The sequence below is a fragment of the Pseudoduganella aquatica genome (assembly GCF_009857595.1).
Lineage (GTDB): Bacteria > Pseudomonadota > Gammaproteobacteria > Burkholderiales > Burkholderiaceae_D > Rugamonas > Rugamonas aquatica_A.
Genome location: NZ_WWCU01000003.1, coordinates 112,601 through 336,603, shown reverse-complemented (window position 1 = coordinate 336,603; position 224,003 = coordinate 112,601). Strand labels below are relative to the sequence as shown.

General features: G+C 65.8%; 211 protein-coding genes and 1 tRNA gene (2 of these 212 running past the window's edge). 114 read left to right on the top strand and 98 right to left on the bottom strand.

The features are described from left to right. Positions 1-1,270, top strand: partial view of an ABCB family ABC transporter ATP-binding protein/permease gene (locus GTP77_RS05135; RefSeq protein WP_161071093.1) — the 3' portion only. Its footprint begins 554 nt before the window's first position; the window shows 1,270 of its 1,824 coding nt (coding positions 555-1,824); the start codon falls outside the window, past its left edge; it ends in the stop codon at positions 1,268-1,270. A gap of 3 nt (positions 1,271-1,273) precedes the next feature. On the opposite strand, the gene GTP77_RS05130 is transcribed toward GTP77_RS05135, so the two are convergent. Continuing rightward, on the bottom strand, positions 1,274-1,786 hold the full coding sequence (locus tag GTP77_RS05130; RefSeq protein ID WP_161071092.1) for a hypothetical protein: 513 nt from the start codon (positions 1,784-1,786) through the stop codon (positions 1,274-1,276). 126 nt (positions 1,787-1,912) lie between these two features. Continuing rightward, a complete protein-coding gene (locus GTP77_RS05125; protein ID WP_161071091.1) occupies positions 1,913-3,172 on the bottom strand; it encodes a dicarboxylate/amino acid:cation symporter in 1,260 nt (419 codons plus the stop codon). A 195-nt stretch (positions 3,173-3,367) separates the two neighbouring features. Here GTP77_RS05125 and GTP77_RS05120 point away from each other — a divergent pair, with 195 nt between their 5' ends. The 9 genes from GTP77_RS05120 to GTP77_RS05080 all read left to right on the top strand — a co-directional run bounded on the left by GTP77_RS05120 (position 3,368) and on the right by GTP77_RS05080 (position 12,417). Next, positions 3,368-4,093, top strand: a complete 726-nt coding sequence (locus tag GTP77_RS05120) for an amino acid ABC transporter ATP-binding protein (protein WP_161071090.1) — start codon at positions 3,368-3,370, stop codon at positions 4,091-4,093. 131 nt (positions 4,094-4,224) lie between these two features. Continuing rightward, complete coding sequence (locus GTP77_RS05115; protein WP_161071089.1) at positions 4,225-5,181, top strand: amino acid ABC transporter substrate-binding protein; 957 nt, start codon at positions 4,225-4,227, stop codon at positions 5,179-5,181. A 21-nt stretch (positions 5,182-5,202) separates the two neighbouring features. Then, on the top strand, positions 5,203-5,955 hold the full coding sequence (locus GTP77_RS05110; RefSeq protein ID WP_161071088.1) for an amino acid ABC transporter permease: 753 nt from the start codon (positions 5,203-5,205) through the stop codon (positions 5,953-5,955). Between the two features lies 1 nt (position 5,956). Beyond that, positions 5,957-6,649 carry an amino acid ABC transporter permease gene (locus GTP77_RS05105; RefSeq protein WP_161071087.1) on the top strand — a complete coding sequence of 231 codons (693 nt, stop codon included), beginning with the start codon at positions 5,957-5,959 and terminating at the stop codon, positions 6,647-6,649. Between the two features lie 32 nt (positions 6,650-6,681). Further along, complete coding sequence (locus tag GTP77_RS05100; RefSeq protein ID WP_187358607.1) at positions 6,682-8,121, top strand: amidohydrolase family protein; 1,440 nt, start codon at positions 6,682-6,684, stop codon at positions 8,119-8,121. 66 nt (positions 8,122-8,187) lie between these two features. Then, entirely contained in the window at positions 8,188-9,237 is a 1,050-nt protein-coding gene (gene pyrC, locus GTP77_RS05095) for a dihydroorotase (protein ID WP_161071086.1), read from the top strand. A 14-nt stretch (positions 9,238-9,251) separates the two neighbouring features. Next, positions 9,252-10,100: a DUF3025 domain-containing protein gene (locus GTP77_RS05090; protein ID WP_161071085.1), complete on the top strand. Its 849-nt coding sequence runs from the start codon at positions 9,252-9,254 to the stop codon at positions 10,098-10,100. A gap of 64 nt (positions 10,101-10,164) precedes the next feature. Further along, the gene (locus tag GTP77_RS05085) at positions 10,165-11,157 is read left to right on the top strand and encodes a Gfo/Idh/MocA family protein (protein WP_161071084.1); all 993 of its coding nucleotides are present in this window, start codon (positions 10,165-10,167) and stop codon (positions 11,155-11,157) included. A 42-nt stretch (positions 11,158-11,199) separates the two neighbouring features. Then, positions 11,200-12,417 carry an MFS transporter gene (locus tag GTP77_RS05080; RefSeq protein ID WP_161071083.1) on the top strand — a complete coding sequence of 406 codons (1,218 nt, stop codon included), beginning with the start codon at positions 11,200-11,202 and terminating at the stop codon, positions 12,415-12,417. Positions 12,418-12,480: 63 nt separating this feature from the next. Here the strand turns inward: GTP77_RS05080 and GTP77_RS05075 are convergent, their stop codons facing one another. Together GTP77_RS05075 and recG are read right to left on the bottom strand one after the other, a co-directional pair. Continuing rightward, a complete protein-coding gene (locus GTP77_RS05075) occupies positions 12,481-13,353 on the bottom strand; it encodes a M23 family metallopeptidase (RefSeq protein ID WP_161071082.1) in 873 nt (290 codons plus the stop codon). Positions 13,354-13,405: 52 nt separating this feature from the next. Continuing rightward, positions 13,406-15,505 (bottom strand): ATP-dependent DNA helicase RecG, encoded by a 2,100-nt coding sequence (recG, locus tag GTP77_RS05070; RefSeq protein WP_161071081.1) that lies wholly within the window; start codon positions 15,503-15,505, stop codon positions 13,406-13,408. A gap of 66 nt (positions 15,506-15,571) precedes the next feature. On the opposite strand from recG, the gene queA reads away from it, so the two are divergent. From queA to GTP77_RS05020, 10 genes are all read left to right on the top strand, one after another. Next, positions 15,572-16,612, top strand: coding sequence for a tRNA preQ1(34) S-adenosylmethionine ribosyltransferase-isomerase QueA (queA, locus tag GTP77_RS05065; protein ID WP_161071080.1), 1,041 nt, complete (start codon positions 15,572-15,574; stop codon positions 16,610-16,612). 8 nt (positions 16,613-16,620) lie between these two features. Continuing rightward, positions 16,621-17,760: a tRNA guanosine(34) transglycosylase Tgt gene (gene tgt / locus GTP77_RS05060; RefSeq protein ID WP_161071079.1), complete on the top strand. Its 1,140-nt coding sequence runs from the start codon at positions 16,621-16,623 to the stop codon at positions 17,758-17,760. A 127-nt stretch (positions 17,761-17,887) separates the two neighbouring features. After that, positions 17,888-18,217, top strand: coding sequence for a preprotein translocase subunit YajC (gene yajC, locus GTP77_RS05055; RefSeq protein ID WP_161071078.1), 330 nt, complete (start codon positions 17,888-17,890; stop codon positions 18,215-18,217). Positions 18,218-18,280: 63 nt separating this feature from the next. Beyond that, complete coding sequence (gene secD / locus GTP77_RS05050) at positions 18,281-20,149, top strand: protein translocase subunit SecD (RefSeq protein WP_161071077.1); 1,869 nt, start codon at positions 18,281-18,283, stop codon at positions 20,147-20,149. A gap of 21 nt (positions 20,150-20,170) precedes the next feature. Continuing rightward, a complete protein-coding gene (gene secF / locus GTP77_RS05045; RefSeq protein WP_161071076.1) occupies positions 20,171-21,202 on the top strand; it encodes a protein translocase subunit SecF in 1,032 nt (343 codons plus the stop codon). Positions 21,203-21,268: 66 nt separating this feature from the next. Continuing rightward, the gene (locus GTP77_RS05040; protein ID WP_187358605.1) at positions 21,269-21,958 is read left to right on the top strand and encodes a helix-turn-helix transcriptional regulator; all 690 of its coding nucleotides are present in this window, start codon (positions 21,269-21,271) and stop codon (positions 21,956-21,958) included. A 214-nt stretch (positions 21,959-22,172) separates the two neighbouring features. After that, complete coding sequence (locus tag GTP77_RS05035; RefSeq protein ID WP_161071075.1) at positions 22,173-22,787, top strand: glutathione S-transferase family protein; 615 nt, start codon at positions 22,173-22,175, stop codon at positions 22,785-22,787. A 202-nt stretch (positions 22,788-22,989) separates the two neighbouring features. Continuing rightward, positions 22,990-24,129 (top strand): merozoite surface protein 3b, encoded by a 1,140-nt coding sequence (locus GTP77_RS05030; RefSeq protein ID WP_161071074.1) that lies wholly within the window; start codon positions 22,990-22,992, stop codon positions 24,127-24,129. A gap of 23 nt (positions 24,130-24,152) precedes the next feature. Then, positions 24,153-24,476 carry a DUF6384 family protein gene (locus GTP77_RS05025; RefSeq protein WP_161071073.1) on the top strand — a complete coding sequence of 108 codons (324 nt, stop codon included), beginning with the start codon at positions 24,153-24,155 and terminating at the stop codon, positions 24,474-24,476. Position 24,477: 1 nt separating this feature from the next. Further along, positions 24,478-25,743, top strand: a complete 1,266-nt coding sequence (locus GTP77_RS05020) for a coiled-coil domain-containing protein (RefSeq protein WP_161071072.1) — start codon at positions 24,478-24,480, stop codon at positions 25,741-25,743. A gap of 7 nt (positions 25,744-25,750) precedes the next feature. Here the strand turns inward: GTP77_RS05020 and GTP77_RS05015 are convergent, their stop codons facing one another. From GTP77_RS05015 to GTP77_RS05000, 4 genes are all read right to left on the bottom strand, one after another. Beyond that, positions 25,751-26,941, bottom strand: coding sequence for a pyridoxal-phosphate-dependent aminotransferase family protein (locus GTP77_RS05015; protein WP_161071071.1), 1,191 nt, complete (start codon positions 26,939-26,941; stop codon positions 25,751-25,753). A 66-nt stretch (positions 26,942-27,007) separates the two neighbouring features. Continuing rightward, on the bottom strand, positions 27,008-27,844 hold the full coding sequence (locus tag GTP77_RS05010) for an HDOD domain-containing protein (RefSeq protein ID WP_161071070.1): 837 nt from the start codon (positions 27,842-27,844) through the stop codon (positions 27,008-27,010). 94 nt (positions 27,845-27,938) lie between these two features. After that, positions 27,939-28,223, bottom strand: coding sequence for a hypothetical protein (locus GTP77_RS05005; protein ID WP_161071069.1), 285 nt, complete (start codon positions 28,221-28,223; stop codon positions 27,939-27,941). Positions 28,224-28,275: 52 nt separating this feature from the next. Continuing rightward, the gene (locus tag GTP77_RS05000; RefSeq protein WP_161071068.1) at positions 28,276-28,710 is read right to left on the bottom strand and encodes a MarR family winged helix-turn-helix transcriptional regulator; all 435 of its coding nucleotides are present in this window, start codon (positions 28,708-28,710) and stop codon (positions 28,276-28,278) included. A 76-nt stretch (positions 28,711-28,786) separates the two neighbouring features. On the opposite strand from GTP77_RS05000, the gene GTP77_RS04995 reads away from it, so the two are divergent. Further along, positions 28,787-29,710, top strand: coding sequence for a DMT family transporter (locus GTP77_RS04995; protein WP_161071067.1), 924 nt, complete (start codon positions 28,787-28,789; stop codon positions 29,708-29,710). 25 nt (positions 29,711-29,735) lie between these two features. Then, positions 29,736-30,674, top strand: a complete 939-nt coding sequence (locus GTP77_RS04990) for a GlxA family transcriptional regulator (RefSeq protein ID WP_161071066.1) — start codon at positions 29,736-29,738, stop codon at positions 30,672-30,674. Between the two features lie 79 nt (positions 30,675-30,753). Here the strand turns inward: GTP77_RS04990 and GTP77_RS04985 are convergent, their stop codons facing one another. Further along, a complete protein-coding gene (locus GTP77_RS04985; protein ID WP_161071065.1) occupies positions 30,754-33,246 on the bottom strand; it encodes a transporter substrate-binding domain-containing protein in 2,493 nt (830 codons plus the stop codon). Positions 33,247-33,469: 223 nt separating this feature from the next. Here GTP77_RS04985 and GTP77_RS04980 point away from each other — a divergent pair, with 223 nt between their 5' ends. The 8 genes from GTP77_RS04980 (at position 33,470) to GTP77_RS04945 (ending at position 46,793) form a co-directional block, all read left to right on the top strand. Further along, positions 33,470-34,540 carry a porin gene (locus GTP77_RS04980; protein ID WP_161071064.1) on the top strand — a complete coding sequence of 357 codons (1,071 nt, stop codon included), beginning with the start codon at positions 33,470-33,472 and terminating at the stop codon, positions 34,538-34,540. A 117-nt stretch (positions 34,541-34,657) separates the two neighbouring features. After that, positions 34,658-35,896 (top strand): acetylornithine/succinyldiaminopimelate transaminase, encoded by a 1,239-nt coding sequence (locus tag GTP77_RS04975; protein WP_161071063.1) that lies wholly within the window; start codon positions 34,658-34,660, stop codon positions 35,894-35,896. Positions 35,897-36,021: 125 nt separating this feature from the next. After that, complete coding sequence (locus tag GTP77_RS04970) at positions 36,022-37,053, top strand: arginine N-succinyltransferase (protein WP_161071062.1); 1,032 nt, start codon at positions 36,022-36,024, stop codon at positions 37,051-37,053. Between the two features lie 13 nt (positions 37,054-37,066). Beyond that, positions 37,067-38,116, top strand: a complete 1,050-nt coding sequence (gene astA / locus GTP77_RS04965) for an arginine N-succinyltransferase (protein ID WP_161071061.1) — start codon at positions 37,067-37,069, stop codon at positions 38,114-38,116. Then, positions 38,109-39,593, top strand: coding sequence for a succinylglutamate-semialdehyde dehydrogenase (astD, locus tag GTP77_RS04960; protein ID WP_161071060.1), 1,485 nt, complete (start codon positions 38,109-38,111; stop codon positions 39,591-39,593). The genes astA and astD overlap by 8 nt, the downstream gene beginning before the upstream one ends. Positions 39,594-39,605: 12 nt before the next feature. Then, positions 39,606-40,946, top strand: a complete 1,341-nt coding sequence (astB, locus tag GTP77_RS04955; protein ID WP_161071059.1) for an N-succinylarginine dihydrolase — start codon at positions 39,606-39,608, stop codon at positions 40,944-40,946. A 131-nt stretch (positions 40,947-41,077) separates the two neighbouring features. Beyond that, positions 41,078-45,802, top strand: coding sequence for an NAD-glutamate dehydrogenase domain-containing protein (locus tag GTP77_RS04950; protein WP_161071058.1), 4,725 nt, complete (start codon positions 41,078-41,080; stop codon positions 45,800-45,802). Positions 45,803-45,806: 4 nt separating this feature from the next. Beyond that, positions 45,807-46,793: a succinylglutamate desuccinylase gene (locus tag GTP77_RS04945; RefSeq protein ID WP_161071057.1), complete on the top strand. Its 987-nt coding sequence runs from the start codon at positions 45,807-45,809 to the stop codon at positions 46,791-46,793. Positions 46,794-46,809: 16 nt separating this feature from the next. On the opposite strand, the gene GTP77_RS04940 is transcribed toward GTP77_RS04945, so the two are convergent. Beyond that, a complete protein-coding gene (locus GTP77_RS04940; protein WP_371869326.1) occupies positions 46,810-47,742 on the bottom strand; it encodes a DUF2145 domain-containing protein in 933 nt (310 codons plus the stop codon). Beyond that, positions 47,739-48,173: a hypothetical protein gene (locus GTP77_RS04935; protein ID WP_161071056.1), complete on the bottom strand. Its 435-nt coding sequence runs from the start codon at positions 48,171-48,173 to the stop codon at positions 47,739-47,741. The genes GTP77_RS04940 and GTP77_RS04935 overlap by 4 nt, the downstream gene beginning before the upstream one ends. Positions 48,174-48,291: 118 nt before the next feature. Here GTP77_RS04935 and GTP77_RS04930 point away from each other — a divergent pair, with 118 nt between their 5' ends. Beyond that, complete coding sequence (locus tag GTP77_RS04930; protein WP_161071055.1) at positions 48,292-48,798, top strand: DUF1993 domain-containing protein; 507 nt, start codon at positions 48,292-48,294, stop codon at positions 48,796-48,798. A 1-nt stretch (position 48,799) separates the two neighbouring features. Here GTP77_RS04930 and GTP77_RS04925 read toward each other — a convergent pair whose 3' ends face one another. The 19 genes from GTP77_RS04925 to GTP77_RS04835 all read right to left on the bottom strand — a co-directional run bounded on the left by GTP77_RS04925 (position 48,800) and on the right by GTP77_RS04835 (position 66,959). Then, positions 48,800-49,579, bottom strand: a complete 780-nt coding sequence (locus tag GTP77_RS04925) for an FRG domain-containing protein (protein ID WP_161071054.1) — start codon at positions 49,577-49,579, stop codon at positions 48,800-48,802. Between the two features lie 48 nt (positions 49,580-49,627). Beyond that, positions 49,628-51,253 (bottom strand): methyl-accepting chemotaxis protein, encoded by a 1,626-nt coding sequence (locus GTP77_RS31025; RefSeq protein WP_161071053.1) that lies wholly within the window; start codon positions 51,251-51,253, stop codon positions 49,628-49,630. A 73-nt stretch (positions 51,254-51,326) separates the two neighbouring features. After that, positions 51,327-52,400, bottom strand: a complete 1,074-nt coding sequence (locus GTP77_RS04915; protein WP_161071052.1) for a porin — start codon at positions 52,398-52,400, stop codon at positions 51,327-51,329. 205 nt (positions 52,401-52,605) lie between these two features. Next, positions 52,606-53,559: a PDR/VanB family oxidoreductase gene (locus tag GTP77_RS04910; protein WP_161071051.1), complete on the bottom strand. Its 954-nt coding sequence runs from the start codon at positions 53,557-53,559 to the stop codon at positions 52,606-52,608. A 29-nt stretch (positions 53,560-53,588) separates the two neighbouring features. Beyond that, entirely contained in the window at positions 53,589-54,614 is a 1,026-nt protein-coding gene (locus GTP77_RS04905) for a Rieske 2Fe-2S domain-containing protein (RefSeq protein WP_161071050.1), read from the bottom strand. Positions 54,615-54,630: 16 nt separating this feature from the next. Beyond that, the gene (locus GTP77_RS04900; RefSeq protein ID WP_161071049.1) at positions 54,631-54,855 is read right to left on the bottom strand and encodes a recombinase-like helix-turn-helix domain-containing protein; all 225 of its coding nucleotides are present in this window, start codon (positions 54,853-54,855) and stop codon (positions 54,631-54,633) included. A gap of 13 nt (positions 54,856-54,868) precedes the next feature. Further along, a complete protein-coding gene (locus GTP77_RS04895; protein ID WP_161071048.1) occupies positions 54,869-55,840 on the bottom strand; it encodes a VOC family protein in 972 nt (323 codons plus the stop codon). After that, the gene (locus tag GTP77_RS04890) at positions 55,840-57,324 is read right to left on the bottom strand and encodes an aldehyde dehydrogenase (protein WP_161071047.1); all 1,485 of its coding nucleotides are present in this window, start codon (positions 57,322-57,324) and stop codon (positions 55,840-55,842) included. Before GTP77_RS04890 ends, GTP77_RS04895 begins: the two co-directional genes overlap by 1 nt. 10 nt (positions 57,325-57,334) lie before the next feature. After that, on the bottom strand, positions 57,335-58,135 hold the full coding sequence (locus tag GTP77_RS04885; RefSeq protein ID WP_161071046.1) for an aspartate dehydrogenase: 801 nt from the start codon (positions 58,133-58,135) through the stop codon (positions 57,335-57,337). Positions 58,136-58,144: 9 nt separating this feature from the next. Continuing rightward, positions 58,145-59,827, bottom strand: coding sequence for a thiamine pyrophosphate-binding protein (locus GTP77_RS04880; protein ID WP_161071045.1), 1,683 nt, complete (start codon positions 59,825-59,827; stop codon positions 58,145-58,147). Beyond that, a complete protein-coding gene (locus tag GTP77_RS04875; RefSeq protein ID WP_161071044.1) occupies positions 59,820-60,623 on the bottom strand; it encodes an SDR family oxidoreductase in 804 nt (267 codons plus the stop codon). Before GTP77_RS04875 ends, GTP77_RS04880 begins: the two co-directional genes overlap by 8 nt. A gap of 36 nt (positions 60,624-60,659) precedes the next feature. Further along, positions 60,660-61,496 (bottom strand): IclR family transcriptional regulator, encoded by an 837-nt coding sequence (locus GTP77_RS04870; RefSeq protein ID WP_161071043.1) that lies wholly within the window; start codon positions 61,494-61,496, stop codon positions 60,660-60,662. A 25-nt stretch (positions 61,497-61,521) separates the two neighbouring features. Continuing rightward, entirely contained in the window at positions 61,522-62,445 is a 924-nt protein-coding gene (locus tag GTP77_RS04865; protein ID WP_161071042.1) for an alpha/beta fold hydrolase, read from the bottom strand. A 1-nt stretch (position 62,446) separates the two neighbouring features. Beyond that, positions 62,447-62,986 (bottom strand): cupin domain-containing protein, encoded by a 540-nt coding sequence (locus GTP77_RS04860; protein WP_161071041.1) that lies wholly within the window; start codon positions 62,984-62,986, stop codon positions 62,447-62,449. A gap of 15 nt (positions 62,987-63,001) precedes the next feature. Beyond that, on the bottom strand, positions 63,002-63,763 hold the full coding sequence (locus GTP77_RS04855; RefSeq protein ID WP_161071040.1) for an SDR family oxidoreductase: 762 nt from the start codon (positions 63,761-63,763) through the stop codon (positions 63,002-63,004). A gap of 11 nt (positions 63,764-63,774) precedes the next feature. Then, positions 63,775-64,611, bottom strand: a complete 837-nt coding sequence (locus GTP77_RS04850) for an ABC transporter permease (RefSeq protein WP_161071039.1) — start codon at positions 64,609-64,611, stop codon at positions 63,775-63,777. Next, positions 64,612-65,589: an ABC transporter substrate-binding protein gene (locus GTP77_RS04845; protein ID WP_161071120.1), complete on the bottom strand. Its 978-nt coding sequence runs from the start codon at positions 65,587-65,589 to the stop codon at positions 64,612-64,614. It abuts the gene before it with no gap. A gap of 30 nt (positions 65,590-65,619) precedes the next feature. Continuing rightward, positions 65,620-66,411: an ABC transporter ATP-binding protein gene (locus GTP77_RS04840; RefSeq protein ID WP_228894023.1), complete on the bottom strand. Its 792-nt coding sequence runs from the start codon at positions 66,409-66,411 to the stop codon at positions 65,620-65,622. A gap of 257 nt (positions 66,412-66,668) precedes the next feature. Next, positions 66,669-66,959, bottom strand: coding sequence for a hypothetical protein (locus GTP77_RS04835; RefSeq protein ID WP_161071038.1), 291 nt, complete (start codon positions 66,957-66,959; stop codon positions 66,669-66,671). Between the two features lie 150 nt (positions 66,960-67,109). Between GTP77_RS04835 and GTP77_RS04830 the strand changes: the two genes are divergently transcribed. From GTP77_RS04830 to GTP77_RS04820, 3 genes are all read left to right on the top strand, one after another. Further along, positions 67,110-68,222, top strand: a complete 1,113-nt coding sequence (locus GTP77_RS04830; protein WP_161071037.1) for an NADH:flavin oxidoreductase/NADH oxidase — start codon at positions 67,110-67,112, stop codon at positions 68,220-68,222. A gap of 132 nt (positions 68,223-68,354) precedes the next feature. Then, a complete protein-coding gene (locus GTP77_RS04825) occupies positions 68,355-69,827 on the top strand; it encodes an APC family permease (RefSeq protein ID WP_161071036.1) in 1,473 nt (490 codons plus the stop codon). A gap of 4 nt (positions 69,828-69,831) precedes the next feature. Beyond that, positions 69,832-71,787, top strand: coding sequence for a S9 family peptidase (locus GTP77_RS04820; protein WP_229202083.1), 1,956 nt, complete (start codon positions 69,832-69,834; stop codon positions 71,785-71,787). Positions 71,788-71,843: 56 nt separating this feature from the next. Here GTP77_RS04820 and GTP77_RS30870 read toward each other — a convergent pair whose 3' ends face one another. Then, positions 71,844-71,966 carry a hypothetical protein gene (locus tag GTP77_RS30870; protein ID WP_260048463.1) on the bottom strand — a complete coding sequence of 41 codons (123 nt, stop codon included), beginning with the start codon at positions 71,964-71,966 and terminating at the stop codon, positions 71,844-71,846. A gap of 2 nt (positions 71,967-71,968) precedes the next feature. After that, complete coding sequence (locus tag GTP77_RS04815; protein ID WP_161071035.1) at positions 71,969-72,199, bottom strand: hypothetical protein; 231 nt, start codon at positions 72,197-72,199, stop codon at positions 71,969-71,971. 182 nt (positions 72,200-72,381) lie between these two features. Here GTP77_RS04815 and GTP77_RS30530 point away from each other — a divergent pair, with 182 nt between their 5' ends. Beyond that, positions 72,382-74,235, top strand: coding sequence for a diguanylate cyclase (locus GTP77_RS30530; protein WP_229202082.1), 1,854 nt, complete (start codon positions 72,382-72,384; stop codon positions 74,233-74,235). Here the strand turns inward: GTP77_RS30530 and GTP77_RS04805 are convergent. Beyond that, positions 74,232-74,555, bottom strand: coding sequence for a YkgJ family cysteine cluster protein (locus GTP77_RS04805; RefSeq protein WP_161071034.1), 324 nt, complete (start codon positions 74,553-74,555; stop codon positions 74,232-74,234). The genes GTP77_RS30530 and GTP77_RS04805 overlap by 4 nt on opposite strands. Positions 74,556-74,639: 84 nt before the next feature. Between GTP77_RS04805 and lhpI the strand changes: the two genes are divergently transcribed. Beyond that, positions 74,640-75,575: a bifunctional Delta(1)-pyrroline-2-carboxylate/Delta(1)-piperideine-2-carboxylate reductase gene (gene lhpI / locus GTP77_RS04800; protein WP_161071033.1), complete on the top strand. Its 936-nt coding sequence runs from the start codon at positions 74,640-74,642 to the stop codon at positions 75,573-75,575. 6 nt (positions 75,576-75,581) lie between these two features. On the opposite strand, the gene GTP77_RS04795 is transcribed toward lhpI, so the two are convergent. From GTP77_RS04795 to GTP77_RS04780, 4 genes are all read right to left on the bottom strand, one after another. Continuing rightward, entirely contained in the window at positions 75,582-76,088 is a 507-nt protein-coding gene (locus GTP77_RS04795; RefSeq protein WP_161071032.1) for a hypothetical protein, read from the bottom strand. A 72-nt stretch (positions 76,089-76,160) separates the two neighbouring features. Next, positions 76,161-78,353, bottom strand: a complete 2,193-nt coding sequence (locus GTP77_RS04790; RefSeq protein WP_161071031.1) for an FUSC family protein — start codon at positions 78,351-78,353, stop codon at positions 76,161-76,163. Between the two features lie 7 nt (positions 78,354-78,360). After that, positions 78,361-80,049 (bottom strand): M14 family zinc carboxypeptidase, encoded by a 1,689-nt coding sequence (locus GTP77_RS04785; protein WP_161071030.1) that lies wholly within the window; start codon positions 80,047-80,049, stop codon positions 78,361-78,363. Positions 80,050-80,153: 104 nt separating this feature from the next. Continuing rightward, positions 80,154-80,717 (bottom strand): NADPH-dependent FMN reductase, encoded by a 564-nt coding sequence (locus GTP77_RS04780; RefSeq protein WP_161071029.1) that lies wholly within the window; start codon positions 80,715-80,717, stop codon positions 80,154-80,156. Positions 80,718-80,906: 189 nt separating this feature from the next. On the opposite strand from GTP77_RS04780, the gene GTP77_RS04775 reads away from it, so the two are divergent. After that, on the top strand, positions 80,907-81,914 hold the full coding sequence (locus GTP77_RS04775; RefSeq protein ID WP_161071028.1) for an alpha/beta hydrolase: 1,008 nt from the start codon (positions 80,907-80,909) through the stop codon (positions 81,912-81,914). A 6-nt stretch (positions 81,915-81,920) separates the two neighbouring features. On the opposite strand, the gene GTP77_RS04770 is transcribed toward GTP77_RS04775, so the two are convergent. Continuing rightward, positions 81,921-82,370, bottom strand: coding sequence for a LysR substrate-binding domain-containing protein (locus GTP77_RS04770; protein WP_161071027.1), 450 nt, complete (start codon positions 82,368-82,370; stop codon positions 81,921-81,923). On the opposite strand from GTP77_RS04770, the gene GTP77_RS04765 reads away from it, so the two are divergent. Then, positions 82,369-82,848, top strand: a complete 480-nt coding sequence (locus GTP77_RS04765; RefSeq protein ID WP_229202081.1) for a glutathione S-transferase family protein — start codon at positions 82,369-82,371, stop codon at positions 82,846-82,848. The two genes, GTP77_RS04770 and GTP77_RS04765, sit on opposite strands and share 2 nt — an antisense overlap. A gap of 1 nt (position 82,849) precedes the next feature. Beyond that, positions 82,850-83,167, top strand: coding sequence for a DMT family transporter (locus GTP77_RS04760; RefSeq protein ID WP_161071025.1), 318 nt, complete (start codon positions 82,850-82,852; stop codon positions 83,165-83,167). A 97-nt stretch (positions 83,168-83,264) separates the two neighbouring features. On the opposite strand, the gene GTP77_RS04755 is transcribed toward GTP77_RS04760, so the two are convergent. Further along, entirely contained in the window at positions 83,265-85,421 is a 2,157-nt protein-coding gene (locus GTP77_RS04755) for a S46 family peptidase (protein WP_161071024.1), read from the bottom strand. Positions 85,422-85,554: 133 nt separating this feature from the next. Next, positions 85,555-85,824 carry a GlsB/YeaQ/YmgE family stress response membrane protein gene (locus GTP77_RS04750; RefSeq protein WP_161071023.1) on the bottom strand — a complete coding sequence of 90 codons (270 nt, stop codon included), beginning with the start codon at positions 85,822-85,824 and terminating at the stop codon, positions 85,555-85,557. Positions 85,825-86,051: 227 nt separating this feature from the next. Here GTP77_RS04750 and GTP77_RS31020 point away from each other — a divergent pair, with 227 nt between their 5' ends. Further along, positions 86,052-86,609: a glycine zipper 2TM domain-containing protein gene (locus GTP77_RS31020; RefSeq protein WP_161071022.1), complete on the top strand. Its 558-nt coding sequence runs from the start codon at positions 86,052-86,054 to the stop codon at positions 86,607-86,609. Between the two features lie 39 nt (positions 86,610-86,648). Next, positions 86,649-87,767 (top strand): acyl-CoA dehydrogenase family protein, encoded by a 1,119-nt coding sequence (locus tag GTP77_RS04740; protein ID WP_161071021.1) that lies wholly within the window; start codon positions 86,649-86,651, stop codon positions 87,765-87,767. A 6-nt stretch (positions 87,768-87,773) separates the two neighbouring features. Here the strand turns inward: GTP77_RS04740 and GTP77_RS04735 are convergent, their stop codons facing one another. Continuing rightward, the gene (locus tag GTP77_RS04735) at positions 87,774-88,736 is read right to left on the bottom strand and encodes an HD-GYP domain-containing protein (protein ID WP_161071020.1); all 963 of its coding nucleotides are present in this window, start codon (positions 88,734-88,736) and stop codon (positions 87,774-87,776) included. A gap of 309 nt (positions 88,737-89,045) precedes the next feature. Between GTP77_RS04735 and GTP77_RS04730 the strand changes: the two genes are divergently transcribed. Continuing rightward, on the top strand, positions 89,046-90,113 hold the full coding sequence (locus GTP77_RS04730; RefSeq protein ID WP_161071019.1) for an AraC family transcriptional regulator: 1,068 nt from the start codon (positions 89,046-89,048) through the stop codon (positions 90,111-90,113). A gap of 50 nt (positions 90,114-90,163) precedes the next feature. On the opposite strand, the gene GTP77_RS04725 is transcribed toward GTP77_RS04730, so the two are convergent. The 4 genes from GTP77_RS04725 to purB all read right to left on the bottom strand — a co-directional run bounded on the left by GTP77_RS04725 (position 90,164) and on the right by purB (position 93,556). Then, positions 90,164-90,730 carry a YceI family protein gene (locus GTP77_RS04725; protein ID WP_161071018.1) on the bottom strand — a complete coding sequence of 189 codons (567 nt, stop codon included), beginning with the start codon at positions 90,728-90,730 and terminating at the stop codon, positions 90,164-90,166. A 41-nt stretch (positions 90,731-90,771) separates the two neighbouring features. Next, positions 90,772-91,326 carry a YceI family protein gene (locus GTP77_RS04720; protein WP_161071017.1) on the bottom strand — a complete coding sequence of 185 codons (555 nt, stop codon included), beginning with the start codon at positions 91,324-91,326 and terminating at the stop codon, positions 90,772-90,774. 33 nt (positions 91,327-91,359) lie between these two features. Continuing rightward, positions 91,360-91,896, bottom strand: a complete 537-nt coding sequence (locus GTP77_RS04715) for a cytochrome b (protein WP_161071016.1) — start codon at positions 91,894-91,896, stop codon at positions 91,360-91,362. Positions 91,897-92,179: 283 nt separating this feature from the next. Beyond that, positions 92,180-93,556, bottom strand: coding sequence for an adenylosuccinate lyase (purB, locus tag GTP77_RS04710; protein WP_161071015.1), 1,377 nt, complete (start codon positions 93,554-93,556; stop codon positions 92,180-92,182). A 132-nt stretch (positions 93,557-93,688) separates the two neighbouring features. Between purB and GTP77_RS04705 the strand changes: the two genes are divergently transcribed. Together GTP77_RS04705 and GTP77_RS04700 are read left to right on the top strand one after the other, a co-directional pair. Beyond that, positions 93,689-94,297 carry a glutathione S-transferase family protein gene (locus GTP77_RS04705; protein ID WP_161071014.1) on the top strand — a complete coding sequence of 203 codons (609 nt, stop codon included), beginning with the start codon at positions 93,689-93,691 and terminating at the stop codon, positions 94,295-94,297. Next, a complete protein-coding gene (locus GTP77_RS04700) occupies positions 94,297-94,689 on the top strand; it encodes a hypothetical protein (protein WP_161071013.1) in 393 nt (130 codons plus the stop codon). The genes GTP77_RS04705 and GTP77_RS04700 overlap by 1 nt, the downstream gene beginning before the upstream one ends. A 4-nt stretch (positions 94,690-94,693) precedes the next feature. Here the strand turns inward: GTP77_RS04700 and bfr are convergent, their stop codons facing one another. Beyond that, positions 94,694-95,164, bottom strand: a complete 471-nt coding sequence (gene bfr, locus GTP77_RS04695; protein WP_161071012.1) for a bacterioferritin — start codon at positions 95,162-95,164, stop codon at positions 94,694-94,696. 202 nt (positions 95,165-95,366) lie between these two features. On the opposite strand from bfr, the gene GTP77_RS04690 reads away from it, so the two are divergent. Beyond that, positions 95,367-96,047, top strand: coding sequence for a Fe2+-dependent dioxygenase (locus GTP77_RS04690; RefSeq protein ID WP_161071011.1), 681 nt, complete (start codon positions 95,367-95,369; stop codon positions 96,045-96,047). Between the two features lies 1 nt (position 96,048). On the opposite strand, the gene GTP77_RS04685 is transcribed toward GTP77_RS04690, so the two are convergent. Both GTP77_RS04685 and GTP77_RS04680 read right to left on the bottom strand, forming a co-directional pair. Continuing rightward, on the bottom strand, positions 96,049-96,699 hold the full coding sequence (locus GTP77_RS04685; RefSeq protein ID WP_228894011.1) for an energy transducer TonB: 651 nt from the start codon (positions 96,697-96,699) through the stop codon (positions 96,049-96,051). Between the two features lie 23 nt (positions 96,700-96,722). Next, positions 96,723-96,929: a (2Fe-2S)-binding protein gene (locus tag GTP77_RS04680; protein ID WP_161071009.1), complete on the bottom strand. Its 207-nt coding sequence runs from the start codon at positions 96,927-96,929 to the stop codon at positions 96,723-96,725. A 195-nt stretch (positions 96,930-97,124) separates the two neighbouring features. On the opposite strand from GTP77_RS04680, the gene GTP77_RS04675 reads away from it, so the two are divergent. From GTP77_RS04675 to GTP77_RS04665, 3 genes are read left to right on the top strand one after another with little or no spacing between them, the layout of a single operon-like run. Next, on the top strand, positions 97,125-97,397 hold the full coding sequence (locus GTP77_RS04675; RefSeq protein ID WP_161071008.1) for a FeoA family protein: 273 nt from the start codon (positions 97,125-97,127) through the stop codon (positions 97,395-97,397). Positions 97,398-97,400: 3 nt separating this feature from the next. Continuing rightward, the gene (gene feoB, locus GTP77_RS04670) at positions 97,401-99,296 is read left to right on the top strand and encodes a ferrous iron transporter B (protein WP_161071007.1); all 1,896 of its coding nucleotides are present in this window, start codon (positions 97,401-97,403) and stop codon (positions 99,294-99,296) included. A 1-nt stretch (position 99,297) separates the two neighbouring features. Further along, positions 99,298-99,570, top strand: a complete 273-nt coding sequence (locus GTP77_RS04665; RefSeq protein WP_161071006.1) for a DUF6587 family protein — start codon at positions 99,298-99,300, stop codon at positions 99,568-99,570. Between the two features lie 103 nt (positions 99,571-99,673). Here the strand turns inward: GTP77_RS04665 and GTP77_RS04660 are convergent, their stop codons facing one another. Beyond that, the gene (locus GTP77_RS04660; RefSeq protein WP_161071005.1) at positions 99,674-101,278 is read right to left on the bottom strand and encodes an FMN-binding glutamate synthase family protein; all 1,605 of its coding nucleotides are present in this window, start codon (positions 101,276-101,278) and stop codon (positions 99,674-99,676) included. Positions 101,279-101,427: 149 nt separating this feature from the next. Continuing rightward, positions 101,428-103,776: a catecholate siderophore receptor Fiu gene (locus tag GTP77_RS04655; protein ID WP_161071004.1), complete on the bottom strand. Its 2,349-nt coding sequence runs from the start codon at positions 103,774-103,776 to the stop codon at positions 101,428-101,430. Positions 103,777-103,970: 194 nt separating this feature from the next. On the opposite strand from GTP77_RS04655, the gene GTP77_RS04650 reads away from it, so the two are divergent. From GTP77_RS04650 to GTP77_RS04640, 3 genes are read left to right on the top strand one after another with little or no spacing between them, the layout of a single operon-like run. Then, positions 103,971-104,642 carry a glutathione S-transferase gene (locus GTP77_RS04650; protein ID WP_161071003.1) on the top strand — a complete coding sequence of 224 codons (672 nt, stop codon included), beginning with the start codon at positions 103,971-103,973 and terminating at the stop codon, positions 104,640-104,642. A 59-nt stretch (positions 104,643-104,701) separates the two neighbouring features. Next, positions 104,702-105,478 (top strand): 5'-3' exonuclease, encoded by a 777-nt coding sequence (locus GTP77_RS04645; RefSeq protein ID WP_161071002.1) that lies wholly within the window; start codon positions 104,702-104,704, stop codon positions 105,476-105,478. 22 nt (positions 105,479-105,500) lie between these two features. After that, a complete protein-coding gene (locus GTP77_RS04640) occupies positions 105,501-105,929 on the top strand; it encodes an ANTAR domain-containing response regulator (protein ID WP_161071001.1) in 429 nt (142 codons plus the stop codon). Here GTP77_RS04640 and mnmA read toward each other — a convergent pair whose 3' ends face one another. Together mnmA and GTP77_RS04630 are read right to left on the bottom strand one after the other, a co-directional pair. Continuing rightward, a complete protein-coding gene (mnmA, locus tag GTP77_RS04635) occupies positions 105,930-107,039 on the bottom strand; it encodes a tRNA 2-thiouridine(34) synthase MnmA (RefSeq protein WP_161071000.1) in 1,110 nt (369 codons plus the stop codon). 33 nt (positions 107,040-107,072) lie between these two features. Next, positions 107,073-107,555: an NUDIX hydrolase gene (locus tag GTP77_RS04630; RefSeq protein ID WP_161070999.1), complete on the bottom strand. Its 483-nt coding sequence runs from the start codon at positions 107,553-107,555 to the stop codon at positions 107,073-107,075. Between the two features lie 265 nt (positions 107,556-107,820). Between GTP77_RS04630 and GTP77_RS04625 the strand changes: the two genes are divergently transcribed. Genes GTP77_RS04625 through GTP77_RS04615 form a run of 3 tightly spaced genes read left to right on the top strand, consistent with a single transcriptional unit; the run spans position 107,821 to position 110,734 of the window. Continuing rightward, on the top strand, positions 107,821-108,933 hold the full coding sequence (locus tag GTP77_RS04625) for a Re/Si-specific NAD(P)(+) transhydrogenase subunit alpha (RefSeq protein ID WP_161070998.1): 1,113 nt from the start codon (positions 107,821-107,823) through the stop codon (positions 108,931-108,933). A gap of 11 nt (positions 108,934-108,944) precedes the next feature. Further along, positions 108,945-109,265, top strand: a complete 321-nt coding sequence (locus GTP77_RS04620) for an NAD(P) transhydrogenase subunit alpha part 2 (protein ID WP_161070997.1) — start codon at positions 108,945-108,947, stop codon at positions 109,263-109,265. Further along, complete coding sequence (locus GTP77_RS04615; protein WP_161070996.1) at positions 109,262-110,734, top strand: NAD(P)(+) transhydrogenase (Re/Si-specific) subunit beta; 1,473 nt, start codon at positions 109,262-109,264, stop codon at positions 110,732-110,734. The genes GTP77_RS04620 and GTP77_RS04615 overlap by 4 nt, the downstream gene beginning before the upstream one ends. 13 nt (positions 110,735-110,747) lie before the next feature. Here GTP77_RS04615 and GTP77_RS04610 read toward each other — a convergent pair whose 3' ends face one another. The 5 genes from GTP77_RS04610 to GTP77_RS04590 are packed head-to-tail and all read right to left on the bottom strand — an operon-like array spanning position 110,748 to position 115,990. Beyond that, positions 110,748-111,683 carry a TIGR02285 family protein gene (locus GTP77_RS04610; protein WP_161070995.1) on the bottom strand — a complete coding sequence of 312 codons (936 nt, stop codon included), beginning with the start codon at positions 111,681-111,683 and terminating at the stop codon, positions 110,748-110,750. Between the two features lie 18 nt (positions 111,684-111,701). Next, the gene (locus GTP77_RS04605; RefSeq protein WP_161070994.1) at positions 111,702-112,865 is read right to left on the bottom strand and encodes a UbiH/UbiF/VisC/COQ6 family ubiquinone biosynthesis hydroxylase; all 1,164 of its coding nucleotides are present in this window, start codon (positions 112,863-112,865) and stop codon (positions 111,702-111,704) included. Beyond that, positions 112,862-114,202 (bottom strand): Xaa-Pro aminopeptidase, encoded by a 1,341-nt coding sequence (pepP, locus tag GTP77_RS04600; protein ID WP_161070993.1) that lies wholly within the window; start codon positions 114,200-114,202, stop codon positions 112,862-112,864. Before pepP ends, GTP77_RS04605 begins: the two co-directional genes overlap by 4 nt. After that, the gene (murU, locus tag GTP77_RS04595; protein ID WP_161070992.1) at positions 114,199-114,915 is read right to left on the bottom strand and encodes an N-acetylmuramate alpha-1-phosphate uridylyltransferase MurU; all 717 of its coding nucleotides are present in this window, start codon (positions 114,913-114,915) and stop codon (positions 114,199-114,201) included. Before murU ends, pepP begins: the two co-directional genes overlap by 4 nt. Before the next feature lie 10 nt (positions 114,916-114,925). Then, positions 114,926-115,990, bottom strand: a complete 1,065-nt coding sequence (locus GTP77_RS04590) for an aminoglycoside phosphotransferase family protein (RefSeq protein ID WP_161070991.1) — start codon at positions 115,988-115,990, stop codon at positions 114,926-114,928. 99 nt (positions 115,991-116,089) lie between these two features. Between GTP77_RS04590 and GTP77_RS04585 the strand changes: the two genes are divergently transcribed. Genes GTP77_RS04585 through rsmA form a run of 4 tightly spaced genes read left to right on the top strand, consistent with a single transcriptional unit; the run spans position 116,090 to position 121,693 of the window. Then, positions 116,090-118,333 carry an LPS-assembly protein LptD gene (locus tag GTP77_RS04585; protein ID WP_161070990.1) on the top strand — a complete coding sequence of 748 codons (2,244 nt, stop codon included), beginning with the start codon at positions 116,090-116,092 and terminating at the stop codon, positions 118,331-118,333. Between the two features lie 42 nt (positions 118,334-118,375). Next, on the top strand, positions 118,376-119,749 hold the full coding sequence (locus GTP77_RS04580) for a peptidylprolyl isomerase (RefSeq protein WP_229202080.1): 1,374 nt from the start codon (positions 118,376-118,378) through the stop codon (positions 119,747-119,749). 16 nt (positions 119,750-119,765) lie between these two features. Beyond that, on the top strand, positions 119,766-120,899 hold the full coding sequence (gene pdxA / locus GTP77_RS04575; RefSeq protein ID WP_161070988.1) for a 4-hydroxythreonine-4-phosphate dehydrogenase PdxA: 1,134 nt from the start codon (positions 119,766-119,768) through the stop codon (positions 120,897-120,899). Positions 120,900-120,916: 17 nt separating this feature from the next. Beyond that, positions 120,917-121,693, top strand: a complete 777-nt coding sequence (gene rsmA / locus GTP77_RS04570) for a 16S rRNA (adenine(1518)-N(6)/adenine(1519)-N(6))-dimethyltransferase RsmA (RefSeq protein WP_161070987.1) — start codon at positions 120,917-120,919, stop codon at positions 121,691-121,693. Between the two features lie 189 nt (positions 121,694-121,882). Here rsmA and GTP77_RS04565 read toward each other — a convergent pair whose 3' ends face one another. The 3 genes from GTP77_RS04565 to GTP77_RS04555 form a co-directional block, all read right to left on the bottom strand. Then, positions 121,883-122,503 carry a hypothetical protein gene (locus GTP77_RS04565; RefSeq protein ID WP_161070986.1) on the bottom strand — a complete coding sequence of 207 codons (621 nt, stop codon included), beginning with the start codon at positions 122,501-122,503 and terminating at the stop codon, positions 121,883-121,885. Positions 122,504-122,517: 14 nt separating this feature from the next. Next, a complete protein-coding gene (locus GTP77_RS04560; RefSeq protein ID WP_161070985.1) occupies positions 122,518-123,093 on the bottom strand; it encodes a hypothetical protein in 576 nt (191 codons plus the stop codon). A 146-nt stretch (positions 123,094-123,239) separates the two neighbouring features. Beyond that, positions 123,240-124,697, bottom strand: a complete 1,458-nt coding sequence (locus GTP77_RS04555) for a metallophosphoesterase family protein (protein ID WP_229202079.1) — start codon at positions 124,695-124,697, stop codon at positions 123,240-123,242. Between the two features lie 73 nt (positions 124,698-124,770). On the opposite strand from GTP77_RS04555, the gene GTP77_RS04550 reads away from it, so the two are divergent. Then, complete coding sequence (locus tag GTP77_RS04550; RefSeq protein WP_161070984.1) at positions 124,771-125,481, top strand: HAD family hydrolase; 711 nt, start codon at positions 124,771-124,773, stop codon at positions 125,479-125,481. 37 nt (positions 125,482-125,518) lie between these two features. After that, a complete protein-coding gene (gene hrcA / locus GTP77_RS04545) occupies positions 125,519-126,535 on the top strand; it encodes a heat-inducible transcriptional repressor HrcA (protein ID WP_161070983.1) in 1,017 nt (338 codons plus the stop codon). Between the two features lie 92 nt (positions 126,536-126,627). Here hrcA and fur read toward each other — a convergent pair whose 3' ends face one another. Beyond that, on the bottom strand, positions 126,628-127,056 hold the full coding sequence (fur, locus tag GTP77_RS04540; RefSeq protein WP_161070982.1) for a ferric iron uptake transcriptional regulator: 429 nt from the start codon (positions 127,054-127,056) through the stop codon (positions 126,628-126,630). A gap of 121 nt (positions 127,057-127,177) precedes the next feature. On the opposite strand from fur, the gene GTP77_RS04535 reads away from it, so the two are divergent. Genes GTP77_RS04535 through GTP77_RS04515 form a run of 5 tightly spaced genes read left to right on the top strand, consistent with a single transcriptional unit; the run spans position 127,178 to position 130,064 of the window. Then, a complete protein-coding gene (locus GTP77_RS04535; protein ID WP_228896803.1) occupies positions 127,178-127,783 on the top strand; it encodes an outer membrane protein assembly factor BamE in 606 nt (201 codons plus the stop codon). 21 nt (positions 127,784-127,804) lie between these two features. Next, positions 127,805-128,611 (top strand): 4-hydroxy-tetrahydrodipicolinate reductase, encoded by an 807-nt coding sequence (gene dapB / locus GTP77_RS04530; protein WP_161070980.1) that lies wholly within the window; start codon positions 127,805-127,807, stop codon positions 128,609-128,611. Between the two features lie 2 nt (positions 128,612-128,613). Continuing rightward, positions 128,614-129,297: a MotA/TolQ/ExbB proton channel family protein gene (locus tag GTP77_RS04525; protein WP_161070979.1), complete on the top strand. Its 684-nt coding sequence runs from the start codon at positions 128,614-128,616 to the stop codon at positions 129,295-129,297. Between the two features lie 18 nt (positions 129,298-129,315). After that, positions 129,316-129,738: an ExbD/TolR family protein gene (locus GTP77_RS04520; protein WP_161070978.1), complete on the top strand. Its 423-nt coding sequence runs from the start codon at positions 129,316-129,318 to the stop codon at positions 129,736-129,738. Next, positions 129,738-130,064: a barstar family protein gene (locus GTP77_RS04515; RefSeq protein ID WP_161070977.1), complete on the top strand. Its 327-nt coding sequence runs from the start codon at positions 129,738-129,740 to the stop codon at positions 130,062-130,064. Before GTP77_RS04520 ends, GTP77_RS04515 begins: the two co-directional genes overlap by 1 nt. Before the next feature lie 182 nt (positions 130,065-130,246). Here the strand turns inward: GTP77_RS04515 and map are convergent, their stop codons facing one another. The 4 genes from map to GTP77_RS04495 all read right to left on the bottom strand — a co-directional run bounded on the left by map (position 130,247) and on the right by GTP77_RS04495 (position 132,541). Continuing rightward, complete coding sequence (map, locus tag GTP77_RS04510; protein WP_161070976.1) at positions 130,247-131,032, bottom strand: type I methionyl aminopeptidase; 786 nt, start codon at positions 131,030-131,032, stop codon at positions 130,247-130,249. Next, positions 131,025-131,267, bottom strand: a complete 243-nt coding sequence (locus tag GTP77_RS04505) for a ParD-like family protein (RefSeq protein WP_161070975.1) — start codon at positions 131,265-131,267, stop codon at positions 131,025-131,027. The genes map and GTP77_RS04505 overlap by 8 nt, the downstream gene beginning before the upstream one ends. Positions 131,268-131,331: 64 nt before the next feature. After that, the gene (locus GTP77_RS04500; RefSeq protein ID WP_161070974.1) at positions 131,332-131,697 is read right to left on the bottom strand and encodes a VOC family protein; all 366 of its coding nucleotides are present in this window, start codon (positions 131,695-131,697) and stop codon (positions 131,332-131,334) included. A gap of 73 nt (positions 131,698-131,770) precedes the next feature. Beyond that, positions 131,771-132,541 carry an AraC family transcriptional regulator gene (locus GTP77_RS04495; RefSeq protein WP_161070973.1) on the bottom strand — a complete coding sequence of 257 codons (771 nt, stop codon included), beginning with the start codon at positions 132,539-132,541 and terminating at the stop codon, positions 131,771-131,773. Between the two features lie 55 nt (positions 132,542-132,596). On the opposite strand from GTP77_RS04495, the gene leuS reads away from it, so the two are divergent. From leuS to GTP77_RS04435, 12 genes are all read left to right on the top strand, one after another. Next, on the top strand, positions 132,597-135,245 hold the full coding sequence (leuS, locus tag GTP77_RS04490; RefSeq protein ID WP_161070972.1) for a leucine--tRNA ligase: 2,649 nt from the start codon (positions 132,597-132,599) through the stop codon (positions 135,243-135,245). 2 nt (positions 135,246-135,247) lie between these two features. After that, positions 135,248-135,832 (top strand): LPS-assembly lipoprotein LptE, encoded by a 585-nt coding sequence (locus GTP77_RS04485; protein WP_161070971.1) that lies wholly within the window; start codon positions 135,248-135,250, stop codon positions 135,830-135,832. A gap of 18 nt (positions 135,833-135,850) precedes the next feature. Next, positions 135,851-136,867, top strand: a complete 1,017-nt coding sequence (gene holA / locus GTP77_RS04480; RefSeq protein WP_161070970.1) for a DNA polymerase III subunit delta — start codon at positions 135,851-135,853, stop codon at positions 136,865-136,867. A gap of 102 nt (positions 136,868-136,969) precedes the next feature. Continuing rightward, positions 136,970-138,235 (top strand): glutamate-5-semialdehyde dehydrogenase, encoded by a 1,266-nt coding sequence (locus tag GTP77_RS04475; protein WP_161071115.1) that lies wholly within the window; start codon positions 136,970-136,972, stop codon positions 138,233-138,235. Between the two features lie 22 nt (positions 138,236-138,257). Then, positions 138,258-138,686 (top strand): CopD family protein, encoded by a 429-nt coding sequence (locus GTP77_RS04470; RefSeq protein WP_161070969.1) that lies wholly within the window; start codon positions 138,258-138,260, stop codon positions 138,684-138,686. A gap of 15 nt (positions 138,687-138,701) precedes the next feature. Next, complete coding sequence (locus tag GTP77_RS04465) at positions 138,702-139,304, top strand: 2-hydroxychromene-2-carboxylate isomerase (RefSeq protein ID WP_161070968.1); 603 nt, start codon at positions 138,702-138,704, stop codon at positions 139,302-139,304. Positions 139,305-139,358: 54 nt separating this feature from the next. Further along, a complete protein-coding gene (locus tag GTP77_RS04460; protein ID WP_371869324.1) occupies positions 139,359-140,561 on the top strand; it encodes a THUMP domain-containing class I SAM-dependent RNA methyltransferase in 1,203 nt (400 codons plus the stop codon). A gap of 147 nt (positions 140,562-140,708) precedes the next feature. Next, a complete protein-coding gene (locus tag GTP77_RS04455) occupies positions 140,709-141,980 on the top strand; it encodes a multidrug effflux MFS transporter (protein ID WP_161070967.1) in 1,272 nt (423 codons plus the stop codon). A 262-nt stretch (positions 141,981-142,242) separates the two neighbouring features. Next, positions 142,243-144,345: an HDOD domain-containing protein gene (locus GTP77_RS04450; RefSeq protein WP_161071113.1), complete on the top strand. Its 2,103-nt coding sequence runs from the start codon at positions 142,243-142,245 to the stop codon at positions 144,343-144,345. Beyond that, positions 144,345-146,579, top strand: coding sequence for a putative bifunctional diguanylate cyclase/phosphodiesterase (locus GTP77_RS04445; RefSeq protein ID WP_161070966.1), 2,235 nt, complete (start codon positions 144,345-144,347; stop codon positions 146,577-146,579). Before GTP77_RS04450 ends, GTP77_RS04445 begins: the two co-directional genes overlap by 1 nt. 16 nt (positions 146,580-146,595) lie before the next feature. Continuing rightward, positions 146,596-148,236 (top strand): tetratricopeptide repeat protein, encoded by a 1,641-nt coding sequence (locus GTP77_RS04440; protein ID WP_161070965.1) that lies wholly within the window; start codon positions 146,596-146,598, stop codon positions 148,234-148,236. 59 nt (positions 148,237-148,295) lie between these two features. Next, positions 148,296-149,723 carry a flagellin N-terminal helical domain-containing protein gene (locus GTP77_RS04435; protein ID WP_161070964.1) on the top strand — a complete coding sequence of 476 codons (1,428 nt, stop codon included), beginning with the start codon at positions 148,296-148,298 and terminating at the stop codon, positions 149,721-149,723. 82 nt (positions 149,724-149,805) lie between these two features. Here GTP77_RS04435 and GTP77_RS04430 read toward each other — a convergent pair whose 3' ends face one another. After that, positions 149,806-150,996, bottom strand: coding sequence for a dienelactone hydrolase family protein (locus GTP77_RS04430; RefSeq protein ID WP_161070963.1), 1,191 nt, complete (start codon positions 150,994-150,996; stop codon positions 149,806-149,808). Between the two features lie 81 nt (positions 150,997-151,077). On the opposite strand from GTP77_RS04430, the gene GTP77_RS04425 reads away from it, so the two are divergent. The 3 genes from GTP77_RS04425 to GTP77_RS04415 all read left to right on the top strand — a co-directional run bounded on the left by GTP77_RS04425 (position 151,078) and on the right by GTP77_RS04415 (position 154,542). Beyond that, positions 151,078-152,088 carry a TraB/GumN family protein gene (locus GTP77_RS04425; protein ID WP_161070962.1) on the top strand — a complete coding sequence of 337 codons (1,011 nt, stop codon included), beginning with the start codon at positions 151,078-151,080 and terminating at the stop codon, positions 152,086-152,088. Between the two features lie 91 nt (positions 152,089-152,179). Further along, positions 152,180-153,634, top strand: coding sequence for a zinc-binding metallopeptidase family protein (locus GTP77_RS04420; protein WP_161070961.1), 1,455 nt, complete (start codon positions 152,180-152,182; stop codon positions 153,632-153,634). Between the two features lie 2 nt (positions 153,635-153,636). After that, positions 153,637-154,542 (top strand): LysR family transcriptional regulator, encoded by a 906-nt coding sequence (locus tag GTP77_RS04415; protein WP_161070960.1) that lies wholly within the window; start codon positions 153,637-153,639, stop codon positions 154,540-154,542. A gap of 35 nt (positions 154,543-154,577) precedes the next feature. On the opposite strand, the gene GTP77_RS04410 is transcribed toward GTP77_RS04415, so the two are convergent. Beyond that, entirely contained in the window at positions 154,578-156,242 is a 1,665-nt protein-coding gene (locus GTP77_RS04410) for a methyl-accepting chemotaxis protein (protein WP_161070959.1), read from the bottom strand. 139 nt (positions 156,243-156,381) lie between these two features. After that, complete coding sequence (locus tag GTP77_RS04405; protein WP_187358602.1) at positions 156,382-157,659, bottom strand: M28 family peptidase; 1,278 nt, start codon at positions 157,657-157,659, stop codon at positions 156,382-156,384. Between GTP77_RS04405 and GTP77_RS04400 the strand changes: the two genes are divergently transcribed. Further along, entirely contained in the window at positions 157,625-158,791 is a 1,167-nt protein-coding gene (locus tag GTP77_RS04400) for an alpha/beta fold hydrolase (protein ID WP_229202078.1), read from the top strand. The two genes, GTP77_RS04405 and GTP77_RS04400, sit on opposite strands and share 35 nt — an antisense overlap. A gap of 803 nt (positions 158,792-159,594) precedes the next feature. Here the strand turns inward: GTP77_RS04400 and GTP77_RS04395 are convergent. Both GTP77_RS04395 and GTP77_RS04390 read right to left on the bottom strand, forming a co-directional pair. After that, the gene (locus GTP77_RS04395; protein WP_161070958.1) at positions 159,595-161,160 is read right to left on the bottom strand and encodes a hypothetical protein; all 1,566 of its coding nucleotides are present in this window, start codon (positions 161,158-161,160) and stop codon (positions 159,595-159,597) included. Between the two features lie 567 nt (positions 161,161-161,727). Continuing rightward, entirely contained in the window at positions 161,728-162,495 is a 768-nt protein-coding gene (locus GTP77_RS04390; RefSeq protein WP_161070957.1) for a hypothetical protein, read from the bottom strand. Between the two features lie 173 nt (positions 162,496-162,668). Between GTP77_RS04390 and GTP77_RS04385 the strand changes: the two genes are divergently transcribed. After that, positions 162,669-162,742 (top strand) — tRNA-Gly (locus GTP77_RS04385). A 63-nt stretch (positions 162,743-162,805) separates the two neighbouring features. Here the strand turns inward: GTP77_RS04385 and GTP77_RS04380 are convergent. After that, a complete protein-coding gene (locus GTP77_RS04380) occupies positions 162,806-163,186 on the bottom strand; it encodes a hypothetical protein (protein ID WP_161070956.1) in 381 nt (126 codons plus the stop codon). A gap of 188 nt (positions 163,187-163,374) precedes the next feature. Continuing rightward, on the bottom strand, positions 163,375-163,917 hold the full coding sequence (locus GTP77_RS04375) for a hypothetical protein (protein ID WP_161070955.1): 543 nt from the start codon (positions 163,915-163,917) through the stop codon (positions 163,375-163,377). Between the two features lie 612 nt (positions 163,918-164,529). Here GTP77_RS04375 and GTP77_RS04370 point away from each other — a divergent pair. Together GTP77_RS04370 and GTP77_RS04365 are read left to right on the top strand one after the other, a co-directional pair. After that, positions 164,530-165,597, top strand: coding sequence for a helix-turn-helix domain-containing protein (locus tag GTP77_RS04370; RefSeq protein WP_161070954.1), 1,068 nt, complete (start codon positions 164,530-164,532; stop codon positions 165,595-165,597). Beyond that, positions 165,594-166,085, top strand: coding sequence for a PIN domain-containing protein (locus GTP77_RS04365; RefSeq protein ID WP_161070953.1), 492 nt, complete (start codon positions 165,594-165,596; stop codon positions 166,083-166,085). The genes GTP77_RS04370 and GTP77_RS04365 overlap by 4 nt, the downstream gene beginning before the upstream one ends. 26 nt (positions 166,086-166,111) lie before the next feature. Here the strand turns inward: GTP77_RS04365 and GTP77_RS04360 are convergent, their stop codons facing one another. Further along, a complete protein-coding gene (locus GTP77_RS04360; RefSeq protein ID WP_161070952.1) occupies positions 166,112-167,593 on the bottom strand; it encodes a DUF4214 domain-containing protein in 1,482 nt (493 codons plus the stop codon). A 26-nt stretch (positions 167,594-167,619) separates the two neighbouring features. Next, complete coding sequence (locus GTP77_RS04355; RefSeq protein WP_229202077.1) at positions 167,620-168,099, bottom strand: hypothetical protein; 480 nt, start codon at positions 168,097-168,099, stop codon at positions 167,620-167,622. 200 nt (positions 168,100-168,299) lie between these two features. Between GTP77_RS04355 and trmB the strand changes: the two genes are divergently transcribed. Further along, positions 168,300-168,980, top strand: a complete 681-nt coding sequence (gene trmB / locus GTP77_RS04350; RefSeq protein ID WP_161071110.1) for a tRNA (guanosine(46)-N7)-methyltransferase TrmB — start codon at positions 168,300-168,302, stop codon at positions 168,978-168,980. Here the strand turns inward: trmB and GTP77_RS04345 are convergent. Together GTP77_RS04345 and GTP77_RS04340 are read right to left on the bottom strand one after the other, a co-directional pair. Next, complete coding sequence (locus tag GTP77_RS04345) at positions 168,967-170,736, bottom strand: amidohydrolase (protein WP_161070950.1); 1,770 nt, start codon at positions 170,734-170,736, stop codon at positions 168,967-168,969. The genes trmB and GTP77_RS04345 overlap by 14 nt on opposite strands. Positions 170,737-170,753: 17 nt before the next feature. Then, positions 170,754-171,656: a DMT family transporter gene (locus GTP77_RS04340; protein WP_161070949.1), complete on the bottom strand. Its 903-nt coding sequence runs from the start codon at positions 171,654-171,656 to the stop codon at positions 170,754-170,756. Between the two features lie 225 nt (positions 171,657-171,881). On the opposite strand from GTP77_RS04340, the gene GTP77_RS04335 reads away from it, so the two are divergent. Then, positions 171,882-172,766: an AraC family transcriptional regulator gene (locus GTP77_RS04335; RefSeq protein WP_161070948.1), complete on the top strand. Its 885-nt coding sequence runs from the start codon at positions 171,882-171,884 to the stop codon at positions 172,764-172,766. 83 nt (positions 172,767-172,849) lie between these two features. Here the strand turns inward: GTP77_RS04335 and recQ are convergent, their stop codons facing one another. Together recQ and GTP77_RS04325 are read right to left on the bottom strand one after the other, a co-directional pair. Continuing rightward, positions 172,850-174,676, bottom strand: a complete 1,827-nt coding sequence (gene recQ / locus GTP77_RS04330; protein WP_161070947.1) for a DNA helicase RecQ — start codon at positions 174,674-174,676, stop codon at positions 172,850-172,852. An 8-nt stretch (positions 174,677-174,684) separates the two neighbouring features. Next, positions 174,685-175,518: an undecaprenyl-diphosphate phosphatase gene (locus GTP77_RS04325; protein WP_161070946.1), complete on the bottom strand. Its 834-nt coding sequence runs from the start codon at positions 175,516-175,518 to the stop codon at positions 174,685-174,687. A 201-nt stretch (positions 175,519-175,719) separates the two neighbouring features. On the opposite strand from GTP77_RS04325, the gene GTP77_RS04320 reads away from it, so the two are divergent. Next, on the top strand, positions 175,720-176,919 hold the full coding sequence (locus GTP77_RS04320; protein ID WP_161070945.1) for an MFS transporter: 1,200 nt from the start codon (positions 175,720-175,722) through the stop codon (positions 176,917-176,919). Here the strand turns inward: GTP77_RS04320 and GTP77_RS04315 are convergent. Next, on the bottom strand, positions 176,858-177,784 hold the full coding sequence (locus GTP77_RS04315) for a LysR family transcriptional regulator (protein WP_161070944.1): 927 nt from the start codon (positions 177,782-177,784) through the stop codon (positions 176,858-176,860). The two genes, GTP77_RS04320 and GTP77_RS04315, sit on opposite strands and share 62 nt — an antisense overlap. 117 nt (positions 177,785-177,901) lie before the next feature. Here GTP77_RS04315 and GTP77_RS04310 point away from each other — a divergent pair, with 117 nt between their 5' ends. Together GTP77_RS04310 and GTP77_RS04305 are read left to right on the top strand one after the other, a co-directional pair. Further along, positions 177,902-178,882, top strand: a complete 981-nt coding sequence (locus GTP77_RS04310) for an aldo/keto reductase (protein WP_161070943.1) — start codon at positions 177,902-177,904, stop codon at positions 178,880-178,882. A gap of 93 nt (positions 178,883-178,975) precedes the next feature. Then, a complete protein-coding gene (locus GTP77_RS04305) occupies positions 178,976-179,149 on the top strand; it encodes a hypothetical protein (RefSeq protein WP_161070942.1) in 174 nt (57 codons plus the stop codon). Between the two features lie 6 nt (positions 179,150-179,155). Here GTP77_RS04305 and GTP77_RS04300 read toward each other — a convergent pair whose 3' ends face one another. Continuing rightward, positions 179,156-179,431: a YkgJ family cysteine cluster protein gene (locus GTP77_RS04300; protein ID WP_161070941.1), complete on the bottom strand. Its 276-nt coding sequence runs from the start codon at positions 179,429-179,431 to the stop codon at positions 179,156-179,158. Positions 179,432-179,492: 61 nt separating this feature from the next. Then, a complete protein-coding gene (locus GTP77_RS04295; protein WP_161070940.1) occupies positions 179,493-180,344 on the bottom strand; it encodes an NmrA family NAD(P)-binding protein in 852 nt (283 codons plus the stop codon). 225 nt (positions 180,345-180,569) lie between these two features. Between GTP77_RS04295 and GTP77_RS04290 the strand changes: the two genes are divergently transcribed. From GTP77_RS04290 to GTP77_RS04260, 7 genes are all read left to right on the top strand, one after another. Continuing rightward, complete coding sequence (locus GTP77_RS04290; RefSeq protein ID WP_371869323.1) at positions 180,570-181,187, top strand: substrate binding domain-containing protein; 618 nt, start codon at positions 180,570-180,572, stop codon at positions 181,185-181,187. A gap of 167 nt (positions 181,188-181,354) precedes the next feature. After that, positions 181,355-182,593: a SpoIIE family protein phosphatase gene (locus GTP77_RS04285; RefSeq protein ID WP_161070939.1), complete on the top strand. Its 1,239-nt coding sequence runs from the start codon at positions 181,355-181,357 to the stop codon at positions 182,591-182,593. A gap of 13 nt (positions 182,594-182,606) precedes the next feature. Continuing rightward, positions 182,607-183,164, top strand: coding sequence for a SiaB family protein kinase (locus GTP77_RS04280; RefSeq protein WP_161070938.1), 558 nt, complete (start codon positions 182,607-182,609; stop codon positions 183,162-183,164). Between the two features lie 16 nt (positions 183,165-183,180). Continuing rightward, positions 183,181-183,570, top strand: coding sequence for a DUF1987 domain-containing protein (locus tag GTP77_RS04275; RefSeq protein WP_161070937.1), 390 nt, complete (start codon positions 183,181-183,183; stop codon positions 183,568-183,570). Positions 183,571-183,574: 4 nt separating this feature from the next. Next, positions 183,575-184,285, top strand: coding sequence for a GGDEF domain-containing protein (locus tag GTP77_RS04270; RefSeq protein ID WP_161070936.1), 711 nt, complete (start codon positions 183,575-183,577; stop codon positions 184,283-184,285). 74 nt (positions 184,286-184,359) lie between these two features. After that, on the top strand, positions 184,360-184,947 hold the full coding sequence (locus GTP77_RS04265) for a sigma-70 family RNA polymerase sigma factor (RefSeq protein ID WP_161070935.1): 588 nt from the start codon (positions 184,360-184,362) through the stop codon (positions 184,945-184,947). Next, positions 184,944-185,663, top strand: a complete 720-nt coding sequence (locus GTP77_RS04260) for an anti-sigma factor (protein WP_161070934.1) — start codon at positions 184,944-184,946, stop codon at positions 185,661-185,663. Before GTP77_RS04265 ends, GTP77_RS04260 begins: the two co-directional genes overlap by 4 nt. On the opposite strand, the gene GTP77_RS04255 is transcribed toward GTP77_RS04260, so the two are convergent. From GTP77_RS04255 to GTP77_RS04235, 5 genes are all read right to left on the bottom strand, one after another. Continuing rightward, complete coding sequence (locus tag GTP77_RS04255) at positions 185,660-187,762, bottom strand: TonB-dependent receptor (RefSeq protein ID WP_161070933.1); 2,103 nt, start codon at positions 187,760-187,762, stop codon at positions 185,660-185,662. The two genes, GTP77_RS04260 and GTP77_RS04255, sit on opposite strands and share 4 nt — an antisense overlap. A 29-nt stretch (positions 187,763-187,791) precedes the next feature. Then, positions 187,792-188,949, bottom strand: coding sequence for a HupE/UreJ family protein (locus tag GTP77_RS04250; protein WP_161070932.1), 1,158 nt, complete (start codon positions 188,947-188,949; stop codon positions 187,792-187,794). Continuing rightward, complete coding sequence (locus GTP77_RS04245; RefSeq protein ID WP_161070931.1) at positions 188,946-190,232, bottom strand: hypothetical protein; 1,287 nt, start codon at positions 190,230-190,232, stop codon at positions 188,946-188,948. The genes GTP77_RS04250 and GTP77_RS04245 overlap by 4 nt, the downstream gene beginning before the upstream one ends. A gap of 69 nt (positions 190,233-190,301) precedes the next feature. Further along, complete coding sequence (locus GTP77_RS04240; protein WP_161070930.1) at positions 190,302-190,559, bottom strand: hypothetical protein; 258 nt, start codon at positions 190,557-190,559, stop codon at positions 190,302-190,304. 7 nt (positions 190,560-190,566) lie between these two features. Continuing rightward, the gene (locus tag GTP77_RS04235) at positions 190,567-192,072 is read right to left on the bottom strand and encodes a DUF4331 domain-containing protein (RefSeq protein ID WP_161070929.1); all 1,506 of its coding nucleotides are present in this window, start codon (positions 192,070-192,072) and stop codon (positions 190,567-190,569) included. Positions 192,073-192,234: 162 nt separating this feature from the next. Here GTP77_RS04235 and GTP77_RS04230 point away from each other — a divergent pair, with 162 nt between their 5' ends. The 8 genes from GTP77_RS04230 (at position 192,235) to GTP77_RS31015 (ending at position 203,342) form a co-directional block, all read left to right on the top strand. Next, positions 192,235-193,161: a cytochrome-c peroxidase gene (locus GTP77_RS04230; protein ID WP_161070928.1), complete on the top strand. Its 927-nt coding sequence runs from the start codon at positions 192,235-192,237 to the stop codon at positions 193,159-193,161. After that, entirely contained in the window at positions 193,158-194,972 is a 1,815-nt protein-coding gene (locus GTP77_RS30860) for a DAHL domain-containing sensor histidine kinase (protein ID WP_161070927.1), read from the top strand. The genes GTP77_RS04230 and GTP77_RS30860 overlap by 4 nt, the downstream gene beginning before the upstream one ends. Positions 194,973-195,148: 176 nt before the next feature. Beyond that, positions 195,149-197,236, top strand: coding sequence for a sensor histidine kinase (locus GTP77_RS04220; protein ID WP_228893974.1), 2,088 nt, complete (start codon positions 195,149-195,151; stop codon positions 197,234-197,236). Further along, positions 197,233-197,853, top strand: coding sequence for a response regulator transcription factor (locus GTP77_RS04215; RefSeq protein WP_161070925.1), 621 nt, complete (start codon positions 197,233-197,235; stop codon positions 197,851-197,853). Before GTP77_RS04220 ends, GTP77_RS04215 begins: the two co-directional genes overlap by 4 nt. 70 nt (positions 197,854-197,923) lie before the next feature. Then, entirely contained in the window at positions 197,924-198,313 is a 390-nt protein-coding gene (locus tag GTP77_RS04210; RefSeq protein ID WP_161070924.1) for a response regulator, read from the top strand. A gap of 22 nt (positions 198,314-198,335) precedes the next feature. Then, positions 198,336-200,480 carry an EAL domain-containing protein gene (locus GTP77_RS04205; protein ID WP_161070923.1) on the top strand — a complete coding sequence of 715 codons (2,145 nt, stop codon included), beginning with the start codon at positions 198,336-198,338 and terminating at the stop codon, positions 200,478-200,480. A 22-nt stretch (positions 200,481-200,502) separates the two neighbouring features. Next, the gene (locus GTP77_RS04200) at positions 200,503-201,465 is read left to right on the top strand and encodes a cytochrome-c peroxidase (protein WP_161070922.1); all 963 of its coding nucleotides are present in this window, start codon (positions 200,503-200,505) and stop codon (positions 201,463-201,465) included. Continuing rightward, positions 201,462-203,342, top strand: coding sequence for a DAHL domain-containing sensor histidine kinase (locus GTP77_RS31015; RefSeq protein ID WP_161070921.1), 1,881 nt, complete (start codon positions 201,462-201,464; stop codon positions 203,340-203,342). Before GTP77_RS04200 ends, GTP77_RS31015 begins: the two co-directional genes overlap by 4 nt. Here GTP77_RS31015 and chrA read toward each other — a convergent pair. The 5 genes from chrA to GTP77_RS04170 all read right to left on the bottom strand — a co-directional run bounded on the left by chrA (position 203,264) and on the right by GTP77_RS04170 (position 208,413). After that, positions 203,264-204,604, bottom strand: a complete 1,341-nt coding sequence (gene chrA, locus GTP77_RS04190) for a chromate efflux transporter (RefSeq protein ID WP_161070920.1) — start codon at positions 204,602-204,604, stop codon at positions 203,264-203,266. The genes GTP77_RS31015 and chrA overlap by 79 nt on opposite strands. Continuing rightward, on the bottom strand, positions 204,601-206,106 hold the full coding sequence (locus GTP77_RS04185) for a serine hydrolase domain-containing protein (protein ID WP_161070919.1): 1,506 nt from the start codon (positions 206,104-206,106) through the stop codon (positions 204,601-204,603). Before GTP77_RS04185 ends, chrA begins: the two co-directional genes overlap by 4 nt. 73 nt (positions 206,107-206,179) lie before the next feature. After that, on the bottom strand, positions 206,180-206,578 hold the full coding sequence (locus GTP77_RS04180) for a VOC family protein (RefSeq protein ID WP_161070918.1): 399 nt from the start codon (positions 206,576-206,578) through the stop codon (positions 206,180-206,182). A gap of 7 nt (positions 206,579-206,585) precedes the next feature. Beyond that, complete coding sequence (locus GTP77_RS04175) at positions 206,586-207,281, bottom strand: SDR family oxidoreductase (protein WP_161070917.1); 696 nt, start codon at positions 207,279-207,281, stop codon at positions 206,586-206,588. Between the two features lie 16 nt (positions 207,282-207,297). Beyond that, entirely contained in the window at positions 207,298-208,413 is a 1,116-nt protein-coding gene (locus GTP77_RS04170; protein WP_161070916.1) for an alkene reductase, read from the bottom strand. A 103-nt stretch (positions 208,414-208,516) separates the two neighbouring features. Here GTP77_RS04170 and GTP77_RS04165 point away from each other — a divergent pair, with 103 nt between their 5' ends. Both GTP77_RS04165 and GTP77_RS04160 read left to right on the top strand, forming a co-directional pair. After that, a complete protein-coding gene (locus GTP77_RS04165) occupies positions 208,517-209,440 on the top strand; it encodes a LysR family transcriptional regulator (protein WP_161071109.1) in 924 nt (307 codons plus the stop codon). A 195-nt stretch (positions 209,441-209,635) separates the two neighbouring features. Continuing rightward, positions 209,636-210,796: a zinc-dependent alcohol dehydrogenase gene (locus GTP77_RS04160; protein ID WP_161070915.1), complete on the top strand. Its 1,161-nt coding sequence runs from the start codon at positions 209,636-209,638 to the stop codon at positions 210,794-210,796. Positions 210,797-210,882: 86 nt separating this feature from the next. Here the strand turns inward: GTP77_RS04160 and GTP77_RS04155 are convergent, their stop codons facing one another. Both GTP77_RS04155 and GTP77_RS04150 read right to left on the bottom strand, forming a co-directional pair. Then, entirely contained in the window at positions 210,883-211,398 is a 516-nt protein-coding gene (locus tag GTP77_RS04155) for a hemerythrin domain-containing protein (RefSeq protein WP_161070914.1), read from the bottom strand. Between the two features lie 54 nt (positions 211,399-211,452). Beyond that, positions 211,453-211,920, bottom strand: coding sequence for a KGG domain-containing protein (locus GTP77_RS04150; RefSeq protein WP_161070913.1), 468 nt, complete (start codon positions 211,918-211,920; stop codon positions 211,453-211,455). A gap of 237 nt (positions 211,921-212,157) precedes the next feature. Here GTP77_RS04150 and GTP77_RS04145 point away from each other — a divergent pair, with 237 nt between their 5' ends. The 4 genes from GTP77_RS04145 (at position 212,158) to GTP77_RS04130 (ending at position 215,310) form a co-directional block, all read left to right on the top strand. Continuing rightward, positions 212,158-212,814: a TetR/AcrR family transcriptional regulator gene (locus GTP77_RS04145; RefSeq protein WP_161070912.1), complete on the top strand. Its 657-nt coding sequence runs from the start codon at positions 212,158-212,160 to the stop codon at positions 212,812-212,814. Positions 212,815-212,969: 155 nt separating this feature from the next. After that, on the top strand, positions 212,970-213,620 hold the full coding sequence (locus GTP77_RS04140; protein ID WP_161070911.1) for a protein-L-isoaspartate O-methyltransferase family protein: 651 nt from the start codon (positions 212,970-212,972) through the stop codon (positions 213,618-213,620). Positions 213,621-213,638: 18 nt separating this feature from the next. Then, the gene (locus GTP77_RS04135; RefSeq protein ID WP_161070910.1) at positions 213,639-213,962 is read left to right on the top strand and encodes a rhodanese-like domain-containing protein; all 324 of its coding nucleotides are present in this window, start codon (positions 213,639-213,641) and stop codon (positions 213,960-213,962) included. Between the two features lie 25 nt (positions 213,963-213,987). Further along, on the top strand, positions 213,988-215,310 hold the full coding sequence (locus GTP77_RS04130; protein WP_161070909.1) for a TolC family outer membrane protein: 1,323 nt from the start codon (positions 213,988-213,990) through the stop codon (positions 215,308-215,310). 141 nt (positions 215,311-215,451) lie between these two features. Here the strand turns inward: GTP77_RS04130 and gloA are convergent, their stop codons facing one another. The 4 genes from gloA to GTP77_RS04110 all read right to left on the bottom strand — a co-directional run bounded on the left by gloA (position 215,452) and on the right by GTP77_RS04110 (position 218,207). Further along, on the bottom strand, positions 215,452-215,862 hold the full coding sequence (gene gloA, locus GTP77_RS04125) for a lactoylglutathione lyase (RefSeq protein ID WP_161070908.1): 411 nt from the start codon (positions 215,860-215,862) through the stop codon (positions 215,452-215,454). A gap of 67 nt (positions 215,863-215,929) precedes the next feature. Then, the gene (locus GTP77_RS04120; RefSeq protein ID WP_161070907.1) at positions 215,930-216,451 is read right to left on the bottom strand and encodes a PRC-barrel domain-containing protein; all 522 of its coding nucleotides are present in this window, start codon (positions 216,449-216,451) and stop codon (positions 215,930-215,932) included. A gap of 65 nt (positions 216,452-216,516) precedes the next feature. Then, positions 216,517-217,782 (bottom strand): PQQ-dependent sugar dehydrogenase, encoded by a 1,266-nt coding sequence (locus GTP77_RS04115; RefSeq protein ID WP_228896790.1) that lies wholly within the window; start codon positions 217,780-217,782, stop codon positions 216,517-216,519. Between the two features lie 167 nt (positions 217,783-217,949). Then, positions 217,950-218,207, bottom strand: a complete 258-nt coding sequence (locus tag GTP77_RS04110; RefSeq protein ID WP_161070905.1) for a hypothetical protein — start codon at positions 218,205-218,207, stop codon at positions 217,950-217,952. Positions 218,208-218,354: 147 nt separating this feature from the next. Between GTP77_RS04110 and GTP77_RS04105 the strand changes: the two genes are divergently transcribed. After that, the gene (locus GTP77_RS04105) at positions 218,355-219,272 is read left to right on the top strand and encodes a DUF3667 domain-containing protein (protein ID WP_228893929.1); all 918 of its coding nucleotides are present in this window, start codon (positions 218,355-218,357) and stop codon (positions 219,270-219,272) included. A 4-nt stretch (positions 219,273-219,276) separates the two neighbouring features. Here GTP77_RS04105 and GTP77_RS04100 read toward each other — a convergent pair whose 3' ends face one another. Then, positions 219,277-219,657 carry a VOC family protein gene (locus GTP77_RS04100; RefSeq protein ID WP_161070903.1) on the bottom strand — a complete coding sequence of 127 codons (381 nt, stop codon included), beginning with the start codon at positions 219,655-219,657 and terminating at the stop codon, positions 219,277-219,279. Between the two features lie 162 nt (positions 219,658-219,819). On the opposite strand from GTP77_RS04100, the gene GTP77_RS04095 reads away from it, so the two are divergent. From GTP77_RS04095 to GTP77_RS04085, 3 genes are all read left to right on the top strand, one after another. Then, positions 219,820-220,722, top strand: coding sequence for an NAD kinase (locus tag GTP77_RS04095; protein WP_161070902.1), 903 nt, complete (start codon positions 219,820-219,822; stop codon positions 220,720-220,722). Positions 220,723-220,752: 30 nt separating this feature from the next. Then, positions 220,753-222,420: a DNA repair protein RecN gene (gene recN, locus GTP77_RS04090; RefSeq protein WP_161070901.1), complete on the top strand. Its 1,668-nt coding sequence runs from the start codon at positions 220,753-220,755 to the stop codon at positions 222,418-222,420. A gap of 112 nt (positions 222,421-222,532) precedes the next feature. After that, positions 222,533-224,003: the 5' portion of a patatin-like phospholipase family protein gene (locus GTP77_RS04085; protein ID WP_161070900.1), read on the top strand. The gene runs 23 nt beyond the window's last position; the window shows 1,471 of its 1,494 coding nt (coding positions 1-1,471); the start codon lies at positions 222,533-222,535; its stop codon lies beyond the right edge, outside the window.

Here is a 224,003-nt window from a genome sequence, read left to right as displayed (position 1 = left end):
GTTCAGCGCCATCACCTTTGTGGCGCTGGTGTCCTACATCGTGTTCACCATCACCGTGACCGACTGGCGCACCCACTTCCGCCGCACCATGAACGACCTCGATTCCAAGGCCAACACCAAGGCCATCGACTCGCTCATCAACTATGAAACCGTGAAGTACTTCGGCAACGAGGACTACGAGGCCAAGCGCTACGACGAGGGCCTGCAGCGCTACGAGTCGGCGGCGGTGAAGTCGCAGACTTCGCTGTCCCTGCTGAACACGGGCCAGTCGCTGATTATCGCCACCGCCGTCACGCTGATACTGTGGCGCGCCACGCAGGGCGTTATCGACGGCAAGATGACCCTGGGCGACCTGGTGCTGGTGAACGCCTTCATGATCCAGCTCTACATTCCGCTCAACTTCCTGGGCGTGATCTACCGCGAGATCAAGCAAAGCCTGGCGGACATGGAGCGTTTGTTCTCGCTGCTGGACCAGAACCGCGAAGTGGCGGATGCGCCGGACGCGAAGGCGCTGCACACGCAGGGCGCGCAGGTGCGCTTCTCGCACGTGGACTTCAGCTACGAGTCCAAGCGCCAGATCCTGTTCGACGTGGACTTCACCATCGCGGCCGGCACCACCACGGCGGTGGTGGGACACAGCGGCTCCGGCAAGTCCACCCTGTCGCGCCTGCTGTACCGCTTCTATGAGGTGAACCAGGGCGCGATCACCATCGACGGCCAGGACCTGCGCGCGATCACGCAGGACTCGCTGCGCCACGCCATCGGCATCGTGCCGCAGGATACGGTGCTGTTCAACGACACCATCGAGTACAACATCGCCTACGGCAAGCCCGGTTCCAGCAAGGAGGACATCGTGGCGGCAGCCAAGGCGGCGTCCATCCACGACTTTATCGCCAGCCTGCCGGACGGCTACGCCACCATGGTGGGCGAGCGGGGGCTGAAGCTGTCCGGCGGCGAGAAGCAGCGCGTGGCGATTGCGCGCACGCTGCTCAAGAACCCCGCCATCCTGATCTTCGACGAAGCCACGTCGGCGCTGGACTCGAAGGCCGAGCAGGCCATCCAGGCGCAGCTCAAGGAGATCGCCAAGCACCGCACCACCATGGTGATTGCGCACCGACTTTCCACGGTGGTGGATGCGGAGCAGATCATCGTGCTCGACCACGGCCGCATCGTGGAGCGCGGCACGCACCAGTCGCTGCTGGCCGCCGATGGGCTGTACGCCCAGATGTGGCAGCGGCAGCAGGCCAAGGTGGAAGAGGAAGTGGAGTAAGGCTTACAGGCAGGTCTCCACGTAAGCCACCGCAGGCTGCATGCCGGCGCGGATCTTGGTGATGGCCTTGCCGTCTTCCTCCATGATGATGGCCGCCTTGCCGTCGCCACTGCTGGCGGTGAGATAGTGGCCTTCGGGCAGGTATTTGTGCGGTCCCACCGCCAGCGCGGGCGCCTTTTTCTTCGCCGCGTCCAGCGTGTCGCCGCTGGCGATACCCAGGCTGTTTGCGACGCCGGCGTCCGCGTCGGCGCGCGTGATCTTGCCCTGTTCAACCATGAAGCGCACGCCCTGGATGCCGGGGAAGCGCACCATGCTGCACGCCGGGTCGTTGGCCCCCAGCGCTACGCTCTTCGCGCCCAGCTTCTGTTCCACGTCCGGCAGCTGCGCGCCGAAATGCACCGGGCCGTAGCCCTCGAAAGACAGCACCGGCGCGGCGCCAGCGGATGGCGCGGCAGGCTGCGGCGCCTTCGAGCAGGCGGCGAGTATCAGTAGTGCTCCAAGTGGCAGGTATCGCATGGGGGGCTCCCGTTGTGCTGACGCCGCCATGCTAGCAGGGCGCAGCGAATCCGCGCGCCCCAATGAAAAACGGCCCGGACGCAATCGCGTCCGGGCCGTCATGGCCTGGGCGGAGCCGGCGCCGTGTTACGGCAGCGGCGAATCCGACAGATCCTTGTCCAGCGGGGCAACCAGCTCGCCCTCCCACTTGGCCACCACGGCGGCGGCTACGCCGTTGCCGATGACGTTGGTGGCGGAGCGCGCCATGTCCAGGAAGTGATCGATGCCGAGCAGCAGCAGCAGGCCCGCTTCCGGAATGTTGAACTGGCCCAGGGTGGCGGCAATCACCACCAGCGACGCGCGCGGCACGCCGGCGATGCCCTTGGAGGTCAGCATCAGCACGGCCATCATGGCCAGCTGGGTGCCGAGCGGCATTTCAATGCCGTAGGCCTGGGCGATGAACACGGTGGCGAAGGTGCAGTACATCATCGAGCCATCCAGGTTGAAGGAATAGCCGATCGGCAGCACGAAGGAGGCGATGCGGTTGCGCACGCCGAAACGCTCCAGGCCTTCCAGCGTTTTCGGATAGGCCGCTTCGCTCGACGCGGTGGAGAAGGCCAGCAGCGCCGGGCCTTTCAGTTCGCCCATCAGGGCAAAGATGCGGCGGCCCAGGAAGATGAAGCCGGCCAGGATCAGCAGGCCCCACAGCACGCCTATGCTCAGGTAGAACTCGGCCATGAACACGCCGTAGGTGCCCAGCACGCCGACACCGCTTTTGGCGATGGTGCCTGCCACGGCCGCGAACACGGCCACCGGCGCAAAGCTCATCACGTAGCCGGTGACTTTCAGCATGATGTGGGCGATGCCGTCCACCGCGTCGATCAGCGGTTCGGCCTTGACGCCCACCGCAGCGGCGGCGGTGCCGAAGAACAGCGAGAAGATCACGATCTGCAGGATTTCATTCTTGGCCATGCCGTCCACGATGGAGGCCGGCACCAGGTGGGTGATGAATTCCTTCAGCGACAGGCCGGAAGCGGCGATGCCGGAAGGTGTGGTCACCGCAGGCAGGTGGCCCACCAGCGCGTCGCCCGGACGGAACAGGTTGACCATGACGAGGCCCAGCAGCAGCGACATGACGGAGGCGATGAAGAACCAGCCCAGGGTTTTCAGGCCGATGCGGCCCACTTCCTTGGCGTCGCCCATGCGCGCAATGCCGACCACCAGCGTGGCAAATACCAGCGGAGCGATGATCATCTTGATCAAACGCAGGAAGATGGTGGTCAGATAGGACATATACTCGGCAAAGGCGCCGGGATTGGCCAGGCTGACATTGGCGAAATACCCCACGACGATGCCCAGCACCAGGCTTACCATGATGTAGGTTGTCAAATTATTGCGTGTTTTCATAGGCGGGGTTTCCTGTGGTAGTGTCTCTAAACTGCGCGCCATTGGGTAAATGGCCGGTAGAATGTTGTTGGTCTGATTAATAACTGTGCAAGTGTCGCAGTATCCTTGCGCGCCTGATGCGTGTCAAGGCAACTGTGTCGCGCGGAGTACATCGCGCGCAATACTGCCTGCGGGGGCGAATTTTAAACGCAAAAAATGATAGCCATAAAAAATCTCAACAAATGGTATGGCCAGTTCCAGGTGCTCACCGACTGCAGCACCGACGTGGCCAGGGGCGACGTCATGGTGATTTGCGGCCCGTCCGGCTCGGGAAAGTCCACTTTGATCAAGACCGTCAACGGCCTGGAACCGTTCCAGCAGGGCGAAATCATCGTCGACGGCACCTCGGTCGGCGCCAAGGGCACGGACCTGCCGGCGCTGCGCGCGCGCATCGGCATGGTGTTCCAGAATTTCGAGCTGTTCCCGCATCTGTCGGTGCGCGATAACCTCACGCTGGGCCAGATCAAGGTGCTGGGCCGCAGCAAGGACGAGGCCAATGAGCGCGGCCTGAAATACCTGGACCGCGTGGGCCTGCTGGCGCAGCAGGACAAATTCCCCAGCCAGCTGTCCGGTGGCCAGCAGCAGCGGGTGGCCATTGCGCGCGCGCTGTCCATGGACCCGATCGCCATGCTGTTTGACGAGCCGACGTCGGCGCTGGACCCGGAAATGATCAATGAAGTGCTGGATGTGATGGTGGGCCTGGCGCAGGAAGGCATGACCATGATGGTGGTTACCCACGAAATGGGCTTTGCGAAGAAGGTGGCCAACCGCGTGGTGTTCATGGACCAGGGGCGCATCCTGGAGGACTGTTCGAAAGACGACTTCTTCGGCGCGCCGCGTTCCGAGCGCGCCAGGGACTTTTTGGCGCGCATTATTCATTAGGCGGCGCTGGCGGGTTACGCGCTCTGCGCTAACCCGCCCTACGGGCCGACATCTTGTAGGGCGGGTTAGCGCGCAGCGCGTAACCCGCCATTGTGGCGCCTCACGTTGTTGAACTTCTTACCGGAGGAATCATGACGTTGAAAACACTGCTGGCTATCCTGACATGCGCGGCTTCCGTTTCGGCCGCAGCGCAAGAACTCACCGGCACCCTGGCCAAGATCAAGCGCACCGGCGCCATCACACTGGGCGTGCGCGACGCGTCGGTGCCGTTTTCCTACCTGGACGACAAGCAGCAATACCTGGGCTACTCGGTCGACCTGTGCATGAAAATCGTCACCGCCGCGCAGAAGCAGCTGGGCCTGACGTCGGTGAAGGTGACCATGAATCCGGTCACGCCCGCCAACCGCATTCCCCTCATGGCCAACGGCACCATCGACCTTGAATGCGGCTCCGCCACCAACAACGCCGAGCGCCAGAAGCAGGTGGCCTTCGCGCCCACCATGTTCGTGGTGGCCAACAAGCTGCTGGTCAAGAAGGGCTCCGGCATCCGCAGCCTGGCCGACATGAAGGGCAAGACCCTGGTGGCCACCGCCGGCACCACCACGCTCAAGCAGATGACCATCCTGAACAGCGAGATGAACCTGGGCATGACCATCATGATAGGCAAGGACCATCCCGAGTCCTTCCTGATGCTGGAAACCGGCCGCGCCGCCGCGCAGGCCAACGACGATATCCTGCTGGCCGCGCAGGTGGCCGCGTCCAAGAATCCCGGCGACTACGAGATCACCAAGGAGGCGCTGTCGGTCGAGCCCTACGGCATCATGCTGCGCCGCGACGACCCCGCCTTCAAGCAGCTGGTGGACGCCACGCTGACGCGCTTCTACCAGAGCGAGGACTTCAAGAAGCTGTACGACAAGTGGTTCATGTCGCCCATCCCGCCCAAGGGCATCAACCTGAATTTCCCCATGCCGCCGCAGTTGCAGGCCGTGCTGGCCAAGCCGACGGATTCGCCCGATCCGGCCGCCTATGTGGCCAGTGCGGCGGCGGTGCCGGCCGCGCAGCAAGCCGCCGCCAAGAAGAAGAAATAAGCCGGCGCGGGCGTCCACAGCATGAACTATCACTGGAACTGGCGCATCTTCTGGGAGGACTCGCCGGACGGCGTCCACACCTACTGGGAGACGCTGGTGGACGGCCTGCAATGGACGCTGGCCGCGTCGCTGTGCGGCTGGATCATGGCGCTGGCGCTGGGCGTATTGATCGGCACCGCGCGCACCTTGCCGCCCACGCGCAGCGGCGCGCTGCTGCGCCGCCTCGGCACCGCCTACATTGAACTGTTCCGCAACGTGCCGCTGCTGGTGCAGATGTTCCTGTGGTACTTCGTCATGCCCGAGCTGGTGCCGGCCGATACCGGCGCCTGGCTCAAGTCGCTGCCGAACGCGCCCTTCGTCACCGCCGTGATTTCGCTCGGCTTCTACACCTCGGCGCGGGTGGCGGTGCAGGTTACGGCCGGCATCGAGGCCTTGTCCGGCGGGCAGGGCACGGCGGCGCTGGCGCTGGGCCTGTCGCGCTGGCAGGCCTACCGCTACGTGCTGCTGCCGCTGGCTTTCCGCATCATCCTGCCGCCGCTCACCAGCGAATTCCTCAACATTATCAAGAACAGTTCCATCGCGCTCACCATCGGCCTGATCGAGCTTACCGCCAGCGCGCGCGCCATCCAGGAATTCTCCTTCCAGGTGTTCGAGGCGTTTTCCGCAGCCACGCTGATCTACGTCACCGTGAACATCATCGTGGTGGGGCTGATGCACCTGGTCGAACGCAAGCTGGCGCTGCCCGGCACCTTGCAGTCCGGCGGGGGACGTTGAGATGTTCGCCGGCTTTGACTTCGACGTCATCGGCCGCTCCTGGGCCTACCTGTTCCAGGTCGGCATGCTGTTCACGCTGGAGCTCACCGTATTCGCCATGCTGGGCGGCGTGGTGCTGGGCACCCTGCTGGCGTTGGGGCGCCTGTCGTCCATCCGCGCGTTGTCCCTGCTGGCCGCAGGCTATGTGAACCTGATGCGCGCGGTGCCGCTGGTGCTGGTGATCTTCTGGTTCTACTTCCTGGTGCCCTATATCGGCGCCTGGATTATCGGCTCGCCCGAGCCGGTGAAGGTGGGCGCGTTCTGGTCCGCGCTGATCACCTTCATCCTGTTCCAGGCCGCCTACTACTGCGAGATTATGCGCGGCGGCATACAGTCCGTGGCGCGCGGGCAGATGCTGGCGGCGCAGGCGCTGGGCATGGGCTACTGGCAGGTGATGGGCCACGTGATCCTGCCGCAGGCCTTCCGCAATATGCTGCCGGTGTTGCTCACTCAAACCATTGTGCTGTTCCAGGACGTGTCGCTGGTGTACGTGCTGTCGGTGGCGGACTTCGTCGGCGCCGCCAGCAAGGTGGCGCAGCGCGACGGGCGGCTGGTGGAAATGTATCTGTTCGTGGCGGTGGTGTATTTCGTGGCCTGCAGCGCCCTGTCCTGGCTGGTGCGCCGCCTGCAGCGCAAAGTGGCCATCATCCGGTAATATGCGCGCACTTGAATTTTTAGGGAGCCGCCATGCCATCGATGAAAACCCTCTCCGCCGCGCTGCTCGCGCTTGGCCTGCTCGCCAGCGCGCACGCCGCCGACAAGATCGCCGCCGACCTGGTGCTGACCCAGGCCACGCTGATCGACGTTGCCGCCGGCAAGGCCGTCAAGGGCAAGTCCGTGGTGCTCAAGGGCGACACCATCCTGGCCGTGGTGGACGACAAGGCGCTGAAAAACTACGCGCCGAAAAAGACCATACGCCTGCCCGGCAAATACCTGATGCCCGGCCTGTGGGACACGCATATGCACTTCGGCGGCGGCCCCGAGCTGATCGAAGAAAACAAACAGCTCATGCCGCTGTACCTGGCGCACGGCATCACGGCGGTGCGCGACTGCGCGGGCGACCTGGCGGACACGGTGCTGGACTGGCGCGCGCAGGTGGCGTCGGGCAAGATGAGCGGCCCCACCATCTTCACGTCCGGCCAGAAGCTGGAAGGCTACAAGCCGCTGTGGAAGGGCACCATCGAAGTCGGCACGCCGGCCGAAGTGAGCGCCGCGCTGGACAAGCTGCAGGGCCAGAAAGTGGACTTCGTGAAGATCACCGAAAACACCCTCGCGCCGGCCATGTACCTGGAAGCGCTGAAGCAGGCCAGGGACCGCGGCATGCGCACGTCCGGCCACATCCCCGTGCAGCTCACGCTGGGCACCATGTTCGACGCGGGCCTGGGCACGGTGGAGCACCAGTCCTACCTGCTGCGCGCCGCCACGCCGCGCGAAGCCGAGCTGACCGCGCAGGTGGCCGACGGCAAGCTGACCGGCCGCGAAGCCGTGAAACTGAGCCTGGAAAGCTACGACGAAGCTACCGCGCGCGCCGCCTTCAAGCGCATGGCCGCCGCAGGCACCGCCGTGGTGCCCACGCTCTACGGCTCCTACGTCACCGCCTACCTGGACAAGAACGACCATAGCAAGGACGCCTACCTGCAATACATCGGCAAAGGCCTGCGCGCCACCTACGACTGGCGCGTGCAGCGCGCCGCCAAGGACGGTCCGGAAGCCATCGCCCTGCGCCACGCCATCTTTGAAAAGTCCGCCTCGCTGCTGCCGATACTGGCGCAGGAGGGCGTCAGCATTGTCGCCGGCACGGACGCGGGCTTCCTGAACTCCTTCGACTACCCCGGCCAGGCGCTGCATGACGAAATCGGCCTGTACGTGAAATACGGCCTCACGCCGGCGCAAGCGCTGCAAAGCGCCGTCGTCGCCGGTCCGCGTTTCCTGGGCAAGCTGGACCGCTACGGCAGCGTGGCCGAAGGCAAAGCCGCCGACCTGCTGGTGCTGGACGCGGACCCGCTGCAAGACATCGCCGCCACCCGCCGGATCCGCATGGTGGTCAGCCGCGGCGCCCCCTACGACCGCGCCGCGCTCGACAAGATGCTGGCCGATGTGAAAGCCTGGGTGGCTGCGCAGCCATAAGCTGCGGCGGGTATTTCACGCCATGAACGGGTAAAATGGCGGCATTCCTCACTGAGAGCAGCCGCCATGTCCAACATTGCAACCCCAGACAGCATCACCATCATCCGCCCAGACGACTGGCATTTGCACCTGCGCGACGGCGCCACCATGGCCAGCGTGCTGCCGCACAGCGCGCGCCAGTTCGGCCGCGCCATCGTCATGCCCAACCTGAAGCCGCCGGTCACCACCGTGGCCGCCGCCGAAGCCTACCGCAGCCGCATCCTGGCCGCGCTGCCGGCTGGCGTGCAGTTCGAGCCGCTGATGACGCTGTACCTGACCAATAACACCGAGCCGGACGAAATCCGCCGCGCCGTCGACAGCGGCTTTGTGCACGCCGTGAAGCTGTACCCGGCAGGCGCCACCACCAACTCGGACGCCGGCGTGACCGACCTGAAAAACTGCTACAAGACGCTGGAAGTGATGCAGGAACTGGATCTGCCTTTCCTGGTGCACGGCGAAGTGACCGATCCGGACGTGGACGTGTTCGACCGCGAGGCCGTCTTCATCGAACGCGTCATGCGTCCGCTGCGCAAGGACTTCCCGGAACTGAAAGTGGTGTTCGAGCACATCACCACGCGCCAGGCCGCCGAGTACGTGGCCGAAGCGGAAGGCCCTATCGCCGCCACCATCACCGCGCACCATCTGCTGTACAACCGCAACGAGATCTTCAAGGGCGGCATCCGTCCGCACTACTACTGCCTGCCTATCCTGAAGCGCGAAGAGCACCGCCTGGCGCTGATGACGGCCGCCACCAGCGGCGACGAGCGCTTCTTCCTGGGCACCGACTCCGCGCCGCACCCGCAAGGCCTGAAAGAGCACGCCTGCGGCTGCGCCGGCTGCTACACCGCGCTGCACGCGATGGAGCTGTACGCCGAAGCCTTCGAGCGCGCCGGCGCGCTGGACAAGCTGGAAGCCTTCGCCAGCCTGAACGGCCCTGCCTTCTACAACCTGGAGCCGAACGCAGGCACCATCACCCTGCGCCGCGAACAATGGACGCTGCCTGCCACGCTGCCGCTGGGCGACCTGGAAGTGGTGCCGCTGAACGCGGGCGAAACCATCAACTGGAAGATGGCCTGAGGCCTGTAGCCAGCGTGTTTTCAGCAATCGACTGGGCGCGCCCCTGGCTGCATTCGGTGCGCGCCGCCGCTGCGGCGGCGGGCGTCGATACGGATTTTGAATCGGACTCCGGCGCGGCCAGCATCATCCCCTTCTTCAGCGCGCAAGCAAGCGCGCGAAAATTGTGCAATCATCAAGGGCTGCCGCTGGCCTTCGTGCCGCAGAGTGCGCTGCCGGAAGGCGTGGCCTACGAGGAGTTCATCGGCGCCACGGGCGGCGTACCCACGCGCGAAAACCTGCACGACTTCTTCAACGCGCTGGTGTGGCTCAGCTTCCCGCTCATCAAGCGCCAGCTGAACGCCCTGCAGGCCGCGCAGATCGCGCAGGACGGCGTCGGCAAATCGCGCGGCCCGGCCCGCGACGCCGCCACGCTGTTCGACGAGAACGCCGCGCTGCTGGTGGTGCGCGACTGCGAGCAGGGCAGGGCGCTGGTGCAGGCGCTGCGCGGCCACGAATGGCGCGCGGCCTTCGTCGAGCTGCGCGCGCTGTTCGGCACGGACGCGCAGGTCTGGCTGTTCGGCCATGCGCTGATGGAAAAGCTGGTGGCGCCGTACAAGGCCATCACCGCCCACACGCGCATCGTGATGGCGGACGACGGCTACTTCGCGCTGGACCGCGCCGGCCAGCAAGCCTGGCTGGACGCGCAAGTGGCGCAAGCGCTGGCGCAGGAAGGGCTGAGCAAAACGGGCTTCACGCCGCTGCCGGTGCTCGGCGTGCCCGGATGGTGGCCGCAGCAGGACGAAGAATTTTATAGCGACGCGGCGGTCTTCCGCCCGAAACGAAAACCGAACGAACACGGCGTCAAAACCGTACCAACACCGTAGGGCGGGTTAGCGCGCAGCGCGTAACCCGCCAAGCGCCGCCCGAGCGGCAGAAAGTGAAAAGACAATGGACAAGGTAATCCGCTGGGGCATTCTGGGCACGGGCAAAATCGCCAAGGCGATGGCTGAAGGCCTGCGCGACACCGATGGCGCCGAATTGGTAGCGGTAGCATCGCGCACCATGGAGGGCGCGCAGCAGTTCGGCGCCGCATACGGCGTGCCGCGCTGCCACGGCAGCTACCAGGCGCTGGCCGATGACCCGGACGTGGACGTCATCTACATCGCCACGCCGCACCCCATGCACTACGAGAACGCCATCATGTGCCTGAACGCGGGCAAGGCCCTGCTGGTGGAAAAATCGTTCACCATCACGCGCTGGCAGGCCGAGGAAATCGTCGCCCTGGCGCGCGCCAAAAAACTGTTCATGATGGAAGCGATGTGGAGCCGCTTCATGCCCGCCATCGTGGAAGCCAAGCGCATCGTCGACAGCGGCGAGATCGGCAAGCCCGCCGGCGTGACGGCGGACTTCGGCTTTGCCGCCAGCGCCGGTCCCGAGCACCGCCTGTTCAACCCCGAGCTGGGCGGCGGCTCGCTGCTCGACCTGGGCATCTACCCGCTGTCGCTGTCGGCCTTCTTCCTCGGCCCCGTGGCCTCGGTGCAGGCAGTGGGCGAACTGGGCGCCACCGGCGTGGACGTGCAGGCCTCGTTCACGCTGCAGCACGAAAGCGGCGCGGTTTCGTCCTGCCTCTCCAGCCTGCGCGCCGCCTCGCCGTGCGAACTGACCATCTCCGGCGACAAGGGCTATGTGCGCCTGAACTCCCGCTTCCACTACACCAACTCCATCACCGTGGGGCTGCTGGACGGCAGCAAGACCGAATTGCATATTCCGCGCAGCGGCAACGGCTACCCGCATGAAGCGGCCGAGGTGGTGCGCTGCCTGCGCGCAGGCCTGCTGGAAAGCCCGGTCATGCCGCTGGACGAAAGCGTAGCGCTGATGGGCATACTCGACACCATGCGTGCCCAGATCGGCGTGCGTTACAGCGCCGACTCGCAGCGCTAAGCACAACAGGTAGCACAACAAAAAACAACCAGGGGACCAGCCATGTTCACATCCGACCGCGCGCCGTCGCTCAAATCCGTGCTGCTTGCCAGCGGCGTCGTGCTGACGCTGGCCATGGGCGTGCGCCACGGCTTCGGCTTCTGGATGCAGCCCATCTCGGAAGCCAACGGCTGGACCCGCGAGACCTACTCGCTGGCGCTGGCCTTGCAGAACCTGATGTGGGGCGCCTTCGGTCCCTTTGCCGGCATGGCGGCGGACCGCTTCGGCACCATGCGCGTGGTGCTGGCCGGCGCGGTCAGCTATATGGCGGGCCTGGTGTGGATGGCGCTCGTTACGCAGCCCACGCTGTTCATCGTCGGCTCAGGCGTGTTCATCGGCCTGGGACTGGCCTGCACGGCGTTTGGCGCGGTCAGCGGCATCATCGGCCGCGTGGCGCCGGTGGAGCGGCGCTCATGGGCTTTCGGCGTATCCGGCGCTGCCAGCTCCTTCGGCCAGTTCCTCATGATGCCGCTGGAGCAGTACCTGATTTCCTCGGTGGGCTGGCAGAGCGCCTTCTACCTGCTGGCGGCGGCGGTGATTATCGCCATGGTGCCGATGGCTTTCTTCCTGCGCGAGCCGCCGGTGGTCCATGCGGGCAGCGCGCAGCAGAGCATAGGCGAGGCTTTCGGCGAGGCGCTGCGCAACCGCTCCTTCCTGTTCCTGGTGGCGGGCTATTTCGTGTGCGGCTTCCAGGTGGTGTTCATCGCGGTGCACCTGCCGGCCTACCTGAAGGACAAGGGCGTGACCGATCCCAGGATCGCCGTGATGGCGCTGGCGCTGATCGGCCTGTTCAATATTTTCGGCTCCTTCTACGCTGGCAAGTGGGGCGGCATGGTGCCCAAGCGCTACCTGCTGTCCGGGATCTACTTCATCCGTTCCATCGTGATCACGCTGTTCCTGCTGGCGCCCCTGTCGTCCATATCGGTGTACTTGTTCGCGGCTGCGATGGGCTTTATCTGGCTGTCCACGGTGCCGCTCACGAACGGCATCATCGCGGGCATTTTCGGCGTCAAGCATATGTCCATGCTGGCGGGCGTGGTGTTCTTCTCGCACCAGATAGGCAGCTTCCTCGGCGTGTGGCTGGGCGGCTATCTGTTTGCCTTGCAGGGCAATTACAACGTGGTGTGGGGGATTGCGATCGCGCTGGGCGTGATGGCGGGGCTGGCGAATCTGCCGGTGGACGAACGCGCTCTGGCGCGCGGTGCGCTCAAGCCCGCGTAGCCTGATGAAAACCTGGCTGATACGGGCGGCGGTGGCGGGCGCGCTTGCGCTTGTGTTCCTGGCTTATTTGCGGCCGGACTTCTTGCTGGACTTGGGCGCGCGGTTCGTGATGTGCTTCTGAGACGAGGCCTTGGAGGATTTGGCTTTGTCGGATTTGCCGGTCTTGCCGGTTTTTTCCGTTTTGGCGCCTTTGCCCGATTTACCTGCCTTGCCGGCTTTGGCCGGCGCCACGTAGGGCGCTTTGGTGACAAAGCTGCCGTCGGTGGAGGTGTACTGCTTTGCGCTCAGCGCGGAGGGCAGTGCGGTTTCTTCCAGGCCGGCCAGCAGGTTTTTCGGATCGGTGCGGGCGCCGTTGTAGAACGCTTCCAGGTGCAGGTGCGGGCCGGTTGAGTGCCCGGTCTTGCCGGACTGGCCGATGGATTGGCCTGCCACCACTTCGTCGCCCACTTTCACGTCGCGCGTGTTCAGGTGCGCGTACAGCGATTTGAAGCCGTTCAGGTGTTCAATCACCACCACTTCGCCGTATTTCTTGTCGCCTTCGTAGCGGTTGGTGGAGGCCACCACCACGCCGCTGTCGGTCGCCTTCACGGGCGTGCCGACCGGGGTGGAGATGTCCACGCCGCCATGGGCGCGGCGGCCGCGCAACGCGCCGAAGAAGCTGCTCACGCGCGCTTTCGCGCTTTCCAGGGGCCAGAGCCATTTCGACTTGGCCGACTTGTCCGCCGCTGCCGGCGCCGGAGTTGGCGCCGTCACGGGCACAGGCACGGCGGCAGGGGCCGCTGCGCCGGCGGGGGCTGCCGACGGCGTGGCCGCCGCCGTTGTCATGGCCGCCGTTGCCGCGCCTGCGGCCTGCTGCTCTGCGTGTGCGGACTGGGCCAGCTGCAGGCAGGCTGCGGCTACGGCCAGGGACAGGAGGGAAGTGGAAATTTTGCGCATAAGGTGGGCGAGTTTCGCACAGCCTGTTCCCGCTTGCAACTTTTTACAAGTTTTACACTTTCAGGAATTCTTCCCGTCCGCCCAGCCACCGTTCCAGGTGGGTTTCCACGATTTCCGCGCTGCCCGGGTCGTGCAGCAGGGCGTGGGCGGTGTCGCGCGCCTGGTCCACCAGCCAGCCGTCGGTTTCCAGGTCGGCGAAGCGCAGCATGGCCTGGCCGCTCTGGCGTGAGCCCAGGAATTCGCCCGGACCGCGTATCTCCAGGTCGCGCCGTGCGATCTCGAAGCCGTCCGTGGTTTCGCGCATGGTCATCAAGCGCTGCTTGGCGATCTGGCCCAGCGGGCTTTGATACAGCAGCAGGCACACGCTGGCCGCCGAGCCCCGGCCCACGCGCCCGCGCAGCTGGTGCAGCTGCGACAGGCCGAAGCGCTCGGCGTGCTCGATCACCATCAGCGAGGCGTTCGGCACGTCCACGCCCACCTCGATCACGGTGGTGGCCACCAGCACCTGCATCTCGTTGGCGCTGAAGGCGTCCATGATGGCCTGCTTCTCGGCGGGCTTGAGGCGGCCGTGCACCAGGCCCACGTTCAGGTCCGGCAGCGCTTCGGCCAGCAGCTGGTGGGTCTCGGTGGCGGTCTGCAATTGCAGCGCTTCGGATTCCTCGATCAGCGGGCAGACCCAGTACACTTGCCGCCCCTCCTGCGCCGCCGCGTGCACGCGGGCCACCACCTCGTCGCGCCGGTTCTGGTCGATGGCGCGCGTGACGATGGGCGTGCGGCCCGGCGGCAGCTCGTCGATCACGGACACTTCCAGGTCGGCGTAATAAGTCATCGCCAGCGTGCGCGGGATGGGTGTGGCGGACATCATCAGCTGGTGCGGAATGGCGCCCTCGTTGCCCTTGTTGCGCAGCGTGAGGCGCTGGCCCACGCCGAAGCGGTGCTGCTCGTCCACGATCACCAGGCCCAGGTTCTCGAACCGCACCGTGTCCTGTATCAGCGCGTGGGTGCCGATTACCAGCCGCGCCTCGCCGGATTCCACCAGTTCGGTGGCCAGCGTCTTTTCCTTTTTCTTCAGGCTGCCCGTCAGCCACACCACCTTCACGCCCAGCGGTTCCATCCACGCGGCGATCTTGCGGAAGTGCTGGTCGGCCAGGATCTCGGTGGGCGCCATCAGCGCGGCCTGGTAGCCGCTGTCGATGGCTTGCGCTGCCGCCAGCGCGGCCACCACGGTCTTGCCCGCGCCCACGTCGCCCTGCAGCAGGCGCTGCATCGGGTACTGCTGGCGCAGGTCGGCGCGTATCTCGTCCAGCACACGCTGCTGCGCATTGGTCAGCTTGAAGGGCAGCGCGGCCTGGAAGGCTTTCGACAGCTGGCCCACTTTCTTTAGCGCGGCCGCGCCCTTGGAGCGGCGCGCCTGCTGCGCGCGCTTCAAGGACAGCTGCTGCGCCAGCAGTTCGTCGAACTTCACCCGCGTCCAGGCAGGATGCGAGCGGTCCATCAGCGCGTGCTCGTCCACTTCCGGCGTGGGGTAGTGCAGCAGGCGCACGGCGGGTTCAAAGTCGCTCAGGTGCATGCGCCGCACCAGCTCCGCAGGCAGGGTGTCGGTCCAGTCCACGCGCTTCATGGCGTCGGTGATGGCGCGCCGCAGGATGTACTGCGGCAGGCCTTCGCCGGACGGGTAGACCGGCGTGAGGGAGGCGGGTAGCGGCGCGCCTTCGTTGATGACTTTATAAACCGGGTGCACCATCTCGGCGCCGAAGAAGCCATGCTTCACTTCGCCGCGCGCCCGTATCCGCGTGCCCTCGGCCAGCTGCTTGACCTGGCTGCCGTAGAAATTCATGAAGCGCAGCTGGATGTCGCCCGTTTCGTCTGCGATGTGCACCAGCAGCTGGCGGCGCGGCTTGAAGCCGATTTCGTTCTTCGTGACCACGCCTTCCACCTGCCAGGTCTGCCCGCCGCGCAGGCAGGCGTCGGCGATGGTGAAGACCTGCGTTTCGTCCTCGTAGCGCATGGGCAGGTGCAGCACCAGGTCCATATCGGTGCGCAGGCCCAGTTTGGCGAGCTTGGCTTCGGCGTTGGCGGCGGTGAGCTTGCCGCCGCTTTTGCGTACGTTAGCTGGTGGTTTTTTGACAGGTTTTTGCGTCGGTACGGGCATATTTCAGATGCTTTGCGGGCTACTAGCGTAAAATAGAGGGTTGCCCAACAGTTTCAGAAGTGCGTCATGTATTCTCTATCAGATTTCGATTTTAACTTGCCACAGGAGCGCATAGCGCAATTTCCGCTGCCGGACCGCAGCGCATCGCGCCTGCTGCACGTGGACGGACAAGGCGCAGCCTTCGCGCTGCACGACCGCCAGTTCACCGATATCCTGGACCAGCTCCAGGCCGGCGACCTGCTGGTGATGAACGACACCCGCGTGCTGAAAGCCCGTTTCTTCGGCGTCAAGGACAGCGGCGGCAAGGTCGAGGCCCTGGTTGAGCGCGTGCTGGACACCCGCACCGTGCTGGCCCAGGTGCGCGCCTCCAAGTCGCCCGGCCCCGGCGTGAAGATACGCCTGGCGGACGCTTTCGACGTCACCGTCGGCGAGCGCGCCGGCGAGTTCTACACCCTGCACTTTGAAGACGACGTGTTCGAGCTGATCGAAGCGCACGGCCGCCTGCCGCTGCCGCCCTACATCGAGCACGCCGCCGACGAATTCGACGAAACCCGCTACCAGACCGTGTTCAACAAGGTGCCGGGCGCCGTCGCCGCGCCCACGGCCGGCCTGCACTTCGACGAAGCGCTGCTGCAAAAGCTCAGGGACAAGGGCGTGAACTTCGCCTACGTCACCCTGCACGTGGGCGCCGGCACCTTCCAGCCGGTGCGCACCGAGAACCTGGCCGAGCACAAGATGCACACGGAGTGGTACACCATGCCGCAAGCCACGGTGGACGCGGCCCGCGCCGCCCGCGCCGCCGGCCGGGACGTGGTTGCCGTGGGCACCACCAGCCTGCGCGCACTGGAATCGGCCTCGCAGGGCGGCGCGCTGGAAGCGGGCAGCGGCGACACCAACCTGTTCATCACGCCCGGCTACCAGTTCAAGACGGTGACCCGGCTGATTACCAATTTCCACCTGCCGAAATCGACCCTGCTGATGCTGGTGTCGGCTTTCGCCGGTTTTGACGAGATCCGCCTGGCCTACGCCCACGCGATCGCCAACGAATACCGCTTCTTCAGCTACGGCGATGCGATGCTGCTGACCACGCAAGCCCGAGCACACTAAGGATTACTATGCTGGAATTTAAACTCATCAAGACCGACACCACCGGCTTGACCAAGGCCCGCCGCGGCACCGTGAAACTGAACCACGGCGAGGTGCAGACCCCGATTTTCATGCCGGTCGGCACCTACGGCTCGGTGAAAGCCATGTCGCCGCTGGAGCTGAAGGAAATCGGCGCCCAGATCATCCTGGGCAATACCTTCCACCTGTGGCTGCGCCCCGGCAACGACGTGATGTCCAAGTTCGGCGGCCTGCACGGCTTCATGGGCTGGGACAAGCCCATCCTGACCGACTCGGGCGGCTTCCAGGTGTTCTCGCTGGGCGATATGCGCAAGATCACGGAAGAGGGCGTGCACTTCAATTCGCCCATCAACGGCGACAAGCTGTTCCTGTCGCCGGAAATCTCGATGCAGATCCAGCGCGTGCTGAACTCGGACATCGTGATGCAGTTCGACGAATGCACGCCGTATGAAATCGACGGCCGTCCGGCCACGGTGGACGAGGCGGCCAAGTCCATGCGCATGTCGCTGCGCTGGGCGCAGCGCTCCATGGACGAGTTCAAGCGCGGCGAAAACCCGAACGCGCTGTTCGGCATCGTCCAGGGCGGCATGTTCGAGAACCTGCGCGACGAGTCGCTGGCCAAGCTGGAAGAGATCGACTTCCCCGGCCTGGCCATCGGCGGCCTGTCGGTGGGCGAGCCCAAGGAAGACATGATGCGCGTGCTGGCCCACGTCGGCCCGCGCCTGCCGGCCAACAAGCCGCACTACCTGATGGGCGTGGGCACGCCGGAAGACCTGGTGGCCGGCGTCTCGAACGGCATCGACATGTTCGACTGCGTGATGCCGACCCGGAATGCGCGCAACGGCTGGATCTTCACCCGCTTCGGCGACATCAAGATCAAGAACGCGCGTTATAAAGAAGACACGCAGCCGCTGGACGAAACCTGCTCCTGCTACGCCTGCCGCAACTTCTCGCGCGCCTATCTGCACCATCTGCACCGCTCGCAGGAGATCCTGGGCGCGCGCCTGAACACCATCCACAACCTGCATTACTACCTCGACATCATGCGCCAGATGCGCGAGGCGCTGGACGAGGACCGCTTCCCGGCGTGGGTGGCGCAATTCCAGGCCGACCGCGCCCGTGGCGTGTGACGTGGCGCGGAAGCTGCAAACTTGTAAAAACATTTATAGGCCCAACATAGCCCAAACGTCTAGCCAGGACCGGCCAGTGCTAGAATACAGCGCTATTTTTTCAAACTAATATATTACTGGAGTCCCTGTGTTCATTTCCAATGCCTACGCTCAAGCCCCTACCGACATGCTCGGCCTGGGTGGCAATCTCACCAGCTTCCTGCCGCTGGTCCTGATGTTCGTGGTCATGTACTTCCTGATGATCCGTCCTCAGCAAAAACGCGCCAAGGAACAGAAGGCGATGATGGACGCGCTGGCCAAGGGCGACGAAGTCGTCACCGCCGGCGGCATCCTGGGCAAGGTCTCCAAAGTGACCGATGTCTACGTGACCCTGGAAGTGGCCGCCGGCACCGAGATCGTGGTGCAAAAGCCATCGGTCACCACGCTGCTGCCTAAGGGCACGCTGAAAGCGCTGTAAACCACACCGGGCCGCCTATCCAGCATACGCGGCCCGTTTCAGTCTCTCTGGAACGCAGAATATATGAATCGCTATCCTGTCTGGAAGTACATCGTCATCGCCATTAGCGTGCTGCTGGGCGCACTGTATACGGCGCCCAACTATTTCGGCGAGTCGCCGGCGCTGCAGGTCACCAGCGGCAAGTCCACCGTCAAGGTCAGCAGCGAGCTGAGCGGCCGCGTGGACAGCCTGCTCAAGCAGGAGAAACTGGCCCATGAGGCCGTGACCCTGGACGGCACCGGCACCCACAGCTCGGTGCGCGTGCGCTTTGCCGACACCGACACCCAATTCAAGGCCAAGCTGGCGCTGGAACGCGCCCTCAATCCGGATGCGGAAGACCCGGCCTACATCGTCACCAACAACCTCACGGCCAACACGCCGCGCTGGATGCAGAGCATCCGCGCGCTGCCGATGTACCTGGGCCTGGACTTGCGCGGCGGCGTGCACTTCCTGATGCAGGTGGACGTGCAGGCCGCGCTGGACAAGCGCGTGCAGGGCATCCAGACCGCCGTGCGCAGCCAGCTGCGCGACAAGAGCGTGCGCCACGCCGGCATCGAGCGCAAGGGCAACACCGTCGAGGTGAAGTTCCGCGACGCCGCCACCCGCAGCGCCGCCCGCACCGTCATCGCCGACCAGCAGCCCGACCTGACCATGGCCGATAGCGCCGACGGCGCCGACCTGCTGCTCACGCTGAGCCTGAAGCCGGCCGCGCTGAAGGAAGCCATGGACAACGGCGTACGCCAGAACATCGCCACGCTGTCCAAGCGCGTCAATGAACTGGGCGTGTCCGAGCCGGTGATCCAGCAGCAAGGCCCGGACCGCATCGTGGTCCAGCTGCCCGGCGTGCAGGACGTGGCGCGCGCCAAGGCCATTATCGGCCGCACCGCCACCCTGGAAGTGCGCATGGTCGACGAAACCGTCACCCCCGGCACCGAGCTGCAGGCGGCCGTGCCGTTCAACTCCGAGCTGTTCACCGTCGGCAAAGGCGTGCCTGTGGTGCTGCTGAAGGACATCGTGCTGACCGGCGACTACATCTCGCGCGCCACCGCCAGCTTCGACCAGAACCAGCAGCCTGCCGTGTCGATCGACCTGAACGGCGACGGCGGCCGCAAGATGCGCGAAGCCACCCGCGAACGCGTGGGCAAGAAAATGGCCATCGTGCTGTACGAACAGAAGGGCAAGCCGGAAGTGCTGTCGGTCGCCACCATCCAGAGCGAACTGGGTAGCAGCTTCAACATCACCGGCATGGGCAACGCCGAGAACTCGGCCGAGCTGGCGCTGCTGCTGCGCTCCGGCGCGCTGTACGCCCCGATGACCGTGATCGAGGAACGCACCGTCGGTCCCGCGCTGGGCGCCGAGAACATCAAGAAGGGCCAGCTGTCCATGGTGTACGGCTTTGCCGCCATCGCCGTGTTCATGATCATCTACTACATGATGTTCGGCTTCTTCAGCGTGCTGGCGCTGGGCGTCAACCTGCTGCTGCTGATCGCGCTGCTGTCGACCATGCAGGCCACGCTGACCCTGCCGGGCATCGCCGCTATCGCGCTGGCGCTGGGTATGGCGATTGACGCCAACGTGCTGATCAACGAGCGCATCCGCGAGGAACTGCGCGCCGGCAACTCGCCGCAGGCGGCCATTGCGGCCGGCTTCGACCGCGCCTTCGCCACCATCCTGGACTCCAACGTCACCACGCTGATCGTCGGCCTGGCGCTGCTGGTGTTCGGTTCGGGCGCCGTGCGCGGCTTCGCCGTGGTGCACTGCCTGGGCATTCTGACCTCGATGTTCTCCGCCGTCTTCGTGTCGCGCGGCGTCGTTAACCTGTGGTACGGCCGCAAGAAAAAGCTGCAGTCCATCGCCATCGGCACGGTCTGGGTTCCAGGCCAGTCGAAATAACCGTACAGAAGGTAGAACAACATGGAATTTTTCCGCATTAGAAAAGACATCCCGTTCATGCGCCACGCGTTGATCTTCAACGTGGTGTCGGCGCTGACCTTCGTGGCGGCTGTCTTCTTCCTGCTGCACAAGGGCCTGAACCTGTCGATCGAGTTCAAGGGCGGCACCGTGATGGAGGTGAAATACCCGCACGCGGCCAATCTGGAAGGCGTGCGCGCCACCGTGCAGGGCCTGGGCTACGAGCATCCTGAAGTGACCAGCTTCGGCACCGCGCGCGACGTGATGCTGAAACTGCCTATCGCCCACGCGGCGGCGGGCAAGGACTCGGCCAACGCCTCGCAGAAAGTGTTCGACGCGCTGTGCAAGGCCGACGGCGGCAGCGTCAAGCGCATGGAGCTGGTCTCCGCCAAGGGCGAGCAGATCGCCAAGAACGCCTGCGTGGACGCGGCCGGCGCCGAGACCGTGCAGCTGAACAAGGTGGAGTTCGTCGGCCCGCAGGTGGGCGACGAGCTGGCCCAGAACGGCCTGAACGCGCTGGTGATGGTGATCATCGGCGTGATGATCTACCTGGCCGTGCGCTTCGAGTGGAAGTACGCGGTGGCGGCGATTATCGCGAACTTGCACGACGTGGTCATCATCCTGGGCTTCTTCGCCTACTTCGGCTGGGAATTCTCGCTGACGGTGCTGGCGGCGGTGCTGGCGGTGCTGGGCTACTCGGTCAACGAGTCGGTGGTTATTTTCGACCGTATCCGCGAAAACTTCCGCAAGCAGCGCAAGGCCTCGGTGCATGAAGTGATCGACAACGCGATCACCTCCACCATCTCGCGTACCATCATCACCCACGGCTGCACGCAGATGATGGTGCTGTCCATGCTGCTGTTCGGCGGCCCGACGCTGCACTACTTCGCGGTGGCGCTGACCATCGGTATCTGCTTCGGCATTTACTCGTCCGTGTTCGTGGCTGCGGCCGTGGCCATGTGGCTGGGCGTGAAGCGCGAAGACCTGATCAAGCCGGTCAAAGAGAAAGACGAAACCGACGGCGCCGTGGTGTAAGCCACCGGTCCCCGAGAATGCCGCCACGCGCAAGCCTGGCGGCATTTTTTATACACGAGGAAGCACATGAGCCGTACCGGACGATTATTCCAGCTGATGGACGCCATGCGCGGCAGCCGCCGCCCCGTCACGGCGGCCGCGCTGGCCGAGCAGCTGGGCGTGTCCGAGCGCACCATCTACCGCGACATGCAGACCCTGGCCGAGCTGGGCGCGCCGCTGGAAGGCGAGGCCGGCGTGGGCTACCTGCTGCGGGCCGGCTTCTTCCTGCCGCCGCTGATGTTCGGCGCCGACGAGCTGGAAGCGCTGGTGCTGGGCGCGCGCTGGGTCAAGCGCCAGGGCGACGCCGAGCTGGCGAAGGCCGCCGCCAGCGCGCTGGCCAAGATCGCCACCGCCACCCCCAAAGACTTGCGCGACGACATGGCCGAGACCAGCCTGTGGGTGCCGATAGGTTTCAACGATCACGACGACCCGCATATCCCGCCGGCGCGCCGGGCCATACGGCGCCAGCACAAGCTGCGCATCTGCTACAGCGACGAGCAGGGCCGCGCCTCCGAGCGCGTGGTGTGGCCGTTCGCGCTGGCCTATTTCGAGGGCAAGCGCCTGCTGGCCGCCTTCTGCGAAATGCGCGGCGCGCTGCGCCATTTCCGCATGGACCGCATCCGGTCCGCCGAGACCATCGCCGAGCGCTATCCCACGGCGCGGCATGCGCTGCTCAAGACCTGGCGCGCGGAAAACGGCATCAGCGAGGAGAGCTAGGCACTACGTTAAACAACGCACAGAGGCGGGCGGCGCGGGGGAATATAGTGGAACTGTCTCTTTCAGGACATCCCTAGTTTTGGACTTCGCCCGCCCTTACCGGCGGGCATTTTTTTAACAAGGAAATTTAACAAACTTATCAAAGGCTACTGACAGAAACTGTCGCAGCCGTCTCCTAAGATAGCTTTATCGCACATCACTTACGGAGACAGCAATGCGCATTTACCACCACCCGATCTCGTCCAACGCCCGCCGCGTCGCCATGGTGGCAGCCCATCTGAACGCGGATGTGGAATTCGTCGAAGTGAACCTGATGAGCGCGGAAGACCGCCGCCGCCTGGGCGAACTCAATCCCAACAGCAAGATCCCGGTACTGGAGGACGACGGCTTCGTGCTGTGGGAGTCCTGCGCCATCATGCAATACCTGGCCGACAAGACGCCGGGCCAGACCGTCTACCCGCAGGACATGCGCGTGCGCGCCGACATCAACCGCTGGCTGTTCTGGGCCTGCCAGCATTTCGCGCCCGCCATCGGCGTGCTGACCTGGGAGCGGGTGTGGAAGGGCATCGTCACCGGCCAGGGACCGGATGCGCGCGAGGAAGAGCGCGGCGAGAGCGACCTGGCCGACTACGCCACCGTGCTGGACAAGCACCTGGCGGGCCGCCAGTGGGTGGTGGGCGACAGCCTGACCCTGGCCGACCTGGCGCTGGCCGCGCCGCTCATGTACACCGAGCGTGCCGCGCTGCCGCTGGACGGCTACGCCAATCTGACGGCCTGGTTCGGCCGCATGCAGCAGCTGCCCGCGTGGCGGCAAACCGCGGAGGCCTGACGCCATGTGCCTGCTATGCGAAACGGCGCGCAAGTCGCGCCAGCGGCTGGCGGCCAGGACGCCGGCCCCGCCCCGGCTTCCTCCTCCGCCGCCGCCCAGGAATGCCATTCCCGCGGGCTGAGATTTTCGCAAGGATGTTTTTGTTATAAGATGCGTAGCAGGCTACTTTCTTTATAGCAAACCCATCACTTGCGAGTCTCGAATGAACCAAATCAGCTACCTCGACCGCGCCGTCAATGCGCTGCGCACCATAGGCGTCAACCTGGGCAACCGCGAGGATGCGCCCGTCATTCCGCTGCTGGAAAAAGTGTCGAAATATGACGCGGTGAAAATCACGTCCATCGCCACCACGCTGCAGTACTCGTCCACCTTCAATGCCGCCGTGCGCGAGCAGATCCAGGGCATGGACATCTCCACCCGCTACGCCGACATCACCACCGGCTTCAACTCCATCCGCGAGGACGCCGAGAAGATGGCCGGCTGGATGGCGGACGGCAAGCTGGACTTCCAGGAACGCATCCAGATGGGCTGGATGAAAATGCGGCGCGGCTCGATTCCGGACCGCTTCAACGACATCCGCGCCACCTATCTGGACGTGGCCAAGTCGGCCAACGAACAGATCCAGCGCGAGAGCGCCATCCTGGAAGCCTACCGCGACTTCCGCATGGCGCTGAAAGCGTCCGAAGTGGAAGCGCAGCAGGTGCTGGAAGTGGCCACCAAGGCGCTGGAAGAGCGCAAGCTGGCGCTGGACGTGGCCAACAAGGCCACCGAGAACGTGGCCGACGCCGTCGAGCGCGCCCGCCTGGAACTGGTGCGCGACGAAGCGCTGCGCGCCGTGCAGGACGAGGACAAGTCCTACCAGATCGTGAAGGACATCGCCGACGACCTGAAGACCTCGTACAACACGGCCGAACTGGTGTTCGCCCGCCTGCAGCAGACCCACACCATCAAGGAGCGCATCTACCAGCGCGCCGTGACCTTCTTCGCCACCAATGAAGTGGTGTTCACCGGCCTGGCCGCGTCGTTCACCTCCATGGCCGGCCTGGCCGAAACCACCGCCACCATGGACGCCATGACCGACGGCATCAACCAGGGCCTGGAGACGCTGGCCAAGGCCGGCGGCCAGCAGCTGGAAGCCGGCCTGCGCGCCGGCTACGGCTCCACGCTGAAAGCCAGCTCGGTGGGTGCGCTGGCCACCGCCATCGTCGAATTCCAGGGCAGCAGCCTGAAGCTGATCCAGGAGCTGCGCGAAGAATCGACCCGCACCTCGAAGGAAATCGAAGCGGCCACCGAGGACAGCAAGCAGCGCTTCATCGCCCTGCTGAACAAAGGCGCCGCGTAAGGGTGGCGATCGTGGCGGGAGCGTTGTCCGAGCAGCTCGGCGCGATGGCCATCATCGACGAGCTGCGCCACAAGCAGATGGTGGTGGACGAGCACCTCGACCTGCCCCGGCGGCGCGAGGAAGTGGGCGCGCGCATCCGCGAGTATTACGCCGCCAACGGCCTTGCCGTGGACGACGAGCTGATTGCCGAGGGCGTGCGCGCCTACTTCGCACAGCGCCTGGAATTCGAGCCCGGTCCCGGCGATGCCGGCGAGCGTGAAAAGGCGCTGCAATACATCGCCGCCCGGCGCGCCGGCCAGGGCCGCCCGTCGGGCTGGCGCCGTTGGCTGTCGGGGCTCGTGAAATAATATGCTTGCAACGGAATTCACCGCCGCCATCGGCGAAAACACCCGCATCTATCAGGGCAAGCTGGAAAGCTGCGACGCGCGCGCCGCCGAGGCGGGCCGCGACGAACTGGCGCTGGAGCAGAAGATAGGCGGCTTGCTGCGCCAGGTGGCCGGACTGCACCTGGCCGAGAACGACAGCATCGCCGCCGAAGCGGAGCGCGAGCTGGCCTTCCGGGCCGACGAGGAACAGGCCCTGCGCGCCGAGCTGCAAACGGTGAGCAGCGACATCGCCAACCACGTGGCGGCCATCCGCCAGCGCGGCGCGGAGATCCGCGAGGCCGCGCTGCGCCCCGGCGCGCAGATGGACGCTGCGCAGATTTTGCAGGCCGCGCGTGAGGCCTACCAGCGCGCCGAATCGGCGCACGAGGCGCAGCTGGCCATGAACGCCGAGCTGGAAGCCGAGATCAGCGCCAAGCTGGCGCGCTACAGCAGCGACGAACTGTACGCCTACCTGAAGGCCGCAGGCTACGGCACGCCGTCCTACCGCAGCGAGGACGGCGATCCTGCGAAAGACGAGTGGATTGCGGGCCTGTGCAATTTCGCGAACAACCGCCGCAACGAGAACATCCTGCTCGCCATGCAGGAAGCCTTGCCGCTGCGCGCCGAGCGCAGCGCGCAGGCCCTGGCCGAGGCGCGCGCGGAGCTGGACCGGCTGTCCTTCGCGCCGCCGCCGCCCACCATCGCCGAACGCATCGCGCAAGCCGTGGCGCCGCTGGAGGCGGCTGTCGCGCAAGCGGATGAACGCCTGCGCCGCGTGCGCGCCAGCCTGGCCGACTACGCTGCGCGGCGCGACCCGCGCTACCTGCGCGCGCAGGAACTGCAGGCCGCCAGCCTGAAGTCGCTGCCGATCGCGGAGCTGATCGCGCAGGCACGCGCCACGCCCAGCCCGGAGGACGACAAGCTGGTGCTGGAAGTGGTGAACCTGCAGGACAAGCTGGCCTGCAGCCGGCGCGACTACGAACGCGCGCTGGCCGCGCGCCAGCACGCCGAGGCGGACGCCCAGCGCGCCGAAGCGCTGGAAGCGGACCTGCGGCGCGGCGGCTTTATCGACACCAAGGAGATTGACTACCGCGACGGCCTGGACCTGCCTTCGCTGGTCGGCCGCTACATGAACGGCGAGTTGTCGCTGGGCGGCTTCACGCTGGAGCTGCAGCAGTTCGCCCGCGAGCTGCGGCCGAAATTCCGCTACGGCGAGACCGCCTGGGGCAGCGGCGCAAGCCGCAGCTGAACGCTCCTTACAGCGCGCCCTGCAACTGGCGTTCCAGCGCGGCCACGCCGGCCGCCACGTCCACGTCCGCGCCCAGGTCCTTCATGGTCGAACCCAGCGCGTGCAGCGTGCGGAACAGGTGATGGGCGCGGCACTGCTCGCCCATCTGGCCGATGCGCACGATGTTCAGGCCGAAGGAGCCGGAAATCTCCACCCGGTATTTCAGCGAAATCTGCTCGCAGATCTCGGCGCGGTTGATCCCCTCCGGCACCACGATGCCCACCACCGAATTCAGGCGCGACTCCGGCTGGCCGTACAGCCGCAGCCCCATCGCCTCCACGCCGCGCTGCAGGCCCAGCGAGCAGCGCAGGTGGCGCGCGAAGCGCTGCTCCAGCGTCTCCTGGCAGATCAGGTGCAGCGCCTCGTGCAGCGCCAGGATGCCGGATACCGGCGCCGTGTAGTGGTAGGACGCGTTGTGCCAGAACTGCTCCGCCAGTTTGGCGTCCAGGCACCAGTGCGGCGGCTGCACCGGGCGCGCGTTGATGCGCTCCCAGGCGCGCTCCGAAAACGCGATCAGCGACACGCCGGGTATCGACGACAGGCCCTTCTGGCCGCCGGTCACCACCGCGTCTATCTTCCAGTTGTCCATCTCGCACGGCATGGTGCTCAGCGTGCAGACCGCGTCCACGATCACGTAGCAGCCGTACTCGCGCGCCAGCCGGGTAATCTGCGGCAGGTGGATGTTGAACACGGTGGACGAGGTTTCGCCCTGGGCGATGGTCAGCACTTCGGGACGGAAGCGCTCGAGGTGCTCGCGCACGGCCGCCACCTGGGCTGCCTCGCCGTCCGGCACGTTCAGGCATTCCACCTGGCCGCCCACGCGGGTGGCCATCTCGGCGAAGCGGCGGCCGAAGTAGCCGTTGCACACGCTCAGTACGCGGGTGCCGGGGAAGACCAGGTTGCACACGCTCATCTCCATCGCCGCCGAGCCGGGGCCGGCCACGCCCAGTATCCAGCGCGACTCGGTCTGGAACACATAGCGCGCCATTTCCTTCATCTGGTGGATGATCTTCGCCATCGTGCCGCCGAGGTGGTTGATGACGATGGAATTGGCCTGCGCCACGCTGTGCGGAATCGGCACCGGACCGGCGCCCATCATCAGCAGCGGTTCGGACGGGAGGAGGGAGTTGATGCTGTCTACGGTGGGCGGCGAGAACATGGGAAGCTTGAGTTGTAGTTAATGTTGCTACAACTATAGCGCAAACAGCGCTAAACTGCCCCGAACCTACAGCATCAGCACCGCGAACAGGGATTGCACGTCGCTGGCCGATTCACGCAGGATAGTATCCAGCGTGCCGTCGCCCACGGCGAAATCGAGGGTGCGGGCGGCGGCCGGGGTGGTGGCGCCGGGGCGCTGGTGCATGGGGGAGGGCACCGGCGCCAGGTCGTTGGCCAGCAGCAGGGTGTCGCCCAGGTTTTCCGGCGGCAGCGCGCGCAGGCCGTCCCACATGGCCTCCACGGACTGCATCACGGCCTCGGGCACCACCAGCTTGCGCAGCACGCCGCGCCCGATTTCCACCTCGCCATGCTCCACCCAGTCCTCCGGCTCGCCCTGCATGATGCCGGGGTAGGCGTCGGCCTGCGCCAGCATGTAAAACGCGCCAACCTCGTGGATAATGCCGGTAAACAGCGCCGTATCGGGATCAACATGGGTCACGCGGCGTGCAATCACCTGGGCCAGGGCCGCCACGTGGGCGGTATGCTCCCACAGCTGGGCCGACATGGCCTGCAGGGCCGGATCGACGATCTTGCTGCCGAGCTGGCGCACGATGAGCGCGGCCACCAGCGACTGCAAGGTCCGCACGCCGAGTCGCTGGACGGCCGAGCGCACGCTGGAAATTTCGGTACCTGAACGGTTGTAAGCGACCGAATTGGCGATCGCCACGGTGCGGGCCGCCAGCAATGGGTCGGCCTGTATCAGCTTGGCCGCCGCCTCGACGTGGCAGTTGGGATCGCTGAGCGCCTCCTGCAGCCGGATCGATGCGTTCACATTGGTCGGGAACGCAAGGTCCCCCCGGCTCGCTTGAGCAGCGATATGCTTGAAGGCGTCCAGTCTGTCCATCAGGAAATTATACGCAAATTATTGCCTTGTGGAATTTATTTGCGACACGTTCTGCCGGGAAAGGGAGTGCGCCGCAGCGCGCTCCCTCTCTATTTTAGTCGGCTTCGCTGAAGATGGCGTCGCATCCTTCGCTGGTGCCTTCGCTGTCTTGCAGTTCGTCCACCAGGCCGAGGTCGAACAGCTCCTCGATGGCGTTCATGAAGCTGTTGTGCTTGGTGGCGCCGATCAGGCGGTAGATTTCGCCTTCTTCATTGCGCACGCCGATCAGCAGCTTTTCCTTGCGCACTTCATCGGGCGTGTCCACGTTGAGCAACAGGTTGCCGATGATGTGCTTGTCGAATTTCGCAGGCTTTTTGCCTTCGAGCAGAGAGGTTTTCAATGTCGTTCCTTGGTTGTTGGGGGGATGGGCGCGTTGGGCGCAGGGCCGGATCTCAGGCGCCGCCGGCCGATATGACCTGTTTGAGGCCGGACAGGACTTTTTCAAGGGCGGCGAAATCGTCGTCGCTGTAGTTGGCGAACACGTCGCCGCCACGGCTTATGACCTTGGGAAACACGTCGCGGAACACCTGCTCTCCTTGCGGTGTGAGACGGATGAACCACGAGCGCTTGTCGTCCAGGCTGCGCTGGCGTTCCACCAGGCCTTTCTGTTCCAGGCGCTCGATCACGCCCGTCATGGTGCCTTTGGTGATCAGGGTTTTGTCGCCGAGTTCTTTGTAGGACATGCCTTCGGTGTTGCCCAGCGTGGCGATGATATCGAATTGCGCATGGGTCAGCCCGCACTCGCGCACGTGCTCGCCGGACAGGCGTTCAAAGCCCTGCATGCACTCGGCCAGCAGCCGGATGCTTTTCAAATATCGTTCACCCATAGACCATGATTATAGCGCCTGCTGCGCGGCGGCAATCGCGGTACACTACGCGGCTAGCCAATATTACCAAACCGACATGCCGTCCCTGCCTAACCACCTCCGGGGCATCGCCGCCCTGCTGCTCGTCACCCTGGTCTGGGGCACGACCTTCCCCGCCATGAAGGACATGACCGACTACCTGTCCACCAACTGGATCGTGGTGTCGCGCTTTGCCATGGCCAGCCTGATCCTGTCGCCCTTCCTGTTGCGCGCCAAATGGGCGGACTGCCGCTACGGCCTGGCCAGCGGCCTGGTGCTGTTCTTCTGCTATCTGTTCCAGGTGGAGGGCCTGGCGCTGACCACGTCCAACCGCAACGCCTTCGTCTGCGGCCTGAACGTGCTGGTGCCGCCGCTGCTGGGCGTGTTCCTGGGCAAGCTGCCGGAACGCCGCATCGTGGCCGCCCTGGTGCTGGCGCTGGTGGGCCTGTTCGCGCTGTGCTGGGACGGCGCCTTCGTCTGGGGCAAGGGCGACACGCTGGCGCTGCTGGCCGCGCTGTGCTTCGGCTGCTACATCAAGCTGATGGAGGTGTTCACCCGCAAGACCGAGCGTCTGATGAGCCTGACCGCCGCGCAAATCCTCACCGTGGCCGTGTGCGCTGCGCTGTGGATTGCCTTCCGCGAAGTGCCGCGCGGCCCGGTGGCGGCGCCGCAGGACATGGGCGACTATTGGGAATACATCTGGCAGGGCCTGAAGCTGTACCGCTGGAACCTGATTTACCTGGGCGTGGTGGCCACGGCCCTGATTATTTCGCTGCAAACCTGGGGCCAGAGCCACAGCTCGGCCAACGAGGCGGCCGTGATCTACGCCTTCGAGCCGGGCTGCGCGGCCATTTTCGGCTATCTGTGGCTGGGCGAAACGCTGGCGTGGACGGGCCTGCTCGGCGCGATATTGTTGATCTCCGGTATGATAGTGAGCCAATGGAGCGTTGCCCGGCCACCGACCGCGCTGGCGCCCGAGTAATCAACCACCCAGCTTAGATCCGCCGATGTCGTTTTCCAATTTGTCCCGCCTGTCCCGGGAGCAGCCGCTGCGCATGCTGCTGGTCCTTGCCGGCGAGGCGGACACGCTCACCTGGGCCGGCCTGGTCCAGCCGTTGCGCCTGGCCGCGCGCAGCGTGGGCGTGCGGTTCGAGCTTGATATCCGCAGTCCGCAGCAGGTGGCCGAGGCGCCGCCGGGCGGCTGGCACGTGGCGCTGCTGGTGGCCGACGAGCAGCAGGCCGAGTCCCCGCCGGCGCAGCTGCGCCTGGTGGCCGAGCGCCTGCGCAGCGCGCCCTACTGGGGCGGAGTGGGCGCGGGCGTGCTGTGGCTGGCCGAGGCGGGCATGATGGGCGGCGTGCGCATTGCGCTGCCGTGGGCCTTGTATGCGGACACCGAGGGCATCACCGAGCGCGCCATCCTGACCCCGCACCTGTTCGAGATCGACGGGCCGCACCTGAGCTGCTGCGGCGGCTCGGCCAGCGCCGACTTCGCGCTGACCTTGATCGACGCGCTGTACGGCGCCAATGTGCAGGCCGAGGTGAAGGAGGCGCTGTGCATAGACCGCGTGCGCAGCCACGAGGAGCGCCAGCGGGTGGCCTTGCAGGCGCGCTTCGGCGCCTTGCAGCCCAAGCTGTCGGAGGCGGTGACGCTGATGGAGGCCAATATCGAGGAGCCGCTGTCCACCGACGACATCGCCAACCTAGTGGGCCTGTCGCGCAGGCAGCTGGAGCGGCTGTTCAAGCAATACCTGGGCAGCTTGCCCTCGCGCTACTACCTGGAGCTGCGGCTGCAGCGCGCGCGCCAGCTGCTGCTGGAAACCAATTCGTCCATCGTGCAGGTGGGGCTGATGTGCGGCTTCTCGTCCGGCTCGCATTTCTCCACCGCCTTCGGCACCCTGTTCGGCAACACTCCGCGCGAGGAGCGGCAGCGCAAGCTCAACGGCTGAACCGGCGGGTTACGCCGCGTTGCGGCTAACCCGCCCTACGGTTTTCATGCGATGGGACGTCGTTATAGCGTAGGGCGGGTTAGGCGGAGCCGTAACCCGCCGATGCCGTCGCGGGCAGCGCCACGATGCCATGCGTGGCGCTGGCCGTGCCTGCGGTGGGTTCCGGCGCCACCAGCGGCAGGGTCAGCTCGAAGCGCGTGCCCTTGCCGTCCTCGCTGTGCAGCGCGATGGCGCCGCCCAGCACGCCCGACACCAGCGTCTGCACAATGTACAGCCCCAGTCCCGAGCCCCCCTGGCCCATGCGGGTGGTGAAGAAGGGGTCGTACACCTTGTTGCGGTGCTCGGCCGGAATGCCGGCGCCGTCGTCCATATAGCTGAGCTGCACGCGCTCGCCGGCCGGCGTGGCCGTAATCCGCACGGTGCCGCCCGGATGGTTTGCGAAGCCGTGCACCAGCGTGTTCTCCAGCAGGTTGGACAGTACTTGTGCCAGCGGCCCGGGGAAGCTGTCCAGCTCGATATCGGCGGCGATCTCGACCACGATGCGGTGCGGCGTGCCCTTCCAGGCGTTGTGGTGGGTGGCCACCACTTCGCGCACGATGTGCGCCAGGCCGAAGCGGCGCCGCCGCACGCTGGCCTGGTCCACCGCGATTTCCTTGAAGTTGTCGATCAGCGCCGAGGCGCGGTAGGCGTTGCGCTCGATAATGCCGCAGGCCTGCTGGCACTGCTGCACAAACTGGTCGGCCTGCGAGCGGCGCAGCCCGCCGCTGGCCAGGGCGCCGCCGAACTCGCGCACCAGGTCGTGCAGCGAGGTGGCGGCGGTCAAGGTGCTGCCCAGCGGCGTGTTCAGTTCGTGCGCCATGCCGGCCACCAGCCGTCCCAGTGAGGCCACTTTCTCGGTCTGCACCAGCTGCTCGGCGGCCAGGCGCAGTTCGTCGTTGGCGCGGCTCAGCTGCATGGTGCGCTGCTCCACGCGCAGTTCCAGCGCCGCGTTCAGCAGCTGGATCTCGTCCTCGCGCGCGCGCCGCATCGACACTTCCTGCTGCAGCTCAGCGGTGCGGCGTTTGACCATCACGCGCAGCTGCACGATGAACACCACCGCCACCAGCACCGCCACCAGCAGCGCGCCCAGCGGGCGGTAGTCGATCTCGTGCGCGTATTGCACCGTGGCCCATTTCTGGCGGATGGCGTCGCGCTCGGTGCGTGGAATGGCGTCGAGCGCCAGGTCCAGTATCGGCAGCAGCTCCGGCCAGTCGGCCCGCACGCCGTAGCCGATGTGGTACTGGTAATCCGTTTCGCCGGCCACGCGGATGTCGCTCGCGCCTTGTTCCACCAGCTGGTGGGTGCCGGTGATCAGCGGGCCGACAAAGGCTTCGATCTTGCCGCTGCGCAGCAGGTCTGCGGCCTGCTGGAAATTGTCCGTGGGCACAGCCTGGATGCCGGGCCAGTCATGCCGCAGCAGGCCCGCCACGCTGGTGCGGGCCGACACGCCCACCGGCTTGCCGGTCAGCCCGCCCAGTCCGCCCGGCGGCGGCGTGCCGACCCGGTTGAAGATCACGATGGGCGTGGTCATGAAGGGCTGCGTCACGTTCAGGTAGGCGCGCCGCTCGGGCGCCTGGGTGATGGCCGAGACGATGTCCACTTCCTTGTTCTGCAGCCTGGCCAGCTGCTCGGCCACGCTCTTGCTGGGCACCAGCTCGAAGCGCACGCCCAGCATTTCCTCCATGCGGTGCAGGAAATCGAGCGAGATGCCGCGTTGCTTGCCGTCCTCGCCGCGCCATTCGATGGGGGCGCGGCCGCCGTCCATGGCCACGCGCAGCACCGGATGGGCGGCCAGCCAGTCGCGCTGGGCCGGTGTGAGCGGCAGCTCGCGCTGCACGTGCACGCCGTCGGCCGCTGCCAGCCAGCGCGAGCGTATCAGTTCGTGCTCGGCCGGGGTGATGGCGGCCAGCCCCTTGTTAACGATGGACAGCAGTTCGGGCGCGTCGTTGCGCAGGGCGAAGCGCACCGTGGCCGCTTCCGAGTAGTAGTACAGCAGGCTGATCTTGAGCTGGCCGGCGCTGCCCAGCATGCGCTGGATCACGGGCAGGTCGTCGAACAGGCCGTCGGCCTCGCCCTTGAGCACGCGCGCCGCGCCTTCCTGCACGTCCGCCACCTCCACCAGCTTGCAGGCCGGGCAGCGTTCGCGCAGCACAGGCACCCGCACCGTGTTTCTCACCACGGCGATGCGCTGCCCGGCGAAGGCGGACAGGGTGCGCGCCGCCGGGTGGTCGGGCCGGGTGGCCAGCGCGATGGGCAGTTCCAAATAGGGCGTGGAGAAATTGAGCCGGGTCTTGCGTTCGGGCCGTTCGCGCGCGCACAGCACGCCGTCCACCTCGTGCGCCATGCCTTTGCGCAGCGCCTCGTCCCAGGTGGAGCCGGCGAACTGGAACTTCAGGCCGGTGTTGCGCGCCACCAGCTGCGCGTATTCGATGGAGGCGCCGGCGAAGGAGCTTGCGCCGCCGTCTTCGCGGCGGAAGTTGAGCGGGGCGTTGTACTGGTCCAGCGCCAGCGTCAGCTGTGGATGGGCTTGCATCCAGGCCCGTTCCTCGGGCGTCAGCGCGACCAGCTGCGCGTGCGCAGGCGCGGCGTGTAGCACACTGGCAACTGCCAGCAGCCACAAGCCGTATAGCCAGCCAGCAAAATGTGTTCGACCAGTTCGCATTGGAGTAACCTTGGGCAGACGCCGTCTGGACAGCATAGCCGAGTATGCAGGACGGAAACAAGGCCCGTCGCAGAATCGTATCCGGGAGTGCACAATGCGGTATCTGTTATTGCTTTCATGCATGCCCAGCCTGGCCTGCGCCCAGCAGGCCGTCACCGTGTTCGGCGTGGCGGACACCTATGTGGCGCAGGTGCGGGCCGACGGCCTGGCCGCCGCCAACCGGGCCGACGCCAGCGGCCTGCTGGCCAGCCGCATCGGCCTGCGGGGGCGGGAAGACCTGGGCGGCGGACTGGCCGCCAATTTCCTGCTGGAGGCCGGCCTGAACAGCGACGACGGCAGCCAGGCCGACGGCAACCGCCTGTTCAACCGGCAGGCCTGGGCCGGGCTGTCCGGGCCGTGGGGCGAGCTGCGCCTGGGACGGCAGAACACCCCGCAGTTTTATATGAACGGCAAGTTTGACGCTTTCACCAGCGGCACTTACGCGTCCGGCTGGAACAATCTGTTCGGCGCGCCTCCGCGCGCGGACAATGCGGTCGGACTGTTTTCGCCCAGCATGGGCGGCGTGCGCCTGCAGGCGCTGTTGGCGCGCGGCGCCACCGGCGGGGCCGCGCCGCTGGAAGAGGCCGCCGCCAACCGCAACATCCACCTGGCCGCCGAGTACGAGGGGCAGGGCCTGTACCTGGGCGCCAACTGGCAGACGGTGCGCACGGCGGCCTCGGGCACGGTGGCGCGCCGCGCCAGCGCGGGCGGCTCCTATGCGCTGGCCGGCGCCGGGGCCAGCCGGGGCTGGACCCTGTACGCGTCGGCGGGCCGCGAAAGCCGCGCCGACGGCACGCAAAGCACGCGCCTGCTGCAATTGTCGGCCCAGTACCGCTTCAGCCCCCAGGCCGCGCTCGGCTTCGGCTGGGCCGGCCTGCATGACAAGATTGATCCAAAGAAAGTCGCCGGCCACGGCGACGCCCGGCAGCTGGGCTTGCTATATCGCTACTGGCTGTCGCCCCGCACCACGCTGTACGGCGCGCTGGCGCAGCTGCGCCAGGACGAGGGCCGCAGCAGCTTCGCGCTGCTGGGCGCCGCCGTGGTGGCGCCGGCGGCCCAGGTGCGCTCGCCGCTGCCCGGCGGGGACATCCGGGGCGCGCAAGCGGGCATCCTGCATACCTTCTGAATTATGAAAATCCTTGTCGCATCCGCAAAAGAGTTTTAGCATCCCGCTTTTTATAATGTCGTACCACCCGTAGCCGCCTGGTTGCGGCCGTACCTCTATACATTGATAGGGAATGCCATGAACGCAAAGCTTGATTCGACTGTAACCACTCGCCCTGTCACCCGGCAGACTTTTGACGAAGTACTGGTTCCAACCTACGCGCCAGCCGCGATGGTGCCGGTGCGCGCATCGGGCCTGGACCTGTGGGACCAGAACGGCAAGCATTACCTGGACTTCACCTCCGGCATCGCCGTGACGGCGCTGGGCCATTGCAACCCTGTCATCGTCGAAGCGCTGACCCGGCAAGCCAACACCCTGTGGCACCTGGGTAACGGCTACACCAACGAGCCGGTGCTGCGCCTGGGCCTGGCCCTGACCGAAGCCACCTTCGCCGACCGCGCCTTCTTCTGCAACTCCGGCGCCGAAGCCAACGAAGCTGCCCTGAAGCTGGCCCGCAAGCACGCGCACGCCAAGTTCGGCGCGCACAAGTCGCGCATCATTTCCTGCTTCAGCTCCTTCCACGGCCGCACGCTGTTCACCGTGTCCGTAGGCGGCCAGTCCAAGTACACCGAAGGCTTCGAGCCGCTGCCGCCGGCCATCGACCACATTGAATACAACGACATCGCCGCGGCGCGCGCCGCCATCGGCGACGACGTCTGCGCCGTGATCGTGGAACCGATCCAGGGCGAAGGCGGCGTGCTGCCGGGCGACAAAGCCTTCCTGCAAGAGCTGCGCGACCTGTGCGACAAGACCGGCGCCGTGCTGATCTTCGATGAAGTACAGTCGGGCATGGGCCGCACCGGCCACCTGTTCGCCTACCAGGGCTACGGCATCACCCCGGACATCCTGACCTCGGCCAAGGCGCTGGGCAACGGCTACCCGGTGGCTGCCATGCTGACCACCAACGAGCTGGCCGCTTCGCTGGGCGTCGGCTCGCACGGCACCACCTACGGCGGCAATCCGCTGGCCGCCACCGTTGCGCTGGCCGTGGTCAATGTGATCAACCAGCCGGCCTTCCTGGCGCGCGTGCGCGAAGCGTCGGCCAAGATGGTGGCGCTGCTCGAAGGCCTGGCCAAGGACTACCCGGCCATCCTGTCGACGGTGCGCGGCAGCGGCCTGCTGCTGGGCGTAGTGGTGGCCGACGCGTGGAAAGGCCGCTCCAAGGACATCCAGAAGGCAGCCGAAGCGCAAGGCCTGATGGTGCTGATCGCCGGCACCGACGTGGTGCGTTTCGCACCGGCGCTGGTCGTGACCGACGAGCAGATCGCCGAAGCCGGCCGCCTGCTGCGCGCAGCGCTGGACAGCCTGGCTGCGTAATACCGGCGGGTTACGCTGCGCTAACCCGCCCTACGCCCGCTTAATGGCGCGTAGGGCGGGTTAGGCGGCACGCCGTAACCCGCCATGCCCGCAGCACCCGTAAGTATAAAAACAAAGGAGTTCACATGTATGTTGTCCGTCCGGTAGAACTTGCGGATATCGCAGCGCTGGAAAAGCTGGCTGCGGTAAGCATGCCGGGTGTCCATACCTTGCCCAAGACGCGCGACAAGATCGCGCAGGCGGTCGAGGCTTCGATCGCATCCTTCAGCGCCCACGTGGACATCCCCAGCGAGGAGTCCTACCTGTTCGTGCTGGAGTCCCTGGCGGACCACGGCATCGTGGGCACCGCCGCCATTTTCGCGTCGGCCGGTTCCAACGGCACGTACTTCTCCTTCCGGAACGACGTGATCCAGCAGGTCTCGCGCGACCTGAACATCAGCCATAGCGTGCACGCCCTGACGCTGTGCTCCGAGCTGACCGCGTATTCGCAGCTGTCCAGTTTCTACGTCAACGAAGCGGTGCAGAACCGCCCCGAAGCGGCGCTGCTGTCGCGCGCGCGCCTGCTGTTTGCCGCCATGGCGCCGCAGCGCTTTGCGGACCGCTTCTTCGTGCCCCTGGCCGGCGCCACCGGCGCAAACGGCGAGTCGCCGTTCTGGGACGCCGTGGGCCGCAAATTCTTCCAGATGGATTTCCTCGACGCCGAACGCACCATAGGCGGCGCCCGCAACCGCACGCTCATCGTCGAGCTCATGCCGCACTACCCGGTCTATGTGCCGCTGCTGCCGGGCGACGCGCAGGCCGTCATGGGCCAGATCCACCCGTCCGGCGAGCTGGCTTTCAGCCTGCTGACGGCCGAAGGCTTCGAGGCCGACGACTATATCGACATCTTCGACGGCGGCCCTATCCTGCAGGCGCACAAGCACGCGCTGCGCACCTGCACCTCGTCGCTCCAGCGCACCGTGGCCACGCCGCGTCCTTCGCGCTCCGGCGAGCCGGTGGTGCCTTACGCGGTGGCCGCCAACGCGGGGCAGGAGTTCCGCGCCGTGGTGGTGGCCGTGCCTGCCATTGAAGGCAGCGCCACCATAGCCCTGCCGGTGGAAGTGCAGGAAGTGCTGCAGGTTGCCGAAGGCGGCAACGTGATTTGTGTACGCATCTGAAAAAGAGACCTTTATGCTAGTAGTACGCGCCATACAAGCCACCGACCTGGACGCCCTGTATGACATGGCCAGCCAGGTCGGCTCCGGCATGACCACGCTCAAGCCGGACATGAAGATGCTGGGCGACCGCGTGGAAATCGCCGTCGCCTCCTTTGCCGAAACCATCCCGCCCGAAAAGCGCGACTACATGTTCGTGATGGAAGACACCGACAGCGGCCGCCTGGCCGGCGTGTGCGCCATCAAGGGCTCGGTGGGCCTGGACGAGCCGTTCTACAATTACCGCATCGGCACCCTGGTGCATTCCAGCCGCGAGCTGAAAGTGTTCACGCGCATGGAAACGCTGTACCTGTCGAACGACCTGACCGGCAGCACCGAACTGTGCTCGCTGTTCCTGAACCCGGACTACCGCCACGGCAACAACGGCAAGTTCCTGTCCAAGTGCCGCTTCCTGTTCATCGCCCAGTTCCCGCACCTGTTCACCGAAAAGCTGATAGCGGAAATGCGCGGCTACCAGGAGTCCAGCGGGCGCTCGCCGTTCTACGAAGGCCTGGGCCGCCACTTCTTCAAGATGGAGTTCGACCATGTCGATGCGCTCACCGCGCAGGGCAAGAAGTCCTTCATCGCCGAGCTGATGCCGCGCCAGCCGCTGTACGTGGCCTATCTGCCGCAGGACGCGCAGGACGTGGTGGGCAAGGTGCACACGTCCACCGTGCCGGCGCGCCGCCTGCTCGAGCAGGAGGGCATGCACTTTGAAGGCTATGTCGACATCTTCGACGCGGGGCCGGTGCTGCAGGGCCGCGTGTCCGAACTGCGGGCGGTGCGCGACAGCGCCCTGGCCGTGGTCGATGTGGACACCGACATGACGCACGCCTGCGCGCCGCAGATGGAGCCGGTGCTGGTGTCGAACACCAACCTGAAGGATTTCCGCATGGTCCTGTCCGAAGCCGCTGCGGTGAACGGCAAGATCGACCTGTCCGCCGACGACCAGAAGCTGCTGCGCGTGCACGCCGGCGACGTCGTGCGCACCCTGACTCTCAACGTGAGGAAGAACACCCATGTCTGACGCATCCAGCAACACACTCAGTAACTTCATCAACGGCCAGTGGTCCGCCGGCCACGGCGCCGAACTGGTGACCATCGACCCATCGAACGGCAAGCAGACCTGGGCCAGCCGCGAAGCCACCGCCGAAGACGTGGCCGCCGCCGCCGGCGCAGCGCGCGCCGCCTTTGAAGGCTGGGCGCTCGCGCCGCTGGAGCAGCGCGTGGCCGTCGTCACCCGCTTCCGCGACCTGCTGAAGGAAAACGCCGAAGCGCTGGCGCTGCTGATCGCCGAGGAGGTGGGCAAGCCGCTGTGGGAGGCGCGCACCGAAGTGACCACCATGGCCAACAAGGTGGACATCTCCCTCCAGGCCTACGGCGCGCGCACTGGCGAAACGCGCAGCAAGGTGGCGGACGGCGAAGCAGTGCTGCGCCACCGTCCGCATGGCGTGTTCGGCGTGTTCGGCCCTTACAACTTCCCCGGCCACCTGCCCAACGGCCACATCGTGCCGGCCCTCATCGCGGGCAACACCGTGGTGTTCAAACCTAGTGAATACGCGCCGCGCACCGCCGTGAAAACCGTGCAGCTGTGGGAGCAGGCAGGCCTGCCTGCCGGTGTGCTGAACCTGGTGAACGGCGGCCGCGACACCGGCATCGCCCTGGGCCAGAACAAGGATATCGACGGCGTGCTGTTCACCGGCAGCAGCCAGACCGGCGCCGCGCTGCACCGCCAGTTCGCGGGCCAGACCGGCAAGCTGCTGGCGCTGGAAATGGGCGGCAACAATCCGCTGGTGGTGTGGGACATCAAGGACGTGGACGCCGCCGTGTTCATGGCCGTGTCGTCCGCCTTCATCTCGGCCGGCCAGCGCTGCACCTGCGCGCGCCGCCTGGTGGTGCAGGCCGGTCCGGCGGGCGACGCCTTCGTGGCGCGTCTGGTGGACGTGGCGTCCAAGCTGGTGGTGGGCGCGTCGAACGCCGAGCCGCAGCCTTTCATGGGACCCGTTGTGTCGGCGCCCATCGCCGCGCGCCTGGTGCAGGCCCAGCACGACATGGTGGCCAAGGGCGGCAAGCTGCTGCTGGAAATGAAGCAGCTGCAGGAAGGCACGGGCTTTGTTTCGGCCGGTATCGTGGACACCACCAATGCCAAGGGCATCCCGGACGAGGAGTGGTTTGGCCCGCTGCTGCAAATCATCCGCGTGGACGATTTCGACAGCGCCATCAAGGTGGCCAACGCCACCGAATACGGCCTGGCCGCCGCGCTGGTCTCGAACAACGAAGCGCTGTGGAACAAGTTCCAGGTGCTGGCGCGTGCCGGTATCGTCAACTGGAACCGTCCCACCACGGGCGCGGCCAGCAGCGCGCCGTTCGGCGGCGTGGGCAAGTCGGGCAACCACCGTCCGAGCGCCTACTACGCGGCGGACTACTGCGCCTATCCAGTCGCATCGATCGAGAACAGCGTGCTTGAAATGCCGGCCAAGCTGTCTCCAGGCATGAACTTCTAAGGAAACGACACCATGCGGCAAGCACGTGAATTCAACTTCGACGGCCTGGTAGGCCCATCCCACAACTACGCCGGCCTGTCCTTCGGCAACGTGGCTTCGTTCAACAACGTCAAGAGCGCATCGAATCCGAAGCAGGCCGCCTTGCAGGGACTGGCGAAGATGCGCGCGCTGGCGCAGCGCGGCTTTGCGCAAGCGCTGCTGCCGCCGCAGGACCGTCCCAATTTCCGCCTGCTGCGCAGCCTGGGCTTCACCGGCAGCGACGCCGATGTGCTGGCCAAGGCCTACAAGGAAGCGCCGGTGATCCTGGCCTGCGCCTACTCGGCCTCGCCGATGTGGACCGCCAACGCCGCCACCGTCAGCCCGTCTGCGGACACCGGCGACGGCCGCGTGCATTTCACGCCCGCCAATCTGAACAACAAGCTGCACCGCGCTTTCGAACACGCGCAGTCGGCACGCAGCCTGCGCGCCATCTTCAACAACCCGCGTTACTTCGCCGTGCATGATGCGCTGCCCGGCACGCCGGCCTTTGGCGATGAAGGCGCGGCCAACCACACCCGCCTGTGCGCCGCGCACGGGGCCGAAGCAGTCGAGATGTTCGTCTACGGCCGCGTGGAGTTCGACGCTGCCGCGCCTGCGCCCAAGCGCTTCCCCGCGCGCCAGACGCTGGAGGCATCGCAAGCCGTGGCGCGCCTGCACGGCCTGGCTGCGGAGCGCACCGTCTACATCCAGCAGAATCCAGACGTGATCGACCAGGGCGTGTTCCATAACGACGTGATCGCGGTCGGCAACGGCAACGTGCTGTTCTACCACGAGCAGGCCTTTGCCGACGAAGCGGCCACGCTGGCGTCGCTGCGCGCGGCCATGGCCGATGTGGGCGCGGACCTGCAGGCGGTGCGCGTGGACACCGGCGCCGTGGCCGTGGCGGACGCCGTGCACAGCTATCTGTTCAACTCCCAACTGCTGTCCAAGCACGACGGCAAGATGGCGCTGGTGATACCGCAGGAGTGCCAGGAAAACGCCGCCGTGGCGCGCTACCTGGAAAGCCTGGTGGCCAGCGGCGGCCCGGTGAATGAACTGATCCACTTCGATTTGCGCCAGTCCATGCGCAACGGCGGCGGCCCCGCGTGCCTGCGCCTGCGCGTGGCGCTGACGGACGAGGAATCGTCGGCCATGCACCAGGGTGTGATCATGACCGAGGCGCTGTACCATACGCTGGTGGCGTGGGTGGAGAAACACTACCGCGACCAGCTGGAACCGAAAGACCTGGCCGACCCCGCGCTGGCGCTGGAAGTGCACGCCGCGCTGGAGGAGCTGAGCCGCATCCTCGGCCTGCCAGGGCTGTATGATCTGTAAGTTGTAGAAAACCGGATTCATCCCCATATGGTGCCGGGGCCAACCCCCGCCACCGAACAAAAGCGTCGCCCGCCGTCCAGCCACAAGCCCCACGGTGAGACGGATACTTACAACGTATTGGAGAAGCAACGATGACACAAATGCCACAAGACCTGCGCAAACAGACGCTGGACCTGATCAACGCGAACAAATCGGCCGACAGCGGACAAGTCTCCGCCCTGATCGGCGCCTGGCTCGCGGCCATAGACGAAGAAGACCTGGCCGGCGTTGCGCCGGACAGCCTGGTGCCGGTGCTATGGGAAGGGTTCACGCAGGCGGCCAAGCGCAGCGCGGCAGGTGTGCAGATCGCCAAATTGCGCTACGCCGACGGCCGTGGCGGCAAGGCGACCGCGTTGCTGATACTGAACGACGACATGCCTTACCTGGTGGACTCCATCGTCATGGCCCTGCGCAAGCAGCGCCTGATCGCCAATGGCGTGCTGAACGCCGTGCTGCCTGTGGCGCGCGGCGCCGACGGCGTGGCGACGGCCGTGGGCGGTGCTGGAGACAAACTCGAATCCTACGTGCTGGTGCTGCTGGCCGACGACCTCGCCGAAGGCGACCTGGCGGCCCTGGTGGCGCGCCTGGAAATGGTGGCGCGCGACGCCGCCGTGGTGCGCCGCGACCTGGACGCCATGAAAGAGCGCTTCACCAGCGTGGGCGCGGCCGCAGCCGCCAACGGCGGCGAGCAAGGGCAGGAAGTGGCCGCCTTCCTGGACTGGGCGCGCACCGAAGGCTTCGAGCCATTCGGCTACGCCTACTACCAGGTGAAGCCGGGCGTGCGCGAACTGGAACGGGACATCCCCAGCCGCATCGGCGTGCTGCAGGACACCTCGCATCCGGTCTACGGCACCTGCCTGGCCAGCATTCCCGGCGACTTCGACACGCTGTCCAAGCGCCCGCACACCCTGTCCATCGTCAAGGCCGACGTGGAAGGCACGCTGCACCGCGACCAGCAGCTGGACTTCATCGGCGTGCGCAACACCGACGCCAACGGCGCCATCCTGGGCGAGCACTGCTTCGTGGGCCTGTTCACCCGCGCCGCCACCATTACCCCGCTGACCCGCATGCCCTTCGCGCGCGGCCGCATTGCGCAAGTGCTGCAGATTGCAGGCGTGCGCAAGGAAGGCTTCCGCGCCGAGAAATTCGTCGAGATCCTGGAATCGCTGCCGCGCACCGAAGCGCTGGAAGCGGAACCGCAATGGCTGGCCGACGTGTGCGGCGCCGTGGTGTCGCTGTACAAGCAGCCGCGCACCAAGGTGTTCGCCCGCCGCGACGTGTACGCGCGCCACCTGAACGTGCTGGTCTACCTGCCGCGCGAGCGCTACAGCGCCTCGGTGGCGCACGCGCTGGCGAAGGCTCTGCAGCAAAGCTCGGGCGCTTCGCATGTCAGCTCGCAGACCCTGGTGGCCGACGGCCCGCTGGCCCGTGTCTACCTGATCGCGCACGCCGCGCGCTACCCGCTGGACCTGGAATCCGACATCCAGCGTCCGCTGCTGTCCATCCTGGACGGCTGGCACAACAGCTTCTCCGCGCTGGCAGACGCCGTGTTTGAAGAAACCACCCGCGCCAGCCTGCGCAAGCTGTGCGCCACGCTGCCGGTGGACTACGTGAACGCCACCCCGCCCGCCGTGGCCTTCCATGACCTGGGCGCCATGCTGCGCCAGGGTGAAGCGGGCCGCGTGGCCGCGCGCGTGGAACTGGCGTCGGCCGACAGCGCCGCCACCACCATCCGCCTGTATTCGGTGGAGCGCGTGCCGTCGCTGTCCAACATCCTGCCGGCGCTGCACAACGCAGGCGTGGCGATCGACCGCGAGCAGACCTACGCCATCCACGCCGCCGACGGCAAGCGCCACTTCGTCACCAGCCTGCTGGTGGACGCGGACAGCGCCGCCAAGCTGGCGCAGCCCGGCGTGGCCGAAGTGGTGCAGGACCTTGTCACTTCGCTGTTCAACAATGAAGCCGAAGACGGCCGCCTGAACGGCCTGGTCATCGAAGGCGGCTTGAGCACCCGCCAGGTGCAGCTGGTGCGCGCCTACGCGAGCTACTGGCGCCAGGCGGGCAGCCGCTTCTCCGTGCGCTATGTGGCCGAAACGCTGCGCAAGCAGCCCTTGCTGGTGAAGGAGCTGGTGGACGCCTTCGAGCAGCGCTTCAATCCCGCGCTGCCGGAAAGCGAGCGCGCGGCGGTGCTGGACAAGCTGGCCGCCATCAAGTCGCGCCTGCCGTCCGTGAACCACGCGGACACCGAGGAAATCATGGCCGCCATGGTGGACCTGGTGGCCGCCACGCTGCGCACCAACTACTACCAGAACAAGCAGCAGGGCGACAAGATCATCTTCAAGTTCGACACCAGCAACCTGGCGCTGGTGCCGGAGCCGCGTCCGTTCCGCGAGATCTTCGTGTTCTCGCGCCGCTTCGAAGGCGTGCATCTGCGCGGCGGCCCTGTGGCGCGCGGCGGCCTGCGCTGGTCTGACCGCATGGAAGACTACCGCACCGAGGTGCTGGGCCTGGTGAAAGCGCAGATGGTGAAGAACGCCGTCATCGTGCCGGCCGGCGCCAAGGGCGGCTTCGTCTGCAAGATGATGCCGAAGGACGCCGTGCGCGAAACCATTGCCGCTGAAGGCGAAGCAGTGTACCGCCTGTTCATTTCCAGCCTGCTGGAAGTGACCGACAACCGCGTGCTGGGCAAGATCGTGTCGCCTGCCGACACCATCTGCTACGACGGCAACGATCCTTACCTGGTGGTGGCCGCCGACAAGGGCACCGCGACCTTCTCCGACATCGCCAACGGCATCGCCGTGCAGCGCGGCTTCTGGCTGGGCGACGCCTTCGCCTCGGGCGGCTCGAACGGCTACGACCACAAGAAGATGGGCATTACCGCCAAGGGTGCGTTCGAAGCGGTCAAGCGCCACTTCTACGAAATGGACCACAACATGGAGACCACGCCGTTCACCCTGGTGGGCGTGGGCGACATGTCGGGCGACGTGTTCGGCAACGGCGTGCTGCTGTCGAACCAGATCAAGCTGCTGGCCGCGTTCGACCACCGCCACATCTTCCTGGACCCGAATCCGGACACCGCCGTTTCCTTCGCCGAACGCCAGCGCATGTTCGCGCTGCCGCGCTCCTCGTGGGAAGACTACAACAAGGAACTGATCTCGCAGGGCGGCGGCGTGTTCCCGCGCAGCGCCCGTTCCATCGAACTGTCGCCGCAGATCCGCGCCGCGCTGGACATCGAAGAGACCGCGCTGTCGCCTGAAGAGCTGATGCACCGCATCCTGCTGGCGCCGGTGGACCTGTTCTACAACGGCGGCATCGGCACCTACATCAAGTCGTCCACCGAGTCGCATGCGCAAGTGAAGGACCGCGCCAACGACAACATCCGCGTCAACGGCAACGAGCTGCGCTGCAAGATCGTGGCCGAAGGCGGCAACCTGGGCGCGACCCAGGCCGGCCGTATCGAGTTCGCGCTGTCCGGCGGCCGCATCTTCACCGATGCGATCGACAACTCGGCAGGCGTGGACTGCTCGGACCACGAAGTGAACGCGAAGATGTGGCTGGACGTGGAAATGAATGCCGGCCAGTTGTCCGAAACGGACCGCAACCGCATCCTGAACGAAATGACCGGCGACATCGAACGCCTGGTCCTGCGCGACAACACGCTGCAAACCCACTTGCTGGTGCGCGAGCAGCAGGCCCAGTCCGAAGCTGCGGTGCAGGACGGCTATGCCGCGCTGATCGCCAGCCTGGAAGAAGAGGGCGCGCTGTCGCGCGAACTGGAGCAGCTGCCCAGCGTGGCCGAACTGGCGCGCCGCAAGCTCGATGGCCGTGGCCTGACCACGCCGGAACTGGCGGTGGTGATCGCCAACGTGAAGAACCGCTACAAGCGCATGCTGTCCGCGCTGCCGCTGACGGAGGAGAGCTGGGCCGAGGCGGTGCTGAAGCCTTACTTCCCGGACCTGCTGGTGGCCACCCGTCCTGCGCTGGCGCACCCGCTGGCCAACGCCATCCTGGCCACCGTGCTGGCCAACGAATCGGTGAACCGCTGCGGTCCGCTGATGCTGCGCGAACTGGCCGCTGAACACAGCGCCGGCGAGGCGGACGTGATCCTGGCCTGGGGCCAGGCATGGTCCGCGCTGAACCTGGCGCCGGTGTTCGAGGCGCTGGATGCGGATGCGCTGAGCGTGCCGCGCGCGGTGTCGATCAAGGTTGACGGCCGCACCCGCAGCCTGCAGCGCGCCGTGATCCAGGGCGTGCTGTCGGTGCCAGGCGAGCAGCTGCGCGCAGCCGGCGGCGTGGACGAGCTGACCCGCTTGTTCGCCCAGCCGGACATGCTGAAGAAACTGGTGCCGGCCGATGGCCAGTCCGAAGCCGACACCACGCCGGGCCTGCGCCCAGCGTTTGTCCACGCGTGGAAAGCGGTGGACGCGGTGGAAGCCGTGGCGGCCTTCGTGTTCGCGGCGCTGTCGGTCAAGCGTCCGGGCGGCATGGACCTGCCGGCCTTCCTGCAAGTGGGCATGGCCCTGCGCAGCCAGGCCGGCATCGATACGCTGGAACGCGGCCTGAAGCTGCCTGCGCAAACCCGCTCGCAAGAGCAGCTGCGCAGCTACGCCCAGCACGCCCTGCGCCGTACCCAGCAGCGCCTGCTGACGCAAGTGCTGGCCCGCGCCACCAACGGCCACGACGCCACCGAAGCCGTAGAAGTCGTGACCAACACGCTGGGCCTGTCCGGCTACGCCACCTCGGCGGACCTGGAGCAGGCGATGCTGGACGTGTGGGCGCTGTCCGAAGCGGCGAACGCCGTTCCGCTGGCGGCGTAAGCGCATGGCGATGTTGCCTGAAGCAGTGCGGGCGCTGGCCGAGGCGGACTTCAGCGCCGTCGCGGCCCGCTTCGCGGCGGCCGGTTTTGCGGTGGCGCAGCCGGCCGACGGCATCCTCACGGTAACGCGTCCGGAAGCTGGCGCCGCCCGGCCGGCGGTGCTGGTTTCCGTCGGCGTGCATGGCGACGAGACCGGCCCGATCGAAGTGGTGGCGTATTTGTTGGACGCCTTGTCACGTCAGCCTTCCGCGCTGGCGGTGGACCTGATGCTCTGCGTCGGCAACATCGGCGCCATCCGCGCCGGCAAGCGCTTTATCGACGCGGACCTGAACCGCATGTTCCGCGCCGAGCGGGGCACGCTGGAAGGTACGGCCGAAGCTGCGCGCGCCGACGTGATGGTGGCCGCCACCAGCGCCTTCTTCAAGCATGCAGGCCCGGTGCGCTGGCACCTGGACCTGCACACCGCCATCCGCCCGTCGGTCTATCCAACCTTCGCCATCGTCCCCGAAATCATCGAGGACGGTGCGCGGCAAAAGCTGATCGGCTGGCTGGGGCAGGCGGCGATAGGCGCCGTCATCATGAATCCCGCATCGGTGGGAACCTATAGCTACTACTCGGCCGAGCACCACGCGGCGGCCGGAACCACCATAGAACTGGGCCGCATCGGCACGCTGGGTGAGAACAACCTGGAGCAGTTTGCAGAGGCCTCGCAGGCGCTGGACGATCTGCTGCGCGGCGCGGAGCCGAAGGATGCGAAACAGGCGCCCCATGTGTACGCCACCGCGCGCCAGATTATCAAGCTGAGCGACCAGTTCCAAATGGCGTTTGGCAAGGACACCTGGAATTTCACGCCGCTCAAGCAGGGCGACGAAATCGCGCGCGACGGCGACACGGTCTACACCGTGCAGCACCCGGAAGAGATGGTGGTCTTCCCCAATCCCGATGTCCGCATCGGCCTGCGCGCAGGCCTGATGGTGGTGCGGCTCTCTTAACGCGGTTTAGTCCAGCTCAGTTCAACATAATCACGCGGTCGCCCGGTCCGGCTTCGCATCCTGCGGCGGCCGGCGTCCATCCCTTGTGCACCACCACCTGCCGCGTATTGTGGCAGATCTCCGTGCGTTCGCTGGCAGGGTAGCGCTGCTGCACAAAGGCCTCCAGCGTGGACGGCAGGCTCACCTTCAATTTCATTTCATAGCGGTCTTGCGGCGGATGGTCGTCCAGGTGCACATGCGGCACGAAGTACGAGGCCAGCATGAGGAAGGGCGAGTTCACATCCACGCCCTGCGGCGCATAGCCCGACTCGCGCAGCCACGCCTGCGCGCGCATGCGCACGTCGTCGCCTGTGGCGAGGTTGCCCCACGCGGCCGCCAGCAGTTCGGCCACCCATTGATTGCAGTTCTGGTATTGCAGGCCGAAGGCGTAGGCATTCGCGCTGTAGGTGCCTGCCAGCAGGCCAAGCGCTATCTGCCCGTCCAGCGACGCCAGGCGCGCCGCGTTGGCCGCTTCCGCAGGCAGGCGCACCACGGAGATGTAGCCAAGCTTGGGATCGTCCGTGCCCATGACGAAGCCCGCCACGCCCTGGTCGAAGATGCGCGGACGGCTTTCGTCGCAGGAGTAGTAGAGCTGGCGCGTGGTCCAGGCGCCGCTGTCGCCGCGCCAGCCTATCGAGGCGTGGGAGTAGCGGATGTCGAAGCGGGACAGGTCAAGTCCTGAACGGCTCACCAGCGCGGCGCTGCCGCCGGGCTGGCCCAGTTCCTCGCGCACCACGGCGGCAAAGCGCAGCAGGCGGTCCTGCTCTGCGGCGGTGAGGGCGTTGGCGCGGTCGCAGAAGGTGGCGGCCTGCGCGCCGGAGGCCGGCGCCAACGTGGCCAGCACCGAAGCGGCCAGCGGCAGCGCGGCGGTCAGTCCGCGCGCGCGTGCCGCCAGGCGGGAAAAGCTCACAGATTGACGGGGCGCGCCGCCAGCTCGCTGTGCCAGTCGTCTTCCAGCACCAGGAAGAAGGCCTTCTGCGTGTCCGCGTGCGCGAACTCGAAGCCGTAGGAACGCGGCTGCGTCAGCACCACGCCGCCCAGCTCCAGGCCTTCCTTGGCGGCGATGGCCGCAGGCAGGTCCAGCACCAGCTGCTGTCCGTTTGCGTCGTGCTGCATGGTCAGGCGGGTGGTGTTGGCCTTGCCCGGTGCTGCCGCCATCTGGATGATGTGGTAAGGGCCGCCGGCGGTCTTCTTGTCGCCGCTGGAGCTGTTGCTCGAACCGTTCAGCGAGGTGGAGATGCTGCCGCTGGATGCGGAACCGGCGCTCGATGCGGACGAAGCGAAGCTGTCGGCCTGCGCGTTCATGGCCAGGGTGGCGGCGGCAACCGCAGTTGCCGACATGGCGGCTGCCTTGAATATCGATGCAAACTTCATTGTCAGTCCTATAATTACGCTGCTGCGAGCGAAAACCAGATAATACACGTATGATTTCCCGCTCACTACTATCGAAGGAAAAGCCATGTCCCTATCCATGTACCAGGTGTCGGTTCCGGTGTTTGTGCGCGGCCTCAAAGTGCTGTCCACGCTGCTGAAGAAGGGCGAGGAGCATGCCGATGCAAGTGGCATGGTGCCGGACATGCTGCTGGGCGCGCGCCTGGCCGAAGACATGCTGCCGCTGTCAGCACAGGTGCAGCGCGCCAGCGACGCGTCCAAGCTGTGCGTGGCGCGCCTGTGCGGCGTGGATGCGCCCAAGTTCGAAGACAACGAGGCCAGCTTCCAGCAACTGCAGGAGCGCATCGCCAAGACCATCGCGTATCTGGAAAGCGTGCCGCAGGCGCAGTTCGACGGCGCGGACGGGAGGGACGTGACGCTAACCTTCGGCGCCTTCAGCCAGTCCTTCACCGGCCAGGGCTATCTGCTCACCTTCGCGCTGCCGAACTTCTACTTCCACATCACCACCGCCCACGGCATTCTGCGCGCGCAGGGCGTGAAGATCGGCAAGCTGGATTACCTCGGGCCTTTCTGATTCAGCTGCCTGCTGCCACCGGCCACACCATCTCCAGTTCCATGCCGATGGAGCGCGCCAGGCCGTCCAGGTCCGGGAACAGCGTGGCGTTGGTGATGTTCATGCGGTACAGGGCTTTCATGGCCTCGTCGCGCATGGACTGCGGCAGCACGATCTGCTTGAGCAGGGCGCCGCTGTCGCCGTAGGCGGGCAGGATCTCGTCCAGCGGCTTGTCCAGCATGCCCGGCACCACCAGCGTGCCGGACTGCGCCACCAGGCGCCGGTCCATCTCGGTCGGCTCGCCGATCCAGATGATGGCGTGGCTGTTGGGCAGATAGAAGCGCGTGAAGTTGCCGCTCTCGCGCGGGTCGATATGGTCGCGGTCCATGCCGGGATCGGTGTGCGGCGCGGCGGTCCACAGGCGCGGCGTGTTCAGCGCGTACACGGCGGCGTCGCCGGTGGCGCGTTCCAGCGCGAAGAAGGCCGCCACGAAGGGCGACTTGGTGAAGTCCAGCAAACGGGTGGGCGCGCCGTGGTGCTGCATCAGCGCCAGGCAGCGCAGCGCGTTGTCCAGCACGGACGGATCGGTGAGGTAGTTGTGCGCCTTGCGGCGGAAGATGCGGATGGCGCGTTCCTCCCGTGCGCGCCAGCTGGCGCGGTCGGGGATGTAGGCGCTCAGGTAGCGCGACAATGACGTCATCAGCGGCCAGCGCACGTCCTGCTGGCCACGGAACGCCCAGCCGTCCAGCTCCGCGCTGAGGGCCATGAACTCGTTCCAGTTGCTGACGCTGATCTGTTCCATACGCTTCTCCTTTGGCGGGTTACGTGCTGCGCACTAACCCGCCCTACGTTACAGCAGGGCCACCGTAGGGCGGGTTAGCCGCGCAGCGGCGTAACCCGCCGCACGCGGCACCAGCCCATGCACCCCGTCGCCCGCGTTCAGCCGGAATACGCTCACCAGCCGCGCCAGTTCGGCTGCCCGGTCCTGCAGCGCCTGCGCCGCCGCCGCTGCCTGCTCCACCAGCGCCGCGTTCTGCTGCGTGGTTTCATCCATCTGCACCACCGCCTGGTTCACCTGCGCCAGGCCGCTGCTTTGCTCGGCGCTGGCCGATGCAATCTCGCTGATCGAATCGGCCACCTGCGCCACGCTGCTGACCACATTATGCATCGTCGCGCCGGCCTGCTGCGCCAGTTTGCCGCCGGTGGTCACGCTGGCGGTGGAGGCGTCGATCAGGTGCTTGATGTCCTTCGCCGCCGCCGCCGAACGCTGCGCCAGCGTGCGCACTTCGGACGCCACCACCGCGAAGCCGCGTCCCTGTTCGCCCGCGCGCGCCGCTTCCACGGCGGCGTTGAGCGCCAGGATATTGGTCTGGAACGCGATGCCGTCGATGACCCCGATGATATCGCCAATCTGGCGCGAGGACGCGCTGATGGCGTCCATCGTCGCCACCACCTGCTCCACCACCGAGCTGCTGCCCGTCGCGATGCCGGATGCGCCGTGCGCGCGCTCGCGCGCCTGCCGCGCATGCTCCGCGTTCTGGCTCACCGTGGCGGACAGCTCCTCCATGGCGGACGCGGTTTCCTCCAGCGCGCTGGCCTGCTGCTCGGTGCGGCCGGACAGGTCCAGGTTGCCCTGTGCGATCTCGCTGGCCGCGCCGGCGATGGCGTCGGTCCCGCTGCGCACTTCGCTGACGATGTTGCGCAAGCTGCCGTTCATCTCCTTGAGCGCCTGCAGCAGCTGGCCCACTTCGTCCTGCGAGCGCACTTCGATATCGCTGCTCAGGTCTCCGCTGGCCACGGTGCGCGCCACCCGCACCGCTTCGTGCAGCGGGCCGGTGATGGAGCGCGTGATCCACAGCCCGAAGCCCACCGCCAGCGCACACGCCGCGCCGGCCAGCAGCAGGATGTGCAGGCGCTTGCGCTGGTACAGTTCCGCCGCTTCGCGCCCGCTTTTTTCCATCAGCTTGCCGCCGCCGGCCAGGAAGCCCTTCATGCGCGCGGTGTAGGCCAGCTGGTCTTCGCGCAGCGTGGTCATGAGCAGCGTGGACGCGTCTATGGTGCCGCCGCTGCCCGCCAGTTTCATGAACTCGGCCTGGCCCGCCTGGTACTTGGCGCGCAGCGCCTGCATGTCCGCGTAGGCCTTGCGGCCCGCGTCGCTGGACAGCATGCCTTCCAGCTTGTTGAGCCCATCGGCAATGGCTTTCTCGCCCGCCGCGATGGAGGCGGTTTCCGCTTTCAGCATGTCCGGATTATCGGCCAGCAGCATATTGCGCATGGAGATGGCGTTTTCGTTCACCTGCATCAGCACGCTGGTGGTCAGCACCACTTGCGGATAGCGGTCGTCGACGATCTCGCTGGTGGCCTGGTGCAGGCTGGCCAGGCTTTGCACCGCCATCAGGACTATGCCGCCCAGCAGCACGATGATGGCGCCAAAGCCAGCCGCCAGCCGGGTGCCGATTTTGAGATTTGCAAACATGTGTAACTCCATGGAGAACGCCGCGCGGTCCCTGGCTAAGCCCGGACGGCGCGGCGTGTTGCTGCGAACGGGATCAGAACGAGTGGTGCACGCCCACCGTGGTCACCAGCTGGTTCTTGCCGTCAGCCGCGCCGGTGTTGTTCTGCAGCGCGAAGCGCGCCGTGCCGCTGGCCTTCTGGTACGCCGCCTGCACATAGAACTCGCTGCGCTTGGACAGCGCGTAGGCGTTGCCGATGCTGAACTGGTTGTACTTGGCGCCGCCCAGCTTGGAGTTGGTGAAGCCGAGGTTCAGCGTGTTGAGCGGGTTGTAGTTCCAGGCCGCGCCCAGGTCCGCGTTCTTCTGCTTGAAGCTGGACGCCGGCAGGTCCACCGTGTTCTGCGTGTACAGCGCGTTCAGGCGCCAGTCGCCAACCTTGTAGCCGCCGCCGGCCGCCCAGGTGGTCAGGCTGTTGAACACCGTTCCCGCATTGCCCAGGCCCAGCGTGCCGAGGAAGGTGCCGGCGTAGCCTGCGGCGCGGTCGTTCTGCTTGCTGTAGGCCAGCGCCAGGCGCAGCGGGCCGTTCACGTAGCTGGCGCCGGCGCTGGTGTTGCGGCCTTTGCTGCTGTCGCCCGGCTGTTCGCCCATGCCCACCATGGCGCTCACGGTCAGGCCGTTCATCGACGGCGAGGTGTAGCGCACGGCGTTGGTGAACTGGTAGGTGTTGGCCAGCGTGTCCAGGTTACCGGGGTGGAAAAGGTAGAAGTTCGTCAGCTGGAAGCCGTTGCTCAATTTGCCCGCGTAGTCGAACACGATGTCCGGCATATTGCCCAGGGTGACGCTGCCGAAATTGCCGGACAGGCCGACCATGGAAGTGCGGTTGAAGATCTTGCTGGCGTTGATGCTGGCGCCGGTGTCGGTGGCGAAGCCGCCTTCCAGCTGGAACACGGCTTTCAGGCCGCCGCCCAGGTCTTCCACGCCGCGGAAGCCGAAGCGGTCCGGCTGCATGGTGCCCTGGTCCACGCGCACGGTGGACTGGCCATTCAGGTTGCTCACGTAGGCCACGCCTGCATCCAGGCTGCCGTAGACGGTGACATTGCTTTGCGCCTGGGCCGCGCCGCCGGTGATGGCGGCGACGGTTGCTGCTGCTGCGTAGATGTGCTTCTTCATCGGAACTCCCCTTTTGTTATGGGCGGCATGAGCCGCGTTTCATGGATAAAACGTCGTTTCAAACTTGAATTGGGCGCAAAAAAAACCGGACGGATGCCGGTGGCGGGCTTTGGCGGGTTACGCGCTGCGCGCTAACCCGCCCTACGGGGCCTGTGCGTGGACATGTGCGTAGGGCGGGTTAGCCGCGCAGCGGCGTAACCCGCCATCACAGGTCGAGCACAAGCCGGTTCCCCTTGCAGCCGGACACGCAGACCATCATGGTCTTGCCCGACTCGCGTTCGGCCTTGGTCAGCACGCCGTCGCGGTGCTCCGGCACGCCGTCCAGCACCGCCGTTTCGCACGAGCCGCACACGCCTTCGCGGCAGCTGTGGTCCACGTCTATGCCGGCTTCCAGCAGCGCGTCGAGCAGCGATTTTCCGGCCGGGACCATCACCATCTTCTGCGACTTGGCCAGCTGGCATTCGTACTCGCTGCCCTGCATGGCCACCACCGGCTCGGCCGGGGCAAAGCGCTCGATGTGCACATTGGGCAGCTTCAGCTCCGCGCAGATGCTTTCAAAGGCATTGAGCATCGGCGTGGGGCCGCAGCAGTAGAAGTGCGCCGCTGCGGACTTGCTGGCCAGATAGCCGCGCAGGTCCGGCGGGCCGCCCGCTTCCTGGTCGAAGTGGGTTTGCGCGCGGCCTTCGGCCACCAGCTGGTCGACAAAGGCCGCCTCCTTGCGGCTGCGCGCGCAATACAGCAGCTCCACCGACTTGCCCATGCGGCGCAGCTCATTGAGCATGCTGTAGATGGGCGTGATGCCGATGCCGCCGGCGATCAGCACTGTGTGCGCGGCCGTCTCGTCGAGCGGGAAGTTGTTGCGCGGCGCGCCTATCTGTATCGTGGAGCCCACCCGCAGCTGCTCGTGCACATAGCGCGAGCCGCCGCGCGAGTTACGGTCTTGCAGCACGCCGATCACGTAGCGGCGCCGCTCCAGCGGAGAGTTCGACAGCGAGTAGCTGCGCACCACGCCGTTCGGCAGGTGCAGGTCGATGTGCGAACCGGCCGCGAAGGCTGGCAGTTCGGCGCCTTCCGGCGACACCAGCTCCACGCTGACGATGCCCTGCGCTTCGAAGCGCATGGCCTGCACGCGCACGGTGATTTGTTGGGTGTTACTCATGGCGGTTGCTCCCGATACTCTCGTAAGTCTTAGGCAGTCTTTTCTTCAGCGGCGGCGATCTGCGCCTTGGCCAGGCCGCGCAGGTGGCGGCGCAGGCGCACGATGCCCATGTCGTGCTGGTACAGCATCTCGCGCTGGTTGGCGTCCGGCTCCATCGCCTCCAGGATCTCGCGGTCCTGTTCCAGCACGTGCCAGTGGCGCGCTTCCAGGCGATTCTTGTACAGGAAGCGCCAGGTGTCGCGCTGCCAGCCTTCCACCTTGCGCACGCGCCAGAAGAACACGGCGGTGGCGCCTTCCTCCATCGGCGCATAGCCGCCGATGATGATGAAGTTGCCGCCCGGGCCGCCGGTCTTCGGATACGGGATCTCAAGGCGCATCCACTGGATGCCGGTTTCGGCGTATTCGGTCCAGTCGAAGTTCACGCCGCGCTGGCCTTCCTTCTCGAAGACGAAGCCGGTGTCGGTGTCGCGCACGCGGAAGGCGGCGGTCGATTCGCCTTCGGCCATGGAGTGCGACTGCTTGTGCAGGAAGGTGCCGTGCATCGGGTCGAGCACGTTGTCCAGCACGTAGCGGTAGTCGCCGTTCCACTCGGCGTAGCACAGGAAGTTGGAGTACTCGGGCGCGGTCAGTTCAGGCGGCAGTTCGAGCGGCGGCGGCTGGTCCACGTCCTTGCTGGCGTTGTAGAGGAAGATGGCGCCGGCTGCTTCCTGCACGTGGAAGGAGCGGGTGGCTTTTGCGCCTTCCAGCTTGCATCCGGGGCTGCCCGGCACGCTGGTCACCACGCCGTCGAAGCGCACTTGTACGCCGTGGTAGCCGCAGGCGATACGGTCGCCCAGCACGATACCTTTCGACAGCGGCGCGCCACGGTGCGGGCAGTGGTCTTCCAGCGCGTGCAGCTTGCCGCTCGCTTCGCGCCACAGCACGAATTTGCGGCCCAGGCGGCGCAGCGAGACGGGACGTTCGGCGACAAAGCCCGACGGGCAGATGGGGTACCACAGGTCTTTCAGGCCGGCTGCGAGGACGGCGTCTACTGGGTCGTTGGCTACGGTTCTCATGGCTTGTCCTTCCTGATCAGCATTCAGCGGCCAGGCGCGCAACTTCGGCCTGGTATCCTTCTTCGGTCCACGCGCCGCCGCCGGGGAAGCCGGGGCCGGTGCGGTTCAAGTGCGCCACCAGCGCGGCGAGGTCGGCGATGCCGGACGCGAAAGCGCGTTCGATGGAATCGCCCAGCAGGTCCTCGTAGCCGGTGGGTTCACGGCGGCGGGTCTGGTGCACGGTGAGATAACGTTCTTGCATGATGATTCTCCGTTCAGGACTTTGGTTTGTCGGTCAGGAATTTGCCTTCTGGGGCTTTCGCGTTGCGTTGCCTGCGCGTGTTGCCATCCAGGCCGCCTTCGATGGCCCACTCGGCGAACACCGTGGGGCCGGGTTCGAATTCGCGCGGTTCCCAGTGCTCGTCCAGCTGGTCTTCGTCGGCGTAGTACTCGATCAGGCCGCCGGCCGGATTCTTGAAGTACCAGAAGTAGGCCGACGAAATCGGATGGCGGCCCGGTCCCAGCTGCGTGTCCCAGCCCTGGCGCGACATGTGCATGCCGCCGCCGAACACTTCGTGGATGTCGCGCACGGTGAAGGCCACGTGGTTCAGGCCAGCTTTCGGGTCCGGCGTTTGCAGCAGGAAGATGTCGTGGTGGCCGCCCACGTCGGCGCAGCGCAGGAAGGCGCCGCGGCCCGGGTAGCTGTCCGACTGCACAAAGCCGAAGTGCTTGCGGTAGAAGGCTTCGCAGGCCGCCACGTCCTTCACGAAGAACACCACGTGGCCCACTTCGATGGGTGTGGCGCGTTCGTAGGCCGGGCTGCGCTGGTTCACGCGCGGGCGGTGCGACCAGGTGTTCATCTCGGCGCATTCCACGTCCACGTCCTGCTTGCGCGTCACCTGGAAGCGCACGGCCAGGCCGTTCGGGTCGGTGCAGCCGATGCGGCCGGCGGCGGCGTCTTCGTAAGCGCCGGGCAGGCCGCGCACGATGGCGCCGAAGCGGTCCATCACTTCAGCCGAGGACACGCCCCACACCACTTCGCGCAGCGTCGGGCCGGCTTCGATGGCGGGCGGCAGCGCCGGGTCGTCCGAGCGGCGCACCAGCACGCGGCAGCCGTTCAGCGTTTCGAATGCCAGCAGGCCTTCGTTTTCTTCCACCAGCTTCAGGCCCCAGTCGGAGAAGAAGGTTTTGCAGGCGGGCAGGTCGTCCGCGCCGTAGGTGATTTCATCAATGCCAAGAACATCCATTATTTCGCTCCCTGCGCCCACGGCAGCGGCATGTGGTTCATGCCCCAGTAGACGCTTTTCTGTTCCATGTATTGCAGAATGCCGAGCCGGCCCTTTTCGCGTCCCAGGCCGCTGTCGCGCCAGCCGCCGAACGGGGTCGAAATCGAAAACTGCTTATAGGTGTTGATCCACACGTTCCCGGCCTGCACCGCGCGGGCGTAGCGCCAGGCCTTCTTGTAGTCCTGGGTCCAGATGCCGGCCGCCAGCGCGTACACGCTGTCGTTGGCCTGCCTGATCAGGTCATCCTCGTCGCTGAAGGGCATGGCCACCAGCACCGGGCCGAAGATCTCTTCCTGGCAGATGCGCCAGTCGTTCTTCACGCCTTCGATAATGGTGGGCAGGTAGTAATTGCCCTTGTCGAAAGCGGCGCCTTGCGGACGCATGCCGCCCACGCGGATGCGGCCGCCCTCGGCCACGCCCAGCGCCACATAGGACTCGATGCTGTCGCGGTGGCGCGCGGTGATCAGCGGGCCGAGCTGGGTTTTCTCGTCGGCCGGGTCGCCCACGCGCAGCGCGGCGGCGCCAGCTGCCAGGCGTTCCATGAAGCTGTCGTAGATGCGGTGCGCCACGAACAGGCGCGAACCGGCGATGCACGATTCGCCCGAGCTGCTGAAGATCCCGTACAGCACGCCGGCCACGGCGTGGTCCAGGTCCGCGTCCTCGAACACGATGGTGGGCGACTTGCCGCCCAGTTCCAGCGACACCGGCATCATCTTGTCCGCCGCGATATGGGCGATGTGCTTGCCGGTGCTGGTGCCGCCGGTGAAGGACACGCGCTTGACCAGCGGGTGCAGGGTGATGGCGTCGCCGATGACCGAGCCTTTACCCGGCAACACGCTGATCAGGCCAGCAGGCACGCCCGCTTCGATGCAGATGCGCGCCAGTTCCAGCGCGGCCAGCGGCGTGACTTCGGCGGGTTTAACCACCACCGCGTTGCCGGCCGCCAGTGCGGGCGCCATCTTCTGCGCTTCGCTGGCGATGGGCGAGTTCCACGGCGTGATGGCGGCCACCACGCCCATGGGCTCGTACACGCTCATGGTGAGGTTGTCGCCGCGCGCCGGGGTGATGGTCTCCTCCAGCGTTTCGCAGGCTGCGGCGAAGAACTGGAAGGTGGCGGCGGCGCTGGCCACCAGGTTGCGCGTCTCGGTGATCGGCTTGCCGTTGTCCAGGCGCTGCATCTGCGCCAGTTCCTCGCCGCGTTCGCGTATCAGCTGCGCCACCTTGTTCAGCACGGCGGCGCGCTCGTGCGGCTTGCGCTGCGCCCAGCCGCTGGTGCGGAAGGCATGGTCGGCGCGCTCGATGGCTTCGTTCACGTCGGCCACGCTGGCGGCGTTCAGGTAGGCCACCGGTTCGCCGGTGGCCGGGTACAGCGTGGCGTACTTGTCGCCGCCGCCGAGGCGCCATTCGCCTGCGACGCAGATTTGTTGGGTGATGTTCGGGTTCATCTGTCTTCCCTTAGATCGAGAGGGCGTGCGCGCGGTTGTTCAGTGCGCGCACCACGCTGAATACCGTCAGCGCGGAAGTCTTGGGATTGGCCGCCAGCGGCTTGCCGCGCATGGTCAGCTCGAAGCCGCCGAAGGCGCCGCTGGCTTCCACGTGGTGCACGTTCTCCGTCACGCCGGGGTCGGCCAGCAGGCGCACCTGCGTGTGGTCCAGGCCCAGGCCCGCCAGCGACAGCGTGGCCGCCACGTTGGCGTTCTTCGGATACAGGCGCGCCGCTTCGCGCGCCGTGCCTTCGAAGATCACGGTGGCCTGCGTCAGCGCGTCCAGGTCCACCACTTTTTCCGCAGGGGTGTCCTTCCACGCGCCGGGCGGCTTGCGGCCGGTGTACACCACCGAATCGAGGCCGCCGATGCGGGCCGCCGACAGCGCGTCGATGGCGCCGATGGCGCCGGACAGCAGCTGCACCTGGGTCTTGCCGCGCTGCGCCGCCTGTTCCAGCTTGTCAGCCAGGCCGTATTCGGACAGCGCGCCCACCGACACCACCATGCACGGAATGCCGCTTTCCAGCGCAGGGATGATGTGCTCCTCGATGGCGAGGTGGCCCGCGCATTCGATCAGCAGGTCGGGACGGCTGCCGTTCAGGCCCACGTCCACCCGGGTGTGCGGGCACAGTTCGCGCACCGTGGCGCCGGCGTGTTCCAGGCCGGACTGCGGCACGATCACCAGGTCGAACACCACCTCGGGATCCGTCTTGAGCAGCTCCATCACGCCGACGCCGATGGCGCCGCAACCTATCATCGATACATGCAGCATGGCGGTTCCTTAAGCGGTGGCTTCGGCAGGCGTTTCGGTCTTCACCGGAGGACCGGCGAAGGCGGTCTTGAAGCTGCCGATCGACAGCATGTCGATCTCCAGCAGGAAGGGGCCCGGTTCGGCCAGCGCGGTGCGCAATGCCTCTCCTGCGTCGGCCAGCTTGCTCACGCGGGCGTGGCGCAGCTGCAGCGAATGCGACAGCTCGGCGTAGTCCGGCGTGTGCAGGTCCACGTAGTGGCGGCGGCCGCCGTACTGCACGTCCTGGATGTTCTTGATCACGCCGTAGCCCTTGTCGTTCATCAGCACGATGACCATGTCCGCCTTCTCCTGCACGGCGGTCGCCAGCTCGCCCAGGTTCAGGATGAAGCCGCCGTCGCCGGCCAGCGTGAAGGTCTTCTTGCCCGAGTTGGTGACGGCCGCGCCGATGGCCGCGCCTATGCCCATGGCCAGGCCCTGGCCGATGCCGCCGCCCAGCGCGTGCACGCCTGCCAGCGGATCGAAGATGCGCAGATAGCGGTTGCCCCAGGTGGAGTTGGACACCGTCACGTCGCGCACCCAGTTGAAGCGGCGGCCTGCGGCTTGCTGCAGCTGGTCCACCAGCGCGCTGTAAGGGCCAAGGCCGTCAACCAGGCCCGCCACGGCGGTGTCGCGCGCTTTTTGCAGGTCGCCGATGAAGCCCGGGTCCACCTGCATCTTGCCTTCCAGGCGGTCTGCCAGCGCCTCCAGCGCCAGCTCGGCGTCGCCGCAGACGAAGTAGTCGCTCTTGTAGCAGCGGCCTTCGGCGGCGGGGTCGGCGTCGATGCGGTACAGCGCGCGCGGCAGTTTCAGTTCGTACTTCAGCGTCTCATTGCCGCGCAGGCGGGAGCCCACCACCAGCATGGCGTCGCAGGTCTGGTAGAAGTTCTCGACAGGCTTGTGCAGGTTGAAGGCGCCCAGCGAACGCGGGTCGTCTTCCGCCACCACGCCACGGCCCTGGGTGGTGGTGACCACGCCGAAGCCCATGTCCAGCAGGCGCTGCACCTGCCTGGCCGCGCCACGGCTGCCGCCGCCCAGCCACAGCATGGGGCGCTTGGCGTTTTTCAGCTGCGCGGCCAGTTCGTCCAGCGCGTGCACGGACGGTTCGTTGCGCTGGATGGGCAGCGGCTTGAAGTCGGACGGCATGTCGATCAGCGCGGCCTGGATGTCGATCGGGATCTCAACGCTGACGGGACCCATGGGCGGCGTCAGCGCGATCTGGACGGCCTGCTTGACGGTGCTCAGCGCGGTGTCCGTGCTGCGGATGCGGAAGGCGGCTTTCGACACGGCCTTCAGCATGGTCAGCTGGTCCGGCGCTTCGTGGATATAGGACAGGCTCTGGTCCAGGTAGGGCGTTTCAATCTGGCCGGTCAGGTGCAGCAGCGGCGTGCCTGCGGTCAGCGCTTCCACCATGGCGCCGGCGGCGTTGCCCGCCGCGGTGCCGGTCGAGGTCAGGCATACGCCCAGGCCGCCGGTGCTGCGTGCATACGAGTCGGCCATATTGGCGCCGCCCGCTTCGCCGCGCGCCGGGATGAAGCGGATCTGTCCGCGTTCGCCGAAGGCGTCCAGGATGGGCATGTTGTGGATGGAGATCACGCCGAAGGCAGCTTTCACGCCGCACTGTTCGAGGAAAGCGGCGATGGCGCCGCCGACGGTGATTTGTTTGGTATTAGACATGGCGTGAAAGTCCTCCAGAGACGTCGATATGGCTGCCGGTAGTGTAGGAAGAGAGCGGAGAGGCCAGGAACACGATGGCGCGCGCTGCTTCTTCGGGGAGGCCGAGACGGCCGATTTGAATCTGTTTTTTCTGTGCCAGGCGGCGCGTCCACGCGGCCCAGTCCAGGTGCTGGTCTTCTTCGGGGCGGGCGTCGAAGCGGCGCTTCCACTGGCCCGATTCCACCAGGCCGATCAGGATGCCGTTCACGCGCACGCCGTCCGGCGCGAACTCGGTGGCCAGCGAGCGCACCAGGTTGTGCACGCCGGCACGCGCGGCGGACGTGGCCACCATGTGCGGTTCCGGCTGCACCGCCAGCAGCGAGTTGACGCAGACCACGGCGGCGTCGGCCGAGTTTTTCAGCTGCGGCAGGAAGGCGCGGGTGGGGTGGATGATGGAGAAGAATTTCAAGCGCAGTTCTTCCATCCACGCTTCGTCGGCGGTGTCGGCGAAGGTCGACACGCGGCCCTGGCCGGCGTTGTTGACCAGGATGGACGCGGCGCCCAGTTCCTGCTCCACGCGGGCGGCGAAGGCGGCCACCTGTTCCGGCGCCAGCACGTCGCAGCTTTGCGCCAGCAGGCGCGCGGCGGGGAAGCGCTCGCGCAGTTTGGCCACGGCCGTGTCGAGGCGGGCGGCGTCGCGGCCGCACAGGGCCACGGCGGCGCCGGCTTCGAGCAGCAGTTCCACGGTGGCGTAGCCGATGCCGGACGAGCCGCCCGTCACCACCGCCACCCGGCCTGCAAGATTGGTCATGCTCATTATGTGCTCCGTAAAATCAGCGCTGCGTGAGGCAGATCAACGCTGCCAGAGGTTGACGATTTGCGCGGTCTCGGTCGGCGCGTGGTCCAGCAGGCGCGAAAGCTCGCCTGCGCTGCCGCGCACCTGGGCCACGATGCGCTCCAGCTGTTCGCCGCCGATGTTCTGGTCGGGGATGGTGGCGCCCAGCGCGGCGACGACCTTGCCGCTGTGGTCGCGCACCGGCGCGGCCATGGTGGAAATGCCGCGCTCGAAGAAGCCCTGCTCCCACACGTAGCCGCGCTCGCGGTCCTGCTGCAGCAGGTTGAACAGGTCCAGCACGGTGTGCGGCGTGCTGTCCGAATACACCTTCAGGTGCTCTTCCGGATACAGCTCGCGCAACTGCGGCAGGGTCAGGTCCTGCAGCAGCACGCGGCCCAGCACCGTGGCATGGGCCGGCAGGCGGGTGCCGACGTTGACGGTGCTGACGAACGGCGCCGGGGTGCTGGACTTGGCCACGTAGACGATGTTGCGCGCGTCGCGCACCACCAGCGTGGTGGAGTAGCCGATTTCGTCGCGCAGGCGCTCGAGCAGCGGGCGGCCGATTTCGGTCAGCTCCAGCGAGGCCAGGTATTCAAAGCCCATGCGCAGCACGGCCATGCCGAGGCGGTAGTCGCGGCCGCCCTCGGCGCGTTCGACGAAGCCCATGCGCTCCAGTGTGGTCAGCAGGCGGAACACGGTGGAACGCGGCACGTCCAGGCGCTTGGCCAGTTCCGGCGCGGACAAGGTCTTCTCGTTGCGGCTGAATTCGCACAGCAGGCGCAGGCCGCGTTCCAGGCCGGGCACCGTGTATTTGTCGGCGCTGTCGTCTTCCGCTTGTTCAGGCTTGTTGTTCATTGTTTGTCCCGTTATGTTGTAGTGGTCAGTTCAGGATGGCGGCCATGGCAGCGGATGGCTGCTCCACGTAGCAGGCGTGGCCGGCCTGGTCTATCAGTGCGAAGGGCAGGCCGTGGCGCTCCGCCACCAGGCGGCAGTCGTCCGGCGTGGTGACGTTGTCGGCGCTGCCGCAGTGGACCGAGGCCACTGCGCACACGGCGCCGGACAGCGCGTAGTTCTCGATGGCGTCGCCGCACAGCAGATGCACCGCCTGCGTGTAGCCGGCCAGGTTCAGCTGCGCCATATTCCAGCGCACCCAGTCGCGCTGCGCGGTGGTGGCGTTGCCGGACAGGAGGCGGGCCGAGCGCTGCGTGGCCATGCCATGCACGCCCAGCTCGCCCACGGTGGACAGGCGTTCGCGGGCCACTTGCGCACCTTGCTCCAGCCGCGCCGCCTGGCCGTAGCCGCGCGCTGGGCTGAGCAGCACCAGCTTGTCCAGCGTGGCCGGATGGGCCGCCGCGTAGGCGGACGCCATCATGGCGCCCAGCGAATGGCCCACCAGCGTGATGCGGCCGCTGTCGTGCGCGCCCAGCACGCCCAGGGCCTGCAGCATCTGGCGCAGGCGGGCTGCGTAGGCGTCCGCGCCGGGACGTGCGGCGGGCAGCGGCGTGGAAGCGCCGTAGCCGGGTGCGTTCCAGGCGATGATGCGCGCGCCCGGCGCGGCGGCTGCCAGCTCCAGCGCGCAAGGCAGCCAGGAGGCGGCGCCCGAGCCTATGCCGTGCAAGAGCACAATGGCAGACTGCGTGGCTGGCGCAGGCGGCACGCCCGGCGCCGGAGCGATCTCGCGGTAGCTCACGGCGCCGCCTTCGACGGCCACGGTCTGCTCCGCGAAATGGCGCTCCAGCAGGGACAGGGCGTACTGCAAGCCGTCCGCTTCCGGTGCCTTGGCGCTGATGCCGGCAAAGTTCATCTCAGCCTCGCTTGATGCTGGCCAGCGGGTGCTCTGGCGGATAGGTTGGCGTGACGGGCTTCTGCGCGCCCAGCATCACGCACATCAGCGCGTCTTCCTCGCCGATGTTGATCTCTTCGCGGTACACGCCGGGCGGAATCGACACCACGTCGCGGTCGGTCAGGATGGTCTCGAAACGCTCGCCGTCCTTTTCCAGCACCAGTTTCAGCTTGCCGCGCAGGACGAAGAACACTTCTTCCACGTCCACGTGCAGGTGCGGCGGGCCTTCGTGGCCGGCCGGGATGATCATGGTGGAGAAGGTGAAGTGCTCGGACGGGATCACGCTGCTGTCATTGGCCACGCCGGTGCCGCCGGTGCCGATGTAGCGCATCTGCGCGCGGCGGTACTTCGGATCGTAGTCGGCCTGGAACTTCAGCGCGTTCCAGTCGTACTTGCGGGTGGAGAAGCGCGCCACGCGGGTGTTCATCCACTCCTCGAAGGAGGCGCCTTGCGGCTGGTCCCAGCTGCGCTGGATCTGCTTTTGTTCGGATACGTCGCTCATTGATATGCTCCTGATTTAGTTCATTACGAAGCCGCCATTGACGGCAAGGACTTGGCCTGTGACGAAGCGGGACAGGCCGGACAGCGCGAACAGCACCGCGCCGGTCACGTCTTCCGGCAACTGCAGGCGCTGCAGGGCGCGGCCGTCCTGGTAGGTCTGGTAGCGCTGGGCCGGTACATATTCGGTGGCTTCGACTTTCGTCAGCCCCGGCGCCACCGCGTTGACGGTGATGTTGTGGGCGCCTTCCTCGCGCGCCAGCGAGCGTGTCATGCCGATGATGGCGCCCTTGCTGGCCACGTAGGCCATCAGCTTGGGCGCGCCCCACAGCGGCGTGTCCGAGGCCAGGTTGACGATGGCGCCGCTGCCGGAGGCGCGCAGCGCGGGCAGGCAGGCGTTGGTCATCAGCCAAGTGCCGCGGACGTTCACCTCCATCACCTTGTCCCACATGGCGATGTCGATCTGCTCGGACGACTTGCCGCCGGAGTTGGTGATGGCGGCGTTGTTGACCAGGCCATCGAGCCCGCCCAGCTGGGCCACGGCCGCTGCGGCGCAGGCCTCGATCGATGCCGGATCGGCCATGTCGAGCGGCAGGCCATGTACCTGCAGGCCGCGTTCGCGCAGCGCCGCCACCGAGGCGGCCAGCGTGTCGTGCAGGATGTCGGCCAGGGCCACGCTGGCGCCGGCTTCGGCGATGGCGGTGGCGAAGGCCAGGCCCAGGCCGCGCGCCGCGCCGGTGACGAGCACCTTGCGGCCGGCCAGGAGTTGGGTCGTAGTCATCTGTGGCTCCTTTACTTGGTGCTGGTGGCGGCTTTAGGCAGGTAGTGCAGCACGCGCCGCTCAGCCCATACCACTGCGCCGTAGGTGACGATGCCGGTCAAGGTCAGCGCGCAGATGGCGACGAAGACGGCGGCCGTGTTGCCCTGGCCTTCGCCGTCCACCAGCAGGAAGCCCAGGCCCTGGTTGCCGCCCACCAGTTCGCCCACGGTCACGCCGATGACGGCCAGCGTGGAGGCGATGCGCAGCCCGGAGAACAGGGCCGGCATGGCGGAGCGGAACTCCACCAGGCAGAAGATCTGCCAGCGCGAGGCGTTCAGCGTGCGCACCAGGTTCACCATGTCCGGGTCCACCGTGCGGATGGCCGACAGCACGTTGATCATCACCGGGAAGAACACGATCAGCACCGCGACGATGATCTTGGGGTAGATGGTGTAGCCCAGCCACATGACGAACAGCGGCGCGAAGGCGACCTTGGGCGCGATCTGCAGCGCCAGGATGTAGGGCGATAGCATGGCCTCGGCGCGCGGCGAAAGGCCCAGCGCCACGCCGACCGCGAGGCCGAGCAGGGAGCCGAGTGCGAAGCCGATCACCACTTCCATGGCGGTGATGCCGAAGTGGCCCAGCAGGTCGCTGTTCTTCCACATGAAGAGCGATTCCTGCAGCACGCGCGAGAAGCGCGGCAGGATGAACTCAGGCATGCCCAGCGCGCCGGGACCCCATTCCCAGGCCGCCAGGAAGATGGCCAGCACCAGCAGGCTGCCCAGCACGGTGCGCGTTTTCTCGCTCAGCAGCGGGGCGGCTTTGGCGGGCGTGCTCATGGCAGGGGTGATAGAGGTTGCGGTGTCCATTTAGCGCGCCGTCCCGATGAACTGGTTGGTGAACAGGTCGTTGACGGCGGCCGCCTTGGAGACGATGCCTTCGCTGACGTAGAACTTCTGCACCGTGTCCATGCGCGCCGCGTCGATCTGGCCCAGCGGCTTCTGGTTTGCGTACACGTATTTGCGGTACATATTGAAGATCTGCTCGATGCTGGCTTCCTTGCCCTTGTAGGAGGGGATGGCTTCCACGTAGGCGGCGGTGGCGGCTTTCGGATCTTTCATGATGTCTTCCATGCCGCGCAGCGTGGCGCGCACCAGGCGCTTGAGCAGCTCCGGCTTGTTCTTGATGGTGTCGTCGGAAGCGAGGATGGCCTGGGCCATGGACTTGAAGCCGTTGGTTTCGATAATGTCCACCTTGGCGCCGGCGTCGGTGGCGCTGACGATCCAGTCCGGCACGCCGGCCAGGGCCTGCGCTTTGCCGGCCGCGAACACCTGCCACACGCCGGACGGGCCGGCGGCCTGGATGGCGGCGTCGCTCTTGCCCAGGTCCACGTGCTTCATATTGCCCAGCAGCGCGTAGTAGGTGGTGTCGGTGTAGGACATGACGGTGATGGTCTTGCCTTTCAGGTCGGCCAGCGACTTGATGCCTCCGCCCTGGTGCACGCCCACCATGGTCAGCGAGCCCGCGCCCAGCACCGCGATGGCTTTCACCGGCACGCCGTTGGCGCGCACGATGATGGGGGTGTCGCCGATGGCGCCGCCGATCACCGCGTTGCCCGCGCCGATCTGCTTGGCCACGTCCACGCCGCCCTTGGCCGCCACGAAGGTCACCTTCAGGTTTTCTTCCGCGTAGTAGCCCTTCTGCTGCGCGATCATCCACGGCGCGAAGGCCGGCGTGTTCGGCGGCGCCGGCAGCAGGTAGGTGACTTCTTCAGGCGCCGCCATGGCTGGTGCGGCGGCGAAGGCCATGGCTACGGCGCAGGCGGCCGAGGCGAGGATTTTATGCATGCTCATATACGCTCCTGATTTCGTGAAAAGTTAGTGCAGTTCGGCTTCCTGGTCCTTGCCCACTTTCAGTAGCTCCATCAGGCGTCCCGCCAGGGGGCCGATTTCGGGCAGCTTGCGGCGCGCCAGCGGATCGTTGCGGTGCGGCAGATCGACGATGATTTCCTCGATCACGGTGCCGGGGCGTTCGCTCATCACCAGCAGGCGGTCCGACAGGGCAATCGCTTCGATCAGGTCGTGGGTGATGAACAGCGCGGTGCGCTGCTTCTCGTACAGCATCTGCGCCAGGTCCTGCTGGAGGATCATCTTGGTTTGCGCGTCCAGCGCGGAGAAGGGCTCGTCCAGCAGCAGCACGTGCGGGTCCACCGCCAGGGTGCGGGCCAGCGCGGCGCGCTGGCGCATGCCCCCGGACAGCTGGTAGGGATAGTGGCCTTCAAAGCCTTTCAAGTGGCACTTGGCCAGCAGCGCATTGGCCACCTGGTCGCGCTCCTTGGCGGACACGCCGTCGATCTCCAGGCCCAGCGCCACGTTGGCGCGGATGGTACGCCAGGGCATCAGCAAATCCTTCTGCAGCATGAAGGCCACCTTCTTCACCGGCTTGGTCACCAGCTCGCCGCTCACGTAGACCTCGCCCACCGTGGGCAGGTACAGGCCGGCGCCCATGTTCAGCAGTGTGCTTTTGCCGCAGCCGGACGGGCCGATGATGGAGACGACTTCCCCGCTGCGGATAGAAATGTTGACGTTGGTAACCGCGGAACGCGGCTGTGAGGTTTGCCGGTCGATGAAACTCTTGCCGACGTTGCGGAATTCGATTTCGATCATCATTTCTCTCACAATTCATGTGTTCCACATATAAAACAGTGCTTCGTATGTGGGTTGTAATGTGATTGAAATATAGCAGACATTTTTCACAAATCCAGCGTTTTGTCTCAAATAAAAATCAGCGTTTCATAGGTAAAACAATGTGTGAAAATGAGGCGGTCGCGGCCGGACGTAAAAAAGGGGACGCTTCCCTATGGAAGGTCCCCTTTTTGGGCGGCGGCGCCGCGCGGGCGCACCGTGGCTGCTGTTGTTTTTGTGACTTAGGTTGTGGAAGTCACGTGCGCGGCGCGGCGTGCGCGCGGCTGCATGGAGCGGTCGGGCGCCGGGGCAGCAGCGGGTGCTGCAACCGGAGCCGCAATCGGAGTCGCCTGCGGGGCGGAGGAAACCTGTGGCAGATCATCGCCGCCGTCGGCCGCGCGGTGCTGGCCCGGCAGCCAGCCGGCAATGGCGGCGGTGCCGGCCATGCACAGGGCGATGACGGAGATCGCCGCAATGACGCCCAGCGCCGAGTAGCTGCTGCTGACGGTTGGAATTTTTTTGATGATCGCCATGATGATCTCCCTTTATTTTTTGCTGAGACTCAAGATTAGCTATCCGGCACGCCCCAAGCTATACATGGCCCTGTATCAAAAGTAAGCAACTGTAACCACGGCCTTGAACTGGCGTTACACTGGCTGCTTTTGCTCTCCCTGGAGGCCGCCATGAGCCAGCTGTTCACCCCTTACGCACTCGGCCCGCTGAAGCTGGCCAACCGCATCGCCATCGCACCTATGTGCCAGTACTCGGCCGACGACGGCCTGGCCACGGACTGGCACATGATCCACCTGGGCCAGCTGGCCCTGTCCGGCGCGGGCCTGCTGATGACGGAGGCCACCGCCGTCTCGCCCGAGGGCCGCATCTCGGCCTGGGACCTGGGCCTGTGGTCGGACGCGCACCAGGCCGCGCTGGCGCCGGTGGTGCAGGCCATCCGCAAGTATTCGTCCATGCCGCTGGCGGTGCAGCTGGGGCATGCGGGCCGCAAGGCCTCCAGCCAGCGGCCGTGGGAAGGCGGCGCCAGCGTGCCGCCGTCGCAGGGCGGCTGGCAGACCGTGGCGCCGTCCGCCGTGCCGCATGCCGCCGGCGAGCACCCGCCGCTGGCGCTGGACGCGGCCGGCCTGCGGAAAGTGAAGGACGACTTCGTGGCCGCCGCGCGCCGCGTGCATGCGCTGGGCATCGAAGGCATCGAGCTGCACGGCGCGCACGGCTACCTGCTGCACCAGTTCCTCTCGCCGCTGTCCAACCAGCGCACGGACGAATACGGCGGCTCGCTGGAGAACCGCATGCGCTTCCCTCTGGAGGTGCTGCGCGCGGTGCGGGCTGCGGTGCCGGAATCGGTGTGTGTAGGCATGCGCATTTCGGCCTCGGACTGGGTGCAGGGCGGCTGGGACATCGAGCAGAGCGTGGCCTTCGCGCGCGAATTGCAGCAGGCGGGCGCGCACTTCATCCACGTGTCGAGCGGCGGCGTGTCGCCGCTGCAGCAGATTCCGCTGGGGCCGGGCTACCAGATCCACTTCGCGCGCCGCATCAAGCACGCCACCGGCCTGCCCACCATAGGCGTGGGCCTGGTGACGGAAGCCGAGCACGCCGAATCCATCGTGGCGCAGGAGGACGCGGACGTGGTGGCCCTGGCGCGCGCCATGCTGTACGACCCGCGCTGGCCCTGGCACGCGGCGGCCAGGCTGGGCGCGCAGGTGCAGGCGCCGCCGCAGTACTGGCGCTCGCAGCCGCGCGAACTGAAGGATTTGTTCGGCTCCACCCGCCTCGGCCAGCGCTGACGGCGGCGTGGGCCGAAAGCGTCCCAGCCCAACAACATTGTTGCCATTCTTGTACAAAATTCATCGTGGCGCGCGCCGCGTAAAGCCCTATAATCGCTTGTTTTTTACCGTACCCATCACCAAGGAATGCCTGTGAATCAAACGCTGGTCCAGAAACTGACCCGTACCAAACCGGTAGGTCTGCATGCCGAACAGGGCGACTCGCTTCCCGGAGGCCTGAGCCGGTCCATGGGCTTGTTCTCGCTGACCATGATAGGTGTGGGCGCCACCATCGGCACCGGCATTTTCTTCACCATGGTGGAAGCGGTGCCCAAGGCCGGTCCTTCGGTGGTGCTGTCCTTTCTGCTGGCGGCGCTTACCGCGGGCCTGACGGCGCTGTGCTACGCCGAACTGTCCTTCCGCATTCCCGCTTCCGGCTCCGCCTATTCCTTCGCCTACAGCACGGTGGGCGAGTTCCTGGCCTTTATCGTCGCCTTCTGCCTGCTGCTGGAATATGGGCTTGCCGCCAGCGCCACGGCGATAGGGTGGTCGGACTATCTGAACAACTTCCTCGTCAACGCCATCGGCTGGCAGATCCCCGAGACCCTGCGCACGCCGATGATACTGGCCACGCCCACGGGCTGGGCATGGAACGCCGGCCACTTCAACCTGCCGCCCATGGTGCTGGTGGCCATGTGCTGCGTGCTGCTGGTGCGCGGCACCAAGGAATCGGCCACCACCAACGCCATCATGGTGATGGTCAAGCTGGCCATCCTGATCTTCTTCGTGGCCATCGCCTTCAGCGGCTTCGACGCCAGCAACTTCACCCCCTTCATCAAGGCCACGCCGGGCGAGTGGGTGCCGGGCGCCACCGGCATTGCCGCCGCTGCGGGCACGGTGTTCTTCTCCTTTATCGGCCTCGACACCATCGCCACCGCCGGCGAGGAAGTGCGCAACCCCAAGCGCAACGTCCCCATCGGCATCCTGGCCGCGCTGGTGATCGTTACCGTGTTCTATCTGCTGGTGGCCATGGCGGCCATGGGCGCGCAGCCCGCGCACAAATTCGAGGGCCAGGCTGCGGGCCTGTCGGTGATCCTGCAGGACGTGACGGGCAAGGCCTGGCCAGCGCTGGTGCTCTCGGCAGGCGCCGTGATTTCGGTGTTCTCCGTGACCCTGGTGACCATCTACGGCCAGACCCGCATCCTGTACGCCATCTCCAAGGATGGCCTGGTGCCGAAGACCTTCCAGACCGTGAACGCGAAAACCCATTCCCCGGTCAGCAATACGCTGATCGTGAGCCTGGTGGTGGGCGTGGTGGCCGGCCTGGTGGACTCCACCTTCCTGTGGGACATGGTCTCCATGGGTACGCTGACCGCCTTCATTATCGTCTCGGTGGCCGTGCCGGTGCTGCGCCGCAAAGACCGCGCTGCGGGCATCCCGACCAAGGGCGGCTTCCGCGTGCCGTTCGGCGCCTACCTGGTGCCTGCGCTGAGCATCGCCGCCTGCGCCTACCTGATGATCAACCTGTCGCACGCCACCAAGGTGATCTTCACCGTCTGGATGGTGGTGGCGGTGGTGACTTACTTCGGATACAGCATCCACAACTCGCGTCTCAAAAAAGGATAAGCCCATGCAGGTGAAAGCAAAGGTAAAGGTCGCTGCGCAGGCAGTCTTTCTGGCCACGGCCGCGCTGTCCGGGGCCATGGCCCACGCCGAGGGACCGGCCCTGCGCGACTACCGCTCGCTGGCCTTGTCCGGCGCGGGCGACCGCGTGGTGGCGCTGGAAGCCAATGACCCGGGCGGCCTGCCCAGGCGTCCGCATTCCACGGTGGTGGTGCGCGACGCCGCCAGCGGCAAGGTGCTGAACGAGTACGACCCTTGCGCCACCTGCTCCTACGACCGTCCAAGCTGGGCGCCGGACGGACGCAGCCTGGCCTTCATCGCATCCGACAGCAAGGCCGGCACCGCCATGCTGTTCGTGGCGCAGCAGGGCAAAGCCAGGCAGCTGCTGACCATCAAGGGCGTGGCCAACACCGCGCGCTGGTCGCCGGACGGCCAGCGCCTGGCGCTGCTGGCCACGCTGAACGCGCGCAAGCAGGTGGGCGCGGTGGAGGCGGGTGCGCCGCAAGTGGGCGAGATCGGCGAAGTGGAAGACGCGCAGCGCATCGCCACCGTGCCTGCCGCCGGCGGCGCATTGAAGCTGCTGTCGCCCGCCGACAGCTACATCTACGAATACGACTGGACGCCGGACGGGCAGGGCTTTGTGGCCACCGGCGCCAAGGGCAACGGCGACAACAACTGGTGGGTGGCCAAGCTGCTGCATATCGACGCGGCCGGCAAGGAGCGCGTGATCGCCGCGCCGAACACGCAGCTCAACCTGCCGCACGTGTCGGAAGACGGCAAGACCGTGGCCTACATCGGCGGCTTGATGAGCGACTTCGGCTCCATCGGCGGCGACGTGTACACCGTGCCGCTGGCGGGCGGCGAGCCGGTCAACATCACGCCCGGCTACGCGGGCAGCTTCAACGGCCTGGCCTGGCGCGGCAAGCGCCTGCTGGCCACCGCGCTGATCGGCGCGGACCACGCGGCGCTGGAACTGAGCACCAGCGGCGGCAAGCACGCGGTGCTGTGGTCGGCCCCGGCCAGCACCTCGGGCGCGGACGGGCGCATGTCCTTCAGCGCGGACGGCACGATGGCTGCGGCGGCGGTGGAAGACTTCCGCACCGCGCCGCACATTGTTGCAGGCCGCCTGCCGCAGCTGAAAGCCGTTACGCAGGACAACGCGGCCTTCACGCCGCAGGTATCGGTGCAGAGCATCAGCTGGAGCAGCGACGCTTTCCGCGTGCAGGGCTGGCTGCTGGGACCGGAGAAGACCGAGCCGGGCAAGAAGTATCCCATGGTGGTGCAGGTGCACGGCGGCCCTGCCGCCGCCGCGTCGCCGCGCTACGTGGCGGGCGGCGAGCAGGCCAATCCGCTGATACGCGAACTGACCGCCAAAGGCTACTACGTCTTCCTGCCGAATCCGCGCGGCAGCTACGGCCAGGGCCAGGAATTCACGCGCGCCAACCGGCGCGACTTCGGCGGCGGCGACCTGCGCGACATCCTGTCCGGCGTGGACGCGGTGACCAAGGCTGCGCCGGTGGACGGCGAGCGCCTCGGCATGGTGGGCCATTCCTACGGCGGCTTCATGACCATGTGGACCGTCACGCACAGCCAGCGCTTCAAGGCGGCCGTGGCCGGCGCCGGCATCGCCAACTGGATCAGCTACTACGGCCAGAACGGCATCGACCAGTGGATGGTGCCGTTCTTCGGCGCCACCGCCTATGACGACCCGGCCATCTACCGCGCCGCCTCGCCGATCGAATCGATCAAGGCGGCCAGGACCCCGACCATGATGTATGTGGGCGAGCGCGACGTGGAAACGCCGGCCGTGCAGTCGCAGGAATTCTGGCACGGCCTGCGCGCCATGGGCGTGCCGACCTCGCTGACGATATACGAAGGCGAGGGCCACGCCATCCGCAAACCGGACAACCAGCGCGACATCCGCCGTCGCACCATAGGCTGGTTCGACCGCTACCTGAAATGACAAAAACCGGCCTCGGCCGGTTTTTTCTTGGGGTGCGGCAGCTTGGCTTTGCGCGCTTATTGCGCCTTGGCCAGCGTTTCCAGCTCTTCCAGCGAGCGGTCCAGCGCAGGCTGCAGGCAGATACGGGCGGCCACAACGGCGGCGCCAACGACGGTGGTGAACAGTGCGATCAGTTCCATTCTTAACCCCGCGAAGCCATGAAGTGCAGCTCGTTCATCAGGTTGGGCATGTTCGCTTGCGGACGGCTGGCCAGCTCGAACAGGGTCGGCTGCGGCATGCTGCGCTGCGCTGGAGCGGCGGCTGGCTTTTGCGCCAGCAGGGCGGCGACCAGACCGCGTGCTGCGCGGCCAACGTTGGTGAAATAGCTATTTTGCGGGAAGCTGTCGAAAGTCAGATTGCTAGCGGTGCTCATAATGTGCTCCAATGTTTGCGATGTTGCAGTGCAGTATAAATGCCGCTCGCCCATAAATAAACTTTTCATTTGTGATGTGGCCTATAAAAAATCAATATAACTCTCCACAAGAGGGAGACGCAGGGGTGTGGCTCTGCTGTATCATTAATGGCTTAAAAGCAATTAAAAACAGGGGATAGGGAATGTCTTTGCGTATCAAAATGATGCTTGCGCTGTTGCTGACCGGACTTGCGTCCGTGGCGGTGGTGGGCGGGCTGACTTACGCCAGCGTCGACAGGAAGTTCGACACGATCCGGAGCAAGCAGGCCGCCGAACACTTCCATACGTTCATGACGGCCTACCTGACCGAGTATGGCGACTGGAAGACCGCCATCTCCACCGAATCGTTCGACCACTTTGTGCAGCGCACCGAGCGCCGCCAGGGGCCGCCGGACGGCGAGCGCCCGAGCGAGCTGCTGGAGCGCATGCCGCCGAATATCGACCAGCAGTCGCGCGCCCCGCGCGCAGACGGCCCCCCGGCCGAAGACGGCGCCCGCCCCGGCGAGCCGCGTGATGAGCAGAATGGCCGCCGCCAGGAACCCGCCGGCCGCCGTGGCCCGCCCGACGGCCGCCGCCCCGAATTTGATGACCGCCGAGGCCCGCCGGACGGCGCCCGCCCCGAGTTCGACGATCGCCGTGGTCCTCCTGACGGCCGCCGCCCCGACCCTGATGACCGCCGTGGTCCGCCGGATGGCGCCCGCCCCGAGTTCGACGACCGCCGTGGTCCGCCCGATGGCCGCCGCCCGGACCCCGACGACCGCCGTGGTCCGCCCGATGGCCGCCGCCCGGAATTTGATGACCGCCGTGGCCCGCCGGATGGCCGCCAGCCGCCACCGGCCGAGCGCTCCACGCAGGCGGACGGCGGGCAGGCCGCGCCGCGCATCTGGCGCACCGTCTCACGCCAGGCTGCACCGTCAGCGGACAATGCCCGGCAAGCCGGCCCCGGCCCAGACGATCGCCCGCGCGGCCCCGAAGGCGACGGGGACCGCGACCGCGACGCTGGTGGCCCTGACCGCCAGCGTCAGCCGCCATTCCGCTTTGTCCTGACCGACCCGGATTACAAAGTCCTGCTGGGCGCCGGCCAATACGGCCGCGACTCCATTCTGCCCACGGACGCCCGCGCCAAAGCCCGGCCTATCGAAGTGAACGGCAAGGTCGCGGCCTATGTTTCCACCGAAGGCGTGGTCACGCCCAGCCGGCAAGAGCTGGAATTCCTGGGCGCCATGCGTTCCTCGCTGGCCGCCGGCGCGGCTGGCGCAGCAGTGCTGGCGCTGGGCCTCGGCTTGGCGCTCGGCCGTGGTTTGAGCAGCCGCCTGAGCCGCCTCACCAGCGCGGTGCGCGCCATGCACGGCGGCTCGCTGCGCCAGCAAGTGCCGGTGCAGGGCAAGGACGAAGTGGCCACGCTGGCCAGCGCCTTCAATGAAATGAGCGAACAGCTGGCGCGCAGCCACGAAGAACTGCAAGCGTCGCACCAGACCATCCTGGAGCAAGCCGGCCAGCTGCGTGAACTGAGCATCCGCGACGCGCTCACCAACCTGTACAACCGCCGCCACTTCGACGAGCAGGCCAACAGCCTGTACAACCAGGCCGTGCGCCACAAGCGGCCACTGAGCCTGGTGATCGGCGACATCGATTTCTTCAAGAAGATCAACGACAACTACTCGCACGCCACCGGCGACGCGGTGCTGCGCCAGGTGGGCGCCATCCTGCGCCAGCACGTGCGGCTGAGCGACCTGGTGGCGCGCTACGGCGGCGAGGAGTTTGTGCTGGCGCTGCCCGAAACCGACCTGCCGCAAGCCGCCGCGCTGTGCGACAAGCTGCGCCAGATCATCGAACAGCACCCGTGGCACGAAGTGGAGCCCGGCCTGAAAGTCACCATGAGCATGGGCGTGTTCGCCGACTACGCGGTGGGCACCGCCGAAGCCATGCTGCAAAAGGCCGACGCGCTGCTGTACCAGGCCAAGGAGACGGGCCGCAACCGCGTCTGCCACGCTTAAGCAGGTTCGGGCTCGATCTCGGCCAGGCCGTAGTGGGCGCGCGCCGCGTTGCAGGCCGGCGTGCCCGCCTCGAACTCGCGGCAGGTGCTGGAACGCAGGGGATAAATGGAACAGCCGACCTGCTGGCCGACTTCGCCTTCCAGCGCCGAACAGCGCGAAGGCCGGTGCTCGGTGCCGCGCATCGCCACCAGGTGCGGCGAGATCGGAATCACCATGCGCTGCGGCACGGTGCCGCCTGGATGCGCATCCGTTTCACCCCAATAGAACGACACGCGGAATTTGGCGCAGCATGCGCCACAGCTCTGACAGAATGACGACATCTTCCATGGCAAGGTAACAATACTGGCTGTTATGATAATCAGGACGCCGCACGCGATCAAGCGTGCGCCGCACCTGGAGACGCCATGCCGCAACCCCTCCCTCCGCAGTCCGCGCTCGGCGCCGCAGACACCGCCGCGCTGATCCCGTTCCCCGTGCTGGTGGACGCGCTGCGCATCGCCGTGGCGCAAGCCGCGCAAGGCATCATAGCCTGTCCGGCGCGGCAGGTGGTGCCGCTGGCCGACGGCGGCGTGATCTTGTCCATGGTCGCCACCGCGCCCGACATCGCCGTGCACAAGCTGATCACCGTCGTGCCGGGCAACGGCGTGCGCGGCCTGCCCACCATTGCAGGCCAGGTCAGCGTGCTGGACGCCGCCACCGGCGCCATCGTCCTCACGCTGGACGGCGCCACCGTCACGGGCCGCCGCACGGCCGCGCTGTCCATGCTGGGCATCGCCACGTTGCTGGGCCGCGCGCCGCGCCATGTGCTGCTGGTCGGCACCGGCACGCAGGCGCTGAAGCATGCGCAGGCGCTGTCCGTCATCTACCCGCACGCGGCCATCAGCATAGGCGGCCGCAGTGGCGCCTCCGCCGAGCGCTTCATCGCCGAGCACCTGCACGCCGCGCACCGGCCCGCAGCGGCCGATGTCGCCGAGCTGGCGGACGACATCGATGTGGTCATCACCGGCACCACCAGCAAGCAGCCGGTCTACCTGCACCCCGCGCGCGCCGGGCGGCTGATCATCGCCGTCGGCGCCTTCAAGCCCGACGCCGCCGAAATCGCCCGCGCCACCGTGCTGGGCAGCCGCATCTACGTCGACGACCCAGAAGGCGCCCGCCACGAAGCCGGCGACCTGCTGCAAGCCGGCGCCGACTGGTCCCAGGTGCAAGGCATCGCCCAGGCGCTCGGCGCGGCCCCGATGGCCGACACGGAAGCGGTGCTCTTCAAAACCGTCGGCTGCGCCGCCTGGGACCTCGCCGCCGCCCGCGTAGCGCTAGGCACGGCCGGGACTAGGCGATAAACCAAATCAGGGCTGGACCTTGTGGTCTTCGGCCTGGGCTTCTTCCATGGCGGCGGGTTCGAGTTCTTCGGCTGAGCGGTTCAGGTGGATGAAGATGCCCCAGGAGGCCAGCAGCACGCCTACGCTGGCGATCAGGGCGGCGACGTAGAGCAGGTCGCCAGCGTCATCATGGACGGCGCGGAAGGTGGCGACCAGGCCTTCGATGGCCAGCGCGACCACCACCACCACGAAGAAGCGCGACAGGAAGCGCCGCACGCGGGTGGGGGCGCTGATGTCTGCGTCGCGCACCACTTCTTCTTCGATGATGGTTTCGGCGATCTGCAGCGCCACCACGGCGGCGGCCAGGATGCCGATCGCTTCGATCACTTCCTGCGCCGCCGAGAGCCCGAAGTCGCCGCCCGCCGCGTGCCAGCCCATGCGGGCGGCAATGGCGACCAGGAACAGCGCCCCAGCCCCGAACAGCAGCGCGATCATGGCGTGCAGGCCGCTGCAAACTAGCATCAGCTGTTTCATGGGGTGGCTTCCGTTCAGGTTGGGATTACCTGATTGTAGGCCCGTCTTTCCGCGCGCTATGTGCGCTACACATCACATGGCGCTGATGGAGACGTTGCGGACGATCGCCTCGCTGTGAACGATGATTTTGTCCGCATCCGCCTGCAGCAGCCGGATGCGCCGCTGCACCACCGGCCAGCCGGACCAGGCGACGTCGGCATGCGCGCCGGGCTCCGTTGCCGGCTCCGGCGCGGCGGCCATAGCTGACGTAGGCGCGGGCTGCGGCGGCATCGGCTGGCCGTGCTGCGCCAGCGCGCGCGACAGGGTCTGGAACACCTGCGCGTGGCTCTGCGCCAGCATGGCGTTCACCGCGTCCGCCGGGATGTCCTTCACATGCCGCCGCAGGATGGCGCGCAGCGCCGCCACGTGCGCCACCAGCAGGTAGTTCTGCACGATGAACAGGTTGATGTCCTCGGCCGCGCGCTGCTTGCTGGCCGGTTCGTCCATCATGCGCACCAGCGCCGCGCTCAGGCCCGCCAGACTGTCCATCAGCCGCTTGCGCTCGATGCGGTAGGGGAAGTCGTTGCGGCTTTTCCCTTGCAGCAGATCGAACGAGGCCTGCATGTAGCGCAGGTTCACGTCCAGCACCTGCCGTATCAGGCGCGGCAAGGTCTGGTACTCCCAGTTCGCCAGCACGAAGCTGAACACGGTGGCCACCGCCGCGCCGATGAAGGTGTCCACCAGGCGCTCGGTGATCAGGCTCGTGTTGCCCGGCGCGATCAGGTGCATCTGCAGCAGTATCATGATGGACACCGCAATCGCCGCGTAGCGGTAGCGCACGTAGATGAAGGTGGGCGTGGCCACTGTCGCCAAAATCAGGATGCCGATGATGACGGCCTGCGCCTCCACAAACTTCAGTATCAGCGCCGTGATGACGCAGCCGATAATGGTGCCGACGATGCGGTCGCTGCGCCGCTGCTTGGTCATGCTGAAGCTGGGCTTGAGGATGATGACGATGGTGAGCACGATCCAGTAGCTGTGCGCCGCGTACGGCAGCACATGGCCCACCGCCAGCCCGGCGGCAATCGCCATCGCCACCCGCAGCGAGAAGCGGAAGATGGGCGAGTCCATGCGGAAGTGCGACAGCATCAGCTGCAGCTCGTACTTCTGCTGCGACAGGAAGGGCTGCATGTCCGCGTCCACCCAGAACGGCGTGCCTTCGTACTCCTTCTGGCTGGCCACATGCAGCTCGCCTATCATGCGGATGATGGCGCGGATCTTGTTGCGCTGAGCGCGCAGCACGGCCAGCGCTTCGCCTGCGGGCTTGCCTGCATTGGCGTCCGCCTGCAGCTGCGCGATGGCCGCTTCCAGCGCCTCCATCTCCGGCGCGTAGCTGATGGCGGCGTGCGACGGCAGCTTGCGCGTGACCGCATAGCCGACCGACTCAATATCGCGCGCGGCCTTGTAGGCCAGGTCGTGCAGCGTTGCCAGCACCGGCGCGTCGGCCAGGTGGGTGCGCAGCAGCGCGTAGTCGGTGTGGGTGGACAGGATCTGCTCGTACAGGTCCAGCATGCAGACGTGGATCTGCACCACGATGGCGTCCTTGCGGTTCTGGTGGCTGCGCAGTATCAGGTCGCGCGAGGCCTGCTGGCGGTCCGCCAACAGGGCCTGGTGCCGCACCAGCTTGTTGAACTGCTCGGTGAGGTTGTAGCGCGTGTCGTAGAAGTCGGCCTTGATGTCGATATAGGCCGCCAGCTCGAACAGCGCCTCGGCCAGCACCTGCTGCTTGATGCGGTGGCGCAGCAGCCAGGCCAGCGCCATGGCATAGCCGAGATAGGCCACGCTGCCCAGCAGGAACAGGCCGGCGTGGCGGAAGGACTCGCGCGCCGTCATCTGATGTTCCATGGACATGGTCATGATGAACAGCGTGGCGAGCTGCAGGGGCATGGACTTCTTCCCGTACACCACCATCATGCTGGCGAAGAAGCTCACCAGCACCAGCATGGTCATCAGCAGCCACGGCACGGGGCCGCACAGGCTGATGAGCAGGGTCACGGCGGTACACAGCAGCACCGACGCCAGCATCTCGTTGAACTTGTGCTTCAACGGACTGGGCATGTCCATCAGCGCCGTGCACAGCGCGCCTATGCACACCGTCATGGCGACGGCCATGCCGGCGAACTGCTGCGCGATGATGGTGACGCCGACCAGGCCTGCCGCGAAGCGCAGGCCCAGGTGGAAGTAGTGGCTGTAGAAGAAGGTCCGCAGGTTGAGTGCGTAGTGCATCGATCTCTTACAGGATCGACAGCACAGGGTAGCGGCGCCATTCCGGCTCGGCGTGCCGTTTACCGTGATGGAAGATGAAGTGCAGCACCGCGTCCTGGTCGGACAGCAGCGCCGGATTGGCCAGCTTCCACGCTTCGAACTTGGCTTTCAGCTCAGGCTCGGTCTCCAGCATCTCCAGCGCCAGGTCTTCGAAGACGTAGTCCGAGAAGGCTTCCTTCTTTTCCAGCACGCTGTTGAAGAAGCCCCAGCGGAAGAAGCTGTCGTGGCCTTGCGGCTCCAGCGTCTCCACCGCGTAGCGGGCGTTGTCCTGGTCCAGGGAGACGATGTAGTCGCCCACATTGAGCTGGAAGCTGCCGGTGCGCGCTTCCACTTCTACGCCGTCGTGGAACATATGGCCCTCGTAGGCGGTGGGGCGCGATTGCACGGAGGCGATGTGGTAGTACTGCGCGTCCACCGTTTCCGCTTGCTCAACGCGCGTCATCCGCACGCCGTTCCATTGCAGGCGCTCGATGGCTTCGCGCCACTGCTGCGGCACCACATAGGCTTTCGGTGCGCGCACGGTCACGCTGGCGGGGAAGCTGTTGTAGTAGGCGATGTCCTTTTCCCACGGCTGGCTGCGGTCGTAGGACAAACGGGTGTAGTTGCCGATCACGCTGGGGTGGCGCTTGGCGGCGTAGCCCTTGAAGCGGAAGGTGGATGGATTGTTCTCGTCCATCTGCCACATCACCGGCCAGGCAGTCTGCTTGCGGCCTGCGGCCTTGGCTTCGGCGCGCAGGCGCTTGATCTCGGCGCCGTGCTGCACGGTGAAGGCCAGCGTGGTTTCCACCAGTGCGCGCATGGATTCGTAGCGGTCCGCGAAGGGCTTGAGCATATGCGTTTCGGGCATGAAGCCGATCACGTGGTGCATCGCCGCGAAGCCGGTGGAGAAGCGCGGCACTTCCAGGAATTCGGCGATGCCGTCGTCCGGCGTGTCCTGCACCGGGTTTACATAGGGGCAGGTGGGCCAGCCGCGCTGCTCCATCTCCGCGTAGATCGCGGGCAGCATGGTGTTGCGCAGGAAGGGGCCGAGGCCGTAACCCAGCTTGTCGGCCTGGGTGTGGATCAGCGTCATGGTGTAGCTGTAGTCGGCGCCGTTGGAGGTGTGGGTGTCCACCATCACGTCCGGCTGCCACGATGCGATCAGCTGGTTGAACAGCCTGGCGTTCAGGGTGTCGCACTTGACGAAGTCGCGGTTCAGGTCCAGGTGGCGGCTGTTGCCTCGGAAGCCGAATTGCTCGGGGCCGTCCTGGTTCACGCGCGAGGTGTTGGCGCGGTTCAGGCAGCCGTCCACGTTGTACACGGGGATGAACAGGAACACGGTTTCGCCCAGCGCGGCCAGCCTGGCCGGGTCGTAGCAGAAGTCGCGCACCAGGGCCATGCAGCCGTCCACGCCTTCCGGCTCGCCGGGGTGGATGCCGTTGTTGTTGAAGAAGACGGTGCGGCCGGCGGCCTTGATCTCGTCGCGGCCGAACACGCCGTCGGCGCTCACCACGCCGCGATGCACCGGAATGCCGCCGTCCGACACGCCTATCTGTTCAAAGCGCAGCACCTGCGGGAAGCGGCGCGCCAGCTCCTCGTAGAAGGCGATGCAGTCGGTCCAAAGGGTGGTCTGGTTACGGTTGCCCTTTTCGTAGGGCGTGAGCATTTCTGGGTGCATGGCGTCTGGATCTCAGAGGTATGGTGGTGAAAGCGCACCGGGTAGGCGCTGAATCAGAGCCGAATTGTAGCATTGGGGGAGCCGCCTCCCCCGTGCCGGGCCGCTTACTGCGGGCCGTTCTTGTCCACCCAGGCGGCGTAGGCGGTGATGAATTTGCGCAGCACTTCGCGGGTCTGGTCGTTATTCACCTTGCCGTCCTCGCCCAGCATCTTGGTGGCGCCGCCGATATAGGCTTCCGGCGCGGGCATGGTGGCCACGTTGAGCGCCACCAGCGACTGGCGGATGGCGTGGTTGGCGCCGAAGCCGCCCACGCCGCCCGGCGACACCGTCACCACGCCGCCGGCCTTGCCGCCCCAGATGCTCTTGCCCGCCGGGCGCGAGCCCACGTCGAGCGCGTTCTTGACGGCGGCCGGCATGGAGCGGTTGTATTCGGGCGAGACGATCAGCACGCCGTCCACCTTGGCCAGCGTGTCGCGGAAGGCGGTCCAGGCGGCTGGGGGCTGGCCTTCGTCGTCCAGGTCCTGGTTGTAGAGCGCCAGGCCGCCGATGTCGACGAACTCGAATTCCAGCGAGGCGGGCGCCAGGGCGATCAGCTCGTGGGCGAATTTGCGGTTGATGGAATCCTTGCGCAGGCTGCCGATCAGCACGGCGATTTTTTTGGCGGACATGTGGTTCTCCTGTGTTGGTGTATGGGCAAGCCTGACTGTAGCGCAAGTGCCGCTCGCCCGGCGAACGATAAAAATAGCTTGCAATTAAATAGCGCACTATGTATTATTCGTCCCATGCAGCGGCAACAACGTTGCCGGTCTCTCTCAAATAAGTAGTGCACTATTAAATAACCAACGATAGGATAAATCATGCGCACCATCAAAACCCTGATCGCAGCATCCCTGGCCACCCTGATCGCTACCAGCGCCTTCGCCGGCGGCCTGCCGGGCGTGGAGTCCAAGACCGCCAAGTTCCTGACCGCGCTGGAAGGCGGCCAGCCGCTGGAAACCATGACGCCGGCCGCCGCCCGCGCCGTGCTGGAAGGAGCGCAGAAGGGGGCCGCCCTGCCCGCGGCCGACGTGTCGCGCAAGACCATCACGGTGGACGGCGAAGAGATCAAGCTGGTGATTGTGCGCCCAGCCGGCAGCAAAGGCACGCTGCCCGCGTTCATGTTCTTCCACGGCGGCGGCTGGGTGCTGGGCGACTTCCCCACCCATGAACGCCTGATCCGCGACCTGGTGTCCGGTTCCGGCGCGGTGGCGGTCTACGTGGACTACACCCGCTCGCCGGAGGCCGGCTACGGCGTCGCCATCAAGCAGGCTTACGCCGCCACCAAGTGGGTGGCAGCGCACGGCAAGGAAATCCAGGTGGACGGCAGCCGCCTGGCGGTGGCGGGCAACAGCGTGGGCGGCAATATGGCCGCCGTGGTGGCCCTGATGTCCAAGGACAAGGGCGAACCCAAGCTGCGCTCGCAATTGCTGCTGTGGCCCGTAACGGACGCCAATTTCGATACCCCGTCCTACCAGCAGTTCGCCGACAACCACTTCCTGACCAGGAATATGATGGTCTGGTTCTGGGACAGCTACACCAAGGACGCCGCCAAGCGCAAAGAGATCTACGCGTCGCCGCTGCAAGCCACGCTGCCGCAGCTGCAAGGCCTGCCGCCTGCGCTGATCCAGACCGCTGAATTCGACGTGCTGCGCGACGAAGGCGAGGCCTACGGCCGCAAGCTGGACGCCGCCGGCGTCACCGTGACCGCGGTGCGCTACAACGGCATGATCCACGACTTCGGCCTGCTCAATCCCCTGAGCGGCGTGGACGGGGTGCGCGCAGCGATGAGCCAGGCGTCGCAGGAACTCAAGGCCCGCCTGAAGTAAGTTGATTTAGCCCAGCGCTGCGCCCAGGTCTTCGTAGAGGAACCGGGTCAGCGCCTTGATGCGCGCGGTGTCTTTCAGGTCGCGGTGGGTCAGCAGCCACAGGCCGGTGTCGAAGCACGGGTCCGGGTCGGCAAGGCGCTGCAGGCGGCGCTCGGCGCCGGCCAGGTGGCACAGTAGCGGCGCCATGCCCATGCCGTCGCGCGCGGCGTCCACCATGGCCAGCAGGCTGTCCACGCGCATGCGCACGCGCCCGGGCGGCACGTTCTGCGCCAGCCAGCGGGCCTGCTCCAGGTGGGCCAGCGTGTCGTCCAGGCCGATCCAGTCGTGCGCGGCCCAGTCGTCCGGGGCGATGCCGCGCTTTGCGGCGGCCTTCAGATAGCTGTGCGAGGCGTAGATGGCGCTGGACAGCGCGCACCTGAACGCAGGCCAGCAGCACCAGCCCGAGTTCGCGGCCATGAGCCCCAACCACAAGATTCCCCTGCTGGTGGATAGTGGCCAGGCCATCTTTGAATCCGGCGCCATCCTGATCCACCTTGCCGACAAGGCAGGGCGCCTGCTGCCCAGGGACGGCGCGGCGCGCAGCACGGTGCTGCAATGGCTGTTCCTGCAAGTGGCCAGCGTGGGGCCGATGCTGGGACAGCTGTGGTGGTTCCGCCATGGCGCCGTCGCCGGGCCGCGCAATGAGCAGGCGCTGGAGCGCTATGGGCGCGAGGTGCACCGCCTGTACGGCGTGTACGAGCAGCGGCTGGCTTCCAGCGCCTGGCTGGCGGGCGCCAGCTATAGTATCGCCGACATCGCCACCTGGCCGTGGCTGGCGTCGCACCACGAGCTGGGGCTGGACATGGCCGGGTATCCGGCGGTGTCGACGTGGCTGGAACGCATTGCGCAGCGTCCCGCCACGCAGCGCGGCATGGCGCAGGCGAAAGGGGAGTGACATGGCCTGGACCATCCTGCTGGCCGCCGCGCTGGTCGATATCGCGATGGCGGTGGCCCTGAAATACGCCGAAGGCTGGACCCGTTTCTGGCCCAGCGTGGCGGGCCTGGTGTTCGCCAACGGCGCCATCGCGCTGCTGGCGATATCGCTCAGGCAGCTGCCGGTGGGGACGGCCTTCGCGGTGTTCACCGGCCTGGGCGCGGCCGGCGCCGCGCTGATCGGCATCGCCGCCTTCGGCGAAAGCGCCAGCCCCCTGCGCCTGTTGTTGATCGCCGCCATCATCGCCTGCATCGCCGGCCTGAAACTCGCCCCGGCCTGATCCGCATCAACCGTGCGGACGAAAAAAAGCCACGCGGGCAGTCGGGCGCGCGTGGCTTTCAAGGGGCGGGTGGCCGCCCCGGGGCAGACGCCTGTGCTTACTCGGCGCCCATTTCTTTCAGCAGGTTGTCGGCCTTGTCCACGTGCTTCATGTTCCACAGCATGTAGCGCAGGTCGACCTGGATGTCGCGCGTGTTGGCGTTGTTGAAGTCCCAGTCCGAAATGATGGAGTCCAGCGTGCCGTCGAAGGCCAGGCCGATGAACTCGCCCTTGGCATTCAGCGCGGCCGAACCGGAGTTGCCGCCGGTGATGTCCAGCGTAGCCAGGTAGTTGACCGGCACCGATTTCAGCGCAGGATCGACAAACTTGCCGAAGTCCTTGTTCTTGATCGCGTCCAGCTGGGCTTTCGGCGCGTTGAACTCGCCTTCGCCGGTGGCTTTGGCGGCCACGCCTTTGACGGTGGTGAACGCGGTCCAGGCGGTGCCGTCGGCCGTGCCCCATGGGCGGCCGGCGATCTTGCCGAAGGTCACGCGCAGGGTGCTGTTGGCGTCAGGGTAGACGGCCTGGCCCTTGGTCTTCATGTAGGCGATCTTGGCCTTCATGTAGCTCGAGTAGGCTTGCTGCAGGCTGCCTGCCAGCTCTTCTTCTTCCGCTTCTTCCTTCATCGCCACGTCGTACATGGCGACGGCGGCTTTGATGAAGCTGTCGTTCGATGCCTGGAAGTCGGCCGGCTTCTTGCCCAGCCATGCTTTGCGCTCGGCGGCGTCGCCCAGCTTGCTGCCGGCGTACAGCTTGTCGATGGCGGCTTTCAGCGCGGCGGCGTCCATGCCGTCCACGATGCCGATGGCGGCGTCCCAGTTGGCGTTGCGCTCGGCTTTAGGCATGGCGGCGTACTTGGCCAGGTGGTGCAGCACCAGCGCCTTGTCCACTTTCTCGTCGTAGCTGCGCACCAGTGCCGAGACCGACGCTTCGAAGCGCTTCAGGTCGCGTTCCTGGAAGCCGGCCTTGCGGTCGGCGTTCGGCTTTTGCGATTCCTGCGCCAGGCGGTACAGCGAACGGGCCGAGCTCAGCAGGCGAGGCTGCGAGTAGCTCAGTTCGAATTCGCGCTTGACGTTGGCGTCGCGCTTGGTGATCAGCTCTTCCACCTGGGCGATGCCGGCCGCGTATTCAGCCTTGCGCTTGGCGTCGCTGTTGACCCAGGCTTTCAGCTCTTCGTGCTCCTTGGTCTTGCGGGCCAGGAAGTCGCTACCGGCGTAGGAGTCCAGCATGCCCTGGCGGTTCTTGTAGTAGTTGTTGATGCCGGCCACCTGGCCTGCGTATTTCAGCGCGCTGTCCTTGTTGTCCTTGGTTTCAGCGGCGATGATGGCCAGGTTGTCGCCCGACGCTTTCACGAACTGCGGATAGTTCCAGCCGAAGGTGAAGTCCACTTCCGACGGCAGGCGGTGGCGGTTGGTGCGGCCTGGGTAGCCGGCCACCATGATGAAGTCGCCTTCTTTCACGCCTTCCTTGGCCAGCTTCAGCACGTGCTTGGGCACGTAAGGCACGTTGTCCTTGCTGAAGTCGGCGGCCTTGCCGTCCTTGCTCACGTAGGCGCGGTAGAAGCCGTAGTCGCCGGTGTGGCGCGGCCACATCCAGTTGTCGGTGTCGCCGCCGAACTTGCCCACGCCGGCCGGCGGCGCGTGCACCAGGCGCACGTCGCGGATTTCCAGTTGCTTGATCTTGTAGTATTCCAGGCTGCCGTAGTAGGCGGCGACGGTGCAGCGGTGGCCCTCGTCTTTTTCGCACTCGGCCACCATGGCCTTCTGGTTCTTCTCGATCGCGTCGCTGCGCTTCTTGCCGCTCAGCTTGGCCACTTCAGGCGTGATGATCTTGGAGGTCACGTCCACCACTTCCTTGGTCACGAAGATGCGGGTGCCCGGCACGGCCGGCACTTCATCGGCGAAGGACTTGGCCAGGAAACCGTTGGCCAGCAGGTCGTTCTGCGGAGTGGAGTTGTGCGCCACGCTGTTGTAGACGCAGTGGTGGTTGGTGGCAACCAGGCCTTGCGGCGACACGAAGGAGGCCGAGCAGCCGCCCAGGCTGACGATGGCGCCCATAGGGAACTCGGTCAGCTGGGTCAGTTTGGACGGGTCCAGCTTCAGGCCGGCGGCTTTCAGTTGCTTGGCTACTTGTGGCAGCTGTTGCGGCATCCACATGCCTTCGTCGGCGTGGGCTGCGGTGCTCAGGATGGCGAGCGCGATCAGGGTTTTATTCATTGAATAGGACACTCAAGGGGCGGAAAAATGCCGAGTATCCTTATGGAGTGCTATTCCGTCAACGACATTCTTGGTTGCTGTGCACAAAAAGCCAACGGTTGTGTTGGCTTTTTGTGCATGCCGGCGGGGGGGACTAGCGCAGGCGGCCCCGGAATATCAGGTTGACAATGCCGAGCAGGATGACCGCGCCCAGGAAGGAAACCAGCAGCGACAAGGCGCTGAAGTCGTCGGCGTTGATGGTGCCGCTGCCGAACATCGGCGCCAGCAGCCAGCCGCCCAGCAGCGCGCCGACTATCCCCACCACCATATTGAGGAAGATGCCCTGCTGCGCGTCGGTCTTCATGACCATGCTGGCAAGCCAGCCGATAATGCCGCCGATTACGATCCAGATTATAAAGTTCATGTTGATCCCCTTCACGGTTGACTGACGGGCCAGCCCGGCCGGGTCTGGCCCTTGGGGCTATTCTCGGTGGGAAGGGGCCGTTGGTCCGTGCGCCAACGTACACAGGCCGCGTTGGTTTGGCGCTTACATTTGATTACTTGGGAAACATTTTTCCAACAGCCGGCTTCGTTTCTGGCGCGTTATCACCGTATCGGCGCGATTGTGCGCCTGTCCTACGGAGAATAAAAATGGAAAACACCTCGACCACCACCCGCATCCACCCGCTGATGGCTGTTGCCGCCGCCTCGGTCACCATCGCCAGCCTGGTCGGCGCCGCCGCCTTCGCCGGCTTGCTGCCCGGCACAAAACACAGTGTGGAGACCGCGCCCGTCACGGCGGCGGTGCAAGCAGGTTCGCCGGCCGAGCTGAGCACGGCTGCGCCGGGCGCGCTGGCTGCGCAGCCGGCTGCTGCACCGGCACCAGCAGCAGTCCCCGCACCGGCGGTCAAGGAAGTGGTGCATCACAAGACCGTGGTGCATCATGAATACGCCAAGCCTGCGCCGCAGGAACAGGCAAGCCAGCAGGTAGCCCAGCAGCCTGCGCCGGCCCCGGCCCCTGCTCCGGCGCCGCAGAACAGCGCGCTCGGCATCGGCATCGGCGCGGTGGTGGGCGGCCTGGTGGGCAACCAGGTGGGCGGCGGCAAAGGCCGCACGCTGGCCACGGTGGCGGGCGCCATCGGCGGCGGCTACATCGGCAACGAAGTGGCCAAGCGCAATCAGGCCGGCACGCCGCCTGAGCAGAAATAATGCGAGAATGCTGGGCTTAGCCACTGCGCCTAGCCCAGCATGACCGATACCGCCGCACCTTCCCGCCATCCCTTTGCTGCGCCGCTGGCCGGGCGCGACGCGCAGCGCATCCTGCGCCATGCCGCCGCCGCCGACGCGGCGCGCTTCCTGCACCCCGTCCAGCAAGCCTTGCTGCACCGGCGCGGCTGGCTGAAGATGCTGGCGCCGCGCAGCTGCGGCGGCGCCGAGCTGGCCCTGCCGGACGCCGTGCGGCTGGAAGAAGCGGTGGCCGCCGTCGACGGCAGCATGGGCTGGGTGCTCACGCTATGCGCCGGCGCCGGCTGGTTCGCCGGCTTCCTGCCGCCGCAGACGGCGCGCGCCATCATCGGCACGCGGCGCGTGTGCGTGGGCGGCAGCGGCGCGCCCACCGGGCATGCCGAGCTGGAAGGCGAGGGCTACCGCATCACCGGCCGCTGGGACTACGCTAGCGGCGCGCCCATGGCCACCCATTTCACCCTGAACGCGGTGCTGCGCGAACACGGCCGGCCCCTGCTCGACGAGCACGGCGCGCCGCGCATCCGCGCCTTCATCATCCCGGCGGCGCTGGTGCGGATGGAGCCGTCGTGGGGCAGCATAGGCATGCGCGCCAGCGCCTCGCACAGCTACCGCGTCGACGGCCAGTGGCTGCACCGCGACCACGGCTTCGCCATCCGCCCGGAAGCGGCCACGTCGCCCGGGCCGCTGTACCGTTTTCCCTTCTATTCGCTGGCTTTTGTCACCTTGGCGGCCAACGTGGCGGGCATGGCCGCGCACTTCATGCAGCTGGCCCGGCCCGCCATGAGCCGCCGCAAGCATTCCATGTCCGGCCTGCCGCTGCTGGAGGCGCCCGGCGTGGCGGAACTGCTGAGCAGCAAGGAGCAGGCCTACGGCGCGGCGCGCGCTCATTTCTATCAACTGCTGGACGATGCATGGGCGCAGGTGGCGGCGGGCGCGCAGCTGGATGCTGAAGGCGCCGGCTCGCTGCAGGCGGCGTCGCTGGCGCTGGTGGCCGTGTCGCGCCAGGCGGTGGATGAACTCTATCCCTACTGCGGCCTGTACGCGGCCCATGAGGGCAGCGAAATCAACCGCGTCTGGCGCGACTTCCACACCGCCAGCCAGCACTCGCTGCTGCTGCCCTGAAACCGTTCAAGCTCCCTGCGGTTCGCTGGCGCAGGTGAAGTGCGCGGCCGGCGTGATGCCGAGGCAGCGCACGAAGGCGGCGAACACGGCCGGATCGAAATGGCCGTCGCGGGTCCAGTCCGCCATGCGGCGCAGCGCGTCCGGCGGACTCCACGGCGCCTTGTAGGGCCGGTGCGAGGTGATGGCGTCGTACACGTCGCACACGGCGCCCATGCGCGCCTCCAGGCTGATGGCGGCGCCGGCCTGGCCGGACGGGTAGCCCTGGCCGTCGTAGCGCTCGTGGTGGTGCAGGCAGATATCGGTGACCACGGCCGGCAGGCCGCCCGCCGCGCACAGCAACGCATGGCCCGCCACCGGGTGCAGCTTCACCGCTTCAAACTCTGCCTTGCTCAGCCGGTCCGGCTTGTTCAGGATATCGGACGGCACCACCGCCTTGCCGATGTCGTGCAGCAGGCCGCCCAGGCCGCATTCGCGCACCGCGCCGGCCTCCATGCCCATATGCTTCGCTAGCGCTACCATCAGGGCGCACACTGCCACCGAGTGCATATAGGTGTAATCGTCGCTGCCGCGCAGGCGCACCAGGCTCAGCATGGCGCCGGGGTGGTGGGTGATGGAACCGATGATGTCCTCCACCACGGGCAGCGCGGAAGATACCGCATCGGGCAATGCCGAGGGGAGCGAGTCCGGCAGCTGGGCGGCGGCCTGGCTGGCCGCTTCGAACAAGCGGCTGACCGCTGCGCGCGAACGCGCCACCAGCTCGACGGCTTCCGCGTGGCCGTCGCCGATGCCGATGCCCTTGCTGGTGTCTATCCACATTTCCTTCACTTCGCCGCCGTGGATCCGGGCCAGCATGGCCGCGTCGCGTATCAGGAAGGCGCGCTGCCAGAACGGATGGGCGTACCAGCTGCCGCACAGCTGATGGACGTACATGCCGATGCGGGCTTGTTCGCGCGTGATTTTCTTGAGCATGTCCGGCATCTTTCAATCGCGTCAGATCAGTATCAAGGCGATCACGAGCAAGCCCCAAAGGCAGGCTCGGATAACAATCATCGAATTGATCAATTGCGAAACCGGCCGGCAATGCCGGCCGGGTTATTTAATGATATTTGTAAAATACAGGATACAAATTGTTAAGTCTTTTGATATGCAATGCTATAATTTTTAGCTGGTTCAGTTGGCGCTGAATTGTACGAAAGACCAATATACTTCCTTTTTGGAAATACTCATAGGTCTATGCCGGACATTCTTCAGGTCAATTCAGGACAGGTCAACAGAGAGATGAATCAGTCAGTACCCAGCCCATCCACGCCTCCCCCGCCGCCCGCGCCCTACAGTCACGGCGTGCGCTGCTACCCCGCCCACCTGGTGGTATTCCTGCTCGGCGAGCTGGAGCGGCGCGGCGTGCCGGCAAGGCTGGCGCTGGCCGGCAGCGGCATAGGCACAGAGGAGATCCGGGTGGCGTCCACCCGCTTTTCCGTGCTCCAGATGCAGGCCGTGCTGCGCAACGCCATCGCTTACGCGCCGAGCATTTCGCTGCAAGTGGGCACTTGCTTCAACGCCTCCGCCTGCGGCATTTTCGGCTTCGCCCTGCTGAGCAGCCCCAGCCGCATCGCGCTGCTGCAGACCGTCCTCAAATACAACCGCCTGATTGATCCGCTGACCACCATGCGCTATGCCGGCAGCGGCGGCTGGGCCAAATGGGAATTCGAGCCCAACCTGGCTTGCGCGCCGACCGATCCCTTATACCAGTTTATTATTGAATTGAAGATGTCGTGTTTTAAATCCATGACGCGGGATTTATATGGCGAGGGGTTTGAATTTAATAGTATCCGCTTGCGCTTTTCCGCGCCGCCGCATGCCTGTGATTATATGGAGTTATTTAACTGCGATATATTCTTTGAGCAGGAAAGAAATGAAATCGTTTTCAACGAAATACAGACGGTAAAACAGCGTCCCGAAGCGGACGCCATTACCCACGCCATGCTGCTGGAATTGTGCGAGCAGTCCTTGCAGAAGATGACGCGCAACGCCACCGCCGCCGGGGCGGTGCAGACGATATTGCTGGGCTGCGCGGGGGCGTTTCCGAATATAGACGAGATTGCGCAGGAACTGGCCGTCAACGCGCGCACGCTGCGCCGGCGGCTGGAGGCGGAGGGCACCACTTACAGTGAAATCCTGTCGCGCCACCGCATGCAGCTGGCGCTCAGTTATTTAAAGACCAGCGGCCTGAGTAATAATGAGATCGCGGCGCGGCTGGGTTATAGCGACGCCACCAATTTCCGGCGCGCATTTGTTTCCTGGGCTGGCGCGCCGCCCAGCCATTACCGGCCGTCCAAAAACGACTAGCCCCCGCGGCCTTGCGGCGGCGGGGGCGGGCACAACAGCGGCAGCGCGGCTTATTCGGCCTTGATCGCTTCCACCTGGATGGCCAGCTTCACTTCCGGCGAGAAGTTGGGCAGGCCGTAGTTCAGGCCGAAATCGCTGCGCTTGAATTCGGCGGTGGCGTCGGCGCCGCACACTTCACGCTTCAGGCGCGGGTGCATGATGCACTTGAATTTGCTCACGTTCAGGGTGACCGGCTTGGTCACGCCCAGCAGCGTCAGATTGCCTTCCACCGCCACCAGCTTGTCGCCGTCGAACTTGAGCGAGCTGCTCTTGTAGGTCACCTGCGGGAACTGCTCGACGTTGAACATTTCCGGCTTGCGCGCGTGCGTGTTCATGGCTTCCAGGCCGAAGTCGATGGACTTGGCGTCGATCACGATGTCCAGGCTGCCCTTCTTGGCGGCGCGGTCCAGCTGCACCGTGCCGGTGGTCTTGCCGAACTTGCCGCGCCAGACGGACAGGCCCATGTGGTCAGCCTCGAAGCTTGGGTAGGTGTGGTTCGGGTCGATGTTGAAGGTGTCGGCCATGGCCGAGGTGGCGCTGGCGGCAATCAGGGCGGCAATCAGGAACTTGAATTTCATTGTGTCTCCGTCTGGATGGATGGGGGGGCTGCTAGTGCGAATTACGGTGCTGCCACTACATGGAACTTGATCGTAACATCATCGGCCACCATGCCGGTGTCCTTCCACTCGCCTTCGCCGATATTGAAGGCCAGGCGCTTGATCGGCAGGGAGCCGTCGAAGACCTGGTTCTTGCCGTCGGCCTTCACGGTCAGCGGGAAGCTCACGTCGGCCGACTTGCCCTTGATGGTCAGCTTGCCGCTGACGGTCAGCTTGCCGGCGCCGGCGCTCTTGATGGCGGTGGAGGTGAAGGTGGCTTTCGGGAACTGGGCCGAGTTGAACCATTCCTTCTTCGCCACTTCCTTGTTCATGTCGGCGTCGCCCAGGTCCATGCTGGCGGTGTCGATTTCCACCGTAGCCTTGGAGGCTTCCGGCGTGGCCGCGCTGTAGTCGATGACGATGTTGTGCTTCTTGAATTTGGACTCGATCGGCACGTTCATCTGCTTGAAGGTGGCCGACACGGTGGACTTGGCGGCGTCGGTCTTGAGGACGGCGGCGCTGGCGGCCAGCGACAGGCCCAGCAGGGAAACGAGTACGGCGCGTTGCGTGGTGTTCATGGTGACTCCTGGGTAGGTGGAAGGTTAAGGTGCTTATTTGCGCAGGGCCGGCAGCATGCGCTTGAGCACGTCGTCGCGGTCGATGAAATGGTGCTTGAGGGCGGCGCCGGCGTGGGCCAGCACGGCGGCGGCCATGGCCATGTTCAGCCAGTAGTGGATGGGCTTGAACAGTTCCTTCAGCTCGGGCGTGCCTTCGAACAGGGCGGGGATCTGCCACAGGCCGAGGTAGACCACCGGCACGTTGGCGGCCGTGGTGTACAGGTAGCCGGAGACGGGCACGGCGAACATGAAGAAGTACAGCGCGTAGTGCATAGTGTCCGCCGCCATGACCTGCCATTGCGGCATGCCGGCCGGGTGCGGCGGCGGCACATTGGCTTTGCGCCACAGGATGCGCACGGCAGCGAGCAGCAGGACGGTCACGCCCATCCACTTGTGCCAGGAGTAGTACTTGAGTTTGGTCGGCGAGAAGCCTTTGATATCCACCATCGTCAGCCCCAGGAAGAAGGCGGCGATGATCAGGATGGCAACCAGCCAGTGCAACAGCATTGCGGTTTTGGAGTAGCGTTCCATCGGTGTCTTTCAGAAATTAGTACGTGTTAGGACTAATATACCAAAGAAAACTGAATCGCGCTTAAGACTACCTTAGATTGGGGGATGTTGCGGAAGCGGCGGGTTACGCGGCGTTGCCGCTAACCCGCCCTACGCCTCATTGAGGAATTCATTCCGGTGGCGCCGAGGCCCGATGAACCGGCCGGTGCGCGGTGGTACCGCGTTGACGGAATTCCATTCATGAGGCGTCGAGGTCCGTAGGGCGGGTTAGGCGCGCAGCGCCGTAACCCGCCACTGCCGGCGTTTAGATGGCTTTGGCCAGCTTGTCCGCGATGCCGATGTAGTTGGACGGCGTCATGGCCAGCAGCAGGTCCTTGGCGTCCTGCGGGATCGCCAGGCCGGTGATGAAGTCGCGCAGCGCTTCTTTCGAGATGCCTTTGCCGCGGGTCAGCTCTTTCAGCTGCTCGTACGGGTTCTCGATGGCGTAGCGGCGCATCACGGTCTGCACCGGCTCGGCCAGCACTTCCCAGCTTGCGTCCAGGTCGGCCGCCAGGCGGGCTGGATTGACTTCCAGCTTGTTCAGGCCGCGCAGGCAGCTGTCGTAGGCCAGCAGGGTGTAGCCGAAGCCCACGCCGATGTTGCGCAGCACGGTCGAGTCGGTCAGGTCGCGCTGCATGCGCGACACCGGCAGCTTCTCGGACAGGTGCTTGAGCACGGCGTTGGCCAGGCCCAGGTTGCCTTCCGAGTTCTCGAAGTCGATCGGGTTGACCTTGTGCGGCATGGTCGAGGAACCGATTTCGCCGGCCTTCAGCTTCTGCTTGAAGTAGCCCAGCGAGACGTAGGTCCAGATGTCGCGGTTCAGGTCCAGCAGGATGGTGTTCACGCGCGCGAAGGCGTCGAACAGCTCGGCCATGTAGTCGTGCGGCTCGATCTGGATGGTGTAGGGATTGAACACCAGGCCCAGGCGCTGCTCGATCACGTTCTGCGAGAACGCCGCCCAGTCGAACGACGGGTAGGCCGACAGGTGGGCGTTGTAGTTGCCCACGGCGCCGTTCATCTTGCCCAGCATTTCAACCTGCTCGATGCGCTTCACGGCGCGCTGCAGGCGGGCCACCACGTTGGCGAACTCCTTGCCCAGCGTGGTCGGCGACGCGGTCTGGCCGTGGGTGCGCGACAGCATGGGCAGCTCGGCGTTGACGTGGGCGATCTCGGTCAGCTTGGCGATCACGGCCTTCAGCGACGGCAGCATCACGCTGTCGCGGGCGTCCTTCAGCATCATGCCGTGCGAGGTGTTGTTGATGTCTTCGGAGGTGCAGGCGAAGTGGATGAACTCGGAGGCGGCCACCAGTTCCGGCACGTCCTTCACTTGCTCCTTGAGCCAGTACTCGACGGCTTTCACGTCGTGGTTGGTGACCGCTTCGATTTCCTTGATGCGGGCGGCGTCGGCTTCCGTGAAGTCCGACACCAGCTTGTCCAGCAGCGCGGTGGCGGCGGCGGAGAAGGGCTTGATCTCGGCAAAACCGGCTTGCGACAGCGCTTGCAGCCAGTTGATCTCGACCTTCACGCGGTTGTGCATGAAGCCGGACTCGGACAGGATGGGGCGCAGCTTGTCGGTCTTGGAGGCGTAGCGGCCATCGAGCGGGGACAGGGCCGACAAAGTGGAATAAGGCGTAGTAGTCATGGAGGCGGGAAGCAAGGTTAAGGAAGACGGTGCAGTCTGCCATTTTACCACCGGCGCGCGCTGCCACGCCGCCGGCGCCCGCCCGCAGGCGGCAATGTTATACTGCCCCCACCTTCTTCCTTGTTGGCCCCTATGAAACTTATTGGTTCCCTTGCCAGTCCGTATGTGCGCAAAGTGCGCGTTGTGTTTGCAGAAAAAAAGCTGGATTACCAATTCGAGCTGGAAAACGTGTGGGTGGCCGAAACCCGCATCAATGAGGTGAATCCGCTGGGCAAAGTGCCTTGCCTGATCATGGAAGACGGCCAGGCCATGATCGACTCGCGCGTGATGGTGGAATACCTCGACACGCTGACGCCGGTGTGCAAGCTGCTGCCGCCCAACGGCCGCGACCGCGCCGACATCAAATGCTGGGAAGCCCTGGCCGACGGCGTGACCGACGCCGGCGTGCTGATGCGCCTGGAGCGCGCCCAGCGCCCGCCCGAGCAGCAGAGCGAGGAATGGATCGCGCGCCAGAGGAAAAAAGTGGAGCTGGGCCTGGCCGAGATGGCGCGCAAGCTGGACGAGTCGCCCTATTGCGCCGGCATCCACTACTCGCTGGCGGACGTGGCCGTGGGCTGCTGCCTGGGCTGGCTGGCCTTCCGCTTCCCCGAGATCGACTGGCGCGGCGCCCATCCCAACCTGGCGCGCCTGTACGACAAGCTGTCCGAGCGGCCTTCCTTCCGCGACACCGTGCCGCAGTAATGGCCATCGTCTTCAGCGGCCCGGCGCAGCACTACCAGGTCCTGAACTGGCGCGGAGACGAAGACGAGCCCGCCGTGTTCAACGCGCTGCGGCAGGCCGATACGGTGCTGGTGGACGAGCAGGAATTGCTGCAGCTGTTCGCGTGGTACGCGCACGTGGCGCCGGAGGCCGTGCCGGAGCTGGGGCCGGACTTGGAACTGGAAACGGCGCAGGCTTGCGCCGAGCTGATAGGGAATTTTTCTTTGCGCGGAATGATCGTCGCGCTGGGCGCGCGCGGCGCGCTGCATATCGGCGCGGACGGCGCGCGGCAGGCGGCGCCTGGCGTGGACGCCTCCGACCAGGAAGCGTTTGCCGCCGTCCACATGAACGGCGGCGTGTTCAGCCGGAGCTGAGAGCTTACTCAGCCATCTGGCTCTGCAGATAGTTCTGGATGCCGATCTTGGCGATCAGGTCGATCTGGGTTTCCAGCCACTCGATATGTTCTTCGGTGTCGTCCAAAATCATCAGCAGCAGGTCGCGCGAAACATAGTCGCCCACCTTCTCGCTGTGGGCGATGCCTTCCTTCACGGTCTTGTGCGCGCCCACTTCCAGCTTCAGGTCCAGCGCCAGCATTTCCTCGGTGTTCTCGCCTATCATCACCTTGTGCAGGGCTTGCAGGTTGGGCAGGCCTTCCAGCATCAGGATGCGGTCGATCAGTTTGTCGGCGTGCTTCATCTCGCCGATCGATTCTTCGTACTCTTTCTTCGCGATCTTCTCGAAGCCCCAGTGGCGGTACATGCGCGCATGCAGGAAGTACTGGTTGATGGCGGTCAGTTCGTTGGTCAGCTGTGCGTTCAGCAGACGGATTACTTCGGTATCACCCTTCATGGGAAGCCTCTTCTTATCTGGTTGTTGGTGCGGGAAATGCCGCCATTCTGCCACGAACGCCCCCATATCTGTAAGTAAAACATGAAAAAACGATCAGATAATAGTGGTGGTGAAAACGCTGTTGGAAGTGCGAACAATAATCATTTACATTAAATGCGCACAGGGCGGATAATACCGGCTTTGCCCCAGCAAGGACCTAGCCATGATGCTGCACATCCCCGGCGTGCTGACGCCGGACCAAGTACGCCAATTCCGCCAGCGCCTGGCGCAGACCGACTGGGTGGACGGGCGCGAAAGCGTGGGTGCCCAGGGTGCGCAGGTCAAGCGCAACCGCCAGCTGGCCGAAGGCTCGCCGCTGGCCAAGGAGCTGGGCGACATCGTGGCGCGCGCGCTGACGGCCAGCCCGCTGTTCTTCGCGTCCGCGCTGCCGCTGCGCGTGCTGCCGCCCTACTTCAACAGCTACGCCGGCGGCGAGCAGTACGGCCTGCACATCGACGGCGCCGTGCGCACCGACGGGCGCACGCTGCAAACCTTGCGCGCCGACGTCTCCACCACGGTCTTCCTCAGCGATCCAGAGGAATACGAAGGCGGCGAACTGGTGGTGATGGATTCCTATGGCGCGCACGAAGTGAAGCTGCCGGCCGGCGACGCCATCGTCTACCCGTCCAGCAGCGTGCACCGCGTGATGCCGGTGACGAGGGGAGAGCGGGTGGCGTCCTTCCTGTGGAGCCAGAGCATGGTGCGCGACGACGCCAAACGCGCCATGCTGTTCGAGCTGGACCAGAATATCCAGAAACTGCGCGCCCAGCACGGCGACAGCGAAGCCGTGGTCGGCCTCACCGGCCACTACCACAACCTGCTGCGCATGTGGGCCGAGCTGTAGGTCAGGAAAGCTGGAAGTTGATGGGAACGAGGACGTAGACGGCGACCGGCTTGCCGTCTTCCATATAGGGCTTGAACAGGGTGCGCATGGCGGCGCTGCGTCCGGCTTCGTCCAGGTTGCCGGAGCCGGACGATTTCTGGATGGTGGCCTGCTCGGGCAACCCTTTTTCGCTGATCAGCACGCGCAGCATGACCACGCCCGATTCGCCCAGGCGGCGCGAGATGGTGGGGTAGACCGGCGCCGGCGGTCGCACATATTCCACGCCCTGCACCAGCCTTGGCGCCGAAGGCGGAGCCGGCGGCGCGGGCGCGGCCTGCTGCGGCTGCGCGCTGGCCGGCTCGCTGGCCTTGTCATTGCTGCGCGGCTGGGCCGGCGGCAGCGTGATGGTGTTGTCGACGGTGATATTGAGCAGCGGCAAAGGAGGCGGCGTGATGGCCGGGGCTTGCTGCAGTACGGGAACGGTCTTGGCAGGCGGCGCCGGGGGCGGCGGGGGAGGGGTGACGAACGATACCGTCACGACTTGCGGCAGCACGGCATGCACGGCGTCGCGCAGCATGCCTGTTTGCAGCAGGTAGAAAAGCCCTGCGTGAATGGCGACGATCGCCGAAAATTTTCCCAGCTTTGCCAGCCCCAGTGCTTGGGGGGCATCCATCGTCATCGCATTCATCGCGCTCCTTAAGTGGTCAAGGAGGGCCGCTTCAAAACTGTTTCGTTGATACGGCCCACGTGTTCGAGCAGGATCTCCTCGGCGGTCGAGGCGCACTGGCCGCAGCACGTGGCCAGGCCCAGGTCGGCGCGCAGTTCGTCCATGGAGGTGATGCCCAGTTCTATGGCTTGACGGATTTCGCGGTCTGAGATGTTGTTGCAGATACAAACAATCATTGCGTTACCTTCTGGCTGGATTTCGATGTTGATCCGTCATTTTTAATAGTTTCTTAATGAGAATCATTATCACTACGGTTCCCATTCTGCCGCAGTCCGGCGTACAATGCAAGCAGTTCCTGCAAATCCAACTCATTCGCATTTAGCCTTATAATGGCCGCACAGAAATTCATCACCGACCCGACTGGAAGCCCCATGACGCAAGCGCCCCCCCTGACCCAACTCGACACGCTGGAGACCGGCCGCAGCGCGGTGGTGGTGCATGTGGCGCCGGGCGACCCAGAGCAGGTGGAGGACGGCGCCGACCTGGCGCGGCGCCTGATGGAGCTGGGCTTTGTGCCGGGCGAGCGCATCCGCATGCTGAAGCGCGGCATGCCGGGCGGCGAGCCGCTGGCCATTAAAGTAGGCAACTCCACGTTCGCATTGCGCCGCTTCGAGGCCGCGCTGATCTCTATCCAACCGGAATAAATAATGGGTGCAGTAGACAAACCGGCGCAGGCCGTAGCGCAGGCGCCGATGGTGGCGCTGCTGGGCAATCCCAACTGCGGCAAGACGGCGCTGTTCAACCGCCTGACCGGCGCGCGCCAGAAGGTGGCCAACTACGCCGGCGTGACCATAGAACGCAAGGAAGGCCAGTTCACCTCGCCGGACGGCCACGCCTTCCGCCTGCTGGACCTGCCGGGCGCCTACTCGCTCAAGGCCCATACGCCGGACGAGGCCATCACGCGCGACGTGGTGGCCGGCCTGCGCGCCGGCGAAGCGTCGCCGGACGTGGTGGTGTGCGTGGTGGACGCCACCAACCTGCGCCTGAACCTGCGCCTGGTGCTGGAGATCCAGCGCCTGGGCTTGCCGATGCTGCTGGCGCTGAACATGGTGGACGTGGCCAGGAAGCGCGGCATCGAGATCGACGCCGCCAAGCTGTCCCAGGAGCTGGGCATGGCCGTGGTGGAAACCGTGGCGGTGACGGCGGGCGGCGAAAAATCGCTGCTGCGCGCGCTCGACGGCATGTGGCCGCTGGCCGCCACCCAGGCCCGTCCGCTGGCCGCCATCGACGCCGTATCGGTGGAAGAGACCCAGCGCGAAGTGCGCCGCATCCTGTCCGTGGTCAGCAACGACAGCCGCGACAAGGGCAACCTGAGCGAAAAAATCGACGACGTGGTGCTGCACCCGGTGCTCGGCCCCATCATCCTGGCGGTGCTGATGTTCCTGGTGTTCCAGGCCGTGTTCACCTGGGCCGCGCCGGTGATGGAATGGATCAAGGACACGGTGGACGGCGGCGGCGGCCTGCTCAAGGAGCACATGGCCGACGGCGTGCTGCGCAGCCTGCTGGTGGACGGCGTGATCAGCGGCGTGGGCAGCGTGCTGGTGTTCCTGCCGCAGATCCTGATCCTGTTCTTCTTCATCCTGATACTGGAAGACTGCGGCTACCTGCCGCGCGCGGCCTTCCTGCTAGACCGCCTGATGGGCGGCGTGGGCCTGTCCGGCCGCGCCTTCATCCCGCTGCTGTCCAGCTTTGCCTGCGCCATTCCGGGCGTGATGGCGGCGCGCACCATCCAGAACCCGCGCGACCGCCTGGTCACCATCATGATCGCGCCGCTGATGACCTGCTCGGCGCGCCTGCCGGTGTATGCGCTGGTGATCGCCGCCTTTATCCCCGAACGCGAAGTGTGGGGCGTGCTCAGCCTGCAAGGGCTGGTGCTGTTCGTGCTGTACTTTGCCGGCATCGTGTCCGCCATGGCGGTGGCCTGGTTCATGAAGCGCACCATGGGTGGCAAGAGCAAGAGCAAGCAGCCGCTGATGCTGGAACTGCCCAGCTACCACTGGCCGCACCTGCGCAACCTGGCCATCGGCCTGTGGGAGCGCGCCAAGATCTTCCTGACCCGCGTGGGTACCGTGATCCTGACCTTGATGGTGCTGCTGTGGGCGCTGAGCAGCTTCCCCGGCGCGCCGGAAGGCGCCACGCATCCGGCCATCTACTACAGCCTGGCGGGCCTGCTGGGGCGCGGGCTGGAATTCGTGTTCGCGCCCATCGGCTTCAACTGGCAGATCTGCATCGCGCTGGTGCCGGGCATGGCCGCGCGCGAAGTGGCGGTGGGCGCGCTGGGCACGGTGTACGCGCTGTCCCAGACCGGCGACGCGCTGGCCTCGCAGCTCGAACCCATCCTGTCGCAGACCTGGTCGATGGCCACGGCGCTGTCGCTGCTGGCGTGGTACGTGTTTGCGCCGCAGTGCCTGTCCACCCTGTCCGTGGTGCGCCGCGAGACGGGCAGCGTGCGCTACTCCTTCATCATGGCCGGCTATATGTTTGCGCTGGCCTACGGCGCCTCCTTTATTACCTACCGCGTCGCACTGATGCTGGGAGCCTGATATGTGGCAGCAGATTATCGTGGGCCTGATCGTCGCAGCGGCGCTGCTGCACGCCAGCACCAAATACCTGCCGGCTGGCTGGCGCCGCCGCATCGTCTACGCGCTGGCCCGGCGCGGCCTGGACGAAGACAAGCTGGCCAAGTTCTTCAAGGTGCAGGACAGCTGCGGTTCCGGCTGCGGCAGCTGCGGCTCCTGCGGCCCCGGCGCCGATTCCTCCGCGCCCCCATCGCCGCCCGCCGCCCGCCGCGTCATCAAGCTCCACGTCCAGCGCTGATCTTGGCGGGTTACGCGGCTGCGCCGCTAACCCGCCCTACAATTTCCAGGCCCCGTATCCGTAGGGCGGGTTAGCGAAGCGTAACCCGCCATGCCACCGCGCGCTACTGTAGCGGGTGGAAGGACTCGGCTTGGGCGACCGGCCAGTAGAGGCCGAACACGGGCGGGAGCTTGGACAGCAGCGTGGGGTCGAGCAGCTGGCCGGGTTCGAGGTAGGGCAGCAGCGCCGAGGCGAGCTTGACCTGGTTGGGCGAGATGCGCCGCACAATGTGGTGCGGCTTGAGCTGCGAGGGGTGCGTCAGCCCGGCGGCGGCGATCAGCTCGGCCAGCGCTTTCATGGTGTTCTGGTGGAAGTGGGCCACGCGGCTGGTCTTGTCCGGCACCACCAGCGCGCGCTGGCGCAGCTTGTCCTGCGTGGCCACGCCGGTCGGGCAGCGGTCGGTGTGGCAGCTCTGCGACTGGATGCAGCCCAGCGCGAACATGAAGCCGCGCGCGGAGTTGCACCAGTCGGCGCCCAGCGCCAAAGTCCGCGCGATGTCGAAGGCGGTGATGATCTTGCCGGACGCGCCTATCTTGATGCGCTCGCGCAGCCCCGCGCCCACCAGCGTGTTGTGCACCAGTAGCAGCGCCTCCTGCAGCGGCGTGCCCACGTGGTCGGTGAATTCCACCGGCGCGGCGCCGGTGCCGCCTTCGCTGCCGTCGACCACGATGAAGTCGGGCGTGATGCCGGAGGCCAGCATGGCTTTGACGATGCCGAAAAATTCCCAGGGATGGCCGATGGCCAGCTTGAAGCCGGTCGGCTTGCCGCCGGACAGATTGCGCAGCTTGTCGATAAAGGCCAGCATTTCCAGCGGCGTGGAAAAGGCCGAGTGGTTGGCCGGGGAGATGCAGTCCACGCCCGCCATCACGCCGCGCGTGGCGGCGATTTCCAGGCTGACCTTGGGGCCGGGCAGCACGCCGCCGTGTCCCGGCTTGGCCCCTTGCGAGAGCTTCAGTTCTATCATCTTGACCTGCGCGGTGCAGGCGTTGGCGGCGAAGTTCTTTTCCGAGAAGCTGCCGTCCTCGTTGCGGCAGCCGAAGTAGCCCGAGCCGATTTCCCATACCAGGTCGCCGCCGTTTTCGCGGTGGTAGGGGCTGATGCTGCCTTCGCCCGTGTCGTGCATGAAGCCGCCGGTGCGCGCGCCGCCGTTCAGCGCCAGGATGGCGTTGGCCGACAGCGCGCCGAAACTCATCGCCGAGACATTGAACACGCTGGCCGAGTAGGGCTGCGCGCGCGGGCAGTCCGGATGGTTGCCGATCTCGATGCGGAAGTCGTGGCCGTTCACCGGCGCCGGCTGGATCGAGTGGTTGATCCATTCGTAGCCGGCCTGGTAAACGTCGAGCTGGGTGCCGAAGGGGCGCTTGTCGGTGTCGAGCTTGGCGCGCTGGTAGACGATGCTGCGCTGGTTGCGCGAGAACGGCGCGGCGGACTGGTCGTCCTCCAGCAGGTATTGGCGGATCTCGGGCCGGATGGCTTCGAACATGAAGCGGAAGTGCGCCAGGATGGGGTAGTTGCGGCGCAGCGCGCGCTTGGTCTGCAGCACGTCGGCGATGCCGACCACGGTGAGTGCGGCTGCGGCGGCGGCCACCCACAGCGGCGCCCCCATGGCCAGCGACAGCGGCAGGGCGGCGGCGGCGCCGGCGAACGCGGAATAGCGCAACATGGTCATGAACGGTCCTGTATCGGTGGCGTGGGCCGATTGTAGGACGGAAGCAAAAAAAACGCCACCGGGGCTCTGGGGAGAGGCCGGTGGCGGGCACACATTGCCTCCCGCGAGGGAGGCCGTAGGGAGGTGCTAAGGGGTGTGGTTGATCAATCTTAGAAGCGGATGTTGGCGGTCAGGCTGGCCGAGCGCGGCACGCCCGGGGTGTAGCGGTAGCCGGACTTGTTGATCGCCGCAACGTACTCTTCGCCGGTGATGTTATTCACGTTCAGCTGCAGGTCCACGTTCTTGTTGACGGTGTAGGCCGCCATGGCGTTGGCCACCCAGTAGCCGTCGGCGTAGGCCGGGGTGCCGACCGCGCCGTCGGTGCCGCGCAGCAGCTTGCCGGAGTAGCGCAGGCCGCCGCCCACTTTCAGGCCGAAGGGCAGCGTGTACGAGGTCCACGCGGTGAAGGAGTCCTTGGGCGTGTAGGTCAGCTGGTTCTGGCCATTGGCGGTGATGGTCTTGCCGGCCAGGACTTCGGTCTTCATGTGGGCATAGCCTGCGCTGATCAGCCAGTTCTTGGCCAGCTCGCCGGTCACGCCGATCTCCACGCCTTCCACGCGCTTCTTGCCGGTCTGGTAGTACTGCAGGTCGATCGGGTCCTGCTCAACCTCGTTCTTCACGGTGGTGCGGTAGATGGCGCCGGTCAGGGCCAGTTTCTGTTTCAGCAGGTCCCACTTGCCGCCGATTTCCTGGGTGGTGGTTTCCTGCGGGTCGAACTTCGGATTGGCCGCGCTGCTGGCGCTGGCCGACAGCGAGAAGTTGGAGCCGCCCGGCGGCTGCTTGGACGTGGCCACGGTGGCGTATACGCTGCTGTCGGGGGTCGGCTTGTACAGCGCCGAGAGTTTGCCGTTCACCAGGGTGTCGGACAGGTTCATATTGGCCGGCAGCAGGGTGCCGACCGGCAGCGTTGGATTGGCGGCGGCGGTCGACAGCGTGATGGCGTTGTAGGTGGTGCGGAAGTGGTCGGCGCGGATGCCGCCGCTGAACATCCACTGCTCGCCCAGCTTGGCCGTGTCGAACAGGTACAGGCTCTGGGTGTTGGTGCTGCCGTCGGTCATGGCGCCGTTGCGCACCGGGTTCAGGCCGACCGGTTTGATCGAGGAGTCCGGGTTGTACAGCGGCGTGTCGGCCAGGGTGCCCAGGCTGGCGGCCAGGTAGCTGTAGCTGACTTGCTTCTCGTTGGTGAATTCCAGGCCGGCGATGGCGGTGTGCTTCATGCCGGCGGCGTCGAATTCGGCGGTCAGGTTGGTCTGGTTGGTCAGGATTTCGTTGCGCTGGTCCTTGATGGTGCGGGTGGTGCGTTTCAGCAGCCAGGCCGACGGGTCCAGCACGGCGCCGGTGTTGTTGTTGGCGCGCGTGACCAGGTTGGCGGCGGTGCCCATGAAGGCGGTCAGCAGGTAGTCCTGGTCGGTCTTGCCGAAGCGCGAGGTGTTCTGCAGCTTGACGGTGGGCGAGAAGTCGTGGTCCACGCGCACGGTGGCCATGTCGGCTTTCACTTTGTCGTAGTCGCTGCTGGAGCCGTAGAAGCCTTTGGGATTGACCATGGCGGCGGTGTTCAGTTCCGGACGCGGCGCGGCTGCGGTGCCAGGGCTGGTGTAGCCGGGCAGGCCGATTGTGGGCACGCCGCCGTCGGGGACGTTGTCCTGGTCTACGTGCAGATAGCTCAGCGTCAAACGGGTGGGGCTGCCGATGCCGAAGGCGACGGTCGGCGCGATGGCCCAGCGCTTGTTCTTGACCACGTCGCGGCCCGGCTTGCCGCTGTCCTGCGCCAGCGCGTTGAAGCGGAAGGCGATGCCTTTCTCGGCGCTGATCACCTGGTTCACGTCGGCGGTGGCGCGCTTCTGTTCGGCGCTGCCGAAGGTCACGCGGCCCGAGTAGGCGTCCTGCATGTGGGCTTGCTTGGAGCTCAGGTTGATCGAGCCGGTGGGCGCGCCGCGGCCGCTGTCGGTGCCGGCGGGGCCTTTCAGGATGTCGATCTGTTCAACGTTGAACACGTCGCGCGAGATCGAGCCCATGTCGCGCACGCCGTCCACGTAGATGCTGCTGGAGGCGTCGAAGCCGCGCATGAAGATGGCGTCGCCGGTGTTGGTGTTGCCGTTCTCGCCCAGGAAGAAGGCGCCCACGCCCGGGGTGTTGGCCAGCGCCTCGGTCAGCGTGGCGGCGCCTTGCTGCTCGATCAGCTCGCGCTTGATGACGGTGATGGTCTGCGGCGTGTTCACCAGCAGTTCGCTGTACTTGGCAGAGGCGGCGCGGTCGGCCTTGAAGTCGTTCTCTTTCGCGCCTTCCACGCGCACTTCCTGCATGGTCGCGGGCGCTGCCGCCGCGGCGGTTGCGCTTGCTGCGGCAGGCGCGGCGTCGGCCGCGTGGCCGGTGGCAGCCATCGGCAGCAGCATGGCGGCCAGGAGCGTGTTCATGGGAGTGAAAGCTGGGGTTGCGTGCTTGCGGCTTGTGATTGCCATGGTGTGTCTTCTCGGTAAAAGTTTGTAAAGATCGAGCAAGATGATAGCAACTGTATGCGTTTATGTAAACGAGAATTGTTATCATTCCCATTTCGATTACTATTCGCACTGGGAAGCGATACACCGGGAAGATGGTGGAAATGCTAAGCTGGCGGATTGCGGGCCATGCCCGGGCACTGTATGAGGGAAGCGTCATGATTGTGGTCCACCACCTGAACAATTCACGTTCGCAGCGCGTGCTGTGGCTGCTCGAGGAACTGGGGCTGGAGTACCAGATCGTGCGCTACCAGCGCGACGCCAAGACCATGCTGGCGCCGCCGGAGCTGAGCGCCATCCATCCGCTGGGCAAGTCGCCCGTCATCACCGACGGCGACGCCACCGTGGCCGAGTCGGGCGCCATCATCGAATACCTGGTGGAGAAGTACGGCAACGGCAGGCTGGTGCCGCCCGCCGGCACGGCCGACAAGCGGCGCTGGACCTATTTCCTGCACTACGCCGAAGGCTCGGCCATGGCGCCGCTGCTGATGAAGCTGGTGTTCGACCGGGTCGAGAGCGGCCCGGCGCCGTTCTTCGTCAAGCCCATCGCCAAGGCCATCGCGGCCAAGGTCAAGGGCAGCTACATCCTGCCGCAGATCGAGCGCCACCTGGACTACCTGGAAGGGGAGCTGGGCAAGACCGAATGGTTCGCCGGCGCCGAGTTCAGCGCGGCCGACGTGCAGATGAGCTTCCCGCTCGAAGCGGCGGCCGCGCGCGGCGGCCTTGCGCGCAGCCGGCCCCGCCTGATGGCCTTCCTGGAGCGCATCCACGCCCGCCCGGCCTACCAGCGCGCGTTGGAAAAAGGCGGCCCTTACGAACTGCTGCGCTGAGGCGCCGGGCTGTGGCGCCAGTGCTAGAATGGCGCCACTGAACCAGACGCAGATTTTTCATGGGTAGACTCCTCGCCATCGACGGCTTGAACATTGTGCGCCGCGTGTATGAAGCCAGCCCCGAACCCGATTCGGACCTGAAGGCCGAAATCGCGCTGCGCCATGCGCTGTCCTCGTTCCGCAACCTGATCACCGACCACCAGCCCACGCACGTGCTGCCGGCCTTCGACTATGGCGGCGCCACCTGGCGCCACCAGCTCTACGCCGGCTACCGCGAGGGCCGCGCGCCCATGCCCGGCGTGCTGCGCGAGGCGCTGCCGGAGTTCTACCAGAGCCTGGGCCGCTTCGGCCTGCGCGTGGTCAGCCTGCCGGACGTGGAGGCGGACGACGTGATCGGCACCGTCGTGCTGCGCTGGCTGGCCGAGGACCGCGGCGCCGCCGTGGTGGCCACCACCGACAAGGACCTGCATTGCCTGGTTGCCCAGGGCGCGCTGGTGTGGGACCATTTCAAGAGCGAGTGGCACGACCATGCCTGGTGCGAGAAGAAATGGGGCGTGCCGCCCGAGCAGCTGCCGGACCTGCTGGCGCTGATGGGCGACGCCACCGACAGCATTCCCGGCGTGTCCAAGGTGGGCCTGAAGACGGCGGCCAAACTGTTGCGCACATACGGCAGTCTGGACGCCATCATGGCCGGCGCCGGCATCCTCAAGGACACGCTGGGGGAAACCTTACGAAAAGAGCGCGAGATGCTGTATCTTTCTCGTCAGCTGGTGCAGTTGAAGACGGATGTGCGGGTCGGCGTGAGCTGGAATATGCTGGCCTGGGAATCCGCGTAAAGATAAACAAGTGGGGTGAGAGATGTTAAAAGCTGTGATAGTCGACACCAGTGCGGTGGCGCGCGGCTTGCTGAATACGGTGCTGCTGGACGGCGGCTACGACGTGGTGGGCCAGGGCCATACCGGCGCCAGCGCCATCGCGCTGATGGTGAAGTACCAGCCGCAGCTCGTCTGCATTGCGCGCGACGTGTTCGACGCCGACGAGGCCTCCGTGGCCGAGCTGCGCAAGGGCTGGCCGAAGTCGCTGATCTTCATGGTCTCGAGCGAGTTTGACGCGGCCACCGTGCAGAAGGCCCACGCCATGGGCGTGAACGGTTTTATCGTCAAGCCCTTCAACGCCGGCACGGTGCTCAACACCATCCGCAATACCGTGATCGCCATGGTAAAACGCCAGCAGAAAGCGCTGGCGGATCAGAACGGCGCGGCCGAAAACGGCGCCGGCGAGGCCTGATTATTCGAACGTCGAGGCGGCGATGATGCCGCCGCCCAGGCACACGTCGCCGTCGTACAGCACGGCCGACTGGCCGGGCGTGACCGCCCACTGCGCGTCCGGGAAGCCCAGCGAGAAGTTGAGCATGCCGTCCGCCGCCACGTCGCACGGCACGTCGGCCTGGCGATAGCGGGTCTTGGCCGAGATGCGGCCGGCCTCGGGCGCCACGCCCGCGATCCAGCTGGCCTGGTCCGCCGTCAGCGCGGACGACAGCAGCCACGGATGGTCGTGTCCCTGCACCACCCACAGCGTATTGCTCTCGATGTCCTTGCGCGCCACATACCACGCGTCGCTGGAACCGTCGGCGTTCTGGTAGGTCTTCACGCCGCCTATGCCTATGCCCTTGCGCTGGCCCAGCGTGTAGAAGGACAGGCCCACGTGCTCGCCCACCACCTTGCCGTCCGGCGTCTTCATCGGACCCGGCTTGTGCTGCAGGTAGCGGCCCAGGAACTCGCGGAACGGGCGTTCGCCGATAAAGCAGATGCCGGTCGAATCCTTCTTGGCGGCGTTCGGCAGCTGCAGCTTCTCGGCGATCTTGCGCACTTCGGTTTTCGGGATTTCGCCCAGCGGGAACAGGGTCTTGGACAACTGCGCCTGGTTCAGGCGGTGCAGGAAATAGCTCTGGTCCTTGGTGTGGTCGAAGGCCTTCAGCAGCTCGAAGCGATCATTCAGCGTGTTGTGGCGCACGCGCGCATAGTGGCCGGTGGCGATCAGGTCCGCGCCCAGGTGCATGGCGTGGTCGAGGAAGGCCTTGAACTTGATCTCGGCGTTGCACAGCACGTCCGGATTGGGCGTGCGGCCGGCCTGGTATTCGCGCAGGAACTCGGCGAACACGCGGTCCTTGTATTCGGCGGCGAAGTTGACGGCCTCGATGTCCACGCCCACCACGTCGGCCACGCTGGCCGCGTCTATCCAGTCCTGGCGGGTGGAGCAGTATTCGGAGTCGTCGTCATCTTCCCAGTTCTTCATGAACAGGCCGATCACCTCGTAACCCTGTTCTTTGAGCATCCACGCCGCGACCGAGGAGTCCACCCCGCCCGACATGCCGATAACGACTTTTTTCTTACTCATTCTTGATTTCCGTCAAACTTCTTATAACTTCGCTTAAACTTCGCCGAACACGGAGTCATGTGTGTGCAAAAGCTCCAAGGGCGCGCGCTTGCCCGCCAGGTACTCGTCCACGCAGGTGAGCAGCAAAGGACTGCGGTGGCGCTCCGCGCAGGCGGCAATTTCGTCGCGCGTGAGCCACATGGTGCGCAGGATGCCGTCGTCCAGCGGACGGCCCTCATGCAGGGCGCCGGCCACGCCGCAAAAGGCGAAGCGCAGGTACTGCACGGCCTCGCCGGTGCGTGCCGAACGGTAGCGCGACATATACATGCCCACCAGTCCGGTAGGCGTGAAATCGTAGGCGGTTTCCTCCAGCACTTCGCGCACCACGGCCTGCTCCAGCGATTCAAACGGATCCAGGTGGCCCGCGGGCTGGTTCAGCCGTATGCCATCGCTGGTCTCCTCCTCGATCAATAGGAATTTGCCATCGCGCTCAATGACGGCGGCAACGGTTACAGAGGGTCTCCAGGTTCGCGGCATGTGTCTCTTCCTTGAAAGAGCCGCCATTTTAGCTTGTTCCGATGCGTTGCGTTCCGATGTCGCCTAAATAGAGGGAAAGTTCGATTAAAACCGGTTTCCAGGGGCTTGTTTTGCACCACATGGGATGGCGTTTCCACGGTGTGAAACCGGGGGTGTCTTATGCGCGACAGGCGATGGTTGTTGCCGGGCTAAAAAGGTTAGCTTTCAGGAAAACCGTGCTATGTTCTACAAAGAGCAACACTATTTTGCAACTTCTGGAGGCTACATGAGAATAGGCATACCGGCGGAGACACGGCCAGGGGAAACCCGGGTTGCGGCGACGCCTGAAACTGTAAAAAAACTCGCTGCCAAGCATCAGATCATCGTGCAGGCGGGGGCCGGCTTGACGGCCTCGGTGACGGACGAGGCTTACGCCGCGGCCGGCGCCACCATAGGCACAGCGGCGGACGCCTACGGCGCCGACGTGGTGCTCAAGGTGCGCGCCCCGAACGCGGAGGAGCGCGCGCTGATGAAGGCCGGCACCGTCCTCATCGGCATGCTCAACCCATTCGACGCCGAGAACATCGCCGCCATGGCCGCCGCCGGGCTGCAGGCCTTTGCGCTGGAAGCGGTGCCGCGCATTACGCGCGCGCAGTCGATGGACGTGCTGTCCTCGCAGGCCAACATCGCCGGCTACAAGGCGGTGCTGGTGGGCGCCAATACCTACCAGCGCTTCATGCCCATGCTGATGACCGCCGCCGGCACCGTGAAAGCGGCCCGCGTGCTGATCATGGGCGTGGGCGTGGCGGGCCTGCAGGCCATCGCCACGGCCAAGCGCCTGGGCGCGGTGATCGAGGCCTCCGACGTGCGGCCGCCGGTGAAGGAGCAGGTGGAATCGCTGGGCGCCAAGTTCATCGACGTGCCGTTCCTCACCGATGAAGAAAAAGAGATCGCGCAAGGCGTGGGCGGCTATGCCCGTTCCATGCCGGCGGACTGGATGAAGCGCCAGGCGGAACTGGTGCATGAACGCGCCAAGCTGGCCGACATCATCATCACCACCGCGCTGATCCCGGGCCGCGCCGCGCCGGTGCTGATCTCGGAAGAGACCGTGAAAGCCATGAAGCCGGGCTCCGTGATTGTCGACCTGGCGGTGAGCCAGGGCGGCAACTGCCCGCTGTCGGAACTGAACAAGACTGTCATCAAGCACGGCGTGCACATCGTCGGCGAGCCGGACCTGGCCTGCCACGTTGCGGCCGACGCGTCCGCCCTGTATGCGCGCAACGTGCTGGACTTCCTCAAACTGATCATCGACAAAGAAGACAAGCTGGTGATCGACCGCGAAGACGAAATCCTGAAGGCCACTCTGGTGTGCGCCGACAGCGTGGTCTTGCGCAAATAAGGAGAATAAAAATGGAAGTTAGCCACACCATCACCAATCTCATTATCTTCGTGCTGGCGATCTACGTCGGCTACCACGTGGTCTGGGGCGTCACGCCCGCGCTGCATACGCCGCTGATGGCGGTGACCAATGCGGTATCGGCCATCATCATCGTCGGCGCCATGCTGGCGGCGGGCCTGACCGAAGGCCTGACCGGCCAGGTTGCCGGCACCATCGCCGTCGCGCTGGCCGCAGTCAATGTGTTCGGCGGATTCCTGGTCACCCAGCGCATGCTGGAGATGTTCAAGAAAAAAGAGCCCAAGGCCAAACCTGCGGCGGGAGACAAAGCATGAGCTTCATCAGCCTGAACCTTGTCACGATGATGTATTTGATCGCCTCGGTGTGCTTCATCCAGGCGCTCAAGGGCTTGTCGTCGCCGGCCAACGCGCGCCGGGGCAATGCCTTCGGCATGACCGGCATGGCCATCGCAGCCGTCACCACGGTGGCGCTGATCCTCAAACTGCGGGCCGAAGCGGCCAGCGCCGGCGCGGGCAACGGCCTGGGCCTGGGCCTGGTGGCGTTGGGCGTGGTGGTGGGCGGCGGCATCGGCGCCTATCTCGCCAAGACGGTCGAGATGACCAAGATGCCGGAACTGGTGGCGGCCATGCACTCGCTGATCGGCCTGGCCGCAGTGTGCATCGCGGTGGCCGCCGTGTCCGAGCCGCACGCCTTCAATATCGCCCAGGCGGGCCAGGCGCTGCCGGTCGGCAACCGCATCGAACTGTTCATCGGCACCTTCGTGGGCGCCATCACCTTCTCCGGTTCGGTGATCGCTTTCGGCAAGCTGGCGGGCAAATACAAGTTCCGCCTGTTCCAGGGCGCGCCGGTGGTGTTCGCCGGCCAGCACATGCTGAACCTGGTGCTGGCCATCGTCATGGTGGGCCTGGGCCTGGCCTTCGTGTTCGCGGGCGGCGTGGAGCCGGCGTGGAAGCCGTTCATTATCATGACCGCCATCGCCTTCGTGCTGGGTGTGCTCATCATCATCCCCATCGGCGGCGCGGACATGCCGGTGGTGGTGTCGATGCTGAACTCCTACTCCGGCTGGGCCGCTGCCGGCATCGGCTTCTCGCTGAACAACTCCATGCTGATCATTGCCGGTTCGCTGGTGGGTTCGAGCGGCGCCATCCTGTCCTACATCATGTGCAAGGCCATGAACCGCTCCTTCTTCAACGTGATCCTGGGCGGCTTCGGCGGCGACGCGGCGGCGGCTTCGTCGGGCGGCGGCTCGCAGCCTGCGCGTCCGGTGAAATCCGGTTCGGCGGACGATGCGGCCTTCATCATGGCCAATGCGGAAACCGTCATCATCGTTCCGGGCTACGGCCTGGCGGTGGCGCGCGCGCAGCACTCGCTGAAAGAGCTGGTGGAAAAGCTCACGCACAAGGGCGTGACCGTGAAGTACGCCATCCATCCGGTGGCGGGCCGCATGCCGGGCCACATGAACGTGCTGCTGGCCGAAGCCGAGGTGCCGTACGACCAGGTGTTCGAGATGGAGGACATCAACGGCGAATTCGGCCAGACCGACGTGGTGCTGGTGCTGGGCGCGAACGACGTGGTGAACCCGGCCGCGAAAGATCCGAAATCGCCTATCGCGGGCATGCCCATCCTGGAGGCCTACAAGGCCAAGAGCATCATCGTCAACAAGCGTTCCATGGCATCCGGCTATGCGGGCCTGGACAATGACCTGTTCTACCAGGCCAATACCATGATGGTGTTCGGCGATGCGAAGAAGGTGATTGAGGATATGGTGAAGGCAGTCGAGTAAGCCGGCTGTTCTTTCATTCGTAGTCCGAAGCGGGGCTGGGTTTGCCGCGCTGGCGGGTGAACTCCGCCAGCGCGGCAGCGTGGCGCTGGCGGCTGGCTTCCGTTTGCCAGCGGGTCTGCGCCTGCATCAGCGCGGCTGCCCCTTCGCGTGTGCCGAGCAGGCGGTCTATCCTCCGTATTGCGGCCCGGCCCCAGGGCGTGCGCGGACAGGCCACGCCGACGGTGACCGGAGCGCTGCCGCCAGCCACCGCCACGGTTTTGAGCGTTGCCAGTTCCGGTGCGCGCGACATTTCGTAGGCCAGCGCGAAGTCGTAGTCCAGCGTGTAGTCGGCGCGCTTGGCGGCGATCATCCTGAGGATGTTGCCGCCGTAGCTGCTGACCGGAATGATCTGCAAGCTGGAATGCCTGGGCCGGCGCGCAATGGCGCCATCGGCTGCGGCGCCGTAGCTGCGCTTGTCGACCACGATGCCGTGCAGCTTGGCGCGTTCCAGCAGGGCGGCCAGGTCGGCTTCGCCGGCGCTGTTCAGCGGCACCGAGGGCAGCGAGGCGCCGCGCACGATGAGCACCGGCGGCGGCAAGAGGTTGGTGTTGCTGAAGTAGGCGATGCGCTCGCGCTCCGGCGTGCGCAGCGCGGCGGGAAAGCAGACCGCTTCGCCGCGTTCAAGGATTTCCCAGGTGCGCCTGGCGTTGGCGTAGATGTAGCGGTGCTCGGCGTCGGGCCAGCGGGCGGTGATGAAGTTGACGGCCTGGTCGGCGACGCCGTTGCCGGGTTTGCCGTTGACCGGAATGGCTGCGGGCGGGAAGTCGGGCATCACCCAGGTCATCACGTCTTTGGCCTGCGCCGCGCCGGGCGCCAGTCCCGCCGCGATGGCCAGCGCGCAAGCGGCGGCCGATACAGTGCGCCATGCCGCGTGCCTGCGGGTAGTGTGGGCGGCGGTATGGGCTGGCATGGCTGTGCTGTGGGCAGGTTAGCGGCGGCCGAACATCATCAGTTCGGCCAGCATGCCGCGCGCGGGGCCGAACAGGTCGATGGCGGCGAGCGAGGCGCCCAGCAGCGCTTGCGCCGGCGAGTCGTTGGCGAACACGCGCGCCATGGTGTCGGTCAGGTGCACGGTCAGGCTGCGGTCGGCGCTGCGCTGCGCTTCGTACTGCGCCAGCATGGCCGGCGTGGCGCCTTGCGCCAGCAGGCGCGCCAGCACGGCGGCGTCGCGCAGGCCGAGGTTCAGGCCCTGGCCCGCTACCGGATGCAAAGTCTGCGCCGCGTTGCCGATGGCGGCCATGCGCAGCCTGCCATCGCCGCCGGCCTTGCCGGCATTGAGCCCGAGCGGAAACGCCACGCGGCGCGAGGTGTGGGTGAAGCTGCCCACGCGCGTGCCGAAGGCTGTTCCCAGCTGCTCCAGGAAGGCCGCATCGTCCAGCGCAAGCAGCGCCTGAGCGCTGTCCGGACGCACGCACCACACCAGCGAATATTCCCCATCCTGCGGCAGCAGCGCCAGCGGGCCTTGTTCGGTAAACCGTTCGTAAGCGCGGTGCGCCACCGGCGCGCTGCTGCGCACCTGCGCGATGATGGCGGTCTGGCCGTAGTCGCGCTGCCGGGCCTTGGCTTGCTGCTCGCCGAACAGGCCGCCCTCGGCCTGCACCACGATGGAGGCCGTCAGCGTGCGCGGCTGGCCGTCTTCCTCGATGGCGATGGCGACGTGGCCGGGCTGTTCTTCCATACCCGTCACCAGCGCGGGACGCAGCGCGGCGATGCCTGCGCGTTCGCAGGCCGCGCCCAGTTCCGTCACCAGCGCGCCGTAGCGGCTCACATAGCCCAGCGCTTCCAGCTTGTGCTCCCCGCGGTCTATCATGCTGCGGCCGAACTGGCCGCGGCGCGAGACGTGGATCTGGTGGATGGCGGTGGCGGGCACGGGCCAGCAGCCGATGTCTTCCAGGATCTGGCGGCTGCCGTAGGACAGGGCCAGCGAGCGCGGGTCGTTGCCGGCTTGCTGCAGGGTGCGCGCGTCGACCAGCGCAATGCGCTGCGGCGCCACGCCGCGTTTCGCCAGCAGCGCCGCCAGCGCCATGCCGGCCGGGCCTGCGCCGCAGATGGCGATGTCGTAGCCGGGCGCGCCGTTTTCGATATGGCTCATGGCTGCTGCATCAGTTGTTCTATCTCGTCCACGGTCTTGGGCGCGGCGGCGCTCAGGATGGTGTAGCCGTCGTTGGTCACCAGCACGTCGTCCTCGATGCGGATGCCAATGTTCCAGTACTGCTCCGGCACGTCCGGCGCAGGGCGCACATAGATGCCCGGCTCCACCGTCAGCACCATGCCCGCATGCAGCGGGCGCGATGGGGTGCCGGTGGTGCGCACGTCGCGGTACAGGCCCACGTCGTGCACGTCCATGCCCAGCCAGTGGCCGGTGCCGTGCATGTAGAAGCGCGTGTAGTCCTTGCCGGCGATGGCCGCGTCCAGCGTGGGATAGCCGGACTTGTCCAGCAGGCCCAGGTCCAGCATGCCTTGCACCAGCACCCGCACGGCGGCGTCGTGCACCGACTGGTAGGGCTGGCCGGGACGGATCGCCTGCAGCGCCGCGTCCTGCGCCGCCAGCACCAGTTCGTACAGCGCGCGCTGCGGTGCGCTGAAGCGGCCGTTCACCGGATAGGTGCGCGTGATGTCGGAGGCGTAGCCGTCAAGCTCGCAGCCGGCGTCGATCAGCACCAGGTCGCCGTCGCGCGTCTGCGCGTTGTTGGCGTTGTAGTGCAGCACGCAGGCGTTGGCGCCGCTGGCGACGATGGAGTTGTAGGCGGGCGCCTGCGCGCCGTTGCGGCGGAACTCGTACAGCAGCTCCGCTTCGATTTCGTATTCATGCATGCCGGGCCGCGATGCGCGCATGGCGCGCGCGTGGGCCTGGCCGGAAATGGTGGCCGCGCGCAGCATGGTGGCCTGCTCGCTCTCGTCCTTGATCAGCCGCATTTCGTCTATCAGCGGCAGCAGGTTGTGGTGCGTTTCCGGCGCCGTCACGCCGCTGCGCGACTGGCCGCGCACGGCGTCCACCCAGCGCTTGATCTGGGTTTCCAGCTGCGCGTGCTGCGCAGCGCGGCCTTGCGGCGCGTACAGGGTAGGCACATTGGCCAGCAGGCGCGCCATTTCGGCGTCCAGCGCGGCGACGGGGAAGGCGGCGTCGAAGCCGAAGGCCTCGCGCGCCGCGTCCGGGCCGTGGCGGTAGCCTTCCCAGATTTCGCGCTCGGCGTTTTTCTCGCGGCAGAACAGCAGCGCTTGCGGCGCTTCGTCGTGGCGCGGCGCCACCAGCACCAGCACCGCCTCCGGCTCGGTGAAGCCGGTCAGGTAGTAGAAGTGGCTGTCGTGACGGTAGGGATAGTCGCTGTCGCTGTTGCGCGGCACTTCGGGCGCGGTGGCCAGCACGGCCACGCTGCCCGGCTCCATCAGCGCCAGCAGGCGCTTGCGGCGCAGGGCATGGGTGTTCATGGCGCGGCCTTTACGCCGTTCAGTTCATTGAGCTGGTCCACCGTGCCGACGTTGACCCAGTCGCCTTCATACAGCTCGCCGCCCACCTGGCCCAGGTCCGCGTACTTGCGTATCAGCTTGCCCAGGCCCGCGTGCTGGCCGGGCGCTATGCCGTCGAACATCTCGGGACGGTACACGCCGATGTTGCCGAAGTTCCACAGCGTGTCGCCCTCGTTGGCCACCGAGTACATATTCAGCGCGAAGTCGCCCTTGGGGTTGTGCCACGGGTTCTTGGTCAGCCACACCCAGGCCACGTCGCGCTTGTCCTTGGGATAGGGGTTGCCCCACATGTCCTTATCGTGCAGCACGTCCGTGACCTGCTCGAAGTCGAAGTAGGGGCAGTAGATGTCGCCCGAGATGGCCAGGAAGGGTTCCTCGCCCAGCAGGTGGCGCGCCTGCGCAATGCCGCCCGCCGTTTCCAGCGGCGAGTCCGCCGGCTCGGGCGAATAGCGGATCTGCGCGCCGAACTGGCCGCCGTCGCCCAGCGCGTCCTCTATCATGTGGCCCAGGTGGGCGTGGTTGATCACGATGTCCGTGATCCCGCCGCGCACCAGGTTCAGGATGTGCCACACGATCAGCGGCCGGCCGCGCACCTTCAGCAGCGGCTTGGGGCATGCGTCGGTGAGCGGGCGCATGCGCTCGCCGCGTCCGGCGGCGAAGATCATAGCTTTCATGGCGCCGCCCTCAGAAGGTGTAGCCGACTTGGGGCTGCTTGTTTTCCAGCGCGTCCAGCAGGCGCCCCAGCGGCTTGAGGTCCTTGTAGCGGCCCGCCGTCTTGCGCACGTAATCCAGCACGGTGGGCAGGTCGCCCAGGTACATCGGCTTGCCGTCGCGGTAGTTCAGGCGGCAGAAGATGCCGAGGATTTTCAGGTGGCGCTGCAGCGCCATGTATTCGAAGTCCTTGTAGAAGGAGTCGATGTCCTTGTTCACCGGCAGGCCTTCGGCCTTGGCGTGCTGCCAGTAGCGGATGGCCCAGTCCAGCACCAGCTCCTCGTCCCACGAAATGTAGGCGTCGCGCAGCAGCGAGGCCACGTCGTAGGTGATGGGGCCGTAGACGGCGTCCTGGAAGTCCAGGATGCCGGGGTTTTTCTCGTCCATCCACATCAGGTTACGGGAGTGGAAATCGCGGTGCATATAGACCTGCTGCTGCGCCAGGCAGTTGGCGATGATGGCGTCGAACACCTTCTGCAGCTCGGCCGCCTGGGCTTCGGTCAGCACGGCGCCCAGGTGTTTGCCGATGTACCATTCCGGGAACAGGTTCATCTCGCGCAGCATGAAGGCGCGGTCGAATTCGGGCAGCACGCCGGGCTGGCTGGCCTTCTGGATCTGCACCAGCGCTTCCAGCGCCTCGGCGTACATGGTGGAGGCGTTGTCCGGGTCCAGCACCTGCAGATAGGTGCTCACGCCCAGGTCCTGCAGCAGCAGGAAGCCGCGCTCGACGTCCTGCGCCACGATGGCGGGCACGGACACGCCGGCGGCGGCGAACAGCGCGTCAACCTTGACGAAGGCCGGCACGTTCTCGCGTTCGGGCGGCGCGTCCATCACGATCAGGGTGGCGCCGTGGGCCTGCTGGTGCGCGGGCAGCACGTCGACGCGGAAATAGCGGCGGAAGCTGGCGTCGGCCGAAGCGGGGCGCGCGGACGCCGGGTCGACCAGGTTGAGGGAAGCGAGCCAATCTTTCAACAGGATCAGGCGGGTGTCGGCGCCGTCTTGGGCGCCGTTGGATGGTGAATTAGACAATAAAGACATGAAACAGCCTGTGGAATCCGGTTGGTGTGAACAATTCCCATATAATAAGGGATTAAAGTTAAAAAATCGCCTGTCAATGGTGTTTCGCCCCTTCATTTCATGAGCCGGTTCTCAGTCCCTCCTAGCCCCCACAGCTGGGCGTTCGCGCTCACGGCCCTCGTTACCGCCACAGCGGTGCCCGGCTACGCCCAGACCGCCCCCAAACGCACGCACGTGGCCGACCCGGACGCGCCGACCATTATCCGTGCCGAGGAATTCGATGGCCGCCCGGACCGGGAACTGAATCTGGCGCGCGACGTCGAGATCGTGCGCGACAAGACCCGCGTGACGGCCGACACGGCCTGCTTCCGCCAGGTCGAGGACGAGGTCGAGGCGCGCGGCGGCGTGAAGATCTGGCGCTACGGCGACTACTACACCGGCGACGAGCTGAAACTGAACCTGGAATCGGGCAAGGGCTATATGCTCAACCCGACCTACAAGCTGGAGCTGAACGCGGCGCAGGGCAAGGCGCGGCGCATCAACTTCCTGGGCGAGGACGAGGCGCTGGTCATCGACGGCACCTACAGCACCTGCCAGGGACCGGATCCGGACTGGTATCTGAAATCGAGCACGCTGAACCTGGACTCCGGGCGCGACGTGGGCGTGGCCGGCAAGACCATCGTCTACTTCAAGAACGTGCCCATCATCGGCACCCCGGCCATGTCGTTCTCGCTGTCGGGCGCGCGCCGCTCCGGCTGGCTGCCGCCGATCCCGGGCTTCGGCTCCAAGGGCCGCGCCGAACTGACGGTGCCGTACTACTTCAATATCGCTCCCAACCGCGACCTGACGCTGTTCCCGCGCCTGATCGCCCAGCGCGGCATCCAGCTCGGCGCGCACGCGCGCTACATCGGCGAAACCGACGCGGGCAGCTACGCCGGCGACACCTTCATCGAGTATCTGCCGAACGACAAGCTGGCCAATGCCGACCGCTGGATGATCACGTCCAACCACACGCAGGCCATCGCCAAGGACTGGACCTACGGCTGGAACGTGCGCGCCGCATCGGACAACAACTACCCGAGCGACTTCTCCAAGACCGTGTCCGGCTCGGCCGAGCGCCAGCTGCTGCGCGAGCTGCGCACCGACTACCGCGGCGAGTACTGGAGCTTGTCGGCGCGGGTGCAGAAATACCAGGTGCTGCAGGATCCGGCCGCCGAGACCGATCCCGCGCTGTTCGTGTCGCGCCCCTACGACCGCCTGCCGGCGATCAACTTCCAGGCGGCGCGCTACGACGTGGCCGGCTTCGACTGGCAGCTGAACAGCGAACTGACCAGCTTCTGGCACCCGACCCTGACGCGCGGCAACCGCCTGGTGGCGCTGCCGCAGGTGAGCTACCCCATCATCGGCGCCAGCTACTTCATCACGCCCAAGCTGATGCTCAACGCGGCGGCCTACCAGCTCGACGCGCACGACGGCAGCGACAGCAAGTCCCTCACGCGCGCCGTGCCCACCATGTCGCTCGATTCGGGCCTGGTGTTCGAACGCGACACCAAGCTGTTCGGCCGCGAGGCCACGCAGACGCTGGAGCCGCGCCTGTTCTACGTGAAGACGCCGTACCGCGACCAGAAGGAATTCCCCAACTTCGACACGGCGGCGGCCACCTTCAACTTCTCGCAGATCTTCAACGAGAACCGCTTCGTCGGCTCGGACCGGGTGGGCGACGCCAACCAGATCACGGCGGCCGTGGTGTCGCGCTTCCTGGAAGCGAGCGGCGCCGAGCGATTGCGCCTGGCCTTCGGCCAGCGCTTCTACTTCAGCGACCAGCGTGTGCAGCTGGACGCGAGCACACCCACGCGCGACGCCAAGTCCGACATCCTGCTGGCGGCCAGCGGCGTGATCTCGGAAAGCTGGGTGCTCGACAGCGCGCTGCAGTACAATCCGGCCGACAGCCGCGTGGTCAGTTCCAACCACGCGGTGCGCTGGATCCCGGGCGCGAAGAAGGTGCTGAACCTGGGCTACCGCTACCTGCGCGACACGGTCAGCAACAAGACCGTGTTCAAGAACGTCGACCTGTCGAGCCAGTGGCCGCTGTCGTCGCGCTGGTTCGGCGTCGGCCGCATCAGCTACTCCCTGGAGGACAAGAAGATCCTGGAAGGCCTGCTGGGCCTGGAATACAAGGGCGACTGCTGGGTGTTCCGCATGGGCGCGCAGCGCTTCGTGACCACCGCCAAGGAAGCGTCCACCCCCATCTTCTTCCAGCTTGAGCTGGACGGTTTGTCCAAGTTCGGCGTCGGCAATCCGCTGGAGGCGCTGCGCAACAGCATCCCCGGCTACCAGCGCCTGAACGAGAATGTCCGCCGCTAACCCGGCGTTATCCATCACCACTGACTCATGAGCGTCACATCTATGCGTAATGCCCGTATGCACCAACTCAAGATCGCAGCCCTGCTGCTGTGCGCCATCACCGCCGGCGGCCAAGCCCTGGCGCAGGACGCCAAGCCGAAAGGTTTCACGCCGCCGGTCCCGGTAGGCCAGACCAGCAACACGCCGATCGACTCGATCGCCGTGGTCGTCAACGAAGACGTCATCACCCGCCGCGAACTGACCGAGCGCGTGAAGACCGTGGTGCAGCGCATGAAGGCGCAGAACGTGCAGCTGCCCGGCGACGCCGACCTGCAGCGCCAGATCCTGGAGCGCATGATCGTCGAACGCGCCCAGCTGCAACTGGCCAAGGAGATGGGCGTGCGGGTGGACGACAACCAGCTCGACCGCGCCATCGCCCGCATCGCCGAGCAGCAGAAGCTGACCGTGCAGGACATGCGCAACCAGATGGAAAAAGAAGGCATCACCTTCGCCGCCTTCCGCGAGGAGATCCGCGAAGAGATCATCATGCAGCGCCTGCGCGAGCATGAGGTGGACAACAAGGTGCAGATCTCGGACGCCGAAGTGGACGCCCAGCTGGCCGCCGAAGCGGCCATGGCGGCCGAGCAGTTCGAGATGAACATCTCGCAGATCATGATACGCATCCCGGAAAACGCCTCGCCGGAAGTGATCGCGCAGAAGAAAGCGCGCGCCGACGAAGTGATGCGCCAGCTGCGCACCGGCGCCGATTTCGCCAAGATGGCCGCCACCTACTCCGACGCCGGCGACGCGCTCAAGGGCGGCGAAGTGGGCTGGCGCAGCGCCGACCGCCTGCCGCCGCTGTTCGCCGAAGCGCTGGAAAAGCTGAAGCCGGGCCAGGTCACGCCGGTGATGAAAAGCGTGGGCGCCTTCCACATCCTGAAGCTGACCGAAAAGCGCAGCATGGCCGAAGCGCAGGCCGCGGCCGCCGTCACGCAGACGCGCGCGCGCCACATCCTGATCAAGGTCACGCCCACCACCAGCGCGGCCGACGCCAAGCGCAAGCTGGAAGACCTGAAGGAACGCCTGGACAACAAGGCCGCCAAGTTTGAAGACCTGGCGCGCCTGCAGTCGAACGACACCTCGGCCGCCAAGGGCGGCGACCTGGGCTGGCTGATGCCGGGCGACACGCTGCCGGAATTCGAAGCGGCCATGAACGGCCTGAAGATAGGCGAAGTGAGCACGCCGGTGGAAACCAGCTTCGGCTACCACCTGATCGAAGTCCTGGAGCGCAAGACCGACGACCTGTCGAAAGAGAAGCAGCGCACCGCAGCCCGCAACGCCATCCGCGAACGCAAGACCGAGGAAGCGGCGGAAGACTGGCAGCGCCAGGTGCGCGACCGCGCCTACGTCGAGTACCGCGGCGACGACCTGAAATAAGAAAGGGGCAGACTCGATGAGCGCCACTCTGCAATCCTGGCGCCCGCGGGTGCGCCCATCGGGAACCCGGCCCGCCATTGCCGTCACGGTAGGCGAGCCGGCCGGCATCGGCCCGGAAATCTCCATCCGCGCCGCCTGGGCCATGCGCAACGAAGTCAATTGCGTGCTGCTGGGCGACGCCGCCTTCCTGGCCATGACGGCCAGCTACATCGACCCCGCCATCCGCCTGTCCGCCCTGTCGCTGCAGGCGGTGCGCAACGGCGGCCTGCCGCACTTCGGTCCCGGCGCCATCAGCGTGATCGACGTGCCGCTGGCGGCCCACGTGGCGCCCGGCACGCTGGACAAGGAAAACGGCCGCGCCGTGCTGGCCACGCTGGACGCCGCCATCGAAGGCGTCGCCGCCGGCTGGTTCGAAGCGGTGGCCACCGCCCCGCTGCAAAAGAGCACCATCAACGACGCCGGCGTGCCCTTCTCCGGCCACACCGAATACTTCGCCGGCAAGACCGGCGCCGCGCAAGTGGTGATGCTGCTGGCCGGCCAGCCGCTGCAGGCGATGCCGCCCGCCGGCGAGGCCGCGCCGCCGGCTCCGCCGCCGCTGCGCGTGGCCCTGGCCACCACCCATCTGCCGCTGAAGGACGTGGCCGGCGCGCTCACGGTGGAAGGCCTGGGCGCCACGCTGGACATCATCGCGCACGACCTGAAGACCAAGTTCGGCATCGCCGCGCCGCGCATCCTGGTGGCCGGCCTGAACCCGCACGCGGGCGAGAACGGCTACCTGGGGCGCGAAGACCTCGACGTGGTGGCCCCGGCCATCGCGGCGGCGCAGGCGCGCGGCATCGCCGCCACCGGCCCCTATCCGGCCGACACCCTGTTCCAGCCCAAATACCTGCAGCACGCCGACTGCGTGCTGGCCATGTACCACGACCAGGGCTTGCCGGTGCTCAAGTACGCCACCTTCGGGCGCGGCGTCAACATCACGCTCGGCCTGCCGCTGATACGCACCTCGGTCGACCACGGCACCGCGCTCGACCTGGCCGCGCAAGGCCTGGGCCGTGCCGACTGCGGCAGCATGGAGGAGGCCATCGCCACCGCGCGCCGCATGGCGGACGCGGTGCAAGCCGGCTTGCCCAACAGCGGCGTCCGCGCCTAATCACTGAAAAGAAAAACATGAAACACATCGCACGCAAACGCTTCGGCCAAAACTTCCTGCACGACGACAACGTCCTGTCCAGCATCACCGAATCGATCAATCCGCGCGCCGGCGACGCCATGGTGGAAATCGGCCCCGGCCTGGCCGCCATGACGGACCAGCTGCTGCGCTCCCTGCCGCATATGCACGTGGTCGAGCTGGACCGCGACCTGGTGGCGCGGCTGGAAAAGAAATACCCGCGCGAGAAGCTGACCATCCACTCCGGCGACGCGCTCAAGTTCGACTTCGGCAGCATCCCGGTGCCGGAAGGGCAGAAGCTGCGCGTGGTCGGCAACCTGCCGTACAACATCTCCAGCCCGCTGCTGTTCCACCTGGCGGACTTCGCGCCGCAGGTGCAGGACCAGCATTTCATGCTGCAAAAGGAAGTGGTGGAGCGCATGGTGGCCGAGCCCGGCAGCAAGGTCTACGGCCGCCTGTCGGTGATGCTGCAGTGGCGCTACCAGATGGACCTGCTGTTCGTGGTGCCGCCGGAAGCGTTCGACCCGCCGCCGAAGGTGGAGTCCGCCATCGTGCGCATGATCCCGGTGGCCCATCCGCTGGCCTGCGACCGCGAGACGCTGGAAGCGGTGGTGCAGAAAGCCTTCTCGCAGCGCCGCAAGGTGATCCGCAACTGCCTGTCCGGCATGTTCACCGAAGAGCAGATCAAGGAAGCCGGCATCGACCCCACGGTGCGCCCGGAAACCGTCGCGCTGGAGCAGTACGTCGCCCTGGCCAACCTCCTCAAGCCCGCCTAAGCCCCAAGTCCCCACCCCTTTTTGGGGTTTTGGCATTGTTTTTTGCGGGCAAAAAAAAGCCCGCTCAGGGAGCGGGCTAAATCCAATTCTTTGGGAAGAAATGGAGGAGACAGGTGCATTATGCTGCGCCGCAGAATATATCGCCAATTTATTTTGGCGATACCAGTTATTCTCCTCCTGAATGACGCCTTACTTCGGCACGCAGGTCAGCACGATGTTAGCGCGCGGAGCCGTGCCCATCAGGTCGCTGCCGTTGGTGACCGTGCAGCGGATGGTTTCCGGCTTGGGAGAGATATCAAGCACCGTTACGCCGTAGGGCTGGCCGGTCGGGATGGCTGCCGGGAAGGTGAAGTTGAGGCTGTCCTTGGTCAGCACCACGGTGCCGCCCGTGCTGCCGTTGGTCAGCGTGACCACGGTGTCGTTCAGGATGCTGCCGGCCGTGATGGTGCCGCCTATGGTGTAGGTCTTCTGGGTGCAGATCACGCTGGCCGAGATGGTGGCGGTGCGGCCTGCCGAGCCGGCGCCGTTGACCACGCTGCAATCCATATTGGCGGGCGGGGTCAGCACCTTGATGTCGTACTCGGTGCCGTAGGAAATGCTGTTGTTGAACTTGAACGTGGTGGCGCCCACCGGGATCGTCAGGGTGTCGCTGCCGTTTTGCAGCACCAGGCCGCTGTTGGCCACCGGTTGCGGCACGCCTTGGCTGGTGACGAACACGCCGGTCACGTCGAACGACGCCTTGCCGCCGCAGGCGCTCAAGGCCAGCAGCAGGGCCGCCGCGGCGGTAGTGCGTACAGGAAATACTTTCATTTTATGCTCCAGGCTTATTTGCAGGTGACGGCGACGTCGTGTTTGGCGCCGATCGGCATGATGCCGTTGCCGTTGGCGACGGTGCAAGTCTGGCCGGTTGGCTGCTTGAGCACGCTGACGCCGTAGGGCGCGCCGTTCGCTACCTGGGCAACGAAGGTGAAATCGGTGGTGCCGGGCAGCGGGGCCACGGTGGCGTCGCCGTTGGCCAGCACCAGGCCGCTGCCGGTCAGGCCGCTGATCGAGCCGCCCAGCGGATACGGGTCGGTGGTGCAGCTGATCACCGTGGTGCTGTAGGTGTAGTAGTTGATCTTGTTCTTGTTGCTGCTCGGGGTGCAGACCTGGCCCACCGGGCTCTTGTCGACCTTCACTTCAAACGGCGTGTCCGGGGCCAGCAGGTCGGGGAAGGCGAAGTTGCTCGGCGTGCCGTCGATGACCAGCTGCTTGCCGCCATTGCTCAGGATCAGGCCGGCACGGTTCAGGCCGAGGATGCTGCCGCTGACTGGCAGGCTGCCGCTGTCGCTGCCGCCGCAAGCGGCCAGTGCACTGGCCAACACCAAGGCTGCGCCGCAACGCGAGGTCAAACTATTCATAAAACTCTCCAGATACTAAATAAGTACTAAGGTAAGGAAGGCCGGGCCTTGCGGCGGCGGATGCGTAAGGCGCATGCGGCGCCTATTTTAGTGCATCCGCCAGCGGCAACTTGTAACAGCTTGTGACTTTGGCATGGCGAAACCGGCTATTGTACTTGCGTCACGCTGCACACGGAGCGCTTGCCGCTGATCTGGCAGCGGTTTTTTATTGCGCCGTGCCGGTCGTGCACGGTAACGGTCCACTCGCCGGGGCCGCCGCGCTCCATGGCCATGAAGCCGAAGCCGCCTATCCAGCTGCTGAATTGCTCGGCCACGGCGCCCGGCGCCGGGCTGACGCCGGCCGGCAGCCGGGCCGGCAGCGGCGCCATGTCCTCGGCCGTGCCGGAGAAGCCGGCCACGAACTGGCTGGGATGCGGGCTGGAAAAGCTGAGCTGCTGCCACAGGTGCACATGGCCCGACAGCAGCACCTGCACGCGCTCGGGCAGCAGCAGGGGATTGAGCGAGCCGAAGCTTTGCTGCAGGCCGGCGTCGCCCAGGTGCCAGTCGAGCTGGCCGTCCGGCTTGAGTTCGGCGCCCACGCCCAGGATGGGGTGGTGGGTCACGGCCAGGTTCCACGGCGCCTGCCGCGACAGCGCGTCCAGGCGGCGGTAGGTGGCGCGGTACTGTTCGTAGCCGGCGTCGCCCGGCTTCAGGCCCTTCCAGGTGGTGGCGGCGGTGTCGGCCACCAGCAGCTGTGCGCCGCCGCCCAGGGGCACGGCGTAGGGATCGCTGTAGTTGCCGGGCGCGTCGCCGGCGTTGTCGCGCGCCGGGTCGACGCAGTCGCGGCCGCTTTGCAGGGGACGCGGGTCCAGCAAACGCCACCAGCCCTGGCCGGCGCGCTCGCAGCTTTCGTGGTTGCCGCGCGCCACCACCCAGGGCGCGGCGGCCAGCAGCGCCGCGCCGGGGCGGAAGAAGTCCTCGCGCCAGGTGTCCCAGCCGTAGCCGTGCGGGCTGCCGGCGCAGCCGGCCTGGCTGGCAGGGCAGGGCGATTCGCGGTAGTGGTAGTCGCCCACGTGCACCACCAGGTCGGGCTTCCACGCGGCGGCGGCGGCGGCCACGGCGGCGAAGGGATAGGCTTGCGGGTCGTTGCAGTCCTGGTATTCATTGCCGCTTTTCTTCAGGCGGCAGCCGGTGTCGCCGATGACGACGATGCGGCGCGGCTGGTCGCGCGGCAGCGGCAGGGACACGGAGTAGGCCGGCGCGGGTGCGCCCGTGCTGGTGACGCTGGCGGTGGCGGCGCCGGGCGGCAGCGCCGCCTCGCACACGCGCAGCGGGAAGGCCGAGGGCTGGGCGTCCTCTTTGGCCGAGTTGGCGCGCAGCGGCAGCGTGGCGGGCGCGGCGCGCAGCGCCATGGGGCGGCTGGCGCCGTCCACCACGAGAGCGGGGCAGGCGGGCGCGTCCAGCACCACGCGCGCCACGGCGCCGCCGTCGCCCATCAGCACATAGGCGGCAAAGCCGTCCGGCAGGGCCTGCGGGGCCTTGTCCGGGCGCTGGACCAGGGGGCCGGCGCAGGCGGCCAGCAAGGCCAGGGGCGCCAATGAGAAGGGGGCGGACAGTTTGGACAAGGGGCGCTCCGTGTGGACAATCCATTAATTTAACATGCTCCCCCAGCCGCCGCAGCCGTGCGACAATATCGGCATGACAGCCCGCCCGCCCCTGAAAGCCATTCTGTTCGATCTGGACGATACCTTGTGGCCGATCGCGCCCGTGATCGCCCAGGCCGAAGTGACGCTGCACGCCTGGCTGGCCGAGCACGCTCCGCGCGTGGCGCAGCAATTCTCCATCGAGGAGCTGCGCGCGCGCCGCATGGCGCTGCTGGCCTCCCGCCCCGAGCTGCACGTGGACCTGGCCAGCCTGCGCCGCGCCGGCCTGCAGGCCGCGTTTGCCGAGCTGGGCGAGGACGAGCGCCACCTGGACGGCGCCATGCGCCACTTCTCGGCCGCGCGCAACGCCGTCAAGCTGTACGACGACGTGCTGCCCGGCCTGCTCAAGCTGAAGCAGCGCCTGGTGCTGGGCACCATCACCAACGGCAACGCGGACCTTGAAGTGGTCGGCATGGCACACCATTTCAAGGTGTCGCTGGCGGCCGCGCATTTCGGCCGCGCCAAGCCGGCCCCGGACATTTTCCTGGCCGCCTGCGCGGCGCTGAATGTGGCCCCGGCCGAGGCGGTTTACGTGGGCGACGATTTGAAACTGGACGTGGAAGGGGCGCAGCGCGCCGGCCTGCGCGCGGTGTGGATGAACCGCAGCGGCAGCGACGCCCACCTGGCCGCCGGCATCGCGCCGGACGCCATCTGCGCCACATTTGACGAACTTCTGGACTGGCTGGAAAACCAGCTGGCATATTGATGCCCTGCCTGCGCGCGTCTGCGTGCATAATAAGATCATGCAACTCGATATCCGTGCCCAAACCCTGCTCAAAGCGCTCGTGGAGCGTTACATCGCCGACGGCCAGCCGGTAGGCTCGCGCGCGCTGTCGAAAATTTCAGGGCTGGACCTGTCGCCGGCCACCATCCGCAACATCATGGCGGACCTGGAGGAGCTGGGCTATGTGTCCAGTCCGCATACCTCGGCCGGGCGCATCCCCACGCCGCGCGGCTACCGCATCTTCGTCGACACGCTGCTGACCGTGCAGCATATCGACGAAAGCTCGGTGGAAGCGCGCATGCGCCTGCCCAGCCAGCAGCCGCAAAAACTGATCGCCAACGCGGCGCAGATGCTGTCATCGCTGTCCCAGTTTGCCGGGGTGGTGATGGCGCCGCGCCACGAGTCGGTGTTCCAGCAGATTGAATTCCTGCGCCTGTCGGAAAAGCGCATCCTGCTGGTCATCGTCAGCCCGGCGGGCGACGTGCAGAACCGCATGCTGCTCACCGACGTGGACTACACGCCGGCCCAGCTGGTGCAGTCGGCCAACTACATCAACCAGCACTACAGCGGCCTGGCGCTGGAGGACGTGCGCGGCCGCATGCAGGGCGAGCTGCGCCAGCTGCAGACCGATATGGGGCGCCTGATGCAGGCGGCGGTGGAGGCCGGCAGCGAGGCCATGGCCGGCAGCACCGACGACATGGTCATTTCCGGCGAGCGCAACCTGCTGTCGGTGAGCGACCTGTCCTCGAACATGAGTTCGCTGCGCCAGATGTTCGACATGTTCGAGCAGAAAACCGGGCTGATGCAGCTGCTGGACGTGTCCAGCAAGGCTTCCGGCGTGCAGATTTACATCGGCGGCGAGTCCAACCTGGTGCCGATGGATGAGATGAGCGTGGTGACTGCGCCTTACGAGGCCAACGGCAAGATCGTCGGCACCCTGGGCGTGATCGGGCCGACGCGCATGGCGTATGAACGCGTGATACCGATCGTGGATATTACCGCCAAATTGCTCTCGAATGCGCTGAGCAACCATTGATTGGCGGGTTACGCGCTGCGCGCTAACCCGCCCTACGGGCAGCTTGGGATTGCGTAGGGCGGGTTAGGCGGCACGCCGTAACCCGCCAAATTTTATTGCTTGTGCGGGCACTCGGTCTTGACGCAGTTGCCGTAGATGGCCAGCGCGTGTTCGGCGATCTTGAAGCCGCGCGCTTCGGCGATGCTTTGCTGGCGGTGCTCGATTTCCTCGTCGAAAAATTCTTCCACGCGGCCGCAGTCCAGGCACACCAGGTGGTCGTGGTGCGAGCCGGCGTTCAGTTCGAAGATGGCCTTGCCGGTCTCGAAATGGTTGCGGTTCAGCAGGCCGGCCTGCTCGAATTGGGTCAGCACACGGTAAACCGTTGCCAGGCCAACATCCATATTATCGGCCAGCAGGATCTTGTAAACATCCTCCGCGGTCAGGTGGCGCACCGGGCTATTCTGGAAAATGTCGAGGATCTTCAGGCGCGGTAAAGTCGCTTTCAGGCCGCTTGCCTTCAGGTCGGTTGGGTTGTTGCTCATGTTTCTTACTCGTGTGTGGGACAATGTGCTTTATCATATAGTGTTTTGGCACTTCCGCTCAATCGATTTGAGGTCATTTATGCGCATCACCCAGGCTATACCGCAGTCCCTGTTGCACAGTATGAAACGCCGCACGCCCCTCGTGGCGGGTGCGATTTGCCTCGCGCTGTCCGTTTCCGGTTGCGCCTCGCTCAGCACGCTGGGCGAGAAGAAGGCCGACCTCAAAGTCGAAGATAACGCGGTCGTGGCCGGCAAAGGCGCCCAGGTCCGCAGCATTTCGCAACTGCAGAAGTTCATGTGGTTCTTCTCGCCTTACCGTCCGGACATTCAGCAGGGCAACTTCATTTCCCAGGAAATGCTGCAGCAGCTCAAGCCGGGCCAGACCCGCGACCAGGTGCGCTTCATCCTCGGCACGCCGCTGCTGCAGGACATCTTCCACGCGGACCGCTGGGACTACCCCTTCCGCCTGGCGCGCGGCAATGGCGAGACCATAGACAGCACCGTGGTGGTGTATTTCAAGGACGGCAAGGTCGACCGCTTCGAAGGCGGCAACCTGCCCACCGAACAGGAATACATCGCGCTGATCGCCGGCCCTGCCAAGAACGCCAAGCAGGCGTTGAAGGACCAGAACAAGGGCGTGTCGCCAAGCTCGGCGCCGCTGCCGGCCGGCACCGACTCCGGCGCCGGCGCACCCGTGCCGGTAACGCCGAAAATCGAATCGAAATAAGGACAGAAGTTAGGGCTATTGATGACTGAACTGAACATTGCAATCGTGGGCGCGAGCGGCCGCATGGGCCGCATGCTGATCGAAGCCGTGCAGGGCACGCCGGAAGTGCGCCTGTCCGGCGCGCTGGACCGGGCGGACTCGCCCAGCCTGGGCCAGGACGCCGCCGCCTTCTCCGGCAAGCCGGCCGGCGTGGCCATCGTATCCGACCTGGCCAAGGGCCTGGCCGGCGCGGACGTGCTGATTGACTTCACCCGTCCCGAAGGCACGCTGGAGCACCTGGCCTACTGCGCCGAGCACGGCATCAAGATGGTGATCGGCACCACCGGCTTCGACGAGGCCGGCAAGGCCGCCATCGCCGAAGCGGCCAAGAAGACCGCCATCGTGTTCGCGCCGAATATGAGCGTGGGCGTGAACGTCACGCTCAAGCTGCTGCAGCTGGCCGCCAAGAACCTGAACATGGGCTACGACATCGAGATCATCGAAGCGCATCACCGCCACAAGGTGGACGCGCCGTCCGGCACAGCGCTGAAGATGGGCGAAGTGGTGGCCGAGGCCCTGGGCCGCGACCTGAAGGACTGCGCCGTGTACGCCCGTGAAGGCGTGACCGGTCCGCGCGATCCGTCCTCGATCGGTTTTGCCACCGTCCGCGGCGGCGACATCATCGGCGACCATACCGTGCTGTTCGCGGCGGACGGCGAGCGCATCGAGATCAGCCACAAGTCCAGCAGCCGCGTGTCCTACGCCAACGGTTCGGTGCGCGCCGCGCGCTTCCTGGCCGACAAGTCCGTGGGCTTGTTCGACATGAATGACGTGCTGTCGCTGAACTGACGATGGACGACCTGGAGAACCACTTCAGCCTGGGGCGCTATTGGGCGCAGGGCGACGCGCTGAGCCACGCGGTGGCTTATGTGCTGCTGGCGATGTCGCTGGTGAGCTGGTACTTCATCCTGTCCAAGGCCTTTGCCTCGTGGCGGGTGCGGCGCAGCGCGGACGCGGTGGAGGCGTTCTGGAACGCGCCCACCATGGGCGACGGCGTGGCCCTGCTGGATGCGGCCGATCCGGAGCGCGTCTACCTGCCGCTGGCGCAGCAGGGCGCGGCGCAGGTGGATATGGTCAGCAAGCGCACGCTGGCGGGCGGCATGGACCATGCGGAGCAGGTGACGCGCGTGCTGCGCGGCGCCATCCACCGCTCCACCATCAAGCTGGAAAGCGGCCTCACGCTGCTGGCCTCCATCGGCTCCACGGCGCCCTTCGTCGGCCTGCTGGGCACCGTATGGGGCATCTACCACGCGCTGTCGGCCGTTTCCAGCCACGGCACGGTGCAGATCGACAAGATCGCCGGCCCCGTGGGCGAGGCGCTGATCATGACCGGCATCGGCCTCATGGTGGCGATCCCGGCGGTGCTGGCCTACAATGGATTCAACCGCGTGAACCGCCTGACGCTGTCCGAACTGGACGCGTTCGCGCACGACCTGCACGCCTACCTGACCAGCGCCGAGCGCGCCCGCGGTTGAGCTGATCGAGGAATCCGCATGGCCTTCGGCGCATTCAACCACCACCGCCAGAAAGAAGCGATGTCCGACATCAACGTCACGCCCATGGTGGACGTGATGCTGGTGCTGCTGGTGATCTTCATCCTCGGCGCGCCGGCCTTCACCAGCGCGGTCAAGCTGGACTTGCCCAAGGCGCAGGCGGCGCAGCCGCAGCAGCCGGCCGCCACGGTGACGGTGGCCATCGACGGCGCGGGCAAGATGTACTGGAACAATGAAGCGGTCACGCAGGCCGTGCTCGAGCAGCGCCTGGCCGAAGCGGCGCGGCTGGAGGTGCAGCCTGAACTGCAGCTGCGCGCAGACAAGGACACCCGCTACGAAATCGTGGCGCAAGTGATGGCGGCCGCGCAGACGCGCGGCCTGAGCAAGATGGGTTTCGTTACCGACCCGAAGGAAAACAAATAATGGCTACCGCAGAACTGAACGGCGCAGCGATCAAGGATTTCGACAGCTTCCACGCCGAATGCAAGGCCGCCTTTGGCTTTCCCGATACCTACGGCAATACCATCGACGCCTGGATCGACTGCCTGAGCTATGTGCGCGACGAAGACGGCATGACCAAGTTCCACCTCAAGCCGAACGAAGTGCTCGACATCGTCATCAAGGATTCCGCCGCCATGAAAGCGGCCGTGCCCGACCTGCTGGAAGAAATCACCTTCTGCGTGGGCGGCATCAACGAGCGCTACGAAGACTACGGCGAAAAGCCGGCCCTCAAGCTCACGCTGCGCTGATGGCGGAGCTCGGCGGGTTGCGCACTGCGTGCTAACCCGCCCTACGCATGGCTTGCGCCTGCGAGTCCGCAACCCGCCGGGCTTGCGAGTTCCGCAACCCGCCGGGTTACGCATGGTATGCGCCCTGCGCGTTCCGTAGGGCGGGTTAGCGCCGCAGGCGCGTAACCCGCCGGGCGCCGCCGCTAGCCCTGCTCTCCAGGCGCCAGCGTCAGCACGTCATAACCGGTCTCGGTGACCGCCACCATGTGCTCCCACTGCGCGGACAGCGAACGGTCCGCCGTTACCACGGTCCAGCCGTCCGGCATTTCGCGCGACTGCGGCTTGCCCGCGTTGATCATCGGCTCGATGGTGAACAGCATGCCGGGCTGCAGCACCATGCCGGTGCCGGGCTTGCCGTAGTGCCGCACTTCCATCGATTCGTGGTACACCAGGCCGATGCCGTGTCCGCAATAATCGCGCACCACGCTGAAGCCGGCCGCTTCAGCCACCGTCTGGATGGCGTGGCCCACGTCGCCCAGGGTGGCGCCCGGTTTCACCGCGCGTATGCCGGCCCACATGGACTGGTAGGTCACGTCCACCAGGCGCTCGGCCTGCTTGGAGGGCTGGCCCACGTAGTACATGCGGCTGGTGTCGCCGTGCCAGCCGTCCTTGATCACCGCCACGTCGATGTTGATGATGTCGCCGTCGCGCAGCACGCGCTTGGGCGAGGGGATGCCGTGGCAGATGACTTCGTTGACCGAGGTGCAGACGGTGGCCGGGAAGCCGCCGTAGCCCACATTGGCCGGGATCACCTGCTGCACTTTGACGATGTAGTCGTTGCAGATCTTGTCCAGGTACTCGGTGGTGACGCCGGCTTTCACGTGCGGGCCTATCATGGTCAGCACGTCGGCGGCCAGCTGGGCGGCCACGCGCGCCTGGGCGATCTGCTCCGGGCTCTTGATGAGGATTTCGTCGCGCTTCTTACGCATGGTGCCTCCGCTGCGCAATCGGCGTGGTGGCGACCGCGTCGGCCAGCGAGGGGCCGTCCTGCGCGGCGCGCAGCAGCATCTGGCAGATGTCGCTGTAGCGCAGGTCGGGATTGGTTTCGGCCAGCATGCCGATGCGCAGCCAGTGCTCGGCCTGCGCGTTGATGGAGCGGCTCAGCGCGCCGCTCGCCACACGCAGGTTTTCATGCATCTGGTCTGAAATTTTTACGATACCCATGAGGCATACTTTCATATATGGTTTGTATATGAAACGTATATTATCATGGATGGCGCCCTCCTGCCTAGCGCACGTCCTCGAGCTTGAAGACGGGGTTGTAGATCAGGCCCAGCACATTGCCGAAGGGATCGTTCAGCTCGGCCACCTTGATGCCTTCGCCCACGTCCTGGATGGCCGAGTGCTCGGTGGCGCCCAGCGCCAGGATGCGCGCCACGTCGGCCTCGATATTGTCCACGCCCCAGTACACGCGGCTGCCCGCCGTGCCGGGCACGCCGTCCGGCACCAGGCCCAGTTCGAAGCCGCCGACGGCGTAGCCCGCGTAGAAGGGCTGGTCGAAATACGGCGCCGCGCCGAACACGCTGCTGTACCAGGCCTTGCCCCGCTCCATGTCCGGCACCGGATAGATGGCGGTGCGCAGTCCTTTGATCATCTTGTTCTCCTTGAAATGTTGGCGATGGCTGCATCTTGCCATGCCCGCAGCGGCCGCGATTGGAAAAATGGAATCAGCGCAGGAAGCTTTCCGGCGCGCCGCCGGAAAACTCCTGGAAGTCGTGGATCAGATGGGACTGGTCGAAATAGCCGCAGTCCAGGGCCAGCCCGGCCCAGTCGGGCGCTGCGGCCTGCGCCAGCGCGCCGGTGGCGCGGCGGAAGCGGCTGATGCGGGCGTACATTTTCGGCGTCAGGCCCACCCTGGCGCGGAACTGCGCCGCCAGGTGCTGGCGCGACACGCCCAGGCCATCGGCCAGGGCCTCGATGCGCAGGGCGCCGCCGCTGCCGTCGATGGCGTGCAGCGCCGCGGCCACCAGGGCGCCGGCCGGAGAGGCCGCCGCGCCGCCTAGCCCGGCCAGGCGCGCCATCAGATGGCGTTCTATCAGGGCTATGCGCCGCCCTTCGTCCAGCGCGCCGCCCCACAGGCCGTCGGCCAGGCGGTCGGCGTCGCTGCGGCCCCACAACAGGTCCAGTTCGGTGCGCCGGTCGGCCAACTGGTGCAGGGGCAGGGCGGGCTGCAGGAACAGGCCGGCCGCGCCGGGCCTGAAGCGCACCGCCACCGTGCGCACGGTCTGCCCGGACGCCACGTGGATGGCGCGCGTCATCATGCCGACGGCAAAGGCCGGCGCGCCGGTGTCCTGCCACAGGATGTCGATGCAGTTGTCCGGCAGGACGCGGTGCGAGACCGGGCGGCCGTCCCGCGCCACCCCGCCGGACGCGCTTGCCCACAGGCACGCGACATACGGGCGCAAGGCTGGGTGGGGCGGAAATTCCTTATAGTGCATGCTGTTATAATGACCGGTTCATATCCACCAATATTTCATACTGGCCGCACACATCATGCAAGATAAATATAGTCCCGCCGACGTTGAAAAAGCCGCCCAATCCCACTGGAAGGCGATTGATGCCTACAAAGCGGTAGAAAACGACCCACGTTTCCCTAAAGGCAAGTACTACGCTTGCTCGATGCTGCCTTACCCTTCGGGCAAGCTGCACATGGGCCACGTGCGCAACTATACAATCAACGACGTGATGTACCGCTACCTGCGCATGAACGGCTACAACGTGCTCATGCCCATGGGCTGGGACGCGTTCGGCATGCCTGCGGAAAACGCGGCCATGGCCAACAACGTGCCGCCGGCGCAGTGGACGTATTCCAATATCGCCCATATGCGCGAGCAGATGGAATCCATGGGCCTGGCCATTGACTGGTCGCGCGAAATGACCGCGTGCAAGCCCGAGTACTACAAGTGGAACCAGTGGATGTTCCTGAAGATGCTGGAAAAAGGCATCATCTACAAAAAGACCGGCACCGTGAACTGGGACCCGATCGACCAGACCGTGCTGGCCAACGAGCAGGTGGTGGACGGCCGCGGCTGGCGTTCCGGCGCGCTGATTGAAAAGCGCGAAATCCCGATGTACTACGCCCGCATCACCGACTACGCCGACGAGCTGCTGGAATACGTGGACACCAAGCTGCCGGGCTGGCCCGAGCGCGTGCGCACCATGCAGACCAACTGGATCGGCAAATCGACCGGCGTGCGCTTCGCCTTCCCGCACGAGATCAAGGACGCCGACGGCAACTTGATCCAGGACGGCAAGATGTTCGTCTTCACCACCCGTCCCGACACTATCATGGGCGTGACCTTCTGCGCCGTCGCCGCCGAGCACCCGCTGGCCACGCACGCCGCGCAGAACAATCCTGAGCTGCAGGCCTTCATCGCCGAGTGCAAGATGGGCTCCGTGATCGAAGCCGACATGGCCACGATGGAGAAGAAGGGCATGCCGACCGGCCTGTTCGTCACCCATCCGCTGACCGGCGAGCAGGTCGAAGTCTGGGTCGGCAACTACGTGCTGATCACCTACGGCGACGGCGCCGTGATGGGCGTTCCTGCGCACGACGAGCGCGATTTCGCCTTCGCCAACAAATACAATCTGCCGATCAAGCAGGTCATCACCACCGCCGCCAACCCGGCGTTCTCCAGCACCGAGTGGCAGGAATGGTATGGCGACAAGGAAGTGTCCATCGTCACCAACTCGGGCAAGTACGACGGCCTGAACTACGCCGCCGCTGTCGATGCGGTTGCCGCCGACATGGAAGCCAAGGGCCTGGGCGAGAAGAAGATCACCTTCCGCCTGCGCGACTGGGGCATTTCGCGCCAGCGCTACTGGGGCACGCCGATCCCGATGATCCACTGCGCCGACTGCGGTTCGGTGCCTGTGCCGGAAAAAGACCTGCCTGTCGTGCTGCCGGAAGACTGCGTGCCGGACGGCACCGGCAACCCGCTGAACAAATACGAAGCCTTCCTGAAGTGCGACTGCCCGCAGTGCGGCAAGCCTGCGCGCCGCGAAACCGACACCATGGACACCTTCGTCGATTCGTCGTGGTACTACATGCGCTATACCTCGCCGGGCGCGAACGCCATGGTTGACGAGCGCAACGACTACTGGATGCCGATGGACCAGTACATCGGCGGCATCGAGCACGCCGTGATGCACTTGCTGTACGCACGCTTCTGGACCAAGATCATGCGCGATTTCGGCCTGGTGAAGTTTGACGAGCCTTTCGTCAACCTGCTGACCCAGGGCATGGTGCTGAACGAGACCTACTACCGCGAAGACGCGGCAGGCAAGAAGACCTGGTACAACCCGGCCGACATCAATCTGACCACCGACGACAAGGGCCGCCCGCAAAGCGCGCTGCTGAAGGACGACGGCCAGCCGGTGAACATCGGCGGCACGGAAAAGATGTCCAAGTCGAAGAACAACGGCATCGACCCGGCCGCGCAGATCGAGCAGTACGGCGCCGACACGGCCCGTTTGTTCACGATGTTCGCCTCGCCGCCCGAGCAGACGCTGGAATGGTCCGGCTCCGGCGTGGAAGGCGCGAACCGCTTCCTGCGCCGCGTGTGGGCGTACGGCTACGCGCAGAAGGCCCGCATCGAAGCGGCGGGCTCCACCGGCGCCGTGTCGGCGGCCGTGGCGGGCGACGCGCAGAAAACCCTGCGCCGCGAACTGCACAAGATCCTGCAGCAGGCCGACTATGACCTGAAGCGCATCCAGTACAACACCGTGGTGTCGGCCTGCATGAAGATGCTCAACACCATGGAGTCGGCCAAGCTGGACGACAGCGCGGAATCGAACGCCGTCGTCTCCGAAGGCTACGCCATCTTCCTGCGCCTGCTGAACCCAGTGGCGCCGCACATCACCCACGTGCTGTGGGAAGAGCTGGGCTACGGCAAGGCGATGGGCGACCTGCTGAACGCGCCGTGGCCGCAAGTGGACGCCGCCGCGCTGGAGCAGTCCGAGATCGAGATGATGATACAGGTGAACGGCAAGCTGCGCGGTTCGGTGAAAGTGGCCAAGGGCGCCGACAAGGCCGCCATTGAAGCCGCCGCGCTGGCCGAGGAAAGCGTGCAGAAGTTCATCGAAGGCACGCCGAAGAAGGTCATCGTGGTGCCGGGCAAACTCGTCAACATCGTGGTGTAAGCATGAAGACCACCACCCATGTTCTGAAACGCGGCGCCGGCGCGCTGCTGGTGGCGGCGGCGCTGGCCGGTTCGCTGTCGGCTTGCGGCTTCCATCTGCGCGGCTCGGGCGGGCACTACACGCTGCCTTTCCCGGCCATGTATGTGGGCCTGCCGGAGTCGTCGCCGCTGGCGATTGACCTCAAGCGCAATATCCGCGTCAACGGCAATACGGTGGTGGTGTCCGACCCGGCCCAGGCCGACGGCGTGATCGAGGTGCTGACCGACCCGGAAAAAACCCGCACCAAGACCATTCTGTCCCTGAACAAAAATGGCCGCGTGCGCGAGTACCTGCTGGCCTACACCATCGTGTTCCGCGTGCGGGACAAGCTCGGCAACGAGCTGCTTGCGCCGACCAGCATCAGCTTGAATCGTCCCATCACCTTCGACGAAACCCAGCTGCTGGCGAAGGAGCAGGAAGAGGCGCTGCTGTACAAGGACATGCAGACCGACCTGGTGCAGCAGATGATGCGCCGCATGGCGGCCATCAAGCCGGTGGCGGCATTGTCGCTGGCGCCTGCGGTGCCGGTGGCGGCGCCCAAGGAATAAACGGATGAGTAACAACGTATGCAACTGAGGCTGGAAGCGCTGGACGGGCATTTGAGCAAGCCGCTGGCGCAGCTCTACGTCATCACCAGCGACGAGCACCTGCTGGCGCTGGAAGCGGCGGACAAAATCCGCCGCAGCGCGCGCGCGCAGGGCTATTCCGAGCGCGACGTGCTCACCGTGGAGCGCAGCTTCAAGTGGGGCGAGCTGCTGGCGGCGAACCAGGCCTTGTCCCTGTTCGGCGACAAGAAGCTGATCGAGCTGCGCATCCCGACCGGCAAGCCGGGCAAGGACGGCGGCGCGGCGCTGCAGAATTACGTGAAGGATTTAAGCCCGGACAACCTGACGCTGATCACCCTGCCCAAGCTGGACTGGCAGACGCAGAAGGCGGCCTGGGTGGCCAGCCTGCAGCAGGCCGCCGTGTACATCGACATTCCGAATGTCGAGCGCGCGCAGCTGCCGGGCTGGATAGGATCGCGCCTGGCCGCGCAAGGCCAGAGCGCGGACCGCCAGAGCATAGACTTCATCGCCGACCGCGTTGAAGGCAATCTGCTGGCGGCGCATCAGGAGATACAGAAACTGGGCCTGCTGCACGAAGCGGGCAAGCTGGCATACGAACAAGTGCATGACGCGGTGCTGAACGTGGCGCGCTATGACGTGTTCAAATTGAGTGAAGCGATGCTGTCCGGCGATCCCGCGCGGCTGGTGCGGATGCTCGAAGGCTTGAAGGGCGAAGGCGAAGCGCTGCCGCTGGTGCTGTGGGCGGTGTCGGAAGAAATCCGCACGCTGCTCAAGCTCAAGGCCGGGATGGCGCAGGGACGGCCGCTGGGCGCGCTGCTCAAGGAGTACCGCATCTGGGGGCCGAAGGAACGCATGATGGAACCGGCGCTGCGGCGCGTGTCGCTGCCGCTGCTGGAAGCTGCGCTGCAGGAAGCGGCGCAAATCGATAAGATGATCAAGGGCCTGCGCGCCAAGGCATACGCGGGCGACGCATGGGACGCAATGCTGCAGCTGGCGCTGAAGGTGGCGCGCGGCTAGTTGTGGCGGCCGGGTTGGCTACGATCCGGCATGGAGCACGCTAACACGCAGGGCGGGTCAGGCGCGCAGCGCCGTAACCCGCCGGAACTGAACGGGACTGAAATGGACATCACGCAGTACATGGAACAAGTGGGCCGGCAGGCGCGCCTTGCATCGCGCGCCATGGCCCGCGCCGACAGCGCGCAGCGCAACCGCGCGCTGCTGCTGATCGCCGACGCGATCGAACGCGACGCGGCCGCCCTGCGCGCCGCCAACCAGCTGGACCTGGACGCGGCCGCCGCCGCCGGCCTGGCGCCGGCCCTGCTGGACCGCCTCACGCTGTCCGACAAAGCCATCGCCACCATGGTCGAAGGCCTGCGCCAGATCGTGGCGCTGCCGGACCCCATCGGCGAAATCAGCGGCCTGAAATTCCGTCCGAGCGGCATCCAGGTGGGCCAGATGCGCGTGCCGCTGGGCGTCATCGGCATCATCTACGAAGCCCGCCCCAACGTCACGGTGGACGCGGCCGGCCTGTGCATCAAGAGCGGCAACGCCACCATTTTGCGCGGCGGCTCCGAAGCCATCCACTGCAACCGCGCGCTGGCCAAGCTGGTGATGGAAGGCCTGCAAGGCGCCGGCCTGCCTGCGGACGGCGTGCAGGTGGTGGACACCACCGACCGCGCCGCCGTCGGCGCCCTGATCACCATGCCGCAGTACGTGGACGTCATCGTGCCGCGCGGCGGCAAGGGCCTGATCTCGCGCCTGATGAAGGAAGCCACGGTGCCGATGATCAAGCACCTGGACGGCATCTGCCACGTCTACATCGACGCCATGGCCGACATGAAGAAGGCGCTGGACGTGGCCTTCAACGCCAAGTGCCAGCGCTACAGCCCGTGCAACACCATGGAAACGCTGCTGGTGGCGCGCGCCATTGCGCCGCGGGTGCTGCCGGAACTGGCCAAGCTGTACGCGGCCGAGAAGGTGGAGCTGCGCTGCGATCCGGAATCCTACAAGATCCTGGAAGGCTACCCGCAGCTGGTGCGCGCCACCGAGGAAGACTGGGCGACCGAATACCTGGCGCCTATCCTGGCGGTGCGCGTGGTGGAAGGCATCGATGAGGCGATGGACCACATCAGCACCTGGTCGTCCAAGCACACCGAGTCCATCATCACCGAAGACTACAGCGACGCCATGCGCTTCCTGCGCGAAGTCGATTCCGCTTCCGTGATGGTGAACGCGTCCACCCGTTTCGCGGACGGCTTTGAATACGGCCTGGGCGCCGAAATCGGCATCTCGAACGACAAGCTGCACGCGCGCGGACCGGTGGGCCTGGAAGGCCTGACGTCGATGAAGTACGTGGTCTTCGGCCACGGCGAAGTGCGTAAATAAGAAGTAAATAACAAGGATCTCCATGCTCTGGGTAAAAGCGTTCCACATCCTGTTCGTCGTGTCCTGGTTCTCCGGGTTGTTCTACCTGCCGCGCATTTTCGTGAACCTGGCGCTGGAGAAGGAGAGCGTGAGCCGCGAGCGCCTGCTGCTGATGGCGCGCAAGCTGTACCGCTTCATGATGATGCTGTCGGTGCCGGCGGTGCTGCTGGGCGCGTGGCTGCTGTGGCTGCAGTATGGCGGCAGCGGCAGCTTCAAGATGCCGGGCTGGATGCACGCCAAGCTCACGCTGGTCATCCTGGCGATAGGCTATTCGCACGCTTGCGGCGCCATCCTGAAGAAGTTCGAGCGCGGCGCGAACACGCGCAGCCATACGTGGTACCGCTGGTTTAATGAAGTGCCGGTGCTGATGCTGCTGGCGATTATCATCCTCGTAGTTGTGAAACCTTTCTGAGAAAGCGAGCAGCGCATGAGCAAGACCTGCCAATACTACTTTGCCCCGCATTCGCCGTGGAGCTACCTGGGCCACGAGCGTTTCGTGGCGCTGGCCAAGGCGCACGGCGCGCAGATCGACATCCGTCCCTTCGATCTGGGCAAGGTGTTTGGCGTGTCCGGCGGGCTGCCGCTGGCCAAGCGCGCGCCGCAGCGCCAGGCTTACCGCCTGGTGGAGCTGGCGCGCTGGTCGGCATTCCTCGGCGTGCCGCTGACCTTGCAGCCGAAGTTCTTCCCGGTGTCGCCGGATGCGGCGGCCCGGCTCATCATCGCCGCGCGCCTGACGCACGGCGTGGACACGGCGCTGCAGCTGTCCGGCGCCATCATGCGCGGCCTGTGGGCGGAGGAGCGCAACATCGGCGACGAAGAGACGCTGGTGCAGATCGCAAACAGCTGCGGCCTGGACGGCCGCGCGCTGACCAAATCGTCGCAGACGGCCAGTGTGCAGGCCGAATACGACAAGAACACCGAAGCCGCCACGGCCGCCAATATTTTCGGCTCGCCGTGGTATGTGCTCGATGGCGAAAGTTTCTGGGGCCAGGACCGTCTCGATTTCCTCGAGCGGGCGCTGGCCTCGTGATGTACGCGCTGCGCGCAGGCGCAGCGTTTTTTTTAACGGATAAAAGGTACCCCTATGGCTTCCTATTTTTGCCCATGCCCGCGCGGCATGGAAGCGGCGCTGGCCGAAGAACTGACTGAAATCACGCAGCTGCCCGGCAGCACGCTCAAGGTGCACAACCAGGTGCCGGGCGGCGTGCACTGCTCCGGTTCGCTGGAGGATTCCTACCGCGTCAACCTGCACTCGCGCATTGCTTCGCGCGTGCTGATGCGCATGGCCGCCGGCGGCTACAAGAACGAGAACGACATCTACGACTTGACCCTGGAGCAGCCGTGGGAAGAGTGGTTCGGCGTGGACCACACCATCCGCGTGGATGTGACGGCGGTGAAGTCGCCGCTGAAAAGCCTGGAGTTCACCACGCTGAAGATCAAGGACGCGATCTGCGACCGCTTCCGCGACATGTACGGTTCGCGCCCGTCGGTGAACACCCGCGAGCCGGACATGCGCATTGTCGGCTTCCTGGACGCGCACCAGTACATCGTCTACCTGGACACCTCGGGCGAAGCGCTGTTCAAGCGCGGCTGGCGCGATGAAACGGGCGACGCGCCGCTGCGCGAAAACCTGGCCGCCGGCCTGCTGCGCGTGTCGGGCTGGAAGCCGGGCACGCCGCTGTTCGACCCCATGTGCGGTTCCGGCACCATCCTGTGCGAAGCGGCGCAGATGGTGCAGGGCATTCCGCCCGGCGCGCGCCGCCGTTTCGCCTTCGAGAAGTTCCACGACTTCGAGCAGGGCGCATGGATGGACATGAAAAACGCCATCAAGCCGAATCCGCTGCCGTCCGAGCCGACCATTTTCGGTTCCGACATCTCGGGCGACATGGTGGCCATGACGCGCCACAACCTGAAGTGCGCCGGCATCATGTTCGACATTCCGCTCAAGCAGATCGAGGCGCAGGAAGTGAAGGCGCCGACCGAGCAGCCGGGCATCCTGCTGACCAATCCGCCGTATGGCGAGCGTATCGGCGTGCGCGGCGACAGCACGCTGCCGGAAGATGAACTGGCGACTTCGTTCTACTCGGCCTTCGGCACCACGCTCAAGCAGCGCTTCGCCGGCTGGACCGCCTTCCTGTTCACGGCGGACCTGGGCCTGCCCAAGCTGCTGCGCCTGAAGGAAGCGCGCAAGACGCCGTTCTTCAACGGCGCGCTGGAATGCCGTTTGTTCCGCTTCGATATGGTGGCGGGCTACAACCGCCGCGAAGAAGCCAAGCCGAAAGGCTGATGCAAAGGCGGCCGCCGGCCCGTCCTGGCGGGTTACGGCGTGCCGCCTAACCCGCCCTACGCAATTAGCGAAATCCGTGAATCCGCGTAGGGCGGGTTAGCGGGGCGCAGCCCCGCTAACCCGCCAACCTCCGCCGCGAGACCGTCAATGTTCCCCACTCCGCCCGCCAACCTCCCGCCCGATCCGGTCGCCGAGATCCCCCCGCCTGAACCCAGCCACGCCAAACCGCTGAGCGCCTTCGCGCTGGCCATCGTGCTGGCCTCGCTGTCCATGCTGGGGCCGTTCTCCATCGACGCCTATCTGCCGGCCTTCCCCAACATCCAGGCCTCGCTGCACGCCACGCCGCTGGAAGTGCAGCAGACGCTGACGGCCTACATGCTGGCCTTCGCCGGCATGGTGCTGTGGCACGGCGCGCTGGCCGACGCTTTCGGACGGCGCAACGTGGTGCTGGTGTCGCTGGTGCTGTTCGCCATCGGCACCATGGGCTGCGCCGCCGCGCATTCGGTGCATTACCTGTGGTTCTTCCGCGTGCTGCAAGGCGTGTCGGCCGGCGCCGGCGTGGTGGTGGGCCGCGCCATCATCCGCGACCTGTATGCGGACGCGCACGCCGCGCGCCTGCTGTCCATGGTCACCATGATCTTCTCCATCGCGCCCGCCGTGGCGCCGGTGCTGGGCGGCGTCATCGTGAAGTACCTGGAGTGGCGCGCCATCTTCCTGTTCCTGTTCGTCTACACGGTGGGCCTGTTCGTGGTGTGCTGGCGCCGCCTGCCGGAAACGCTGCCGCCGTCCCGGCGCCAGCCTTTCAACCCGCGCTACCTGGTGCACAGCTATCGCACCATCCTGTCCTCGCCGCTGTTCCACCTGAAGTCCGGCGTGGTGGCCTTCAATTTCGCCGGCCTGTTCGTCTACATCACGGCGGCGCCGGTGATGCTGCCGCGCCACCTCGGCCTCGGGCCGGACCAGTTCGGCTGGCTGTTCATCCCGGCCGTGAGCGGCATTTTCCTCGGCGCGCTGGCGGCCAACCGCATCGCGGGCAAGATGAGTTTCGCGCGCCAGATCGGCGTCGGCTTCTGCTTCCTGATCACGGCCGCCACCTTCAACGTGGCTTACCATTTGTTTCTGCCGCCGTCGCTGCCGTGGAGCGTGGCGCCGCTGTTCTTCTACACCTTCGGCATGTCGGTGGTGGCGCCGGCCGCCACGTTGCTGGGCCTGGACCTGTTTCCCCACATCCGCGGCACGGTCGCTTCCTGCCAGTCTTTCGCCACCACGCTGCTGGGCGCGGTGGTGGCCGGCGCCATCGCGCCGGTGCTGTCGGACTCAGTGTTGTGGTTGGCCTACGGGCAGCTGGCCTTTACCGTGACGGCGCTTGCATTCTGGTTGACGGCGCGGCATTACCGGAGCATGCTTCTGACGCAATAAGCGGGTGGTAGTTATCGGCTGGAAAGTGTGATAAGTTTAGCGAGAAATTTATCTTGCCGATAAGTTATCTTAGTTGTTTATGCTACTATCACTTTTTTTGGTGCCTTGTTTTACGACAGTTGGTTTAAATATTAATGCGGGCGCGCCTTGCCGTTGAGCGCCGTCCACTCCTCGACGAAGTTCCTTGGCGGCAATGCTTGATACGATGCATCAATCAGACCATGATATTCGCAATCGCTTGCTGATTGCCCGTCTGCCGGCCATGCCGCAGATACTCATCAAGTTGATAGAGCACTTGCAGGCCGACGACGCCGGCATGCCGGAGTTGGCCGCCCTGATCGCCAAGGATGCCGGCATGACCAGCAAAATCCTGTCGGTCGCCAACAGCTCCGCCTACCACCGCAACAACCGCGCCGTGGGGCTGGAGCAGTCGCTGGTGTCGCTCGGCACCGACATGATCAAGACGCTGGTGATCAGCGAATCCGTGTTCCAGACCTTTAACAGCTTCCCGCATTCCGGCAGCACCGATCTGCGCAGCTTCTGGAAAGGTTCGCTCACCACCGCCGTCATCGCGCGCGACATCGCCAAGCAGCTCGACTACCCGCACGTGGAGGAGGCCTATCTGGCCGGCCTGCTGCACAACGTGGGCCGCCTGGCGCTGCTGGCCACCGCGCCCAAGGAATACGCCTTCAACTTCACCGCGCGCGACGACGAGGACCTGTGCGCCGTGGAGCAGCGCACGCTGCAGATCACGCACTCCGAAGCGGGCGCCTGGCTGATCGAGCGCTGGAACCTGGACTCCTTCCTGGCCGATTCCGTGCTGTACCACCACGAGCCGGTGGCGCGCCTGGAAGCGGCCCATCCCCTGATACGCATCGTGCGCCTGGCGCACCTGCTGTGCTGCCACGAAGACGAGGACGAGGCCATCGAAGCGGCCGCCGGCCTGTGCGCCATCGACAGCGACGCGCTGCACGTGATCTGCCACGCGGCCGCGCGCCAGGTGGAGAAATCGGCAGCCTATCTGGGCATCGAGCTGGCCGGGGCGGACGACATCGTCGCGCCCACCGCCTACGCGCCGCCGCCGCCGGTGGACCCGGTGCAGCAGCGCCTGTCCGAGGAAGTGCGCAATATGGTGCTGGTGTCCGAAATGGGCCAGACCTTCGCGCGCCAGACCGGCGAGACCGGCATGCTGGAAGCGATGACGCGCTCGGCGCGCATCCTGTTCGACTTCGACAACACCGTGATCCTGCTGGAGAACCCCACCGGGCACGCGCTAGTGGGCATGGCGGCCGGCGAGCAGCAGCAGCGCCTGGCCGAATTCTCCATCCCGCTGGCCAAGGGCGGCACCGTGGCGGACGCCGCGCGTGAACGCCGCGTGGCCTACCTGAGCAAGGCGGGGCAGGGCGCGGCGCCGGTCGGCATCTCCGAGGAGCAGCTGTTCCGCATCCTCGGCACCGAGAGTTTTGTGTGCGTGCCGCTGGTGGCCGGGCAGCGCTGCCTGGGCGTGCTGGTGGGCGGCGCGGCCGCCTGGCAGCTGCCTTCCTACCACAAGCGCGAGCGCTTCCTGCAGGCCTTCGGCAACCAGGCCGCCGCCGCGCTGGAGACCCAGCTCTCCGAACGCGGGCATGCGCGCCGCCAGATTGCCCACGTGGCCGAGGAATACCGCGAGGCCTCGCGCCGCGTGGTGCACGAGGTGAACAACCCGCTGTCCATCATCAAGAACTACCTGTCGGTGCTGGACACCAAGCTGGCGCGGCGCGAGCCGGTGGTGGGCGAGATGTCCATCCTGAACGAGGAGATCGACCGCGTCGGCTCCCTGATCAACGGCCTGGCCGACCTGCAGCCCACCGAGGGCAACCGCGTGACCGACGTGGCGCGCGTGGTGGACGACGTGCTGCGCCTGTTCCGCGCCACCGACTTCGTGCCGGCCTCGGTGCAGATCCTGGTGCGCATGCAGGACGAGCCGGCCGAGATCGACGGCGACGCCGACATCCTGAAACAGATCCTGGTCAACCTGGTCAAGAACGCGGTCGAGGCCTTGCCCGACGGCGGCCGCATCGAAGTGGCCAACCGTGGCCATGTGAACCGCGAGCGCAAGCTTTACCTGGAGCTGGTGATCGCCGACAATGGCCCCGGCCTGTCGACCGAAGTGCTGGCCAATTTGTTTACGCCGGTACGCAGCAGCAAGGAAGGCAAGCACCACGGGCTGGGCTTGTCCATCGTCCACAGCCTGGTCAAGAAGCTGAACGGCATGATCACCTGCCGCAGCGGCAAGACCGGCACCACTTTTGAAATCCTGCTGCCCGCACGGGGCAGCACCACCCTCACCGCCGGCGCGCAAGCGCGGGCGATGGACTCCGTATAATGAACGCGCAAACCCCGCATCCGGCAACCGACGCAACGAGTGTAAGCGCCCCAGTCTCCACGGCGAGCGAATTCTGTCCCCGGCTGCTGCTGGTGGACGATGAGCCGCGCCTCCTGTCCTCCCTGTACGAGCTGCTGCGCGACCGCGACTACCACCTGGTGACCGCCACCTGCGGCAGCGAGGCCCTGGCCCAGCTGACCAAGGTGAAGTTCGACCTGGTGCTGCTGGACCTGCGCCTGCCGGACATGAGCGGCCACGAGATCATGGACTTCATGAACGGGCGCGGCATCGACAGCGACGTGATCGTGATGAGCGGCGACGTCGGCATCGAGGCGGCCATCGGCGCGCTCAAGCGCGGCGCCTACGACTACCTGCGCAAGCCTTACAGCCGCGAGGAGCTGCTCAAGACGGTGGAAAACGCGCTGGCGCAGCGCCGCCTGGCGGTGGACAACGAACGCATTGCGCAGCGCCTGGAAACCTCGGAGCGCATGTACCGCAGCCTGGTGGATAGCTCGCCGGACATCATCTACACCCTGAACCAGGAAGGCCAGTTCACCTTCGTCAACGACCGCGCCTACCAGCTGCTGGGCTTCACGCGCGAAGAGCTGCTGGGCAAGCACTATTCGGTGCTGATACACGACGAGGACCTGGAGCGCGCGCGCTATGTGTTCAATGAACGCCGCGTGGACGAGCGCACCTCGCGCCACGTGGAGCTGCGCCTGAAGTGCAAGGGTAACGGCATCGAGCGCACCTTCAGCAACACCCTGCTGACGATGCCGATGAACGCCATCGGCGTGCACCTGCCGGAGCAGTCCGCGCAGGCGCACTACGGCATCTACGGCGTGGCGCGCGACATCACCGACCGCAAGCGCGCCGAGGAAGTGATTTCCTACCAGGCCTACCACGACATCCTGACCGACCTGCCGAACCGCATGCTGTTCAAGGACCGCCTGGGCCTGGCCGTGATCCAGGCCAAGCGCAAGCTCACCGAGCTGGCCGTGATGTTCGTGGACCTGGACCGCTTCAAGCTGGTCAACGACACGCTGGGCCACGTCAAGGGCGACGAGCTGCTGCAGCAGGCCGCGCTGCGCCTGAAGGAATGCCTGCGCAAGGGCGACACGCTGGCGCGCCAGGGCGGCGACGAATTCACCATCGTGCTGCCGGAGCTGCGCGACCGCACCGACGCCAAGGTGATCGCCGAAAAATTCCTGGAAAGCCTGCAGAAGCCGTTCGACCTGGACGGCCACCAGGTGCACATCTCGGCCTCGATCGGCATCGCCGTGTATCCGAGCGACGGCGAGAGCATAGACGAGCTGCTGCGCCACGCGGACATCGCCATGTATCAGGTGAAGGCGCTGGGCAAGAACGGCCACAGCTTCTATCACAACTCCATGCTGGACATGTCGCACCAGAAGATCGCGCTGGAGCAGGCGCTGCGCCGCGCGCTGGAGCAGAACGAACTGGAAATGTACTACCAGCCGCAGATCGACGTGGCCACCGGCCGCATCATCGGCGCCGAAGGCCTGATGCGCTGGAACCATCCGCAGCGCGGCCTGCTGTCGGCCGGCGAGTTCCTGCCCTTCGCCGAAGAGAACGGCCTGATGCTGCCGATCTCGGACTGGATGCTGGGCGCGCTGTGCCGCGACCTGCTGCAGTGGAACGCGGCCGGCGGCGAGGCCATCCGCCTGTCGCTGAACCTGTCGCCGCAATACCTGGACCGGGGCGACTTCTTCGAGAAGATGCGCGGCGCGCTCACGCGCTACGGCATTTCGCCGGCGCAGATCGAGGTGGAGATCACCGAGAACATCTGCATCCGCAATCCGCTGTACGCCATCGAGCAGCTGAACAAGCTGTGCCAGCTGGGCGTGTCCGTGGCGATCGATGATTTCGGCACCGGCTACTCGTCGCTGTCCTATCTGCACCGCTTCCCCATCCACACCATCAAGATCGACCAGAGCTTCGTCAAGGAGATCCACGACGAGCAGGGCCACTATCCGGTGATCCTGGCCATTATCTCGATCGCGCGCGGCCTGGGCCTGCACCTGGTGGCGGAAGGCGTGGAGACCGAGATCCAGGCGCGCTACCTGCAGGCCAACGGCTGCAGCACCATGCAGGGCTATCTGTACCATCGCCCGATTTCGCTGACCAGCTTTATCGGCGTGCTGCAGCAGCAGGCGCCGGAGCATCTGCGCACCGAACTGGCGCCGCCCGTGCTGGCGGCCTTCCAGGCCTGACGCGGCGGAACCGGCCATGCAGAAATTCTCCGCATCCGAAGCGCACGCGCCGGCTGCCGGTCCGGGGCCGGAGAACTACACCGCCGAATTCCTGCGCATCAAAGACCTGGCCGAGCGCGGCGTGGCCAATGCCCAGCACAGCCTGGGCTTTATGTACTTCAACGGGCAGGGCGTGGCGCAGAGCTACGAGCTGGCCGTGGCCTGGTACCGCCAGGCCGCCACCGCCGGCCTGGAACACGCGCAGTACAACCTGGGCGTGATGTGCCAGAAAGGCCAGGGCCTGAAGCAGGACCTGGCGGAAGCGGCGCGCTGGTACCAGCTGTCGGCCGAGCAGGGCTATGCGGCGGCGCAGTACAACCTGGGCTGGATGTACGCCAAGGGCCAGGGCTTGCAGCAGGACACGCAGCAGGCCATGCACTGGTTCAGCAAGGCGGCCGAGCAGGGCGACGCCGGCGCGCAGAACAACCTGGGCATGATGTACGACACCGGCAAGGGCGTGCCGCAGGACTTCAAGCAGGCCATCGCCTGGTACCGCAAGGCGGCCGAGCAGGGCTATGCGCGCGCGCAGTTCAACCTCGGCCTGCGCTACGACAACGGGCAGGGCGTGGCCAAGGACGCGCACCAGGCCATGTCCTGGTACCGCAAGGCGGCCAACCAGGGCTATGCGCCGGCCCAGTTCAACCTGGCGCTGCGCTACGACAAGGGCGACGGCGTGCCGCAGGACTGCCAGCAGGCCATCCAGTGGTACCGCTGCGCCGCCGAGCAGGACCACGCCAGCTCCCAGTTCAATCTCGGCCTGATCTACGACGACGGCAGCGGCGGCGTGCCGCGCGACGAGCAGAAGGCGCTGCACTGGTACCGCAAGGCCGCCGCGCTGGGCCACGCGGCCGCGCAGAACAACCTGGGCCTGCGCTATGACCACGGCCAGGGCGTGGAGCAGGACCACGAACAGGCGCAGCACTGGTACCGCATGGCGGCCGAGCAGGGCTATCCGGCCGCGCAATACCACCTGGGTCTGCTGTACGACAACGGCCACGGCGTGGTGCAGGACGCGCAGGAAGCCGTGTTCTGGTACCGCAAGGCGGCCGACCAGGGCCATCTGCGCGCGCAGTTCGACCTCGGCCTGCGCTATGAAACCGGGCGCGGCGTGCCGCAGGACGGCCGCAAGGCCATCGCCTGGTACCGCAAGGCGGCCGAGCAGGACTACGCCGCCGCGCAATACAGCCTGGGCCAGCTGCTCGACAGCGACGACAGCCCGGCGCCGGACAGCGTGCAGGCCGGCCTGTGGTACCGCAAGGCGGCCGAGCAGGGCCACGCGCTGGCCCAGTTCGCGCTGGCGCTGCGCTACGACACCGGCCACGGCCAGCTGCGCGACTACGGCGAGGCGCTGGCCTGGTACCAGAAAGCCGCGGCCCAGGGTCATGCGCGCGCCCAGTTCAATGTGGGGCTGATGTATTTCAGCGGCCAGGGCGTGGCGGCGGACATGGCGCAAGCCTGGCTGTGGCTGACCATGGCCGAACGCGGCGGCGTAAGCGGCGCCGCTCGCTATCTGCAAAGCGCCGCCGGGCGCATGGACCCGCCCCAGCTGGCGCTGCTGCGCGAACGCGCCGAATCGCTGCCGGCGCTGCCCACACTGCCCGCCCTGCTGCCCGCCTGAACTAAAGTTGCATCGGCTCAATGCCGTTAACCCGATGGAGAACCGTCTACCCATCGATCATGCAAATCAACTCCAATCTGGCCTCACTGAACGCGCAGCATAGCCTGCAGCGCGCGGCGTCGGCCGTGGGCGGCAGCATGGAGCGGCTCTCCAGCGGGCAGCGGGTGAACTCGGCGAAGGACGACGCGGCGGGCCTGGCCATCACGCAGCGCATGACGGCCACCATCCGGGGCATGCAGCGCGCCGCGCAGAACGCCAATGACAGCATATCAATGTTGCAGGTGGCGCAAGGAGCGGCCGGGCAGGTCAGCGAGAATTTCCAGCGCATCCGCGAGCTGGCGGTGCAGGCGGCCAACGGCACCTACGGCATCGGCGACCGCCAAGCCTTGCAGGGCGAGGTCGATACGCTGATGAAGGCCAATTACCAGATCCTGGACCAGTCCACTTTCAACGGCCACAAGCTATTGGACGGCAATTTCCGCGAGCAGCTGCAGGTCGGCGCGCACGCCGGGCAGGCGTTGTCGCTGGCGCTGCCGGCGGTGCTGCCGGTGGGGCTGACCATGGTCCGCCCGGCCGAGGTGCCGGTGCTGCAGCTGAACGCGGTGGGCAATGTGACCGGCGGCCTGGGGGCGGGCGACCTGACGCTCAACGGCCAGCCGGTGGGCGCCACCGTGGACGGAGTGGGGACGGGGCGTTCGCGTATCAGCGCCTATGCGGTGGCCGCCGCCATCAACCTGGCCGCCGTGCCGGGGCTGAACGCCACCGCCGCCACCACGCTGACCGGCACGGTGGGCGGGGGCGGGGGGATTGCGGCGGGCGCCATGGAGATCAACGGCGTGCCCATAGGCGCCATCAACGGCGCCACGGCCAGCGCCTTCGCCGCCAGCGCGGCGGCGGCCATCAGCGGGGCGGGAGCGGGCGTGAGCGCCTCGGCCAGCGGCGGCACGCTGACGCTGACGGCGGCGGACGGCGCGGACATCAGCTTCACCGGCGCCTCGCTGGGGCTGGGCAATGCGAGCTTGCGGAAGGAGGTCACCATCACCGGCGTGGCCGCGCATGACGCGAAAGGCTTGCTGGTGGGCGGGAAGAGCCCGGGGGCGGCGGGGTTTGGGGCGGGCCTGGTCGCGCCGCAGGACACGGGGCAGACCGTGATCGTGAAGCGGGCGGTGAGTTCGGGCGATCCGCCGGTGGACGTGAGCACTGCGGCGGCGGCGACGGCGGCGCTGGATTACCTGGACGGCAAGCTGGACGACATCAACGCGCTGCGCGCCAAGCTGGGGGCCACCGAGAACCGGCTCACGGCCAGCCAGCAGGATTTGCAGGGCGGCGCCATCAACCAGGCCGCCGCGCGTTCGCGGATCCTGGACACGGACTACGCCAGCGAGACCATGCAGCTCACGCGCAACCAGATTTTGCAGCAGGCCGGCATGGCCATGATCGCCCAGGCGCACAGCAGCCCGTCGCAGGTGCTGGCGCTGCTGCGTTGAGTGGCGGCTCATTGGCGGGTTACGGCTGGCGCCTAACCCGCCCTACGCGTTTGCAGCGCCTCCGCAACATTCGTAGGGCGGGTTAGCGCGGAGCGCGTAACCCGCCGTCTGCCGGCGTTTGCGCAAACTGGCGCTCCAGCCAGTCGTAGGCTGCGTCCTGCTCCGCTTGCGGGAAGACGTGGCCGCCGGGCAGCAGGCGCGCGTCGAACTTGTCCTGCGCGCCCCAGGCCCGCCACACCTTGGCCATCTTGCCGTAAGCCGTTTGCACCGACGCGGCCGGGAACAGCCTGTCCTCGGCGCCCGCGAAAAACAGCGCCGGCTTGGGCGCCGCCAGGCTGGCCACGTCCGGGTAGTCCATGTGCCGCAGCAGCCCGGGGTGCAGCATATTGAATGCCGAACTGCCGCGCAGCTGGTTATTCCCCGGCACCATCAGGCCTTCGGTGGTGGCCATCCAGTTGGCCGCCACCACCGCCTTCACATCGTCCGACAGCGCCGCCACCTGCCAGGCGCGGAAGGCGCCCATGGAGAAGCCGACGGCGGCTACCTTGCGCGCATCCACCTCCGGCAGCGAGGCCAGGAAGGCCGCCGCGCGCGTGTCCTCCAGCGCCATGATGCCGGCCAGCGAGCTGCCCAGGTTGAAGGCGTTGGCGGCCAGCGCCTGCTGCGTGTCGCCCGTCAGCTGGCCCCGGTCGCCCCAGCCCAGCGCGTCCACCGCCAGCACCACGTAGCCGCGCTTTGCCAGCGCGTCGCCCGGATAGCGGCCGGAGAAGTGCTTGTCGGCCCAAGCTTGCGAGGAGGCCAGGCGCGCCGCGTCCAGCGCGGTATCGCCCCAGGGCTGGATGGCTTTTTCCTTGCCGATGTCGAACTTGCCGCCGTGGTCGTGCAGCATCAGCGCGGCGGGATGGCGGCCGGCGGCTTTCGGCACCAGCAGCAGCGCGCGCACGCGGCTGTCCGCGCTCAGGTTGAACACCACCTGGCGCGCCACATAGCTGCCCCGGTCGATTTCGGCGATCACCTGCGGCTGGAAAGGCGTGGTGTCGGGCGCCTGCAAGGTCAGCTCCCACAGCTTGGCGCGGCCGGCGCTGCGCCAGGCCGGCAAGTCCTTGACCTGGGGCGTCCAGGCCATGGGGAAGGTCAGCCTGGCTTTGAGCGCCTGCTGGAACACCGGCATATTGTCGGCCACGCCGGCGCGCTGGTAATCCTGCGCGCCGGCGGGCAGCGTCAGCAAGCCTGCCAGCAGCGCAGGACCGATTTTGCGGAAGAGTTTAGGCATTTTGTAACATCCTGAAAAATTGCCACGCAACAAATACAAGAATAGTAACCTTGAGGATCTCACATTGAAAGGATGCCTGCCATGCTGAAACGCGTTTTCCCGGCGCTGAGCCTGTTTTTGCCTTTGGCCTCCGCTTGGGCTCAAGCCGAACCGTCGGCGCCGGAAGACGCTGCGCCGGTGCCGGAGAAAATCCTGGTGGTGGGTCAGAAGCCCGGACCGGGCCTGTGGAAGGTGAGCAAGGACGGCCACGTGCTGTGGGTGTTCGGCACCTACTCGCCGCTGCCGCAGAAAATGGAATGGCGTTCGCAGCAGGTGGAAACCATCCTGGCCCAGTCGCAGGAATACCTGGCGCCGCCGGGCGCCTCCGTCTCGGTGGGTTTCTTCCGCGGCCTGGCCTTGCTGCCCTCGCTGCCCCACCTGATCGGCGCGAAGAAAAATCCGGACGGCGCCACGCTGAAGGATGTGCTGCCCGCCGACGTGTACGCGCGCTGGCTGCCGCTGAAAGCCAAATACATCGGCGACAACGACGGCATTGAACGCGAGCGCCCCATCTTCGCCGCCGAGACCCTGTTCACCGCAGGCATGCAGCAGGCCGGCCTGTCCAAGGGCTACGAGGTGCACCGCAAGATCGACGGCATCGTCAAGCAGCACAAGATCAAGGTCACCGGCACCGGCATCGAACTGCCGCTGGACGAACCGTCCAAACTGATCAAGGATTTCAAGAAGTCGCAGCTGGCCGACGCCACCTGCTTCGCCAAGACGCTGGAGCGCCTGGAAAGCGACATCGACGCCATGCGCGTGCGCGCCAACGCCTGGGCCAAGGGCGACCTGGAAGCGATCCAGAAACTGAGCTACCCGGACCAGGAAACCGAATGCGGCGACGCCATGCGCAACGCCGAATTCACCAAGGACAGGCCCGGTTTCCAGAACGTGAAGGAGCGCATCCTGGCCTCCTGGGTGGGCGCCGCCGAAAAAGCGCTGGCCGCCAATACCAGCAGCTTCGCCACGCTGCGCCTGTCCGACATACTCAAGCCGGACGGCTACCTGGCCGCGCTGAAGGCCAAGGGCTACACCGTGGAAAACCCGGATTAATACGCCAGGATTGCCAACGCGGCGGCATCGCCTTAGCATAGCGCCTTTAGCGGCAACGGCGCCGCTTAAGAATAAAGACAAGGGGATGTGAATGAAACAATACGGCAAGCTGGCCTTCATGGTGATGGCGGCGTGGGCATGCGCGGGCGCGCCGGCGCAGGCTCAGGATAATGCTGCTCCGGCCAGCGTCTGGGCGGGCAAGAAGTCGTCCTGGCTGGCGCTGCAAGGCGGCCAGCGCGATGAAGTGTTCCGCTTTGCCGAGCAGTACAAGGAATACCTTGCCGTGGCGCGCAGCCCCTACACCGCCACCGCCGAAGCGATCCGCCTGGCCAAGGCCGCCGGCTTCACCGAGCTGACCCGCCCCGAGCAGGTGAAGCCGGGCGCGCGCCTGTTCCTGCCGGCGCGCGACCGCGCCGTGATCCTGGCCGTGATCGGCCAGCAGCCGCTGGTGGCCGGCTCGCACGTGGTGGGCACCCACCACGACAGCCCGCACATCGCGCTCAAGGCGCGCCCCGTGAACGGCGCCGCGCGCGACGGCCTGGCGCTGTTCAACACCGTGTACTACGGCGGCATCAAGAAGTACCAGTGGGCCAATGTGCCGCTGGCGCTGACCGGCCGCATCGACACCACCGACGGCCGCACCATTCCGGTCTCCATCGGCTTCAACCCGGCCGACCCGGTGTTCGTCATCGGCGACGCCGCGCCCCACGCCGACAAGGACCTGCGCAACCGCAGCTACACCGAAGTATTCAAGGGCGAGGAACTCGACCCCGTGGCCGGCAGCATCCCCGGCGAGAAATCCTCGGTAGTGGCCGAAGTGCTGCGCGCGCTGAAAGACAAATACCGCATCACGGAAGAAGACTTCGTCAGCGCCGACCTGCACCTGGTGCCGGCCACGCAGCCGCGCGACGTGGGCCTGGATCGCGGCCTGGTGGGCTCGCACGGCCAGGACGACCGCCTGAGCACCTACTGCGCGCTGCGCGCCCTGATGGACCTGGAAGGCACGCCGGCGCAGACCGCGATTGCCTACCTGTCCAACTTCGAGGAAGTGGGTTCGGTCAACAACACCGGTGCATCGTCGCAGCTGCTCAACACGGCGTATGCGCGCCTGGTCGGCGGCCAGAAGGGCGCGCAGTACAGCGAGCTTGACCTGCGCACCGCGCTGCGCCACGCGCAAGTGGTGAGCGCCGACACCAACGACGGCATTTCGCCGCTGTTCCCCGAAGCGACCGAGGCCACCAACGCGGCCAAGATCGGTTTCGGCGTGACCATCAAGCGCTACGGCGGCGGCTTCGACGCCAACTCGGAATACACCGCCAGGATCCGCGCCATCCTGGACCAGGCGTCGATTCCATGGCAGACCCACACGCCCAAGGTGGACGTGGGCACCGGCGGCACCATAGGCCGCTTCATGTCGCAGCAGGAAATGGAAGTGATCGACATGGGCGTGCCGCTGATTAGCATGCACTCCACGTTCGAGATGTCCAGCAAGGTGGACGTGTGGAACTTCTACCGCTTCATGAAGGCCTTCTACGCGGCGCGCTAAGCATGCGTTTGCGCCATATTGAGATCTTCCAGGCCGTGATGCAGCACGGCTCGATCAGCGCGGCGGCCAAGGCCTTGTCGATTTCGCAGCCGGCCGCCACCAAGCTGCTGCAAAGCGTGGAGCGCAGCCTGGGCGTGGCGCTGTTCCAGCGCGTGGGCGGGCGCCTGGTGGCAACCGACGACGCGCAGCGCCTGTTCGTGGAAACCGATATGCTGAACCACGGCCTGCAGAAGATACAGCGTCTGGCCGCCAATCTGCGCACGCCGGAACTGGCCGCGCTGGACATCGCCGCCACCGCCACCATGGCGCTCAACTTCGCGCCGGTGCTGTGCGGCCATCTGCGCCGGCAATTCCCGGCGCTGCGCCTGCGCCTCAGTTCCACGCAGACCCAGGGCGTGGTGGAGTCGCTGCTGCTGCGCACGGCCCAGGTGGGCCTGACGCTGAACGACCCCGGCCATCCTTCCATCTCGGCACGCCTGCTGGCCAGCAGCGCGCTGATGGTGATCGCTCCCGCAGGCACCTGGAGCGCGGCCGAATGCGCCAAGCCGCTGCCTATCGCCGCGCTGCCGGACCAGCTGATTGGTTTCGATGAAAGTTCCCCGGTGGGCTCGCAGGTGGCGCGCTGCCTGGCGCTGTGCGGCCACGAGCAGCAATTTCTCACCGTGGTGCATTCGGCCCACATGGCGTCGGCCATGGTGGAGGCGGGCCACGGCTACGCCGTCGTGGACCCGGTGACGGCGGCCGCGCCCAACGCGCGCATCCAGGCGCGGATGCTGGAACCCGCGCTGCCTATCGGGATGTATCTGCTGACGCTGAGCAGCGAGCCGTCGCCGTTCGCCGGCGGCGCCGTCGTCAAGCTGTTCGAGGAGGCTGCCCGCGCGCTGCTCGGGCAGCAGGTCCGCCCCTAGTGCCTGCAGCGGGGCGGTCCAGGCTCCGGTTGGCCTTATGCGCGGCGGGCCTGCACGGCCACGCCGCGTCCCTGCGCCGATGGGGCTTTGCGCGGCGCGCTGTGCACCAGGCTGACCTGCGCCTTGTCCTTCGCGCCCGCCTGCGGCGGCAGCTTGAACACCTCCAGCGCCTTGGCCACGGCCTGCGCCTGCAGGTCCAGCACGCCGGTGGCGTGCGAAGCTTCCTCCACCATCTGCGCGTTCTGGCGCGTGACCTCGTCCAGCTGCATGATGGCGTCTTTCACCTGGCTCACGCCGTTGGTCTGCTCGCGCGTGGAGCCGCTGATTTCTCCCATGATGGCCGCCACCTGGCCGATGGCCGCGATCACCGCGTCCATATCCTGCCCGGCGGTGCTGGCCATGCCTGCGCCGGCGGCGATCTTGCCGGCCGAAGCGTCGATCAGGGCCTTGATGTCCTTGGCCGCCGCCGCGCTGCGCTGCGCCAGGTTGCGCACCTCGCTGGCCACCACGGCGAAACCGCGTCCGCTCTCGCCGGCGCGCGCCGCTTCCACCGCCGCGTTGAGCGACAGGATGTTGGTCTGGAAGGCGATGCCGTCGATCAGGCTGATGATGTCCACGATCTGGCGCGACGAGGCGCTGATGTCGTTCATCGCCGTCACCACCTGCGCCACGGCCACGCCGGTGCGCTCGGCCAGCGCGGTTGCTTCGCTGGCCACGCCGCTGGCGGTGGTGACGTTGTCGGCGGTCTGGCTTACGGTGCCGGTGATCTGGCCCATGTGGGCGGAAGTCTGCTCCAGGTTGGACGCCTGCGCCTCGGTGCGCGCCGACAGGTCGGCATTTGCGCTGCGCACCTGGGTGGTGGTGCTGCGGGTGAGCGCGAAGTTGCCGCGTATGTCGACCAGGATGGACGCCAGGTTCAGGTTCAGCTGGCGGATAAAAGCTTGCAGCTGGCCGATTTCATCGTGGCGGTCCACCGCCATGCGGGTGGTCAGGTCGCCGCCGGCCAGGATGCGGGTGGCGTGGATGCTGGCCTGGATGGGCGCCACCACGGCGCCGTGCAGATTGCGCCAGCCGTATCCGGCCACGCCTATCATCAGGATCGCCAGCAGGAGCTGCACGCTATCGCGGTAGGGGAACCAGCTGTGGGCCGCCATGGCCAGCGCCAGCACCAGCATGACGCCGAAGTACAGTGCCAGGCGCTGCGACAGCGTGATGTCGCGCAGCGCGTTGCGGACCTTGCGCCAGCCGCGCGGGGCGGCGGCGCCGCGCACGATGCGCACGCCGTCCGGATTGCCGCCCCGCACGGTGCGGTACAGCTGTTCGGCTTCCTGGATCTGCTCGCGCTTGGGCTTGGTGCACACCGACATGAAGCCGGTGGTCTTGTTCTTCTCGATGACGGGCGTGGCGTTGGCGATGCACCAGAAGTAGCCGCCGTCCTTGCGGGCGTACTTGACCAGGCCGCGCCAAGGCTGGCCGGACAGCACCGTGCGCCACATGTCGGCGTCCACCTCGGGCGGCATGTCGGCATGGTAGAGCGAATTCTGCGCGCGCCCGGCCAGTTCCTCGCCCGCGTAGCCGCTGGCGTCGATGAAGGTGGAATTGGCGTAAGTCAGGCCACCCTTCAGGTCGGTGGTGGTGACGATGGGCTTGCCGTCTTCGAGGACGGTTTCGCGGGCGTCCGCTTGGGATGTGCTGCGCATGGCATTCCTGTGCATCAAGTTAAAAGGTGGCAGGAATACTACCTGATTTAGCTATAAACTTATTTCCAAAATGCATGATCCGGGGCGGATGGCACCGAATTTGTCGCGCATAAAATACGGTCTCCGCCCCGGGGACGGCTCAGGGCTTGCGGATCTGCACCCCGGCCAGCTGCGCCACGCCGGCCAGCGTGGTTTGCGCCGCGTTCAGGCCGAGCAGGAAATCCTTGTCCGAATAGTTGGCGTACAGGTCGGTGGGCTGGTGCCAGTGCGGATTCCAACCCGCGCCGATCTGCTGGCCGCGCTCGTTCTCGCGCAGCGAAATCGACGGCGCCACATCCATGAAGGGCGTTGAGTCGGTATTGGTCATGTGGAAGCCGACGGCGGCCGGGTAGTGGCTGGCGTACTTGTCGTTGGCGGCACGGAAGGCCCAGGCCAGCTTGGCCGATGCCTCCGCCTGCCTGGACTGTGCCTGGTACTCGATATTCACGTCGGCCTCGGCGCGCTGCTCCTTGGGCGGCGCGTACACCGGCTGGCCCTTGGCGTCCAGCACCGGCTTGCCCGCCGCGTCCAGCTTGGGCACCGGCATGCCGTGGTCGAACAGCATCATGTCGTGCTGGATCATGCCCAGCCACTTGGGCTCGGGATAGCGGCCCGAACCCTTGGGCGACTCCACTCCCTGCATATGCTGGCGCTGGGCGACGTAGGCCGCTGCGCCGTTCAGGCCGGTCTCCTCGTTATTCCACAGCACGAAGCGGATCGAGCGGCCGGTCTCCACGCCGGGCGCACTGAAGATGCGCGCCAGTTCCATCACCAGCGCGGTGCCGGAGCCGTCGTCATTGGCCGCCTCGCCGAAGCCGATGCCGTCCATGTGGGCGCTGACGATATACATCTCTTCCGGATGGGTGCTGCCGACCTTGGTGCAATAGACGTTCTCGCGCAGCGAGGTGCCGGGCGGGGTGGGCTCGGCGTTGAGCGCGCGCAGGCGCTCGTCCGGCTGCAGCAGGGGATCGTTGTTCACGCCGGTGGGCGCGCGTTTGCCGAACAGCGTGCTGCCGCCCTGGCCGGGCGGCCCGCCCGCGCCGCCGCCCGACTGCACGGCAGGCTTGCCGCGCACCGCCGGCTCGGTGAACTGGTACTGCAGGCGTTCGGTGTTGCCGCAGCCGTAGGACTTCAGCTGCGCCTCGATCCAGTCCAGCGCCTGGCGGTTGCGCTCCGTGCCCTGGCGCCGGTCGCCGAAGCGGGTCAGGCTCTTGATGGTGGCCTTGTACTTCTCCAGCTCCAGCTGCCCGACCAGCTGGGCGATTGGGTCGGCCGGCGCCGCTGCCGGCTGCTGCTGGGCGCCGGCGAGCGGCGCCGCGAACGCCAGGGAAACTGCCAGCAGCATGCTGCCGGCGCTAGAGAAGGTCGTTGGAGTCATCAAAGGTCCTTGGATGCGGTTCGATGACGCAGATGATGGCAGATTTTCTCGGCACAGCGGCGGGACAATTGTAGCGGTGCTGTTACATGGCGCCGCTGCGCGCTGGCATGCGGGAATTGCGAAATCGATAATGATGCACAAGAAGCCGCGTAGAATGCAGCGATTGTCAATTTGGGATTCCACGATGAAAAAAAGCAGCGTAGCCGTATTTCTGTTTGCGGTCTTACTTCCATTCCATGCATGCCAGGCGCAAGGCGCGGCTACATTGCTTACCCCGGAAATTGGCGGAATCAAGCAAGTTGTGGAAATCAAGACGGACGATACGAGCAAGCCGGTGCTGCTGTTTCTGTCCGGCGGCCCTGGAAGTTCCATGATGAACACCTCCAGCGCTTTCACCAACATCCTGAAAGACAGATTCACCCTTGTCCAATGGGATCAGCGGGACGCCGGTAAGACCTTGAAACTGAACCCATCCCCCACCCAGCCCACGTTGGCGCAGATGGAGAGCGACACCTACGAGGTGATCGAGTTTGTCCGAAAAGAGCTGAAGCAGGAAAAGATCTACCTGCTGGGCAGCTCCTGGGGCAACGTTCTAGGATTTGACATCGTCCGTAAACACCCTGGTCTCCTGCATGCGTATTTTGCGGTGAACCCCGTGGTCAGCCAGCTGGCAAGCGAGCAGGAATTGCTGCAAGTGCTGAAGGTGACTTTTGCGGACAACGCCGATGCGAGCAAAGAGCTGGCCAGCGTCAACATCCCGTTTAAAGCTGATGAAGACTTGTTTTACTTGAGGAAATGGCTGTTCTACAAGGAAGGCAAAAAGTACGTGACCAGCAACGAGTTCAGAAACGGCTTCCTGCAGTGGTCCAAAGTCTGGTCGCCGGTGTGGAACCAGGTCATGGCCGTCGACTTGCCCCGGACCTTGAAGCAGGTCGATTGCCCGGTCTATTTTTTCGTAGGCAAGAACGACATCCAGACGTCCACCAGAATCACGAAAGAGTACTTCGAGATTTTGCAGGCGCCCAAGAAGGGGCTGTTCGCATTTGAAAATTCAGGCCATCAGATCCATCACGACGAGCCGGAAAAATTTCAGCAGGCGATAGTGCAAACCCTGGATAAAGCAGTAAGGTAACCGCAGCGACTGCATCTCATCACACCGGACCGCTTGCGGATTTGCCAACTGCGCCAAGCCGCGTAGAATGCACGGCATGCGGGTGTAGCTCAATGGTAGAGCAGAAGCTTCCCAAGCCCCGCTGCCTTGTTGAAACCCACTGTTCATGCGGGTTTCAAGCGCATTATTATGCGATCTCACCAAAACTCCACTTTAATCAACAAGTTAGATGCCATCACATTTTCGACCCCACATCTAGTCGAAAAAGCTGCTACTGCGGTGTGATGACTGGTCGGAATATCTGGCTGTTTTTGTTTTCATCGATCAGATCGAACGGCACCCTTTATCGAACCCGCACTTGTAGCAAAATATGTTGAGTAGTTCGAGGTCTCTTGCATCTAAAATTCCCGACAGCACCGGTCTCGCCCAAGCCAAAGAACTCAGTTCAAATGTATCAGTGGAGTTCTGTACAAATTTTCTAGAAATAAAGTCGCTCCCTTATAGGGGAAACGTGAATTTTACTGGCTAGAAGATTATTTACTGGTTGGAAGGTTGGTGTGACGAAAATACTAAAAGAATTTTAAAAGAGGTGATTTCAAATTCCAAGCGCAATACTAGGTTAATGAACAGTGTCATCAGAATTTTTTAGCAACGTGATGTGCTCACCACAAACGGCGAAGTCGAGATTCAAATCCAAGCCGTGTTCTTGGCCTCGTGTTGAACGATAAGGCGATGGTCCGCATGCTCATGCGAATTTTTCATGCCGTCCAGTGCGTCTAATTTTATACGTAGTTATTTCTGTAACGATTAAAAATTTCCCTACTTCATTTAACTACTTGCTCTACAACCGATTTTAATTTCTTACTCAAATCGTCGACTGGTAGTGCAGCAATTAAAGAGGAAAAAGCTAGAATTAACGCTCCCCAAGTAAGTCGCTCCATGCGCTTTTGAGTTTTCACGCTTTCCTGAGTGTTCAAAATCGAGGAAATCTGCTCAAATTGTTCACGTGAAGCTGCTTCTTCTTTAATAAATCTGCTTGCCAATACTTTAGTTCTAGAGCGAAGCACTTCGGGGAGAGAGTATTTATCATCACCATCCCGCCAGCTTTCCATTGTGAAATTCTCGCACCAGTGGCGATACCAACCTGTTTTCTTCGCTCCATTTTTCAGCTCGCTTGCAATAGTTGGGAGGCCAATGGATTCTGTAAAATAGTACTTAATATTTTCAAGCGTCCTTACGATTCCCTCATCATTGCCAGCCTCTCTCAACCTCTCTCGTGTCAACTTAACAGTACGCTCCCCTTCACGGAGGAATGCAATACTCGCGTAGTAAACTAAAGCACCTGAAAGATAGTCCTCACAATATGTAGCCAGAGATCTACGATTCCGCCCTCCACGATATTCAAGTTTTTCATCAGGAACATCAATTCCTCGAAGTGCCATAATGAGGTGATAGCGAGCATCACCGGATAACTCATCCATTACAAGCTGAAGTCCCTGACATTCCTCACTTGTCCATACATTCATTGGGCTAATTCTCGCAATCAGCCGCCTCCATTTCTTCTCTCTTTGATGTGAATCCGCTCTGTTGGCAGGAAAACACGTTTCAACTTCAGTTAATAAAATTTCAGCGGTTGGCAATCGATTTCCATCTTTTGCGTTGGAGAAAAAACCAGGCAGTTGCTGTTCAAACCAAGTGGTAACCATGCTCCGTTGAAGCATTCTGGTATTTTCAATTGCCTCAATTTTTAGGTGCTCAACGCCATACGAGGCGATGGCGCCTCGCGCCCACTCTGTTCTATGAATTGTCTTTCTATCTAAGTCCAATTCACGCTTATATCTGGCTCCAGCATGTTCAGTAAGAAAAAAACCAACAAGGACGCATGTTAGGGATGGTGACAACTGATAAACACCAACCGACAAGTTTTCCACATCTTCTGGCATCGGAGCAAAATAACGTACGCCAAGAAATCGATTCTCACCTTTCCTTGAAACAATGCCAACATTGTAATTTCCAACCGATCCATACATCCGCTGTTCCCTAATCCAGTGAACAACTCCATCACGATCGCTGCCAATTCTGGGAACGTCCCAGCCAAGGCGAGAAAAATTTGCATAAAGTGATTCTATTTCCGAAGGGCCAAATAATTCAGCTCCCCATACCGCCATCACATCCAGCTTTTCCTCGTCAGGAAGCCTAATCTTTTGATTATCTTCCATATCTGATTGAATGCGATATTCGCGGTCTCCCCTGCTAATAAGAAATTCAGAATTAGGAAAATGGCAACGAAGTCTCCATCTAATTTTCCGAATTGCCTTTTCTTTTCTCTTCAAAAATAAATCATAAACAGATATGGGATTATCCGAAGAACTAGTTACATCATCACTCAATTTAAAACCTCGAATAAAAAATTAGCATCATCAAAAAATACTAGGCGGGTTTGTTCGCTCAGAAGAGTGCAAGGCTCTCATGATTTTGTCGGTGAATTTATCAACAGATTTTTGATGTTGATCTGATGTTAGGCTTTGTGTGCATGGTACGGCAGTTCAATGCCATTAAGGCAAGAAGAACTCTTGTTTTGTTTTAATCTGGCAAGCTAGCTAAAAGTCTTTTTTCACTCGTAGTAAAGCTCCCATTAACTTCTCCGTCTGCAATTTTCCATAATCCATTAATGCTTATTTTCCCATTAATTGATATATTTGTAGCATCAGTTTCGGGGTGCTTATTGCAATCATCGCCTTTGTTCACTGATGCAGATGCGGAGATGGCCATGAAAAAAGTGAAAACTGTAAGAAAGATTTTGCGTGAAATCATCTTAAAAATGAGCTATGTGGACGAAGCCTTAGCATAGTCTAATGCGTTCCAAAGGTCGAGCGTATTTCATCGCGGCACTGTGAGCGCCAAACCAAATGTATTGCGAGATGCAGTGCAATATGGCGCGTTGCGGCAGGGGGGAGCTATTGCTTGGACTCTGGCCAGTTTAACTTCAACAGTCCAAACATTTCATCCGATACCTGCTTTCGATAGGTGTCGGTGCGTTCATACTCCAACTCCGCAGTGGCGGATCGTCTTTTAGCTTCGGCAAGCTGCTGTGGCGTTGCCATTCGCTCCAGCACTCGACTGAGACGGCTTTCGAACACGCGCTTGGCAGCCAGCTGATCTATATTGGCATCGTTGACGTCGAGACGAGCACTTGCTACCGATATCTTTGCATCGCGTTGTCGTTGGGCTAAACGATCTCCCAGTAAAACGAGTTGCTCACGGAAGAATGTGCGATCTTCTTGCCGAAGTTCACTCAGTGACCTTATCGTTGACTCCGCGCTAACAATACACTGCTTGATATTCAAGGTTAGCGTTGTGTCAGGCGGTATAGGCTCATCTGCGTTCTCAGGTATCTTGCGTAGCATCCCTACGCAGCCTGGCACAGTAAACTGAACGTAGTCACGGACAGCAAATTGCCGCAGTTTGATGTACTTGGTTTCCAACGCCGCAGTAGCTGTCTTCAGTTCGATTTCTTTTTTTGCGATTGCTTCATCAAGAACGGCCTTCTGATAGAGCGGAATGACTGTCGTATAGATAGTGGCGATCGTGAAGAGCGCGAGTCCTACTTGAGCAAGGGCACTAAGACGTTGTAGCCACGTGTCCAGTGTACGAAATCGGGTTACTGATGGGAGGGAAACGCGCGAATGAGGACGCAGGCTACGTCGGCGGCTGTATGGGGGCATGTGGTAGAAGATTTGAACTTGGCTGTACGGTTGAGGACAGCCTAGCATAAGTGCTTACTCGATTGGCTGTGCGGCCATCACACCTGGGTGAAAGTGGCCATCACATTTCCCATCACACTGTCCAGCTTGCGGATTTGCCAACAGCGAGCAAAGCCGCGTAGAATGCGTGGCATGCGGGTGTAGCTCAATGGTAGAGCAGAAGCTTCCCAAGCTTACGACGAGGGTTCGATCCCCTTCACCCGCTCCATAAAAGAAAACGGATAATTTTTTGATCCGCCTATCTCCCCAAAATCCAGTTTCCTCCCTACAATCACTTTGTAGACCCTACGATCTTGCCTCGGCGCAGGTAGTAGCGCTGCGTCGTCTTGGTGCTGCCGTAGCCCAGCAGGTCGCTCGCCGCGCAGGTCGCTGATGTCGTCAGCCACTTTCGTCCTGAGGTCGTAGAACTGGAAGCTCTCGATTGCCGCCTTGAGCGTTGTGTTCGCCTTTGCGGCAGCAGCGCGGCCGCTGTCATCCGCTTGCCGTTCGTGTTGGTCAGTAGCGTGCCGGCGACGATCTTGTGCGTCGCCTTGTGCGCGCCGATGCGGTCGATCAGCGCCTCCAGCTTGTGGGCAATGATGTTGCGTGGTGGCTGCTGGGTCTTCGCCTGCGTCACGATCAGGTGGTCGTAGATGATGTCGTGTTCCGTCATGCGCAGCGGGTCGGCGGGGCGCTGGCCATTCAGATAGGCAAGGTCTATACCGTCTCACAGCGGTGCCGTGGCTTGGGCGTAGATGGCCTCGAACATGGCGTCAGTCACGTACACAGTCCGCTTGCTCAGTGAATGCCCCTGATGCCCTCGTACGTGTTCGGCAGGCCGGTGTATCCTCTGCCATGCGCCTATGGAGCTGTGGCATCTGACCATCTGTGCCTTGGGTATGCCGAATTGAGTTCATCTACAGCACGTTGAATGTGACGAACGAGGTATACGCGGAAGCGACCAAAATAAATTGCAACATCATCTTCAAAATCCGAGCCAAAATCCCAAGAAGAAATGCTTATTGCCCCAATCGCTTTCCCACCTATGACGATGAAGCGGAACTTTCCACCGTCAACTTTCGTCAAAGGGCTGAATATGTGGCACGCAGCATTTCTAAATTTCGATATTAATTCCGTTACATCCGCTACTTTTGCTTCTGCATCAATATTGTCAGAGAACGTTATCCGTTTGCCGTCAGTACTGGCTTTCTGAAGAGCATCGTTGAGGTTAATTGCTAGTAGGGTAATTGCAGCTTCAAAGTGAGGGGCCGCAACCGGAGGCAGAGTTTTAAGGATGCGGTCGCACTTGTCCAGCGCACTTTCCATGTCGGCGTGTGCCATCCAACTAGCCGTGATATCTGCGTCTTGGCGATTGTCTATGCGTTGCTGGGAATCTTTGTTCATTCGTACTCCTTTGTAGGACGCTTGCAATGAAGCAGGATCGGACAAGTGGTTGTTTTGTGTTAAAGCTAAACCGGGGAAAGCACAACGCTTTGATCGTCAATGTATTGTCACAGTAATTCTTGCGGTGTACAAGGCGGAACTCCAGGTAACAAGACGATAATTGAGCATGCCGTCTCATGCTGAAATATTAAATTAACATTATTGAGGGGATGCAATGTTGGTCCCAAACACCCCCTCTTAAATCGTATAAATTTGGTCGCTCCCAGCGCATGGGTTCGACGTAAAAACTCAACGATTGGGGAGTTGGAACTGCCTTGTGACGCGTATATTTTCTGCCTTAGTTGTACTGCTTCCCAAGCTTACAACGAGGGTTCGATCCTCTTCACCAGCTCCATGGGCTAAAAATGCGCTTTCCAGTAGCTTCTCCACCTTGCAACCACTTCTTACTCCATCCCTTCCCATTTCGCTCATTCAAAAAATCCTTCGCCGGTTGGCGCAGATTGCTTTGCAATCCTCAAGGTATTGCCGCAGCGTGGAGTTTGTCATGGTTCGTCCCGAACCCGCGTATCAGGTTGGTTGACAAATAGTTATAGTTTATGTAATTTGTCAACCATGAGCCAAGCAAAAATCAACGAACGAATTCGTCGGGCGCGTGTGTCGCGAGGGCTCAGCTTGGAAGCTGTTGCTGGGCGGATGGGCGACATCAGCAAACAGGCGCTGAGCAAGTTTGAAAGCGGGCAAAGTGCGCCGAACTCGGCAAGGCTTCTGAAACTGGCCAAGGCATTGGAGGTGAAGCCGGAATACTTCTTCCGGCAGGAGTCATTCGCTCTTGCTCCGCTGGAGTTCAGAAAATTGGCGAAAATGCCTAAATACCGTCAGGAGCAAGTCCGCGAGCAGATGCGCGATCATTTGGAACGGTACATTTCGCTGGAGGACTGTTTCGGCGGTTCGCTCAAGATTGGGGTCACGTCTGCTCAATCCATCCTCGTCACTTCGGTGGAGGAGGCAGAGCAGGCTGCGGAGCAGCTGAGGCAAGAGTGGCGAGTCGGAGGGGATGCAATAGCCAACCTTGTCGATTTGCTAGAGAACAATGGATTCAAAATTGTGCTCCTGGACGGCGCGGACGATTTTGATGGGGCGTGCGCTGCTACCGATGATGAGCAGCATGTGCTCATCTCCTTGAATGCGTCGCGTCCAGGCGAAAGAATGCGTTTTACTGCGGCGCATGAGTTGGGCCACTGGGTGATGGATCTACCGTCATCCATGCCTGAAAAAACCAAGGAGCGTTGCTGCCATCGCTTTGCGGGGGCCTTTTTGTTCCCCGCCGCTCAGGTTCGTGCTGAGTTCGGCGATGTTCAGCGCTCGAGAGTACATCCGCAGGAATTGCTGAATGCGAAAGCGCTGTACGGCGTTTCGATGCAAGTCGCGATCTATCGCATGAAAGACCTCGGCTTGTTGAGCGAGGCAGGATATAGAGCCTTGGTGATTACGATCAACGCAAACGGCTGGCGGAAGAACGAACCGGAAGCGCTGGAAGCCGAACGCCCAAGACGGTTTGAATCGCTGGTGTACCGAGGCCTGGCAGAAGAATTCTTCACGCTATCAAGAGCAGCTGAATTCCTTCAGCTACCTATCAGTGCGCTTGATGCCAAAGGCTACGGAGCGCAAGTGCTCGGATGAACGCCGTCTACATCAGCGATACGAATATCTGGATTGATTTTCGCCACGCTGGGCTGCTGGAAGCGTTGTTCACGCTTCCGTTTTCATTGTGCTGCACGGACTTCGTGCTGAATGAACTAAACGACTTTGACCATGGCGATCTGGTCGCTCGCGGCCTGCAGGTTGTTGAATTGGACGAGGTCTCCATTGTGGGGCTGACAGCATTAAAGGCTTTGCACAACAATAGCTCTTTAGCCGATGTCTCTTGCTACCACTTGGCAAAGCAGACCGGTTTTCCGTTGCTGACGGGCGATGGCCAACTGCGGAAGCAGGCGGAAAAAGATGGCTTGCAGGTGCACGGTGCGTTGTGGTTGCTTGATCAGTTGGTTGAGTTTGATCTGATATCACCCCATCAGGCGCATGTGAGCCTCACGGCCATGTTGGCAGCAAATGCAAGGCTGCCTAAAGCCGAGTGTGCAATGCGCTTGCAAGCATGGAGCGCTACGTAAGAGATCTTCACGCGCTCCACACTGTCCTAGCCATACGGTGTGTACGCAAAACCGTTGGCGATCAGGCCTGCGTTCAGCGTATGGCTCTCCGGGCTCTCGGAAAACTCCAGCACCATATCCACCACGCTCAGTCCGTGTTCCAGCGCATTGATCCAATACGCCTTGCCTGCCGCTTCCGGCTGGCGGTCCAGGGCGTTGACGTAGAGCGCGGTCACCAGCGTGTCGAAATTGGTGTTGACGCCGTACAGATTGATGAACTCCTGGGCGGTGGAAAAGCCGCCGATGATCTGTTTCAGCGTGGTGCCGTTGTCCAGGGCGGTGAGCCAGAAGCCGGCGCCGGCGGCGTCCGGGGCGCGGTTGAAGGCGCTCTGGTACAGGCGGTAGAGCTGGCCCGCGTTGCCGTTGACGTCCAGCGCCAGGCCGCCGTCGGCGAACTGGATGCGCTCGACGTTGGACAGGGTGTTGGCGCTGCCGCCGGCCGCTGCGCGCACGCTGAATCCGCCACCCGCGCCGGTGACGGCGTAGGCGGCGCGGTTGCCGGCGAAGACGGCCGTGTCGATGCCGGCGCCGCCGTCGATGGCGTGGCCGTAGTCGTTCATGACGATGATGTCTTTGCCGCTGCCCGCGTCGACCGACAGGCGCGCGCCGCCGCCGGTGATGCTGATGCGGTCGTCGCCGGCGCCGGATGCGATCAGCCAGTTGGTGTTGACGATGGCGGGCAGGGTCACGGCGATGGAGTCGTCGCCACCGAAGTTGGCGGCGTTGGCCAGCAACTGCTGTTCGTTGGCGACCGTGCTGCCGGTGACGGCGATGGCCGCCGCGCTGATCAGGGCCGAGCTGCCGTCGGTGTAGTACTGGGCGTAGGAGCTGAGCGTGCCGCCGAATGCGGTGCTGGCGCTGCCCTGGCCGATGGCGGTGGAGTTGCCGGACACGGTGAAGTCGCCCGTGATGCGGCCGCCTTCTTCAAACAGTTCGGTGGTGCGCGTGAGGGTGTCCACCACGCCGGAGAACAGGTTGCCGTCGCTGCTGGTCACGCTGCCGTGCGCTTTCAGCACGGTGTTGCCGATGGTGTTGTCGTAGCCGGCGGTGCCGGCGGTGATGAGCTGCTGCAGCGTGAGCGTGTTGATGGTGCCGCCCTTGTTGCTGAGCAGCAGGCCGTTGCTGGCGGAGGTGCTGTAGCCGAAATTGAGCTGGCCGTCGTACACCAGGCGGTAGTTGCCCGAGATGTGGTCTTCCAGCGAGCCGGCCGAGAAGGTGCCGCTGGCCGCGCCGGGCGTGGTGTTGACCAGGCCGGAGAAGGTCTGGAAGCTGCCGTCCGGATAGTCGAGGTAGCCGTCCGGCCCCGCCAGCGAGCCGCCGGTGTAGACGGCGTGGGTGGAGCTGAAGTTGTAGCCGGCCTTGATGAGCTTGTCGAACTCGCCCGCCAGCGTCAGCGGCACATGGGTGGCGCGATAGGTTTCCAGCGTGCTGAGCGTAGCCTGGCTGAAATTAATGGTAACGGTAGTCATTGCGTGTCACTCTGATAAGAATTCGTTCAACGGGACAGGTCCATGTCCAGCCACACAGCATACGCCAAATGCTTGCCCTGCCAAACTGAGCCGCCGCGTATTGCTGCATCGCATGAGATCGGCTGGCCATCGATTTCCTCGCGGCGCTGGATTTCGCGGAAGGCTTGCGCGTCCTTGGGCGACAGATAGCCCGTCATGCGGCCCGCCACGAACACCGCCACCGGCTTGTCGTCGTAGGGGTTGAGCGGATCCACCGCCAGCACGGCCTGCAAGCGGGTGTCGGCGCCCTGGTCGCCATGCTCGCCGGCCAGCTCGCGCACCGTGGCCTGGTAGCGCGATTCGGCCAGCACTTCGGTCAGCATGCGGCCGCCGTCGGACCAGTGCTTGACCGGCGCGCCCGGCTGCGCGGGGACGTAGGCCGGGCCGGGCGCCCTGGCTGCGGGCGGCGCGGCGGGACGGAAGCCTTTTTTCAGCAGCAGATACATGGCGGCCAGGGACAGTGCCATGATGGCAAGAAGGATTGCGTCGGTCATCGTCGGAGGGGGCTAGTCGGTCAAAGCCGTATTATCGCAGGCTGGGGCGCGCGGGTGGAGCTCACGTATAATGGCGGATCGTCCTTAGAATTTGCCAGCAGCTTGGCCTCTTTACTTACATTTACATGTCTTCCGATACTCCAAACGACAATCCGGGCAGCCCGGCACGCGCCATGCTGTATGACCCGACCGAACACCGCATCCGCAGCTTCGTTACGCGCGCCGGCCGCCTGTCCACCGCGCAAGCGCGCGCGCTGGAGGAGCTGGGTCCGAAATTCCTGATCGAGTACAGCAAGGCGCCGCTGGACTATGCGCAGGTCTTCGGCCGCAAGGCGCCGGTGGTGCTGGAGATCGGCTTCGGCATGGGTGGCACCACGGCGCACATCGCCGGCGTGATGCCGGAGAAGGATTTCATCGGCGTGGAAGTCCATACGCCGGGCGTGGGCAGCTTGCTCAAGCTGATCGGCGAGCAGCAGCTGAGCAACCTGAAGGCGATCCAGCACGATGCGGTGGAAGTGCTGAACCACATGATCCCGGACGGCTCGCTGCATGGCGTGCATATCTACTTCCCGGACCCATGGCACAAGGCGCGCCACAACAAGCGCCGCCTGATCCAGTCGCCGTTTGTGCAGCACCTGGTGCAAAAGCTGGAAGTGGGCGGTTATCTCCACCTGGCCACCGACTGGGAAGACTATGCGGTGCAGATGCTGGAAGTGCTGAGCGCCGAGCCCGGCCTGCAGAACACGGCCGAAGGCTACGCGCCGCAGCCGGCCTACCGCCCGCTGACCAAGTTTGAAAACCGCGGCCTGAAGCTGGGCCACGGCGTATGGGACCTGGTCTTCACCAAGAAGTAAGCCCGTACACTATCTTCCCGCCCACCACGGTTTGCAATACCCTGGTGTTGGCGATGTCCTCGGCCGGGACTTCCATGAAGTTCCGGTCCAGGACGATGAGGTCGGCCAGCTTGCCCACCTCCAGCGATCCCACTTCCTTTTCCTGCCTCAGGGTGTACGCCGCGTTCATGGTGATGGCGCGCAGTACCGCTGCGCGCGGCATGCCGGGCGCGTCGCCCAGGCGGCCGGCGTATTCGGGGCCTGCGTCCTTTGCGGCGGTGCGCGTCACGCCCACTTTCAGCGCGAACCACATGTCCAATGGATCGACCGGCCAGTCGCTGCCGTAGGCGATGCGTGCGCCCGCGTCCAGCAGCAGCGACTGCGGCTCGACGATGGCGTAGCGCTCCTTGCCCATGTACTCCTTCAGCGCGCCCACCGTGTCCGGCGCGGGCTTGGCCCACTGGAAGGACAGCACCGCCGTGGCGTCCAGCTGCTTGAAGCGCGGGAAGTCGGCCGGGTCCACGATCTCGTCGTGGGCCAGGGCGGGGCGGACGTCCTTGCCCTCCGGCGTGGCGCGCAGCGCTTGCAGCGCGTTGAGCGTGTCGCGCACGGCGCCGTCGCCGTCCACGTGGATGTGGGGATCGACGTGGGCCTTGGCCAGTCTGGACAGCGTGGAGCGCAGCAGCGCGGGCGTGAAGTAGCTGTCCGGTCCCTTGCTCGGACCCGGCGCCCAGTGCGGCTGCTGCGGCGTTCCCTGGTTGGTGTAGTAGGGCGCCAGCATGGCGCCGGTGAGCGCGGGTGCGGCGATCACGCCGTCCATGAACAGCTTGGCGTGGCGCACCTGCATGGACGGCTCGATGCGGGTGGCGCCCTGGTCGAACTGTTTGGCCAGCTGGCGCAGTTCCTTGAAAGCCTTGCCGGATATGGCGTCCTTCGGATCGATCAGCACTGCGAAGTGGGCGCGCGCGGTGAGCTTGCCCTGTTTTTGCAACTGCGAGAAGGCGGTCAGTGTTTCGGGATCGGTATAGGCGTCGAGGAAGGTGGTGATGCCCTGCTTGCGCATGGCGTCCAGTGCGGCGGTGGAGGCGGCCAGGTTTTCCTTGGGTGTGAGCACGGGCATGAACTTGCTCACCATGTCCTGCGCCGCGTCTTCCAGGATGCCGGTGGCCTTGCCGGCGGCGTCGCGCGCGATCTTGCCGCCCTCGGGATCGGGCGTGCGGCGGGTGACGCCGGCCAGCGCCATGGCGCGCGAGTTGAGCAGGGCTGAGTGGCCGAAGGACGAGCGCACGACGATGGGGCGGCTGGTTTTCAGGCTGTCCAGCGCGGCGCTGCTCATGTCCACGCCGTCCGGCAGCATGCCTTGCTGGAACCAGTTCACCACCCGCAGCCAGCGCTTGGGGCTCGCGTTCTTTTCCTTGTCCAGGCAGGCCTGGATGCGGGCCTGGAACTGCGGCACCGTCAGCGGCAGGTAATCGAGGCTGCAGTTGAGCAGGCGCGAGCCGCCGGACTGCGGGTGCATATGGCCGTCCACCAGGCCGGGCATCACCATGCGGCCCTGCAGGTCGATCACGCGGGTCTGGCCGCCGGTGTGGGCTTGCGCGCCGGCGTTGTCGCCGACGTAGACGATACGGCCTTCGCGCACGGCCAGCGCCTGCTGCACGCTGTCCTGCGCATCCACTGTGTAGATGTAGCCGTTGCGGTAGACCGTGTCCGCCGGGGCGGCGTGCGCCCATGCCGGCAGCAGCAAACAAATCAGGGCGAATCCGGTCGCATGCATGTGTTCTCCTAGTCTGCCTATTTAGCGCGGGCCTCCGTGCGCCCCAGCGCAGGCCAGGACGGCATGAAGGCCAGCAAGTTGCCCGCCAGGACCAGCGCCAGGCCGCACAACGCCAGCGCGGTCCAGTGGTAGCCCTCAAAGATGGTGGACGCGCTCAGCGCCACGATGGGGAATAATACTGTGGAATAGGCCGCGCGGTCAGGTCCGATGCGGCCGACCAGCATCAGGTAGGCGGTGAAGGCGATGACCGAGCCGGGAATGGCGAGGTAAAGCAGCGAGGCCGTGTAGCGCGCGCCCGGCTCCCAGGTGAACGGCATGCCCAAGGCCAGCGAGCCCAGGGTGAGGATGGCGGCGCCTATCATCATGGCCCACACATTGGTCAGCCACGGCGCCAGGCCGAGCGCCTGCATGCGGCTGGACAGCAGGTTGCCGGTGGAAAAGCAGAGCGTGCCCAGCAGGGCCAGACCCAGGCCGGCCAGCATGCCGCCGTCGCGCCAGTGGCCCTGCATCTGCGGCAGGAACAGCAGGGCGATGCCGCACAATCCCAGCAGCGCGCCGCCCACCACCTGCTGGCGCAGCGCGCGGCCGAGGAAGAGGCGGCCGTTGAGCGCGTTCCAGATCGGCGCGGTGGAAAACACCACGGCCACCAGGCCGCTGGGCACCCACTGGCTGGCGTAATAAAAGCACAGGAAATTACAGCAAAACAGCGCCACGCCCTGCGCCGCTAGGTAGCGCCAGGCCGCGCGCGGCGGCCACACCTTCTTGCGCATGGCAAACAGCACCAGCAGCAGCACCGCCGCCGCGATCCAGAAGCGGTAAGCGATGGACACCGGCGCCGGCACCACGCCGAGCTGGAATTTGATGGCGATCCAGGTAGTGCCCCAGATCAGGACGGTCAGCAGATACAGAATAGCGTTCATGGCAAAGCCCGGTTGAAAACGAGTATGCATCATGCCGCCAGCGCGCCCCCGCCGCTTGTCTTCGCTTGCGCAAAATTCAAGCGACCTGAGCCGCATTCCACCCAATTTGGGGTCAGACCCCGAAGTGGGGTGAATGCGGCTCAGGTCGCTTGTGGGAATTGTCTGATCTTGCGCATTTTTGTGAGGGGGCGGGGGCGGATGGCGGGGGCGTGCTAGACTTTTCGGATGGCTACTTTTTCTCACGCGGTGTTCAAGACCATGTCGCATACCGATGCGACCCTGGAGCGTTTCGCCTGGCTGGGGGATGGCCTGGCGGCGGCGATCTGGCAGCGGGAGACGGATGAGGCGGTGACCGCTTACTTGCAGCCGGGGCACCATACGTTCTCGTGCTATCTGGGAGGGGGCTATCGCACCGAACGCGGCGGGGCGGGCGTGGCGCCGGGGCAGTATGGGGCGCCGAAGCGGCTTTGCACGCTGCCGGACTGGCATGAGTCGCACTGGCTGGTGCGCGATAAGCTGCGCTTGCTGCATGTGTATTTCATGCCGGAGCATTTTACGCAGCGGGCGGTGATGGAGCTGGACCGCGAACCGCGCGAGCTGACCCTGGCCGACCGCACCTATTTCGAGGACCCGCGCCTGGTGCAGCTGTGCGAGCAGCTGGTGGCCGCGCCGTGGGAGGGCGCCGATGCGCTGCTGCGTGCGAACGAGATCACGCACGCCACCTTGAGCGAGCTGCTGAAGTCGCAGTCGATGATAGACCCGGGCGCGCGCCTGCGCGGCGGGCTGGCGCCTGTGGTGCGGCGCAGGCTGGCGGAGTTTATCGATGCGCATCTGGCCGAGCCGATCACGCTGGGCATGCTGGCGCAGGTGGCTTGCATGTCCGAGTTCCACCTGGCGCGCATGTTCAAGCTGTCCTTCGGCATACCGCCGTCGGCCTGGGTGGCGCAGCGCCGCCTGGACCGGGCGCGCAGCATGCTCAAATCAACCGGCCTGCCTTTGCAGCAGGTGGCCGATGCTTGCGGGTACGCGGATCTGAGCCATTTCAGCCACCGCTTCCGTGCGGCGGTGGGCGCGCCACCCGGGCGTTACCGCCAGATCGTCGCGGCGTAGGGCGGGTTAGCGCAGCGTAACCCGCCGGCGCCACCGCGCCGCCAGCTTGGCGGGTTACGCTGCGCTAACCCGCCCTACCTTTCCTATAGCATTTCTGCGATCAGCGCGACGATCTCTTCGCCGTAGGAGGCGAGCTTTTTCTCGCCCACGCCACTGATTCCGCGCAGGTCGTCCAGCGACGTCGGCTGCGCCTTGGCGATTTCGCGCAGGGTGGCGTCGACGAAGATCACATACGCCGGCACGCTGTGCGCGCGCGCCGTCTCCACCCGCCACCAGCGCAGCTTGTCGAAGATGGTCTGCTCTTTGCCGGACAGCTCGGTCTCGGCATAGCCCTTGGCCGCCGCCGCCGTGGAACGTTTCTGCTTGACCGGCTTCTGGTACTGCCGCAGCTGCACTTTCTGCCCGCCCTTGAGCACCGGCCGCGCGGCGTCGGTCAGCTTGAGGGAGCTGTACTGTTCGTGGTCCACCGTCACCAGCCCGAGCGCGATCACTTGGCGCAGGATGGCGCGCCATTCCTGCTCGCTGCGGTCGGCGCCTATGCCGAACACGGACAGGCTGTCGTGGTGCCAGGTCTTGATGCGTTCCGTTTCCACGCCGCGCAGCACTTCGATCACGTGCCCTGCCGCGAAACGCTGGTCGACGCGGTAGATGGCCGACAGCAGCTTTTGCACCGGCACCGTGCCGTCGAAGCTCACCGGTGGGATCAAACAGGTGTCGCAGTTGCCGCAGGGCGTGGCCTGTTCGCCGAAATATTCGAGCAGCCGCACGCGCCGGCAGCTCAGCGTTTCGCACAGGCCGAGCATGGCGTCCAGCTTGGTGCCGAGCACGCGCTTGAAGGTTTCGTCGGCCTCCGATTCGTCTATCATGCGCCGCTGCAGCACCACGTCCTGCAGGCCGTAGGCCATCCAGGCGCTGGCGGGCAGGCCGTCGCGGCCGGCGCGGCCGGTCTCCTGGTAGTAGCCTTCGATCGATTTGGGCAGGTCCAGGTGGCATACGAAGCGCACGTCCGGCTTGTCGATGCCCATGCCGAAGGCGATGGTGGCGACCATGACGATGTTGTCCTCGCGCAGGAAGCGGGCCTGGTTGGCGGCGCGCTTGGCGTGTTCCATGCCGGCGTGGTAGGCCATGGCGCGCACGCCGTTCTCGTTGAGCATCTCGGCCGTTTCTTCGACCTTTTTGCGCGACAGGCAGTAGACGATGCCGGAGTCGTTGCCGTGTTCTGCGGTGATGAAGTCCAGCAGCTGCTTGCGGCCGTTGGCCTTTTCCACGATCTGGTAGCGGATGTTGGGACGGTCGAAGGAGGACACGAACTGCGCCGCGTCCTCCAGCTGCAGGCGTTGCACGATCTCGGCGCGGGTCTGGTGGTCCGCCGTGGCCGTGAGCGCGATGCGCGGCACGTTGGGGAACTGCTCGTGCAGGATGGACAGCTTGATGTACTCGGGCCGGAAATCGTGGCCCCATTGCGATACGCAGTGCGCTTCGTCGATGGCGAACAGCGCGATATTGGACGCCTGCAGCAGCTCGAAGCAGCGCTGCGTCATCAGCCGTTCCGGCGCCACGTAGACCAGGTCGATCTGGCCGGTGCGCACCAGGCGCTCGATGCGGCTGGCCTCTTCGTAGGTCTGGGTGGAGTTCAGGAAGGCGGCGCGCACGCCGACTTCGGCCAGCGCGTCCACCTGGTCCTGCATCAAGGCGATCAGCGGCGAGATCACCACGCCCACGCCGTCGCGCACCAGCGCGGGAATCTGGTAGCACAGCGACTTGCCGCCGCCGGTGGGCATCAGGACCAGCGCGTCGCCGCCCTTGCTGACATGGTCGACAATTTCCCCCTGCTGGCCGCGAAAGGCTGGGTAGCCGAAGACGGTCTGGAGGAGGTTGAGGGCGCGTTCGCTGGTGTCCTGATTGGTCATTTATTAACTTAGTCGGCCCACACTACGAGGCCGGAATAGGCGGTGGCAATGACCACCAACCCGAATATGATGCGGTACCACGCAAAAATTGTGAAGTCGTGCGAACTGATATAGCGCAACAACCAGCGCACGCAGAGGAAGGCCGACACGAAGGCGGCCAGCATGCCGACGCCGAACATCGGCAAGTCGGCCGCCGACAGCAGCGCGCGTTCCTTGTACAGCGAGTATACCGTGGCCGAGAGCAGCAGGGGAATGGCGAGGAAGAAGGAAAATTCCGTGGCCGCCTTGCGCGACAGGCCGAACATCATGCCGCCGATGATGGTGGCGCCGGAGCGGCTGGTGCCGGGGATGAGCGCGAAGGCCTGGGCGCAGCCCACTTTCAGCGCGTCCAGCGCGCTCATGTCGTCCACGCTTTCCACCCGCACGGCGGCCGGATTGGCCTTGGCACGCTTTTCCACCCACAGGATGATGAAGCCGCCCACGATGAAGGCGCTGGCCACCGGGATGGGCGAGAACAGATGCGCCTTGATGGCTTTGTTGAACAGGAAGCCGAGGATGGCGGCCGGCAGGAAGCCGATGATCAGGTTGATGATGAAGCGCTGCGCCTTGGCGTCGCTGAACATGCCGCTCAATACCGTGGCCAGGCGCACCCGGTATTCCCACATGACGGCGACGATGGCGCCGGTCTGGATCACGATCTCGAACACTTTCACTTTTTCGCCCACGAAGTTGAGCAGGCTGCCGGCCAGGATCAGGTGGCCGGTGGAGGAAATCGGCAGGAATTCGGTAAAGCCTTCAACCAGGCCCATGATGAAGGCCTGCAACGCGAGTGTGATGTCCATGTTTGTCGTAATAGCAAGTGATGGGGAAAGGGCGTCGAAGCTTACCACGCCCGGCCGCGTTCGCCATGGCCCGAATCGGGCGCGGTGCGCATTGTACCTTGCGGCTGATAAGCATGGCTTATCACAGGGCGGGGAAAGACGAATTGGATGTAAACCTGCGGCAATTCCATACTCCTGCCATCAACAAAGCAGGAGGTCGTCATGAATACCAAGGAAGTACCGAAAGGTTTGATTACGCTGCTGGCGCTGGTGTGCGGCGTGTCCATCGCCAGCGGCTACTACGCGCAGCCGCTGCTGGGCGACATCGGCCGCTCGCTGGGCGTGTCGGAAGCCCATGCGGGCGCGCTGCCCATGTTCACGCAGATCGGCATCGCCATCGGCGCGCTGCTGTTCCTGCCGCTGGGCGATATTGTCAATGACCGCAAGCTGATACTCGCCATGATCAGCGCGCATGTGGGCGCGCTGGTGCTGGTGGCGCTGGCGCCGTCCGCGCCCTCGCTCACTTGGGCCAGCGCGCTGATGGGCGTGACCACCATTACGCCTTATCTGCTGCCGGCTTACGCGGCCAAGATCGTGGGCCATGAGCAGCGCGGCCACGTCACTGGGCTGCTGGCGCGCGGTATCTTCGCTGGCATCCTGTTGGCGCGCACGGCCAGCGGCTATATTGGGCATTACACGGACTGGCGCACGGTGTACTGGATCGCCGCCGCGCTGATGCTGTTCATGACGGCGCTGCTGGCCTGGCGCCTGCCGCCCACCGTGCCGCGCAGCGATTTGAGCTATCCGCGCCTGCTGGCGTCCATCTGGACCGTGTTCCGCCAGCAGCCGGTGGTGCGCTACGCGGCGGCGCGCCAGGGCCTGGTGTTCGGCGCTTTCAACGCCTTCTGGATTTCGCTGGTGTTTTACCTGGAGACGCCGCGCTTCCACATGGGCAGCGACGTGGCGGGCCTGTTCGGCGTGATCGGCGCGGCCGGCGCCTTTGCCGCGCCCCTCTTCGGCAAGGTGGCGGACAAGCGCGGCCCGGTCTTCGCGGTGCGCCTGGGCACCGGCTCGGCGCTGTTGGCGTGGGTGGTGATGGCGCTGTTCGGCCAGCACCTGGCGGGACTGGTGGTGGGCGTGCTGCTGCTGGACCTGGGAGTGACGGCGTCCCACGTGTCCAACCAGACCATGATTTACCATCTGGGACAGGATATCCGCGGCCGCGTCAGCACCATCTACATCCTCGGCATCTTCATCGGCGCGGCGGTCATGTCCGGCCTCACGGCCTGGGTGTGGAGCTTGTGGGCGTGGCATGGCGTGTCCGCGCTGGGCATCGCGGCGACCGTGCTGGCGGTGGCGGTCAGCTTCGCGCAGCAAGATCAAGCTGGGCGCGGCGGGCTTCAGCCGCAACCAGCTCGATAAACTCCAGGATCAGCGGACGGTCCTCGCCGCTGCGGGAAAACACCTGAACCTGCAGCGGCGGCATGTCCGCCACCGGCAGCACCACCAGCCCGGCCGGCGGCGCCGAGAACACATAGGTGGTGCCCACCATGGTGCCCATGCCCTGGCTCACTAGCGACATGCCCATCTGGGCCTGCGAAGTCTGGTACACGAAGTTGGGCGTAAAGCCGCGCTCGCGGCAGGCGTCCACCATGCGGTCGTACAGCACCGTGTTCACGCCGCGCTCGAACATGATGAGGCGCTCGCTGCGCAAGTCGTCCACCGTCACGCTGGCGCGCGCGGCCAGCGGCGCGTCCTCGCGCACCAGCACGGCCCAGCTGGAATCGAAGATGGGCTGGGCCAGCAGGCTGCCGTCCTCCGGCAGCGGCGCCACCTGCACGCCGAAGCCCACGTCGATGCTGTGCTTCTGCAGCGCGTCCGCCTGCAGCACGGAGCTCATCTCGTGGCGCTGCACGCGCATATTGGGGTACAGCGCCTGCAGCCGTATCAGCGCGGGCGGAATGAACACCAGGTTGGTGTATTCCACCAGGCCGATGGACAAGGCGCAGCTGCGGTAATGGCCGGCCTCGCGCGTGAGGCGCAGGGCGCGCTCCATCTGGTCGAACATGGTGTCGAGTTCATCGCGCAGCACCACGCCGGCCGGGGTCAGCTCCACGCCGCGCCGGTCGCGGCGCAGCAGTTCCACGCCCACGGTCTGCTCCAGCTTGGCGATCTGCTGGCTTAGTGCTGGCTGGGTGACGAAGGCCAGTTCCGCCGCGCGCCGGAAGTGCAGCTCTTTCGCCACCAGCGAGAAATAGCGCAGTTGCCGAAGTTCGATTCCTCTCATACGTCCTCACTTACAACGTTCATTTACAACCCATGGTGGTTTCTGTTTTACCATGCATGATATAGATACAATGGGTTTGCCGCGCTATAGTGTCCCTTCAGATCATGGGAGAACTTGATGGACTATGTGAATCTCGGCCGCACCGGCCTGAAAGTATCGCGCCTGGCGCTGGGCTGCATGACTTACGGCGTACCCGACCGGGGCAGCCATGAGTGGACGCTGGACGAGGAACAGAGCCGCCCCGTGATCCGCCACGCGCTGGAAGCGGGCATCAACTTCTTCGACACGGCCAATTCCTATTCGGACGGCACCAGCGAGGAAATCGTCGGCCGCGCGCTGCGCGACTTCGCCCGCCGCGAAGAAGTGGTCATCGCCACCAAGGTCTACTTCCCGCAAGGTAAAGGCCCGAACCAGCGTGGACTGTCGCGCAAGGCGCTGATGGCCGAAATCGACAACAGCCTGCGCCGCCTGGGCACGGACTATGTGGACCTGTACCAGATCCACCGCTGGGACTACGGCACGCCCATCGAGGAAACGCTGGAGGCGCTGCACGACATCGTCAAGGCCGGCAAGGCGCGCTACATCGGCGCGTCGTCCATGTATGCCTGGCAGTTCGCCAAGGCGCTGTACACGGCAGAGCGGCACGGCTGGACGCGCTTCGCCACCATGCAGAACCAGCTCAACCTGATCAACCGCGAGGAGGAGCGCGAGATGCTGCCGCTGTGCGCAGCCGAAGGCATAGGCGTGATCCCGTGGAGCCCGATGGCGCGCGGGCGTCTCACGCGCGACTGGGCCGAAGCCAGCAAGCGTTCCGACACCGACCTGGTGGCCAAGGAGATGTACACCGCCACCGAAGCGTCGGACCGGCTCGTGGCCGAGCGCGTGAAGCAGGTGGCCGAGGCGCGCGGCATCCCGCGCGCGCAGGTGGCGCTGGCGTGGGTGCTGCAGAAGTCCGTGGTGACCGCGCCCATCATCGGCGCCGCCAAGTTCTCGCACGTGGACGACGCAGTGCAGGCGCTGAAAGTGCGGCTCACCAAGGAGGAGCTGGCGCTGCTGGAATCGGCCTATGTGCCGCATCCGGTGGCGGGCTTCAGCTGAGGCGCGGCGCTGTCTCCGCCTCTGTTCGCCAGCGCACGGTGTGCCTGGCGGCGGGGGCGTAAGGTGGTTGTTCACTCACCAGAGGAGATAGTCATGAGCAAGCACAGCAACGATCCGCGCGAACAGCAGCAGCGCGAGGCGCAGCAAGCGCAGCAGGAAGCGGCCAAGAACCAGCAGCGCGCCGAGGAAGCCGAAGTGGCGGGCCGCCACAAGAACGACGGCCAGAAGGACCACAAGGGCGCCGACAAAGGCCCGCGCGGCCAGTAATCCCGCTCAGGGCGCGGTAGCGCGCTCCAGGTCGGCCAGCCATACCATGGCGTGCTCGCGGCTGCCGCCGCACATGTCGGCGGCCGGCTGCAGGCCGGCGCAGAAGGCGGGGCGCTCGGGCTGGCCGAAAATCTTGCAGCGCATATCGTCGGCCAGCTGGATGCAGCGCACGCCGGCCGGCTTGCCCTTGGGCATGCCGGGGATGGGCGAGGTGATGGAGGGCGCGGTGCAGCAGGCCCCGCATCCGGGGCGGCACTGCACTGCGGTTTCTGCTGTTGTCATGAGTACACTGTTGTGCTGCGGTTCCAATTCAAGGCCGACAGTATACTCCTGCCGCCTTAATTCACAGCATCGAGGCCAGCACGGTGTCCAGCGCCACGCCGCCTGTGCGCGCTTCCGCCGCGCCGCCTTCGAACGCGATCCAGCCTTCATTGAAGCCGTCCAGCATCTGCATGCGCGGTTCGGGATTGCGCATGCCTTGCGCGGTGAACAGCTCCTGCCAGGCGGCGCGCTCGATGATGTCCGCCCGCACCGGCCGGCCCAGCACGCGCGCGAAGCCGGCGGCGATATCGTTGGGGGAGTAGCGCTGCGCCGCTTCCAGCTCCACCACGCGGCGTCCCTGCCAGTCCTGCTGCATCAGCTCCGCCGCCGTGCGGCCGACGTCGGCGCAGGCGACCATCGGCACCTTGCGTTCCAGCGGCTGCAGATAGCTGGCGATGGCGCCGCCGCGCGCCGCGTCCAGGTCCCATGCGAAATTCTCGATGAACCAGGCGGCGCGCAGGAAGGCCACCGGCACGGGGAGCTGGCCGAGTTCCTGTTCCATCAGTCCGAGCTGGCGGAGCAGATTGGGCTGACCGGCCCGCGCGCCTATGGTGGACAGCGCCACCACCTTGCGCGGCCGCGCCGCTTCCAGCGCCGCGCGCAGCGCCGCGATCTGCTGGCGCGCTTCGACGAAGCCGGGAGAGCGATCGAACGTGGGCGGCAGCAGCACGAATACGGACTCCGCGCCCGCGAAGGCGTCGCGCAGGGCGTCGGCGTCCTCCATGGCGGCCAGCGCCACTTCGCAGCCCTGTTCGCGCCAGGCTGCGCCCTTGGCCGCGCTGCGCACCACGGCGCGCACGTCCTTGCCAGCCCCCAGCAGGGTGCGCCCCACCACGCCGCCTACTTTTCCTGAAATGCCGGTTACTGCATGCATGCTGTTCTCCTTGGTTTGGCGGCACCGCGCCGCATGGGATGAATTTTCCATCCCGCAGCGCCGGATTGCGATAGCATGGGTGGCACTTCATTCATGACAAGGAATCACGAATGGCTTTGGACGAAAAAGTGGTGAACGGCTTGCGCGTGCTGGCGGCCCTCGTCAACGGCGCCAGTTTCGCGCGCGCGGCGGAGGCGCTGGACATGTCGCCGTCCGCGCCTGCGCGTGAACGTCGATCCGTATTTTTCCCGGCTGGTGCTGGGTCCCAGGCTGGGCGTGTTCCTCAACGCGCATCCCGGGCTGGAACTGGAGCTGGTGAACCGCGACCAGCTGGGCGACCTGGTGGCGGACGGCTTCGACCTGGCGGTGCGCTTCGGCTTTCCGCGCTCTTCGGGCATGGTGGCGCGCAAGCTGCTGGAGTCGCGCATCATCACGGTGGCCGCGCCGTCGTATCTGAAGAAGCACGGCCGGCCCTTGTCGCCGCGCGAGCTGGAGCAGGGCGGCCATGTCTGCATCCTGTTCCGCGACGCGCAGACCGGCCGTCCTTTCTCGTGGGAGTTCCACAAGGGCCGCAAAAAGCTGGAGCTGCAGCCGCCTGGCCAGCTCACCGTGAACGACGCGGGCAGCCTGCACAGCGTATGCCTGGCCGGCTACGGCATTGCGCAGATGATGGCGCTGGGCGCCGGGCAGATGCTGGCCGACGGCCGCCTGGTCGATTTGTTCCCGGACTGGCCGGACGAGCGCTTTCCGCTGTACGCGCTGTATCCCTCGCGCCGGCACCTGCCGGCGAAGACGGCGGCCTTCCTGGCTTTCGTCGCTTCCCTGAACAGCAATCCGGCCTAAGGTTCTTGCATAAAAAGCATGGTCCTTGCAGCTGCGGTTGTTTCCGCAGCGTCACACTGATGTCACAAAGGAATGGCAAGATGCCACCTGTTCGTCTCTCTCCCACTATGGATGTTTAGGCCCGCACACTCCCCGGTGCGGGCCGTTTTTTTCTAAAGGAACCGGCTGTGGAGTTCAACGCATCGCGACTGGATCTGCCCCGCTTCCGCCTCTCGACGGCGGCCGATCTGTGCATTGAAACCGTGTCGGTGCAGTCGGACATGAGCAACTTCGGCGTGCTGGAGCTGTTCACCGAGCGGCGCGACCTGATGAGCCTTCCGGTGATCGAGAACGAGCGGCCCATCGGCCTGATCAGCCGCAACATCTTCATGTCGCAGATGTCCAAGCCCTTCTACCACGAGGTGTACGGCAAAAAAAGCTGCATCGCCTTTATGGACAAGGAGCCGCTGATCGTGGACGCGGCCATGAGCATCGAGGCGCTGACCTTCCGCGCCGTGGAGTCGGGCGAGAAGGCGCTGGCGGACGGCTTCATCATCACGCGTGGCGGTGCGCTGGGCGGTGTGGGCTTCGGCCTGCAGCTGATGAACGTGGTGGCCAATATGCAGGCCGAGAAAAACCGCCAGATCATGCACAGCATCGACTACGCCAGCGTGATCCAGCGCGCCATGCTGCGCACCTCGCGCGCGGCGCTGGCCGAAACGCTGCCGGACGCGCACCTGGTCTGGCAGCCGCGCGACGTGGTCGGCGGCGACTTCTATTATTTCGTCAAATACGAGGACGGCTGGTTCGCCGCCATCGCCGACTGCACCGGCCACGGCGTGCCGGGCGCCTTCATGACGCTGATCTCCTCGTCGATCCTGACGCAGGCCTTGCAGGCGCTGGGTCCGCGCGATCCGGCCGCGCTGCTGGCGGAGGTGAGCCGGGGCGTGAAATCCATGCTGGGCCAGATGGAAGGGCAGGGCGGCGCCACCGAATCGGACGACGGCATGGACGCCGCCTTCCTGTGGTTCGACTCCGCCAGCCGCCAGCTCAGCTTCGCCGGCGCCCGCCTGGCGCTGCACCTGCTGCCGCCGGACCAGGACGGCATGGAGGCGGCCGTGCAGACGCTGGACAGCGACCGCATGGGCGTGGGCTACGTGGATACGCCGTTCGGCTTCAGCTGGAGCGCCAGGACGGTGGACGTGGCGCCGGGCAGCCTGCTGTTCATCACCACCGACGGCCTGGTCGACCAGATCGGCGGCCCGCGCGAAATCGCCTACGGCAAGCGCCGCATCCGCGACGTGCTGCTGGCCCAGCGCCGCGCGCCGGCCGCGCAGCTCAGCCAGGCCTTGCTGGACGATTTCCAGGCCTGGCAAGGCGCGCAGCCGCGCCGCGACGATCTTACTTTTTTCTGCTGCCGTCCCTAAGGAAGGAACGATTTTGCTCTACGAAGAATTCAACGAGTTTTGGGACGTGGCGCGCAAGCGCAACATCATTTTTTTCTACGCGGGCTATTTCTCGCAGCACGTGGTGGCCGCCATCGCCGAAACCATCAAGGCGCGGCTGGACACGGCCGGCGCGGCGGGGCCGACGCGGCGCCGCATCTTCTCGTCCTTTGTCGAAATGTCGCAGAACATCATGCACTACTCGTCGGACACGCTGACCCCGGACCACGCGCAGGCCAGCCAGATGCGGCGCGGCTCGTTCTGCATCGGCATGCGCGAGGACAGCTTCTTCCTGCTGTGCGCCAACCCGGTCTCCACCGAAAGCGTGAACGCCATCCGAGCGCGCCTGGAGCCGCTGCACAGCATGACCATGGAGGAAATCAAATCCGCCTACAAGAAGGCGCTGCGCGACGAAACCCCTGCCGACAGCAAGGGTGCAGGTCTCGGCTTCCTGACCATGGCGCGCGACGCCAGCGCGCCGCTGGAGTTCGAGTTCGTCAAGGAGACGCACGACCCGGACACCACGGTGTTCTGCATCAAGGCCATCATCTGAAAAAGAAACCAACGTCATGGAACCCTACTACATCTCCGCTTCGCCCACTTCGCCCGAGATCGACTTCCGCTTCGACCAGCACACGCTGTCGATCAAGGGCGAGTCCTATCCCGAAAACGCCGCGCTGTTCTACGGCCCGGTGATCGAACAGGTGCGCGCCTACCTGGCCGGCTGCGGCCAGGCCGACATCACCGTCAACGTGTCGCTGGCCTACTTCAACAGCTCCAGCACCAAGATGCTGTTCACGCTGTTCGAGGCGCTGAACCAGGCCGCCATGGACGGCAGCGCGGTGCGCCTGAACTGGTACTACGACGAGGACGACGACACCATCCTCGAATTCGGCCAGGAACTGCAGGACGATTTCGGCGCGCTGGACTTCAGCAACCATCCGGTGGCGCATAACTGACCCTATGGCTGAACCGGACCTGTTCGCCGCCGAGAGCGCGGTGCTGGCCGCCGCGCGCGCGGCGCACGAGGACGACGGCGCCGGCGCGGCCGAGTACCGCCGCGTGCTGGGCGAGATGATGGCGCACTACGAGCGCCTGATGCGCGAAACGCGCCGCCTGATACGGCGCAGCGACCGCGCCGAGCGCGACATGAACCAGCTGAACCGCCAGCTGCACGAGCTGGCCGGCCAGCTGGAATACCGCGCCACGCACGATCCGCTGACCGGGGCGCTGAACCGCGCCGCCCTGATCGAGCACGCCAGCCGCCTGCTGGAGCAGGGCGACCTGGCCCTGATCGTGCTCGACATCGACCACTTCAAGCAGGTCAACGACGACTTCGGCCACCCGGCCGGCGACGCCGTGATCCAGGCCGTGGTGCGCTGCCTGGTGTCCCTGCTGGGCGACCAGGTGGCCATAGGCCGCGTGGGCGGCGAGGAATTCTCCGTGGCCTGGCCCACGCGCCACGGCGCCGAGGCGGCCCTGCTCGGGGAGCGCGTTTGCCACGCCATCGCGCGCGAAGTGTTCGCCGCCCCCATCAACCGTCCGGTGACGGCCAGCGTGGGCATCAGCTGGAATCCCTGCGGCACCTCGTTCGACACCGCCTACCTGCGCGCCGACGAGGCGCTGTATGAGGCCAAGCGCGCGGGCCGCAACTGCGTGCGCCTGGCGCCCTGAATTTACGGTATCCTTGCAAGCTGCCGGCGCCGTCTTTCGTCGCCGTTTAACAGCTCGCTTCAACGAGGACTCCCGTGGCATTAGCGCCCATCAACGACCCCCAGCAGCTCCGCGCCTGGCTGGCCGCCGCCGCCGCGCGCGACGCCAAAGCATTCCGATCCCTGTATGACGCAACTTCGCCGAAACTGTTCGGCTACGCGCTGCGTATATTGCATAAGCGCGAGCTGGCCGAGGAAGTGCTGCAGGAGAGTTTCGTCTCCATATGGAATAGCGCCCGCAGTTACCAAAGCCAGCTGGCCGCGCCCATGACGTGGATGGCAGCCATCGTGCGCAACAAGGCGCTCGATGCGCTGCGCCGCGTGGACGGCACCCTGGAGATCGACGTGGATACTTTTGACAGCACCATACTGAATGCCCTGCATGACCCCGGTGCGACGCCGATCGAGGCGCTGCAGATCAGCAGCGACGCCAAGGCGCTGGCCTATTGCATGTCCATGCTGGAGGGCTTGCACCGTCAGGTGATCGGCATGGCGTTTTATCACGACCTGTCGCACAGCGAAGTGGCGCAGCAGATGGCCATCCCCATCGGCACGGTGAAAACCTGGATACGGCGCAGCCTGGAACGCCTGAAGACCTGCCTGGCGAAAGGGGAGCGGCCATGAATATCCGGGGCAATCCAGGCCTGCGCGAGAAGCTGGCGGCCGAATATGTGCTGGGCACGCTGCGCGGTGGCGCGCGGCGCCGCTTTGAAGGCTATATGCATAACGACGCGGCGCTGCGCCGCACCGTGGCCGAATGGCAGGACCGCCTGTTGCCGCTGTCCGAGTTCGCCGGCGAGCAGAAACCGCGCGCCGAAGTGTGGCGCGGCATTGAGCGGCGCCTGCGCCTGGTTGCGCCCGCGCCTGCCTGGCAGTTCTGGCGCCAGGAGTCGCTGAGATACTGGCGCGGCCTGAGCATGGCTTCGGGCGCGGTGGCGGCGCTGGCCATTGCCGTCGCGTTGACGCTGACGCTGGCGCCGCCGTCCGAACAGGCGGCGGCCATCAACTACGCCGCCACGCTGACGGACGAGCAATCGCAAACCGCCATCCTGCTGACCGGCGACAGCCGCCACCAGGTGATGGAGGTGCGGGTGGTGAACGGCGTGGCCGTGGCGGACGACAAGACGCTGCAGCTGTGGGCGATACCCAAGCAGGGCAATCCGCGCTCGCTGGGCATCCTGCCGGATAACCGCAGCGCCAGGCTGGCGCTGTCCGAGCGCGCCATCGGCAGCGACGTGCAGCTGCTGGCCATCAGCCTGGAGCCGAAAGGTGGCTCGCCGAATCCCAACGGCCCGACCGGGCCGGTCCTCTACAAGGGCAACTGGGTCCGGCTGCTTTAAAAGCGGTGCGTGAGCGTGAGCCGGAAGGTGCGTGGTTCGACCGGGTGGATATGCCGGTCTTCCACCCCGCCGGCCGCTTCGCCGCGCAGGCGGGAGGCATAGTAGTACTCGATATCGCTGGCTTTCTTGTCCAGCAGATTGAATACATCCAGCGTTAAAGCGGTGCTTGGAGCCAGCTTGTAGGCCAGGCGAGCGTAGGCCAGCGCGGTCGATGCCGAGCGCACGCTGTTGTCCGCAGTGAGCGGACGCGGACCAAAGTAGCGCACCTGCAGGCCGCCGGACCAGCGCTGCAGATCCGTCACCGTCACGCCGAAAGAGGCAGCCCGTTCCAGCGCGCCGCTGATGCGGTTCTCCGTTGCGGGGGCGTCGCGGTAGCGCGCGCGGGAGGTGGCCAGGTCCAGGTCGAACAGCAGCCAGGGACGGGCGATGTAGTGGTTGTTCCATTCAATGCCGTTGCGGCGGCTCGCGCCGCTGGCTTCGGTTTCCCCCGCGTCGCCGACGTACACCAGCTCCGACGCGCTATCCATTTTCCACAGCGCCAGCGAGCTTTGCAGCCCGGGCAGCAGTTCGCTGCGCAGGCCCGCCTCGTAGCCGCGCGTGGCCGCCAGCGGCGTGACCGGCTGCGCAGCCCCGCCGTCCGCCAGCCGCGTTTGCGTAACGCCGCGTGCGTCGTTGCTGTGGAAGCCTTTGCCGAAGTTGAGGAAATATTCCGTCCGCGCCCACGGCCCAAAGATCAGCGACAGCTTGGGCGAGACGATGCCGCTGCTGGCTTTGCCGCTGTTGCCGGCCATGTCGCTGCCGACCTTGAACCGGTAGGCGTCGTAGCGCAGGCCGGCCACGGTGCGGAAGGTCGGCAGCCAGTTGGCCACGTTCTCGGCATACAGCGCGGCGCTGCCCTCGTCGAGCCGGTCTTCGCGTATGGTGCCGGTGCGCGCGCGTGCGGTGGTGGTGTACAGGCCAAGCGGGGACACCTTGTCGTAGCGGACCTGCAGGCCTAGCTTGCTGCGCATGGCAATGCCGCCGGCTTCATGCAGCCAGGTGTTGCTGGCGTCCGCGCCCATTACGTTGCGGCGTTCGCTTTGCTGGAACTGGTCGCCCTGTTCGGGGTTCTCCAGCAGATAGCTGAAGTTGCTGTACAGGTCCAGGCTGGAATGCAGCGCGTAGGCGCTGAATTCGAAGCGGCTGTCCGCGTTCCTGCGGTGCAGCGCGTAGGACAGGCTGTAGCGGCTGCTGATGCCGCCGTCGCTGGCGTCCAGCGTGCCGAAGCGGCTTATCAGGCCGGAATCGAGGGCGCGCTGCGGCACCTGGTCTGTGGCGCGCCAGCGGTTGCGGTAGGCCATGCCGGTGATGCTGTAGCCCTGGTCCGCGCCGCCCGCGCTGTAGCGCAGCACGGCGCTGTATTTGCGCACGCCTTCCGGCACGTCCCAGGGGCCGTCGTTGTGGTTGGCCTCCAGCGCGTACAGCAGATTGCCGCCGGCGTAGCCGCTGCTGTTCGCCACCACGGCGCGGCGGTAGCCGTTGCCGCCCAGTGTGATGCTGGCCATGCCCGGCAGCGTGTCCGCCAGGCGGATGCGCGCCGCGCCGGCCGAGGCGAAGTCGCCCGTGTCGGCGAAGTAGGCGCCTTTCTGGTAGTCGATGCGCTGCACCAGCTCGGGGATCAGGAAGTTCAGGTCGGAATAGCCCTGGCCGTGCGCGTGGCTGCGCATGTTGACCGGCATGCCGTCCACGAAGGTGGCGAAGTCGGTGCCGTGGTCCAGATTGAAGCCGCGCAGGAAGTACTGGTTGGCTTTGCCGTCGCCGCTGTGCTGCGTGACGATCATTCCGGGCACGAATTCGAGCAGCTCGCCGGTGCGCAGCGCGGGGCGGCTGGCAATGAGGCTGGAGGTGATGCGGCCCTGGCTGGCCGCGTCGGAAGTGCCGATGGCGTTGTCGTAGTGGCCGATGACGGCGACCACTTGCGGGGCACTTGCCGCGCCGGGGGCTTCGTCGCCAGGCGCGGCCTGTGCGCCGCTGGAGCCAAGCTGCGCCGCCAGCTGTGCGGCAAGCAAAGCGGCTAACCGTCCCGCCGCGCGGACGGCGCCATGCCGGGTTGTGTGCATGAGATGCTCCGTTTGTGCTGCCGCCATGTTCAAAGGGCGGCCAGTTTGATGTCGAAAGCGCGTTCGCTGAGCCACATGCTGGCGGTCAGCACGATCAGCGCGGAACCGCCCACGAATACCACCTGGCGGTAGAACCAGGTGGCGCGCAACAGGAAGGCCAGCGGCAGGAAGGCGGCCACAATGGCCAGCTGTCCCAGCTCCACGCCGGCGTTGAAGCCCAGCAGCGACAGCAGCAGCGAGCCTTGCGGCAGGCCGAGGTCCGCCAGCACGCTGGCGAAACCGAATCCATGTATCAGGCCGAAGGCGAACGCGCCCACCCAGCGCTTGGAACGCACGATGGGCGCCAGGTTGTTCAACGCAGCCGCGATGACGGAAGCCGCGATGACGGATTCCACCAGGCGCGAAGGCAGCGTTACCAGGTCCAGCGCGGCGAGGCTGAGCGTGATGGAATGCGCCAGCGTGAAGGCGCTGACGGTCTTCAGTACGTCGATGACGGTGCCGCGCAATTCAGGCGCGGCGCGCCAGGAATGGTCTTTCCACACCAGTACAGCGGGCAGCAGCAGCGACAGCAGGAACAGAATGTGGTCCAGGCCTATCCAGATATGCCACACGCCGTGCTTCACATAGGCGGCGAATTGGGCCAGCCGCGCGGGCTGGACCAGCTGTATCACCTGCTCTTGCTGGCCGCTGCCGAAGATGGCGCTGGTGGTGTCGGCGGATGCCGCATCCGCCGCGCCCGAGTGCTCCAGGCGCAGCAGGCCTTTGTGCTGCGGGTCGGTGTCGGCGAACAGGCTGTAGCGGATACGCAGCGCGGCGGGCGCCGTGGGGCAGTAGGCGCGGAAGCGCAGCACGGTGTAGGCGCCGTCGCTGTGGCGGTCGATCAGCTGATCGCCGGCGGTGATGGTGCATGCGGCCTGCGTCTCTCCATCCGCCGCCAGCGACAGCCGGGACAGCGCATAGGCAGCGATCTGGCTGTGGTGGTCGCGGATCTCGTCCCAGGTCAGCTGGCCGTCGCCGTCGCTGTCGAGGCCTATCGCGTAGTCCAGGTCGCGCAGGGCGATGTCCCACTGGCCGTCGATATGCTGGCCGCCCGCGCGCAGCACCAGGTAGCTGTCGCTGGGCTTGTGGGCGGCGGCCGGGCCGGCGGCGCAGCACAGCAGCAGGCAGGCCATAAGCAGGCGCATCATGGCTGCATCCTCGCGGCCAGGCGCGGCACGTCCGGCCGGCTGGCAGGCGTTGTGGCTGCGGCTGGCCTGAGCTGCGCAGCGAGCGGCTGGATGGCGGCGTCTTCCAGCGCGGTTTGCGCCATCCACGCCAGCGCGGGGGCGGCGGCGGCGCGGTCGCCGGCCTGCAGCGCCGCCTCAAGCAGGATGCGCAGATCGGCCGGTTCCTTCTGCACCGCCCAGTTGCGCTGCGCCAGCGCCAGCGCGGCCTTCGCATTGCCGCTCAAATGCAGTTCGTAGCGGGCCTGCTCGCGCTGGTGCACGCTGTCCCCGCGCAGGGCGGCGGCGTCGAAGCGCGCCTGGAGTTCATGGGTGTCCGCCGCCAGCTGTTCCTGGAGCTCGGACGAGGGACGCTGTCCTTGGCGCTGCCGCTGCGCTTGCTGCTGCTTGAGCGCCAGCGCATGGCGCAGCAGCAGGCCGTCGATGCGGCGGTGCTCTTTGGTCAGCGCCGCAGCGTCGGCGGCGCGCTGCCGGTCGAGCAGAAAGTCGGCGTAGGCGCCCAGCAGGTAGCTGTCGCGCGGCGCCAGTTTCAGCGCGGCCTGGTAGCGCGTTTCGGCCAGCGGAGCGTCGCCGCGCCGCGCCGCCATTTCCGCCAGCTGCGTCAATGACCAGGCTTGCATGCCCGGCTCCGCGTTCGTGCTGCGCTGCAAAGTGGTGGCCAGCAGCATGTCGCTTTTGAGCAGGCGGCCGGTCAGGCCCGACACATTGGTCAGGCAAGTGATGCTGGACAACTGGTCCGCCAGCGTGGACAGGCGCGCGCAGCTGGCCGTGGCCGCGCTGTACTGGCCTAGCACGGTCTGCACGGTGGCGCGGGTGAGCCAGGCTTGGGCGTTGGACGGCTCGGCCGCCGTCACGCCGTCGAGGTCCGCCATGGCGGCCGGGAACTGGTGGATGTTTTGCAGCAGCGTGGCGCGCAACAGGCGTATGGCGGCCGGCGGCGCCGCCTCCTTCCACCACGGCGCCAACGCAGCCTGCGCGTAGCCGAAGTAGCGCGGATCGGACTCGCTGCGGCCGATGCCGATATAGCGCTGCGCCAGCGCCGCAGCCAGCTCCGCGTTGCGCGGCGCGGCCATCAGCTGCAGCCGCAGGCGGCGCAGTTCGAGTTGCTGCGGGTCGCTGCGGCGCGGCAGCGCTTCGATGACTTCGGTCCCGGCGCTGGGGAGGTGGGGCGTGGCCCGTGCCGGCGGCGCTTGCAGCGAGAGCGTGGCGGCGAGGGCGGCGCCCAGGAATAGGGGGATGCTGGTCATGATCTTGCCATTTCTGTGTAAGCCCCGCGCCGTGCAGGGTTTGGGCACGGCGCGGGGAGGACTGCTTGCCTAGTTGGCCACCGGATCGGTGTTGTCCGGCGTGGTAACGGCCACGCTGTCGATCTCCACCGGCTCCTTGTCTTCCGGGGACGTGGCGATAATGGCCAGCACCGCCGAATAGAACGCGTCCAGCATGGCGACGGGCGGCGGCGCCGGGGGCGGCGTGGTGACGCTGCCGGAGTCGCCGCCGCCGCCGCTGCCGCAGCCGGCCAGCAATAGCGTCAGCGCCAGCGCGCAAGGCGTGATACGGGTCAGTGTTTTCATCATGCTCTCCTTACTTCTGCGGCGAGCCGGCCAGCGGCGTCTTCAGGTAGGGGAAGCCGGCCGTGACGAAGGTCTCGTCGAGGTAGGCGCCGTCGGTGAAGCGCAAGGCGCCGGCCGGGGCGTCGGCCGGCGTGCAGCCCAGGTTGAGCGTGCACAGCTTGCCCATCATGACGCGCAGCGCGATATCCACCACGTCGTCGCCGGGGCGGCGGCCATTGGGGAAGCCCGCGTTGTCGCCGTCGATTACGCCCAGCCGCTTCTGTGCACCGCTGGGCGTGGGAGCGATGGAGGTGTTCAGCCGCAGCATTTCGGAGGCGGTGACGGTGGCGGGCTGGTTCAGGCCTTTCACGCCGGTGAGGAAGGCCGCCACCAGGTCGTTGCGCGGGAAGTTGGTCGGCGCCTTGGCGCCGGCGCTGCCGTACAGGATTTCCACCAGCGCGGGCAGGGTGGGGTTGGTGACGTAGTCGGCGAACTGGCTGTCGCCGGAAGGCTTGCTGTGGTTGAAGCGGTCCTTGTCCTTCAGGCCGATCACCACCTCGTTCACCAGCGGCGCGCCCAGGCGCGACACCTGCGTCCACGCGCCGCCTTCCCTGGATGATCCGACAGCGCTGCCCGGCGTGGGGTTCAGCAGGCGGCCCTGGCGCATGCTGGCGGTGGTCCAGCCGCCGATGACGGGGTCGCCGCCGGTGGCCGATGCGGTCAGGCAGTCGGCCGCCACTTCCAGTTCGATCGACGTGACGTTTTTGAGCGCCAGGTCGTCCCTGGCGTTCTTTTCGGCGCTGGCCAGGAACTCGACGGCGGGCGCCTTGATGTTGATCAGGTCGAAGGTCTCGCCCAGGTTGACCACGAAGGGGTCCTTGCGCTGGCCGACGAACATGCGGGCCGGGGTGGCGCAGCCGGGGATATTCACCGCGTACATATGCTTGGCCGAGTAGGCGGCGTAGTCGGGTATTGATTTGTTGCCGATATTGTCAACCGGCTTGTCGAAGGTGGCGCCGCCGCCGGACGCGTTGGTCACCGAGGATCGGGCGCCGCTGCGGCGGTCGCCGCGCACCACGGCCACGGTGTAGGTCTCGCGCACATTCAGGCCGGCCGGATTGACGTCGTTCACCGCGCCGCCATTGATGACCAGCGGGATGGACACTTTCTTGCCGCCCACGGTGAGCTGCGTGTCCTTGTTGGTGCTGCTGAAGCGGAACTGGAAGCTGAGATCCTCTTTGGCGTCGCCGTTGTTGTCGATGTGGATCTCGTACAACGCGTCCGGATCCATGGCGAAGTAGTTCGGGCCGCCGTAGGCATCCTGCAGCGGCACGTAGTTGGCGATCAGGGTGACGAATTTCTCTCGTCCCGGCTCATAGCTGCGGAACATATAGAAATCGGTGGCGTCCACTTTGGGATTCTTGGTGATGAAGGGCGCTTCCCGGTGGCTGGATGCGAACGCTGCAGGCGCTAGTGCAATGGCCATCAGGCTGCCGATCAAGGCAGCCCGCAGCGGGTACTTCTGGTTAGTTGCCATGCTAATTCCCCTTTATGTAGGTGGTCTTCGAAGTGCTGCACAGGCATATACGGAGAGGGGAGCGGATCGGATTCAAAAATTGTGAAATTAATCTGCGACATGGTGCATTTTGTTTAATACAATCGAGGTCGGATGATCCGGCAGCAAGGAGGCGGTTCGCATATGCGCCCATCAGAGCAGCTTTCCAAACGCAAGCCAGCCAGCCGTGTCCGTGCCGGCCTGGCGGTGTGCTGCGTGTTTGCGGGGCTGCATGGCGCGCTGGCGGCGCCCGCAGGCGAGGCGATCCTGCCTTTGCCCCAGGCCGCGCGGCAGGATCCGGCCAAGGTCGCGCTGGGGCGGCGCCTGTTCAGCGATGCGCGCCTTTCCGGGGACAAGCGGCAGTCCTGCGCCGCCTGCCACAATCCCGCCGCAGCGCAGACGCGGACGCAGGCGCAGCCCCGTCCCGGCATGCTCGATGCGCCCACCGTCTTCAATGCCGCCTTCAACTTCCGCCTTTACTGGGACGGCCGCGCCGCCACGCTGGAGCAGCAGGCCGGCAGCGCCATCGAGAACCCCGCGGAAATGGCGGCGCGCTGGGCCGATGTGCTGCGCACCGTGGAGCAGGACGCGGACTACCGGCGCGGCTTTTCCGCCGCCTTCCGCGACGGCGTAACGCGGGCCAATATCGAGCAGGCCATCGCCGCGTATGAGCGCACGCTGACCACGCCCGGTTCGCGTTTCGACCGTTACCTGCGCGGCGACTACGGCGCCATCAGCGCCGCCGAGCGCGAAGGCTATGCGCGCTTCAAGCAGGCCGGCTGCGTCGCCTGCCATCAGGGCGTGAACGTGGGCGGCAATATGTACCAGCAGCTGGGCGTGATGGAGGCCTACCCGGACCGGGACGCCGCCGCCAGGCGCTTCAAGGTGCCCAGCCTGCGCAACGTGGCGCGCACCGCGCCCTATCTGCACGACGGTTCGGCCGCCACGCTGGAGCAGGCGATCGGCATCATGTTCCGCTACCAGCTGGGCCGCCCCGGCAGCAAGGAGGACCAGGCACTGATCGCCCAGTTCCTCGCCACGCTGTCCGCGCCGCCCGGAGCGCAGCCATGAAGGGCTGGCGGCGCGCGGCGCGCGGCTGGCTGCCGTTTGCCTTGTTGGCCGCGCTGCTGGCCGGCGCGCTGCTGTATCTGTACCAGGATGCCAGGGACTACGACGCGTCCAGCTATGCCGGCAACGTGGCGCTGCTGCGCCAGATCAAGGAGCTGGATGCGACCTGGGAGCTGGACGTGATGAAGTCCCGCATGGGCATGAACCAGAATTACGATGCGCTGGTGGCCACCCAGCGCGAGCTTGAAGCGCTGCCGCAGCAGGTCCGCCTGCCGCCGCTCCGGTCCGGCGACGCCTCCACCGAAGCGCTGGCCGCCGGCGTGGCGGCGCTGCGGCGTGAGCTGGCGGGCAAGGCGGCCATGATAGAGCTGTTCAAGTCGCACAACGCGGTGCTGCGCAATTCGCTGGCCTATCTGCCGGCCGCCACCGGCGACATCGTGGAGCTTGGCGCATCCGGCGCCGGCCGGGGCGGACTGCGGCAGGCGGGCGTGGCCGCCAACAAGGTGCTGCTGGCCACGCTGGTGCACAACGAGAACGCCAGCGACGAAACCCTGTTCGACATGGAACTTGCGCTGGCCGTGCTGTCGGCCGGCACGCGCGGCCTGCCGCCGCAGCTGGCGCAGCGCCTGGAGCTGCTGGGCGTGCATGCGCGCACGGTGCTGCGCGAACAGCGCGCCGTGCGTGATCTGCTGGCGGCCATCGTGGCCGCGCCGGTGGAGCAGCACCTGGACCGCATCGGCGACCTGCTGAGCGCGCGGCAGCAGAGCGACACGGTGCAGATGCAGCGGCACCGCCTGTATCTGCTGCTGCTCTCGGCCGCGCTGGCGGCGCTGCTGCTGTACGCGGCGCTGCGCCTGGTGCGCAGCCACGCCATCATCCAGCGCGTGAACCAGCAGCTGCGCCAGGCCAACGAGGGACTGGAGGCGGCGGTGCGCGAACGCACCGGCGAACTGCTGCGCGCCAACGGCCAGCTGCACACCGAGATCGCCGAGCGCAAGCAGCTGGAAGGGCGGCTGGTGCAGTCGGAGAAGCTGGCCTCCGTAGGCCAGCTGGCGGCGGGCGTGGCGCACGAGATCAACAATCCGCTGGCCTTCCTGGCGGCCAATTCGGCCATGCTGGAGCGCTACCTGGAACGCATGTTCGACATGCTGGCCGCCTACGAGGAGGCCGAGCTGGCCATGGCCGGATCGGCCGACGTGGCGGCGCGCCTGAAGGAAAAGCGCGAGCGGCTGGAGCTGGCCTATCTGCGCGAGGACATTCCGGCCATGCTGGACGAATCGCGCGAGGGCATGGGGCGGGTCAGCAAGATCGTGCTGGCGCTCAAGGAGTTCGCCAGCAGCGCCGCGCAGCAGCGCTGGGAGCTGGCGGACCTGAACGGCTGCGTCGACGCCGCGCTGCACTCCGTCGCGGCCGACGTGGACAAGGCCGCTGTCGTGGACAAACACTACGGCGCGCCGCCGCCGGTCGAATGCATGCCAGCGCAGCTTAACCAGGTGGTGGTGAATCTGCTGCTCAACGCCAGCCAGGCCATGGGGACGCAGCGCGGCCGCATCACGCTGCGCACCGGGACTGCGGGCGGCCAGGCCTGGCTCGAGGTGGCGGACGACGGCTGCGGCATGGCGGCCGAGGTGCTGCCGCGCATTTTCGATCCCTTCTTTACCACCAGGGACATAGGCCAGGGCACGGGCCTGGGCCTGGCGCTCACCTACGGCATCGTGCAGCAGCACCAGGGCCGCATCGACGTGCAGTCCGAACCGGGCAAGGGCAGCACCTTCCGCGTTTCATTGCCGCTACGGCGGAGCGGCGAAATATAGCCACGCGGCGCTGGTTCTGCAATAGAATCGTAGCGTCGTCTTCGCCAGCAGGAGGTGCACCACCCATGCGCTCGCGCAAGCAGCGTTCTCCCCGCAGGCAAGCTATCGGCGTGCGCGCCAGCCTCGCTTTGCTTGTCATTGGCTGCATTTTGCCCATGGCCGTAGTGGCTGCATTCTTGATAGTCGATTTCTACACCCGCGAACGCGCGCAGCTTCTGGCCAGCACGGTTACCCAGGCGCGCGCCATCATGGCCGCTGTCGACAGCGGCTTTGCCCGCACCGAGGCCGCGCTGCTGGCGCTCGGCACCTCCCACCAGTTGCAGCGCGGCGACCTGGCCGGCTTCCACAGCCGCGCCGTCGAGGCGCAGGCCGATATGCACGCCGACGGCATCGTGTTGATCGACCCGGACGGCCGCCTGCTGCTGTCCACCCGTCGGCCCTACGGCGAGCGGCTGCCCAAGCTGGCCAGCGCGCCGCTGCTCAAGCGCATCCTGGCCACCGGCCGGCCCGGCGTGTCCGATCTGTTCCCCTCCCCGGTGGACGGGCAACTGATCTACACCATCGGCGTGCCAATCCGGCGCGGCGCAGACGCCGCCATGACCTTGAACGCCACCGCTACGCCGGCCCGTCTGGCGGGGCTGCTGGCGGAGCGCTCGCTCCCTCGCACCTGGCGGGTCGCCATCGTCGACGGCAGCGGCAAGATCGCCGCGCGCAGCCACGACATCGAACGTTTTGTTGGCCGTCCCACCACATCGGCCTTGCAGCGCCAGCTGGCGCTGGCCGACGAGGGCGGCTTCGAGACCACCACGCTGGACGGCATCCCGGTGTACAGCGTGTTCAGCCGCTCGGCCACCAGCCGCTGGAGCGTGGCGCTGGGCATTCCGCTGGACGAGCTGACGGCCGGCTTGCGCCGCTCGCTGGCCTGGCTGATCGTGGCCACCCTGGCCGCGCTGGCGGCCGGTCTGGGGCTGGCCTGGCGCATCGGCGGCGGTATTGCGCGCTCGGTGCAGGCGCTGGCAGGGCCGGCGGCGGCGGTGGCGGCCGGCGTGGTGCCGGAGATACCGCCGCTGGCGCTGCGCGAGGCCAATGAACTGGGCCTGGCCCTGCAGCAGGCAGCCGCCTCGGTGCGCACCGCCCAGGCCGAGCGGCGCGAGAGCGAGCAGCAGCTGGCGCTGGCGGCCGAGGCGGCGCGCCTGGGCATCTGGGTGCGCGACCTGGTGCAGGGCAAGGTCTGGGTGTCGTCGTCCTGGCGCGAGCTGTTCGGTTTCCTCCCGTCCGAACAAATCTCGGTGGCGGCGCTGCTGCAGCGCGTGCACACGGACGACTGCGCCGCCGTGCGGCGCGTGCTGGCGCTGGCCGACACCGGCGAACGCTATGAAATCGAGTACCGCGTCGCGCTGCCGCAGGGCGGCCTGCGCTGGGTGGCTTCGCGCGGCAGCTGCGAGACCGGCGGCGACGGCAAGCCGCGGCTGGTGCGCGGCGTGGCCCTCGACATCACGCAGCGCAAGCTGGCCGAGCTGGCGATGCAGCAAAAGCAGCGCGAAGTGACGCACCTGGCGCGCGTGGCCACGCTGGGCGAGCTGTCCGGCGCGCTGGCCCATGAGCTGAACCAGCCGCTGACGGCCATCCTGAGCAACGCCCAGGCGGCGCAGCGCTTCCTGCGCCAGGCCACGCCGGACCTGGACGAGGTGGGCGACATCCTGGCCGACATCGTGGCCGAGGACCAGCGCGCCGGCGAGATTATCCGCCGGCTGCGGCGCCTGTTCGACAAGCGCGAGACGCCGCTGCAGCCGGCCGCCGTGAACCCGCTGGTGATCGAGGTGCTGCGCCTGCTGCGCAACGATCTGCTCAGCCACGGCGTGGCGCTGTCGACGGTACTGGGTGCGGAGGATGCGCACGTGCTGGCCGACAGCGTGCAACTGCAGCAGGTGCTGATCAATCTGCTCATGAACGCCGTCGACGCCATGGCCATGACGGACGCCGGCGCCAGGGCGATCGGCGTGCGCACCGGACTGGATGACGAGGGCTGGTTGCGCATCAGCATCGCCGACTGCGGCAGCGGCATCCCGAATGACGCGCTGGACCAGGTGTTCGCGCCGTTCTACACCACCAAGGACAGCGGCATGGGCCTGGGTTTGTCGATCTGCCGCAGCATCGTGGCGGCGCACGGCGGCCAGCTGTGGGCCGAGAACAATCCGGACGGCGGCGCCAGCTTCCATGTGCGCCTGCCGTTGGCGGCGGCTGCGGAAACGGCGGCGCCATGAGTGCCCCTCCGCCCCGGGTATTCCTGGTCGACGACCAGCCCGCCATTCTGAAGGCGCTGGCGCGCTTGCTGGCCTCGGCCGGCTTCGACGTGGCGCCCTATGAGTCGGCCCAGGCCTTCCTCGCCAGCGGCAGCGCGGCGGCGCCCGGCTGCCTGGTGCTGGACCTGGCCATGCCGGAGATGGACGGCATGGCCTTGCAGCAGGCGCTGGCCGGGCAGGGCAGCCTGCTGCCGCTGGTCTTCCTGACCGGCCACGGCGACATCGCCAGTGGCGTGCTCGCCATGAAGCACGGCGCCTTCGACTTCCTGACCAAGCCGGTGGACGGCGACAAGCTGGTGGCGGCGGTGCAGGCCGCGCTGGTGCTCAATGCCCAGCGGTGCGCGGAGGACGCCGAACGCGGCGAGCTGCGCGCCCGCTACGACAGCCTGACCCCACGCGAGCGCGAGGTGATGGCGCTGCTGATCGAGGGCCTGCTCAACAAGCAGGTGGCGGCCGAACTGGGGACGGTGGAAAAGACCGTCAAGGTGCACCGCGCGCGCGTGATGGCGAAGATGCAGGTGCGCTCGCTGACCGCGCTGGTGCGCCTGGCCGACAGGCTGCGCGGCGCGCAGGACTGAGACCGGAAACCGGCCGCGTTGGGCCAAGGTCCAATATCGCGCCGCCCGCCGGCGCGTTATCTTGCTACTCATGGACACCAAAATACATCCCTGGGTAGCCGTCGTGGACGACGAAGCCGCCATCCGCCGGGCGCTGCTGCGGCTGCTGCGCGCGGCCGGCATTCCGGCCTGCGGCTACGACGGCGGCGCCGCGCTGCTGGCGGCGCTGCGCGACGACGGCGCCGGCGCCCCTTACTGCGTAGTGCTGGATCTGCACATGCCGGACATGTCCGGCTTCGAAGTGCAGCAGCACCTGGCGGAATTGGCGCCACGCACCGGCGTCATTGCCGTCACCGGCCAGCACTCGCCGGAGATCCAGGCGCGCGTACAGCGCGGCAGCGCGCTGGCCTACATGCTCAAGCCGATGAACGACCTGGAACTGCTGGAGGCGATAGCCGCCGCCCGCAGCGGCTGGGAATAAAACAACAACACTGGAGAACATCATGGCAAGCTTGTCCGAATTGCAGCAGGCCGGCATCCTGATCGTCGACGACCGTCCCGCCAACGTGCTGCTGTTGAAGGCCATGCTGGAGTACGCGGGCTACACCCGCGTTGCCTCCACCAACGACCCGCGCGAAGTGGTGGCGCTGCACCGCCTGCACCGCTACGACCTGATCCTGCTGGACCTGAACATGCCCTTCATGAATGGCTTCGAAGTGCTGGCGGGACTGAAAGAGGTGGAGGCGGGCGAGTATCTGCCGGTGCTGGCGGTGACGGCCGCCCCCGAGCACAAGCAGCGCGCGCTGGACGCCGGCGTGATGGACTTCGTCTGCAAGCCCTTCGACCACGGCGAGATCCTGGCGCGCATCCGCAACCTGCTGGAAGTGCGCCTGCTGTACACCGGCACGCGCGACCAGGGCGCCCGCCTGGCCTGCTACGATGCGCTGACCGGCCTGCCCAACCGCGCCCTGTTCCAGCGTTCCCTGGAGCAGATGCTGGCGGCTATTGGTGGCCGGGCCAGCGCCGTACTGATGCTGGACCTGGACGGTTTTGCGCGCGTCAACGACACCCTGGGCCACGCGGCGGGCGATGGGCTGCTGAGCCAGTTCGCCCAGCGCCTGCAGCAAGCCGCGCCGGCCGGCAGCGTAGTGAGCCGATTCGGCAACGACGAATTCGCCATCGCGCTGGGCGGCCTGGCCACGCCGCTCGACGCGCAGCAGGTGGCCGAGCAGGTGCGCCACTGCTGCACCCAGCCCTTCCAGCTGGCGCAAGGAGAGGCGCGGCTGACGACCAGTATCGGCATCGCGCTGCATCCAGCCGACGCCGCCGACGCCGCCACCCTCATGAAATACGCCAGCACCGCGCTGCACCACGCCAAGCAGGGCGGCGAGGGCAACTGCCGCTTCTTCACCGACGCCATGGACGTGCAGGCGCAGCGCCGCTTCGAGTTCGAGCGCGCGCTGCGGCAGGCGGTGGTCAACGGCGAATTCGAACTGTACTACCAGCCCAAGGTGGACGTGGCCAGCGGCCGCATGGCCGGCGCCGAGGCGCTGCTGCGCTGGAACCGTCCTGGCCATGGCGCGGTGGCGCCGTCGGCCTTCATCCCGCTGCTGGAGGAGACCGGCCTGATCGTGGAAGTGGGCGCCTGGATCATCGACACGGCCTGCCGCCAGATCGCGCTGTGGTCGGCCCGCCCCGAGGGACCGGTGCCGGTGGCCGTCAACGTGGCCAGCCGCCAGTTCTCCGACAACCAGCTGCAGCACACGGTGGCGGAAGCCATCGCGGCGCACGGCATTGCGCCCGGGCTGCTGTCCCTGGAGGTGACCGAGAGCGCGCTGATGGACGACACCGAGCGCACCGCCACCAGCCTTGCCGCGCTGCGGACCATGGGCGTCAAGGTGGCCATCGACGATTTCGGCACCGGCTATTCCAGCCTGGCCTACTTGAAGCGCTTCCCGGTGGACGTGCTCAAGATCGACATCGCCTTTATCCGCGAGGTCACGGTGGACCCGGGCGCCGCCGCGCTGGTGGACGCCATCATCGCCATGGCGCACAGCCTGGGCCTGGAGGTGGTGGCCGAGGGGGTGGAGACCGAGGCGCAGCTGGCCTACCTGGCGCGCCGCCGCTGCGACCAGATCCAGGGCTATGTCTTCAGCCGCCCGCTGCCTGCCATGCAGTTCCAGCACCTGCTGCTGAGCGCGGCCGGCTTGCCCGCACCGGCCGCGGGCGGCGCGCCCGTGCGCACCCTGCTGCTGATCGACGACGAGGCGCATGTGCTGTCGGCCCTTCAGCGCCTGCTGCGCCAGGACGGCTACCGCGTGCTGACGGCCAATGGCGCGGCCCAGGCCTTTGAAATGCTGGCGCGCCACGAGGTGCAGCTGGTGATGTGCGACCAGCGCATGGAGGAGATGAGCGGCACCGAGCTGCTCGACAAGATCAAGGGCATGTATCCGGACACCTTCCGCATCATCCTGTCCGGCTACACCGACCTGGCCACCATCATGGACTCGATCAACCGGGGCTCGCTGTACCGCTTCTACACCAAGCCCTGGGACAACAATATGCTGCGCGAGAATATCCGCGCCGCTTTCCGCCACTACTGGCAGCTGCATGGGCTGTCGAGCGCCGGCGACGCGCTGTGCGCCTGAGCCCAGGCCACGTGAGACCGCCATGTCCGCCAGCCGTTTTGCCTCTCGTTTCCTATCCGCCGCGCTGGCTTTGGTGTGCGCGCCGGCGCTGGCCGGCCCGTCCGGCGAGCCGATCCAGCCGGTGCCGCAGTCGCTGCGCCAGAACCCGGCCCAGGCCGCGCTGGGGCGCCGCCTGTTCAGCGATCCGCGCCTGTCCGTCAACGGCCGGGTGTCCTGCGCCAGCTGCCACGACCTGGCGCGCGGCGGCGCCGACAGCCGTGGCGTGTCGCTCGGCCTGGATGACAAGCCGGCCGCGCTGAACGCGCCCACGGTGCTCAACGCGGCGCTCAATTTCAAGCAGTTCTGGAACGGCCGCGCCGACACGCTGGAGGCGCAGATCGGCCTGGTGGTGGAGAACCCGGCGGAAATGGGATCGCGCTGGCCGGACGTGGTGCGCAAGGTGCAGCAGGACGCGGGCTACCGCAGCGGTTTCGCCGCCGCCTACAAGGACGGCGTCACGCGCGCCAACATCGAGCATGCGCTGGCCTCGTTCGAGCGCACCCTGATCACCCCCAATTCTCGCTTCGACCGCTACCTGCGCGGCGAGCACGGCGCGCTCAGCGCGGCGGAAAAGGCCGGCTACGCGCGCTTCAAGCAGTATGGCTGCGTGGCCTGCCACCAGGGCGTGAATGTGGGCGGCAATATGTTCCAGAAGTTCGGCGTGATGGAGGACTACGCGGGACGGCGCGGCGCCGCCGCCCGGCAGGACAGTGGCCGCTACGCACTGTCCGGCAGCGAGGAGGACCGCTATGTGTTCAAGGTGCCCAGCCTGCGCAACGTGGCGCGCACCGCGCCCTATTTTCACGACGGCTCGGCCGCCACCCTGGAACAAGCCATCGACATCATGTTCAAGTACCAGCTGGGACGGCCCGGCAGTCCCGAGGACAAGGCGCTCATCGCGCAGTTCCTCGCCACGCTGAACGCGCAGCCGGCGGGCCAGCCATGAAAGCCGCCCTGCCTCTCGCGGCACTGGGGCTGGTGCTGTCCGGCGCGCTGCTGTTCCTGTACCGGCAGGCGCCGGGCAACGACGCGCCGGCCTACTTCGAGAACGTGGCGCGGCTGCGCCAGATCAGGCAACTGGACGCGCAATGGGAACTCGATGCGATGAAGTCCAAGCTGGGCATCAACCAGAGCTACGATGCGCTGGCCGAACCGCTGCCGCAGTTGGACGCCTTGCCGCACCAGCTCAATGCGCGGCCGGGCGCGCCGGACCGGGACGGCGGCGCGGAGCTGGCCGCCGGCGTGGCGGCGCTGGAACGCGAATTGGGGCGCAAGGCTGCGTTGATCGAGTCGTTCAAGTCGCACAATGCCGTCCTGCGCAACTCCATGGCTTTCCTGCCGGTCGCAGCCGACGATATTGCCGCGCTGGCCGAGCGTTACAGCCAGCCGGGCCGGGGGGGCACGCTGCGTTTCATGCGCACCGAGGCCGGGGTCCGCAAGGTGCTGCTGCAGGTGCTCATGTTCGAGGACGGCGCCCGCTTTGACCAGGCAGGCTTTGAGCGCGCGCTGGCCGGCATGATGGCCAGCCAGGACACGCTTCCGGCGGACCTGGCCGGCGCCCTGCGCCTGTTCGTGGTGCACGTGCGCACGGTGCTGCGCGAATGCCAGAAAGTGCAGGATCTGCTGGACCGCATCGCCGCCGCGCCCACCGCCGCGCACATGGACCGCATCAGCACCCTGCTCAACCGAGGTCAGGAGCGCAATGCGCTGCAGATGCAGCAGCACAGGCGCTACCTGCTGCTGCTGTCGGCCGCGCTGGCGGCGCTGCTGTTGTACGCGGCCTGGCGCCTGATCCGCAGCCACGCCATCATCAACAGCGTCAACGGCCAGCTGCGGCAGGCCAACGAGGGGCTGGAGGCGGCGGTGCACGAGCGCACCGCCGAACTGGAGGGCGCCTACGGCCAGCTGCAAAGCGAGATGGCCGAGCGCAAGCAGCTGGAGGGACGGCTGGTGCAGTCGGAAAAGCTGGCCTCCATCGGCCAGCTGGCGGCCGGCGTGGCGCACGAGATCAACAACCCGCTCGGCTTCCTGGCCTCCAATGCCGACATGCTGGAGCAGTACCTGGAGCGCATATTCGAAATGCTGTCCATCTACCAGGACGCGGAACCGGCCATGGCGCCCGTGCCCGGACTGGCGGCGCGCATGCGGGCGCAGCGGGTGCGGCTGGAGCTGGACTATCTGCGCGCCGACATTCCCGTGATGATGGCCGAATCGCGCGATGGCATGGGCCGCGTGAGCAAGATCGTGCAGTCGCTGAAGGACTTTTCGCGCACCGACTCGCTGCAACAGTGGGAATGGGCCGACCTGCACCGCTGCATCGACTCCACGCTCAACATCATCGCCAGCGAAGTGCGCAAGGTGGCCGATGTGCGCAAGGAATACGGCGCGCTGCCGGAGATTGAATGCATGCCGTCCCAGCTCAACCAGGTGTTCATGAATTTGCTGGTGAATGCCAGCCACGCAGTGGGGCCGCTGCGCGGCCTGATCACCATCCGCACCGGCGTGGCGGACCAGCAGGCCTGGATCGAAGTGGGCGACAACGGCTGCGGCATCTCGGACGAGGTGCTGCCGCGCATCTTCGATCCCTTCTTCACCACCAAGCCCATCGGCAAGGGAACGGGGCTGGGCTTGTCGCTGTCCTACGGCATTGTGCAGAACCACCACGGCCGCATCGATGTCGAGACCGCGCCCGGGGCGGGTAGCCGCTTCCGCATCACGCTGCCGCTGCGGCAGCGGACGGAGGTTTACGCCCAGCCCGCCAGGCGCAGCGCCAGCCCGGCCAGCGCGCAGGCGCCGATGACCGGCATGACGCCGGCCTTGTAGCGCAGCAGCGCCACCGCCGCGCCCAGCGCGATCAACGCGGCCGGCCAGTCCAGGCGGCCGGCAAAGCCCTGCGGCCAGAGCACGTGGTAGCCGAAGAACAGCGCCAGGTTGACGATCACGCCCACCACGGCGGCGGTGATGGCCGTCAGCGGCGCGGTGAACTTCAGGTCGCCGTGCGTGGATTCGACCAGCGGGCCGCCGGCCAGGATGAACAGGAAGGACGGCAGGAAGGTGAACCAGGTCACCAGCGCGGCCGCTGCGGCGCCGGCCAGGAACAGCAAGCCCGGCCCGAGCGCGGCCTTGGCGTAGCCGCCCACGAAGGCGACGAAGGCCACCACCATGATCAGCGGGCCGGGCGTGGTTTCGCCCAGCGCCAGACCGTCCATCATCTGCGCGGCGCTGAGCCAGCCGTTGTGGTCCACCGCGCCCTGGTAGACATAGGGCAGCACCGCGTAGGCGCCGCCGAAGGTGAGCAGGGCGGCCTTGGTGAAGAACCAGCTCATTTGCGTCAGCGTGTGCTGCCAGCCGAAACAGGCCGCCAGCAGCGCCATGGGCACGGCCCACAGCGCCGCGCCGGCGGCGATGATGCCGGCCAGTCCGCGCCAGCGGAAGCGCGCGTGCGCCGGTGTAGGCGTGTGGTCGTCGATCAGCGCGGGACCGTAGGACTGCTGCGCCGCGCCGTGGGCGCCGCCGGCCTGGAACTGCTTTGGCAAATAGCGTCCGCCCGCGTAGCCGGCCAGCGCCGCCGCCAGCACGATGGCGGGGAAGGGCACGCCGGCGGCGAAAATGGCGGTGAAGGACGCGGCCGCGATACCCCACAGCCAGCCGTTCTTCAGCGTCCGGCCGCCGATGCGGTGCGCCGCCTGCAGCACGATGGCGGTGACCGCGGGCTTGATACCGTAGAACAGGCCAGCCACCAGCGGCAGGTCGCCGAAGGCCATATAGATCCAGGACAGGCCGATGAGGATGAGCAGCGACGGCAGCACGAACAGCGCGCCCGCCGCCACGCCGCCCCGGGTGCGGTGCATCAGCCAGCCGATATAGGTGGCCAGCTGCTGCGCTTCCGGGCCGGGCAGCAGCATGCAGTAGTTCAGCGCGTGCAGGAAGCGCCGCTCCGAAATCCAGCGGCGGCGCTCGACCAGCTCCTGGTGCATGATGGCGATCTGCCCGGCCGGCCCGCCGAAGCTGATGAAACCCAGCTTGAGCCAGAAACGGAGCGCCTCGCCGAAGCTGACGGGCGCTGGGGCCGGCGCTACCGTCATGGCTTCTTCTGCTGCAGCGACAAAGCCTGGATGCGCGGCGGCGAGGTGGGCGTGAGCAGCACGCTGCCGGCCACCCTGCCATGCTCGCAGCGCCAGACGAACTCGCCGGCCAGGGCGCCGCTGGCGCCGATCGGGGCCGAGGTGTCGCAGTTGCCGACCTTGGCCTTCAGGCTGGCCAGTTCGCGGCGCCAGCTTGCCGCGTCGGCGTCCATCAGGAAGTTCATGGCCAGTTGGCCTGCGGCGGCGCTGACGTCGCCCTGCTGGTAGATGTCGCCGGCGCTGCGGTAGGCGGCGGCCAGGTCCGCGCTGGCTGCCGTGCTGCGGCGCTTGAGGAAACCGCCCTTGCTGAGCACCATCGCCGCATCCCATACCGGCACCGACGAACCCGAGTAGCTGCGGTTGGTGAAGGCGAAAATGCCCACGCCCTGTTCCGGCAGCAGCAGCACGTGCGAGCCGTAGCCGGGATAGCCGCCCCCATGGCTGAGCGCCGTGCCCAGTTCGCAGTCGGTGGCCGCGATCATGCCCATGCCGTAGGCCGACGCCTGGCGGCAGCTGTCCGCGCCGGTATGGCCCTGGCGCGCGTTCGCGTGCGGGAAGTTGGAGCCCTGCGCCAGCTCGCGCACCGTGGCGCGCTGCACCGGGCCGGCGTCGGCGCCGTCGCGCGGCGGCCACGCCGACAGCAGATAGGCCACCCATTTCGAATAGTCCACGGCGCTGGTCTGCACGCCGCCCATGGCGCCGAACGCGCCGTGGGCCATGGTGGGCTCCAGCGTCCACGCATTGTCCGCCCAGTGGTAGCCTTGCGCGCGGCGCTCGCGCGGGGCGGCGTCGGCCACGAAGCCGGTCGATGTCATGCCCAGCGGGCGCATCAAAGTGGCGGAGATGGTGTCCGCATACGGCTTGCCGGAGACGTTGCCGATGATGCGGCCCAGCATGGCGTAGCCCAGGTTGGAATACTCCATGGTGATGCCGGGCGCATTGCTGAACGGGACGCCGCCGCGCAGCAGTTTGGTGAACTCGGCTTCGGGCAGCGGCGTCTGGCGGTCGCCCCAGGGATCGTCGGTGACCAGGCCGGCCGTGTGGTTCAGCAGGTCGCGCACGCGGATGCGGGGCGAGTCCTGGGTGGGATACTTCCAGGCCTTCAGCTCAGGGATATAGTTTTCGGCCGGCGCGTCGAGCTGCAGTTTGCCGTCGTCGCGCAGCTTGAGCACCGTGAGCGCGGTGAAGGCCTTGGTCATGGAGGCGATGCGGAACAGCGTATCGGGCGTGACCGGGCGCTTGCTGTCCAGGTCCTGCACGCCCATGCCGCGCACATAAGCCAGCTTGCCGTCGGCGACGATGCCGTACACCAGGCCCGGGACGTGCTGGTCCAGCGCATAGTCGGCAAAGATCGCGTCCACCTTGGCGAACAGCGCCGCGTCGCGTTGTTCGTTGGCCAGGGCCGGCGCGCATGCCCCGGCGGCAGCGGCGAAAATCATGACGGAAAGCTTGATTGGAGACATACCGGTTCCTCTGATTGGGCTATTTTCAGGAAAATGCTTTTTCACGCCATGCGAAAGTAGCACGATTCTGAAGCTAACCCAAATGCTGAGCCGCTATCACGAACTCCACCGTGATTTCCGGCCCCAGCGCGACGAACAGCTGCTGCTCCCGCAGCGCCCTCATATCGGACAGCTGATACGGCACCTGGTATTCATCCAGGCGCCGCAGCAAGGCCTGCCACTCGGCTGCGCTGTCCAAGCGCAGCGCCAGGTGGTCAATGCGGGCCGGCGCCCGCGCGATGGCCTTGCGCGGGCCGGACTGCGCATCGGGCCGCTCGATCAGGTGCAGCACCGGCCGGCCATCCAGATACAGCCAGTGGCCGCCTACGCCGAAGGCCGGCCGCGCGCCCTCTTCCATGCCGGCCACATGGACGAAGAAGCGGCGCAATGGCGCGCAGTCCGGCGCGACGATGGTGACGTGATCGAGCTGCATGGCGGATTTACAGCAAGCCGCCGCCGTCCACATCGACCACGCTGCCGGTCATGAAGCCGTTCTGCATCAGCATCAGGTAGGCCTGCGCCAGATCGCTGCCCTGGCCGACGCGGCCCACCGGTATGCTGGCGCCGGCGCGCGCCGCCATGGCCTTGCGGTCCGCCTCGCTCAAATCTCCCCACATGCCGGTTTCCACCATGCCGGGACTGACGGCGTTGACGCGCAGCGGCGCCAGTTCCTTGGCCAGCGTTTTGGCCATGATGTCGGTGGCGGCGTTCATGGCGGCCTTCACCAGGCCGCCGGGCACCGCCTTGCGCGACAGCAGGCCGGAAGTCAGCGTGATGGAACCGGCGCGGTTGATGCTGCCCAGGGCGCGCTGCGCAACGCGCATCTGGCCAAAGAACTTAACGTTGAAGGCGGCGATGGCGTCGGCCACATTCAAGTCCGCCAGCTTGGCCGACGCGATCACCGGGCCTGCCGTGACGACCAGGTGGTCGAAGGGGCCGATGCTGTCGAACAGGCGTGCCACCGATGCGTCGTCGCTGATGTCGATGTGGGCGGTGCTTATCGATGCCGGAAAGTCTGCGGGCGCCGCGCGGCGGCCGGCGGCGATGACGCGCGCGCCTTCCGCTGCAGCCTGCTCCGCCACTGCGCGGCCTATGCCGGACAAACCGCCGATGACTACTACAGTCGTGTTTTTCATGATTGCTCTCCTCAGTTCAGGCTGCTGCCGCCAGCGGCAGCGATGGGTAACCCGTATAGCCGCGCTCCGTGCCGCCGAACAGCGTGGCGCCGTCGAATTCGGCCAGCGGCAGGTCTTGCAGCAGGCGGCGCGGATAGTCGGGATTGGCGACGAAGGGGCGGCCAAATGCGACCAGGTCGGCATAGCCGTGACCGAGCACCCACTCGGCGCGCGCCTTGTCGTAATTGCCCGCGACGATGATGGGGCGGGCAAAGCGCGCGCGCAGCTCCTGCCGGAAGGTCTCGGTGAATTCGGGCGCGTCGTCCCAGTCCGCTTCCACCAGGTGCAGGTAGGCGATGCCGCGCTCTTGCAGGAAGGCGGCCGCGTCCAGGATGGTCGGCAGGATGTCCGGGCAGTCCATGCCGCGCGCGGTGAGGAAGGGCGCCAGACGGATCGCCGTGCGCTGCGCGCCGACTTCGTCCGCGACGGCGTCGACCACTTCTTTCAGGAAGCGCAGGCGGTTCTCGCGCGTGCCGCCGTATTCGTCGGTGCGCACGTTGGACGTGGTGCGCAGGAACTGGTCGATCAGGTAGCCGTTGGCGCCGTGAATTTCGACACCGTCGAAGCCGGCCTCGATGGCGTTGCGCGCCCCGATGCGGAAGTCGTTGACGATGGCGGCAATCTCGGCGCGCTCCAGCTCGCGCGGGGTGGGGCAGTCCACCATGGCGCCGATCCCCGTGTCCGCATCAACCTTCCAGATCTGGCCTTGGAACGGCACGGCGGACGGCGCCACCGGCAGCGCGCCGCCGTGGAAGTCGGGATGGGACATGCGGCCCACGTGCCACAGCTGCAAGAAGATGCGGCCGCCGGCCTTGTGGACGGCATTGGTCACCAGGCGCCAGCCGCGCACCTGCTCCTCGCTGTAGATCCCCGGCGTAAAGGAATAGCCCTTGCCCTGCGGCGAAACCTGCGAGGCCTCGGAGACGATCAGGGCTGCCGAGGCGCGCTGCGCGTAGTAAGCCGCGTTCAGGGCGTTGGGCACATCGCCGGGCTGGGAGCTGCGGGCGCGCGTCATGGGCGCCATCACGATGCGGTGCGGCAGGGTGATGTCGCCCAGGGTGAGGGGAGCGGAAAGCTGCGGGATCGATTGCATGGAAGACTCCAGAGAGGTTTTGACTGGATTCATTATGCGGACGGGGCAACGAATTGATAATTGGGCTAACATTTGAACAATTATCAAAAATTTTGGAATAATGATGGACAATCTCGGTGACATCCGCCTGTTTGTCGAGGCTGCCAGCCTGGGCGGGCTGTCGGCCGCCGGGCGCAAGCTGGGGCTGTCGCCCGCCGCCGCCAGCGCCCGTTTGCTGAAACTGGAAGCGGCGCTGAACACGCGGCTGTTCGAGCGCACCACGCGCCAGCTGCGCCTGACCGCCGAAGGCGCCCTCTACCTGGAGCACTGCCGCCATGCCCTTGGCGCGCTGGACGACGCCCACGCCGCGCTGCAGGCCGGCCGCAGCGCCGTCAGCGGCAAGCTGCGCATCGCCGCCACATCCGATTTTGGCCGCCATGTGCTGCAAGGATGGCTGGAAGAGTTCAACCTGCTCTATCCCCAGATCACGCTGGCCTTGATCCTTGGCGATGCGGTTGCCAATTTGCTGCAGGACGACCTGGACCTCGCCATACGCTTCGGCGTGCCGCAGAACAGCTCCATGGTGGCGCGGCCGCTGGCGTTCAACCGCCGCGTGCTGTGCGCGGCCCCCGCCTACTTGGCGGCCCACGGCACGCCAGCGCATCCGGCCGACCTGCACCGCTTCGACTGCATCGCGCTGGTCACCGCGCCGGGCATGGTGAATGAATGGCACTTCGAGCGCGATGGAGAGGTGGAATCGTTTATCGTGCCTTCCGCTAGCGCGCGCGAAACCAATGACGGCGCCGTCGCACGCGAGTGGGCGATCAAGGGCCAGGGCATCGCCATGAAATCGGTCTGGGACATCGGCGCCGACTTGCAGGCCGGCCGGCTGCAAGTGCTGATGCCCGAGTGGCGCACGCCGGACGCGCCGGTGCATGCGCTATACCAGCAAACCCGCTACATGGCGCCGCGCGTGCGCGCCCTGCTGGATTTCCTGACCGAACGCTTCGCCAAAGCGGGCGCCGAGCTGGAATCCCTGCTGGGCTAATCCGCTGCGCTTGGGCAAGGTCAGGCAAACGCGCGCAGTGGGCACAGTGAAACGGCGCCGCGTGCGTCATCCAGGAACTCAGCCCAGTCCTACCTGTGTGCGGCGCAAGCGCTGATATGGCGGTGCGGACAGCTCATGCAAGATCGAAGTCCGTAGGGCGCAAGTGCGCCCGCCAAACCATGATCGGAGACCCAGATGCGTGCCCTTGTTTACCATTCCGCCCACGACGTTAAAGTCGACACCGTTCCGGACCCCGTGATCCAGGAGCCCGACGACATCATTATCCAGATTACCGCCACCGCCATCTGCGGCTCCGATCTGCACCTCTATCGCGGCAAGGTGCCGGGCATGAAGGAGGGCGACATCATGGGCCACGAGTTCATGGGCGTGGTGGTGGAGGCCGGCCCCGCTGTGACCGCGCTGCAAAAGGGCGACCGCGTCGTCGTGCCCTTCGTCATTGCCTGCGGCAGCTGCTTCTTCTGCGATATGAGCTTGTATTCGGCATGCGAGACCACCAACCCCGATCGCGGCACCATTATGAACAAGAAGTCCCTGCGCTCCGGCGCCGCGCTGTTCGGCTTCAGCCACATGTATGGCGGCGTGCCCGGCGGCCAGGCCGAATATGTGCGCGTGCCCAAGGCGAACGTCGGCCCGATCAAGATCCCGGCCACGCTTGAGGATGAGAAGGTGCTCTTCCTGAGCGATATCTTACCCACCGGCTATCAGGCGGTGCTTAACGCAGGCGTGGGCAAGGGGTCGTCGCTGGCTATCTTCGGCGCAGGTCCGGTGGGACAGATGGCTGCGGCGAGCGCGCGCATGCTGGGCGTGGAGCAGATCTTCATGGTGGATCACCATCCTTACCGCCTGGAATTTGCCCGTGCCACGTATGGCGTCATCCCCATTAATTTCGACGAAGTGGATCCGGCCGAAGTCATCATCGAAAACACCCATTTCCGGGGCGTGGATGCAGCCATCGATGCGGTGGGGTTTGAAGCCAAGGGCAGTGCGGTGGAGACCACGCTGACGGCGCTGAAACTGGAAGGCAGCAGCGGCAAAGCCTTGCGCCAGTGCATCGCCGCCGTGCGGCGCGGCGGGATGGTGAGCGTGCCGGGGCTGTACGCCGGCTTCATCCATGGATTCCTGTTCGGCGACGCGTTTGAAAAGGGGATAGGATTCAAGGCGGGGCAAACCCATGTGCAGCGCTTTATGCCCGAGCTGCTGGCCTTTATCGAAGAGGGCAAGCTGAGTCCGGAAGTGATCATTTCTCATCGCCTGCCCCTGGCGGAAGCCGCCCAGGGCTACAAGATGTTCGACAAGAAGGAAGACAACTGCCGGAAGATTGTGCTCCGCCCTTAGTGCTTGGGGGGGGCTTGGCGCCGCCTCCGGCGCCCTTGTCGCTGCCGGCCTTGGTATGGCCGGCGGCGACCTTGCCTCCCGTGGCCTTATTGAGGCATCGCCGGCGCCTCGATCTCGGCCTTGCGGTCCTCGATCGCTTCGCCCAGCGCCACCAGATCCAGCTTTGCCTTGCGCGCTTTGGGGAACATCTCGCCTTCTTCCTCCTTCACATGGTGTTCGATCTGCTCGGACAGAACTTTGATCTTTGCGTCGTACAGCTCGTCGCCGGGTTCCATGGACAGGATCTGCACGATCAGCTCTTTGGCAGAGGCATGCTCCACTGTCGCCTCGTCGATCAGGTCTTCATTCTCGCCGCTGGCCTGGCGCACGGCGGGATAGAAAATTTCCTCCTCGGCCGTAGCGTGCTTGGTCAGTTCGATGCAGATTTTTTGCGCCAGTTTTTTCTTTGAAGCGAGGGCGCGGTCGCCGAGTTCTTCGTACTGCTCAAACATGGCTTTCACGTTGGCGTGGTCCTGCGTCAGCAACGAGATCGCGTCGATTTCGCCCTGCGCGGTGGGGATTTTTTGGGGCATGGCTGCCTCTGCCTTGTCAGTGGCTTTCATGGTGGCTCCTTGGTTAAGCGTTGAGCAGCGCCTTGCGGCGCCGGAATGGGATGGTTATTTGGAACGGGAGCCGGAGTCGCTGCCGGATTTCGAGGCCGAAGACTTGCTGCCCGAACCGCTATCGGTATCCTTGCTGGCGGACTGCTTGTTGCTGGATTGATTCCCGCCGGATTGATTCCCGCCGGATCCCGAGCGCGAGCCGCTTTGGCCCGAATCGCTCTGCTGGTTGCCGTCGTTCTTGTGGCTCATCGCGCCGGCCTTGCGTGCTTCTTCCGGCGTGAATTCGTGCGCGTTGCCGGAAGCGTGGGCGGCGCGGCCGCCTTCTGCCGCAATCTCGCGCTGCTGCTCCGGATCCATGGAGGCGAAGCCGCGATTGCTGGTGTCGCCGCTTTGGCTGTTGCCGCCGCTTCCGCCGCCGCTGCTGCCTTTGCCGGATTCGGATTTGCTACCTTGCTTGCCTGAGCCGGTGTCGCCGTCTTTGCTGGATTTGCCCGACGAGCCGGTATGTTGATTCGATGCCATGGTGATCTCCTGTGTAGTTTAGCGCTCCGAAGAATGTGGAAGCGAGACCATCTTAGGGTGGCCAAACCGTGCAGCTTGTAGGCGTCCGGGCGCGCAGCCCGTAGGAGAATGGCCTTGGGCTGTACTGTTCCGGTTTTCATTCGGGCGTAACAGACAGGGTAAGCGCAGGGTAAGTCTTGACTGCCAGATGTCTGACGACTAAGATTAATGACTCAAAAGTAAGTAGTTATCAGACCTATGCAAGCCCCGACTGACACCAAACCGCGCTGGGAACGGCGCAAGGACGCCCGGCCCCAGGAATTGCTGGAGGCGGCGCTGGAGCAATTTGTCGAGCGCGGCTTCGCCGCCACCCGCCTGGAGGACGTGGCGCGCCGCGCCGGCGTCTCCAAAGGCACGCTCTATCTGTATTTCGAGAACAAGGAAGAACTGTTCAAGGCCGTGGTGCGCGCCACCATCGGCCAGGCCATCGTCCAGGCCGAGCTGGACCTGGCCGCCTCGGACGCCCACAGCAGCGTGCTGCTGAGCGAAATGCTGATGCGCTGGTGGGGCCAGGTGGGCGCCACCAAGCTGGCCGGGATTACCAAGCTGATGATGGCCGAATCGGGCAATTTCCCTGAACTGGTGCGCTTCTACGAGGACGAGGTGGTGGCGCGCGGCAATGCGCTGATCGTGCGCGTGCTCGAACGCGGCCTGGCGCGCGGCGAGTTCCGCCCGCACGATCCGCAGGTGCTGATGCCGGTGCTGAGCGCCCCGGTGCTGATGCTGATGATGTGGAACCACGCCTTCCTGCCCTGCGGCGGCGGCGCCAGCATCGACCCGGACCAGTATATGGCCGCCTTCCTCGACCTGGCCTTGCGCGGCCTGCGCCCGGACGGCGCCGCCGGCGTGCCATAAAATTAAGCAGCCCGGGGCGGTTTTTGCGCGTTCAGCCCCCCGAATCTGCAGACTGTCGCAATTTCCCTCAGTCCGTCGCCGATGTCGTTAATATGCCGTCCTGACCAGTTCAACGATAAAATGACGGATTATTTAATCCTTCACCGAGTTTAAAGATGAATATCGAACAAGCCCGCTTCAACATGATCGAACAGCAAATCCGCCCATGGGACGTCCTGGAACTGGACGTGCTGGACCTGCTGAACGTGGTCAAGCGCGAGAACTTCGTTCCCGCCAGCCATAAAAACCTGGCCTTCGTCGACACGGAAATCCCGCTGGGCAACGGCTACACCATGCTCACGCCCAAGCTGGAAGCGCGCATCCTGCAGGACGTGCAGCTGAAAAAACACGAAAACGTGCTGGAAATCGGCACCGGCAGCGGCTACATGGCCGCGCTGCTGGCGCACAAGGGCCGCCACGTCACCACCGTCGAGATTTCGCCGGAACTGAAGGCGCAGGCCGAGCAGAACCTGGCCGCCGCCGGCATCACCAACGTCACCGTGGAGCTGGGCGACGGTTCGCAGGGCTGGGCCAATGGCGCGCCGTTCGACCTGATCGTGCTGTCGGGCTCGGTGCCGCTGCTGCCGGAAGCCTTCCTGCAGCAAGTGAAAGTAGGCGGCCGCGTGTTCGCCATCATCGGCGAAGCGCCTTCCATGTCGGGCGTGCTGGTGACCCGCACCTCGGACGGCTACGAGCAGAAGAAATTGTTTGAAACCGACGTCAAGCCGCTGCAAAACGCCGCCAAGCCGTCGCAGTTCACGTTCTAAACCGGACGGGAGCGCCGCATGCAACATATTACTGCGCTGGAACTGGCCGACTGGCTGGCCGACGAAGCGCGCCCCAGCCCGTTTCTGCTGGACGTGCGCGAGAACTGGGAATACGAGACCTGCCATATCGCCGGCTCGACCCTAATGCCGATGAATTCGATTCCGGCCCGCATCGACGACCTCGATGAGGACGCGGCCATCGTCTGCATCTGCCACCACGGGGCGCGCAGCATGCAGGTCGCTGCCTTCCTGGAGCGCAACGGTTTCGGCAAGATCACGAATTTGACGGGCGGCATCCATGCCTGGGCTGTGCAGGTCGACAGCGCCATGCCAAAATACTAATTGTTATGATTCCACGGAGAACGCAATGCAGAAACCCTTAATCGCCTTGCTGATCAGCAGCGCACTGTTGACCATCAACGCACAGGCGGCCGACCTCATCCAAGTGTACCAGCAGGCGCTCGCCAACGACGCCACGTATGCCAGCGCACGCGCTGCACTTGCTGCGGGTCAGGAAAGGACGACGCAAGGGCGTTCCCAGTTGCTGCCGGTTATAGGCCTGGGCGGTTCCAGCACCAAGATCACCGGCGACTTCGAAACCAAGTCCAGCGACGCGATCTTTGGCCCGGAAAGCGGCCCACGCGACAGTTCGCGCAACCAGTGGTCGCTGTCGCTGTCGCAGCCGCTGTTCCGCTGGGACCGCTGGGAATCCTACCAGCAGAGCAAGCTGTCGCAGGCCGTCAGCGAGACCGTGTTCGCACAGGCCCAGCAGGACCTGATCACGCGCGTGGCGCAGGCTTACTTCGACGTGCTGACGGCGCAGGACAATCTGTCCTCGACCCAGGCGCAGAAATCGGCCACCACCGAACAGCTGGCCTCGGCCAAGCGCAACTTCGAGGTGGGCACGCAGACCATCACCGACACGCACGAAGCGCAAGCGGCGTATGACCTGGTGGTGGCGCAGGAGTTCGCCGCCATCAACGACCTGGAAGTCAAGCGCAACGCGCTGCAGCAGATCATCGGCGCCGCGCCGGCCTCGCTGTCCACGCTGCGCAGCGGCGTGACCATCGCCGCGCCGCAGCCGGCCGCCATCGAGCCGTGGATCTCGTCGGCCGAGCAGCAGAACTACTCGGTGATGGGCGCGCAGCTGAACCTGGAGATCGCCAAGCGCGACATCAACCGCAACCGCGCCGGCCACCTGCCGACGCTGGACCTGGTGGCCAGCAAGGGCCGCGACAGCGTGACCGCCTCCGGCATCACAAAGACCAACAGCATCGGCGTGCAGTGGAACGTGCCGCTGTTTAACGGCTTTGCCGTGACCAGCAAGGTGCGCGAATCGATCGCGTTGGAAGACAAGGCGCGCAACGATCTGGAGGCGACGCGCCGCGCCGCCGCGCAGAACGCCCGCACCGCCTACCTGGGCATGAACAGCGGCTTGGCGCAGGTGCGCGCGCTGGAAGCGGCCGAGGTGTCGAGCAAGTCGGCGCTGGATTCGAACAAGCTGGGCTACCAGGTTGGCGTGCGCATCAACATCGACGTGCTGAACGCGCAGCGCCAGCTGTACTCGACCCAGCGCGACCTGTCCCGCGCCCGCTACGACACCATCATGAACGGCCTGCGCCTGAAAGCGGCGGCCGGCACACTGAAGGAAGCGGACCTGGTGCCGATCAATGAATTGCTGGTGAAGTAAAGGAACCGGGGCCAGTCCCCGGTTTTTTTTCGCCGCAGGGCCGCTTGCACGGCGGGTTACGCACGGCTGCGCCGCGCTAACCCGCCCTACGCAGTCGGCGGCAAATTTCTGGCGCATGCGTGGCGCCGTAACCCGCCAAGGTCACCGCAGGCCGCCGCCCTGGCCGTCGAACTGGCGCTCGATCAGTTCGATCTTGTAGCCGTCCGGATCGGTGACGAAGGCGATCACGGTGCTGCCGCCCTTGACCGGGCCGGGCTCGCGCGTGACGTTGCCGCCGTTGGCCTTGACCGCCGCGCAGGCGGCCACGATGTCGTCCGCCGAGATCGCCAGGTGGCCGTAGGCCGTGCCTTGCTCGTAGCTGTCCACGCCGTAGTTATAGGTCAGTTCCAGCTCGGCATGGTCCGGGTTGGAGCCGTAGCCGACGAAGGCCAGCGTGTACTTGTATTCGGGATTGTCGCTGGTGCGCAGCAGCGTCATGCCCAGCACCTTGGTGTAGAAGTCGATGGAGCGCTGCAGGTCGCCGACCCGCAGCATGGTGTGTAGTATGCGCATAAAAATCCTTCTTTGCCGGTTGGGTAAAGCAGGAATTTTATGCGCTTTGCTCAAATCCCGCTGGGGTTCAGGATTTATTGCCGGGGTTGTAGCCGCTGCTGCCCACGCTGCCACTGCTGCTGCCGATGTCGCCGCTCTGCATGGTGCTGGTGCCGGAGCCCATCACGCTGCCGGTCGAGCTGCGGTAGCCGGCGCCCGGCTGGGTGCCGTAGTAGCTGTGGATCTCGCTGCTGAATTCGGCGCTGGCCATGTCCGGCCAGTTGTCCTTGTCGAAGCCGGGGGCGCTTTCCAGGCGCTCCTTGCTCACGTCCAGGATGAAGCGCTTGTTCACGGTGTCCAGCTCCAGCGCCTGGAAGGGCACGGCGAACAGCTTGTTGCCCATGCCCAGGATGCCGCCGAAGGACAGCACCGCATACGCCACTTGCCCGGTCTGCATGTCGAGCATGAATTCCTTGATGTCGCCCAGATCCTCGTCCATGCGGTTGTACACGTCTTCACCCATCAGCGTGTCGGCCCCCATCAGGCGCGGGCCGGGGCCGGCGTCGGTGTCGCGGTAAATGCCAAAGGTGTCTCGGTCCAGATAGCTCATTGTCGTCTCCAGTGTGTAAGGCCGGCTGGGCTGCTCCGGCGGATTTGCCCGTTGTGCGCGCTCTTTCAGTTGCCCTTCGGCGTTACGCGCCAGATGATGTTGCCGACGTCGTCGGCCACCAGCAGCGCGCCGCTCTTGTCCACTGCTACGCCTACCGGACGGCCTTGCGCTTTGCCGTCCGCTGTCAGAAAGCCGCCCAGGAAATCCTGCGGCGGGCCGGATGGCTGGCCGTTGGCAAACGGCACGTACACCACCTTGTAGCCGCTGTGCGGCTTGCGGTTCCAGGAACCGTGCTGGCCGATGAAGGCGCCGTTGCGGTAGCTGGCCGGGAAGAGTTTGCCGTCGTAGAAGGCCAGGCCCAGCGAGGCGGTGTGGCCGCCCAGCGCGTAGTCCGGCGCGATGGCCTTGGCCACCAGTTCCGGCTTGGGCGGCTTGACGCGCGCGTCCACGTGCTGGCCGAAGTAGCTGTAGGGCCAGCCGTAGAAGGCGCCTTCCTTGACGGAGGTCAGGTAGTCGGGCACCAGGTCGTTGCCCAGTTCGTCGCGCTCGTTCACCACGGTCCACAACGCCTGCGATTGCGGCTGCCAGGCCATGCCGTTCGGATTGCGCAGGCCGGTGGCGTACAGCCTGGCCTTGTTGGTGGCCAGCTCCAGCTGCCAGATGGCGGCGCGGCCGTCCTCCTTGTCCATGCCGTTTTCCGCCACGTTGCTGTTCGAGCCCACCGTGGCGTACAGGTATTTGCCGTCCGCGCTGGCGATGATGTTCTTGGTCCAGTGGTGGTTCAGCGGGCCGCCCGGCAGGTCCATCACCTTGACGGGCGCGGCCGTGATTTCGGTCTGGCCTTCCTTGTAGGGGAACTTCACCACGGCGTCGGTATTCGCCACGTACAGGTCCTGGCCCACCAGCGCCACGCCGAAGGGCGAGTTCAGGTTTTTCAGGAACACGGTGCGCGTGGCGGCGGCGCCGTTCGCGTCCAGGCCGCGCAGCAGCGTGATGCGGTTGGCGGACGGTGTGACCGCGCCCGCCTTCTTCATCTGCGACTTCATGATCATGCCCTTGATGCCCTTGCCGTCCTCCGGCTTGGGCGGGGCGTTGGTCTCCACCACCAGCACGTCGCCGTTCGGCAGCACGTGCAGCCAGCGCGGATGGTCGAGGCCGCTGGCGTAGGCGTGCACCGTGAAGCCGGGCGCGGCGGCGGGCGTGGCGCCGTTAGGCCAGCGCGCCACCGGCGCCACATTGACGGTGGGCACCAGCGAACGCTCGGGCGCGGGCAGCGCCGGCTGCGGGCCGAAGCCGGGCGGATAGCTTTGCGCGTCGGCCGCGCCGGCCATCACCACCAGCGCGGCGACGGCAAAGGCGGTGGCCGCGAGCGCGGGGCGGATAGACGGGGCGGGAATCTGCGCAGCGGTGCGCGGTGGGACGGGTTGACGCATGGACTCCCTTTCGTGTGCGTGGTTGCTCGGTTGCGGCTTATCTGCGGCTGCCGGGCGCGGACCTGTCAGTCCCGCTTGCTGCCGGGTTGCGGTTCTGCCTTGCCGGGCGGACGCGGCTGGACTTTTTCCACGCCGCGTGCGCCGTGCAGGTCGGTGTCCACCAGGCCCTGCTCCAGGTCGCTGGCGGCTTGCCGAATGACGCTGCGGGCCGGCGGCGGGTGGCCTTCGGGCGACTCGTCGCGCTCGTGCGGCAGGCGCTTGCCGCCGTCGCTGTGCACGGGCACAGCCGTGTTGACCTGGCGGTCCTTGCTTTCGGTAACCATGTTCGGCCTCCCTTGTCAGCATCGAGTGGCCATCTTAGCGCCGTGGACGGTGCGCAGTCGCGCAATTGAACTTTATTGAAATAGTGCATCTTTGGCATGAACTCAGGTAACATTCCCGCTTGTGCCGCCTCCATAGAGAATCCAGCCGTGAAGCCCGAACTTGCCGACTCCCACGCAGCGCCCGCCAGCTGCCTGAACTGCAACGCCACCGTCAGCGGTAACTACTGCCACAACTGCGGCCAGGAAACGCGCACGCACGCGCCCAGCCTGGCCGAATTCGCGCATGAATTCATCGGCCATTACGTAGCGCTGGAGGGGAGACTGTGGGGCACGTTCACGCGCTTGCTGTTCCGCCCGGGCGCGCTGACCAATGAGTACCTGGCGGGACGCCGCAAGCGCTATGTGGAGCCGCTGCGGCTCTACCTGACGCTGAGCATCCTGTTTTTCGCGCTGCTGAAATTTACCCACACGGAAGTGATCAACCTGGGCGACGACCACCCGCAGGTGGAGGAGGCTGCCGAGCGCGCGCAGGCGGTGGGCAAGGAGCGCGGCAGCAAGATACTGTCCAAGGCCAAGGTAAAAGACAGCTACGGCACGGTGGTGGCGCTGGACGACGATATGCGCGCCAGGCTGCCGGGCCTGGCGGAACGGATCGACCATTTCGACAGCCTGCCCAGGGAGGCCAAGAGCAAGGCCTTGTCGGACGGCTTCTTCCACTACGGCCCTTACGCCATGTTCGCGCTGATGCCGCTGTTCGCGCTCTACCTGAAGATGCTCTATCTCGGTTCAGGGCGGCGCTACGGCGAGCATCTGCTGTTCGCGCTGCACGTGAGCTCGTTCGCCTTTGTGATGTTCGCCGCCATCAAGATCAGCGACCATTCCTTCCTCAACCTGGTGCTGCTGTGCTGGCTGGTGGGCTATCTGCCGTGGGCCATGAAGCGCGTGTACGGCGGCGGCAAGCTGGCCACCGTGGCGCGCTGGTCGGTGCTGATGCTGGCGCACGGCATTTCGCTGTCGCTGGCCATCGCGGGCGCCATGATGGCGGGCGCGGCCAGCGGGCACTGAGGCATTATTTGGCGGCGACGGCCGGTTGCCACAGCTCGACCTTGTTGCCGTCCGGGTCCATGAACCAGCCGAAGCGGCCGTAGTCGAAGGTCTGCGGATCGCCCACCAGTTCGGCGCCGCCGGCCACCACCTGGGCCAGGGCCTGGTCCAGGTCGTCCACCACCAGGTTGAACATGAACTCGCGCTTGGACGGCGCGAAGTAGCCGGTGGTGTCCTTGAAGGGGCTGAACACGGTGCTGCCGCCCGCCGGCATGGCGGTGGGCGCGAAGGAGGCGTAGTCGCCGGACTCGGCGGGGAAGCCCAGGTGGGCCTGGTACCACGCCATCAGCGCCTGCGGATTGCGCGATCTGAAAAAGATGCCGCCCACGCCCAGTACTTTTGCCATGCCATTCTCCTGTAGGTTAGCTGCCTGCGCTTGCGCTCCGCCGTTCGCCGATTTATACTGTGTGCATATACAGTATATGAGCGCGTGCTGATGCATGGCAGAAGGCTGCATTATCGGTTACTCTGACTAGTGTTGCTACCCCCAATCAAGACCGAGAGATCTATGCCCGCCAAGCACGCCTTATTCAACACCATCGCCCTGGTCGTCCGACAGAACACGGCCGGCATCGAAGCCCCCGTGCGCAGCCTGCTGGCTTTTCTGAAGGAGGGCGGCCACAGCGTGGTGCTGGAGGCGGAAACGGCGGCTCACCTGGGCATGGCGGACCTGCCGGCCATGACGCCGGACCAGATCGGCCAGCACGCCAGCGCCGCCATCGTGATGGGCGGCGACGGCACCATGCTGGGCCTGGCGCGCCAGCTGGCGCCCTATGACGTGCCGCTGATCGGCATCAACCAGGGCCGGCTCGGCTTCATGACCGATATCGCGCTCGAGGGCATGCTGCCGGTGCTGGCGCAGATGCTGGCCGGCAGCTACCAGGCCGAACGGCGCACCCTGCTGGAAGGCAGCGTGCGGCGCGACGGCAAGGAAATCCATGTGGGCCTGGCCGTCAACGACGTGGTGGTGTCGCGCGGCGCCGGCGCCGGCATGGCCGAGCTGCGCGTGGACGTGGACGGCCACTTCATGTACAACCAGCGTTCGGACGGCCTGATCATCTCCACGCCCACCGGCTCCACCGCCTACGCGCTGTCGGCCGGCGGCCCGCTGCTGCATCCCACGCTGGGCGGCATCGTGCTGGTGCCCATCGCGCCGCATGCGCTGTCGAACCGCCCCATCGTGCTGCCCGACTCCAGCGCCATCCAGATTGAAATCGTGCGCGGGCGCGACATCACCGTCAATTTCGACATGCAGACCTTCGCCAGCCTGCAGGCGCAGGACCGCATCGTCATCAAGCGTTCGCCGCACGCCATCACCTTCCTGCATCCGGAAGGCTGGAGCTACTACAACACCCTGCGCGAAAAGCTGCACTGGAACGAATACCCGTCCGGCGACGGGAAACTGGTCTAACCCTTACTCCGCTCACCTCCGCACTTGCCTATGCTTCGTACTCTGTCTATCCGCGACTTCGTCATCGTCGACACCATCGAACTGGAATTTTCCGCAGGCTTCACAGTGTTCACCGGCGAAACCGGCGCCGGCAAATCCATCCTTATCGACGCGCTGACGCTGGCGCTGGGCGGCCGCGGCGACGCCAGTGTGGTGCGCGAAGGCGCGCCCAAGGCCGACATCACGGCCGACTTCGCCGTCACGCCGCAGGCGGCCGAGTGGCTGGCCGCCAACGAGTTCGCGGCCGACGAGGGCGGTGCGCTGCTGCGCCGCGTGATCGACAACGCGGGCCGCTCCAAGGCCTACATCAACGGCGTGGCCGCCACCGCCGCGCAGCTGCGCGAGCTGGGCGACATGCTGGTGGACATCCACGGCCAGCACGCCCACCAGTCGCTGCTGAAGGCGGACGCGCAGCGCGAGCTGCTGGACAGCCAGTCCACCATCAAGGACGCCGAGGCGGCCGCCCAGCTGAAGGCCGTGGCCGCCGCCCACAAGGCCTGGCGCGCGCTGGCCAGGCAGCTGGAGGAATACGAAAGCAACGCCGCCAACCTGGCCTACGAGCGCGAGCGCCTGGAGTGGCAGGTGGGCGAGCTGGACAAGCTGGCCGCCAAGCCCGGCGAGTGGCAGGACATCTCCAACGAGCACAGCCGCCTGTCGCACGCCGCCAGCCTGCTGGAAGGCGCGCAGGAAACACTTGCCGCCATTTCCGAATCGGAAGACCAGCCGATTGTGTCGCAGCTCGGTTCGCTGAGCCAGAAGCTGGGCAAGCTGGCCGGCATCGACGCCGAGCTGCAGCCCACGGTGGACCTGATCGAATCGGCCCGCATCCAGCTGCAGGAAGCGGTGTACGCGCTGAACACCTATCTGGACCGGGTGGAGCTGGACCCGGAGCGCCTGCGCCAGGTGGACGCGCGCATGGAGGCGCTGCACTCGGCGGCGCGCAAATTCCGCGTGGCGCCGGACGACCTGCCGGACGAGCACGCCCAGCTGTCGGCCAAGCTGCGCCAGCTGGCCGACGCCAGCGACCTGGACGGCCTGCGCCAGCAGGAGGCCAAGCTGAAAGCGGCGTATATGGACGTGGCGCGCCAGCTGTCCGCCACCCGCGCCGCCGCCGCCCGGGGACTGGCCACGGCCGTCACGCAGGCCATGCAGGAACTGAACATGACGGGCGGCGCGTTCGACATCGCGCTCAACCCCTGCGAGCCGGGCGCGCGCGGCCTTGAACAGGTGGAATTCCTGGTGGCCGGCCACGCCGGCGTGGCGCCGCGGCCGCTGGCCAAGGTGGCCTCGGGCGGCGAGCTGGCGCGCATCGCGCTGGCCATTTCCGTCATCACCTCCAACGCCACCACCACGCCCACGCTGATTTTCGACGAGGTCGACAGCGGCATCGGCGGCGGCGTGGCCGAAGTGGTGGGGCGGCTGCTCAAGCGCCTGGGCCAGGCGCGCCAGGTGCTGTGCGTGACCCACTTGCCGCAGGTGGCCAGCCAGGCCAGCCAGCACTTCCAGGTGGCCAAGGGCACGCTGGACAACGGCAAGACCGCCTCCCGCATCGACGTGCTCGACAGCAAAGCGCGGGTGGAGGAAGTGGCGCGCATGCTGGGCGGCCTGGAAATCACCGCCACCACGCGCAAGCATGCGCGCGAGCTGCTGGCCTCCTAGCGCGGCTTTGCGCTCGTTTGCGTTTCCTCAACGCGGGGAGGGCGGCGCCGCAGTAGCATGGAAGAGCCGGGCATGCGCTTGGGCGCGCGGCAATCCATTGCGGAGGTGGCGCATGACTACGCCGGTCAAGATGCAGTTCGCATTCCAGGGCGGCGGCGCGCGCATCGCCGCGCTGTTGGCGGTTGCCGAGGCCATCCAGGATTTCAAGGCCGACCATAAAATCGAAGTGACCCAGGTGGCCGGCACCTCGGCCGGCGCCATCGTCGCCAGCTTTGTCGCGGCGGGCATTTCCGCGCAGTCCATCATGGCCGAACTGCGCGCAGGCAAAGGCGCGCAGCTGATGCGCGGCATGACCATGCCGGGCAAGCTGGCCGCCGCCTACTGCCTGCTGGTGAAAAGCAAATCGCTGCGCGACACGGCCGGCCTGCGCGGCTGGCTGAACGACAAATTCGCCCAGAAGAAGCTGGCCAAGGTGGGCGACGTCGAGCGCAGGGGCGTGCGCCTGAAAATCACCAAGACCGACCTGGGCAGCCGCGACACGGTGCTGGCCCAGCCGGGCGAAACGCTGGCCGACGCCCTGGTCGATTCCTGCGCGCTGCCCTTCTTTTTCCGGATCTGGGCCGGCAGCACGGCGCCCACGGTGGTGGACGGCGGCATCTCCAACAATCTGCCGGCCAAGCTGCTGACGGTGTCCGATCCCGCCTACGGTGAAATGCTGGCCATCACTTTTGCCGAGGCCGCCACCGGCCGGCCCGACGGCTTCCTGAGCTTTTCCGCCAGCCTGCTCGATTCCGCCATGGCCTCCACCATTGCGCTGACCAAGGAGGCCTTCAAGGGCCACCTGATCGAGGTGCAGACCTCGCTGACCACCTTCAGCTTCGAGCAGGCGCTGGCGCCCGAATTCGAGGCGGAGTACGAGCGCATCAAGGAGGACACGGCGCGGCAGCTGCAGGAGCACATCAACCGCATCACGCTGGCCCGGCGGCGCGCGGTTACCAATCCCTGGAAGGAAACCAATCCCACCGCCGTGCGCATGATGCGCGACGTGGGCGAGCTCTACTACAAGCTGCGCGGCGGCCTGCTGCTCTACGACAGCTGCCGCCTCACCGTCTACACCAACGGCGGCCGGCCGGTGGGCGACCAGCACGCCGGCGCACCGGACCTGGTGCAGTTCCACCTGCAGATCCGCACCGGCGCCGCAGCGCTGCACTGCCTGAGCATAGGGCTGACCGAGCAGTCCGACGAGGCCGCGTTTTCCAGCGAAACGGCGCGCTGCACGGTCACTGGCCCCGGCGGCGAGCGGCCCGACTTCCTGCAGCTGGCCATGCAGCGCGCGCCGCGCGAGGCGGGCAATGGCGACCGCGAGCTGTGCCTGTTCTTCACGCCCGCGCTGCCGGCCGGAAGCGGGCCGTACAGCATCGACTTCCAGGAGAACGGCACGGATCTGATGATAGAGCTGTTCAAGACGCACGCGGACGCGATCGGCTTTTACCCGCAGCGCGCCGACGGCGTGGTGGGCCGCGTGTTCCCCAATATGCGCGGCTGGGGCATGGCGCTGGACAACGCCAGGTCCGCCTGGAGCG

What these genes read in the sequence shown, in the direction of transcription:
- rsmA (WP_161070987.1), top strand. Translation starts at nt 120,917, where the DNA reads ATGAAACACATCGCACGCAAACGCTTCGGCCAAAACTTCCTGCACGAC.
- GTP77_RS04730 (WP_161071019.1), top strand. Translation starts at nt 89,046, where the DNA reads ATGAATCAGTCAGTACCCAGCCCATCCACGCCTCCCCCGCCGCCCGCG.
- GTP77_RS04735 (WP_161071020.1), bottom strand. Translation starts at nt 88,736, where the DNA reads ATGCTCAAGAAAATCACGCGCGAACAAGCCCGCATCGGCATGTACGTC.
- GTP77_RS04415 (WP_161070960.1), top strand. Translation starts at nt 153,637, where the DNA reads ATGCGTTTGCGCCATATTGAGATCTTCCAGGCCGTGATGCAGCACGGC.
- GTP77_RS04315 (WP_161070944.1), bottom strand. Translation starts at nt 177,784, where the DNA reads ATGAGAGGAATCGAACTTCGGCAACTGCGCTATTTCTCGCTGGTGGCG.
- GTP77_RS04235 (WP_161070929.1), bottom strand. Translation starts at nt 192,072, where the DNA reads ATGGCAACTAACCAGAAGTACCCGCTGCGGGCTGCCTTGATCGGCAGC.
- GTP77_RS04450 (WP_161071113.1), top strand. Translation starts at nt 142,243, where the DNA reads ATGCCGCAGATACTCATCAAGTTGATAGAGCACTTGCAGGCCGACGAC.
- GTP77_RS04405 (WP_187358602.1), bottom strand. Translation starts at nt 157,659, where the DNA reads ATGACTCCAACGACCTTCTCTAGCGCCGGCAGCATGCTGCTGGCAGTT.
- GTP77_RS04365 (WP_161070953.1), top strand. Translation starts at nt 165,594, where the DNA reads ATGAACGCCGTCTACATCAGCGATACGAATATCTGGATTGATTTTCGC.
- astB (WP_161071059.1), top strand. Translation starts at nt 39,606, where the DNA reads ATGCGGCAAGCACGTGAATTCAACTTCGACGGCCTGGTAGGCCCATCC.
- GTP77_RS04180 (WP_161070918.1), bottom strand. Translation starts at nt 206,578, where the DNA reads ATGCAGCTCGATCACGTCACCATCGTCGCGCCGGACTGCGCGCCATTG.
- bfr (WP_161071012.1), bottom strand. Translation starts at nt 95,164, where the DNA reads ATGAAGGGTGATACCGAAGTAATCCGTCTGCTGAACGCACAGCTGACC.
- GTP77_RS04950 (WP_161071058.1), top strand. Translation starts at nt 41,078, where the DNA reads ATGACACAAATGCCACAAGACCTGCGCAAACAGACGCTGGACCTGATC.
- GTP77_RS04465 (WP_161070968.1), top strand. Translation starts at nt 138,702, where the DNA reads ATGAGCAAGACCTGCCAATACTACTTTGCCCCGCATTCGCCGTGGAGC.
- GTP77_RS04725 (WP_161071018.1), bottom strand. Translation starts at nt 90,730, where the DNA reads ATGAAATTCAAGTTCCTGATTGCCGCCCTGATTGCCGCCAGCGCCACC.
- GTP77_RS04505 (WP_161070975.1), bottom strand. Translation starts at nt 131,267, where the DNA reads ATGGGTATCGTAAAAATTTCAGACCAGATGCATGAAAACCTGCGTGTG.
- GTP77_RS04655 (WP_161071004.1), bottom strand. Translation starts at nt 103,776, where the DNA reads ATGGCAATCACAAGCCGCAAGCACGCAACCCCAGCTTTCACTCCCATG.
- GTP77_RS31025 (WP_161071053.1), bottom strand. Translation starts at nt 51,253, where the DNA reads ATGTTTGCAAATCTCAAAATCGGCACCCGGCTGGCGGCTGGCTTTGGC.
- GTP77_RS04110 (WP_161070905.1), bottom strand. Translation starts at nt 218,207, where the DNA reads ATGGTTACCGAAAGCAAGGACCGCCAGGTCAACACGGCTGTGCCCGTG.
- GTP77_RS04760 (WP_161071025.1), top strand. Translation starts at nt 82,850, where the DNA reads ATGGCCTGGACCATCCTGCTGGCCGCCGCGCTGGTCGATATCGCGATG.
- GTP77_RS04275 (WP_161070937.1), top strand. Translation starts at nt 183,181, where the DNA reads ATGGAACCCTACTACATCTCCGCTTCGCCCACTTCGCCCGAGATCGAC.
- GTP77_RS04215 (WP_161070925.1), top strand. Translation starts at nt 197,233, where the DNA reads ATGAGTGCCCCTCCGCCCCGGGTATTCCTGGTCGACGACCAGCCCGCC.
- GTP77_RS05030 (WP_161071074.1), top strand. Translation starts at nt 22,990, where the DNA reads ATGAACCAAATCAGCTACCTCGACCGCGCCGTCAATGCGCTGCGCACC.
- recN (WP_161070901.1), top strand. Translation starts at nt 220,753, where the DNA reads ATGCTTCGTACTCTGTCTATCCGCGACTTCGTCATCGTCGACACCATC.
- GTP77_RS04995 (WP_161071067.1), top strand. Translation starts at nt 28,787, where the DNA reads ATGCCGTCCCTGCCTAACCACCTCCGGGGCATCGCCGCCCTGCTGCTC.
- queA (WP_161071080.1), top strand. Translation starts at nt 15,572, where the DNA reads ATGTATTCTCTATCAGATTTCGATTTTAACTTGCCACAGGAGCGCATA.
- GTP77_RS04345 (WP_161070950.1), bottom strand. Translation starts at nt 170,736, where the DNA reads ATGCATGCGACCGGATTCGCCCTGATTTGTTTGCTGCTGCCGGCATGG.
- GTP77_RS04985 (WP_161071065.1), bottom strand. Translation starts at nt 33,246, where the DNA reads ATGCAAGCCCATCCACAGCTGACGCTGGCGCTGGACCAGTACAACGCC.
- GTP77_RS04935 (WP_161071056.1), bottom strand. Translation starts at nt 48,173, where the DNA reads ATGTCGGCAACTGCGGTTGCCGCCGCCACCCTGGCCATGAACGCGCAG.
- GTP77_RS04705 (WP_161071014.1), top strand. Translation starts at nt 93,689, where the DNA reads ATGAAACTTATTGGTTCCCTTGCCAGTCCGTATGTGCGCAAAGTGCGC.
- GTP77_RS04520 (WP_161070978.1), top strand. Translation starts at nt 129,316, where the DNA reads ATGGCCTTCGGCGCATTCAACCACCACCGCCAGAAAGAAGCGATGTCC.
- GTP77_RS04340 (WP_161070949.1), bottom strand. Translation starts at nt 171,656, where the DNA reads ATGAACGCTATTCTGTATCTGCTGACCGTCCTGATCTGGGGCACTACC.
- chrA (WP_161070920.1), bottom strand. Translation starts at nt 204,604, where the DNA reads ATGACGGTAGCGCCGGCCCCAGCGCCCGTCAGCTTCGGCGAGGCGCTC.
- GTP77_RS30860 (WP_161070927.1), top strand. Translation starts at nt 193,158, where the DNA reads ATGAAGGGCTGGCGGCGCGCGGCGCGCGGCTGGCTGCCGTTTGCCTTG.
- GTP77_RS04875 (WP_161071044.1), bottom strand. Translation starts at nt 60,623, where the DNA reads ATGAGCATGACCAATCTTGCAGGCCGGGTGGCGGTGGTGACGGGCGGC.
- GTP77_RS04780 (WP_161071029.1), bottom strand. Translation starts at nt 80,717, where the DNA reads ATGTCCGCCAAAAAAATCGCCGTGCTGATCGGCAGCCTGCGCAAGGAT.
- GTP77_RS04755 (WP_161071024.1), bottom strand. Translation starts at nt 85,421, where the DNA reads ATGAATAAAACCCTGATCGCGCTCGCCATCCTGAGCACCGCAGCCCAC.
- GTP77_RS04370 (WP_161070954.1), top strand. Translation starts at nt 164,530, where the DNA reads ATGAGCCAAGCAAAAATCAACGAACGAATTCGTCGGGCGCGTGTGTCG.
- GTP77_RS04260 (WP_161070934.1), top strand. Translation starts at nt 184,944, where the DNA reads ATGAATATCCGGGGCAATCCAGGCCTGCGCGAGAAGCTGGCGGCCGAA.
- GTP77_RS04550 (WP_161070984.1), top strand. Translation starts at nt 124,771, where the DNA reads ATGACAGCCCGCCCGCCCCTGAAAGCCATTCTGTTCGATCTGGACGAT.
- GTP77_RS05110 (WP_161071088.1), top strand. Translation starts at nt 5,203, where the DNA reads ATGAACTATCACTGGAACTGGCGCATCTTCTGGGAGGACTCGCCGGAC.
- GTP77_RS04795 (WP_161071032.1), bottom strand. Translation starts at nt 76,088, where the DNA reads ATGAAACAGCTGATGCTAGTTTGCAGCGGCCTGCACGCCATGATCGCG.
- GTP77_RS04380 (WP_161070956.1), bottom strand. Translation starts at nt 163,186, where the DNA reads ATGACGGAACACGACATCATCTACGACCACCTGATCGTGACGCAGGCG.
- GTP77_RS04720 (WP_161071017.1), bottom strand. Translation starts at nt 91,326, where the DNA reads ATGAACACCACGCAACGCGCCGTACTCGTTTCCCTGCTGGGCCTGTCG.
- GTP77_RS04400 (WP_229202078.1), top strand. Translation starts at nt 157,625, where the DNA reads ATGCTGCCGGCGCTAGAGAAGGTCGTTGGAGTCATCAAAGGTCCTTGG.
- GTP77_RS04130 (WP_161070909.1), top strand. Translation starts at nt 213,988, where the DNA reads ATGCAGAAACCCTTAATCGCCTTGCTGATCAGCAGCGCACTGTTGACC.
- map (WP_161070976.1), bottom strand. Translation starts at nt 131,032, where the DNA reads ATGCGTAAGAAGCGCGACGAAATCCTCATCAAGAGCCCGGAGCAGATC.
- GTP77_RS04475 (WP_161071115.1), top strand. Translation starts at nt 136,970, where the DNA reads ATGGACATCACGCAGTACATGGAACAAGTGGGCCGGCAGGCGCGCCTT.
- GTP77_RS04660 (WP_161071005.1), bottom strand. Translation starts at nt 101,278, where the DNA reads ATGACCATGTTGCGCTATTCCGCGTTCGCCGGCGCCGCCGCCGCCCTG.
- GTP77_RS31020 (WP_161071022.1), top strand. Translation starts at nt 86,052, where the DNA reads ATGGAAAACACCTCGACCACCACCCGCATCCACCCGCTGATGGCTGTT.
- GTP77_RS04300 (WP_161070941.1), bottom strand. Translation starts at nt 179,431, where the DNA reads ATGACAACAGCAGAAACCGCAGTGCAGTGCCGCCCCGGATGCGGGGCC.
- GTP77_RS04580 (WP_229202080.1), top strand. Translation starts at nt 118,376, where the DNA reads ATGCGTAATGCCCGTATGCACCAACTCAAGATCGCAGCCCTGCTGCTG.
- GTP77_RS04980 (WP_161071064.1), top strand. Translation starts at nt 33,470, where the DNA reads ATGCGGTATCTGTTATTGCTTTCATGCATGCCCAGCCTGGCCTGCGCC.
- GTP77_RS04860 (WP_161071041.1), bottom strand. Translation starts at nt 62,986, where the DNA reads ATGAGCGACGTATCCGAACAAAAGCAGATCCAGCGCAGCTGGGACCAG.
- GTP77_RS04890 (WP_161071047.1), bottom strand. Translation starts at nt 57,324, where the DNA reads ATGAACCCGAACATCACCCAACAAATCTGCGTCGCAGGCGAATGGCGC.
- GTP77_RS04585 (WP_161070990.1), top strand. Translation starts at nt 116,090, where the DNA reads ATGAGCCGGTTCTCAGTCCCTCCTAGCCCCCACAGCTGGGCGTTCGCG.
- GTP77_RS04790 (WP_161071031.1), bottom strand. Translation starts at nt 78,353, where the DNA reads ATGCACTACGCACTCAACCTGCGGACCTTCTTCTACAGCCACTACTTC.
- GTP77_RS04175 (WP_161070917.1), bottom strand. Translation starts at nt 207,281, where the DNA reads ATGAAAAACACGACTGTAGTAGTCATCGGCGGTTTGTCCGGCATAGGC.
- GTP77_RS04605 (WP_161070994.1), bottom strand. Translation starts at nt 112,865, where the DNA reads ATGAGCCATATCGAAAACGGCGCGCCCGGCTACGACATCGCCATCTGC.
- GTP77_RS04740 (WP_161071021.1), top strand. Translation starts at nt 86,649, where the DNA reads ATGACCGATACCGCCGCACCTTCCCGCCATCCCTTTGCTGCGCCGCTG.
- GTP77_RS04455 (WP_161070967.1), top strand. Translation starts at nt 140,709, where the DNA reads ATGTTCCCCACTCCGCCCGCCAACCTCCCGCCCGATCCGGTCGCCGAG.
- GTP77_RS04200 (WP_161070922.1), top strand. Translation starts at nt 200,503, where the DNA reads ATGTCCGCCAGCCGTTTTGCCTCTCGTTTCCTATCCGCCGCGCTGGCT.
- GTP77_RS05020 (WP_161071072.1), top strand. Translation starts at nt 24,478, where the DNA reads ATGCTTGCAACGGAATTCACCGCCGCCATCGGCGAAAACACCCGCATC.
- GTP77_RS05115 (WP_161071089.1), top strand. Translation starts at nt 4,225, where the DNA reads ATGACGTTGAAAACACTGCTGGCTATCCTGACATGCGCGGCTTCCGTT.
- GTP77_RS04185 (WP_161070919.1), bottom strand. Translation starts at nt 206,106, where the DNA reads ATGTCTCCAATCAAGCTTTCCGTCATGATTTTCGCCGCTGCCGCCGGG.
- GTP77_RS04850 (WP_161071039.1), bottom strand. Translation starts at nt 64,611, where the DNA reads ATGGACACCGCAACCTCTATCACCCCTGCCATGAGCACGCCCGCCAAA.
- GTP77_RS04615 (WP_161070996.1), top strand. Translation starts at nt 109,262, where the DNA reads ATGAGCTTCATCAGCCTGAACCTTGTCACGATGATGTATTTGATCGCC.
- GTP77_RS04155 (WP_161070914.1), bottom strand. Translation starts at nt 211,398, where the DNA reads ATGAAAGCCACTGACAAGGCAGAGGCAGCCATGCCCCAAAAAATCCCC.
- holA (WP_161070970.1), top strand. Translation starts at nt 135,851, where the DNA reads ATGCAACTGAGGCTGGAAGCGCTGGACGGGCATTTGAGCAAGCCGCTG.
- GTP77_RS04355 (WP_229202077.1), bottom strand. Translation starts at nt 168,099, where the DNA reads ATGGCACTGTCCCTGGCCGCCATGTATCTGCTGCTGAAAAAAGGCTTC.
- astA (WP_161071061.1), top strand. Translation starts at nt 37,067, where the DNA reads ATGCTAGTAGTACGCGCCATACAAGCCACCGACCTGGACGCCCTGTAT.
- GTP77_RS04170 (WP_161070916.1), bottom strand. Translation starts at nt 208,413, where the DNA reads ATGCAATCGATCCCGCAGCTTTCCGCTCCCCTCACCCTGGGCGACATC.
- GTP77_RS04295 (WP_161070940.1), bottom strand. Translation starts at nt 180,344, where the DNA reads ATGCATGCAGTAACCGGCATTTCAGGAAAAGTAGGCGGCGTGGTGGGG.
- GTP77_RS05040 (WP_187358605.1), top strand. Translation starts at nt 21,269, where the DNA reads ATGAGCCGTACCGGACGATTATTCCAGCTGATGGACGCCATGCGCGGC.
- GTP77_RS04590 (WP_161070991.1), bottom strand. Translation starts at nt 115,990, where the DNA reads ATGTCTTTATTGTCTAATTCACCATCCAACGGCGCCCAAGACGGCGCC.
- purB (WP_161071015.1), bottom strand. Translation starts at nt 93,556, where the DNA reads ATGACTACTACGCCTTATTCCACTTTGTCGGCCCTGTCCCCGCTCGAT.
- GTP77_RS04930 (WP_161071055.1), top strand. Translation starts at nt 48,292, where the DNA reads ATGTCCCTATCCATGTACCAGGTGTCGGTTCCGGTGTTTGTGCGCGGC.
- GTP77_RS05105 (WP_161071087.1), top strand. Translation starts at nt 5,957, where the DNA reads ATGTTCGCCGGCTTTGACTTCGACGTCATCGGCCGCTCCTGGGCCTAC.
- GTP77_RS04460 (WP_371869324.1), top strand. Translation starts at nt 139,359, where the DNA reads ATGGCTTCCTATTTTTGCCCATGCCCGCGCGGCATGGAAGCGGCGCTG.
- recG (WP_161071081.1), bottom strand. Translation starts at nt 15,505, where the DNA reads ATGCCCGTACCGACGCAAAAACCTGTCAAAAAACCACCAGCTAACGTA.
- GTP77_RS04625 (WP_161070998.1), top strand. Translation starts at nt 107,821, where the DNA reads ATGAGAATAGGCATACCGGCGGAGACACGGCCAGGGGAAACCCGGGTT.
- GTP77_RS04160 (WP_161070915.1), top strand. Translation starts at nt 209,636, where the DNA reads ATGCGTGCCCTTGTTTACCATTCCGCCCACGACGTTAAAGTCGACACC.
- GTP77_RS04990 (WP_161071066.1), top strand. Translation starts at nt 29,736, where the DNA reads ATGTCGTTTTCCAATTTGTCCCGCCTGTCCCGGGAGCAGCCGCTGCGC.
- GTP77_RS04440 (WP_161070965.1), top strand. Translation starts at nt 146,596, where the DNA reads ATGCAGAAATTCTCCGCATCCGAAGCGCACGCGCCGGCTGCCGGTCCG.
- feoB (WP_161071007.1), top strand. Translation starts at nt 97,401, where the DNA reads ATGGGTGCAGTAGACAAACCGGCGCAGGCCGTAGCGCAGGCGCCGATG.
- mnmA (WP_161071000.1), bottom strand. Translation starts at nt 107,039, where the DNA reads ATGAGTAAGAAAAAAGTCGTTATCGGCATGTCGGGCGGGGTGGACTCC.
- GTP77_RS04320 (WP_161070945.1), top strand. Translation starts at nt 175,720, where the DNA reads ATGAATACCAAGGAAGTACCGAAAGGTTTGATTACGCTGCTGGCGCTG.
- GTP77_RS04770 (WP_161071027.1), bottom strand. Translation starts at nt 82,370, where the DNA reads ATGGCCGCGAACTCGGGCTGGTGCTGCTGGCCTGCGTTCAGGTGCGCG.
- GTP77_RS04500 (WP_161070974.1), bottom strand. Translation starts at nt 131,697, where the DNA reads ATGATCAAAGGACTGCGCACCGCCATCTATCCGGTGCCGGACATGGAG.
- GTP77_RS04495 (WP_161070973.1), bottom strand. Translation starts at nt 132,541, where the DNA reads ATGCACTATAAGGAATTTCCGCCCCACCCAGCCTTGCGCCCGTATGTC.
- fur (WP_161070982.1), bottom strand. Translation starts at nt 127,056, where the DNA reads ATGAGCAACAACCCAACCGACCTGAAGGCAAGCGGCCTGAAAGCGACT.
- GTP77_RS04435 (WP_161070964.1), top strand. Translation starts at nt 148,296, where the DNA reads ATGCAAATCAACTCCAATCTGGCCTCACTGAACGCGCAGCATAGCCTG.
- gloA (WP_161070908.1), bottom strand. Translation starts at nt 215,862, where the DNA reads ATGCGCATACTACACACCATGCTGCGGGTCGGCGACCTGCAGCGCTCC.
- GTP77_RS04410 (WP_161070959.1), bottom strand. Translation starts at nt 156,242, where the DNA reads ATGCGCAGCACATCCCAAGCGGACGCCCGCGAAACCGTCCTCGAAGAC.
- GTP77_RS04230 (WP_161070928.1), top strand. Translation starts at nt 192,235, where the DNA reads ATGCGCCCATCAGAGCAGCTTTCCAAACGCAAGCCAGCCAGCCGTGTC.
- murU (WP_161070992.1), bottom strand. Translation starts at nt 114,915, where the DNA reads ATGAAAGCTATGATCTTCGCCGCCGGACGCGGCGAGCGCATGCGCCCG.
- GTP77_RS04865 (WP_161071042.1), bottom strand. Translation starts at nt 62,445, where the DNA reads ATGAACTTTGCCGGCATCAGCGCCAAGGCACCGGAAGCGGACGGCTTG.
- secF (WP_161071076.1), top strand. Translation starts at nt 20,171, where the DNA reads ATGGAATTTTTCCGCATTAGAAAAGACATCCCGTTCATGCGCCACGCG.
- GTP77_RS04610 (WP_161070995.1), bottom strand. Translation starts at nt 111,683, where the DNA reads ATGCCAGCCCATACCGCCGCCCACACTACCCGCAGGCACGCGGCATGG.
- GTP77_RS04855 (WP_161071040.1), bottom strand. Translation starts at nt 63,763, where the DNA reads ATGACTACGACCCAACTCCTGGCCGGCCGCAAGGTGCTCGTCACCGGC.
- GTP77_RS30530 (WP_229202082.1), top strand. Translation starts at nt 72,382, where the DNA reads ATGTCTTTGCGTATCAAAATGATGCTTGCGCTGTTGCTGACCGGACTT.
- GTP77_RS04100 (WP_161070903.1), bottom strand. Translation starts at nt 219,657, where the DNA reads ATGGCAAAAGTACTGGGCGTGGGCGGCATCTTTTTCAGATCGCGCAAT.
- lhpI (WP_161071033.1), top strand. Translation starts at nt 74,640, where the DNA reads ATGCCGCAACCCCTCCCTCCGCAGTCCGCGCTCGGCGCCGCAGACACC.
- GTP77_RS04335 (WP_161070948.1), top strand. Translation starts at nt 171,882, where the DNA reads ATGGCTACTTTTTCTCACGCGGTGTTCAAGACCATGTCGCATACCGAT.
- GTP77_RS04905 (WP_161071050.1), bottom strand. Translation starts at nt 54,614, where the DNA reads ATGAGAACCGTAGCCAACGACCCAGTAGACGCCGTCCTCGCAGCCGGC.
- GTP77_RS04910 (WP_161071051.1), bottom strand. Translation starts at nt 53,559, where the DNA reads ATGAGTAACACCCAACAAATCACCGTGCGCGTGCAGGCCATGCGCTTC.
- GTP77_RS04240 (WP_161070930.1), bottom strand. Translation starts at nt 190,559, where the DNA reads ATGATGAAAACACTGACCCGTATCACGCCTTGCGCGCTGGCGCTGACG.
- GTP77_RS05010 (WP_161071070.1), bottom strand. Translation starts at nt 27,844, where the DNA reads ATGGACAGACTGGACGCCTTCAAGCATATCGCTGCTCAAGCGAGCCGG.
- GTP77_RS04485 (WP_161070971.1), top strand. Translation starts at nt 135,248, where the DNA reads ATGAAGACCACCACCCATGTTCTGAAACGCGGCGCCGGCGCGCTGCTG.
- GTP77_RS04115 (WP_228896790.1), bottom strand. Translation starts at nt 217,782, where the DNA reads ATGGCCGGCGCGGCCGACGCGCAAAGCTATCCGCCCGGCTTCGGCCCG.
- GTP77_RS05125 (WP_161071091.1), bottom strand. Translation starts at nt 3,172, where the DNA reads ATGAAAACACGCAATAATTTGACAACCTACATCATGGTAAGCCTGGTG.
- GTP77_RS04835 (WP_161071038.1), bottom strand. Translation starts at nt 66,959, where the DNA reads ATGGCGATCATCAAAAAAATTCCAACCGTCAGCAGCAGCTACTCGGCG.
- GTP77_RS04420 (WP_161070961.1), top strand. Translation starts at nt 152,180, where the DNA reads ATGAAACAATACGGCAAGCTGGCCTTCATGGTGATGGCGGCGTGGGCA.
- GTP77_RS04535 (WP_228896803.1), top strand. Translation starts at nt 127,178, where the DNA reads ATGAAACGCCGCACGCCCCTCGTGGCGGGTGCGATTTGCCTCGCGCTG.
- GTP77_RS04525 (WP_161070979.1), top strand. Translation starts at nt 128,614, where the DNA reads ATGGACGACCTGGAGAACCACTTCAGCCTGGGGCGCTATTGGGCGCAG.
- GTP77_RS04900 (WP_161071049.1), bottom strand. Translation starts at nt 54,855, where the DNA reads ATGCAAGAACGTTATCTCACCGTGCACCAGACCCGCCGCCGTGAACCC.
- GTP77_RS30870 (WP_260048463.1), bottom strand. Translation starts at nt 71,966, where the DNA reads ATGGAACTGATCGCACTGTTCACCACCGTCGTTGGCGCCGCCGTTGTG.
- GTP77_RS04620 (WP_161070997.1), top strand. Translation starts at nt 108,945, where the DNA reads ATGGAAGTTAGCCACACCATCACCAATCTCATTATCTTCGTGCTGGCG.
- GTP77_RS04165 (WP_161071109.1), top strand. Translation starts at nt 208,517, where the DNA reads ATGGACAATCTCGGTGACATCCGCCTGTTTGTCGAGGCTGCCAGCCTG.
- GTP77_RS04925 (WP_161071054.1), bottom strand. Translation starts at nt 49,579, where the DNA reads ATGGAACAGATCAGCGTCAGCAACTGGAACGAGTTCATGGCCCTCAGC.
- GTP77_RS04245 (WP_161070931.1), bottom strand. Translation starts at nt 190,232, where the DNA reads ATGACCAGCATCCCCCTATTCCTGGGCGCCGCCCTCGCCGCCACGCTC.
- GTP77_RS04685 (WP_228894011.1), bottom strand. Translation starts at nt 96,699, where the DNA reads ATGGATGCCCCCCAAGCACTGGGGCTGGCAAAGCTGGGAAAATTTTCG.
- GTP77_RS04880 (WP_161071045.1), bottom strand. Translation starts at nt 59,827, where the DNA reads ATGTCTAATACCAAACAAATCACCGTCGGCGGCGCCATCGCCGCTTTC.
- GTP77_RS04895 (WP_161071048.1), bottom strand. Translation starts at nt 55,840, where the DNA reads ATGGATGTTCTTGGCATTGATGAAATCACCTACGGCGCGGACGACCTG.
- pyrC (WP_161071086.1), top strand. Translation starts at nt 8,188, where the DNA reads ATGTCCAACATTGCAACCCCAGACAGCATCACCATCATCCGCCCAGAC.
- GTP77_RS04945 (WP_161071057.1), top strand. Translation starts at nt 45,807, where the DNA reads ATGGCGATGTTGCCTGAAGCAGTGCGGGCGCTGGCCGAGGCGGACTTC.
- dapB (WP_161070980.1), top strand. Translation starts at nt 127,805, where the DNA reads ATGACTGAACTGAACATTGCAATCGTGGGCGCGAGCGGCCGCATGGGC.
- GTP77_RS04830 (WP_161071037.1), top strand. Translation starts at nt 67,110, where the DNA reads ATGAGCCAGCTGTTCACCCCTTACGCACTCGGCCCGCTGAAGCTGGCC.
- GTP77_RS04805 (WP_161071034.1), bottom strand. Translation starts at nt 74,555, where the DNA reads ATGTCGTCATTCTGTCAGAGCTGTGGCGCATGCTGCGCCAAATTCCGC.
- GTP77_RS04870 (WP_161071043.1), bottom strand. Translation starts at nt 61,496, where the DNA reads ATGAACAACAAGCCTGAACAAGCGGAAGACGACAGCGCCGACAAATAC.
- GTP77_RS04820 (WP_229202083.1), top strand. Translation starts at nt 69,832, where the DNA reads ATGCAGGTGAAAGCAAAGGTAAAGGTCGCTGCGCAGGCAGTCTTTCTG.
- GTP77_RS04750 (WP_161071023.1), bottom strand. Translation starts at nt 85,824, where the DNA reads ATGAACTTTATAATCTGGATCGTAATCGGCGGCATTATCGGCTGGCTT.
- astD (WP_161071060.1), top strand. Translation starts at nt 38,109, where the DNA reads ATGTCTGACGCATCCAGCAACACACTCAGTAACTTCATCAACGGCCAG.
- GTP77_RS04630 (WP_161070999.1), bottom strand. Translation starts at nt 107,555, where the DNA reads ATGCCGCGAACCTGGAGACCCTCTGTAACCGTTGCCGCCGTCATTGAG.
- pdxA (WP_161070988.1), top strand. Translation starts at nt 119,766, where the DNA reads ATGAGCGCCACTCTGCAATCCTGGCGCCCGCGGGTGCGCCCATCGGGA.
- GTP77_RS05075 (WP_161071082.1), bottom strand. Translation starts at nt 13,353, where the DNA reads ATGCGCAAAATTTCCACTTCCCTCCTGTCCCTGGCCGTAGCCGCAGCC.
- GTP77_RS05130 (WP_161071092.1), bottom strand. Translation starts at nt 1,786, where the DNA reads ATGCGATACCTGCCACTTGGAGCACTACTGATACTCGCCGCCTGCTCG.
- GTP77_RS04095 (WP_161070902.1), top strand. Translation starts at nt 219,820, where the DNA reads ATGCCCGCCAAGCACGCCTTATTCAACACCATCGCCCTGGTCGTCCGA.
- GTP77_RS04135 (WP_161070910.1), top strand. Translation starts at nt 213,639, where the DNA reads ATGCAACATATTACTGCGCTGGAACTGGCCGACTGGCTGGCCGACGAA.
- GTP77_RS31015 (WP_161070921.1), top strand. Translation starts at nt 201,462, where the DNA reads ATGAAAGCCGCCCTGCCTCTCGCGGCACTGGGGCTGGTGCTGTCCGGC.
- GTP77_RS04975 (WP_161071063.1), top strand. Translation starts at nt 34,658, where the DNA reads ATGAACGCAAAGCTTGATTCGACTGTAACCACTCGCCCTGTCACCCGG.
- GTP77_RS04840 (WP_228894023.1), bottom strand. Translation starts at nt 66,411, where the DNA reads ATGATGATCGAAATCGAATTCCGCAACGTCGGCAAGAGTTTCATCGAC.
- GTP77_RS04425 (WP_161070962.1), top strand. Translation starts at nt 151,078, where the DNA reads ATGCTGAAACGCGTTTTCCCGGCGCTGAGCCTGTTTTTGCCTTTGGCC.
- GTP77_RS04885 (WP_161071046.1), bottom strand. Translation starts at nt 58,135, where the DNA reads ATGCTGCATGTATCGATGATAGGTTGCGGCGCCATCGGCGTCGGCGTG.
- GTP77_RS04360 (WP_161070952.1), bottom strand. Translation starts at nt 167,593, where the DNA reads ATGACTACCGTTACCATTAATTTCAGCCAGGCTACGCTCAGCACGCTG.
- GTP77_RS05100 (WP_187358607.1), top strand. Translation starts at nt 6,682, where the DNA reads ATGCCATCGATGAAAACCCTCTCCGCCGCGCTGCTCGCGCTTGGCCTG.
- GTP77_RS04470 (WP_161070969.1), top strand. Translation starts at nt 138,258, where the DNA reads ATGCTCTGGGTAAAAGCGTTCCACATCCTGTTCGTCGTGTCCTGGTTC.
- GTP77_RS04970 (WP_161071062.1), top strand. Translation starts at nt 36,022, where the DNA reads ATGTATGTTGTCCGTCCGGTAGAACTTGCGGATATCGCAGCGCTGGAA.
- GTP77_RS04375 (WP_161070955.1), bottom strand. Translation starts at nt 163,917, where the DNA reads ATGAACAAAGATTCCCAGCAACGCATAGACAATCGCCAAGACGCAGAT.
- tgt (WP_161071079.1), top strand. Translation starts at nt 16,621, where the DNA reads ATGCTGGAATTTAAACTCATCAAGACCGACACCACCGGCTTGACCAAG.
- GTP77_RS04210 (WP_161070924.1), top strand. Translation starts at nt 197,924, where the DNA reads ATGGACACCAAAATACATCCCTGGGTAGCCGTCGTGGACGACGAAGCC.
- GTP77_RS05000 (WP_161071068.1), bottom strand. Translation starts at nt 28,710, where the DNA reads ATGGGTGAACGATATTTGAAAAGCATCCGGCTGCTGGCCGAGTGCATG.
- GTP77_RS04815 (WP_161071035.1), bottom strand. Translation starts at nt 72,199, where the DNA reads ATGAGCACCGCTAGCAATCTGACTTTCGACAGCTTCCCGCAAAATAGC.
- recQ (WP_161070947.1), bottom strand. Translation starts at nt 174,676, where the DNA reads ATGACCAATCAGGACACCAGCGAACGCGCCCTCAACCTCCTCCAGACC.
- GTP77_RS04140 (WP_161070911.1), top strand. Translation starts at nt 212,970, where the DNA reads ATGAATATCGAACAAGCCCGCTTCAACATGATCGAACAGCAAATCCGC.
- GTP77_RS04560 (WP_161070985.1), bottom strand. Translation starts at nt 123,093, where the DNA reads ATGAATAGTTTGACCTCGCGTTGCGGCGCAGCCTTGGTGTTGGCCAGT.
- GTP77_RS04325 (WP_161070946.1), bottom strand. Translation starts at nt 175,518, where the DNA reads ATGGACATCACACTCGCGTTGCAGGCCTTCATCATGGGCCTGGTTGAA.
- GTP77_RS05120 (WP_161071090.1), top strand. Translation starts at nt 3,368, where the DNA reads ATGATAGCCATAAAAAATCTCAACAAATGGTATGGCCAGTTCCAGGTG.
- GTP77_RS04700 (WP_161071013.1), top strand. Translation starts at nt 94,297, where the DNA reads ATGGCCATCGTCTTCAGCGGCCCGGCGCAGCACTACCAGGTCCTGAAC.
- GTP77_RS05080 (WP_161071083.1), top strand. Translation starts at nt 11,200, where the DNA reads ATGTTCACATCCGACCGCGCGCCGTCGCTCAAATCCGTGCTGCTTGCC.
- GTP77_RS04565 (WP_161070986.1), bottom strand. Translation starts at nt 122,503, where the DNA reads ATGAAAGTATTTCCTGTACGCACTACCGCCGCGGCGGCCCTGCTGCTG.
- GTP77_RS05015 (WP_161071071.1), bottom strand. Translation starts at nt 26,941, where the DNA reads ATGTTCTCGCCGCCCACCGTAGACAGCATCAACTCCCTCCTCCCGTCC.
- trmB (WP_161071110.1), top strand. Translation starts at nt 168,300, where the DNA reads ATGCTGTATGACCCGACCGAACACCGCATCCGCAGCTTCGTTACGCGC.
- pepP (WP_161070993.1), bottom strand. Translation starts at nt 114,202, where the DNA reads ATGAACACCCATGCCCTGCGCCGCAAGCGCCTGCTGGCGCTGATGGAG.
- secD (WP_161071077.1), top strand. Translation starts at nt 18,281, where the DNA reads ATGAATCGCTATCCTGTCTGGAAGTACATCGTCATCGCCATTAGCGTG.
- GTP77_RS04310 (WP_161070943.1), top strand. Translation starts at nt 177,902, where the DNA reads ATGGACTATGTGAATCTCGGCCGCACCGGCCTGAAAGTATCGCGCCTG.
- GTP77_RS04270 (WP_161070936.1), top strand. Translation starts at nt 183,575, where the DNA reads ATGGCTGAACCGGACCTGTTCGCCGCCGAGAGCGCGGTGCTGGCCGCC.
- GTP77_RS04785 (WP_161071030.1), bottom strand. Translation starts at nt 80,049, where the DNA reads ATGCACCCAGAAATGCTCACGCCCTACGAAAAGGGCAACCGTAACCAG.
- GTP77_RS04430 (WP_161070963.1), bottom strand. Translation starts at nt 150,996, where the DNA reads ATGCCTAAACTCTTCCGCAAAATCGGTCCTGCGCTGCTGGCAGGCTTG.
- GTP77_RS04305 (WP_161070942.1), top strand. Translation starts at nt 178,976, where the DNA reads ATGAGCAAGCACAGCAACGATCCGCGCGAACAGCAGCAGCGCGAGGCG.
- GTP77_RS04915 (WP_161071052.1), bottom strand. Translation starts at nt 52,400, where the DNA reads ATGAAGAAGCACATCTACGCAGCAGCAGCAACCGTCGCCGCCATCACC.
- GTP77_RS04845 (WP_161071120.1), bottom strand. Translation starts at nt 65,589, where the DNA reads ATGCATAAAATCCTCGCCTCGGCCGCCTGCGCCGTAGCCATGGCCTTC.
- GTP77_RS04205 (WP_161070923.1), top strand. Translation starts at nt 198,336, where the DNA reads ATGGCAAGCTTGTCCGAATTGCAGCAGGCCGGCATCCTGATCGTCGAC.
- GTP77_RS04515 (WP_161070977.1), top strand. Translation starts at nt 129,738, where the DNA reads ATGGCTACCGCAGAACTGAACGGCGCAGCGATCAAGGATTTCGACAGC.
- GTP77_RS04675 (WP_161071008.1), top strand. Translation starts at nt 97,125, where the DNA reads ATGACGCAAGCGCCCCCCCTGACCCAACTCGACACGCTGGAGACCGGC.
- GTP77_RS05085 (WP_161071084.1), top strand. Translation starts at nt 10,165, where the DNA reads ATGGACAAGGTAATCCGCTGGGGCATTCTGGGCACGGGCAAAATCGCC.
- GTP77_RS04690 (WP_161071011.1), top strand. Translation starts at nt 95,367, where the DNA reads ATGATGCTGCACATCCCCGGCGTGCTGACGCCGGACCAAGTACGCCAA.
- GTP77_RS04145 (WP_161070912.1), top strand. Translation starts at nt 212,158, where the DNA reads ATGCAAGCCCCGACTGACACCAAACCGCGCTGGGAACGGCGCAAGGAC.
- GTP77_RS04255 (WP_161070933.1), bottom strand. Translation starts at nt 187,762, where the DNA reads ATGCACACAACCCGGCATGGCGCCGTCCGCGCGGCGGGACGGTTAGCC.
- GTP77_RS04645 (WP_161071002.1), top strand. Translation starts at nt 104,702, where the DNA reads ATGGGTAGACTCCTCGCCATCGACGGCTTGAACATTGTGCGCCGCGTG.
- leuS (WP_161070972.1), top strand. Translation starts at nt 132,597, where the DNA reads ATGCAAGATAAATATAGTCCCGCCGACGTTGAAAAAGCCGCCCAATCC.
- GTP77_RS04765 (WP_229202081.1), top strand. Translation starts at nt 82,369, where the DNA reads ATGAGCCCCAACCACAAGATTCCCCTGCTGGTGGATAGTGGCCAGGCC.
- GTP77_RS04715 (WP_161071016.1), bottom strand. Translation starts at nt 91,896, where the DNA reads ATGGAACGCTACTCCAAAACCGCAATGCTGTTGCACTGGCTGGTTGCC.
- GTP77_RS04150 (WP_161070913.1), bottom strand. Translation starts at nt 211,920, where the DNA reads ATGGCATCGAATCAACATACCGGCTCGTCGGGCAAATCCAGCAAAGAC.
- GTP77_RS04775 (WP_161071028.1), top strand. Translation starts at nt 80,907, where the DNA reads ATGCGCACCATCAAAACCCTGATCGCAGCATCCCTGGCCACCCTGATC.
- GTP77_RS04120 (WP_161070907.1), bottom strand. Translation starts at nt 216,451, where the DNA reads ATGAGCTATCTGGACCGAGACACCTTTGGCATTTACCGCGACACCGAC.
- GTP77_RS04445 (WP_161070966.1), top strand. Translation starts at nt 144,345, where the DNA reads ATGAACGCGCAAACCCCGCATCCGGCAACCGACGCAACGAGTGTAAGC.
- hrcA (WP_161070983.1), top strand. Translation starts at nt 125,519, where the DNA reads ATGCAACTCGATATCCGTGCCCAAACCCTGCTCAAAGCGCTCGTGGAG.
- GTP77_RS04665 (WP_161071006.1), top strand. Translation starts at nt 99,298, where the DNA reads ATGTGGCAGCAGATTATCGTGGGCCTGATCGTCGCAGCGGCGCTGCTG.
- GTP77_RS04640 (WP_161071001.1), top strand. Translation starts at nt 105,501, where the DNA reads ATGTTAAAAGCTGTGATAGTCGACACCAGTGCGGTGGCGCGCGGCTTG.
- GTP77_RS04650 (WP_161071003.1), top strand. Translation starts at nt 103,971, where the DNA reads ATGATTGTGGTCCACCACCTGAACAATTCACGTTCGCAGCGCGTGCTG.
- GTP77_RS04250 (WP_161070932.1), bottom strand. Translation starts at nt 188,949, where the DNA reads ATGATGCGCCTGCTTATGGCCTGCCTGCTGCTGTGCTGCGCCGCCGGC.
- GTP77_RS05035 (WP_161071075.1), top strand. Translation starts at nt 22,173, where the DNA reads ATGCGCATTTACCACCACCCGATCTCGTCCAACGCCCGCCGCGTCGCC.
- GTP77_RS04390 (WP_161070957.1), bottom strand. Translation starts at nt 162,495, where the DNA reads ATGCCCCCATACAGCCGCCGACGTAGCCTGCGTCCTCATTCGCGCGTT.
- GTP77_RS04680 (WP_161071009.1), bottom strand. Translation starts at nt 96,929, where the DNA reads ATGATTGTTTGTATCTGCAACAACATCTCAGACCGCGAAATCCGTCAA.